Genomic DNA, 180,986 nt, shown 5'->3' with positions numbered 1-180,986 from the left:
ACATGGTGTTCCGCCACATCAACGGCCAGGACAGCGTGACGGTGAAGGATTGGTTTGGCGATCAGCTGAACTGGATCGAACAGATCACCTTCGCCTCCGGCGTGAAGTGGACCGCCGATCAGTTGATGAAGCAGGGCGTGCCCTTGTTGGGCACCGAGCTGGGCGATACCCTGCGCGGCGGCGCGCTTGACGATTGGCTGGTTGGCAACGGCGGCCATGACGCCTTGTACGGCGGCGAGGGCAACGATCTGTTGGTCGGCGGCCGCGGCAACGACGTGCTTGAGGGCGGTAACGGCAACGACACCTATCAGTTCGAGCGCGGCGATGGCCAGGACGGCATCACCGACACCGGCGGCCAGGATGTGTTGAAGTTCGGCCAGGGCGTCAATGCCGACCAGCTGTGGTTCAAGCGTCAGGGCGCCAGCCTGGAGGTCAGCGTGATCGGCACTGAGGACAAGGTGTCGATTAACAACTGGTTCGGCAATGCCGCGAACCAGATCGAGACCCTCCAGTCCGGCGACGGCAAGGCCCTGGCGGCCAGTCAGGTGCAGGCGCTGGTCAATGCGATGGCGGCCTTCAATCCGCCGGCCGCTGGCCAGGTCAACCTGCCGGACAACTATCAGGCGGCTTTGCAGCCGGTGTTGGCGTCCAGCTGGAAGTAAATCGCTGAGTGGTTCTCTGTAGACGGCCGGCCCCTAGGGGCCGGCTTTTTTCATGCCTTCAGAATGGGCAGGGGGGCGAAGCGGCCGCCCAGCACATTGTGGGCGTCCTTGCCCCACCAGCTCTGGATGGCGGTGGCGTAGACCTGGCGGAAGTCGATGGCGCAAGGCAGGTTGCCGTCGTCGACGCCGGCCAATTGCGGGCTTTGCCCATACAGGCCGCCGCGCACGCGCCCGCCGGCGGCGAAATGGACGTTGGCGGTGCCGTGGTCGGTGCCGCGGTTGCCGTTTTCGCGCGGGCGGCGGCCGAATTCGGCGTAGCTGAGCACCAGGGTGTCGTCCCAGCGCCCCTGCTGTTGCAATTGCGTGCGCAATAGCGCGATGCCGTCGGCCAGCTCTCCCAGCAGCCGCGCCTGGGTGGGCGGCTGGTTGCCGTGGGTGTCGAAGCCGGTGAGCGTGATGCGGGCCACGGCGATGGATACGCCGCGGGACAGGGTGTCGGTCAGAGTCGCGACGGCCTGGGCGAAGGCTCCGGCCGGCCGGGGCGCGGCCATCGGCGAATCCGCCGCGGCCACGGGTTTGGCGGCTTGGCTCAGTTCGGCGGCGGCCTGGCGGATGTCGCCCTCCACCTTGAGAATGTGGCCCAGCGCGCCGCTGCCGGCATGGCCTTGGTCCGCGGCCAGTTTGGCCTGGCGCGCGAAGTCTTGCGGATTGCTCAGCACCACCGCGCGGGCGCCGCCGTCCAGCGGGCCCAGCGCCTGGCTGGACAACACCACGCCGTCGGCGGCGAATCCGCGCGGCGTCGGCTGCTCGCGGAACAATCGGGTCAACCAGCCCTCGCTCAGGTATTGCTGGCTATTGGACGCGGTTTCCCAAATCTCGATGGAACGGAAGTGGGACAGATTGGGATCGGGATAACCCACCCCCTGCAAGACCGCCAGCTCCTGCTGCTGCCATAGCGGGCGCAGGCCGGTCATGGCCGGGTGCAGGCCCAGGTGTTCGTCCAGCGGCAGCACTTGGTCTCGGGGAATCGCGATGCCGGGGCGCAGCCGGTAATAGTCGGCGCTGGCGTAGGGCACCACGGTGTTGAGGCCGTCGTTGCCGCCCTTGAGTTCGATCAGCACCAACAGGCGTTGATAGCCGGCCGGCGCCAGCGCCCAGCTCAGATTGGGCAGCACGGACACCATCAGGCCGCCGGCCATGGCTTTGAGAAATTGTCGTCGCTGGAACATGGCTGGGTTTCCGTCAGTGAACTTGATAAACCGGGTCCAGCAGCAGCGGGGCTATGGCTTGCGCGCCGCTGTCGGATTCGGGCAGGGGATTGGCCGGCGGCAAGGCCAGCAAGAGCTTGGCGGCGTCCTGAGCGCTGCGGATTTGGTAGATGGCGCTCCATTCATCCGGCTGCAGCCTGATGGAACGCAGGCCGGCGGCCGCCAGCCGGTTGATGCGCGCCTCGCGTCCCTTCATTTCGTCCATGCCGCCGTCCGGCAGCGCAAAGGCGTTGCGCGCGGGCGCGGCGTCGCGGGCGATGCGGTCCAGGAACTGTTTGCGGCTGAGCAAGGTGGCGCTGTTGATCCAGGCCTCGCCGCCCGGCCAGCCTTTGACGTTGGGCGGCGCGAACACGTCCTGGCCCAACTGACGGTTGAGCCCGGCCAGCGCGCGCCAGTCCGGCGGGTTCAGGTCGAAGGTGACCAGGGTGCCTATGGTCAGCTCCAGCGGCGATTTCACCAACTGGCCCTGGCTGCTCCAGAACTGCGGGCTTAGCAGCAGCGCGCGCAGCAAGGGCTTGATTTCGTAGCGGCTGTTGCGGAAGCCGGCGGCCAGCCGCTTGACGGCGGCCGGATCCGGCTTGGGCGAGACGAAGGCCTTCCACAGCTTGGCGGCGATGAACTCGGCGGTGGCCGGCTGTTGCAGCAGCAGGTCCAAGACATCGTCGCCGTTGAAGTCGCCCCGCTGGCCGAAGACGAGCTTGTCGCCGTCGTCGTGCAAGCGCGGACGGTTGACGAAGCGCTCGTCGCGATTCAGCCCCCAGCCGGTGAAGGCGCGCGCGGCTTCACGGATGTCCTGTTCGCTGTAATGGCCTTCGCCCAGGGTGAACAGCTCCATCACCTCGCGCGCGAAGTTCTCGTTCGGCTGGCCCTTGCGGTTATTGGCGGTGTCCAGATAGCGCATCATCGCCGGATCGCGGGCGACGGCGTGCAGCATGGCGCCGAAGTTGCCCAGCGCGTACTGGCGCAGCAAGACGTTTTGCCGATACATCAGTTGGGGCGAGCGCACCTTGTCCAGCGCGGAGACGAAGTGGTTGTGCCAGAACAGGGTCATTTTTTCGCTGAGCGGCGACGAGGTGTAGCGCATCTCGTTCAGCCACCAGCCGCGCAATTCCACCGCGTGCTCGGCGCGCAGCTTTTGCAGCGCCTTTTTCGCCTCTTCGTCTAAATTGGGCTGCCCCGGCCGCTCGAAGGCTTCGTCGACCCAGGACGGCGGCGGCGTGGCGGCGTTGGCCTGGCTATTGGCCAGCAGCCGATCCACCGCGGCTTCGCGGCTCAGCGGCGCGTACACGGCGATTTGCGCCGGGTTGGCGCCGAAGCCGGTGCGGGACAGCAAATGGCGCGCGCCGGCGACGCCGATGCCGGCCTGGGCCAGCGCGGGCAGGCTGAGCGCGGCCAGCAGGAGCCCCAGCGCGGTTTTTGCGGTGAAGCGGATGGCCTCGGCCGTTCTAGTCGGCGGCCGGCCAAGGGTGGGCATGGGGTTCAAGCATGGTCTCCAAACGCGCCCGGAGCGGGCGCAAGCATGCATTCAGCTTAGAAGGCGCTTGTCATCGGCGTGTTAAGGCGCGGGCCCACTCTGTTAAGGATTGTTGGCTGCCAGCCGGCGGCCGCTGCGGTATACTGGCGCGCTGTCACCAGGGGTGCCCGCGACGCGGGCTGAGAAAATACCCTGCAACCTGATCTGGGTCATGCCAGCGGAGGGAGCGTGATGCGCGGGCCAGGGCCCGCATTCCGCTTGCTCCGGACTATCGTGTACGGAGATATCCATGAAGCGTTTTTCCTCTTTGATAGCCGTTGCGCTGGCGGCGTCCAGCCTGGCCGCGTCGGCGGCCGAGCTGCGCGTGCTGTCGCACAGCTCTTTCACCGTGTCCAAGCCCTTGCTGGCCGAGTTCGAAAAGCAGAACGGCGCCAAGGTCTCCATCATCAAGGCCGGGGACGCCGGCGAGATGCTGAACAAGCTGATTCTGACCAAGGCCAATCCCATCGCCGACGTGGTGTTCGGCATCGACAACAGCCTGATCGGCAAGGCGCAGCAGGCCGGCGTGCTGGCTCCGGTGCCGGCGGCGCTGGCCCAGGGCGGCAAGGCCGCCTTGCCGGGCGCGGTGAGCATAGACTACGGCTACGTCACCCTCAATTACGACAAGGCCTGGTTCGCCCAGCGCCAGCTGGCGCTGCCCAAGACGCTGGAGGATTTGAGCAAGCCGGCCTACAAGAACCTGCTGGTGGTGCAAAATCCGGCCACGTCCAGCCCGGGCCTGGCTTTCATGTTGTCCACCATCGCCGCCATGGGCGAGGACAAGGCCTTCGCCTTCTGGGGCCGCTTGCGCGACAACGGGCTGAAGGTCAGCAAGGGTTGGAGCGAATCCTACTACACCGATTTCTCCAAGAACGGCGGCAGCCGTCCGCTGGTGGTCAGCTACGCGACCAGTCCGGCCGCCGAGGTGTTCTACAGCAAACAGAAACTGAACGACGCGCCCACCGGCAATCTGCCCTTGAAAGGCGGCGTGTTCCGCCAGGTGGAGGGCGCGGCCCTGGTCAAGGGCGGCAAGGAGGCGGCGCTGGGCGAGAAATTCATCGCCTTCCTGCGCTCCGAAGCGGTGCAGAAGGACGTGACCACCACCATGTGGATGTATCCGGTGATGGACAAGGTGAGCTTGGACCCGGTCTATCGTTTCGCGGAGCAGCCGGCCGCGCACGACACGCCGGACAGCAAGGCGATCGCCGAGCGCTCCCGCCAATGGGTGGCGCGCTGGACCCGAGTGGTGTTGAAGGGCGGGCAATGATTCCGGACATCGAAACGCCGCGGCTGTTGCTGCGCCATCTGGACCCGCAGACGCTGTGGCTGTGTCTGGCCGGTCAGCCGGAAACGGCGGCCGAGCTGCTGGGCGCGCCGCTGGCGGCGGAATGGTTGGACGAGCAGGACTTGATGAGCATGCGGCTGGACGACATCGAGCGCCAGCCCGACTACGCGCCCTGGTCGGTGCGCGCCTTGCTGCGCCGCGACGATCTGACGATGGTCGGCCACGTCAACTTCCACTCCTTGCCCGGCCATCCTTATCTGGGCGACTACGGCGACGTGGAATTGGGTTACACGATTTACCCGGCTTATCGCCGCCAGGGCTATGCCCGCGAAGCGGTGCTGGCGATGGGGGCCTGGGCGGCCCTGGCCGGCGCGCCGCGGCTGGTGCTGTCCATCGCGCCGGACAATCTGCCTTCGCAATGTTTGGCCGCGGATCTGGGCTTCGCCAAGGCGGGGCAAAGCGAGGATGAAGACGGGGTGGAGGATGTGTTGACCGCCCGCTGGCCGTTGAAGGGAACGCCGTTTTGATGTTGAGCCGTCGGAGCCGCCTGTTGCTGGCGGCGCCTCCCTTGCTGTTTTTGCTGGCGATGTCTATTTCGCCGTTGGCGCGGCTGTTGAAGGAGGGCGGCGAGCCGCTGTCCTTCGGTTTGCTGAGCGATTCCTATCTGCGCTGGCGCATGATGTGGTCGCTGCTGCAGGGTGCGGCGACCTGCGCGCTGGCCTTGCTGCTCGGCGTGCCGGCGGCGTGGGCGCTGGCTCGCTTCCGCTTCGCCGGGCGCGGCCTGGCGCTGCGCCTGCTGATGCTGCCCTTCGTGATGCCCACCCTGGTCGCCGGCGTCGGCGTGTTGGCGCTGTTCGGCCCTCAGGGTTTGAGCGGGCTGAACTTGCAGGATTCGCCCTGGCTGCTGCTGTACGGCAATCTGTTCTTCAATCTGCCGCTGGTGATCCGCGCGGCCGCCGATGGCTTCGCCCAGGTGCCGGCCAGCCGGCTGGCCGCGGCCCGCAGCCTGGGCGCCGGGCGTTGGCGCGCGTTCTGGCGCGTGGAATGGCCGGCGGCGCTGCCCTGGCTGTTGCCCAATCTATGCTTGGTCTTCCTCTACTGTTTCTCCGGCTTCGGCCTGGCGCTGTTGCTGGGCGGCCAGCGTTACGCCACGGTGGAAGTCGAGATTTACACGCTGGTGGCGTATGAGCTGAATCTGGCCGACGCCGGCGCGCTGGCCTTGCTGAGCCTGCTGGTGGCCGGCGGCGTCGCCGCGGTCTACGCCTGGCTGGAGGCGCGTTTGGGCGTGCCGGCGCGCTGTGAGCCGCTGCTCCCCGCGCCCGCGCGGACCTGGACGGACCGCGCCTGGCTGACGGCGGCCCTCGCCATTCTGTTGATCTTCGCCGGCTTGCCCTTGCTGGCGGTGCTGTGGAAAGCGCTGTCCGCGCTCGACGGCCTGGCCGGACTGTGGGACGAGGAATTGCGGCTGGCCTTGTTCAACTCGGCGCGTTTCACCTTGCTGACCGTATTGCTGTCCGGCCTGCTGGGCCTGTGCCACGCGCTGGCCGCCGGGCGCTGGCTGTGGTTGCGGGCCCTGGCCTTTCTGCCTTTCGTGGTGTCGCCGGTCTGCGTGGCGTTTGGCTTGCTGCTGCTCTATCCGAGCTGGAGCGCGGATTTGGCCATGCTGTTGGCAGCCTACGTCTTGCTGGCCTATCCCTTCGTCGCCAAAGCCGCCGGCGCGGCGCTGGACGGCATGCCGGAACATCTGGCGCAGGCGGCGCGCTCCCTGGGGGCCTCGCCCTGGCGGCTGTTCCGACGGGTGATCTGGCCCTTGTTGCAGCCGGCGCTGCGGCGCGGGCTGGCCTTCGCCGCCGCCACCGCGGTGGGGGAGTTCGCGGTGACCTTATTCCTGTCACGGCCGGAGTGGTTGACCCTGACCACCTTGATTTATCAGAAGCTGGGCCGGCCGGGCCAGGCCAACGCGGATGCGGCGATGCTGTTGTCCGGCCTGCTGATGGTGTTGGCGACGCTGGCTTTCGCCGTGATTGAAAGCGGCGCGGCCAGACCGGGGGAACCGGGAAAAGGAGACGGGCGTGCTTGAGCTCATAGGAATTGAAAAGCGCTTCGGCGCGCGGGTGGCGGCGGACGGCGTGTCGCTGGAGGTGGCCGCCGGGGAGACCCTGGCTCTGCTGGGACCGTCCGGCTGCGGCAAGAGCAGCTTGCTCAAAATCATCGCCGGCCTGCTGCCGCTGGACGGCGGCGCGGTTCGTTTCAACGGCGAGGACATCAGCCGGCTGCCGCCGGAGCGGCGCGGCTTCGCGCTGATGTTCCAGGATTTCGCCTTGTTTCCGCATCTGGACGTGCTTGGCAATGTGATGTTCGGTCTGATCGAACGGGGATCGTCCCGCGCCCAGGCCGCCGCCGCCGCCGCGGCGATGCTGGAGCGTTTGGGTCTGGGCGGTTATCAAGGGCGCAAGGTCTGGACCTTGTCCGGCGGCGAGCAACAGCGGGTGGCGCTGGCGCGTGCGATGGTGACCCGTCCGCGGCTCTTGCTGCTGGACGAGCCGTTCTCCAGCCTGGACGCGCATTTGCGCGGTCAGTTGCAAGGGGAGTTCGCGCAGTTGCTGGCGGAGTCCGGCATACCGGCCATTCTGGTCACGCACGACAGAGAGGAAGCGTTTGCGATGGCGAGCCGCGCCGCGGTGCTGCGCCAGGGGCGCATCGTGCAATGCGAGACGCCGCCGCAGCTGTTGGCCAGGCCGGCGAATGCGTGGCTGGCGCGCTTCATCGGCTATGAAAACGTGCTGGAGCACGCGGTGGTGCCGGGCCACGCGCTGCGGCTGGGGCCGCAGTACCCGCCGGCGCGCATCGAGTCGCTGACCTGGCTGGCGGACGGCGCCCGGGTGGAAGTGGCGGCGCAGGCGGGGCGGCTGAGCCTGAGCCTGTCCGCGCGGGAGGCGGCGAGCCTGGGCGCGGAACTGCGGCTTGGCGGCCAGTTTGGGTTGGGGGTGGACGCGTCCGCCCTGATTCCGTTCAGCGCAGGCTCTTGATGCGCTGTTCCATTTCCTCGAATTCCGGGCGTTCGCTGGAAAACAGCACTTTGCGGCCGAACTCGATGGCGCTGGGCGGCGGATAGCCCTGCATGCCGGCCAAGAGCACGGTCTTGATGCATTGCAATTCCTTGCTGTCCTCGTCCAGCTTCTGTTCCAGCAGCGCGCCCAGCGGCGACACCATGCCGTAGGACAGCAGGATGCCGAGGAAGGTGCCCACCAGCGCCGAGCCTATCATGCCGCCCAGCACCGCCGGCGGCGCGCCGACCGAGGCCATGGTGTTGACCACGCCCAGCACGGCGGCGACGATGCCGAAGGCCGGCAAGGCGTCGCCCAGGCGCTGGATGGCGGCGATAGGCGCCATGCCTTCCTGGTGGTGGGTTTCCAGTTCCACGTCCATCAGGCTCTCGATTTCGAAGGCGTTCAGATTGCCGCTGACCATGATGCGCAGATAGTCGCGGATGAAATTAAGCGCATGGTGGTCTTGAGCGATGGCCGGATACTTGCTGAAGACCGGGCTTTGTCCGGGGGCGTCGACATCGGCTTCCAGCGCCATCAGCCCTTCTTTGCGCGCCTTGGCCTGCAGTTCGTACAACAGGCACAGCAAGTCCAGCGCGCGGGCCTTGTTGTGGCGCGAGCCCTTGAGCGCGGCGGGCAGCGCGCGCGCCACCGCTTTCAGATTCTTGGTCTGGTTGGCGACGATGAAGGCGCCCAGCGCGCCGCCCAGAATCGCCATCATCTCGGTGGGCATCGCGGAGAGAATGGCGCCGATGGCGCCGCCGTGGATCAGAAAGGCGCCGAAGATCATGCCGATCACGACGAGGTAGCCGATGATTACATTCATATGTGGTAGTCCCAAGCAAAGTCAGACCGATGCCGGTCTGGCGCGTCGCCGCGGCGAACGCGGCGGGTCTGCGAGATAAAGAAGGCGGAAGGCCTGGGGTCGGTTCAAAGTCCGGTCGGCGCGGCGATGGCTGAGCGCGCAAGCGGCGCATGTGAGCATTTCGATGCGGCGTCAGCCGTGCAAGGCGCCGCGGCGCGCGGCCGGCTTTGAACCGGCTCTCAGACGCGAGGCGGCCGACGCGGCGGATTGGGCGGCGGCGGCGAGGGAAGGGCGGCGATGAAGTCGGGCCAGCCAGGCCTCGCCGCATGCGTCGCCATGGCCGGGCTCATGCCGGGCAGGGTCTGGCATTCTCCGCATCCGCCCAACTCGGCGGCGCAGTGGGCATGGCCGCCGCTGGCCGCTTGCGCCGCGGCCGTGCCGTGGCCGAGGGCATAGGATGGACCGGCGCGGCCAAGGGCGCCGTCGGCGTGAACCGCGGCGTTGGCCAGGGGCAAGGCCTGCCAGAGCATGAACAGCAGCAGGGCCAGCCGGGTGATGGATTTGAATGCAGAAAGTCTCAATGCCCGTTTCCCATGAATCGCAGCGCAATCTAAATCAGGATCGGAGGGCTGGCAAGCCTAGATTCAGGCTTGAGCGCCAAGCGACGATATTTTCATGTTAATTAAATGGCATTTATCATGCCAATATCTTAATTGGAACTATTTATTAGTTTAAAAACTCTACCTTTGCTGCGTGCGCCGGGAAAAGGTCCGCGCGCATGCTTGACTCTAAGGTTGAATGGAAAATGATCAGTAGAAGACGAGTTTTGGCTTGGAGCGGGGCCTTGCCCCTGCTGGCGCCGTTGGCGGCCAGCGCATTGAGTTCCGCTTGCGCCAGCGCGGCCGGGACGGCCAAAAGCTATCGGGTGGACGCCAGTCTGCTGTCCGAAAACCAGGATTCCAGAGTACGCAATCTGGTCTTCCATTACACCGCCGTGCCCAACGGCCTGGCGCTGGAAATGCTCACCCAGGGCCAGCACGGCGCCAGCGCGCACTACCTGGTGCCGGATGCCGCATTGCTGGGCATGTCCAACAAGGTGTACCAATTGGTGCCGGAGGAGCGCAGAGCCTGGCATGCCGGGCGGAGTTACTGGCAAGGGGACCGGCTGATCAACTCCAGCTCCATCGGCATCGAGATCGTGAACCTGGGCTATCCGTCTCCGGAAGAGGACGAACTGCCCTTGATGCGGCGGCAGTGGTTCGACTTCGATGAGGCGCAGGTCTCGGTGGTGGCGCAACTGGCGGCGGATATCATCGCGCGGCATCAGATTCCGCCGCACAAGGTGGTGGGGCATTCCGACGTGTCGCCGGGACGCAAGGTGGACCCGGGGCCGAAGTTCCCCTGGGAGCGCTTGTACCGCGACTACAATATCGGCGCCTGGCCGGAACGCGAGGCGGTCGAGTTCTACCTGCGCCGGGCGCCTTATCGCGGCGACGTGCGGGATCTGCAGAAACGCTTGCTGGATTACGGCTACGAGGCGCCGCAAACCGGCGTGCTGGACAAAGAGAGCCAGGACGTGGTGGCGGCCTTTCAGATGCATTTCCGGCCTGCGCGTTACGACGGCGCGCCGGATGCCGAGACTTCCGCGATCCTGGACGCCTTGCTGGAAAAATACTTCGACCGGCCGCGTCCGGGACGAACGCCGGGCTCGAAACCGGCCGCTGCGCCGAAGAAGGACAATGGAAAGGGCAGCGATACCTGGCCGCTGACGCCTTAGAACCTGTTCAAAGTCTGCTGCGCTTCAGCGATACGGCGTTAAAAACAAGCTCAAAATGCTCATGTACCACCTGTACATTCCGCTTTTTCGCTCGTTTTCGCCTTGTCTCGCCCTTGCTCGCGAGACTTTGAACAGGCTCTGAGAACCTGTTCAATGTCTGCTGCGCTTCGTGAGGCGTGGCGCAGTGAGTACCGCTTCGGCCTGCTCATGCGCCACGCCAACATTCCTCTTTCTCAGCCGTTTTCGTCTTGTTTCGCCCTTGCTCGCGGGGCATAGAACAGATGCTTATCAGGTTTCATCCTCGCCGGCGCTCAGGCCGGCGGAGCCAAGGGACGGCTAGCCGTCCCTTTTTTGTCGCCGTCCGTCGGGCGGCCGGCCATGCCGGCCAAGGAGGGTGGGCGGCCGCGCTTAGTTTGTGCCATAACGATAGTCAGACGGCGTCATTTAGAGTTATTAAGCACTTTCTGCATAAACAAGCATTTATTAGTAAGAAACACTTATTTCTAAAACAAAATAATTTGTAATAAAAACTATCAAATAGCCCTTTCAATTTAAATGCCACTTGTACTAGAATGCAATTGAACTGGTTGAGCTTATAAAAAAAGCCGAAACCTAAAAGTGATTGCTTACTAATTGCGGGATTTGGAAAGGAAGGTCGAAAATGAAACGTCTGCACGCACTTGGACTGGCAGCCCTGCTTTCCGCTCTTTCTACCGCAGCAATGGCCCAAGGCGGCCAAGTCCATTTCTACGGCGCCATCGTTGAAGGCGGCTGCAGCGCCCAAACTCACGAAGTGGCTAGCGCCGACGCGGCCCGCGCCAAGCCGGCTCTCGAACTCAATCAATGCGCCAGCCCGGCCAAGCTGACGCTGGATAGCGAAGCCGCCGCCCAGCAAGGCAAGATCGCCAGCCTGAACGTGCGTAAAGGCGAGAACCAGTTCAGCAGCCGCGATTTGCTGCGGAGCGCCACCGCCCGGGCCGGCGCGGTGAACCTGGTGGTCAACTACTTCTGATTGCAGTCCAAATCTGCTCAATAAATCAGCAAAAAACCCATTCAGCATTGACTGAGTGGGTTTTCTTTATTTGAAGTGTTGTTTTATTGCAAATATCGCTCAATCCTTAACAAACCCCTGAAATAAAACAAATATTCAAGATTGATTCATCAAATCGTTTAAAGTCGACGAGGCGTGTTTTTGCATAGATTTTAAAGAAAAAATTTAATATGAAACAAAAAAATCTACGCAATGGTTCCGCTTGATACTATGCGTCTGCGTTCCAGTACTGCAGGTCAGCACTGGCGGATGGTCCGCGACGCGGCATGCGAGGCTGCTGTGCGGTTTGAGAATGATTACCCTAGTCGGAGTCAAGAATGAAAAAATTTGTATTTGCTGGTTCCCTGATGGCTGTTGCCGCTTCCTCCATTTTCGCCGCCGCCGGCACCCTGGATGTTAAGGGCGAAATCGTTACCGCAGCTTGCGGCCTGGATTCCAAGAGCGTGAACCTGGAAGTGGGTCTGGGCAAAGTGCCGACCCATGTGTTCAAGAAAGTGGGCGACCGTTCGGCTCCGACCCCGTTCCAAATGACCCTGACCGACTGCACCACCACCACGCTGAAGACCGTGGCTGTGATGTTCTCCGGCACCGCTGGCTCCAACAATGAACTGATGGCTCTGAAGAGCGGCGGCGCCAAAGGCGTGGGCGTTCGTCTGGTGAACACCAATAACGGCGACCAGATCAAGCTGAACCAGTACGGCACCGCCCTGAACCTGGTTGACGGCAACAACACCCTGAACTTCAGCGCTGCATACGAAGCCGACGGCGCCAAAGCCGGCGACGCCGTAACCGTGACCCCGGGTCAAGCGGATGCCTTCGCCGTATTCGATCTGCAGTACAAGTAATCCGCAGTTCGATTCAATAACGGAACCAAGCAAGGTTCCGGCTCCTGTTTCCTTGTGCCCTGAAGGTCTCATCGCTTAGGCGATGGTCTGGCCTGGTTTGTCCGCTGTCAGCAATGAGTAGTCTGCAAACCAGGGCATGAGGATAGTCATCTGCAAGCATTCCCCCAAGGCATACCCCTGCGCCTGACAAGCGGCGCGGCTTCGTCATTGCCTGACGGGACAGATTCAAGGCCGGCGCGCTTCGACGCGACGGCGTGTTTTGGGCCAGGCTGCCGCAGGCGGCGCGCACTTAAATCGGGATATCGGCAGGCATGAACAAGCATCGCATTTACATTGTGGCAGTGGCGCTGACGCTGGGCCCTTGCATTGCGCATGCGGTGGAGTTCAACGACGCCTTTTTGCAGCTGGACCCGAGCAGCAGCGTGAGCCTGGAGCAGTTCGAGCAGGCCGGTTATATCGTGCCCGGCCGCTATATCGCCGATGTGTATCTGAACCAGCGCTTTTTGCAGCAGCTGGAGCTGGATTTCCGCCCGGAAGGCGCGGATCAGACCGTGCGCCCGTGTTTGCCGCCGGATTTGATTCGCCAGCTGGGCCTGCGCTCCGGCATCGTCTGGCCGCAGAACGAGCAGTGCGTCGATTTGTCGGCGGTCAGCGCCGCAAAAGTACGCTACAGCAAGAGCAACGCGCGCCTGGACATCTCGGTGCCGCAGGCGGAACTGGCGTATCGCGATGAAGACTACGCGCCGCCGGAGACCTGGAACGACGGCGTGCCGGCCGCGATGCTGGATTACCGCGTATTCTATCAGCGCACCGACAACGGTCTTGGCGCCAGCAGCAGCAAGACAACCAGTTACGGCGTGGCCGGCGCCAACGCCGGCCCCTGGAGGCTGCGCTCCAATTACCAGTACGACGACAGCGCGACTAACCGCAGCCGTCTGAGCTGGAACAATACTCAGGTGTATCGCGATCTGCGTGGCATGCAGGCGCGTCTGACCCTGGGCGAAGTCTTCAAGACTTCCGAGATTTTCGATGCCTTCTCCATGCGCGGCGCCACGCTGAACAGCGACGACCGCATGATCCCGCAAAGCCTGCGCGGCTACGCGCCGCAGGTCAACGGCGTGGCCAAGACCAACGCCAAGGTGACCATCCGCAATCAAGGGCGGGTGCTGTACACCACCAATGTGCCGCCGGGCCCGTTTTCCATCCGCGATCTGAACAGCAGCACGCAAGGGCAGCTGGATGTGACCGTGGAGGAGGCGGACGGCAGCCAGCAGACCTTCACCGTCAATACCGCCTCGGTGCCCTTCCTGACGCGCAACGGCATGTGGCGTTACAAGGCGGCCATTGGCCAGGCGGATCAGAACGGCAGCGCGTCGCACCCGAACGTGGCCAGCGCCGAGGCGTCCTACGGCCTGACGCAGACCTTGTCGCTGTACAGCGGCTTCATCGCGTCCGCCGACTACCGTTCGCTGGCGATGGGCTTCGCCAAGGATCTCGGCAACTGGGGCGCTTTGTCCGCCGACGTGACCCAGGCCAACGCCCAATTGCGCGGCGGCCTGAATATGGCCGGCCGTTCTTACCGTTTCAACTACGCCAAGAAGTTTGAAAGCCTGGACGCGGACATCCGTCTGTTCGGCTACCGCTTCTCGGACCGCAACTTCCGTTCCTTCGGCCAATTCCTCAGCGATCTGGACGGCCAGAACTATATCAGCGACAAACAGCGGGTGGGCATGACCGCCAGCAAGACCTTTGGCCAGACCAATGTGTTTCTGTCGGCTGAAAAGTCCACTTATTGGAACGCCACCGCCACCCAGCGCGTGGATCTGTCGCTGAGCCGCGACGTCAATATCGGGTCCTTGCGCAACGTCAGCCTCAATCTGTCGGTGCAGAACCTGCGCGACCAGACCGGCAGCAGCAACCGCGTCTACCTGGGTTTGAGCATGCCGCTGGAGAACAACCGCCGCATCGGCTACGACGTGCAGGGCAGCGCCGGCAACACCAATCACACCGTCCGTTACTCGGACAGCAGCAACCCCAACCACAGCTACAACGTGGCGATGAGCGCGGACACCCGTTCCGGCAAGCCCTTGGTGTCCGGCGACTATCATTACACCGGCCGCGTCATGCAGGCCGACGTCTCGGCCAGCAAGCAGCAGGGCGGTTACAGCAGCCTGTCCGCGGGCTTGGGCAGCTCGCTGGTGCTGCACGCCGGGGGCCTGACCATGGGCAATAGCTACGGCGGCGAAACCCGCATGCTGGTGGACACCGACGGCGTGGCCGGCGTGCCGGTCTACGGCGTGTCGGCGCAGACCGACCGCAACGGCTACGCGATGCTGAGCAGCGTGGCGCCGTATTACAGCCAGGACGTGCGCCTGGACGACGACAATATGCCGGATTCGGTGGAGGCCAGTTCCGCGGTGCGCCGTGTGGTGTTGACCGAAGGCGCGGTGGGGCGCACCGAGTTCCCGGTCAAGGTCGGACGCAAGGCCTTGCTGACGGTGCGGCTGCCGGATGGCAAAATGCCGCCTTTGGGCGCCACCGTCAGCGACGTGGCCGGCAAGCGCGACGTCGGCATGGTGGGCGACGGCGGTCTGACCTTCGTCACCGGCTTGAGCCCGACGCCCAAGCTGGAAATCTCCTGGGGCAAGACGCGTTGCCGCGTGGACCCGCTGCCGGCCGATTACGAGCTGAGCCAGGGCAGTCGCGACATGGTGTGCGCGCCTCTCGCAGAATAAAGAATAAGGAATCGATATGAAAACGTTTCATCGCGCACTGGGGCTGGCGGGCGTGCTGGCCGCGCTGACCGCGCCGCTGGCGGCGCAGGCCAACATCCTGCTGGACCGCACCCGGATGATTTATCTGGAGCAGGACAAGAACGTCAGCATGGTGCTGAGCAACAAGAACCCGGAGCAACCTTATCTGGTTCAATCCTGGCTCAGCGACGGCGAGGGCAAGCGCCTGGCTTCCCCCTTCCTGGTGCTGCCGCCGCTGCAACGCATCGAGGCCGGCGAGAAGGGCGTGGTGCGCTTGAGCCGCATTCCCGACCCCAGCCTGCCGTCCGATCGGGAGTCGCTGTTTTATCTGAACGTGCAGGAAGTCCCGCCCAAGAGCGATAAGGACAATGTGCTGCAACTGGCGATCAAGTCGCGCATCAAGGTGTTCTACCGTCCCAAGGAAGCGCAATTGCCGCGTGGCGAAAACCCGGCCAACAAGCTGCAGCTGAGCTTCGACGCCGCCGCCGGCAAGCTGGTGTTCAAGAACCCCAGCCCCTATCACCTGACCCTGGTGGGCTTGGAACTGCCGGGCGACAAGAAGCCGCGCGATATGGACGGCCTGATGGTGCCGCCCAAGAGCGAGGCCCGTTTTGCGCTGAAGGCGCTGCCGGCCAGTCTGAAGCTGAGCAATATCAATGATTTCGGCGCTCAGGACACCTTTACCTTCGTTTGCGCGGACGGCCAGTGCCAGTACCGCGAAGACAAGAAATAATTCCGCAGGCGCACAGCGCAGGGAGAGCCCATGTTGAATCGTCGTTTGCCGCGTTTGCTATTGATGGCCGCGCTGGCCATGCTGCCGGCCTTGAGCCACGCTTTGGCGTGCAAGGAAGGGGGGCGCAATGGCAGCGTGATGATTACCGAGGACATAGGCTCCACGGTGGCGGTGCCCATCACCCTGCCAAGCGGCGAGATCATCTGGCACTCCTCGGTGCGCACGGTCAATGTCTCTTGCTACAAAGACCATAATGGCTTGCGGGAGGCGGAGGAGGTGTTCTTCTATCCTAACCCGCGCAAGGACAGTTCTCCGCAGGGGGTGCAGTTTGGCGTGATGTATAACGGGCGCCCCAATTTCGACCCCAATCTGCGGATTGCGACGGGTCAGGTCATTCCGAAGTGCCCGTCCAATATCGCATTGAATCAGTGCCCGACAACGGATTTTTCCTTGAGCTTCCAGGTGGTGATCGCCACCAAGACGCCGTATCCCGGCAATGGGAGCGTCGGCAAGTCGCAGTTTGAAGTCTTGCAGTTCGACGGGGTCGGCGGGATCAACGACATCAAGGGCAGCAATCTGGTTTACAAGGTGACCGGGCTGGACAAGATCCGTTTCATCCAGTGCGCGGTGAAGGTCAGCCTGAATCCGGCCAGCAATGCTTTGGACTTCGGCAAAATCGCCAAAACCGTCAAGGGGCTCAACCCGGCGGTGCCGCGCAGGGACTTTGCCCTGAAGCTTGAGAAAACCTGCGACGATCCGGTCAAGGTCAACGGCTATTTCCGCGGCATCAACGGCAAGGCGGATACCTATACCGCCACTTTGGTGAAAAAGAAGGACAACTCGGATAGCGGGCTTGGCTTGCAACTGTTTTACGGCGACGGACGCCAGCTGCGGCTGGAGCAGTCGGAGTTCCTGGCGGAGTTTTTCAAGGGCGACCGTCAGAAAACCGTGCCGATGTTCGCCACCATCGTCCCCACCAATATGGGCAAGGTGGAAGAAGGCCCGTTCCAGGGCACGGTCAATATCGATCTGGATTATATCTGAGCGGCTCGAGCCCTCTAGTATGAGGGCGGCGAGACGGCGAACTGAATTGGCGTAAGGAGTGGAGCAATGAAATTCAAGGCGATGGTGCTGGCTTTGGCGCTGGCGGCGCCGTTGGCGCAGGCGGCGGACGGCACCTTGAACGTTTTCGGCGAACTGGTGTTGAGCGCCTGCGGTCTGGATCCCAACTCGCAGAGCCTGGAAGTGGGCATGGGTCTGGTGTCCTCGCAGATGTTCCGCAAGATCGGCGACCGTTCCCGCCCGGTGTCCTTCGATATCCGGCTGACCGAGTGCTCCATCGACACCATGACCACGGTGGCGGTGCGTTTCAACGGAGAGGCCGACCGCGACAACGGCGAACTGATGGCGATCAACGGCAGCGCCGCCGGCGTGGGCATCCGCCTGATGGGACCGGGCGGCGGCGACATCGTGCTGGGTCAGTATTCGCCGCTGGTGGGCTTGACCAACGGCAGCAACACCCTGCGTTTCAACGCGATGTACGAATCCACCCGCGCGCCGGTGCCGCAAGGGCAGGAGGGCGGCATCAAGCCGGGTTCGGCCAACGGCCTGGCTCAGTTCGACTTGCGCTATATGTAAGCGCATGCATGAAAACGGCCCTTCCGCCATATGACGGAAGGGCCGTTTTCGTTTGGAGGCGGCGGACTCAGCCGGCCAGCCAGCTGCCGGGATGCGCCTCCAGCCAGGTTTTGATGCTCCTGGCGTCGTTGACGCGGGCGGCGCTGCCGCCGGCGGCCAGCAATACGATGATCAAGGGCTGGGAGCCCACGGTGGCCTGCAACACCATGCAGCGGCCGGCTTCCTGAATGTAGCCGGTTTTTTGCAGGGAAATCTCCCAGTCGCCTTCGCGCACCAGCGCGTTGCTGTTCTTGTATTGCAGCACGCGGCGGCTCACCGATTGAATCTGGTGCTTCTCCGTGGTGGTGAAGGCGCGGATCAGCGGATAGCCGTGCGCGGCGCGGACCATGCGCGCCAGGTCGGCGGCGGTGGAGGTGTTGCGCATGTCCAGGCCGGTGGCGTCGTAAAAGATGGTCTCGCTCATGCCCAGGCTGCGGGCCTTGCGGTTCATGCGTTCCACGAAGGTGGCGCTGCCGCCCGGCAAGGCGGTGCGGGCAAGCGTGGCGGCGGCGCGGTTTTCCGACGACATCAGCGCCAGCAGCAGCATTTCCTTGCGGCTGAGGGTGGTGCCCACCGCCAGGCGCGAGGAGGTGTTTTTCACCCGGTCTATCTCGGCGTCGGATACCGTCACCTCCTGATCCAGCGAGGCGCCGGAATCCAGCAGCACCATGGCCGTCATCAATTTGGTGATGGAGGCGATGGGCATGCGTTGGTGGATGTTCTTTTGGTACAAGGGTTCGCCGGTGATGCCGTTGAGCACCAAGACCGAATGCGAGTTCAGCCGCGGAACGGATAGGTCGGCCATCTGCGAGGCCACCATCACGCTGGACGGCGCACCTGCCAGCACCGGCATGGCTAACGCCGCGGATACCAGCAGGCTTGCAATTTTCTTGATCATGCTTCACTCCAGGGAGAGCGGATATTAACGAATCTCGGACCGAAAAATAGGCTCGCGGCGTTTGCGCCGCAAGCCGTGTTTTATGCTCGGTCTAACTGTATTTTAAACAATGTTTTGACTGTGTATAGCCTGAATCGCAGCTTTTTTATATGCAGGCGCATCGGGGGTGTGAAGCGGGGGCGAACCGCGTAGAATCAGGCTATCTCCTCCGATGTCTCGACCCATGCTGCGCACCTATCCCAACAGTCCGTTCAAACTGCATCAACCATTCGAACCGGCCGGCGATCAGCCCGGCGCCATTGTCCAATTGCTGGAAGGGCTGGGCGACGGCCTGTCCTACCAGACCTTGCTGGGGGTCACGGGTTCCGGCAAAACCTACACCATGGCCAACGTCATCGCCCAAAGCGGACGTCCGGCCATCATCATGGCGCACAACAAAACGCTGGCGGCGCAGCTCTACAGCGAGATGCGCGAGTTCTTTCCGGAAAACGCCGTCGAGTACTTCGTGTCCTACTACGACTACTATCAGCCGGAAGCCTATGTGCCCAGCCGCGATCTTTTCATCGAGAAAGATTCCAGCATCAACGAGCACATCGAGCAGATGCGCTTGTCGGCGACCAAGTCCATTCTGGAACGGCCGGACTGCATCATCGTCGCCACCGTCTCCGCCATTTACGGCATTGGCGACCCCTCCGACTACCATCAGATGATTCTGCATCTGAAGGAAGGGGAGACGCTGGCGCAGCGCGACATCATCAGCCGGCTGGCCACCATGCAGTACGATCGCAACGATATGGATTTCGGCCGCGGCACCTTCCGCGTGCGCGGCGATGTGATCGACATCTATCCGGCGGAAAGCAGCGACACCGCGCTGCGCGTCAGCATGTTCGACGACGAAGTGGAAACGCTGACCCTGTTCGATCCCCTGACCGGCACGACCAAGCAGCGGGTGGGGCGCTTCACGGTGTTTCCCTCCAGCCACTACGTGACGCCGCGCGACACCGTGCTGCGCGCCTGCGAGCACATCAAGGAAGAACTGCGCGCGCGCCTGGAGTGGTATCAGAAAGAGGGCAAGCTGGTGGAGGCCCAGCGCCTGGAGCAGCGCACCCGCTTTGACCTGGAAATGCTGTACGAGATGGGCTTTTGCAAAGGCATCGAAAACTATTCCCGGCACTTCTCCGGCCGGGGCCCCGGCGATCCGCCGCCGACGCTGATCGATTACCTGCCCAAGAACGCCTTGATGTTCATCGACGAATCCCATGTCACCGTGCCCCAGGTGGGCGCCATGTACAAGGGCGACGCCGCGCGCAAGGCCAATCTGGTGGAGTACGGCTTCCGCCTGCCGTCGGCCACCGACAACCGGCCGTTGAAATTCCACGAATTCGAATTGCTGATGCCGCAAACCGTGTTCGTATCCGCCACCCCGGCCAACTACGAGAAAGAACACGCCGGCCAGGTGGTGGAACAGGTGGTGCGTCCCACCGGCCTGGTGGACCCGGAGATGGAGGTGCGGCCGGTAGCCACCCAGGTGGACGATCTCTTGTCCGAAATCCGTCTGCGCATGGAACGCGGCGAACGGGTGCTGGTGACCACGCTGACCAAGCGCATGGCCGAGCAACTGGCCGACTACTATACCGAGCACGGCATCAAGGTGCGCTATCTGCACAGCGACATCGATACCGTGGAGCGGGTGGAAATCCTCCGAGATCTGCGCTTGGGCGTGTTCGACGTGCTGATCGGCATCAATCTGCTGCGCGAAGGCCTGGATATTCCGGAAGTCAGCCTGGTGGCCATCCTGGACGCGGACAAGGAAGGCTTCCTGCGTTCGGACCGTTCGCTGATCCAGACCATAGGCCGCGCCGCGCGCAACCTCAACGGCAGGGCCTTGCTCTACGCGGACCGCATCACCGATTCCATGAAGCGGGCGATGGACGAAACCGAGCGCCGCCGCGCCAAGCAGATGGCTTTCAACGCCGAGCACGGCATCGTGCCCAAGGGCGTGCAGAAGAAGATCAAGGACATCATCGACGGCGTTTACAGCGTGGAGGACGAACGCAAGAAGCTGGTGGACAAGGCCCGCGTGGCGATGTTGGACGAAAAGTCCCTGGCCAAGGAAATCAAGCGTCTGGAGAAGGAAATGATGGAGGCCGCGCGCAATCTGGAGTTCGAAAAGGCGGCCGGCCTGCGCGACCAGCTCAAGCATCTAAAAGAACAGGCCTGGATCAACGAGCTGTAAGAGCCTGTTCATAATCTGCTGCGCTGTGTGAAGCCTTGCACGACGAGTCGCGGGGCTTCCAGCTGACAGGCCCTGCCTTGTCCGGTCTTGTCCGCGAGACGCCCCGCTCGATTCCGAGCGGGGCGTCGTCTTTTCAGCGCGCGTCCTCCACGTGCCGGCGGCGGTAGCGCTGCGCCAAGGCCGCGCAGGCCATCAGCTGGATCTGGTGGAACAGCATCAGCGGCAGCACGATGGAACCCAGCGCCGGCGCGGCGAACAGCACCTTGGCCATGGGCACGCCGCTGGCCAGGCTTTTCTTGGAGCCGCAGAACACGATGGTGATCTGGTCCGCGCGAGAGAAGCCCAGCTTGCGGCTCAGCAAGAGGGTGATGGCCAGCAGCAGGCCCAGCAAGACCAGATTGACCAGCAGCAGCGCGGCCAGCGCCTGCGGCGGCGTTTGTCGCCATAGACCGCTGATCACCGCGGCGCTGAAGGCGGTATAGACCACCAGCAGAATGGAGCCCTGATCGACATAGCGCAGCAAGCCCTTGTTGCGGTCCACCCAACCGCCTATCCAGCGACGGGCGATCTGGCCGGCGATGAAGGGCAGCAGCAACTGCATCACGATGTCCAGCACCGGCCCCCAGTCCTGGCCGGCGCCGTGGTGCTTGACCACCAGCAGGCTGACCAGGAGCGGCGTGATGAAGATGCCCAGGATGTTGGAAGCGGTGGCGCTGCAAATGGCGGCCGGCACATTGCCTTGCGCCATGGAGGTGAAGGCGATGGACGATTGCACGGTGGAAGGCAGCATGCACAGATAGAGAACGCCGAGATAGAGTTCCGGCGTCAGCAGGGGCTGCAAGACGGGCCGCAAGGCCAGGCCGAGCGCGGGGAAGAGCAGGAAGGTGCAGCTCAGCACCACGAGGTGCAGCCGCCAATGCGCGGCGCCGGCCAGCACCGCCTCGCGCGACAATTTGGCGCCGTGCAGAAAGAACAACAGCGCAATCGCCAGATTGGTGACGAGGTTGAAGGCGGCGGCGACATCGCCGGAGCAGGGCAGCGCGGTGGCCAGCGCGACGGTGGCGAGCAGGGACAGCGTGAAGGCGTCGAGTAGTTTGGGCATGGGGCGATGCGGCGATGGCAAGGGATGCCGCTATTGAACCGCAGCTCAATTGAGAATACAAATGCATTTATCTGATCAATTGATGAGTAATTGATATGAATGTGACTTTGCGCCAACTGCGAGTGTTCCAGGCCGTGATCGAGCTGGGCGGCTTCAGCCGCGCCGGCGACGCGCTGGGCCTGACCCAGCCGGCGGTCAGCCGCGCGGTGCGGGAGCTGGAACAGGCTCTGGATCTGCGCTTGTTCGACCGCACCACGCGCGAGGTGGAGCCCACCGCCGCGGCTCGTCGTTTGCAGGGAAAGCTGACGCGGGTGCTGGAGGCGCTGCAGGACGCGCTGGGCGAAGCCCGGATGGAGGGCGCGCAGGCGCACGGCGTGGTGCGGGTCGCCAGCAGCCCCACCTTGTCGGCCAGCCTGATGCCTTTGTTGATCGCGCGGTGCCGGCAGCGCTATCCGCAGCTGAAGCTGGTGTTGCACGACCAGGTGCAGCGCCTGAACATAGACGCGGTCACGGGCGGACAGGTGGATTTCGGCCTGGTGGTGGAGCCCGACGCGGCAGCGGCGCTGGACAGCGAGCCCCTGCTGGAAGACGACTTCTGGCTGGTGTGCCGCAGCGACCACGCCTTGGCCGGCCAGGACGCGGCGCATTGGTCGCAACTGGACGGCCAGCCGCTGGTCTTGCTGGACCACAGCTCGGGCAGCCGCCGGCTGATAGACGACGTGCTGGCCCGGCACGGCCTGGCCTGCGAAGTGGCGCAGCAATTGGGGCACTCGCAGTCGGTGTTCCGCATGGTGGCGGCCGGCCTGGGCCTCAGCGTCGCGCCGGGACTGGCCATGCCGCCGCCCGCCGGCGGCGGCTTGAGCGTATTGCCCTTGCTGCCGGTGGAGAGGCGCCGCATCGTCTTGATCAAACGGCCCAACCGTTCCTTGTCGCCGCTGGCGCGGAAAGTGTGGCAGCTGGCGCTGGAAATGCGCGAGGAACTGGCCGCCGCGGCACGGCCGGCCGCCTGGGGCGGCTGAGCTCGCCGAGCCGCGCCGGCTGGAAAAGACGAAGGCGGCGGGCTATTTAGATACTACAGGGGCAAAAACGAGATCCGGACCGCCGCGCGGCCAAGCACAGCGCGGCGGGGCGCGGTCGCGGAAGCTCGCAGCCGGCGTCGATAGTGAAAACAGCCAGCACGAGATGGGCTAGATGGGGGAGACGATGCCGCAAATCTTGGTGGTTGACGACGAAGCCGTGTCCCGGCAATTCCTGACCGCGGTATTGCGGCAGCTGGGCATGGGCAAGATTTCCGAGGCGGTCGACGGCCTGGACGCGCTGATGCAGCTGGACGCCGGCGACCGGGCCTTTGATCTGATTTTTTGCGATCTGGACATGCCGCGCATGGACGGCGTCGAGTTCGTGCGTCATTTGGGCGAGAGGGCTTATTGCGGCAAATTGCTGATCACCAGCGGTTTCGACGAAAGAGTGCTGGACAGCGTGGCGGATCTGGCGCGAATGTACGCGCTGCGTTTGTGCGGCGTCTTGCCCAAGCCGGTGGATCCGGAGCAATTGCTGGCGATGCTGGCCGCGCCCGTCGCGCCCGGGGAGGCGGTGTGCCTGCCTTTGGAACGGATCAACAGCGAGGAACTGCGCCTGGGCATAGAGCGCGGCGAGGTGGTGCCGTTTTTTCAGCCGCAGGTGGATGTGGCCAGCGGCCGGGTGTTGAGCGTGGAAGTGCTGGCGCGCTGGCTGCATCCGCAGCTGGGCTTGCTCGGGCCGTTGCAGTTCATCGAACTGGCGGAACAAAGCGGCCTGATCACGCAGATGACCAAGCGTTTGTTCGCGGACGCGTCGCAAGCGCTCAAACGCCTGGACGGGCGGCAGCGTCTGGACATGTCGGTCAATCTTTCCATGCAATCCCTGAAGGACTCCAGCCTGGTGGCTGCTTTGGTCGCGATTGCGAACGAAGCCGATCTTGAGATGTCCCGGGTGACGTTCGAGGTCACGGAAAGCGGCGTGATGGCGGACCCGGCCTCGGCGCTGGAAATCATGACGCGCTTGCGTCTGAAAGGCGCCGGCCTGGCGATTGACGATTTCGGCACCGGCTTCGCCAGCATGGACCGGCTGGCGCGCATCCCGTTCACCGAATTGAAAATCGACAAGGGCTTCGTCATCGACGCCGCGAGCAACGCCACCAACCGCTCCATTTTCCTGGCCAGCGTGGAATTGGGCCGCCGGTTGGGCTTGAAAGTGGTGGCCGAGGGCGTGGCTTCCGAGGCCGAGTGGGGCTTGTGCCAGGCATTCGGCGTATCGGCGGCCCAAGGTTCCCTGATCTCCCCGCCGGTGGACGAGGCCTCCTTCGCCGAGTGGCTGGCGAATTGCGGCGGAGGCGTGCCGCAGTCGGCGCGGGATTGGGTATTCATTGCAGCGCACACCTAAGCGAGAAAACCATGAAACGACTTGGAATCCTGTTGTTGCTGCTCGGCCTGGCCGCCGCGGCGCCCTTAGCCGCGGCGGTCGACGCTTTGGCCAAGCCCGCCGGCAAGGCGGTGCTGGTGATCAGCGGCAACGTCGGCCAAAAAAACCAGGGCGACGTCGCCGCCTTCGACATGGCCATGCTGGCCAAACTGCCTCAGCGCAGTTTCAGCACCCACACGCCGTGGTACCCGGGCTTGACCCGCTTTTCGGGGCCCTTGCTGCGCGATGTGCTGGCCGCCGCCGGCGCCCACGGCAAACTGTTGAAAGCGGTGGCGCTGAACGACTACAAGACCGATATCCCCTTTGACGACGCCAGCCGCTTCGACGTGATCCTGGCGACTCAGATGAACGGCAAACCGATGCCGGTGCGGGAAAAAGGGCCCTTGTTCATCGTCTACCCCTACGATTCGCAAGAAGAGCTGCGTTCGGAGCTGTATTACAACCGTTCCGCCTGGCAACTCAAATCCCTGCAGGTGCATTGAGCGCGATGAAGACGCCGCAGCGAAGCTATTCCGCCTGGCGCAGCCTGATCTTGATCGGGGCGACGCTGGCCTGCGTGTTCGCCGGAGTGGCCTATATCCAGGTGCGGCAGGCGGACATGCTGAACACCGCGGCGCGCTACGAAGGCGACAATATCGTATGGGCCTACTTTCAGCTCGAAACCGAATCGATGCGGCTGCAGACGACGATAGAACATGTGCTGAACCATGAGCAGGACCGGGCCGAACTGCAGGAGCGCTACGACATCTTCGTTAGCCGCGTGGGCGTGGTCGACCACGGCCTGTATTCCAGCCTGCTGGACGGCACCCAGGAATACCAGCAGGCCCGGCCCAAACTGGACGCCTTCATCCGCAAGGCCGACGCCTATTTCGGCCGCCAATCGGGCGCGGAGCTGGAACTGGACGGCCTGCGGCGGCTGGACACCGAACTGGACTTGCTGAGCGGTCCGCTGCACGACCTGTCGCTGGTGGCCAACCAGCGCATGGCGGAACAGGTGGACGCGCGCAATAAAAGCATGCAGCAGCACATCGTGGTCAGCAATTGGCTGATGGCCTTCGAATGGGCGCTGATCCTGGGCTTCGCCACCATCGTGGTGCGGCAGCTGCGGCAACTGGAACGCCGGCGCCACGAACTGGAGGAACTGACCGACGTGCTGGAGCAGGCCCGGGTCCAGGCCGAGGCCGGCAGCATGGCGAAAAGCGTGTTTCTCGCCAATATGAGCCATGAAATCCGCACCCCGCTCAACGGCGTGCTGGGCATGCTCTCCTTGCTGGGGGATTGCAATCCCACGCCGGTGCAGGCCGATTACATCAAGACCGCCGAAGAATCCGCCCGCCACCTGATGGCCCTGTTGAACGACGTGCTGGACGCCAGCAAGCTGGAATCGGGCAAGCTCGATCTGCTGCCCACGGTGTGCAATCTGCGGCAACTGCTGCTGCAATGCGAAAGCCTGATGCGCGGACAAGCGGTGTCCAAAGGGCTGGCCATGCGCATGGCGCTGGATTTGAACGTGCCCGAATGGGTGTTGTGCGATCCCACCCGCTTGCGGCAGATCCTGCTCAATCTGCTCAGCAACGCGATCAAGTTCACCGAGATCGGCGCGGTGACCATACAGGCGGAGGCCGCGGAATCGGGCGCGGAAGCCGGCGCCGTGCTGCGGATCACGGTCCGGGATACCGGCATCGGCATGGACGACGCCACGCTGGCGCGCTTGTTCAAGCGTTTCTCCCAGGGCGACAGCTCCACCGTGCGTCAGTACGGCGGCAGCGGCCTGGGGCTGGAGATTTCCCAGAACCTGGCGCAGCTGATGGGTGGCGACATCACCGTGCACAGCGCGCTGGGCGCCGGCAGCGTCTTCGTGCTGTCGCTGCCTTTGCAGGCGATGAACGCGCCGGAGGGCCGGGCCAAGACGGGCTCGGAAGCGGACCCGGCGGGGCTGGAGCGTCAGCTGCGCGTCCTGGTGGTGGACGACAATCCGATCAATCGCAAATACATGCAGGCGATGCTGCAAAAGCAAGGGCATCTGGTCACCGTGATCCAGGACGGCGCGGAAGCCGTGGAGGCGGCCGCCCGGCAGCCCTTCGATTTGGTCTTGATGGACTTGCACATGCCGGCGATGGACGGCATCGAGGCGACCGGGCATTTGCGCGAGCGCGCGATGACGCCGGGGATGAAGATCGTCGCGTTGACGGCGGACGTCCTCGCGGAAACGCGGGACAAGGCTCTGGCCGGCGGCCTAGACGATTTCCTGGCCAAACCGCTGCATGTGACGGAGTTTCACGCCATGCTGGAGCGTCAGTTCGGCAATGGGCCGGCGCGGGAGCCGAACGCCGAGCCCACCTTGCTGCCGGCCTTGCTGGACGTGGCGATGATCGAAAAAATGACCGAAATGCTGACCCTGGAAAAATACCGGGAGCTGGTGGCGCAATTCTTCGCCGGCAAGGTGGGCCGGGTCGACGAACTGCTGGCCGCCGCGCTGGCAGGTCAGCGCGATCAGGTGCGGCGCCATTCGCACAATCTGAAGGGGGCCGCGCTGACCCTGGGCTTCAGCGCGCTGGGCGGATCCTGCGCCGGGCTGGAGCGCTTGGCGCTGGCGGCGGAGGAGGGCTTGGCCGACGAGGCGGAAAGAGTGGGCCTGCTGTTCGACTCGACGCGCAGCGCCTGCATCGCGGCCGGCTATCTGGCCGGCATGGATTTGCCGGCGCTGCGTTAGCCGCGGGGGCGGAGGGAAAATAGCCGGCGCCTTTCTCGCGGGCGCGTAGCCGGCGGCGGAAGTGATAAGATCGGGGCGAGTGGGTGCCTGAATCCCATACTGAATAAAAATAGAGAGCCGAAGCCGTCCATGAGCCAGAACGATTGCTTGTCCATTTTATTTGTTTGCATGGGAAACATCTGCCGGTCGCCAACGGCGGAAGGGGTGATGCGCGCCAAGCTGAAGCGCGCGGGCCTGGAGGCGCGGATTGAAGTGGAGTCGGCGGGCACGCACGGCTACCATGTCGGCGAAGCGCCGGACCGGCGCACCTGTCAGGCGGCGCTGCGTCGCGGCTACGACCTGTCCGATTTGCGGGCAAGACAGGTGGAGGCGCGCGATTTCGAGCGTTTCGACTGGATTTTGGCGGCCGACCGGCAAAATTTGGCTTTGTTAAATACCCAATGTCCGCCATCCTATCGGAGCAAGCTGCATTTGCTGCTGGAGCCGCTGTCCGGCGCCGCCCGCGACGTGCCCGATCCCTATTACGGCGGAGCAGGCGGTTTCGACACCGTGCTGGATCTGGTGGAGGCGGCTTGCGACGCCTGGCTGGCCCGCATCGCGGACGCCGAAACGGAGCCGGCGCCATGAAGCCGTTTGACGCGGCGGCGCCGCGCGCGCGGGCTGTTTTTACAATAACCAGAGAAAGCCAAGGACGCGTATGGGGCAGCTGACGAGGGGAAACGCGGCCAAGAAGCCGCTGGACGTAGTGCCCAGCCACAACGCCGACATTATCTTGCCCAAGCAGGCCGGCAAAGTGCCCTTGGCCAGCCAGGCGGTGATCGTCATCGGCTCTTCCACCGGCGGCACGGAGGCGCTGCGCACCTTGCTGACCGCGCTGCCGGTCTCGATGCCGCCCATCCTGATCACCCAGCATATGCCGGAGATGTTCACCCATTCCTTCGCCACGCGTCTGAACACCTTGTGCAAGCTGACGGTGAAGGAAGCCGAGGACAATGAACGGCTGCAAAACGGCACCGTCTACATTGCGCCCGGCCATTCCCATCTGCTGATCAAGCCGGCGCCCACCATAGGCTACGCCATCGGCCTGCACGCCGGGCCGCCGGTCAACCGGCATCGCCCGTCCGTGGACGTGCTGTTCCGCTCCGCCGCCAATCTGGTGGGCAAGAACTGCATCGGCGTGATCCTGACCGGCATGGGGCGGGACGGCGCCAGCGGCATGCTGGAGCTCAAGCAGGCCGGCGCCTGGAACATCGCCCAGGACGAAGCCAGCTGCGTGGTGTTCGGCATGCCCAAGGAGGCCATCGCCATGGGCGGCGCGCACGAAGTGCTGGCCTTGGAAAGCATCGCCACGCGTTTGTCGGTGCTGGCCACGCAAAAGCAACAACAAGCCGGCGGCTCGGCTTAACCCTCTGATAGAACAAGAAGACATGAAGTATCTCCCTATTCTGGTGGTGGAAGACGACGCGGACCTGCGCGAAGCCATCGTCGACACCCTAAGCCTGGCCGGTTATCCCACCTTGGAGGCCGGCGACGGCGCCGCGGCCCTGGCCAAATTGAAAGAAGCCCCGGTGGGGCTGATCGTATCCGACGCCCAGATGGCGCCGATGGACGGCTACGCGTTGTTCGAGGAAGCGAAAAAACGCTATCCCGGCGTGCCCTTCATCCTGATGACCGCCTACGGCGTCATCGAAAGGGCGATTGAACTGCTGCGCGCGGGCGCCGCGCATTACTTGCTCAAGCCTTTCGAGCCGGCCAGCCTGATCGCCGAAGTGGAAAAGCATTTGCTGCGCATGCCCAGCGAGACGAGCGGCGAGGTGGTGGCCGAGTCCGCCGCGATGCGGCAGCTGTTCGCGCTGGCCGGCCGCGTGGCCGGCAGCGACGTCAGCGTGATGATCTCCGGCCCCAGCGGCGTGGGCAAGGAAGTGCTGGCGCGTTACATCCATCGGCACTCCAAGCGCTGCGAAGGGCCTTTCGTCGCGGTCAACTGCGCGGCGATCCCGGAAAACCTGCTGGAGTCCACCTTGTTCGGTCATGAGCGCGGCGCGTTCACCGGCGCGGCCCAGGCCTTGCCGGGCAAGTTCGAACAGGCGCAGGGCGGCACCATCCTGCTGGACGAAGTCACCGAGATGCCGTTGTCGCTGCAGGCCAAGCTGCTGCGCGTGCTGCAGGAGCGGGAAGTGGAGCGCGTCGGCGGCACGCGCACCCTGAAGCTGGACATCCGCGTGCTGGCCACGTCCAACCGCGATTTGCAGGCCGCGGTGGACGCGGGGCAATTTCGCGAGGACCTGTATTTCCGTTTGAACGTGTTCCCGATGCGCATCCCCGCGCTGGCCGAGCGGCGCGACGATATTCTGCCGCTGGCACGAATCATGCTTAAAAAGTACGCAGAGGCCGCCGGAAGAGGCAATCTGATCCTGTCCGAGGATGCGGAACGTCATTTGACGGCCTATAGTTGGGAGGGTAACATCCGCGAACTGGAGAATGTGGTGCAGCGGGCGGTGATTCTTGCCGCCGGGGCGGAAATTTTTGCCGCCGACCTGCTGCTGGATCACGACTCCGGCGCGGCTCAGGTTACCCGGACAGCGTCTGAAAAAGACTATTCCGTGTCGGATGAAACCGACATGAAAACGCTAGAGAAACGCCATATTCTGGAAACCTTGACCGCAGTGGGCGGCGTCAAGAAGCTGGCCGCGGAAAAACTGGGCATCAGCGAGCGCACCTTGCGCTATAAATTGCAGCGTTACCGTGATGAAGACGCAGCCGACGGATGTCAGGAGGTTCCAGATGGAAATGGCTTGGAGTAACCATGTCAGTGCCAAATATCGATCAACTGTTGGGCGAGCTGCGCACCGCCTCGGCCCTGGCCGCGGGCAAGCCCGCCGCTACGGCCCCGGAAGCGTCCCAGGTGGACTTCTCCGCTGTGCTAAAGTCCACCTTGGAGCAGGTGAATTCGGCGCAGCAGACTTCGCAGGAGATGCAGAAGCAATTTGAATTGGGTGACGAGGGGGTCAACCTGCAGGACGTGATGGTGTCGCTGCAGAAAGCCAGCCTGTCGTTCCAGACCATGGTTCAGGCGCGCAACAAGCTGGTCACCGCCTATCAGGAAATCATGAATACCCAAGTCTAGCGCTGCCGGACCCGACCAGCCGGCGGCGGTGGGCTCGAACCTAAAACCACTGTATGGCTGACCTGGCAGAAGAAAACGCTACGCCCGTTTGGCGAAGCCGCATGAATGAAGCGTCCGATCGCTTCAAAGCGCTTCCCAACAATAAAAAAGTCCTGTTCCTCGCGGCGGTAGCCGCCATTTTCGCTGTTATCGTGGGCGCGGTGGTGTTGAACCGCACGCCCAGCTATAAAGTCCTGTTCTCCAATATCTCCGACCGCGACGGCGGGCAGGTGGCCGCTTCGCTGCAGCAGATGAACGTGCCGTATCAGTTGGGCGAGGGCGGCACCATCTCCGTGCCCTCGGACAAGGTCTACGACGCGCGCCTGAAACTGGCGGCGCAAGGCCTGCCCAAGGCCGGCGGCGTCGGTTTCGAACTGATGGACAATCAGAAGTTCGGCATCAGCCAGTTTGCCGAGCAAGTCAATTACCAGCGCGCCATCGAGGGCGAGCTGGCGCGCACCATTGAAGCGGTGGGTTCGGTGGAGACCGCCCGCGTCCATATCGCCATTCCCAAGCAAAGCGTCTTCGTGCGCGAACAGCAGCAGCCCACCGCCTCGGTGATGCTGAGCCTGTTCCGCGGCCGCATGCTGGACGCCGGGCAGATCGCCGGCATTTTGCACCTGGTGTCCAGCTCGGTGCCCAATCTGCCGGTCAAGAACGTCACCATCGTCGATCAGGACGGCAATTTGCTGTCCAAACAGAACGGGCCGGACGAGAACTCAGGCCTGGATCAGCGCCAGCTGGGCTATGTGCGCCAGGTGGAAGAGGGCTACGTCAAGCGCATCGAAGATATCCTGGAGCCGATCTTCGGCAAGGGAAATTCTCGCGCCCAGGTCACCGCCAGCGTCGATTTCGCCGAGGTGGAGCAGACCTCGGAAACCTTCAAGCCCAATTCCAGCCCCAATCCGTCCTCCACCCGCAGCCAGCAGATCAGTGAAAAGCTGAACAACGGCGCGGCGTTGCCGTCCGGCGTGCCGGGGGCCTTGTCCAATCAGCCGCCGTCGGCCGCCTCCGCTCCGATCACCTTGCCGCCGGGCGCCGCGCCGGGCACCGCCACGCTGTCCGGCCAGACCATGGGCGCGTCCGGCACGCTGCAACGCGACATCACCACCAATTACGAAGTCGACAAGACCATCCAGCACACCAAGATGCCGCAGGGCGGCGTCAAGCGCCTGTCCGCCGCCGTGGTGGTTAATTACCGGCGCATGCCGGACAAGAACGGCGAAATGAAGCCGACGCCGCTGACCCCGCAGGAGGTTCAGCAGATCAATAATCTGGTCAAGGAGGCGATGGGCTTCAACACCCAGCGCGGCGACACCCTGAACGTGGTCAACGCCGCCTTCGCCGACGCCGAAGTGCCGGCGACGCTGCAGGAAAAAGTCACCGACTACGTGGCCAGCAACGGCTCCAGCCTGATCAAATACGGCCTGCTGACCATCGCGGTGCTCTACCTGCTGTTCGGCGTGGTGCGGCCCATCATGCGCGATCTGGTCAAGCCACCGGCGCCGGCCAAGGGCAGCGAAGAAGAGGCCGCGGCGCAGGCCGCCGCCGCGGGCGGCCGCCTGCTGGGCGTGGCCGGAGAAGAGGGCGAGGAGGGCGCGGCCGGTCACGCCGGCGGCGCCGCGGGCGGCGGCGATCCGCGCGAAGCGCAGATGCGGCAATACACCACCAATCTGGAAGCGGTGCGTGAAATGGTGAAATCCGATCCGCGCATGGCGGCCCAGATCATCAAGGAATGGATAAGCGCCGATGAGTGAGAACGGAGTGCGCAAAAGCGCGGTGTTGCTGTTCAGCCTGGGACAGGCCGAGGCGGTGGAGGTGTTCAAATACCTCGGTCCCAAGGAAGTGCAGAAAATTTCACTGGCGATGGCGGCGATCAATAATCTGAGCTACGAACAGATCGACGAGGTGGTCAGCGAATTCAAGGGCGAGTGCGCGGCGCGCGCCAGCATCGGCGCGTCCGACGAATACCTGCGCAATGTGCTGATCGAGGCGCTAGGACCGGACAAGGCGGCCAACCTGCTGGACAAGATCATGCAGGGCAACGACCACAGCGGCATCGAAAGCCTGAAGTGGATGGACCCTTCTTCCGCCGCGGACCTGATCCGCAACGAACACCCGCAGATCATCGCCACCATCCTGGTGCATCTGGAGCCGGATCTGTCCAGCTCCATTCTGTCCTTCTTCCCGGAGCGGATGCGCAACGAAGTGCTGATCCGGACCGCCACGCTGGAGGGCGTGCAGCCGCAGGCGCTGCGCGAACTGAACGACGTGCTGACCCAGCTCTTGTCCGGTTCCGACCGCATCAAGAAGAGCGCGGCCGGCGGCATTGGCCTGACCGCGGAAATCCTCAACTTCATGGGCTCCAACGTCGAGGCCGCCGCGCTCAATTACATCCGCGAGTACGACCCGGAGCTGGCTCAGCGCATTCAGGACAAGATGTTCGTGTTCGAGAACATCCTGGAAATCGACGACCGTTCGATCCAGACGATTCTGCGCGAAGTGCAGTCCGATTCTCTGGTCATCGCGCTCAAAGGCACCAGCGCCGAGCTCAAGGACAAAATCTTCCGCAATATGTCGCAGCGGGCCGCGGAAATGTTGCGCGACGACCTGGAGTCCAAGGGCCCAGTCAAGCTGTCCGAAGTGGAGGCCGAGCAGAAGGAAATCCTCAAGGTGGTGCGCAAGCTCGCCGACGACGGCCAGATCGTGCTAGGCAGCAAGGGCGGTGATGAAGGCCTCGTCGAGTAATCCCATCATCCCCGGCGAGGAGCTGGAGGGCTGGAGCAGTTGGAGTCCCAACGCGCTGGACGGCCTGACCCAGAGACTGACGCCGGTGCAACTGATGGAGCTGGCGCAGCAGCGCCGCCGCCAGCAGGAGCAGGCGCAGGCGGAGTCCGCCGCCGAGCCGGCCCCGACCGAGCCCGAAGCGGAAACCGGCGGGGCCGAAAACGAGCGCGCGGTCAGCGGTTATCCCACCGCGGCGGAGCTGGAAGCCATCCATCAGGAAGCCTGGCAATCCGGTCATGAGGCCGGGGAGGAAGCCGGCCGCGCCGCCGGTTATCAAGAAGGTTTGACCGCCGGGCGCGAGCAGGGTCTGGCCGAGGTGCGCGCCGAGCAGGAGGCCCGCTTCGCCGCGGCCTGGCAGCCGCTGCAAGCGCTGGCGGCAGGGCTGGCGCAAGATATTTCCCGTTTTGAAACCGAATTGTCGGCGGACTGGCTGGCGCTGGCGCTGGAGCTCGCCGGCCAGTTGAGCCATGGGCTGGCGCGGCAGAATCCTTTGTTGATTCAGGAGTTGCTGCGCGAGGCGCTGGAGGACTTGCCGGCCACGCTGGCTCAGGCGCGGCTGCGCTTGAACCCGGCGGATCTGGCCGTGGCGCGGGAGTTTCTGGCTCAGGAGACGCCGGAAACCCAGTGGCAATGGATAGAGGATCCGGAAGTGGAGCGCGGTGGCTGCGTGATAGACACCGCGGCGTTGCGGCTGGATCTGACCATGAACACCCGCATCGCCGCCATGCGCAAAGCCTTGGGAATGGACGATGAGCCCGCCGCTGATTGAGCGCCAGCGCGCCTGGCTGCGCGATTGCGCGGACAGCGCGCGCGCCGCCAAGCTGTGGCAGCCCTGCGGCAAGCTGGTCCGCGTCACCGGCATGGTAATGGAAGCGGTGGGCCTCAAGCTGCCGGTGGGCAGCGCCTGCCAGGTGGCCCTGGCGGATAAGCGCCTGGTGGAAGCCGAGGTGGTGGGCTTTTCCGGCGACAAAGTCTTTCTGATGCCGCTGAGCAATGTGCATGGCTTGCTGCCGGGCACGCCGGTGATGCCGCTGACGCCGCAGCACCCGCCGCAATTCGGCAAGACCCGGGCCCAGGCCGCCGGCGACGGCGCGTCCGGCCGCATGGTGCCGGTGGGGCTCAGCCTGTTGGGCCGGGTGCTGGACTCGCTGGGCCGGCCGCTGGACGGCAAGGGCGACATTCATCCCGACGCCTGGTTTCCCTTGCACAGCCAGCCGATGAACCCGCTGGACCGATCGCCGGTGCGCGATGTGCTGGATGTCGGCGTGCGCGCCATCAACGGCCTGTTGACGGTGGGGCGCGGTCAGCGTCTGGGCCTGTTCGCCGGCTCCGGCGTGGGCAAATCGGTGTTGCTGGGCATGATGGCGCGCTTCACCAAGGCCGACGTGGTGGTGGTGGGCCTGATCGGCGAGCGCGGCCGCGAGGTCAAGGATTTCATCGAAAACATTCTCGGCGACGAGGGCATCGCCCGCTCGGTGGTGGTGGCCGCGCCGGCGGACATGCCGCCGCTGATGCGGTTGCACGGTGCCGCCTACGCCACCGCGCTGGCCGAGTATTTCCGCGCCCAGGGCCTGGACGTATTGCTGCTGATGGACTCGGTGACCCGTTACGCGATGGCGCAACGCGAGATCGCGCTGGCCATCGGCGAGCCGCCGGTGACCAAGGGCTATCCGCCGTCGGTGTTCGCGCGTCTGCCGCAATTGATCGAGCGCGCCGGCAACGCCGCCGAGGGCGGCGGCTCCATCACCGGCTTCTACACGGTGCTGTCCGAGGGCGACGATCAGCAGGATCCGATCGCGGACTCGGCGCGCGCCATTCTGGACGGCCACTTCGTGCTGTCGCGCGAACTGGCAGAATCCGGCCACTATCCGTCCATCGACATCGAGCAGTCCATCAGCCGGGTGATGGTGGACGTGGTGCCGCAGTCGCAGATGGCTTTGGCCCGGCAATTCAAGCAGCTGTATTCGCGCTATCAGCGCAACCGCGATCTGATCAGCGTCGGCGCCTATGTGCCCGGCTCGGATCCGGTATTGGACGAGGCGATGCGGCGTCAGCTGCCCATGGTCGGTTTTCTGACCCAGCCTATGCATGAGTCGCAGGATTTTCCGTCCAGCTGCGAACAATTGCAGGGCGTGTTGTCCTGAGGCTGAGCCGTGGCGGAGAGCAAATACCTGTTGTTGATTCGCTTGGCCGAGGACAAGCAGAAGGCCGCCGCCGAACGCATGCGGCTGGCGCAAGGCCGTCTGGCGGACGCCCGTTCGCGTCAGGAGCAGCTGGACGCGTTTCGCGGCGAGTACCGGCAACGGCTGACCAGCCGCGGCGCTCAGGGCATCAGCGCTTTGCAGTATCAGGATTTTCAGCGTTTTCTCGCCCGTCTGGACGAGGCCATGGTGCAACAGCAGGGCGAGGTGGAGCGCTGCACCCAGCGTTTCTTGCTGGAGCGTCAGGCCTGGCAGCATGAATACAAAAAGCTCAAGGCCTATGAAAAACTGCTGCAGCGGGAGCAGGAGCGCGCCGCCGTGCGCGAGGCGCGGCTGCAGCAAAAGGCCAGCGACGAATTCGCCACCCGGCGTTTCTGGGACAGCACCCACGGCGAGGAATAAGGTCTTGCTCAAAGGCCGGCGCTTGGCACGCTAGTTGCTTTATTGTCTGCGTCTTACTTGTAGAGAGTCGGCCATGACGACACCTGTGAACGCAGCCGCGGCCAATCCGGTCGGCGGCAAAGCCAATATGCCGGGCGGCAATCTGGCCACTGCCGGCGATACCGGCGCCGGCGACCTGTTCGCCAGCCTGCTGGGTCTGCAGATGAGCGCCCTGGGCAGCTCCTTCCTGCCGGGCGCCAACGCCGATCCGCTGGCGGACGCAGGCCTGGACAAGGATAAGCCGGCCAAGGGCGACGACGGCCAGGCGCAGGCGACGCCCTTGCCGGGCATGCCGCTGATGGCCGCCGCGCAGCAGCCCGTCCAGCAGCAGGCGATGACCGCGCCGCGGGCCAGCGGCGACTTGCCGACCGGCGCCAAGCCGGTGGATCTCAAGCCGGACGTCGCCGCGACCCTGCCCGCCGCTCTTGGCAAGACCCGCAACCTGCCCCTGCAGGCGCAGCAAAATTTGCCGGAAGACGGCAAGGTCCTGCCGCAGTTTTTGCCGCTCCAGGGGCATGAACAGCTGGCGGTCAAGCAAACGGCGCCCACGCCGGTGTTCACCGTGCAGCAGCCGGTGACCGATCCCAATTGGGCCAAGGCGATGAGCGAGCAGGTGATGGGCATGGTCAGCCTCAAGGCCGACAAGGCGCAGATCCAGCTGAATCCGCCGCAATTGGGGCCGATCGAGGTGACGCTGAAGATGAACGGCAACGACCAGGCCCAGGTATTGTTCGCCGCGGCGGTGCCGGCCACGCGCGAAGCGCTGGAAAACAATATGCACCGTCTGTCTTCCATGTTGGCCGCCGGCGGCATTCAGCTGACCGACGCGCAAGTGTCCAGCGGACAATCCGGACAGCAACAGCAGGCGTTTCAGCGCGGACAATCGCAGCGCGAGAACGAGAGCGCCGAGCCCGAGCCGATGGATGCATTGAGCAGCATCAAGGCCGCTCGAGGCATTCTCAGCATTTTCGCCTGATCATTTGTGATAATCTCCCCTGTTCAATTGGCATCTAAAATTAGAAAATATAGTGAAGAAATCGTTTAAGATTTCACTATGAACACCCAGTGAACAGGGCAGGTATATGGCAGAAGATAAAAAAGCGGAAAAAGCAGAGAAAAAAGCAGGGGGCGGCGGCAAATTGATGCTGATCGTCATTGTGTTGCTGGTTCTGGTGTTGGCCGCGGTGGGGGGCTTGGCCGCTTACATGTTCACTAATATGAATAAACCGGCGGCGGCCGGCGAACATGCCGAGCAGACCAAGGAAAAACCCAAGAAGAAAAAAGAAGGTCCGCCGATCTTTGAAAAGCTGGACACTTTCGTGGTGAATCTGGCCGGCAACGACGGCTCCTTGCTGCAAGTGGACATGCAGGCGGAGCTGGCCGACGAGGAAGCCAAAAAGAAATTCACCGATTACGCGCCCAAGATTCGCAGCGCGCTGATCCTGCTGCTGTCGTCCAAGTCCGCGGTCGAGCTGGCGACGCCGGACGGCAAGGTGCGGCTGAAAGCCCAGGTCAAGCAGATCATCAATGAGTCGATGGACGCCGGCGAGGAGCAGCCGGTGGAAAGCGTGCTCTTCACCTCCTTCATCATCCAGAAGCAGTAAGCGGCATGGGCGACGATATTCTTTCCCAGGAAGAGGTAGATGCCCTACTCAGGGGCGTCTCCGGGGAGGATGAGGATGACAGCGGCGGCGGGGACGCGCAGGGCGTCCGCGGCTATGATATCGGCCGGCAAGAGCGTATTGTGCGCGGCCGGATGCCGACGCTGGAAATCATCAACGAGCGTTTCGCGCGCAATCTGCGCATCGGCCTGTTCAACTTCATCCGCCGCAACGCGGAAATCTCGGTTGGGCCGGTGCGGGTGCAGAAGTACAGCGAGTTCATCCGCAACCTGGTGGTGCCCACCAACCTCAACCTGGTGCACGTCAAGCCTTTGCGCGGCACCGGCCTGCTGATTTTCGACCCGGATCTGGTCTTCCTGATCGTCGATAATCTGTTCGGCAGCGACGGGCGCTACCATGTGCGGGTGGAAGGACGCGACTTCACCCCCACCGAGCAGCGCATCATCCGCCGTTTGCTGGACGTGGTGTTCGTCGAATGCCAGAAGGCCTGGGAGCCGGTGCACCCGATCGAGTTCGTCTACCTGCGCTCCGAAATGAACACCCAGTTCGCCAACATCGCCACGCCCACCGAGGTGGTGGTGGCGATGACCTTCCATATCGAACTGGGCGCCGGAGGCGGCGATTTCCATATCTGTCTGCCGTATTCGATGGTGGAGCCCATCCGCGACATGCTGTCCAGCACCATGCAGGCGGACCGCACCGAGGTGGACAACCGCTGGGTCAACCTGATGACGCATCAGGTGCAGGCGGCGGAAGTGGAGCTGGTGGCGACCTTGGGCCAGACCAAGGTGACCTTGGGTCAGATTCTGAATTTGAAGAACGGCGACGTGGTGATGCTGGAGATTCCGGAACGGGTGGAGGCCGATGTGTCGGGCATTCCGGTGTTCGAAGCCAGCTACGGCACCGTGCAGGGGCGCTATGCGCTGAAGGTGGAGCAAGTGTTGGCCGGCGCGAATGATTTTCACGAGCCTCTGGGGGATAAAGAGTAATGAGCGAAGAAGAATTGCAAGCCGCGCAGATGGAGGCCGAAGCGGCCGCCGCCGCGGCAGCCGCCGGCGGGGCCGGCGGCGAGGAAGAGATATCGATGGACGACTGGGCGGCCGCGATGGCCGAGCAGGAAGTGGTGGACGCGGCTCCCGAGGCGGTGCCGGCGCAGAACCTGTTCCAGGAGCTGGGCGCGAGCACGTCCGGCGCCGGCGTGCCGCAGAATCTGGACATGATTCTGGACATCCCGGTGCAATTGACCGTGGAACTGGGGCGCACCAAGATCGCCATCCGCAACCTGCTGCAATTGGCGCAGGGCTCGGTGGTGGAACTGGACGGCATGGCGGGCGAGCCGATGGACGTGCTGGTCAACGGCTGCCTGATCGCCCAGGGCGAGGTGGTGGTGGTCAACGACAAGTTCGGCATCCGGCTGACCGATATCATCACGCCCGCGGAGCGCATTCGCCGCCTGCAAAAATGACGAGGTCAGCCATGTTTGCGATGACGCGCCGTGCAGTGCAGGGCGCTTTTTATTTGGCGGCGTCCAGTCTGGCCGCCGCGGCCACCGCCGCGCCGCCGGCGGCCGCGCCGTCGCCGTTCATGAGTTTGCTGCAGGTTTTGTTCGGCCTGGCAGTGGTGCTGGGCGCCATCGTCGGCATGGCCTGGCTGTTCAAACGGCTGTCCGGCGGCATGCTGGGCGCGTCCAACCGCCTGAAGGTGGTGAGCGGCACCATGGTGGGGCCCAAGGAGCGCGTGGTGATCGTGGAGCTGGAGGGCGAGTGGCTGGTGCTGGGCGTGACGCCGCAGCAAGTCAATCTGCTGAGCAAGCTGCCGCGGCCGGAAGGCGCGGAAACCGAGGTCGCGCCGGCGGCGGAGCCGTTTGCGCGCTGGTTGAAGGCGGCGATGGACAAGAACCGCAAGGACAAGGCGGGGCCGCGATGAAGCGCTGTCTCCGATACGGCGCCTTGGCCTTGCTGGCGACGCCCTTGATCGCGGACGCGGCCGGCGGCCTGCCGATGATGAGCAGCACGCCGGCGGCCGGCGGCGGGCAGAATTACTCCCTCAGCCTGCAGATGTTGCTGTTCATGACCGGGCTGACCTTCATCCCGGCGATGATGCTGATGATGACGGCCTTTACCCGCATCATCATCGTGATGTCCTTGCTGCGCCAGGCGATGGGCACCATGCAGTCGCCGCCCAACCAGGTGATCGTCGGCTTGTCGCTGTTTCTGACCCTGTTCGTGATGGGGCCGACCTTCGATCAGGTCTACGCCAAGGCCTGGGTGCCGTTCTCCGACGACAAGATCACGCTGCAACAGGCGGTGGACGAGGCCAGCAAGCCGATGAAGGCCTTCATGCTGCGCCAGACCCGGGAGAAGGATCTGGCCTTCTTCATCGAGATTTCCCAATCGGAAAAGCCGCAAACCAAGGCCGACGTGTCGATGAAGACCCTGGTGCCGGCCTATGTGATCAGCGAGCTGAAAACCGCGTTTCAGATCGGCTTCATGGTGTTCATTCCCTTCCTGATCATCGATCTGGTGGTGGCCAGCATCCTGATGGCCATGGGCATGATGATGGTGTCGCCGGTGACCATCTCGCTGCCGTTCAAGCTGATGCTGTTCGTGCTGGTGGACGGCTGGACCTTGCTGATGGGCTCGCTGGTGCAGAGCTTCTATACTGGCTGAGGCGGCATGATGGCTTGTGACTGGAAACGTCGCCGGGTTGGGCCCGGCGTTTTAGGCGAGGAGCGGGCGGCATGAGTCCGGAGCTGATCATCAATATCGTGCAGAACGCGCTGTACATCCTGATCATCGTCGCGGCGCCGGTGTTGCTGGTGTCGCTGCTGGTGGGCCTGCTGGTCAGCGTGCTGCAGGCGGCGACTCAGATCAACGAGATGACGCTGACCTTCATTCCCAAGCTGCTGGCGATGTTCCTGGTGCTGGTGCTGGCCGGGCCGTGGATGTTGAACACGCTGATCGAGTACACCACGCGGCTGTTCCAGAGCATTCCGCACGTGATCGGCTGATGCTGAGCATTTCCGACGCGCAGATCAACGCGCTGGTGGCCATGTTCGTCTGGCCGTTCGCGCGCATCGTCGGCCTGCTGCTGGTGGAGCCGGTGTTCGCCTATCGCGGCGTGCCGCGCCGTTTCAAGGCCGGCTTCGCGCTGATCCTCACCGTGATGCTGGCGCCCTTGCTGCCGCCGCTGCCCGCGGTGCCGCTGGTGTCGGCCGAGGGCATCGCCATCCTGTTGCAGCAGTTGTTGATCGGCCTGGCGATGGGCTTCGTCATGCGCATCGTGATTTCCGCGGTGGAAGTGGCCGGCTTCATCATGGGCTCGCAAACCGGTCTGGGTTTCGCCATGTTCTTCGACCCGATGCACTCGGCCCAGGTGCCGGTGGTGTCGCAGCTGCTGACCCTGTTCACCTTTCTATTGTTTCTGGCCTTCGACGGCCACCAGGTGGTGTTGTCCACCCTGGTGGAAAGCTACCGGGTGCTGCCGATAGGCATGAGCATGCCGGACCAGGGCATCAAGGCGCTGGCCCTGTGGGGCGGCCATCTGATCGAGTGGGGCGTCTGGCTGGCCATGCCGGTGATCGCGGCGCTGCTGATCACCAACCTGGCGATCGGGGTGATGACCCGCGCCGCGCCGCAGTTCAACATCTTCACTTTCGGTTTTCCGCTGACCCTGATGATAGGTTTCATCAGCATCTATCTGACTTTGCCGATGATGGTGCCGGTGCTGGAGCAGATGTACCAGGCCGGTTTCGAGATGATGCTGGCCATGCTCAAGGCCAAGTAGGCGGCCGCCATTCCTGTCCAGATTCAAGTTCTGCTAAAATAAGCGCCAATTTTGACTGAAAGGTCCGCAGTGGACCGGACAACAGACAGAGGCAACTATGGCAGGTCACAGTAAATGGGCTAACATCCAGCACCGCAAAGGTCGTCAGGATGCCAAACGTGGCAAGATCTTTACCCGCTTGATCAAGGAAATCACCGTTGCGGCCAAGATGGGCGGCGGGGACACCAATATGAACCCGCGCCTGCGCCTGGCGGTGGACAAGGCCAAGGCCGAGTCCATGCCCAAGGACAATATCGAGAACGCGATCAAGCGCGGCACCGGCCAGCTGGACGGCGTCGATTACGTGGAATGCCGCTACGAGGGCTACGGCATCGGCGGTGCGGCGGTGATGGTGGACTGTCTGACCGACAACAAGACCCGCACCGTGGCCGACGTGCGCCACGCTTTCTCCAAGTACGGCGGCAATATGGGCACCGACGGCTGCGTGTCCTTCCAGTTCAGCCATTGCGGCTATCTGGTGTTCGCGCCGGGCGTGGACGAGGACGCCTTGATGGAGGCCGCGCTGGAAAGCGGGGCGGAGGACGTGGTCGCCAATGACGACGGCTCCATCGAAGTGATCACCGGTCCGTACGAGTTCTCCGACGTCAAGGACGCGCTGGAAGCCAAGGGCTTCAAGGCGGAGATGGGCGAAGTGACGATGAAGCCGCAGAACGAGACCGAACTGTCCGGCGACGACGCCGCGCGCATGCAGAAGCTGCTGGACGCGTTGGAAGACCTGGACGATGTCCAGGACGTCTACACCTCCGCGGTGCTGGACGAGTAAGACGCGGACGCGGGTAGGCCACAGGCCCCGCGGCGGCAGGAAAAAGAAAGCTCCCCCAGGGGAGCTTTTTTTGCGTCCGGGCGGCGCGGCCCGTCTGTAGTTTTGCCGCTACATTGAAGCTCGCCCGGCGTCAAGCGCCGCCGAAGGGCTTGGCGCGGACTGTTGCATTTGCTGAACAGATTGAGTTTATCGCTTCCGGCGCGTGGGCGGCTCTGCTATAAAGCGTCAGCTGATTACGTTTTAGCAATTGGCGCCGCCGGGCTGGCCGCGGCGTCGTTTGATCACGATGAGGAAATTATGACCCGGGTCCTGGTGGTGGGCAGTGTCAATATGGATCTGGTGGTGGAAGCGGAGCGCTATCCACGGCTGGGTGAAACCTTGTTTGGCAAGCGCTTTGCGTCCTATCCGGGCGGCAAGGGCGCCAATCAGGCGGTGGCCGCCGCGCGCCTGGGCGCGCAGGTGAGTTTGTTGGGTTGCGTGGGCCGCGATATGTTCGGCTCCCAGCTCAAGGAGACCTTGCGGGCCGAGGGCGTGGACATCGGCCGCTTGCGCGAGGCGGACGTGGCCACCGGGCTGGCGACGATTACCCTGGCCGAAGGCGACAACGCCATCGTGGTGGTGCCCGGCGCCAACCATCAGTTGCTGCCGGAGCATCTGGATCAGGACGAACAAGCCTTCCGCGACGCCGACGTGGTGCTGGCGCAGATGGAGGTGCCGCTGGCCACGGTGGAGCGCGCGGCCGAGCTGGCGCAACGCCACGGCAAGCCCTTTTTGCTGAATCCGGCGCCGGCCCGCCCCTTGCCGTCCAGCCTGCTGGAACGGACCGCCTTGTTGACGCCGAACGAACACGAGCTGGCGCAGGCGCTGGACGAGCAGGGCGATTGGCAAACGCTGATGCGCAAACTGCCGGGACGGGTGGCGATGACGCGCGGCAAGGACGGCGCTTATTTCTGCCGCGCCGACGGCAGCCTGCATCATCAAGCCGGCTTTGTGGTGTCCGCGGTGGACACCACCGGCGCCGGCGACACCTTCAACGGCGCCTTGGCCGCGTTCTGGCCGCAGGGCCTGGAGGCGGCGATGGCCTTGGCCTGCGCCGCGGCTGCGCTGTCGGTGACGCGATCCGGCGCGCAGAGCGGCATGCCGTCGCTGGCCGCGCTGCAACAGATGCTGAAGGAACAGGCATGAAGCGGCTGGGACATCTGAACCGCGACATCGCGCGGGTATTGGCCGGCATGGGCCACACCGATAGTCTGGTGATCGCCGATTGCGGCCTGCCGATTCCGCCCGGCGTCGAATGCATAGACCTGAGCCTGCGCCTGGGCGTGCCGGAGTTTCCCAGCGTGTTGGACTCCATCCTGGCGGACTTCAAGGCGGAGCGGGCCTTGTTCGCCTCCGAATGCCTGCAGCACAGCCCGGCGGTGGAAGTGCTGGCCAACGATATGGCCGCGCACGGCGTGGCGGTGGAATACGCGCCGCACGAGGAGTTCAAGCGCCGCTGCCGCGAGGCCAAGGCGGTGATCCGCACCGGCGAATGCACGCCGTACGCCAATGTGATCCTGTATTCCGGCGTGATCTTTTGAAGGGACGGGCGATGAAGGTAAGCATGCGCGGCATCAGCAAGGCCTTTGGCCCGGTCAAGGTGCTGGAGGCGGTGGATTTCACCGTGACGGGCGGCGAAGTGCATGCCTTGATGGGCGAGAACGGCGCCGGCAAATCCACCTTGATGAAGATTCTGTCCGGCGTCCATCAGGCCGACGCCGGAGAGATCCTGCTCAACGACCGGCCGGCGACGATACGCTCCACCACCGAGGCCGAAGCCCAGGGCATCGCCATCATCCATCAGGAACTGAATTTGATTCCGCAGCTGTCGGTGATGGAAAACCTGTTTCTGGGACGCGAACGCGAGCATAGCCGCTTCGGCGTGATCCGGCGCGCCGGCATGCGGCGCGAGGCCAGCCAGATTTTGCAGCAGCTGGGCGCCGGCCAGATCGACCCGGAAGCAGAGGCCGGCAAGCTGTCCATCGGCCAGCAGCAGATGGTGGAAATCGCCAAGGCCATGTCCTTGAACGCCAAGGTGCTGATCATGGACGAGCCGACCGCGGCTTTGACCGAGCGCGAGATCGAAGCCTTGTTCGTCTTCATGGAGCAGCTCAAGCGGCGCGGCGTGGCGATTGTTTATGTGTCGCACCGGATGGAGGAAATCTTCCGCGTCTGCGACAAGATCAGCGTGCTGCGCGACGGCTGCTTCGTCGGCGAGCGTCAGATCGCCGCCACTGATTTCGACGAGGTGGTGAGGCTGATGGTGGGCCGCGAGATCGGCGACCGTTTTCCCAAGCGCGCGTCCGCGCCCGGCGCGGTGCGCCTGGAAGTGGAAGGGCTGGCCGACGATGGCCGCATCCGGGACATCGGCTTCGAGGTCCGCGCCGGCGAGGTGCTGGGCGTGGCCGGTTTGATGGGGGCGGGCCGCAGCGAGATTCTCAATGTCTTGTTCGGCGTCCGGCCGCGTCGGCAGGGGCGGGTGAGGCTGGACGGCGCGGAGCTGGACATCCGCCGGCCCGGCGACGCCATCGCCGCCGGCATCGCCTACGTGACCGAAGACCGCAAGAGCCAGGGCCTGGTGCTGGGCATGTCGGTGCGGGAGAACGCCACCCTGGTGCATCTGCGCCGCCACGCGCGGCTGGGGGTGGTGAACCGCCGTTCCGAGAACGAGGAGGCGCGACGGCTGATCGAGCAATTGCGCATCCGCACCCGCGACGCGGAACTGGACGTCAAATCCTTGTCCGGCGGCAATCAGCAAAAAGTGGTGTTCGCCAAGTGGCTGGCGGAGCCGCCCAAGCTGCTGTTGCTGGACGAGCCGACGCGCGGCGTCGACGTGGGCGGCAAGGCCGAGATTTACCACATCATCAATCAACTGGCCGCCGCCGGCGCGGCCATCGTCATGGTGTCGTCCGAATTGCCGGAAGTGATGGCGATGAGCGACCGCATCCTGGTGATACACGAGGGGCGCCGGGCCGGGCTGTTCGAGGCCGGCGCGGCGACGCAGGAAGACATCATGGCCGCGGCGGCCGGCGCGACGGCGGACTGAGCGTCGCCGCGCATTGAATATTCAGGTCGCGCCCATCGGGCGCAAGCAAGGGAAACGGTAAGCAAGATGACCCCGCAACAAAAAGCAACGCTGCAAAAACTCGGGCCTTTCATCGCCCTGCTGGCGATCTGCGCCGGCTTGTCGGTGATGAGCGCCGACTTCCTGACCATGGGCAATCTGCTCAATGTGATGCGCCAGGTCTCCATCAACGCCTTGATCGCCTTCGGCATGACCCTGGTCATCCTGCTGGGCGGCATCGATCTGTCCGTGGGTTCCATCCTGGCCTTGTCGTCGGTGCTGACCGCGATGCTGCTGCAAGCCGGCGTCGATCCGCTGCTGGCCACGCTGTTGGGCATTCTGTCCGGCGCGCTGATGGGCTGCTGCAACGGTCTGGTGATCAGCAAGGGCAAGGTGGCGCCCTTCATCGCCACGCTGGCGTCGATGACCATTCTGCGCGGCCTGTCATTGGTGGCGTCCAACGGCAGCCCGATCACCGGCTTCGGCAGCGATATGTTCTCCATGCTGGGCGGCGGCTATGTGGCCGGCGTGGTGCCGGTGCCGGTGGTGTGGATGTTGCTGATGTTCGCCGGCTTCTGGTTCATGCTGAAGAAAACCGTTTTCGGCCGCCATGTCTACGCCACCGGCGGCAACGAGGAATCCGCGCGGTTGTCCGGCGTCAAGGTGGACCGGGTCAAGATCTGGGTCTACACCTTGTCCGGCGCGCTGTCGGCGATGGCCGGCGCGGTGCTGACCTCGCGGCTGAATTCGGCGCAGCCCACCGCCGGCGCCGGCTACGAGCTGGACGCCATCGCCGCGGTGGTGCTGGGCGGCACCAGCCTGACCGGCGGACGCGGCTGGATCGTGGGCACGCTGATCGGCGCCTTGCTGATCGGGGTATTGAACAACGGCCTTAATCTGCTGGGCGTATCGTCCTTCTATCAGCAGGTGATCAAGGGCGTGGTGATTCTGCTGGCGGTGCTGTTGGACCGCAGCGGCAAGAAGTAAGCACGTTTTCACGATCTCGCGAGCGAGACGAGACGAAAAAGGCTGAGGACGCGGCGCGCGCATCATGTCGCACCAGCATTCTGAAGCCGTTTTCAAGGCCGTGTCGTCGATGCGTGACAGATCGTGAACAGGTTCAGAGCGCGGCCCGCCAGCGGCGGGACAACAGCGCAAGCGACCATAACACTAGGGGAGTTTCAATATGCAGCGCTTTCATCACACTAGGGGGAGTTCCGATATGCAACGCTTAATCAAGCCTTTGGTTTTCAGTGTCATCGCGGCCAGTCTGATCGCCTGCACCAAGCAGGGTCCGGCCGACGGCGCCTCGTCCGGCGCCAGCGCGCCGGCCGCGGCCGCCGGCCAGCCGGTGGTGGGCCTGGCGGTGTCCACGCTGAACAATCCGTTCTTCGTCTCGCTGCGCAAGGGCGCGGAAGACGAGGCGGCCAAGGAGGGCGTGCGCCTGATCACCGTGGACGCGCAGGACGATTCCGCCAAGCAGCAGGCCAGCGTGGAGGATCTGATCCAGAAGAAGGTGAGCGTGATCCTGATCAATCCCACCGACTCCTCCGCCGTCGCCAATGTGGTGAAGGAAGCGGTGAGCAAGGGCATCAAGGTGGTGTCGCTGGATCGCAGCGTCAACGGCGCCGAAGTCAGCGCCCACATCGCCTCCGACAATGTGGCCGGCGGCAAGATGGCGGCGGACTTCCTGCTGCAGAAGCTGGGCGGCAAGGGCCGGCTGGTGGAACTGGAAGGCATCCCCGGCTCCTCCGCCGCCCGCGAGCGCGGTCAGGGCTTCCACGCGGTGGCGGACGGCAAGGCCGACGTCAAGATCGTGGCCAAGCAGCCGGCCGATTTCGACCGCGCCAAGGGCTTGTCGGTGATGGAAAACATCCTGCAGGGCAATAAGGACGTGCAGGGCGTGTTCGCCCACAACGATGAAATGGCGCTGGGCGCCTTGAAGGCGATCCAGGCCGCCGGCCTGAAGAACGTCGCGGTGGTGGGCTTCGACGCCACCGCCGACGCGGTGGCCTCGGTCAAGGCCGGCGGCCTGGCCGCCACCGTGCAGCAACAGCCGGAACTGATCGGCCAGTACGGCGTGCAGACCGCCAAGAAGCTGATCGACGGCCAGCAGGTGGAGAAATTCATCCCGGTGCCCTTGAACCTGGTCAAGCAGTAAGCCTGAAGACCGGTCTCGCTCTGGCGATGAGGGCCGGCTTGAGGTAAGGTGGCCGGCAATCGGCGGCCCCGTCCCGCGCTTGCGCAGGCCGGGGCTGTTTTGCAATCGAGTCCGCGGCGGCATGGCGCCGCCGCATGAGGAATAGGCTGTCGATGAGCGGCTACAAGCGTTTGACCATAGACGACATCGCCGAACTGGCCGGCGTGTCGCGCACCACAGCCAGCATGGTGCTCAACGGCCATGCCGAGCGCTACCGCATTTCCCGGGCCACGGTGGAGCGGGTGGAGAAGGTGGCGCGCGAGCAGCATTTCAACCCGTCGCAGTCGGCGCGCTCCTTGCGCTCGCGGCGCAGCAACTCGGTGGGGCTGGTGATTCCCGACCTGACCAACTCCGCCCACGCGGCCTTGGCCCAGGCGATGGAGGAACTGTGCCGCCAGCGCGATTACCAGATGCTGCTGGTGACCAGCGACGAAGATCCGCGACGCGAGGCCGAGGTGATGGCGCATCTGGCGGCGCGGCAGGTGGACGCGATGATCGTGGTGCCGTGCACGCACGAGGCCAAGTCCTACCAGAAATGGGTGCGGCGGTTGCCGCTGGTCTTCGTCGACCGCCGGGTGGACGGCAGCGGCATCCCGTCGGTGGTGACCGACGGCTGCGCCAGCGTGGAGCGCCTGGTGGGCGACGCGCTGGAGCAGGGCGTGTCCGAAGTGGTGTTCTTCGGCGGCCAGCCCGAGCTGTCGCCCAGCCGCGACCGTCTGCAAGGGTATCGTCAGGCCTTGGCGCTTCACGGCGTTGAGGAAGGGCCGGGCTGGGTGTGCCATCGCGATTACCTGCGCCGTTCCGGTTTCGAACTGATGCAGCAATGGCGGCAACAGCATCAACGCCTGCCTCAGGCTTTGTTCACCGCCTCGGTGTCGCTGCTGGAGGGCGCGCTGGCCTTTCTCAATCAGCATTGCGGCCTGGCCAACGCGCCGTTGCGCCTGCTGACCTTCGACGATCACTCCTTGCTGGACTGCCTGCCGCTGCGCGTCGACGCCATCGTGCAGGACAGCCGCGAAATGGCGGCGCGCAGCCTGGACCTGGCCCTGGCTCTGCTGGAAGGGCAGACGCTGACCGAGCCGGAGGCCCTGGTGCCGGCCAGCTTGCACCGGCGCTGGCCGGATTAGGGTCTGTTGAACTCTGTTTTTCCCCGGCGGAAAAACAAAGCTCAACAGACCCTGGGGTTTGCTGCCGCTTCGCCAGCCGGCGTACAATAGCCGTTTCACGATTTTCGAGCCTGAGTCACCATGATCCGTACCCGTTTCGCTCCCAGTCCCACCGGTTATCTGCATATCGGCGGCGTGCGCACCGCGCTGTTTTCCTGGGCCTACGCCCGCAAGAACGACGGCGTGTTCGTGCTGCGCATCGAGGACACCGATCTGGAGCGCTCGACGCCGGAGTCGGTGAAGGCGATTCTGGACGGCATGCACTGGGTGGGCCTGGATTACGACGAAGGTCCGTTCTACCAGACCCATCGTTTCGACCGTTACAAGGACGTGATCCGGCAATTGCTGGACTCCGGCCACGCCTACCTGTGCTATTGCAGCAAGGAAGAGCTGGAAGCGATGCGGACGGAGCAGGAAGCGCGCGGCGAGAAGCCGCGTTACGACCGCCGCTGGCGTCCGGAAGCCGGCAAAACCTTGCCGGCCGTCCCCGCGGACGTGACCCCGGTGGTGCGCTTCAAGACCCCGCTGGACGGCGTGGTGGCCTGGGACGACGCGGTCAAGGGCCGCATCGAGATCGCCAACCAGGAACTGGACGATCTGATCATCGCCCGTCCGGACGGCAGCCCGACCTATAACTTCTGCGTGGTGGTGGACGATTGGGACATGCAGATCACCCATGTGATCCGCGGCGACGACCACGTCAACAACACCCCGCGCCAGATCAATATCCTGAAGGCCTTGAACGCGCCGCTGCCGGTGTACGGCCATCTGCCGATGATCCTCAACGAGGATGGCCAGAAAATGTCCAAGCGCCGCGACGCGGTCAGCGTGGTGGACTACGCCGACAAGGGCATTCTGCCGGAAGCGCTGCTCAACTATCTGGCGCGCCTGGGCTGGGGCCACGGCGACGACGAGTTCTTCTCCATGGAGCAGTTCGTCGAGTGGTTCAGCCTGGAAGCGGTGAGCGCGTCCGCCAGCCGCTTCAACCATGAAAAATTCATGTGGCTGAACGCCCAGCACATCAAGAGCGCGGACAACGGCCGCCTGGCCGGACTGATCGCGCCGCGCCTGGCCGCCGCCGGCGTCGAGCTGGCCGGCGGGCCCGCCATCGAGGAGGTGATCGCCCTGGTCAAGGAGCGGGTGCAGGACCTGAACGCGCTGGCGCTGGAAGTGGATTATTTCTATCGTAAGCGCGAGGCCGCCGCGGCCGACGTGGACAAGCATCTGTCCGGCGACAGCGTGGCGCGCATGGGCCGTTTCGCCGACAAGCTGGCGGCGCTGGACGCCTGGTCCGCGGAAGGCATCCACGAGCTGTTCAAGCCTTTCTGCGCGGAAGAGGGCATCAAGATGGGCCAGTTGGGCATGCCGCTGCGCGTGCTGGTGTGCGGCACCACTCAGACGCCGTCGGTGGACGCGGTGCTGGCCTTGATCGGCAAGGACGAAGTGCTGCGTCGCCTGCGCGGCTGAGCCGGCCGTCGACGTTAAAAAACCGCCCCGCAAGCGTTGGCTTGCGGGGTGGTTTGTTTTAGGCGTCACGCCCATGCGGCGCAGGCGCGCGCCTCTTGCCAGGCCTTGAACAGATCCTCAGGCCAGCGCCGGCTCGGCGCAGACGCGCGCGCAAGTCTCAGGCGCGGGCTGGCTCATATAATGATCCAGCAACAGGCGCATGTAGCGGTGGCTTTGGCAGATGGCGTGGCGCAACTCGGCCACTTGCTGCGCGCTTGGATTTTCGCCCACCAGGGTGACGATGATTTCCAGCGCCTCCCAGGGGTGTTCGTCGTCGTAATGCGCGTGCAGCGCCAGCCATTTCATCGCCTTGGCGCGCTTTTCCTTGGGGAACTGCCGGGCGTAGTCCTCCTTGGAGCAGACGGCGGCGCACCATTCTCCGGTGGCGCCTTCGATGGCGTAATTGGTGGCCGCCATCGCCACCTCCAGCGATTCGCGCTCGCAAACCTGATGGCACCAGTGGCTGAGGCTCAGCGTTTCCAGCGCCTGGGGGTTGCGCAGCAGGCTGTCCGTGTCCACGCCGGACGCCGCGGCCCATTGCACCCAGTGGTCGGCGTGGTTCTGCTCCACCCGGATGTTGCGGATCAGGTAGCGGCGCGCCATATCATGGCCGCGATGCTGGCCGTAGCGCACTTTCAGCAGGTTTTTGGCCATGTATTGCGGAAACTGTTCGATTACCGGCCAGCCGCCGCGCAGAAAGGCCTGGTGGATGGCGGCGGGCAGCACGCCGTCGCGCATTTGCCGGAACAACTCGTGTTCCACCACCTGGCGTTTGAAGGCGTCGCAATGGCGCACCAGCTCCCGCGTCCATTCCGGATAGCTGTGGAGGTCCATCAGCGGGCCGCTCCTGACAAAACCGATCTCTTTACTCATGGTGTCCCCTTTCCTTAGAAGCAAAGCCGGGCCAAGCCGGCCAGACGCGGCGGCCTCCCGGCCGCCCAGATCCGGCCTGACGACCAGGCCGGTAGCCTATTGCTGTCGCATTCGGCGGTCTCCATGCGCGTGGCGGAAGCCGAAGGGCTCCGGCCGGCTCAGGTGGAAGCCCTGGGCGTAGTCCACGCCCAGCTTGCGCAGTTCGGCCACGATCTCGGGCGTGTCGACGAATTCGGCGATGGTGCGCTTGCCGGTGACGTGGCCGATGTGGTTGATCATTTCCACCATGGCGTGGTCTATCGGGTCCGTCGCCATCTCGCGGACAAAGCTGCCGTCGATTTTCAGGAAGTCCACCGGCAAGTGCTTCAGGTAGGCGAAGGAGGACATGCCGGTGCCGAAATCGTCCAAGGAGAACAGACAGCCGATCCGGCGCAGCTCGTGGATCAGCCGTTGCGCGGCTTCCAGATTGGCGATGGCGTTGGTTTCGGTGATCTCGAAACAGATCAGCTCCGGCGGCACGCCGCTGCGCTGGAACTGCTGCTGCACGAAGGCGAGGAAGCCGTCGTCGCACAAGGTGGAGCCGGACAGATTGATCGCGCAATGCCGGATGTCCTGATTGCCGGCGCGGCGCAGCAAGGCCAGCTCCTGAAACACTTTTTCCACTACGATGCGGTCGATTTCGGTCATCAGGCCGTAGCGCTCCGCGATCGGCACGAACAAGCCGGGGGGCACCTGGCTGCCGTCGTCGGCGTTGAGGCGCAGCAGCACTTCGACATAGCGGCCGCGTTCCGGATGGGCGGCCAGCGGGACGATGTCCTGGGCGTAGAGGGTGAAGCTGTCGTCGCGCAGCGCCTGGCGCAGCCTTTGCACCCAGTCCATTTCGTGAAAGCGCGCCGACACTTCGGAATTGTGCGGGATGTGGAGCTGGATGCGGTTGCGGCCTTTTTCCTTGGCCATATAGCAGGCGATGTCGGCCGAACGCATCACCTCGGCCAGCGAGGTGTCGGCGTCGGACACGCAGACCAGGCCGATGCTGGCGCTGATGGAAAATTGGTTGCCTTCCCACTGGAAGCTGCATTCCATGATGGCCTGGCGCAGATTATTGGCCTTGGCGATGGCGGATTCCACCGAGCTGTTGCCGAGCAAGACGCCGAACTCGTCGCCGCCCAGCCGCGCCAGCGTGTCCGAGGCGCGCAGCCGCCGCGCCACCGAACGGCTGATCTGGCACAGCAGTTCATCGCCGGCGGCGTGGCCGTAGGTGTCGTTGATCAGCTTGAACTGGTCCAGATCGATGAACATCAGCGCCAGCGACGCCTCGGCCTGGCCCAGCTGCTTGATCGCCTTGATGGCGCGGGTTTCGAACTCCCGGCGGTTGAGCAGGCCGGTCAGCGCGTCGTGGCTGGCCTGCCAGGACAACTCGTTGATGTATTGCTGTTCCGCGGTGTTGTCGTGCAGCACCAGCACGATGCCGTATTGCTCGCCGCGGCGGTCGCGTATCGGCGCGGCCACCAGGCTGACCTGCAGCGGAATCGCGTTGTGGCGCAGCATGTTCAGCTTGGGATAGGTGCGGCTGCTTTCGTCCAGCCGGCAGAGCTCGGCGAAGCTCAGCGTGCTGTCCTTGTCCTGCCCCTGTTTGATCAGGCTGAGCAATTCGTCGAAATGCAGGCCCAGGCTTTCCGTCTCCAGGTGGCTGAGCATGCGCTTGGCGCTGTGGTTCAGATAGATCACCGCGCCTTGCATATTGAGGGTGATCACCGCGTCGCCTATCGATTGCAGGGTGATCTCGGCGCGTTGCTGCTCCGCCTGCAAGGCGGCCTTGTAATTGTCCGAGGCCTGGATCAGCCGGCGGATCTGCAAAATGGTCAGCAGCACCAGCAGCAGGCCCACCAGCAGATTGACGCGCCAGACCGCCTGGCTCACCTCGCGCGAGGCGTTGCCCAGCACGCGGGAAAAGCCCTGGGCCGGCGCCTTGACCGCTTCGTTGATCTCGGCGATCTGCGAGGTGAGGGCGGCCTTGTCGTCCTGGCTCAAGGAGCCGTCGGCGTAACCTTGGCGCAATTGCTCGCCTATGGTCTGAATTTCCTGCAGGTAGTAATCGCCGATTTTCCAATAGCGGATGGCTTCGGCCAGATAGCTGACGTGGTGAAACCACAGATAGGCGCGGATGATGTTTTCGATGTCGTCGGGGTGGTTGCCGCCGTCCAGAAAGCCTTGGCGCGCGGTGTCCAGATCCGGCGGCTTGCGGTCCAGCGCCAGCCGCGCCCGGTGGTCGCCCAATTGGATGGAGATGGCCAGCCGATAGCGTTGGAAGTCGTGGTCGGAGCCGGTTTGAGCGTAGCGGGTCAGGTGGTAGATGGAGTCCTTCTGCGCTTTAGACCACAGGCCTTCCCCCGCCACGTAGGCGCGGGCGGTGGACACCACGTAGAGGCTGAACGCGCTTAGCGCCACCTGCATGACGACAATGAGCAGGAAGGGCAGCACGACAAAGAGCAACTGTCGGTTGGCGGTATTCGACCTCATGGCGGTTCCGGCTGATGAATATGGTAACTATGCGGCTAATGGTCCCCATCAAGCGCCGCCGCCGACATCTCCGGCCCGAGCGGCGAGCCGGCGCCGCGCTTGAGTCCGGAGCCTGCCCGTCGCGGCGCGCCCGCCGACGGGCGGAAGTTCACCGGTCTATGTGCCGGTGTATGGCGTTTTTATCATCCCATTCGAAATTATTCAATGTTTTTGACAACTATATCGAATGTTTATTTTAGATGAGAAAGTTTGATAATAAATGAATAGCCTAATTTCCATGGGCTTGCTATTGGCTTGACCATGGCGGCGGCCGGCGCGCGCAAGGCGGGGCGGGGAGCGGTCGGCGCGCGTGCGCACCGATGGGAAGCGGCGGCGCGAGAGGAGGAAGAGGGCTGGTCCGCGGCCGCCGCGCCGGCTCTCTTATGAACGGGTTTTCAACGCCGTATCGCTGAAGCGCCGCGGACTTTGAAGCGCTTCTTACATGGAGGCGGCGTCGCGAGAGGCCTGGTCGTACAAGCTGGCCAGCATGCGCAGCAACTGGGCGTTGTCGCCGATATCGGCCTGTTGGCCGCCGTTGTCTATCAGCGCGTTGATCAGGCATTGCTCGCGGACGTCGCGGTAGCGCTGGCACAGTTCCACGCCGGCCTGGGTGGTGGCGAACAAAGCCTCCTTGCCCACCTTTTCGCTGCCGACATAGCCCATCTTCACCAGCTTCTTCAGCGCATAGGACACCACGTGCGTGTCTTCGATGTTCAGCACGAAGCAGATGTCCGCCAGTTTCTTGCTGCGGCCGCGGTGGTTGACGTGATGCAGCAGCGACACCTCCATCGCGGTCATATCGGTTTCTCCCGCGGCCGCCATGCAGCGGATCATCCAGCGGTTGAAGGCGTTGTTGGCCACGATCAGCCCGAATTCGAACTCGGACAGTTCGGCGCAACGCTCCGAAACCAGATGCGATGAGGAGACGATATTGCGTTGAGCGTTCATGGACGGGCCTGGCGACGAGGTGGCTGGCCGGCCAGTATAGCAAAACGTCATTTGTGCTGGACATCGCCAATAAATACAAATAATTTATAGATGTTTTGTCTGCAAAATAATAAATTCGAGCGCCGCGAGGCGGACGGTTGCATATGGAGAATGGTTTGGCATCGAACCCAATGCGCTATTACTTGCTGGGCGAACGCGCCGCCGTGCTGGAGAGCGCGAAGCCGGCCGATCTGGCGTGTCAGCGCCGCATCTGGTGGCTGGCGCAGACGCTGACGGGCGCGGCCGGGCTGATCGACGTGGTGCCCGGCATGAATAATCTCACTTTGATTTTTGATCCGGACGCCGACGACGGCGAGGCCTGGCTGGAGCGCTTGCGCCGCGGCTGGGCGGCGGCGCAAGAGGCCGAGCCGCGTTTGCGGCGGGTGGACGTGCCGGTGCGCTACGGCGGCCGCCACGGTCCGGACCTGGCCGCGGTGGCGGCGCATGCGGGCTTGAGCGAGGAGGACGTCGCCGCCGCTCATGCCGCGGCCGACTACGTGGTGTACTTCCTCGGCTTTCAGCCCGGCTTCGCCTATATGGGCGGCTTGCCCGAGCGCCTGGCCACGCCGCGGCGCGCCGAGCCCCGGCTGGCGGTGCCGGCCGGCTCGGTGGGCATAGGCGGCGGCCAGACCGGCATCTATCCGGCGACCAGCCCCGGCGGCTGGCAGATCATCGGCCGCACTTCATTGAAATTATTCGATCCGCGGCGCGCGGAACCGTCCCTGCTGCTGCCGGGCGACAGCGTGCGCTTTGTGCCGCAGGAGGGCGGAGATGATTGAAATCACGCAGGCCGGCATTCAAAGCACGGTGCAGGACCTGGGCCGGCGCGGCTTGCGCCACCTCGGCGTGGCGCAAAGCGGCGCGCTGGACGCGCCGGCCTTGATCATGGCCAACCGCCTGCTGGGCAATGCCGCGGATGCGGCCGGCATCGAGGTGGCCCTGGGGCCGTTTGGCGTCTGCTTTCTGCGCGACGGCTGGTTCGCCTTGATGGGCGCGGATTTCGACGCGGAACTGGACGGCGAGCCGGTGTGGAGCGGCTGGCGTTATCCGGCGCGCGCGGGCCAGCGCCTGCTGCTGCGCGGCTGCCGCCACGGCATGCGCGCCTATCTCGCCCTGGCCGGCGGCATCGACGCGCCCCTGGCTCTGGGCGCGCGCGCCACCGATCTGCAGGCCGGTCTGGGCGGTTGGATGGGGCGGGCGCTGGAGGCGGGCGACCGCTTGCCGCTGGGGCCGGCGGCGGCGCTGTCCGGCCGGCTGGGACGGCGCAATCTTGCTTGGTCGCCGACGCTGCGCGCGCTGCCGGGCCCGGAGTGGCGGCAATTCGCCCGGGAGGCGCGGCAGGCCTTCAGCGAAGGCGAGTGGACGGTGAGCTCGCAGAGCAATCGCATGGGCTACCGCCTGCAGGGCGACGCGCTGGCGCGCGAGGCCGACGGGGACTTGCCGTCCCACGGGGTGCTGCCCGGCGTGGTGCAGGCGCCGCCGGGCGGCCAGCCCATCGTGTTGCTGGCGGACGCGCAGGCGACGGGCGGCTATCCGCGCATCGCCTGCGTGATCGAGGCGGATTTGTGGAAGCTGGCGCAGGCGCGGCCGGGCGCCAAGCTGCGTTTCGAGATGGTGGACGCGCAGCAGGCGGCGACGGCGCGCGCGCGTCTGCGCCGGTACTTGCAGGGACAGGACTGGAGTCAGGCATGCAGATCGATTTGAACGCCGATATCGGCGAGGGCTGCGGCGACGACGCGGCGATCATGGATCAGGTCAGTTCGGTGAACATCGCCTGCGGCTGGCACGCGGGCGACGCCGAACAGATGTGGCTGGCGGTGCAGGCGGCGGCGCGGCGAGGCGTGGCGCTGGGCGCCCATCCCGGCTTTCCCGACCGGGAACATTTCGGCCGGCGGACTATGCAGCGCGCGCCGGAGCGGGTGTACCAGGACGTGTTGTACCAGGTGGGCGCGCTGGCGGCCATGGCCAAGGCCGCCGGAACGCGGCTGCGTCACGTCAAGCCGCACGGCGCGCTGTACAACCAGGCGGCGCGCGATCCGGCGCTGGCCGACGCCGTCGCCCGCGCGGTGAGGGATTGGGATCCTGAACTGAGGCTGGTCGGCCTGGCCGGCGGCGAGTCCGGCCGCGCGGCGCGGCGCCACGGTCTGCAGGCGGTGGAAGAAGTGTTCGCCGACCGCGCCTATCTGGCCGACGGCAGCCTGGCGCCGCGCGGAACGCCGGGCGCGGTGATCGAAGACGCGGAGCAGGCTTTGCGTCAGACGCTGGATCTGGTGCTGCGCGGTCGCGTGGCCTGCCTGGACGGCGGCGAGCTGGCGCTTCGCGCCGACAGCGTTTGTCTGCACGGAGACGGCGCGCACGCGCTGCACTTCGCGCGGCTGCTGCGTCAACGCTTGGAACAGGAGGGGGTAAACATCGTCGCCTTGTGAGCGTTAGCCGGAAACTAGAGCCGTCCGCAGGCGGCCATTTCCATCATACAAAGGAGAAACTGCATGGATCTTGCATCCTATCTGCCCCTGGTGGGCATTCCCGTCGTGGTGGCGGGCTTCGCTTTGCGCTTCAATCCGCTGCTGGTGGTCACCGCCGCCGGTCTGAGCACCGGCCTGGCGGTCGGCATGGACCCGGGGACGCTGCTGGAAACCTTCGGCGAGAAATTCCTCAATAGCCGTCAATTGGCCACCTTCATCCTGATCCTGCCGGTGATCGGCCTGCTGGAGCGCTACGGTTTGAAAGAGCGCGCGCAGCAATGGATAGCCGGTATCAAGAGCGCCACCACCGCGCGCATCCTGATGCTGTATTTCGTGGTGCGCGAGCTGACCGCGGCGCTGGGCCTGATCAATCTGGGCGGCCACGCCCAAACCGTGCGCCCCCTGCTGGCGCCGATGGCGGAAGGCGCCGCGGCCAATCAGCTGGGAGAGCTGCCTCAGGCCCTGCGCGACCGCATCCGCGCCCATGCCGCCGCCTGCGACAATATCGCCGTATTTTTCGGCGAGGACATCTTCATCGCCTTTGGCGCGGTCTTGCTGATGGACGCCTTCCTCAAGGAAAACGGCATCGCCAATATCGAGCCGCTGCACATCGGCCTGTGGGCGATTCCCACCGCCATCAGCGCGCTGATCATCCATATGGCGCGCTTGGCGCGGCTTGACGCCAGCCTGCAAGGCGATATCGCCGCCTGGCGCGCGAAACAGGAGGCCGCGGCATGAATGCATGGTTCAGCATCAATGACGTTTATTATCTGATCGGCATCGTGGTGATGCTCCTGGTGGGCATGACGCTGCGCGACCGCGGCAACCTCAAGCGTTACACCACCGCGCTGTTCTGGTTCTTGTTCGGCGCCACCTTTTTGTTCGGGGATTTGATGACGGCCGTCTTGGGCAAGGCGATGACCTACCGCCTGGTGGGGCTCATCGTTGTCGCGCTGGCGCTATTGGCCGGCGCCGGCCTGCTGGCTCCGGGCAGTTATAGCCAAAGAAGCGATGGGCAGCGGCAGGACGCCGCCCAGCGCCTGGGCAACAAGATCTTCCTGCCCGCCTTGCTGATTCCCCTGCTGACCGTGGCCTGCACCTTGGCGCTGAAGGGCGTGGGGATAGGCGGTCTCGCCTTGCTGGATCAGAAGCATCTGACACTGGCCGCCTTGGCGGTGGCCTGCGTTTGCGCGGTGCTGCTGGGCTGGAGGCTGACCGGCGGAACGCCGCTGCAGGCGGTGCGGGAATCGCGCCGTCTGGTGGACGCCATCGGCTGGGCCGCCATCCTGCCGCAGATGCTGGCGATGCTGGGCGGGGTGTTCGTCGCCGCCAAGACCGGCCAGGCGGTGCAGGAAGCGGTGAGCTTGTTCGTGGATCCGGGCAATCGTTTTCTGCTGGTGGCGATCTACTGTATCGGCATGGCCCTGTTCACCATGATCATGGGCAACGCCTTCGCGGCTTTCCCGGTGATGACCGCCGGCATCGCGCTGCCTTTTCTGATCGTCGGCCATCACGCCGACGCGGCGCCGCTGGTGGCGATAGGCATGTATTCCGGCTATTGCGGCACGCTGATGACGCCGATGGCGGCCAATTTCAATATCGTGCCGGCGGCCTTGCTGGAGCTGAAGGACCGATATCTGGTGATCAAGACCCAGATTCCCACCGCGCTGGCTTTGCTGGGCGTGAATATCCTATTGATGTATTTCATCGTGTTCCGTTGAGGAGACCGCATGAATCCGCAACAAGCATCCAAGCTGGCGGCGCTGCCGCTGGCCGGCCTGGTTCGGGAATATCCGAATCTGCTGAGCCATCTGCTGAACGGGCCGGAGGACGCGCGCGCGCCGCGCGATTTGCACCCGGTGTTCTACGGCTGCTACGACTGGCACTCCGCCGTGCACGGCTTCTGGCTGCTGGCGCGGCTGGCTCGCCGTTTCCCGGCCTTGCCGGAGCAGGCCGAGATCGCCGCCCTGTTCGCCGGCCATTTTACGCCGCAGGCTTTCCAGGCGGAGGCGGACTATTTCGCCGCGCCGGGCCGCGCCAGCTTCGAGCGGCCCTATGGCTGGGCCTGGCTGCTGGCCCTGGCGCAGGAGCTGGAGGCCTGGGATCTGCCGCAAGCCGGGTCATGGCGGGCGGCGATGCAGCCGTTATTGGCCTTGATCCGCCAGCGCTGGCTGAGGTTTCTGCCTTTGCAGGATTACCCGATCCGAGGCGGCGGGCACGCCAACACCGCCTTCGCCTTGCTGCTGAGCCTGGACTACGCCCGCGCCGCCGCCGATGCCGAGCTGGCGCAGGCGCTGGAGGCGGCCGCCCGGCGTTACTTCCTGGCCGATGCGGACTATCCGACGCGGCTGGAACCGAGCGGCGACGACTTTCTGTCGCCCAGCTTATGCCAGGCCTTGCTGCTTGGCCGGCTATTGCCGGCCGAGGCGTTCCGCGACTGGCTGCGCGCCTTCTCGCCGGATTTGCCGCGCAGCGCTGCCTTGCTGAGCCCGGTCCGGGTCAGCGACGGCTCGGACCCCAAGATCGGTCACCTCATCGGTCTGAATTTGAGCCGCGCCTGGTGTTTGCGCCAGTTGACGGCCGCCTTGCCGCCGGATGACGCTTGGAGGCCTCTGCTGAATCAAAGCGCGCTGGCGCATCTGGACGCCGGCCTGCCGCACGTGGTCAGCGGCCATTACACCGGCGAGCATTGGTTGGGGACTTTCGCCCTGCTGGCCTTGGAAGAGGGGGAGTGCGAATGAGCAAGACCATTTTGTTGACGGGCTTCGAACCGTTTGGCGGCGAGAGCGTGAACCCGTCGTGGGAGGCCGTGCGCCGGCTGGACGGCGAGACGCTGGCGGGCGCGGCGGTGGCGGCGCGGCGGCTGCCCTGCGTGTTCGGCGAGGCCTTGGCCGTGTTGCGCGAGGAGATGGCCGCGCTGCGGCCGGCGCTGATCGTGGCGGTGGGGCAGGCGGGCGGGCGGCCCGAGCTTTCGCTCGAGCGGGTGGCGATCAATGTCGACGACGCCCGCATCGCGGACAACGCCGGGCGGCGGCCGATAGATAGGCCGGTGGTGCCGGGCGGGCCGGCCGCCTATTTCAGCACCTTGCCGATCAAGGCCCAGGCGGCGGCGCTGCGCGCGGCGGGCATTCCGGCGGTGGTGTCGCAGAGCGCCGGCACCTTTGTCTGCAACCATGTGTTCTACGGCCTGATGCACGCCTTGGCCGGAACGCCCGCGCGCGGCGGCTTCATTCACATCCCGTATCTGCCGGAGCAGGCCGCCGCGCATCCCGGTGCGGCCAGCATGAGCTTGGAGACGATAGTCGCCGGCCTGAGGCTGGCCCTGGAAACGGCGTTGACGGCGACGACGGACATCGTGGAAACCGGCGGGGCGACGCATTAGCGCGGTGTTGGATCCACGGTGCGGCACGGCGGGTACGGTCTGCAAGCGTTGCCGCGCCGCCGCATGCCGCGCTCCCCGCTGCGAAGCCTGGCGGTGTGAACGGCTAAGCGCGTTCTTGGACGGCGTTCAGCTCTTGAGCGCGCGCAGCCACTGCCAACTGGCGATGCCGGCGAGGGTGGCCAGCAGTGAACCGCAGACATGGACGGCGACGGCGGTCAGCGCCGGCAGCAGCCGCTGTTGCTGCAGCAGGGAGACGACTTCGGCGGAGAAGGTGGAGAAGGTGGTCAGGCCGCCGCAGAAGCCGGTGATCACCAGCAGCCGCCATAGCGGCGACACGCCCGGCGCGCTGGCGAAGAAGGCGACGGCGAGGCCGATGATGTAGCCGCCGACCAGATTGGCGGCCAGGGTGCCCGGCGGCAGGCTGGGCCACAGGCTGTTGAGCTTGACGCCCAGCGCCCAGCGCAGCAGCGCCCCCAGCGCGGCGCCAACGGAGATGGCGAGTATGGTTTTCCACATGGAGCGGGTCTGGCATAAAAGCAAAACCCTATTGTGCCGGCCAGACGCCGCCAAGTATAGGCCGGTTTGCCGGAGCGAGTTCAAAGCCTCGCGCGCCGGGGCGAGACCAGGCGAAACCGCCGAGAAGGCGGAACGCGCAAGGGGGAATGGGCGTTTCCGAAGCGGCTTTCAAGGCCTTTGCCCGGCTAGCCCGGCTACGCGCAGCAGACATTGAGCCATTGATTTAAAGGATTTCGGCAATGCTGCGCGCCGCGCGCTTGGCGTCCAGAAAAATCAGGCCCAGCTTGGCCTCGCGCCGCGCGATCACGGTCAGCACCGCGTCAGGGCTGGCGTGGCTCATCAGGATGTAGCCGTGTTCTCCCTTGACCATCACCTGTTCCAGGCCGCCGCGCGCCAGTTCGCGCGCGGTGCGCTCGCCCAGGGACAGCATCGCCGCCGCCATCGCGCCGACCCGGTCCTCGTCCACCTCTTGCGGCAGCAGCGCCGCCATGGTCAGACCGTCGGCGGAAATGATGGCGGACGCTTCGATGTCGGCGGACGCGCCGTTGAGGTCGCTCAGAATGGATTTGAGCATTTGTTCACGCATGGGTTTCTCCTGGATTGTTCAATGCGCCGGCCGCCGCGCGGCCGGGGTTCAGGCGTAGCGGCGCACCAGCAGCTCCACCAGGCCGACGAAGGCTTCGCTTTGCAGCCGCGGTTCGCCGCCTATGATCAGCGCGAAGGCCTGCTGCGCCACGTGCAAGGGGTAAAAGGCCAGCTGGCTGCGGCCGGCCGGATCCACCGAGGCCCAGGCGGCGCTGCCCAGGTTGAGGTGGTTCTTGAGCAGCAGGTGATGCCGGCGGCTCAAGGACATGAGGTCGCCGGCCAGCGCGGCGATTTCCTCGGCGGTTTCGTGGCGGAAGCCCGCGGTGGCGTAATAGAGGCCGTTGTCGTCGGCCAGCAGCGCCTGGCCGCTGCCGGACAGCGCCGCCAGCAGCTCCGGCAACTGGCTTTCCAGGTTGCCGGCGGCGGCCGGCCGCGGCTCGGCGGTGCCGTGGACGAATTCCAGCCGTTGCAAGCGGTAAAGGGTGGCCAGCGCTTGTTCCAGTTCGTCGTCGCACCATTCGCTGAGCAAGGGTTCGCTAAGCGGCACCGCATGGCCCAGCCGCAGGATGTTGAGCAGCAGACGGCGGGTCAGGTCGGCCTCCGCGCCGGCGACGGCGTAAAAGGCGCCGGCCGGCGTGGCCATTGGATAAAGCGGCCCGCTCAGACGCAGTTCTTCGTTCATTGCGGTTCTCCCAGGCCAGGGTCTATCGAGTACAGCAGCGCCAGCAGCAGCTGTTTGATGTCTTCGCGGCGGCGGCAGTCCACTTCGAACACCGGCGCGCTCAGCCCGCGGGCGGCCAGGGCGTCGGCGTAGACGGCGGTGGCGGACAGCGGCGCGAGGTCGGTCTTGCTGACGCCCAGCGCCAGCGGCGCGCGACGCAGCAGCGGCTCGAAGGCGCGCAGGAAGAAGCCGAGGTCTTGCAGCGGATTGGCGCGACTGTGGTCCAGCAGCAGGATCAGGCCGATGCTGCCGCGGCTGACGATGTCCCACATGAAGTCGAAACGCTCCTGGCCGGGAGTGCCGTAGAGGTGGATCTTGGTGTCGGCGTCCAGGCGCAACATGCCGTAGTCCAGCGCCACCGTGGTGTGGTCCTTGCGATGCAAGGTCATGTCGCTGGCCTTGGCGTCGGTGCGGATCGGGGCGATGTCGCTGATGGCGGCGATGGCGGTGGTCTTGCCCGCGCCCACCGGGCCCGCGAAGAGGATTTTGTTATCTGGGCTGCGCATGATGGAAGGTCGTGAGGCTCACAAACGGGTCACTTTTTGCAAGAGTCGGGACAGGAGGCCGGCGCGTTCGGGCGCGACGGCGTCGGGGCGCACCGGCGCGCTGGAGATCACTTTCAGGGGCGGCGCGTCGCTGTTCCAGTCCAGCAGGCCCAGCGCGTGGGCCGCGGAGAGGAAGGTGCAGGCGTGTTCGGGATCGACGCGCAGCAGCCGAATGATGATGCGCAGCGTGGCCGGCGTCTTGGTCAGCAGCGCGCTCAGTCGCGTCGCGTCCGGCAGCGCCGCCAGCCGGGTCAGGTTGGGCCACTGCCTCAGCCGCAGCGGAGTGTCCGCGCCGATGCCGGCCGGCAGCCGGCCCTGGCTGCTCCAGATCGCCAACTGCCACAGCAGCGCCGGCAGCGGCTGGGTGATGACGCCGGCGCTGGCGCCGGCGGCTTGAGCGTGCAGCGCGGGCGCGTCTTGCCGGCACAGCTCGCGCAATTGCTCCGCCGGCTGCAGGCATTGCGCTTGCGCGCGGTCCGGCCGCAGCCACAGCAGCGGCCGGCCCTCGGCCAGCAAGAGCGCCGGCCGAGGCTGGCGCGCCAGCCGCGTCGTCGCGCCGAGCAGGCCGCGCCGGGGGTCGAAGCGGGCGATGGAGATCGACGGCATGGACGGCGGCGGAGCCGGAGCGGCGATCGGTTCGGGCCGGGGCGCGGGCGCCGGGAGCGCTTCCGCTGCCCTTGCCGCGTCGGGCGCGCGCCGCAGCGCCGCTTGCAGTTGAGGAAACAGGGTCTCCACCCGCAGCGGCTTGGCCAGCGTCGGGACGGGCGCGCGCTCCGGCGGCGTCGCGGCGACGATCAGGGCCGGCAGCGCCGGATGACGCTGGCGGAATGTTTCCCAGGCCTGCCAGCCGACGGGGCTGTCGACATCGACGATGGCCAGGTCCGGCGCGCGTTCGTCGGACGGGGATTCGAGCAAGCGGTAGCGCAAGCTGTGGTGCAGGCGGAAGGCCATGCGCAGCAGGGCCAGCTTGCGATCGTCCATGCCGACGGCGAGCACGGCGATATCGGGGGCGGGAGGGGCTGCGCGCGGCATGGGCGTGCTCAGGCGGCCAGCATGCGCCGGCGGGCGGGGCCGGCGTCGGCGTCGAAGCCGGCCAGCTGCGCGCTGACTTCCAGCGGCAGTTGGGCCACATGGCCGCGCAGTTGCCGCAATAGCCACTGGAAGCGCGCCCGGTCGTCCTGGCGGCGGTATAGCTGCAACAGGGGAGGATAGTTGGCGGCGTCCTCCGGCCGGCTCAGCACCGCGTGCTCCAAGGTCTGGATCGCCATGTCGACCTGGCCTTCGTTGAGGTAGGCGTCGGCCTCGCCGCGCGCGTCCAGATTCTCGGCCGCCTCCGTCTCGGTCCGCCGCGTCACCAGCGGCCGGCGCTGAGGCGCGGCGGCCGGAGGCGCGCCGCTGAAGCCGAAGCTGCGGCCGATGCGTTCCAGTTCCGGCCTGTCCGGGCGTCGCGCCAGCAGGTCCAGCGCCGGATGGGCGCCCAGCAGCCAGCCGGCGTGGATCAATTGTTCCTTGAGGCCGGCGCCGTGTTCGCCCAGCGCCAGATGGAAGCGCCATAGCGTCCGCGCATAGCGCGGCAGCTGGCGTTGCCGGTAATGCGCGTGCAGCAGGTCCAGCAAATGCGTCAGCGAGTGGGGGCGCAAGGTCAGCGTCTGCTCCAGCGCCGCCGTCGCCGCCGCGTATTCTTGCCAGCGCAGCCAGACTTTGGCCTGACGCTCGGCGGGCAGCAGCGCGGCGATGGCGTCCTTCTCCCGCTCATTCAGCGGAAACAGCGGGGCGCAGCCGTGCAGCAAGACTTGCGGCCGTCCGGCTACGGGAGGCGAGGGTTGAGACGGATGGGCGGGGAGGACGGCTGCCGTGGTTTCCTCGGCGTCTTCCGCCGCCAGCTCCGGTGCGTCGTCGCCCAGGCGCAGGCCGATGGCCTCCGGCCCCCAGCCCAGCCTTTGTTCCGCCAGCACGCGCAGGGCCAGCTGATTGCGCTCGACGCGCAGACCGGCTTCCACCGCTTGTTCCAGCGCTTCCCGCCCGATCAGCGCCAGATCGTGCTGTCGTTCCAGCATCGCGGCGTAGTCGTCCAGCGCGCCGGTCTTGAGGTAGAGGCCGGCCAGCCGCAGCAACTGCTTGGAGGAGTGCGGCGCCTGCCTGTCCACATAGTGGCGCAGGGCCTGCGCTGCCTGTTCCAGATAGCCGAACTCGATGAAGATGTCGACTTCGGCGAGCGAATCCAGCTCGTCCACCTGATAGGGCTGCTCAGCGTCGCCGGCATCCGTTGGGTCCGGCTCGGCCAAGGAGATGTCCTCGTCCCGCGCTTGCGCGGCGCGGTCGCGGCGAGCCTGCCAGCGCAGCGCGGCCAGCAAGGCGAGCAGGCCCATGGCCAGCGCCAGGCCGACGACCAGATCGACGGGGTTCTGCGGCAGCCAGTCAGTCATGGCGCGGCGCCTCGCGCGGCGGCGGCGTGAAATCGGCGGGGCCGATCAGATCGGTGCCGCATTCCAGGGTTTCGAACCAATCCAGAAAACGCTTCACCATGGGCTTGCCCTGGAAGGAGCCGCCGTGTTGCGGCACGATCCATTCGATGTCCAGCCGGCGGACCATGTCCACCCACAGCCGGCAGGCTTTGTTGTTGGACATATAGCGGCGATGGAAGGCGAGCATGTGGCTGTCGTGCAGGTGGGCGTCGAAGTCGCTGACCGGCAGGCCGGCCGCGTGGCCGTCCATCAAGGAGGCGCCGATGTCGCCGGAGAACAGGATCTTGCTGATCGGGTCGTAGATCTGAAAAAAGCCGACCGTGTGCAAGTAATGGGCCGGCACGATTTGCAGGTCCGCGCCGCCCAGCCGCATCCACATGCCGCGCGGCGGAATCGCCACCAGCCGCCCGGCGGTGGCGCCGCGCATGCAGAAGTGGGGCAGGAAGCGGGTCCATTCTTCGGCGATGATCACCTGGGCGTCGGTGATCAGCAGCCAGCCGCCCACCGAGGCGATGATGTCCGGGTCCTGATGCGAGGCGAAGATGTAGCGGGTGTGGGAGGGCAGGAAGTAATCGGCCAGTTCCGCGATCAGGTGCTTGTAAGTGAGGTTGCCGCCGGGGTCCAGCAGAATGCCCTCGCCTTGGTCGATGATGGCGAACTGATTGGATTGTATGCCTTCGCCCTGCACCAGTTCGGTGAAGGCGACGCATTTGTGATTGCCGTCGTCGTAAAGCACCAATGCCATGAACCGCCTCGTCTGCTTGGCCCACCCGCGAATGGACGTGTTATGCCGTAAGAATGCGCAGATATTATGCAAGCGGTATGGTTGGGGTCTTGACCTGGGTCAAGCTCACCCGGAAGGAATATTTTTACGCGGCGGTGACAGCATCGCCATAAAGATGTATTATTTTTACATCTTTAAGACGGCCGGCGCCGAGTCGGCGTTTTTTACCCACAATAAAATGTATTAAGCACACATCTTTAGGAGCCCGCCATGTTGAGTCCCGAAACCCGCGCCCTGGTCAAAGCCACCGTTCCTGTGTTGCAGCAACACGGCCTGAGCCTGACCAGTCATTTTTATCGCCGCATGTTCAGCCATAACCCGGAGCTGAAAAACATCTTCAACCAGGGGCATCAGCACTCCGGCCAGCAGCAACAGGCGCTGGCCATGGCGGTGCTGGCCTACGCCCAGCACATAGACGACCCGTCGCCGTTGGCGCCGGTGCTGACCCGGGTGGCGCACAAGCATGTCAGCCTGGGCATCCGCGCCGAGCATTACCCCATCGTCGGCAAGCATTTGCTGGCGTCCATCCAGGAAGTGCTGGGCGAGGCGGCGACGCCGGCGCTGATAGCGGCCTGGGCCGCCGCCTACGGCCAATTGGCGGACATCTTGATCGCGGAGGAACGAGAACTGTACCGCGCCAGCGCCAACGCCGAAGGCGGTTGGGCCGGCTGGCGGCCGTTTCGCATCGCGCGCAAGGTGGCGGAGAGCGAGGAAATCACTTCCTTCTATCTGGCGCCGGCCGACGGCGGCGCGGTGCCTGGCTTCCGGCCCGGCCAGTATGTGTCGGTCAAATGCTTTGTCGAGGAATGGGGGCTGGCCCAGCCGCGTCAGTACAGCCTGTCCGACGCGCCCAACGACGAATATCTGCGCATTTCGGTCAAGCGCGAGGACGGCGGCGAGGGCAAGCCGGCGGGGCGAGTATCCAATCTGCTGCACGCGGAAAAACGGGAGGGCGACATTCTGGAGCTGAGCGCGCCGCAGGGCGATTTCTTCCTGCATGAAGAGCGCGACGGCCCGGTGGTGCTGATCAGCGCCGGCGTCGGTCAGACGCCGATGCTGTCCATGCTGCGGCATTTGCTGAGAACCGGCAGCCGCCGCGAAATCCGCTACCTGCACGCGGCTCGCCACGGCGGCGCGCACGCGATGCGCGACGGTTTGCGACAGATGCAGGAACGCCACGCGCAGCTGCGCGCCCATGTCTGCTACGAGGCGCCGCGCGCGGAGGACGTGTTGGACCGGGACTATCAGCAGCAGGGACGCCTGCAACTGAGCCAGCTGCGCGAGATGACGCTGCTGCCGGACGCCGACTATTATCTGTGCGGCCCGGTGGGCTTCATGCTGGCGCAGCGCGCCAGCCTGCTGGACTTGGGCGTGGCGGCGGAACGAGTGCATTTCGAGGTGTTCGGCTCCAACGCCGTCGGCGGCTGAGCCGCGGCAAGGCCCGCGCTCTATTGAGCGGCGGGCTTTAGAACCTGTTCAATGTCCGCCGCGCGTCCGCGATAGGGTCGGAAAGGGCCTTGAAAACAGTTTTAGAATGCTGGTGTACCATGTGTACACTTCGCTTCTTCAGCCATTTTTGCCTTGTCTCGCGCTGGCTCGCGAGGCTTTGAACAGGTTTTTAAGATCATGCAATTGACCCGTTTTACCGATCTCGGCCTGCGCGTGCTGATGTATCTGACCTGGCAGGAAGAGGGGCAGTTGGCCACCATTCCCGAAATCGCCGCCCGTTTCGAAGTGTCGCGCAACCATCTGGTCAAGGTCGTCCACTTCATGGCGCAGCAGGGCTGGCTGCAGACCAGCCGCGGCAAGGGCGGCGGCTTGGCGCTGGCGCGGGCGCCGGAGCGCTACCGCGTCGGCGAGGTGGTGCGCACGCTGGAAGGACTGTCGCAGTTGATAGATTGCGCGGACCCGCCGTGCGCGCTGCGGCCGGGCTGTAGGCTCAAGGGCGCGCTGGACGAGGCGCTGGCGGCGTTTTTCCGTACGCTGGACCAATACACCTTGCGCGATATGATGGCCGCGCCCACCGGCGAGGCCATCGTCCGGCTGCATCGGCAGCCCTTGCCTGTCTCAAAATGATGTTGGCGTATTTTTTTGAGATTCACATGGATTATCATTTGTAATATTTTTTGTATCTTATTGTCGTGAACGCGGCGGGTACTTACACTGCCCGCCATGCGTTATCCCATCCTCCTCCCCGTTGTTTTATTGTTGGCCGGCTGCGACGCGGCCGAATTTTCAAAAATCAGCCAATCCGCGGAAGTCAAAACCCTGGCCAAGGCCGGAGCGGCCGTGGTGCGCCAACTGGAGCAGGCGACGCGGCCCGCGGCCGAGGCCGGCGCGCCGGGCCGGGTCCAGGCGGCGCAGCTGGTCAGCGGCGTCAAGCAAGTGGGGCACCGCGATTTTTCCAACGCCAAGAAAGTGCTGCCGCGGGTGTTCTCCGGCATGGAGCAGGACTTCTATTGCGGCTGCGATTACCGCGGCAAGGCGGTGGATTGGGCGTCCTGCGGCTATGTGCCGCGCAAGTCCGAAACCCGCGCCAGCCGCATCGAGTGGGAACACGTGGTGCCGGCCTGGAATCTGGGCCATCAGCGCCAATGCTGGCAGCAGGGCGGCCGCAAGAACTGCGCGTCCAGCGATCCGGTGTTCCGCATGGCGGAAGGCGATCTGAACAATCTGGTGCCGGCGGTGGGCGAGGTCAACGGCGACCGCGCCAACTTCGCCTACGGCGCGTGGAGCCGCAAGCCGGCGACCATGTACGGCCAATGCCAATCGGTGACGGATTTCGGCAACAAGCGTTTCCAGCCGCGCGAGGAAGTACGCGGCGCGGCGGCGCGCATCACCTTGTACATGCACGCGCGCTACCAGCTGCGCATGAGCCGTCAGGACCAGCAACTGATGTGCGCCTGGGCGCGCCAGTATCCGGTTAACGCCTGGGAGCGTCGCCGCGACGCGCGCATCGTTCAACTGCAGGGCGAGGGCAATTTCCTGGTGGCGGAGCCGCAGCGGCTGGCCGAGCTGTGCGGCGCTTGAGCGCGGCGGCCGGGCGGCCTTATTTGACCGCGCCGTCCATGCCGCGCATGAAATAGCGCTGGCAAAACAGGAAGACCAGCAGCACCGGCGCGATGGTCAGCACCGCGCCGGCGGCCACCATGCGCGTGGAGGTGGCGAAAGCGCCCTTCAGGTATTGCACCCCGACGGACAGCGGATAGAGGTCCGGGTTCTTCAGCACCACGCTGGGCCAGACATAGCTGTTCCACGACCAGACCAGGGTGAAGATGGCCAGGGTGGCCAGATAAGGCCGGCTCAGCGGCAGGCAGACGCGCCAGAACAGCTGCCAGTCGTCGGCGCCGTCCATGCGCGCGGCGGCGACGATTTCTTCGGGAATCTCCTCGAAGGCGTGCTTCATCAGAAAAATGCCGAAGGCCCCGGCCAAGGCCGGCAGCGCCACGCCGACGCGGCTGTCGTCCAGGCCCAGCCAGGACAGCGTCACGTAATTGCTGAGCACATTGGTTTCGCTGGGCAGCAGCAGGGTGGCGATGATGGCGTAAAACACCCACTGCCGGCCGCGGAAGCGCAGCTGCGCCAGCGCGAAGCCGGCGCAGCTGGAAACCAGCAGGGTGCCGGCGGTGGTCAAGGCGGAAATCAGCGCCGAGTTCCATAGAAACCGCCCCATCGGAATCTGGGTCCAGACTTCGCGAAAGTGAGCCAGCGACAAGGGCTCGGGCAAGCGCGGCGGGAAGTCGAACACCTGCTCGCCGTCGCCCAGCGCGATCATCAAGGTCCACCAAAACGGATAACAGGCGGCGCAGGCCAGCGCCAGCAACAGCAGATAGTCCGGCAGGCGCCGCAGCGCGCGCGAACGGGTGTGCCGGGCGGGGCGGGCAAGCGGGCTTGAGACGGCGGTCATGGCGGGCGTCCTGAAACTAGCGGTGGGCCGGGCGCAGCAGGCGGAAGTTGAGGCCGGCCAGCAATAGGCAGATCACGGTCAAGAGCAGGCCGGCGGCGGCGCCGCGGCCGAAGTCCAGCTGATCGAAGCCTTGGTGGAACATGTAATACAGCACGGTATAGGTGGAATTCAGCGGGCCGCCGCGGGTCATCACCAACACCTCCTCAAAGGCCTTCAGCGCGTCCAGCGTGGAAATCAGGCTGCAAAACAGAATGGTGGGCTTCAGCATGGGCAGGGTGATGCGCCAGAAACGCTGCCAGGCGTTGGCGCCGTCCAGCAAGGCCGCTTCCTGCATTTCCGCCGGGATCGCCTGCAGGCCGGCGAGGTAGAGCACCATGTAATAGCCGACGCCGCGCCAGAAGGTGACGAACATCACGGAAAACAGCGCGATGTCCTCGTCGCTGAGAAAGCCGATTTCCTGCTGCGCCGCCAGCAGACGCAGCCAGCGCAGCGCGCTGTTGAGCACGCCGTAATCGGCGTACATCCAGTTCCACATGATGCCGACCACGGCGACGGTGGTGATCACCGGCAGATAGACGGCGGCGCGAAACAGCTTGACGCCGCGCAGCGGCCGGTTGGCCAGCAGCGCCAGCGCGATGGCGGCCAATTGGATGACCGGCACCACCAGCAGATAGAGCAGGGAATTGCGCAGCGCGCGCCAGAACACCTCGTCCTGCAGCAAATAGTCGAAGTTCTCCAGCCCCGCCCACTGCGGCGGCGACAGCAGATCGTAGCGGGTGAAGGCCAGATAGCTGCCGAACAGCAGCGGCCAAAAGGTGAACGCCGCCATCAGCAGCAGGGCCGGGGCCAGGAACAGCCAGGCGTTGCGGGCGCTGGATTTCATCGTGGCGCGCTTACTTCAGCTGCCGGTTCCAGAAGGCGGCCGCCTCGTCCAGCGCCAGCTGGGCGTCCTTGCGGCCGGTGACCGCCGCCTCCACGCTGTCCACCAGTTTTTTCTTCAGGTCCGCCAGCCGCGGCACGCCGCTCAGGCTGAAAGTGCGAATATCCGGCGCGGCCTTGGCGCCCTGGGCGCGGGCGACGTCGACCAGGCTGCCGCCGGCCTGGGTGAAGTAAGGATCGCGCAGCGCGGCGCGGGTGGAGGGGAAGGTGGCGCCGGTGACTTTGGAAAACGCCAGTTGCTGCGCGTCGCTGGTCAGGAAGCGGGCGAACTTGATCGCTTCGACCTGGGTGGGCGCCGGCAAGCCCTTGGACACCGCCCAGCCGAACTGATAGCCGCCCTGAACCACGCCGGTGGGTCCCAGCGGCGCCGGCTGCACCCGGCTGACCGCGAAAATGGCGCGGGCGTCGGTCTGAGTGCGCCGCACCGCGGTGGGCGCGGTCTCCATCATCGCCAGCCGACCGCTGTTGTAGAGCTTGACGCTGGCCTGGTAGTTGTCGTCGGCGAACAGGTTCTCCTTGGCCAGCGCGCCGGCTTTGTAGGCGTCGGCGTACTGGCGCAGCAAGGCCGCGTGCGCCGGGCTGTTGAAGACCGCCTTGCCGTTTTGCAGCAAGGGCAGGCCGCGGCCCAGCATGATGCCGTCGATCTGGCCCAGTTGCGGCAGCAGGCCGGGCACGCCGGTCTTGGCGCGGATGGCCTTGGCCGCGGCCAGCTGCTGTTCCAGGCTGAGCAGCTGGCGCGCCGGGTCCAGGCCGGCTTTGCGGAACAATTCGCCGTTGAGCACCAGCACGTTGACGTTGTTGTACCAGGGATAGGCGTAGAGCTTGCCGGCCACGCTGAGGTCGGCCAGCGCATTGGGCAGATAGCCGGCCTTGTCCGCGGCCAGCGCGCCGTCCAGCGGCAAGAGCGCGCCTTTTTGCGCGTATTTGTACAGCCGCGGCACGTCGTGGTTGATCAGCGCCGGCGGCTTGCCGGCGGCGATGGTGGCGTTGAGCTTGGTTTCAAAGCCCTCGTTGAACACGTCCACCCAGCGCAATTCGACATTGGGGTGCTGCGCCTCGTACTGCTTCTTCGCCGCGGCGAAGTAGGCGTCGAACTGAGGCTTGAGCGAGTCGGTCCAGTACTCGACCACGATCTTGTCGGCGCGGGCCGGGCCGGCCAGGGCCAGCAGGCCGGCGAGCAGCAGCGGGGAGAGGCGCATGGGATGTCCTTATGGAGTGAGGAGGGGGTCAGTCGGCCAGCAGGAGCAGCGCGCCGGCGCAGGCGTCGCCTTGCGGCGAACTGAGGCGGCCGGCGAATTCCGGCGGCAGCCAATCGCGCAGCGCCTGGCCCAGGCCGCCGCACAAGGCCGTCGGCAAACTCTCGTCCGGATCCAGCGCCTTGGCGATGGACCAGGCGTCGCGGCCGGCCTGGCGCAGCAATTCGGCGGCCAGAGAGTCGCGGCGGCCATTGGCCACCACCAGCGGCGCCAGCTGCGCGAACAGCGTGGGCGTGGCGCGGCCGTTCCAGGCCATCATCGCCTGCCAGTCGCCGCCGACATGTTTCAGCACCGCCCGGGTCAGCGGCGTGGCGGCCAGGCGGCCGTCCAGCGCCATCTGCGCGTATTGCGCCGCGCGTTGGCCCAGCCAGGCGCCGCTGGCTTCGTCGCCGCTGGGATAACCCCAGCCGCCCGCCTCGCGATGACTGCCGTCCGGATACAGCGCTTCGCCTATGCTGCCGGTGCCCAGCGCCACGATCACGCCGGGCCGGCCGCCGTGGGCGCCCAGCAGGGTGGTGTAGCCGTCGGTGGCCAGGCGCAGACGGGCGTAGCCGGGGTCGGCGGCGCGGAAGGCGGCCGCCCAATCGGCGTTGTGCACGCCGGACAGGCCCAGGCCGATCGCGCATCGCGCCGGCGGCGCCGGCGGCAGGCCGGCTTGGGCGAAGGCGTGGGCGATAACTTCGTTCACGGCGTCCCAGGCTTGCGGCACGCCGCGCGACAGCGCGGAGGGGCCGCCTTCGGCGCGGGCGAGCAGGCGGCCGGCGGCGTCGCCCAGGCAGACGCGGGTGCCGCTGCCGCCGCCGTCAACGCCCAGGCGGTATTCAAAAGCTTCAGTCACGGTGCTGTCCTTGGTCAAACGCGGGCATCCGGCGCAAATCCCCGCAACATCATGGGTTTGCATGGCCGGCGTCCGATGCCATTAGAATTTTTGAAAATTCAATCATTACAATGGCATTTCGTCAAGTTGATTTATTTAATTGCGGCGACTGGGGCGCCTGGCTGTCGCCGCCGCCGCAACAAGGCCGGCGGACGCGCTTGTCCGCCCGGGGCCGGCTCGCCATACTGCCGGCATGAAATCCATTCCTGCAGGCCAGGACCCGCGCACGGTGGCGGGGACCAATCTGGAGCACGCCCGCGCGCACAACCGTCGCGCGGTGATCGAGACCATACGCCTGAACGGGCAGCTGACCCGCGCCGAAATCGCCCGCCTGACCGCCTTGACGCCGCAGACGGTGTCCAATATCGCGGCGGAATTGCTGGACGGCGGCATGCTGTTGGCCGGAGAGCCGATGCGAGAGGGCGCGCGCGGCCAGCCGGCGATACCCTTGAGCATCAACCCGGACGGGGCCTACTCGCTGGGCATTCAGCTGGACACCCAGTCGCTGATCGCGGTGGCGGTGGACTTGGCCGGTCAATGCCGCGCGCGAGTGGAGGCGCCGGTGAGGCGGCCGGATCCGCAACTGGCCTTGCCCTTGATCGAAGAGGTGGTGGGCCGGCTGCGCGCCGAGTCGGGCATAGACTGGGGGCGGGTGCTGGGCCTGGGTCTGGTGATGCCGGGCCCTTTCGGCGTCGAGGGCATGAGTTCGGTCGGCCCCACCACCTTGCCGGGCTGGGAGGAGGTGGACGCGGCGGCGCAGCTGGAGCGCAGGCTGGATCTGCCTGTCCTGCTGGAAAAAGACGCCACCGCGGCCGCCATCGGCGAGCGGCTGTACGGCCGCGCCGCCGCGCTGCGCAACTTCGTTTATCTGTTCATCGGCGCCGGGCTGGGAGCGGGCTTGTTCCTGGACGGGCGCTTGTACGCGGGCGTCCGCCACAACGCCGGCGAGATCGGCCACATGATCGTGATGCCGGACGGACGGCCCTGCGATTGCGGCAACCATGGCTGCCTGGAGCGCTATGTGTCGCTGCGCGCGCTGTACGAAACGCTGGGCCTGGCCGACGACGCGGAGCTGGCGGCCCGCAGCCTGCAGCGGCCGACGCCGGAGATCTGCTACGGCATCGAGCGCTGGCTGGCCACCGCCGCGCCGCCGCTGCGCCAGGCGATCAATATCCTGGAAAGCCTGCTGGACATCGAGGCGGTGGTGATCGGCGGTTTTCTGCCGCCGGCCTTGCTGGAGCAGCTGGAGCAGCGGCTGCATCCGCTGCCGGTGTCTATCCGGCAAAGCTGCGGCCCGCGGGTGCTGCTGGGCGGAGCCGGCCGCGACACGGTGGCGCTGGGCGCGGCGGCCTTGCCGATCTTCGACGAGTTCAATCCGCAGTACGAGGTTTTGCTCAAAGCCTGAGAAGCGGTTGGCGATCCAGCGCGCGGGCGTCACGGCGAGATCTTTTTATGTCATTGGCTTGACCTGGCCATCGCGGCGCGTAAATATTGCCCATCATTAAAGCAAAACGCTTTATTTAATTGAACGGGGGCCGCGCCATGAAGATTCTGCTGAACCACATCGGTTTCGAACCGCAAGCGTCCAAGCTGGCCTTGTTGCAGGCGCCGGCCCAGGCCGCGCCGACGGCGCTGGTCTTGCTGGATGCCGAGGGGCGCGCCGCGACCGAAATTCCTTTGCAGCCGCAGGGCATGGCGGAGGGATGGCCGGAGTGGCATTACTGGCAGGCGGATTTCAGCGGCTGGACGCGGCCGGGCCGTTATCGGCTGTGGCTGCGGGACAGCGCGCCGCCGGTGATCAGCCATGAGTTCGAGGTGGGGCCGGGCTGCTTGGGCGGGCAGATGTTGTCCGACCTATTGCATTATTTCAAGTCGCAGCGCTGCAGCGGCCTTTACGACCAGGCGGATCGCGCGGCGCCGGAGTGGGGCGGCGAAGCGAGGCGGGACGTGCGCGGCGGCTGGTTCGACGCCTCCGGCGACTGTTCCAAATACCTGTCGCACCTGTCTTACGCCAACTTCATGAATCCGCAGCAGACGCCCTTGCTGGCTTGGGCGCTGATGGCCGGCCGCGAGGCGCTGCCGCCGCAGCCGCGCTGGTTCGACGAGCGCATGGTGGACGAGGCGCTGCACGGCGCGGACTTTCTGTTGCGGATGCAGCATTCGTCGGGGTTTTTCTATATGACGGTGTTCGACGGCTGGAGCAAGGCGCCGGAACAGCGCGAACTGTGCGCCTATTCCACTCAGCGCGGGCTCAAGTCGGGGCGTTTTCAAGCCGGCTTCCGCCAGGGCGGCGGCCTGGCGATCGCCGCGCTGGCGCGCGCGGCGGAATTGCCGCGCGACGGAGAGTTCGGCCGAGGCGATTATCTGGCCGCGGCGCGGCGCGGCTTCGCCCATCTGCAGCAATACAATGCGCGCTATCTGGACGACGGCAGCGAAAACCTCATCGACGACTATTGCGCCCTGCTGGCCGCTTGCGAGCTGTACGCGGCCAGCGGCGAGCCGGTGTTCGCCGACGCCGCCGACCGCCGCGCGCGGCGGATGTTGGCGTGGCAGGACGAGGCGGGCCGCTTCTGGATGGACGCGGAGCGCCGGCGCAGTTTTTTCCACGGCGCCGACGCCGGCTTGCCCTATCTCGCCTTGTTGCGCTTCGCCGCGGTGTTGCCGGCTTCGCCGTTGGCGAGCGCCGCGCGGCAGGCGGTCCGGCGGGGGCTGGGGGCCGAAATGGCGCTGACGGCGGCGGCGGGCAATCCTTTCGCCTATCCGCGGCAATGGGTGGCCCGCGACGGCGAGGAGGGCGCGGCGCGCTTTTTCATGCCGCAAACCAATGAAAGCGCTTATTGGTGGCAGGGAGAAAACGCGCGGCTGGCGTCGCTGGCCGCCGCGAGCTGCGCCTTGGCGGAGAGGGAGGAGGGGGACGCTCGCGCGGCGATGCTGAAGTACGCGCAGGGCGCGCTGGACTGGATTCTGGGGCGCAATCCCTTCGACGTTTGCATGCTGCAGGGCTGGGGTCGTAATAATCCGCGCTATGAGCCGGGCTATTACAACGCTTGCGGCGGGGTGTGCAATGGGATCACCGCCGCGCCGGGCGCGGACGAGGGCATCGCCTTCCTGAGCCCGGAACAGACCGATATCAGCCAGTCCTGGCGCTGGACCGAGCAATGGCTGCCGCACGGCGCCTGGCTGTTTCTGGCCCTGGCCTTGCGTGGGAGGGCGGACGGCGCTTGAAATGCGAAACGCCATCGGCAAGCCGATGGCGTTCTGTTTCAGCGGCCCCCGCTGCCGGGGGCGTCTGAGATTTACTGCTGCTGGGTGCTGCGCGGACCGCGATTGCCCTGATAGCCGCCTTCGCGGCGTTGGCCTTGGTAGCCGCCTTCGCGACGATTGCCGTAGCCGCCGCGACCGCCGCCGCTGCCCGGACGGCGATCACCGTAGCCGCCTTTGCCGCTGGTGTTGCGACGCGGGCCTTTCGGCGGGCGACGGGTGGGTTCCATGCCTTCGATCACGCCTTCGGTGATCTGACGCTTCAGGTACTGCTCGATGCGGCGCACTTTGTGGAATTCCTTGGACTCCGCCAGGGTGATGGCGGTGCCGTCGCGACCGGCGCGGCCGGTGCGGCCGATGCGGTGCACGTAGTCTTCAGCCTGTTTCGGCAGGTCGAAGTTCACCACATGGGTGATGGTGGGCACGTCGATGCCGCGTGCCGCCACGTCAGTGGCCACCAGAATCTTGATGCGGCCGCGACGCAGATCGTTCAGCGTACGGTTACGCCAGCTTTGCGGCATGTCGCCGTGCAGGCAGGCGGCGGAATAGCCCTGGTCGGACAGCTTGTCGGCCAGTTCTTCGGAGTAGGCTTTGGTGGCGGAGAAAATCACGCACTGGTCGAAGCCGGACTCTTTCAGGATGTGATCCAGCAGACGGTGTTTGTGGTTCAGGTCGTCAGCGTACAGCAGGTGCTCTTCGATGGTGCCGCCCGAGGTCTCGGTGCGGGCGATCTCGATGCGTTGCGGATCGCGGGTCATCTTCTCGGCCATGCGGCCCACGGTGCCGTCCAGCGTGGCGGAGAACAGCACGGTCTGGCGGGTTTCCGGAGTGGCTTTGACGATGGTCTCGATGTCTTCGATGAAGCCCATGTCCAGCATGCGGTCGGCTTCGTCCAGCACCAGCATTTCCAGGCGGGAGAAGTCGATGCGGCCGGAGCGCATGTGGTCCATCAGACGGCCGGGAGTGGCCACGATCAGGTCAACCGGACGCGACAGCGCGCGGGTCTGATAGCCGAAGGAGGAGCCGCCCACCAGACAGACGGTTTTCATCCAGCGCAGGTCCTTGCCGTATTCCAGCGCGTTCTTTTCCACTTGCTGGGCCAGTTCGCGGGTCGGGCACAACACCAGTACGCGCGGGCCCTGGCCTTTGCCGGTGGAGCGCTCGGACAGCTTGGTCAGCGCCGGCAGCAGGAAGGCTGCGGTCTTGCCGCTACCGGTTTGGGCGGAAACCAGCAGGTCGCGGCCGGCGATGGCTGCGGGCACGGCTTGAGCCTGTACTTCGGTAGGGGAAGAGTAACCAGCGGCTTCCAGCGCGCGCAGGATGGTCGGGGCAATGCCCAGGTCGGAAAAATGCATGATGTCCTTTCAAGCCGGAAACTGCCGGCGTCACTTGTAGCCAGGTTGGTGGCGGTCGGTTATACGGCGCCTTTAAGCCGTAAATCATCGGCACTAACCTGACAAGCGGCGAACAGCGGTCCAGTCTGATGCGACATTATAAGCGTGGACGAAGCCTGGAAATGGTCAGGGACGATGAAGCAATCTCACTCGGGCTGAGGCGTGGTTTGGAATGCCCGGTGGAAACACAAGAGGCCGGACTATACGGTAAATCAGGCGGGTTTACAACTGTTTTTTCAAAACATGCCGGCTAAGTATTTGATTGTTTGCCGCTTGCCGCGGCGATTTTGCAAAAAAACTGTCGGAATCCGCAAAGACGACCGACAGCCAGGCTTGGACCAAGCGACGTCCGCTTATGGAGATTTGCTGGCTTCTAACTACACTTCAACGATGACGGGCCACGCGTGAAACCTTCGTTGAGGGCTGGCAATGAGTGGAAAAAACAGATTCGCAAGCACGGACCGGGCTCACTCCTGGTTGATGTCCTGCTCCCCTGGCGCGGCCTATGCCGTTTGCGTCGCCTTGGCCCTGGCCTTGACTCTGGGCCTGGCGCTGGCGCTGACGGCGTGGCGCTTGCAGTCGCTGGCCGGGGAAAAGGCCGAACTGGTCGCCGGCCAGCTCACTTGGCAATTGTCGCCGGCGTTCGCCGCCTTGACGCGATTGGACACGCTGCCGCCGCCGGAGCCGGATTGCCGAGCCCAGACCCAGGCCTTGGCGGAATTGGTCCAGCGCACTTCGCTGGTGCGCTTCGCCCAGGCGCGCGGCGCCGGAGGCCTGCTATGCGCATCGCGGCGCGGCGCGGTTGCGGAGGCGGGCGGCGTGGAAGGCGGGGCGAGCCTGTTGCCGGCCGGCAGCGGACAGTTGTTGCCTGGTTTGCGGCTGGCGCATACGGCCGGAGTGCTGGAGCTGGACGCCGGCCCGCTGGTCGCGCAATTGGCCCTGGCCGAGCGCGAAGGCGTGAAAGTGAGCCTGCTGGCCGGAGGGCGGGCCTTGGCCGCCAACGGCGAGGTCAGAGAGCAGGGCCCGGGCGCGGGCGGCGAGGTGGCCTGGGTGCCGTCCGCGCCGGCGCGCATCGGCGTGTTGGCGGCGCCGCAATGGGGGGCGGCGCCCTTGCTGGTGCTGAAAACCCAGTGGCTGGCCTTGTTGCTGGCCGCGGCGCTGGGCTGCGGCATCGCCTGGGGCGCGCGCCGCGGTTCGGGCGGGCGCAAGGCGACGGGGTGGGAGATCTCCGAGGGCATTCGGCAAAAAGAGTTCTTCGCTCATTATCAGCCCATCGTCACCGCGGCCAGCGGCGAATGCGTCGGCGTGGAAGTGCTGGCGCGCTGGCGGCACCCGGTGCAGGGCAATGTGCGCTCCGAGCTATTCATCCAGACGGCGATCGAGGCCGGCTTGATCGTGTCGCTGACGCGCTACATGTTGCGGCGGGTGGCCGAGGAGTTGAAGCAGATCGTGCTGCCGCCCGGCTTTATGGTGGGGCTCAATATTTCCACCGAGCATCTGGCCTTGCCCGAATTGCTGGAGGATTGCCGGCCGCTGGTCAATCTATTGCGCGAGAAGCAGGCGCAACTGGTGCTGGAGGTGTCGGAGCGGGCGCCGCTGCAAGAGGCGTCCGGCGCGCAGAAGGTGATCAACGGTTTGCGGCAGATGGGGGTGAGGCTGGCGCTGGACGACTTTGGCGCCGGCTACGCCGACAAGACATATTTGAGCCGCTGGGGCTTTGATTATCTAAAGGTTGAAAAAGGCTATGTGTCCGCCTTGGGGCAGGATAGCCTGAAGGGCAATATTCTGGACGGCCTGCTCTTGTCCTCCAATGAAATGGGGGTGCAGGTGATCGTGAAAGGGGTGGAGACCCAGGGGCAGCAAAGCTATTTGAATGTGAAGGGCTTCGAGTATTTGCAGGGTTTTTACTTCGGCAAGCCGATGACCTTGAATCATTTCCGGCAGTGGCTGTATTCCGGCATCGCCGAAAGCCGTACCCGCCCCTCCGGCAAAAGGGAGGGCGGCGGCTGAAACCGGATCGCGGCTTGGGGCGACGGGGGCGCTTTGTTACAATGCGCCCTTTTTTGTTTCAGGAAAGGGGTAGGGAATGATGTATGCCGTGCAGCGTTATGCGGCCTCCCGTCCTTGGGCCAAGCGCGTCAGCCAGCTGTATGTTCAGGCTTTGCAGCCGTCCGCGGCGCGCAAGGACATGAAGGAAGTGATCAAGCGCGAACTGGAGCGCGCCGCCCAGGTGTTCGAAGTGGGGCAGCAGACCATTGTCGCCGAACTGGCTTTGGCAGAGTCCTGGGGCTGCTTCGCCCGCCATGGCCGCGTGATTTCCCATCTGGACGACGGCCTGGTGCAGGCCTTGGCCCACACCCGGCTGCCCTCGCAATTGCCGGATACGCTGAGCTTGCCGGCCGATGCCTTCTTTTTACATGTGCCGGGCGGCGGCGGGGCTTTCGTCTCGCATCAAGCGGAGCGCAGGGCCTTGCTGCTGACGCTGGTGGGCGAGGGCTTTTCTCGCGACGCCGCGCAATGGCTGCACGAGTCCGATGGGGTGGAGGCCTTGTTGGTCAGCTACCCGGGCGAACTGGCGCCGCAGATCGCGGCGGTGGCCGAGCGTTGGCAGGCCTTGTTGGCCGCGGTGCTCAACGGCCTGGCGATGATGACCCAGCCCAAACTGGAACGGGAGCAGGCCTGGCAGCCGGGCGCGCCGCAGCCATGGGTGGAGCAGGCCGGCGCGCCGGCTTGCGTCAAGACCCGGCAGCGCGGCCGCAGCCAATTGCTGAAAGCGGGTTTCAGCGAGGTGAGTTTCTGCCGTATTCCCGAGCTGGACGCCGCGCAGGCTTACGCGACCCAGGGTTACTGGCGGCGGCAGGCGTTTGGCGAAGCCAAGGCGAATTCGCGCCTGGTGTGGGTGGCGCCGAAATAAGAGCGGCGGCTTGGAGCCGGCTCTCAGTATTCCTGCAGCAGTTCGCGTATGGTGTCTCTGAGCTTGTTGGTGGAGAAGGGCTTGTCGCAGCAGGCCGAGACGCCGGCCGCCTCCACCTCGGCCAGCCGGTCGTGATCGGTCTCGCTGGTGATCATCAGGATGGGCGTTCGCCCCTGAGCGCTGTTCTGACGGATGTGGCGCGCCAGCTCGCAGCCGTCCATGCCGGGCATGTGGTAGTCGACGATGATCAGCTGGAAGCTTTCGTTTTCCAGCAAGGGCAGCGCGTCGGCGCCGCTGGCGGCCTCGGTGAAGTGTTCGAAGCCCAGGCGCTCCAGCACGGCGCGCACATGGCGGCGCGAGGTCTGGCTGTCGTCGACGATCAACACCTGAACGTTGGCCAGATCCGTGTCCACCTCCATGGCCAGGCTCTCGGTATTGATGAAGTCCAGCGCGTTGGCCAGCACCTCGTCCAGTTGGCCGCTGGTGAAGGGCTTGGGCAGAATGCCCAGGCTGCCGGCCTGGCGGATGGGCTCCAGCCGTTCCGGATTGGTTTCGCTTGAGACCAGAATGAAGGGCATGCCGCTGAGATCGGCGCTTTCGCGCATCTGCTGCAGCAACTGCTGGCCGGTCATATCGGGCAGATAGTAGGCGCTGATCACCAAGTCGGGGCGCGACTCGCGCGCGCGGTTGAGCAGCGCTTCGCCGTTGGGATGGATCTCCACTTTGGAGATGCCCATCTCGCCCAGCGCCTTGCTGATGATCTGCGCTTGCACATGCGACGGTTCCGCCAGCGAGATGATTAAATGTTGTACTTCCAGCATGCCTCTTCCCCCGCCTGTCTTCTCTATTTTCTCAAAGCCGCCCGCCAGCGCCGGCCAATGTCTGAGTGTCGGCGATTCCGGACGCGTCTTCAATGGTTCTTATGTTGGTTTGGCACGAATTGCGCGGTGCGGCAAGCAAAATCTGTCGCTTGGGCCGGAGGCGGCAAATCTTGCCGCTCATTGTTGCCGTTTGAGCCGTTGCGGCCGAGGGTTTGACGGATTGCCTAGAAAAATCAATGCGCTGGCGTGTCTGCATGGCTTGGCACGCTTCCTGCTTTAAGGTCGCCTCAAGGAGGCTGACATGCTAGACAAAATCGCCAAACATTTCGACTTTCAGCAGCGAGCGCTGAATTTGCGGGCCTATCGCACCGAGGTGCTGGCCAGCAATATCGCCAACGACGAAACCCCCAACTACAAAGCGGTGGATTTCGACTTCGGCCAGGCCTTGCAGGCGCAGACCGATGCGCAGGGTCGCTTGGCGATGAATCTGACCGATGCCCGCCACCTTGCCGGGGCCGGCGGCGCGGGCAACGGCGCCGCGCTGCAATACCGCGCGGCGGTGCAGCCCAGCGTGGACGGCAACACCGTGGACATGGATGTGGAGCGGGCGGCTTTCGCCGACAACGCGGTCCGCTTTCAGTCGACGCTGACTTTTCTGAACAAGCGGATCAGCGGCCTGAGTTCGGCGATCCAGGGACAGGGAGGCAATAGCTGATGTCTTTGTCCAATGTGTTTTCCATTTCCGGTTCGGCGATGTCGGCGCAATCGATGCGCCTCAGCCTGGTGGCCAGCAATATCGCCAACGCGGAAAGCTCGACCAGCTCCACCGGCGAGCCCTACAAAGGGCGTCACGCGGTGTTCACCGCGATTCCGGTGACGGCGGCGCAGCCGCAGGTGGCCGGCGTGCGCGTGACCGCGGTGGTCGAAGACCAGACCCCGCCGCGGCTCAAGTACGATCCGGGCAATCCGCTGGCCGATCAGCGCGGCTATGTGACGATGCCGAACGTGAATCCGGTGGAGGAGATGGCCGACATGATCGCCGCCTCCCGCGCCTATCAGAACAATGTCGAAATCATGAATACCGCCAAGACGCTGCAGCAAAAAGTGCTGCAGCTTGGCCAGTGAGGAGTTAGGCGATGGCTAGTGCAAATCCTTATGACGTGTTGAACAGTCAGACTCAGACCAATCCGAACAGCAGCGTCAACGGCAGCAAGAGCAATTCCGGCGTGGTGGGCTCCAGCGCCAGCGACATTCAGAACACCTTTCTGAAGCTGTTCGTGGCCCAGATGCGTTCCCAGGACCCGATGAATCCGATGGACAACAGCCAGATGACGGCCCAGATGGCGCAGATCAGCCAGGTGGGCGGCATTCAGCAGCTGAACCAGTCCATGCAGGCCTTGATCGGCGCGCAGGCGGCCTCCCAGTCGCTGATGGCGTCCAGCATGATAGGCAAAAAAGTGTTGGTGGCCGGCAGCAGCCTGCCCAAGCCGCCGGATGGCGGCACCACCCCGGCCGGCGTCTTGCTGAACGGGCCGGCGCAAACGGTGAAAGTCAACGTCAAGGACGCCAACGGCAATGTGGTTCGCACCATGACCATCGACAAGCCGGTGGCCGGCGTCAATACCTTCAGCTGGGACGGCAAGAACGACAAGGGCGAAGTGGTTCCGGCCGGCAAGTACAGCTTCAGCGCCGACGTGACCCAGGCCAGCGCCAACGGCAGCACCACGGCCGTGGCCTACAACACGCAAACGGTGACCGCGGTGGCGTGGGATAAAGGCGTTCCCGAACTGGTGCTGCCGGACGGCAGCCGCGCCCAATTGGGCGATGTGGCGCAGATGACCGCCTGATTCCACTGACCTCATTCGACTTCAAGGACTGACATCATGGGCTTTCAACAAGGTTTGAGCGGCTTGAACGCCGCCTCCACCCAGCTGGACACCATCGGCAACAACGTGGCCAACGCCAACACCGTGGGTTTCAAGAGTTCGCGCACCGAGTTCGCCGACATGTACGGCAACACCTTGTACGGCATCGCCACCACCACGCCGGGCATCGGCGTCAAGGTGGCCGCGGTGACGCAGAACATGAGCAACGGCAACGTGACCACCACGGGCCGCAGCCTGGACCTGGCGATCAACAACGGCGGCTTCTTCACCGTGGCCCAGCCGGACGGCACCTTGTCCTACACCCGCAACGGCCAGTTCCAGATCAACAATCAGGGTTACGTGGTCAACAACGGCAATTTCCTGCAGGGCTGGCAGGCGGACGCGGCAGGCAACATCACCCAGGGGCCGGTCAGCAAAATACAGCTGAACTCCAACCTGGTGTCGCCGCAGGCCACCACCAAGGCCACCCTCGGCATCAATCTGGATTCTCGCAGCACGGTGCCGACCGTTGCGCCGCTGGATCCGACCAATTCGGCCTCCTACAACTGGTCCAACACCAATACGGTTTACGACTCGCTGGGCAACCCGCACCAGGTGACCATGTACTATGTTGCCGGCGCGCCCACCGCCGCCGGCCGGACCTGGACCGCAACCGCCTATGTGGACGGCAACCCGGCCAATAACACGCCGCCCAACAGCAATAATTTTTCGCTGACCTTCAACACCTCCGGCGTGCTGACCACGCCCGGACCGTTCAACATCAACTTCACCCCCAGCCCGCTCAACGGCTCGGCGGTGCCGCAGACCGTGGCCTTCAGCTTCACCGGCTCCACCCAGGTGGGGCAGAACTTCGGCGTGACCACGCCGCCGACCATAGACGGCTCCGCGCCCGGCAATCTGAAGGGCATCAATATTTCGTCCTCCGGCATCATCCAGGCGACGTTCACCAACGGCCAGACCAAGACTATAGGCCAGGTCGCTTTGGCCAACTTCATCAACCCGCAAGGCTTGCAGTCCAAGGGCAACAATCTGTGGGCGCAGACCTACGATTCCGGCATCGCCTCCTACAATGCGCCCGGCACCGGCAATACCGGCACCATCCAGGCCGGCGCGGTGGAGGATTCCAACGTCGACCTGACCGCGGAACTGGTCAATATGATCACCGCGCAGCGCTATTACCAGGCCAATGCGCAGACCATCAAGACCCAGGACACCCTGGTGCAGACCTTGCTGAACATCTGATGAGCTGAGCGCGCGCGATGGATAGAATGCTTTACCTGGCGATGAACGGCGCCAAGCACGTGATGTGGCAGCAGGCCACCACCGCCAACAATCTGGCCAATGTGCACACCAACGGCTTCAAGGCCGACGTGGTGGCCTTCCGCGCCTTGCCGGTGGTGGGCGAGGGCGCGCCGACGCGGACCTATGTGGTGGACAACACCGTGGGCCACGATCTGAGCCAGGGCAGCTTGATGCACACCGGCAACGTCAGCGACTTCGCCATCGGCTCCAAGGGTTTCTTCGCGGTGCAGGCGCCGGACGGAGCCGAGGCCTATACCCGCGACGGCGGCTATGTGCTGGACGCCACCGGCATGATGCGCACCCGCTCCGGCCTGCCCATCATGGGCGACGGCGGTCCCATCGTGGTGCCGACCGGCTCCCGCGTGCAATTGGGCCAGGACGGCTCCGTGGTGGCGATTCCGCTGTCCGGCGCGGTGCGCACGCCGCAACTGGTCGGGCAGATCAAGATGGTCAACCCGGGCCCCAAAGAAGTGTACAAGGGCGAGGACGGCCTGTTCCGCATTAACGGCGGCGGCAACGCGGCCGCCGACGCCAACGTCAAGCTGGTGCCGGAAATGCTGGAGGCCAGCAATGTCAACTCGGTGGAAAGCCTGGTGCAGATGATTTCCCACGCCCGCCAGTACGACCTCAACGTCCGCCTGATGCAAACCGCGCAACAAGGCGATCAGCAGGCGGCTCAACTGTTGTCCACCAACGGTTAAACCATAATATGAGATTGCGAGCCGCGGCGGCCCTGTAAGGGAACGCGGCTCTGGAGACGAGGTAAACAAGCCATGATGCGCGCACTGTATATCGCCAAGACCGGCATGGATTCCAGCCAGTTCCAACTGGACGTGGTGTCCAACAACCTGGCCAACGTCAATACCGTCGGCTTCAAGCGTAGCCGGGGCATTTTCGAGGACTTGTATTACCAGACCCTGCGCCAGCCCGGCGCGCAGCTGGCCAACGGCAATACCACGCCCACCGGCTTGCAGGTGGGCACCGGCTCGGCGGCGGTGGCCACCGCCCGCATCCACTCCCAGGGCAATACGACCCAGACCGGGCAGCCGCTGGACATGGCGATCTCCGGCGAGGGCTTCTTCCGCATTCAATTGCCGGACGGGACCACCTCCTATACCCGCAACGGCGAGTTCAAGCGCAACTCCAACGGCGACGTGGTGAATCCGGACGGTTATCCGCTGAACCCCAATATCAATATTCCCGGCACCGCCAACCAGATCACGGTGTCCTCCGCCGGCGTGGTGCAGTACTTCTTGCCCAATAATCCGGCGGCGCAAACCGCGGGCACCATACAGCTGACCACCTTCATCAACCCGCAGGGTCTGGAGAGCGTGGGCAATAACCTGTATCTGCAATCCGCGTCCTCCGGCGATCCGCAGGACGGCGATCCGCAGACCGATACCCGCGGCGCGGTGCGTTCCGGCTTCGTAGAAGCGTCCAACGTCAACGTCACCGAGGAACTGGTCAATATGATCACCGCGCAGCGCGCCTTCGAGATGAACTCGCGCGCGATCACCACCGCGGACCAGATGCTGCAGAAATTGAGCCAGCTGTAAGCAAGAACGGGCCGCCGGCTGAGGCGGCCGATTCGGATTTGAATTGACGAGGTGTTTGATGAAGGCGATGGCGATGGCGGCGATGTTGGCCGCACTATTGAGCGCTTGCGTGACCCAGGAGCCGCCGCTGGTGCAGCAGCCGACCAGCGCGCGTCCGCAACCGCAGCCGGTCAGCATGCCCAGCAACGGCTCGATTTTCCAGGCGGCCAGCTACCGGCCGCTGTTTCAGGACCGGATGCCCGCTTATGTCGGCGACACCCTGACTGTGAACATCCAGGAAAACTCGTCGACCTCGGCTTCCGAGCAGACCACCAATACCCGCACCTCGGGCCTGAACAGCAGCATCAACGCCGGCATCAAGATTCCCTTCCTGCCCAGCGGCGCCGCCGGCGGTTTGGCCGGCGCCAATTTCGGCGGCTCGGGTTCGGCCAACAATACCGGCAAGGGCGACAACAAGGTGGCCACCTCCTTCGTCAGCTCCATCACCGTCACGGTGCTGGAGGTGTTGCCCAACGGCAATCTATCGGTCAGCGGCGAGAAAGTCGTGAGGGTGAACAGCGACACCGAATCGATCCGCCTGTCCGGCGTGATCAATCCGCGCGATATCGGCGCGGACCGCAGCGTGTCTTCGCTCAAGGTGGCGGACGCCCGCATCGAGCAGCAGACCAAGGGGACGCACCGGCTGTACAATGAGCCGGGTTGGCTGGCCAAGTTTTTCATGAGTATATTGCCGATTTAACGGATTACCGGCCCGGGCGCGGCCATCTGGCGGGCGCGGCGGGCTGAAAGCGGGCGAAAATGAAGCGATTGATGTTAGCGATGCTGCTGGCGCTGGCCGTGTTTCCGGCCATGGCCGCGCAGCGTTTGAAGGATCTGACCAATGTCGGCGGGGTACGTCCCAACCAGTTGATAGGCTACGGCCTGGTGGTGGGCCTGGACGGCAGCGGCGACAAGGTTACCTCCTCGCCCTTCACCGGCCAGGCGATGTCCAATATGCTGAATCAGCTGGGCGTGCAAGTGCCTCCGGGCACCAAGCTCGATCCCAAGAACATCGCCGCGGTCACGCTGACCGCGACCTTGCCGCCGTTCGCGCGGCAGGGGCAGGCGATAGACGTGACGGCCTCGTCTATCGGCGATGCCAAAAGCCTGCGCGGCGGCACCTTGCTGCTGTCTCCGCTGAAAGGCGCGGACGGGCAGATTTACGCGATGGCGCAGGGCAATGTGGTCGTCGGCGGCGCCGGCGCCTCGGCGGGCGGCAGCTCCGCCCAGATCAATCAGCTCAGCGTGGGCCGCATTCCGGCCGGCGCCACGGTGGAGCGCGAAGTGCCCACCGCGCTGGGGTCCGGCGAATTCGTCAATCTGGAACTGCGCGAGTCCGATTTCACCACCGCCAACCGCGTGGTGCAGGCGATCAACAAATCGTTCGGCCAGGGCACCGCGCGCGCGGTGGACGGCAGGCTGATCGAAGTGCGCGCGCCGTTCGATCCGGACCAGCGCGTGCAGTTTCTGTCCAAGATGGAAAATATTGCCGTCGACCCGGCAGATGTTTCCCCCACCGTCATCATCAACGCCCGCACCGGCTCCATCGTGATGAATCAGGCGGTGACCCTGGCGCCGTGCGCGGTGTCGCACGGCAACTTGACGGTGACCGTCAGCAACACGCCGCAAGTGAGCCAGCCCAACCCGCTGTCCGGCGGCAAGACCACGGTGACCAACCAGGCCGACATCAGCATCAACACCCCGGGCAGCAAGCTGATCAGCCTGCCCAACGGCGCCAATCTGTCCCGGGTGGTGGCGGCGTTGAACGCGCTGGGCGCCAACGCTCAGGATCTGATTTCCATCTTGCAGGCGATGAAATCCGCCGGCGCGTTGAAAGCGGATCTGCAGATTATCTGAGCGCCGCCAGGACGGCGAACAAAAAGACGGCCGCGCGGCCGTCTTTTTATTCCTGGCCCGAATCTTGCTATTAGCTGGATTCCAGGAGCGAGAAATGACGATTCAGTCCATCAATGCCGGCGCCGTGAGCGCCAACGATTTGCTAAACCGGCAGCTGGCCGTGGATCCGAACCAGCTGAACGAGCTGCGGGCGCAAGCGATCAAGGACCCCAAGGGCGCGGCGAGACAGGTTGCGTCGCAGTTCGAGGCCTTGTTGATGAGCACCTTGCTCAAGAGTATGCGCGAGACCAAGTTCGACCCGGAAGGCGAGTCCAACGATTTGAGCACCTACCAAGGCCTGTACGATCAGCAACTGACCCAGGCTTTGAGCTCCAACGGCGGCCTGGGGCTGGGCGATATGCTGTATCGCCAGATCGCCAAGCAGTCGAACTTCGATCCGGACGACAAGAGCGCGCGCACGATTTACGCCGCTCCCGGTCCGCAATTGGCCGCGCGTCCGGCCGGCGGCGCCAAGGCCCTGCAGGCCTACCAGGAAGCGCAGCAGACCGCCGGCGCGGTGTTGAGCTTGACGGCTCCGGCGGCTCAGACCAAGGCCGAGGCGGCCGGCAAGGGCGGCAGCCGCGACTTCGCCGCCGAAATGCTGCCGCATGCCCGCACGGCCGCGGCCCAGCTGGGCGTGGCGCCGGAAGCCGTGGTCGCGCACGCGGCGCTGGAAAGCGGCTGGGGCAAGCGGGCGATCCGCCATCCGGACGGCAGCAACAGCCATAATTTGTTCGGCATCAAGGCCAGCGGCGATTGGCAGGGACGCACGGTCAGCGTGATGACCACCGAATACGAGGGCGGCGTCGCGCAGAAGCGGGTGGAGAAATTCCGCGCCTACGGTTCTTATTCCGAGGCCTTCAGCGACTACGCCCGTTTGTTGAAGGATTCGCCGCGCTACAAGAGCGCGCTGAACCAGGGGCAGAATATGTACGGCTTCGCGCATGCGCTGCAATCCGGCGGCTACGCCACCGATCCGCGCTACGCGCGCAAGCTGGTGGACGTGGCGGCGACTTTGGCGCAGCAAACCACGCGCAGTTAAGGACAAGGCAGCGGCGGCCGAGCTTGCACTTCAGGGTCAAGTTTTGGCGCGCCGGGCCGATAAGGCAAAGAGAGGTAAATCATGAGCTCCAATATTTTCTCGATCGGCGTGAGCGGACTGAATGCGGCTCAAACGGCTTTGTCGGTAACCGGCAACAACATCGCCAATGTCTCCACGCCGGGGTACAACGTTCAATACATCACCCAGGCCGGCCGCACGCCGCAATATCAGGGCTTCGGCTTCCTGGGGCAGGGCGTGGACGTCACCAATGTGCTGCGCACCTATGACAAATTCCTGTCCGGCCAGGTGCAGACCGCGCAGACCAACAGCAGCTATTACAGCACCCAGGTCAAGCAGCTGAATCAGATCAACAATCTGATGGCGTCGACCGACGTGTCCATTCTGCCCGCCTTGCAGGATTTCTTCGGCGCGATGCAGACGCTGTCGCAGCAGCCGGACGCCATTCCCAGCCGGCAGACCGTGCTCAATATGGCCCAGGCGCTGAGCACCAAGTTCGCTACCGTCGACGGCCAACTGCAGCAACTGCAGTCCGGCGCCAACGGCCAAATCAAGAGCACGGTGGACAGCATCAACTCGTTGGCCTCGCAGATCGCCAGCCTCAACACCGAAATCGCCGCCTTGACCGGCGGCAATCAGCTGAGCGCGCAGCCCAACACGCTGATGGACCAGCGCGATCAGGCCATGCTGGAATTGAACAAGCTGGTCAGCGCCAAGGCCGTGCCGCAGGCGGACGGCACTTACTCGGTATACGTTGGCAACGGCCAGACCCTGGTGACCGGCGGTCAGACCAATACTCTGGCCACCCAGCCGCTGCCCAGCGATCCCACCACCTTGCAATTGGTGTTCAACAATCCCAACGGCACGGTGACGGCGATTCCGAACAATCTGATGTCCGGCGGCCAACTGGGCGGTTTGCTGAACTTCCGCGACGGCCCTTTGTTGCAGGCCCGGCAACAGCTGGGCACGATGGCGATCAACTTTTCCGCTTCGATCAATTATCAGAACCAGCTGGGCGTGGACAATACCGGCGCCGCCGGCCTGCCCATCTTCAACGATCTGAGCAGCTACGCCTCCAATCCGCAGAATGCGGCCAGCAATCTGCAAGTGCTGATGGGCGATCCCAATAAACTGGCCACCGCGTCCAATATGGTGTCCACCGGAGGCGCCGGCGGCAACGGCGTCACCATGAGCGGCGTGTGGGCCACCTTGCCGGGCGGTTACGCGGGCAGCATCAACAGCGTGCCGCCGGTCTTTCCCGGCACCGGCACGCATCCGTCCATCGGCATGACCGGGATGACCATCACCGCCGCGGGCACCCCGGCGACGATGACGGCCTCCATCGCCGGCCCCAACGGCGGCGGACCTTACAATGTGGTGCCGGTGGGCGGCGGCGCCAGCAATAGTTTCAAACTGCAGACCACGGCGGTGCCGCCGGTGGACGTGGGCGTCAGCTTTCAGCTGTCCGGCGCGCCGATCAACGGCCAGACCTTTACCGTGGGGCCGGCGCCGGCAGGGACCAAGCCGCCGCCGGGCGACAACACCAATTTGCGCGAGCTGCTGGCGCAGCAGAACCTCAAGCTGATGGGCAATCAGTCTTACGGTTCGTATTATTCGACGTTGGTGGCCTCGGTGGGCAACCAGACCAATACTGCGCAATTGCAGTCCGCGGCCATGCAGACTACTTTGAAGCAGACCACGGAAAGCCTGTCCAATGTCACCGGGGTGAGCCTGGATCAGGAGGCGGCCAATCTGATCAAGTACCAACAGTCCTATCAGGCGTGCAGCAAGGTGATACAGGTGGCGCAAACCACCTTCTCCAGCATTCTGAACCTGATGGGCTAAGGAGAGACCGATGCGTATCAGCTCCAACAATATTTATCAGTCAGGCCTGAACAATATGCAGAGCCTGCAGGCCAACATCTACAAGCTCACCATGCAGATCGACAATCAGCAAAGGGTGGTGACGCCGGCCGACGATCCGGTAGCCGCGGCGCGCATTCTGCTGATCAGCCAGTCGCAGGGACAGAACAGCCAGTACATCAACAACACCCAGGCGGTCAGTTCCTGGCTGTCGCTGTCGGAAACCGCGATCAAGAGTTCGTCGGACCTGATGGCCAGCATGAAGAGCCTGGCGATTTCCGCCGGCAGCGGCGCGTTGAGCCCAACCGAGCTGCAGGCGATCCAGAAGCAGCTGCAGGAAGGTATCACCGAGTTGACGACTTACGCCAACTCCACCGACGGCCGCGGCAATTATCTGTTCAGCGGCAACAAGACCGATACGCTGCCCTTCGCGGTCAGCTTGTCGGCGGTGCCGCCGGCTTCGTATCTGGGCGATACCGGCCAGCGCAGTGTGCAGATCAGCGCTTCGCAGCAGATGACGATTTCCGATCCGGGCAGCACGGTGTTCGGCACGCCCGGCGGCAGCGCCACCGCTGCCTTCGACGGCCTGATCCAGCTGAACACTCTGCTGGGCCAGAATCCCAAGCCCGCCAACTTCGGCACCCAGCTGAACAGCGCGATCAACGCCATCGATGCGGCTCAGCAGCAGATGTCGCTGTCTTTGGCGTCCATCGGCGCGCGCGGCCAGCAGAACGACAATATGCAGAATGTCGGGGGCAGCCTGAAACTGCAATACGCCAGCAGCATCGGTGATTTGCAGGATCTGGATATGCCGCAGGCGATATCGGACTTCACCTTGGCGCAGACTTCGTTGAAGTACAGCCAGCTGACCTATAACAAGGTGACTCAGCTTTCGCTGTTCAACTATATCTCCTAATCCGGCGTGCGCCGGACAAGACAAAGGCCGCGTAAGCGGCCTTTGTCGTTGGCGCGGGCCGGGTTCAGCCGTAGACGTCCACCTGGCTGATGCGGCCGGCGCGGCCGTCTTCGGTCAGGTAGACGCCGGAGCGACGAATATCGGCCTGGGACTGGTTGTCGGCGTTCTTGATGCTGAACGGGCTGTCCACGCTGGGCAGCAGGATGGCGCCGATGCCCAATTCCTTCAAGCCCATCAACTGGTCTTTGTCGCCGTCGCGGCCGGACCAGAGCTTCAATTGCGCGAACGCGGCGTCGCCGTCGTCCAGCACGCCGTCGCCGTTGCCGTCCAGCTTGGCCAGATCGGCGAAGCCGTTGCCCGATTGGGTGCCGAACAATTCCTTGCCGTCGTTGATCTTGCCGTCGCCGTTGCGGTCCAGGGCCAGCCAGCCGCCGTTGTTGATGAAGGGCAGCTGGCTTTGCTGGCCCTTGCTCTGCAGATCGAAGCTGACGCTGGCGCCGCTGAAGCTGCCGGCGTCGTTGCCCAGGCTGAGCATCAGCGGGTCGGTGGCCTTGCCGTTGCCAAACTGTATCGTGCTGCTGCTGTGGTATTCGAAGCTGCGGCTCATTTGCACGTCCAGCGCGAAATTGAATTCGCGTCCGTCCTGGGTCTTGATCGAGCCCTTGGCCGAAAACGCCAGGCTTTCGCTTTCCTGGTAGTCGACGGTCTGTTTGAACTCGCCGCCGGCGAGCGCTTGCTGCGACTGCGGGACAGAGGACTGGCCGGATCGCGCGGGGCGCGAGTCGGCGGATGGCTCGCCTTGGCCGTCGTCTCTTTGCAAAGTGCCGTCAACAACCTTGAACTTGACGCCCAGCACCTTTTCCAGAATGTCCTTGATCAGCCCCAGCATCGGCGTCATGCCATCGGCGAAGGCCTTGTCCTTGGCGCTGGCGTTGACGCCGTCGGAACTCAGGCTGACGTCGGAGGAGGGTTTGGCCGGGGGGGAGGACGGGGGCAACTGCACCCAGGTTCGGCTTTGTTGTTGAACGCTGAGACTTTGGCTGAAGCTGTATTGGCTGCTCATCGACAGCGCCATGGACGCGACTCGCATTGCAGACTCCGGAACAGGAAGTGTAGGTGAACTGATATCGTCAATCCGGAGGGAAACTTGATGGCGTGGAAACACCTAGCCGGCGGGCCGGCCGGGCGATAGGCCTTAATTGCGCGCGGGCTGGATGCTGAGGGTTTCGATATGGTCGATCTGCATGATTTCGCGCGACAGATCCACGACATTGATCAGGTCGCGGCGGTTTTGCGCGGAGACCAGAAAGCTCCACTCGGTGGCGTCCGGGCCGGCGTTCAGCGCGATGCTGTCCTCGTGCAGGCGCACGCCGAAGCGGAGCAGGCCGGCGCTAAGCGTCTGCACCGTCCATTGGTATTCCGGCTTGAAGCGGATGACGATGAACAGGCTGAAGCGGCGCGGCAAGCGGTTCTCCATCTGATTGATGGAGAGCATGCACAGAACGCACAGCAAGGTGATGGCGATGGCCGCGGCGTAGAAGCCTACGCCGACGAGGATGCCGATCACCGAGGACATCCAGATCGAGGCGGCCGAGGTCAGGCCGCTGATGCTCAGCCCTTCCTTCATGATCATGCCGGCGCCGAGGAAGCCGACGCCGGTCAGCACGCCCTGGGCCACACGGGTCATGTCGCCGTGGGTCATGTCGGGATAGAGGCCGCCGTACCAGTAGCCGGAGTAACCGACGATGCTGATGGCCGCGGCGGAGGCCATGGACACCAGGCCGTAGGTGCGCATGCCGGCGGCGCGGCCGTTGAACCAGCGCTCGTAACCCACCAGACAACCCAGCAACAGGCCGCCCAATAGGTTCAGCGTGATCAGCAGATTCACTTCCCACTTGGGGGTGGACCAGTACTGGCCGATCAGTTCGGAAAAGGATAGTGCCATGCGGGCTCCTGCGGCGCTTTGAAACGGCGAACGGACCGACGATAGCAAGTTGCGAGGCCGGCGGCTACTGGCTTGAGGGCGCGGCATGCTAAGGGGCGAGGAGGCGAGGCAAGACGGCGATGTGATTTTTCACGTTCCGGGCGGGCTTAAGTTTGCCAGTAGACGGCCGCCTTGTGATGGTGACGGCAGCAATGCCGGACCAACCAACCTGACTTCTGGAGCAAAAGCTATGCTGAGCCTGCACACCAATATCGCCGCACTGAACACCAAGTCCAACCTGACCGGCACCCAAACCGCGCTGTCCACCTCGATGACCCGTCTGGGCACCGGCTTCCGCATCAACTCCGCAATGGACGACGCCGCCGGCCTGCAGATCGCTACCCGTCTGGACGCGCAAAGCCGCGGTATGCAAGTGGCGATGAAAAACGCGCAGAACGGCATCTCCATGCTGCAAACCGCCGAAGGCGCGCTGAACGAAGTGTCCAACATCCTGCAGCGCATGAAGGACCTGTCCACCGAAGGCGCCAACGCCACCTCCACCAAAGCCGACAAGAGCGCGATGCAGTCCGAATTCGCCGAACTGGGCAAGGAACTGACCAACATCATGAAGAACACCTCCTTCGGCGGCGAGAAACTGCTGCAAGGCGGCAAGCTGACCGATGAGATGAAGTTCCAGATCGGCGCGTCGGCCGACGAATCCATGACGGTGAACATGAAGGATGGCATGACCGCGCTGAACAATGCGCTGGGCAGCGTTTCCAAGACCTTCTTCAAAGATGACACCGCCGGCACTGACTACGCCTCCGCCGTCAAGACCGCTACCGATGCGATGCCGGCTCTGGTGACCGCGACCGACGCCGCCAAAGCCGCTTACGACGCCGCTCCGACCGATGGCACCAAGAAAACCGCTTACGAAACCGCGCTGAAGGCTCAGCAAGACGGCCAAGCCGCGCTGGACAAAGCCGCCAAGGGCGACGAAATCGGCAAAACCGACACCATCAACACCATCCAGGCCGCTCTGGATTCGGTAGGTTCGGTTCGCTCCTCCCTGGGCGCCAACGCCAACCGTCTGGACCACGTGAACAACAACCTGGCCAACGTGAACAACAACACCCTGGCCGCCAAAGGCCGCATCATGGACACCGACTACGCCAACGAAAGCGCCAGCATGACTTCCAAGCAAATGCTGATGCAAGCCGGCACTTCCATGCTGAAGCAAAGCGGCAGCATGAGCAGCCTGGCGATGTCCCTGCTGCAGTAATCGCGATTCAGCGTCGATCCGGCGCGAATCTGGAGCCAGCTGCGTACGCGGCTGGCTTTTTTGCGTCATGCGAGCGGACTTTTGTGAAGGGGCAAGGCGATTTCAATCAGAGCGATCACGGCGGCGACCCCGGTTACGCCGAGCGCGCCGATCTCGAACGGCGCGCAGCCGGGCGCGGAACTGACGCCGGGCCGGCAGTGGGAAGCGGTGCTGAGCCGCACCGCGGACGGCCGTCCGCTGTTGAGCGGCGACGGCGTCCAGCTGGCCCTGCCGACATGGCCGCAAGGCCTGGCGGAGCTGACGCCGGGAACGGTGTTGAAAGTACTGGTGCTGGCCACGCAGCCGCGGCTGGAACTGTCGCTGTTGATGGAAAAGCCGGATGGCGACAGCGGCGGCGAAGCGCCGGCGCGGGCCTGGCAGCTGGAGCAGGCCGCGATGCCGAAGTTGGCGAGGCCTCAGCCGGCCGCCGCCGAATTGGCGCAGTCCTGGCGGCAGGCTTTGCTGGGACGCTTGACCCAGGCCGCGGCCCAGTTCCAGCAGGCGGGCGGCAGCCATCTGCCGGGCGCCTTGTTGCAGCAGTTGCCGGAGCTGGCTCTGGCCGGCCTCAGGCAGGCCGCCGGCGAGCCGCCCTTGCCGCTGATTCTGCCGTTCTGGCTGTGGGGCGGTCCGGCGCTGACCTTGAGCGTAGAGGACGCGCTGGAGCGCGAGTCCGAGCCGGAACGGGACGAGCTGGACCTGCTGCTGTGGCTGACGGCGCCGGGAATCGGCGCATTCTGCCTGCGCATCCGCCGCGTGGCGGCCGGGGTGGCGCTGGCCTTTGTGGCCGAGGCCGAGGTGTGCCGGGCTCTGCGTCGGCGCCTGCCGGAGATTGAGGCCGCGGCGGAGCGAGGCGGCGGCAGGCTCGCCGCTTGTTTGATCGGCGAGCGCATGCCGTGGAGCGGCTTGGCGATCAGCCGGCACGGAGCAACGGGTTTGCAGGCGCAGCGTCTGTCGCCGCTGCTGTTTGCGGTGGCGGCGGAAGTGGCCGGCCAGTTGCTGGCGGGAGACGGCGCGCCGCTTTGAGCCGGCCGTGGTCTATAGTGGGTCCATGTTGCGCCTTCTCATACTGCTTCTGTGCCTGCTGAGCGTGGAGCCGGTCGCCGCCGATCCGGCGGCCAAGGGCGTCGGCGCGCCGCCAGCCCGGGATAATCCGGCGCGAGAGTGGACCGAGTGGGACGGCCCCGTCAGCGGGCCCGCGGCGCAGCCTGGCCGCAGCGTCTGGTTTTTGGCGTCGGACTTGCGCAACGGCGGCGTGGTCGGGGTTTACCGGGGCCTGGCCGAGGCGGGGCGTTTGCTGGGCTGGCGCGTGACGCTGCTGGATGGGCAGGGGCAGCGGAATTCCTTGCTCCAGTTTCTGGAGCGCGCGCAACGGGAGCGGCCGGCCGCCGTGGCTTTGGGCGGTTTCGACGCCCAGGAATTCCAGCCGCAGATTCAAGGCCTGCACGCGCTGGGCGTGCCCGTGCTCGGCTGGCATGCCGGAGACAAGCCCGGCCCGGTGCCCGGACTGCTGTTCACCAATATTTCCACCAGCCCCTTGGCCGCGGCGCAAGCCGCCGCCGATTACATCGCGGCCAGCAGCCGCGGCCCGGTTGGCGTGGTGCTGTTCACCGACAGCCGTTTCGCCATCGCCACCGCCAAAACCCGGCAGGCGGTGCGGCAGCTGCAGACGTGCCGGCGCTGCAAGGTGCTGGCGGTGGAAGACATCTCGCTGGCTCAGGTCCAGCAGCTGTTGCCGGCGCGGGTGGCGGAACTGTATCGGCGCCACGGCAAGGCCTGGACCCACAGCATAGGCATCAACGATCTGTATTACGACTCCATCGGTTATCCGCTGGGCAAGCTGAACGCCTCCGTCGTCAATATTTCGCTGGGCGACGGCTCGCTGAGCGCGATGAGGCGGATTCGGGCGGGCCTGATGCAGGAGGCGACCATCGCCGAGCCTTTGCACTTGCATGGCTGGCAGATGGCCGATGAGCTGAACCGCGCCTTTGCCCGCCAGCCGCCCAGCCTGTACGTCACCCAGCCGCATCTCTTGGTCAAACAGACGATACGCGACAGTTATCTGAGCATCGGCTACGATCCGGCCAACGGCTACCGCCGCGCCTACGCGGCCATCTGGTTCCCGCGGCATTGATTTGCCGCGCGACGCGTGCTTAACTGGCGCTCAATCCACGCATCGTCATCCCCATGATCTCCACGATTTCCACGCAGGCGCTGGTCCATTTGGTGTTGGGCGCCTTCTTGCTGCCGCCGCTGAACATGTTGTTGCTGATCTTGCTGGGGCTGGGGCTGGGGCTGCGCCGCCGCTGGCGGCGCCTGGGCGCCGGCCTGCTGACCTTGGGCATGGCGGGCCTGTACGCCTTGAGCACGCCGATGATGGCGATGTGGCTGAACCGGGGACTGGAACGCTATCCGGTGATAGGCGCGGAGCCGTTGAGCCGGGCGGAGGCCATCGTGGTCTTGTCCGGCGGCAAGAAGCCCGCGCCGGAATACGGCGGCATGGAACCGGGCGCGGACTCGCTGGCGCGGCTGCGTTACGCCGCGCGGCTGGCGCATCAAAGCGGCAAGCCGATACTGCTGACCGGCGGCGCGCCGATGGGCGGGGAAGCCGAAGGCGCGGTGATGGCGCGGGTCCTGCGCGAGGAATACGGCATCGTCCCCCGTTGGGTGGAGACGCGTTCCAACACCACGCTGGAAAACGCCCGCTACTCCGCCGAATTGCTGCGCGCGGCCGGGATCAAGCGGATTGCGCTGGTCAGCCAGGGCTGGCATTTGCGTCGAGCCTTGCCGTTTTTCCAGCGTCAGGGTTTGGAAGTCACCGCCGCGCCAACCGCCTTTATCCGCTACGACGGCGGCGGCGTCGCCTGGTATCTGCCTAGCGGCCGAGCGATGCAGGAGTGCCACGCCGCGTTGAGGGAATGGCTGGGCATGCTGTTTTACCGGATGAAGGGAGAGTAGCCCATGCCGACGCAATCCGCCGCGCCCGCGCGGCCAAGAGTCGATCATCGCTTCTGGCGCGACGCGGCCTTGCCGCAGTTCGAGGCGCGCTCAGTGGCGGACGGACGCCGCGTCTGTTACGCCAGGCACGCGCATGAGACGTTTTCCCTGGGCGTCATCACCGCCGGCGCCTGCGACTACTTCAACGGCAAGGTGCGCCGCAGCGAGCAGGGCGCCTTGGTGTTGATGAATCCGGGCGACATCCATGCCTGCAATCCGGTGGCGGGGCAGGCCTGGTCCTATCGCATGCTGTATGTGGATGTGGGCTGGCTGGGCGGCTTGCAGCAAAGGCTGGGGCAGGGCCAGGCCGGCGGCTTTCGTCCCTTTGGCGAGGCGGCGAGCCGGGACCCGCGGCTGTTCTCCGGCTTCAACGCCTTGTTCGATGTGCTGTGCGCGGAGGGGCGGGAGCTCTTGGAGAAAGACGCGGCGGCCACCGCCTTCTTCGACGGCGCGCACCGGGTATTGGGCTTGGCCGTCGAGCCGGCGGCGGAATCGAATCAGCGTTTGGCGCGCGCGGCGGAATATATCGCCGCGCATTGCGATCAAGCCTTGCGCTTGGAGGAGATCTGCGCGGCGGCGGACTTGTCGGCCTCCTACCTGATCCGCGCGTTCAAGCGGCGTTACGGCGTCACGCCTCATGGCTTTCTGCTGAATCAGCGGGTGCAGCTGGCGCGGCGGCTGATGCGCGGCGGCCTGCCCTTGGCGGAGGTGGCGCAGGCCGTCGGCTTCTCCGATCAAGCTCATCTGCATAAAATCTTCAAGCAGTACGTGGCCGCCACGCCGGGACAGTACCGTGCGGGCTCAGGTCAACAAGCCCAGCGCGCTTAGTCCCAGCAAGACCGCCATCGCTTGGTTGAAGCGGCGCAGCCGCCCAGGCGAAGCCAGTTTCTGTCCGAGCCAAGCGCCGGCCAGGACCCAGCAGGCTACCGAGGCGTAGCAAATCAGAAAGTAAAGCGCGGCGAAGCGCCATAAGGCCATTGCGTCTTGGCCCGAGGTGAACGCGGCGCAGCCCGCCAGCGCCGCGACCCAGGCCTTGGGGTTCAGCCATTGAATCGCCGCGCCCCGCCACCAGCTGGGTTGGACGCCGCTTTTGTCCCAGTCCAGCGCGCCGTCGCTGCGAGCCAATTGATACGCCATATAGAGCAAGAACGCCACGCCGGCCCATTGCAGCGCCTGCGTCAGTGCCGGCCATTGCCGCAGGGTCTGTTCCAGGCCCAGGCCGGTCAGCAGCAGAAGCAGGGTGAAGCCGACGGTGGCGCCGCCGACATGGCGCATGCCGGCGCGTGCGCCATGCTGAGCGCCGCAACTGAGCGCGACGATATTGACCGGGCCGGGCGTGATGGAGGCGGCCAGCGCGAAGCCGGCCATGGCGAGAGTCTGATTCATGATGTGTCCTGAAGGGTGGGCGATGCGGACAAAGTAGCCGGGCGAGGGCGGGGCGTATTGTAGAAAATTGACCTGTCGGAGAGGTTTATCAAAAAATGCCTTTGACATGAATGGTTTAATGTAATACCAATTAAATACCAGCAAGGTCTGGGCTGACGTCCCGTTTGGCTCCCGTCTCCTGCGCGCGCCGACGCGGACGCTGCAATCCAAGGAGGAAGACGCATGTCGTTGAACTGGATAACCGTGATGCGGGCGTCCGCGTGCGCGCTGGCGGCGGGGCAGGCGTGGGCGATCTGCCCGGCATGGCAGGAGGGCGCCAGCTATCGGGCCGGCGACACGGTTGCGTACGCCGCGGCCAACTACACCGCGCGGGTGGCGCATACCGCCCATGTCGGCGCCAACTGGAATCCTCCGGCGTCGCCGACCCTGTGGCTGGCGGGAGGTAGTTGCGCGGGGGCGCCGGAGCCAACGCCGGAGCCGACGCCGTCTCCCACTCCTGGGCCGTCCGCGCCGTTCGCCAAACATGCTTTGGTGGGCTATTGGCACAATTTCGCCAACCCCAGCGGCGACGCTTATCCGCTGAGCCAGGTCAGCGACGATTGGGACGTGATCGCGGTGGCCTTCGCCGACGACGCGGGCAACGGCAAGCTCAGCTTCGCGCTGGATCCCAAGGCAGGCTCCGAAGCTCAGTTCATCCAGGATGTTCGCGCCAAGCAGGCCAAGGGCAAGAAGGTGGTGCTGTCGCTGGGCGGGCAGAATGGCTCGGTCACGCTGAACACTCCGGCGCAAGCCCAGAATTTCGTCAATAGCCTCTACGCCATCATCGTCAAATTCGGTTTCGACGGCATCGATCTGGATCTGGAAAGCGGGGTGTCGCAAGGCGCGCCCATCATCGGCAATCTGATTGGCGCGGTGAAGCAGTTGAAGGCCAAGGTGGGCGCGGGTTTCTACCTGTCCATGGCGCCGGAGCACCCCTATGTCCAGGGCGGCTATGTCGCTTACGGCAGCATCTGGGGCGCTTATCTGCCCATCATCGACGCATTGCGCGACGATTTGAGCGTGATCCATGTCCAGTACTACAACAACGGCGGGCTGAACACGCCTTATTCCAACGCCGCATTGGCTGAGGGCAGCGTGGACATGTTGGTGGGCGGCAGCAAGATGTTGATCGAGGGTTTCCCGCTGGCTTACGGCGCTTCGGGCAGTTTCAAGGGTTTGCGGCCGGATCAGGTGGCTTTCGGCGTGCCTTCCGGCCGCAGTTCCGCCAACTCCGGCTTTGTCAGCGCGGATACCGTGATCAAGTCGCTGGATTGCCTGATGGCCTTGAAAAATTGCGGCAGCGTCAAGCCGAGTCAGGCCTACCCGTCGTTTCGCGGCGTCATGAGCTGGTCGATCAACTGGGACCGCAAGGACGGCTTCCCGTTCTCGCGGCCGGTGGGGGCCTCGCTGCGCGGCCGCAACTGATGGACGTAAAAAAACCGGGGCGCGATTGCGCCTCGGTTTTGTACGGGTTCGAGCCGTGGCTTACAGCGCCGGCATCGCATAGCCTTCGATCTGAGCGGCGGTGACCAGCTGGCCCAGATAGGCCTGCATCGCCTTGTTGCCGGCCATGTCGTTCAGGTATTGCTGCAGGCGGTCCTTGATTTCCTCAAAGCTCACCTTGCCGCCCTCGTGGCGCTCTTGAACCTGGATGATGTGGTAGCCGAACTGGGTCTGCACCAGATCCGGCGCGAGCTGGCCGGCGGCGGTGTTGAATACCGCTTGTTCGAATTCCGGCACCATCTGGCCGCGGCCGAACTGGCCCAGGCTGCCGCCTTGCTGGCCGGACGGGCAGGTGGAGTGTTCGCGGGCCAGATCGGCGAAGCGGGCCGGATTGGCCTTGATTTCTTCCAGCACGCCTTCCGCCTTGGCTTTGGCCAGGCTGCCGGCCAGGCCTTCGCCCAGCGGGAACAGAATGTGGCTGGCTACGGCGGACTCGCCGCTGCTGAAGCGCTCGGGGTATTGATTGTAGAAGGCCAGGCATGCGGCCTCGTCCACGGCGTCAACGTGCAGTTCCTGTTCCAGCAAGGCGCCGATGGCGGCGCCTTGGTCGGCGGTGTCGATGCCGAGGGACTTGGCTTTCTGCAACAGCAGTTCGCGCAGGACCAACTCCTGAACGGCGGCGTCGCGCGGGTTCGGCGCGTCAGCGTAGTGGGCTTGTTCCGCTTGCACCGTGTCTTCGGTGATTTCGATGCCGTTGACTCGAATGGTCATGGAGATTTCCTGTGATGGTAGATGAGGGATGCGCCCAAGGGCGGGAAATGTGCGATTTAAAAAGCGTTCGCCGCGCTTGTCAAGAAAGGCGGCGAGTCTTATCGAGGGGCGTTGGAATAAAGCGCGAAAATTTTAAGAATAATCTTATATTTGCCCGGTCGCTTAATCGCTAGTATACGAGCCATGCAGCTTCAGGGCTTGCATGAAAACCCGGTTGGCTGCTCATGCTTGTACGCCGCTTGCCGAGTCTTGATGTTCATGTGTACGTAGACGTCGTCCGTCTGTACTTCGTTCTGGTGCGCCAAGCTTTGGCTTGGACACTTGGTGAATTGAGATCCCCGTTTGGGCCGCCTCCGTGCGGCCTCTTTTTTTGCCCAGCCCTCTGAGCATAACACGAAAGCATGCCGGCTTGGCTCGCGCCGCCGGGAACGGAGCATAAAAAAAGAGCCCCGATCAGGGGGCTCTGAATTGCACCTTCGCTCAGGTGATCGTTGCGGTTGCCGGTGGGCGTGTATCCACAGCCGGCAGCGCTTCGATCGTATCGAACCGCCCTCGGGGGAGAGCCGATTCGATGGACGCAGTATGCGCCTGCCGGCACGGGCCAAATAGAGTGATTATTGGGGGCTTGTGTGACGGGCTGTGATGAAATCGGGGCGGGCTTAACATTTGCGCAATGAATTGGCGCGCAGGTCTGGCTGAGGGAGGGCGAAGCATAAAAAAAGAGCCCCAGATGGGGCCCCAATTTGCACCTTCGCTCAGGAGACCAACGCGCCGGCCAGAAGGGGTAGGTAATTTCCAACAGAACCCGCGCGCTGATCATGCCAGATCAGGACTCTTGCGAGCCCTGGCTGCTGACGGAAACCAGTATGCCGATTTGTTTCGAGGCCGGATATTTGGATTTGTTGTGTTTTATGTGACGCTATGTGACCCGGACGGGATTGGCCGCTATCATGACGCAGTGCAAACAATCATGGCGCGCCGGCCGTGAACGGCGCGCCTATGGACGCCGCGCCGGCTCGTCTTTCAAGGGGAACAGCGTGGACAAGCATTACCCGGTTATCGATACCCGCAGCATCGTGATGCGTTGGGGCGATATGGACGCCGTCGGGCATCTGAACAATACGTACTATTTCCGTTATCTGGAGCAGATCCGCCTGGATTGGCTGGAAAGCCTGGGGCACGGCATCGACCCCTCAGGCTGCGGTCCGGTGCTGGCGGGCACCGCCTGCGTGTTCCGCAAGGAGATCACCTATCCGGCCACGCTAGACATTAGCATCGAACTGGAAAAACTGGGACGCAGCAGCTTGAAGCTGCGCCATCATTTTTATCGGCGCGACGATCCCGGCGTGGTGTACGCCAGCGGCGAGGTGACGCTGGTGTGGGTGGATTATCAGGCGGGCAAGTCGGTCGCCATCCCGGAGGACATTCGCGCGGCGGTGGAGACGGCGGCCAAGTCCGCCGCTTGAGATGACCGGGTTTTTCCTGCCCCCGTCGCCTTGGCGCGGCGGGGGCTTTTTCGCGCCCGGCTGCCGCCGGGTCAGCTTTGCCGCGGCACTTTGTTGCGCATCAGATCGCGCATCAGGAAACGGCTGGGGTGGGTGGCCTGCATCAGGCTGCGGGCCACCGGGGCCGGTTCGTCCTCCAGCAGGGCGGCGAGTATTTCGCCCGACAGCGGCGCGGTGATCATGCCGCGCGAACCATGGGCGGTGTTGACGTAGAGGCCGTCTATCCAGGGCGCGGCGGCGGTCAGCTTCAAGGAAGCGTCCTTGCTCAGCGGCAGATAGGCGTCGATCAGGCCTTGCGCGTGGGCGACTGGTCCGACGATGGGCAGATAGTCCGGGCTGGTGCAACGCAGCGCGGCGCGTCCGGCCAGGGCTTTGTCCAGCAGGCTTTCGCCGCCCAGGGCCTGGTACAGGCTGGGCGCGAGTCCCGCCAGCATCTGCAGGTTTTCCTGATGCTCGAACAGGTTGACGCCGAGATCTTCGGTGTTGAATTTGAAGGTGGCGCCCAGGCAGTGTTCGCCGAAACGGGCCGGGGAAATATAGCCTTCGCCGCACAGCACGGTGCGCAGCGCCTCGCTGTGTTCGGTGGCGCGCGTCACGGTGACCTGGCCGCGAATCTTTTTCAAGGGCAGATGCTGGGTGGCGTCGAAGGCGCCGGTTTCCGCCGCGCCGGCCAGAATGACCACGGAACCGATGGCCACCGAGCCTTCATCGCCGATGGCGACCCAGCTCTTGTCCAGCGGGTTGTAGTCCAGCTCCACGATGGTGCGGCTGGTGCGGACCTGGATATTGGGATGCTCCACCAGCTTGCGCACCAGGGCGGGCGGGTTGACCCAGCCGCCCTGCGGAAAGAACAGGCCGCCGTGCTGCAGCTCGACGCCGGCCAGCTCGCTGGCTTCCCGCGCGTCGACCGGGCGCAGGAAGTCTTCGCCGAAGCCGGCCGCGGCCAGCCCTTGCTGGCGTTCCGCCTCGGCCGCGTCGTAGGCCAGTTGCAATACGCCGCAGCCGCGCCAGTGCGCGTCGTCCTCCGGCAGCTGGGTTTTCAGCGTGCGCAGGCTATAGCCGTAGCCGGACAGGATCAGGCGGGTCAGCGGGGTGAAGTGCGGGGACAGCTTGGTGTACAGCACGCCTTGCGGGTTGCCGGAGGCGCCGCGCGCGAGTTCGGGCAGGCGTTCCACCACGGTGACCTGCCAGCCGCGGCAGGCCAGGCTGTAGGCGCTGGCGGCGCCGGCGATGCCGCCGCCGATGACGATGGCGCTGCGTTCCCCGTGGCGTGGCGCCGGGCGGGCGAACCACGGAGGCGACCATTCGCCGTCGGGTAGGGTTTGCAGATGGCCGTGGCTCATTTCCCGCTTATGGCCGAAGCCGGCGGTCTTGCTGACGGCGAAGCCGGCCTCGCTCAAGCCGCGACGCACGAAACCGGCGCTGGTGAAGGTGGCGAAGGTGGCGCCGGGCGCGGAGAGCCGCGCCATGGTCTGGAACAGCTCCGCTTGCCACATGTCCGGGTTCTTGGACGGGGCGAAGCCGTCGAGGAACCAGGCGTCCACGCGAGCGTCCACCTCCGGCAGCACTTCCAGGACATCGCCGATCAGCAAGGTCAGCGTGACGCGCCCCTGGCTGAGCAGCAGGCGGTGCCAGCCCGGAGGCAGGGACTGGTATTGGGCCAGCAGCTGCTGCGCCAGGCCGGCGAGCTGGGGCCAGAGCGCCAGCGCCCGGGCCAGATCGCGCGGGGTCAGCGGAAACTTCTCCGCGCTGATGAAGTGCAGGCGCGTATCGGCCGGCGCGTATTGCAAAAAGCATTCCCACGCGCATAAAAAGTTCAGGCCGGTGCCGAAGCCGGTTTCGGCAATGGCGAAGTGGCCGCCGGCGGGCAGTTCGGCGAAGCGCTCGGCCAAGCGGTTGTGCCGCAGGAAGACATGGCGGGTCTCGTCCAGGCCGGAAGCGCGGGAGAAGTAGACGTCGCCGAAGGCGAGGGAAACCGGTTGACCGTCGTGCCAGTCAAGTTGAGCGTGTGGGGTCATGCGCGCGGAGTCGGGGCGCGGCGCGGCGCCGCGGGTGAATTAGGATGTTCTGATGATACCGCAGTTTTGCGCCGCTGATGAGCGGCGCCGCGGCCCCTGTTCAGACTATCCGCGCCGCGGCCAGGTCCAGTTGCTCCGGAGCCAGGCTGTCCAGCCGCAAAGGCGCGGTTTTGGCCAGCTGCGGGTAATGCTTGCCCAGCGAGCGGTAGTAGAGCGGGTCGTAGTGCTTGGCCAGCAGTTCCGCCACCAGGGCGTCGAAGCGCCCGGCCCGGATCAACTGGTTCCAGGCGTCCAGCTGTTCGCCCGAGTGCAGCCCTTTCAAGAAGCCCAGTTGGCGGATCAAGGTTTCGGGGTCTCGCAGGTAGAAGTCGTAATCCTCCAGCAAAAAGCGCACGCGCTCCGCCAAAGGCACGTCGATCAGCAGGCAGTCGCCTTGGTGCATCTGGCGGTACAGCGCGTCGGGCAGGGTGACGAAGCCGACCTTTTTGCTTTCCGATTCGATGAAGACGGGTCGGTCGGAATCCAGGCCGCGGATCTGTTGCAGCAGCAAGGTGTCGAACCATTTTTGCGGCGGCTGGGGCAGGTCCGGCAGACGGCCCAGCACCGAGCCGCGGTGATTGGCCAGCAGCTCCAGATCCAGCACCTGGTGGCCGGCGCGCGCCAGCGCCTGCAGCAAGCGGCTTTTGCCGGAGCCGGTGGGGCCGCAGATCACGCGCAGCTTGAGCTGGCCGGGCAGTTCCTCCAGCCATTGCAGCGCCTGGCGGCGATAGGCTTTGTAGCCGCCCTCCAGCTGATGCGCGGGCCAGCCTATCTGGGCGAAGATCAGGGCCATGGAGCCGGAACGCTGGCCGCCGCGCCAGCAGCAGATCAGCGGGCGCCAGGATTTGGGGCGATCGGCGAAGCGCTCTTCGATATGGCGGGCGATATTCTTGGCCGCCAGCGCGGCGCCGACCTTGCGCGCTTCGAATGGGGAAACCTGTTTATACAGCGTGCCGACGCGAATTCGCTCGTCGTTGTCCAGAACCGGGCAGTTAATGGCGCCGGGGATATGATCTTCGGCAAATTCCGCCGGAGATCGGACGTCGATGATCTCGTCAAACTGCCCAAGCTGTGATACGTTCGCGACCTTGAAAAGCATAAATATGGCGGAGTCCGCAAATGGCTGAAATCAAATTGACGCAATTGTCTCACGGCGGCGGCTGCGGCTGCAAAATTGCCCCGGCGGTGCTGGAGTCCATTTTGTCGACGGCCAAGGAAAAAATGGTTTTCCCCAACCTATTGGTGGGGGCGGAAACCAGCGACGACGCCGCGGTGTATCAGTTGAACGCCTCGCAAGCCATTGTGGCGACCACCGATTTTTTCATGCCCATCGTCGACGACGCCCGTGACTTTGGCCGCATCGCCGCCACCAACGCGCTGTCCGACATTTACGCGATGGGCGCGACGCCCATCATGGCCTTGGCCATTGTCGGCATGCCGGTGAAGGTGTTGCCGGTGGAAACCATCCGCGACATTCTTGCCGGCGGAGAGTCGGTATGCCACGCCGCGGGCATCCCGCTCGCCGGAGGCCATTCCATCGATTCCCCCGAGCCGATCTACGGTCTGGTGGCCTTGGGCGTGGTGCATCCGGACCAGCTCAAGCGCAATAGCGAGGCGCGCGACGGCGATGTGCTGATCCTGGGCAAGGGCCTGGGCGTGGGCGTGCTGGCGCAGGCGATGAAGAAAGGGGAGCTGGACGATAAGGGCTATCAGGCCTTGATCGCTTCAACCACCAAATTGAATACCGTCGGAGCGGAACTGGCGGCCATGGACGGCGTGCACGCGCTGACTGACGTCACCGGTTTCGGCCTGTTGGGCCATGCGCTGGAGGTGTGCAAGGGCGCCAAGCTGGCGGCGCACATCGATATGGCCGCGGTGCCGGTGATCGAGGAGGCGCGCGCTTTCGCGGAGCAAGGCTGCGGTCCGGGCGCGATCGAGCGCAATCTGGCCAGTTTCGGCGAGCACGTCGATTTTGGCGCGGGGCTGCCGGAGTGGCAGCTGCGGCTCTTGGCCGACCCGCAGACCAGCGGCGGTTTGCTGGCGGCGGTGGCGCCGGAACAGGCCGACGAGGTGTTGGCGCGTTTCCAGCGCGCCGGTTTCGGCTATGCGGCCAAGATCGGCCGCCTGGCCGCGGGCGAGGCCCGCGTCATCGTCCGCTGAGCGGCGCGACGTGAAAGACGCGCGTCCGGAGCGCCTGCGGCTGGCCGCCCGCGACCGGCCCTTGGCGGAGCTGGCGCGGCTGGCGCCCGGCCGGGTGGGCGGCGCGCGGCGCGCCAGCGCCGACGACGCCCAGATTCCTTGGTTCGACGGCAGCGTGGCGGCAGGTTTCCCGTCGCCGGCCGACGACTATCTCGAGCGTTCGCTCAACCTCAACGATTTGTTGATCCAGCACCCGGACACCAGCTTCTTCGTGCGCGTCGCCGGCGACGCGATGGCCGGGGCCGGCATTTTCGACGGCGACTTGCTGATTGTCGATCGCATGCTGCCGCCGCGTCACAACGATGTGGTGGTAGCAGTGGCGGGCGAGGAATTCCTGGTGCGCCGGCTGCACCTGAGCCCTGATCGCGCCTGCTTGCGCGCCGCTCAGCCGGGCTACGCCGATTTACAGGCGGAGACCGATGTCGAGATCTGGGGCGTGGTCAGCTCGGTGGTGCGTTCGCTGCGCTGAGTTTGCCGGCGCGGCTTAGCGCCTATTTCAAAGTCTTGCGAGCTAGGGCGATACCAGGCGAAAACGGCTGAGCAAGCGTAATGCACATAGGGTCTATGAGCATTTCGACGGTGCTCTCAACGTCGTATCGCCGAAGCGCAGCAGGCTTTGAACAGGTTCTTAAAAGGTCCCGCGCAGGCTGAAGGTGGTGACGGCAACCCGCGTCTTGTGCGGGGTGTAGTCCATCTTGGGCACATAGCCCACTTCCAGCGCCAGTTTGCGAGTGCCTATGCTGAGCATGGGGAAGGCGACCACCTGTTTGACGCCGGAGCCGTCCAGATAACCGACCAATAAGGTGGTGCCGGCGTAGAGCGGGCTGGATCCCAGCTGCCATTCCTTGCGCCAGCCGCCGGCGACGAACCAGGCCGTTTCGCGGAAGGAGTCGCGATAAGAGCCGACGCGGCCGATCCAGCGGCCGTCCGCGTCGTTGCCCAGCGGCGCCCATTCCAGCCCGAGGCCGGGGTTTTCTCCGTTGAAATCGCAACGCTTGCGCTGCATTGGCTGTGTATGGACGCGCCGTAGGCCAGCAAGGAAAGGTCATTGTCGGCGTGGGCCAGGGAACAGGCGGTCAATAGCAGGCCGGCGGCCAGGAGTGGCTTCATGGTGATACCCCTTTAATGAAGATAAGCGATTACGCAAATCAGGCGGCTCGGGACTTGGGTGGGCGGCTCTTGTTGGGCCAGTCCGGTTCCGCTCTTAATTTAATGCATAGATTAAATTTTTTGCCAAAGCCATAAATAAAATGCGTCTGAGGGAAAATCGGGTTCAAGATCGACGATTGCGAGGCTTGAAAAGCAACTGGCCATGCCCAGATAGTGTTTATCAATCTTCCGAAGGAGCCACTCCATGCGATTCGACAAGCTGACGACCAAGTTCCAGCAGGCGCTGGGGGATGCCCAGAGCCTGGCCCTGTCTCAAGACCATGCTTACATCGAGCCGCAGCATCTGCTGTTGGCCATGCTGGACGACGCCGACGGCGGCATCGCCGGCCTGCTGGCGCGCGCCGGCGTCAACGTGCCCGGCCTGAAAGCCGGCTTGAACCAGGCTTTGCAGCGTCTGCCGCGGGTGCAGGGCAATGGCGGCGAGATCACCGTCTCGCGGGATTTGGCCAATCTGCTGAACCTGAGCGACAAGGCGGCGATGAAGCTGGGCGACGAATTCATCGCCAGCGAGCTGTTCCTGTCCGCGCTGAGCCAGGACAAGGGCGAGGCCGCGCGGCTACTGAAAGAGCACGGCGGCCAGCCGGCGGCGATCCAGGCCGCGATCGACGCGGTGCGCGGTGGCGCAAGCGTGTCCAGCCAGGACGCGGAGAGCCAGCGCGAAGCCTTGAAGAAGTACACCCAGGACCTGACCGAGCGCGCGCGCCTGGGCAAACTGGACCCGGTGATAGGCCGCGACGACGAGATCCGCCGCGCCATCCAGGTATTGCAGCGCCGCACCAAGAACAACCCGGTGTTGATCGGCGAGCCCGGCGTCGGCAAGACCGCCATCGTCGAGGGCCTGGCCCAGCGCATCGTCAACGGCGAAGTGCCGGAGAGCCTGAAGAACAAGCGCTTGCTGGTGTTGGATCTGGCGGCGCTGATCGCCGGCGCCAAGTTTCGCGGCGAATTCGAAGAGCGGCTGAAAGCGGTGTTGAACGATCTGGCCAAGGACGACGGCCAGACCCTGATCTTCATCGACGAGATCCACACCCTGGTGGGCGCGGGCAAGGCGGAGGGCGCGATGGACGCCGGCAATATGCTGAAGCCGGCGCTGGCGCGCGGCGAACTGCACTGCATCGGCGCCACCACGCTGGACGAGTACCGCCGTTACATCGAGAAGGACGCGGCGCTGGAGCGCCGCTTCCAGAAAGTGCTGGTCGGCGAGCCCTCGGTGGAGGACACCATCGCCATCCTGCGCGGCTTGCAGGAAAAGTATGAAATCCATCATGGCGTGGACATCACCGACCCGGCCATCGTCGCCGCCGCCGAGCTGTCGCAGCGCTACATCACCGACCGCTTCTTGCCGGACAAGGCCATCGATTTGATCGACGAGGCCGCCAGCCGCATCAAGATGGAGCTGGATTCCAAGCCGGAAGAGATGGACAGGCTGGACCGCCGGCTGATCCAGCTGAAGATCGAGCGCGAGGCGGTGAACAAGGAAAGCGACGAGGCCTCGCAAAAGCGGCTGAAGCTGATCGAGGACGAGATCGCGGAACTGTCGCGCGCCTATGCGGACCTGGACGAGATCTGGAAGGCGGAAAAAGCCGCGCAACAGGGCTCGCAGAGCATCAAGGAGGAAATCGAGCGCCTCAAGGTGGAGATGGAGGACCTGAAGCGCAAGGGCGATTGGCAGAAGCTGGCGGAACTGCAGTACGGCAAGCTGCCGCAGCTGGAGGCGCGGCTGCAGGACGCCGAGGCGGCCGGCGCCGGCGAGCAGGCCAGGCCCAACCGTTTGCTGCGCACCCAGGTGGGGGCGGAGGAGATCGCGGAAGTGGTCAGCCGCGCCACCGGCATTCCGGTGTCCAAGATGCTGGAAGGCGAGCGCGACAAGCTGTTGCGCATGGAGGAGGTGCTGCATCAGCGCGTGGTGGGGCAGGACGAGGCGGTCAGCGCGGTGGCCGACGCCATCCGTCGCTCCCGTTCCGGGCTGGCCGATCCCAACAAGCCTTACGGCTCCTTCCTGTTCCTGGGGCCGACCGGCGTGGGCAAGACCGAGCTGTGCAAGACCTTGGCCGGCTTTATGTTCGACAGCGAAGATCACCTGATCCGCATCGACATGTCCGAGTATATGGAGAAGCATTCGGTGTCCCGCTTGATCGGCGCGCCGCCGGGCTATGTCGGTTATGAGGAGGGCGGCTATCTGACTGAGCAGGTGCGCCGCAAGCCGTATAGCGTGATCTTGCTGGACGAGGTGGAGAAAGCGCATCCGGACGTGTTCAACATCCTGCTGCAAGTGCTGGACGACGGCCGTCTGACCGACGGCCAGGGCCGTACCGTGGATTTCAAGAACACCGTGGTGGTGATGACGTCCAATATCGGCAGCCAGCAGATCCAGGCGATGGACAGCGACGATTACCAGGTGATCAAGCTGGCGGTGATGGCGGAGGTGAAAACCCAGTTCCGGCCGGAGTTCATCAACCGCATCGACGAGGTGGTGGTGTTCCACGGCCTGGGCGAGCAGCACATCAAGTCCATCGCCCGCATCCAGCTCAAGAGCCTGGAGCGCCGGCTGGCCAAGCTGGATCTGGACTTGCAGATCAGCGAGGAGGCGCTGGCCTTGCTGTCCGAAGCCGGCTTCGATCCGGTCTACGGCGCGCGGCCCTTGAAGCGGGCGATCCAGTCCGAACTGGAAAACCCGTTGGCCAAGGCCATCCTGGCCGGCGAATACCCGCCGAAATCCACCATCCTGGTGGAAGCGCGGGACGGCCATCTGAGCTTTGCCTGAACGCAGGCCCGCTCGTAAAAAAAGCCCGGGAATCCGGGCTTTTTCTTTGGGCGGCGCGCTCAGTCGCGATCGGGGTGGCGGAAGCAGGCTGACATGTGGTCGTTGACCACGCCGCAGGCCTGCAGATAGGCGTAGATCACCGTGCTGCCGACGAAGTTCATGCCGGCTTTTTTCAGCGCCTTGCTGATGCGGTCGGACAGTTCGGTGCTGGCGGGCACCCGCTCGTCGTCGCGGCGGCGCAGTATCGGCCGGCCGTCAACATGCGCCCACAGCCAGTCGGCGAAACTGCCGTGTTGCCGCTGCATCTGCAGAAACACCTTGGCGTTGCGGATGGCGCTCTGGATCTTCAGCCGGTTGCGCACGATGCCGGCGTCCTGCATCAGGCGCTCAACGTCGCCGTCGTCCATCGCCGCCACCTTGACCGGGTCGAAGCCGTGAAAAGCGCGGCGGTAGCCGTCGCGCTTGCGCAGGATGGTGATCCAGGACAGGCCGGCCTGCGCGCCTTCCAGAATCAGCATCTCGAACAGCTTGCGGTCGTCGCGCTCGGGACATCCCCATTCCTCGTCGTGATAGGCGACGTAGAGCGGATCGTCGCCGCACCAGGCGCAGCGGGCCGGGGCCGGCATCAGCGGTTATGCAGCAGGATGTCGCACTGCAGCCCCACTTTTTGCAGGCCGGTGCGGCTTTGCAGATTGATCACCAGAGGATTGCGGATGTTCGCCTTCATCGTGGACAGCGCCGGGTGCTGTTCATCGGCCTGATTGCTCAGCATCAGCAGAATGGCCACATCCTGCGGCCGCTGCAATTGCAGCTCGGCCACTTCGGCGTCGTCCAGCTCTATCTCATAGCGGATGTCCAGCGCTTCCGGAGTGGTGATGCTGAAGATGACGCCAGCGTCGTCCAGCGATTGCAGCCAGAACACCTGCGGCTGGGCCTGGGTGGCGTTGTGGAACAGCTTGAAGCGGGTGCAGTTTTCCAGCGCGGGAATGCCGCGCGGGAAGGTGATGACGGTGCTCTCGTCGATATCGACTTGGCCGAGCTGGCTGGACTGGAACCGCATGGCGTGCCTCCTGGCGTGACAATGCTCTCATTATGCATGGCGACGACGGCAATTGCACAAGCGGAACGCCGCCGCGCGCGAAGATTGCAAGCCGTGGTTGTGGCCGAGGGCTTATCGGCCTATATCAATATTACTCGAATGTCGTATCTAAATTGGGTTGCGGACAGCCGGCAGGGCGCCCGCGCGCGATGCTAAGGGGAGATCCCATGAGCTTGCCCGCCAAGCGGTTTCTGATTCTTGAAGACCAGCTGGTGCTGCGGAAACTGATTTCCCGCCAGGCCAGTTTCTTTAGTCGCTACGAAGTGGCCATCGACGAGTTCAGCGACCCGGCCGAGGCGCTGCGCAGCATCGGTGAGAACCACTACGACCTGATCGTCACCGATATCGGCATGCCGGGCATGAACGGCATCGACTTCATCAAGCACGTGGCCTTGCTCGGCTACCGGGCGGCCTTGCTGATCATTTCCGGCTATGACGGCAAAACCCTGAACACCATCAGCGAGATGGCTTGCAGCCTGGGCATAGGCAGCACCCGCTTCCTGTCCAAGCCGTACTCGGCGGAGTCCTTTCTCACCGCGCTCAACAGCGTGTTCAACGATCTGGAGCGCGCCTACCAGGTGCAGCAGCTGGACGTGGAGGGCTTTTTCGCCGACGTCTGCTCCGGCGAATTCAAGCTGGAGATCGAACCCATCCTGGGCCTGCCCGGCCATCGGCTCGCCGGCTTCGACGTGACGGCCCTGATTCGGCCGCAGGGGCGGGTGGAGTGGGGCGCCGGTCTTTTCAATGTGCTGGCGCGCCGCAAGGGGGTCTCCGCCCTGGTGCTGGAGGAGCTGGTGGCCCGCATCGCCAGCCTGTTGGCCAGCCTGCGCCAGCAGGGTCTGGGCGAGGAGTGCGGCGTCAACGTGCGCATAGACAAAGCCTGTTTGGAGAGCGAGAACCTGTTCGACCACTGCCATGCCCAGTTGCAGCAGCGCGGCGTGCCGCCGCGCTTGCTGGGTTTCGAGCTGGCCGAGGGGCTGGGGCAGCAATCGCCGGCCCAGGCTTTCGAGAACGTCGCCAAGATCAAGTATCTGGGCTTCCGGCTGATCGCCGATCATTTCGGCAGCGGTTCGCTGACCCAGAGCAATATGCTCAAGCTGCCGTTCGACCATGTGAACATCCCCATCGAATCCCTGCAATGGATACGCGCCATGCTGGGCGCGGACCCGCAGGCGCTGCGTTTCTTGCGCATCTACGGCTTGCCGCCGGGAGCCATCACCGCCAGCGGGGTGGACGAGGAGGAGGATGTGACGCTGGCGCAGGAGATGGGTTGCCCCTGCGTGCAAGGCGCTTATATGGCCTTGCCGGTGCGTGAAAACGAATTGAGCGACTATTTGCGGCGGAGTCAGGAAACCGCGGCGGCGGAAGGGGGCGCGGGATGAGTATCGCGGCGGTGGACTTCTCGCGGATGCGGATATTGGTCGTGGACGACCAGACTCTGGTGCGCTCCTTGATCAGTCAGGCTTTGCAGACCATGGGCATGCGCTCGGACGCCATCTTCCAGACCGCGGACGGCACCGCGTCGATGCGCTTGCTGGATATCCGCATGGTGGACCTGGTGCTGTGCGATGTGCAGATGGCGCCGATGAACGGCATGGATCTGCTCAAGGAACTGCGCTGCGGCCACACCATGAATCCTTCCAATCTGCCCTTTGTGTTCCTGTCCGGCCATGCGGACCGCAGCAATGTGGTGCTGGCCAGCCAGTTGCACGCAGACGGCTTCGTGGTCAAGCCGCCGAAGCCGGCCGATGTGGAGAAGGCCATCGTGGCGGCGATGCAGCGCAAGCGGCCGGAGATCGATCCGTTCAGCTACTACGGCGTGTCCACCGGCACCGAATACGACCGCAAGGTTTTCGGCCGGCTGTTCGACGCTCCGGCGCTGCCCGAAGCGCCGCCTGGCATGGCGGTCAGCCTGCTCACGGTGAAGGCGGGCGCGGTGCTGGCTCAGGACCTGCACAGCAAGCACGGCCATTTGCTGCTGCCGCGCGGCGCGGCCATCTCCGCCAACCAGATCACGGTGCTGCGCGATTTCAGCGACCGCTACGGTGTTTTGCGGCTCTTCGTCGAGGAGGTTTCCGAGACGGAGGCCGAGTCGTCACGTGAGATCTGAGCGGCCGTCGATGAAGTTTTCCAGGCCGCGTCAGGAGCACATCAAATCCATCCGCCGCGCGGTGATCCTGATCGTCTTATTGCTGGGCGTGCTGCAGACCGGGGCCATTTTGCGTCTGTTGGACGAGTCCTGGGACTCCTATCGCAGGGCCCGGCACGTGGCCGAGCTCAATCGAGACATCTCGGCCTTGTATCAGGCGGTCAGCGCGGAAAACCTGGAGAGCAGCAAGCTGCGGCTGCTGCTGACGGCAAAATCGCCGCCTACGCCGCAACAACAGGAAGAACTGAAGCAGCTAGCCCGCGACACCGACGCCAAGTTCGTGGTGGCGCTGGCGTCGGTTCCCGTCATGACCGGGGCGGACGCCTCCAGCCAGGGGCGGCTGCGTAATCTGGCCCACGATTTCAAGGTGCTGCGCGATGAAACCACAAAGATATTGAGCCAGCCGGATTTTCAGAACGAATCGCTGAGCAATCTGCTCTACCTGGCCACCGCGCGGATGCGCAACGAGGCCGGCGGCATCCTGGCCGCGGACATGGCGCAGCTGGCCAGTCAGGGCGATCCCACGCTCAACAGCCTGATGATGATCAAGCAGAGCCTGTGGCAGCTGGGTGGGCAATTGCGCGGCAACGCGGTGGCGCTGATCATGCGCGAGCAGCTGGGGCACCGGATGAACCGCGACATCGAGGACGATCTGGCCTTCCGGCTCAGCTCCGCCATGGTCATGGTGGAGCAGCTGCGCCCGGTGATTCTGGGCGTGCACGACGACGCCTTGAAAGCGGCGTTCACCAATCTGACCACCTTGACGCTGAAGCTGCAACTGGTCGTCAAACTGCAATACGAACAGATAGACGGCGTTCAGTCTTTCCGTCAGGTCACGAATTTCCGCGTCAACTTGCTGGAACTGGATGAGGAGCTGCGGCGCACCTTCGGCATGGTGGAGCGGATGACGGCCGAGCGCATTGACGAAAGCCGGCGCACTTATCTGCTGCGCATGGTGCGCGACGGCTTGTTCGGCGTGCTGGCGCTGAGCCTGGTGCTGGTGTTGCTGTACTACATGGTGCGCCGCGTATTGCGGCCGCTGTCCGCGCTGAAGCATATGCTGGACGCCTCCGGCGACGCGGTGTTGATCGTCAATCGCAACGGTCGGATCGAAATCGCCAACGCCGGGGCCGGCAAGATGTTCGGCTATCCGCAAGCGGCCTTGCACGGCATGTCGGCCTATAGCTTGCTGGAGGTGCCGGGCGGCGCCGCGCATCTGACCCAGGCCTTGAACGATCAGGAAACCGTGGCCTTGGCCGGAGAAGGCTTGCCCGCCAACGGCGAACGCTTCTACGTGGCGATCTCGCTCAGCCAGTTCAGCAATAGCCGAGACCACGGCTGGCGCATGCTGACGGTGCGCAACGAGCAGCAAAGACGGCAGGCCGAAACCTCGCTGGAGCGCAGCGTGGAACTGTTGTCGGCGATTTCGGTGGTGGAGGGCATGCTGCTGGCGCGGGAGCCGCGCGACAAGGTGTTCGAGGAGCTGCACCGCGTGTTCTGCCACCACACCGGCGCCCGCGAATGCCTGTTGGTGGCCTGGTCGCCGCTGGACGAATGCGGGCAATCCCTGCGTTTGCAGGCCGGCAGCTGGCCGCCGGAATTGCCGTCGCTGCAGGAAGTCACCCACGCGGCGGCTCCGCTCAGCCAATTGTTCCAGCTGCTGAGCGAGCGCTCCACCTGGATTTCCCTGCCGGTGATGCTGGGCGGCGATGTCGCCGCGGCGGTGTGTATGCAGCAGCCGGACGTGTTCCGCCTGGGCGTGGGCATGCAGCCGCTGATCGGCGCCTACGCCAATATCCTGGGCTTTTACGATGAGGAAGCGCGGCGCAAGGTGTCGGAGGCGCAGTTGCGCACCGTGTTGCAGGAGGAGGAGGCGGTGTTCGCCTCGTCTCCGGTGGGTTTGCTGCGCCTGAACGAGCAATTGCAGATTTCCCGCTCCAACCAGACGGCGGAGATGATTTTCGACGTCGGCGATTACGGCCTGGTGGGCATGCATTTGATGGAGCTGATGGCGTCGGATCAAGGCTGGATAGAGTTGACCGAGCACTTGCAGCAAATGCGTCAGGGCACCCGCATTCATTGCGAACTGGAATGCCTGACCGGCGCGGGCCTCCCGATCTGGGTCTTGTTCGAAGGCCAGATGGTGGCGACGGAAACGGTGGAGGGCGTGATGATCCTGGCTTGCCTGGACATCACGGAACGCAAGATGGCCGAATTCGAACTGCGCATGGCGCGGGACCAGGCCAATGCCGCCAACCGCGCCAAGAGCGCCTTCCTCGCCACCATGAGCCACGAAATCCGCACGCCGATGAACGGGGTGCTGGGCATGTTGGAACTGTTGAACATGACCCGGCTGGACGGCGAGCAGCGGGACGCGGTGGCGACAATACACGATTCCGCGCACACGCTGCTGCGGCTGATCGACGACATCCTGGATTTCTCCAAGATCGAGGCCGACAAGCTGGAGATCGTCACCGCGCCGACGGCGACGCGGCCGTTTCTGGAGAGCATCCGCAGCCTGTATCAGGAAAACGCTTATAAGAAGGGGCTGGATTTCCAGTTGGAAGTGGATGAGCAACTGGCGCCGACGCTGGTGCTGGACCCCTTGCGCGTCCGGCAGATTTTGCAGAACTTCATCAGCAACGCGATCAAGTTCACCGCTCAGGGCGGCGTGACCATACGCGTCAAGGTGCTCAGCACCATGGCCAATTACCAGTCGCTCAGCTTCGAGGTGGAGGACAGCGGCATCGGCATGTCCGAGGACAGCTTGTCCAGGCTGTTCCAGCCCTTCACCCAGGCGGACTCCGACACCACCCGGCGGTTTGGCGGCACCGGCCTGGGCCTGGCCATCTGCCGGCGGCTGGCCGGCTTGATGGGCGGTCATGTGGAATTGGAGAGCGAGCTGGGCCAGGGCAGTTGCGCGCGCTTGCTGCTGGAGGCGGAGTGGTCGGAACAAGTGGTGGCCCCGGTCAGCCTGCCCCAGGTCCACGTGCCGGCGGAGACGCCGCGCGAAGAGGAGGTCGAAACCGCGGCGCCGTCGCCGGAGCGGAGCGCGCTGCCCATCTTGTTCGCCGAGGACAATCCCACCAACCGCAAGCTCACCCTCAAGCAGCTGGAAAAGCTGGGCTATGCGGCGGAATGGGCGGAGGACGGCGAGCAGGCTTTCGCCAAATGGCAGTCCGGCCGCTACTCGATGATCCTGACCGATTGCCATATGCCGGGCATAGACGGTTATCAGCTGGCGCGGCTGGTGCGCGCGCGCGAACAGGAGGAAGCGGAAGGAAGCCGTATTCCCATCGTCGCCTGCACCGCCAACGCCGCCAAGGAGGAGCTGGACAAGACCCGGGAAGCCGGCATGGACGATTTTCTGACCAAGCCGCTGTCGATTGCGGAGCTGTCCGCCGCGCTGCAAAAGTGGACGACGGCGGAGGCCGGGGCAAAAACGGCGGCGCCGCCCGCCGCGGCCGAACCTGAGGGCGGGCCGGAAGACGGGCCGGTGGACCGCTCCGTGCTGCAGGTGTACAGCAACGGCGAGCTGCAAGTGGAGTTGGAAATCCTGCGCGACTTCCAGCAAGGCAACGCCGAGGACGTGGCCGAACTGCGCAGCGCCATCGCGGAAGGCTCCAGCGACCGCGTCAGCTTCGCCGCCCACCGGGTCAAGGGCGCCAGCCGCATGGTGGGCATCAAGGCCTTGGGCGAGGCGGCCGAAGCGGTGGAAAAGGCCGGCAAGGCCCAGGCGATGGAGCAAGTGGCGGCCTTGATGCCGGCTTTCGACGCCGCGCTGGCCGAGTTCGAGGCCTGGCTGGCCAGGCAGAATGAAACCAATCCGGCCTGAGGTACGGTTCAAAGTCCGCAGCGCGCCGACGACGCGGCGAGAGAGCCGGGCATTGAAATGCCCATGCGCCGTATGAGCGAAACCGCTTGCTTTGTCGCAGGCCGCTAGACTTTGAACAGGTTCTGAGGCGAGGCGAGATCGGCTAAAATACCCGGCCATGAGCGAGTCGACATCTCTTTACCCGCAGTTGGAAGCGGCGCTGCTGTGCGACGACGTCGAGCGCAAGATGACGCTGGCGACGGCGGTCTTGCACGGCTGGCGTTTAGACGCGTTGCCGCGCCGCGCGGACGCGCCGCCGGCCTATCCTTTGCCGGAGGCCGGACGGCCGCCGCTGCCGGAACTGGTCCATCCGTCCAAGGTGCCCAAGCGCAGCCTGTCCTCCCGGCAGGGGCACGCCGCGCTGCTCCACGCCATCGCCCATATCGAATTCAACGCGGTCAACCTGGCGCTGGACGCCGCCTGGCGCTTCCGCGAGATGCCGGACGCCTTCGTCAGCGACTGGTTGCAAGTCGCCGCGGAAGAAGCGCGCCACTTCTCCCTCCTGCTGCGGCGTCTGCGGGAGCTGGGCCACGACTACGGCGATTTCCCCGCTCACAACGGTTTGTGGGCGATGAGTTGCAAGACCGATTACGATCCGCTGGCGCGGATGGCCCTGGTGCCCAGGGTGCTGGAGGCGCGCGGCCTGGACGTGACGCCGGGCATTCAGCGGCGGCTGGCCGGCATTGGCGATCACGTGAGCGTGGCGGTGCTGGACACCATCCTGCGCGAGGAAGTGGGACATGTGCGCATCGGCAACGCCTGGTTCGGCCGGCTGTGCCGGCAGCGGGGGCTGGAGCCGGAGGCCTGTTTTCAGGAACTGCTGAGGCGCCACGATGTCCAGCTTTACCGCGGGGCCTATAATCTGGCCGCCCGCGAGCGGGCGGGGTTTTCAGCCAAGGAGCTGGAAGCGCTGCGCGCCTTGTGCGAAGACGACACAGCTCCAGCCGGCTAGAATGCCGGCGGCCTCACCTGGAACGATGAAACATGCTATTGAATTTGTTTAAGAAGATGCAAAGGCAGCGGCGCTTCGCCATGACGGTGCTGCTGCTCAGCACCTTGGCCTTTGCGCTCAGCTCGGCGCTGTGGCGCGGCCTGGACGGCGGCCCCGGCCCCTTGCTGGCCATTCTGTGTCCGCTGGCGATGCTGCTGGCCCTGATCTGCCAGTTCAGCGCTTTGTTGGCATTGGCGAAAAGACCTTAAACCGGAAAAGGATTTTTAAAACAGCGGCTTAAAGTGTTGCTTGCGGACGGCGCGCGGACTTGACTGCCACCGGCAGGCCGCGCATAATCGCCCCCGTATCGATAAGGGTCAGGGCTCCACATTGGGTGGAGCCTTTGCTTTTTGGAATTTTCGGAGAAACCGAGTCATGGACCATCAGGCATTCCTGCGCCAATTGGAAACCAACGCGCTGCCTGCATCCGACTTCAACCACCGCGCGCACCTGTACGCCGCCTGGGCCTACCGCCGCCAATACCCGGCGCCGGAAGCCGCCGCCCGCTGCGCGCGCGCGCTGTCCCGTTTCGCCATGGTGAACGGCGCGGCGATGAAGTACCACCACACCCTGACCATGGCCATCCTGGTGATTCTGTACAGCCGGATGGCCAGCCAGCCGCAGTTGCTGGACGATTGGGAGGCGTTCGCCAGCCACTGCCCGGACATGCTGGCCGACCCCCGCGCCGTGATTCTGCAACACTATTCTTCAGAGCGCCTGGACGACGATTCGGCGCGCAAAGGCTTTGTCGAGCCGGACCGCGAGCCGCTGCCGATGTCCTGTCTGCTGCACTGAGCCCACCGCTCAACGAACCCACAGAATAAACAATGAAAGCACCAGAACTTCTGTTGCCGGCCGGCACGCTGGACAAGATGCGCGCCGCCTACGACTTCGGCGCCGACGCCGTCTACGCCGGCCAGCCGCGTTACAGCCTGCGCGCCCGCAACAACGACTTCAAGCTGGAAGAGCTGAAGCAGGGCATAGACGAAGCCCACGCGCGCGGCAAACTGTTCTTCGTCGCCAGCAACCTCTTGCCGCACAACAGCAAGATCAAGACCTATATGGCCGATATGGAGCCGGTGATCGCGATGAAGCCGGACGCGCTGATCATGGCCGATCCCGGCCTGATCATGATGGTGCGCGAAAAATGGCCGGAAGTGCCCATCCATTTGTCGGTGCAGGCCAATACCGTCAATTACATGGGCGTCAAGTTCTGGCAGAAGCTGGGCGTGTCGCGCATCATTCTGTCGCGCGAACTGAGCCTGGACGAGATCGCCGAAATCCGCCAGCAATGCCCGGACATCGAGCTGGAAGTCTTCGTGCACGGCGCGCTGTGCATCGCTTACTCCGGCCGCTGCCTGCTGTCCGGCTACTTCAATCACCGCGATCCGAACCAGGGCACCTGTACCAACGCCTGCCGCTGGGATTACAAGGTGCACGACACTCAGGGCGACGACGCCGGCGATGTGCAGACCATCCAGTTCGACTTCAACAAGGCGCTGGAAGAGGCCAATCAGAGTTTCGCCTCCTGCGGCGGCGCCGAGCGCCATCCGCTGGCGGACAAGACCTATCTGATCGAAGAAGGCAGCCGTCCCGGCGAACTGATGCCCATCATCGAAGACGAGCACGGCACCTACATCATGAACTCCAAGGACCTGCGCGCGGTGGAGCAGGTGGAGAAGCTGGCCAAAATCGGCGTGGATTCGCTGAAGATCGAGGGCCGCACCAAGAGTCTGTACTACGTGGCGCGCGCGGCTCAGGTCTACCGCAAGGCGATCGACGACGCCGTGGCCGGCCGCCCGTTCGACCTCGGCCTGCTGGCCGAGCTGGACGGCCTTGCCAACCGCGGCTACACCCCGGGCTTCCTGGAGCGTCACCAGACCCAGGAATACCAGAACTACCTCACCGGTCATTCCAAGGCCAAGCAGAGCCAGTACGTCGGCGACGTGTTGTCGGTGGACGCCGACGGCTGGGCGCTGATCGAGGTGAAGAACCGCTTCGCGGTGGGCGATCGCATCGAAGTGATCCACCCCAGCGGCAATCAGATCATCGAGCTGGCGCAGATGACGCGCAAGGACCTGCCGGTGGAAGTGGCGGCCGGCAACGGCATGCAGGTCAAGATTCCCGACATGCATGGCAAGGAAAAGGCCTTGCTGGCGCGGTTGTTCTGACGCGCGTCGACGCGGATTTTCGCTTAAGCGGGCGGCCATTGCGGCCGCCCGTTTTTCATGGCCGCCAGCTTGGGAAACGGGCTGTTGAATGTTGAACATAGTTAACGTGACGAGCACAGTCTGTGGTAATCGTGTTTATTTTTTTGCGCGGCAGCATCGATAAAAGTTGCGCAGCTCTAAAAACATGGTTAAAAAGTAATGGCGTTACAGATAGATGTGTGAATTTTATTAAACACACGCTGGACGCGGAGAGATGAGAAAGAAGAGGAGACGATGGAGGCCGGCCGCAGCCTGTTGGGGGCGGCGCCAGCCGGTTTTCCGCACAGGTTTCCCTTGTCCGCGCGTCGTCGTTTCGACGGCGCGCGGACCATAATGACCCTTGGCACCTTGTCGCTTGGAGCAGGCGCGTGGAAGTTGTCCGCGATCTCGGGAGCGCTCGCGAGCCGCGCGCCTCATCCCGATGCGCGGCGGCTTGCGGGCCGGCTCTTACAAATCGTAGCGAACGGACAGCTGGAATCTCGCGCGATGCAGTGTAAGTTGGCAATGCGGCGCGTGTCGTCGGCAGTCGCCGGCAACGGCGTTTCGGCGCGCAGGCATCGCCTTGGGCCTTGGGCGGCTTCCGCCGCCAAGGGAGAGGGAGCGGCGTCATGGCCCGGCAACGGGCGAGGAGGGCGGCGCTGAACTTGTCGTCGGTCAGGCCGCGCCTACGCCGGCTGCGGTCGTTCCATTGAGGAAACCTGTCATGAAGAAGCTGGTTCGCAATCTGTGTTGTTCGCTGCTGCTGCTCCCCGCGATGGGCGCGCAGGCGGAAGACAAGGCGCTGAACGTGTACAACTGGTCGGACTACATCGCCAAGTCCACCATCCCCGGGTTTGAAAAACAGAGCGGCATCAAGGTCAAGTACGACGTTTACGACAGCGACGACACCTTGCAGGCCAAGATGCTGACAGGGCGCGCCGGTTACGACGTCGTGGCGCCCACGTCCAACTTCATGGCCAAGCAGATCGAGGCCGGCATCTATCAGAAGCTGGACAAATCCAAGCTGCCCAATCTGGCCAATCTGGACAAGGCCTTGATGGCCAAGATTGTCGACGCGGACCCGGGCAACGCCCACGGCGTGCCCTGGGCCTACGGCACCGACGGGCTGGGCTATAACCTGAACAAGGTCAAGGCGGCGCTGGGCAAGGACACGCCGCTGGACAGCTGGGACATCCTGTTCGATCCCAAATACGTGTCCAAGCTGAAAGGCTGCGGCGTGTCGGTGCTGGACCAGGCCAACGACGTGTTCGCCGTCGCCTTGCACCATCTGGGTAAGGACCCGAACAGCAAGAACCCCGCCGACTACCAGGCCGCCTTCGCCGCGCTGAAGAAAATCCGGCCCTACATCACCCAGTTCAACTCCTCGGGCTACATCAACGACCTGGCCAACGGCGACATCTGCCTGGCGCTGGGCTTCTCCGGCGACATCAATATCGCCAAGCACCGCGCCCGCGAGGCCAAGCGGCCTTACCAGCTGGCTTATGTGATCCCCAAGAGCGGCGCGCCGCTCTGGTTCGACGTGATGGTGGTGCCCAAGGACGCGCCGCATCCGGAGGCGGCGCACAAATGGATCAATTACATCCAGTCGCCGGAAGTCAACGCCGCGATCACCAATGAAGTGTTCTATCCCACCGCCAACGCCGCCGCGCGCAAATTCGTGAAGCCGGAAATCGCCAACGATCCGGCGGTGTATCCGCCGGAGGCGGTGGTGAAGACGCTGTTCCTGCTCAAGCCCTTGCCGGCGGACATCATGCGCCTGCAAAACCGGCTGTGGACACAGCTTAAGACCGGTCATTGAGCGCAAGACCGGACCTGACGAACCCATGCCGATCCGCCACCCCGGGCCCGCGCTGCGCGGCCCGCGGGCGGCCGCGTCCGGCGCAGCGTGGAGAATAGTCCCGGGCCATCCAGCCGTCGGCTGTGGGTGGTCTGGAGCCGGCTTTCCGGCCTAGCGAGCAGCGGGCCGGACCGGACTCCGAGGAGAGATCAAGAGGAAGCCGCCCAGCCACCGCCCGCGTCAGACGGGAGGGGCCGCCGGCAAAACAAGCAATGCAAGCCAAGCCGGAACGCGCCGGCCACGTGGTGCTGACATGAAAAATTTAAAATTAAAACAATGGTTGCCCAGCGGACGGACCACCGTCATCGGCATCCCGTTCATCTTCCTGTTCGTGTTTTTCCTGCTGCCCTTCCTGCTGGTGGTGGGCATCAGTTTCTCGCAGCAGCAACTGGGCATCCCGCCCTACACCCCGCTCACCAAGCTGGAAGACGACGTCTTCTCCATCGCGCTGAACATCAGTCACTACAAGTTCATGTTGAGCGACGACTTGTACTTCGCCACCTATATCAGTTCGGTGAAGATGGCCTTCGTTTCCACGCTGCTCTGTCTGTTGATCGGCTATCCGATGGCTTATTACATCGCCCGGGCTTCAGACCGCGCGCGCGACACCCTGATGATGCTGGTGATTCTGCCGTTCTGGACCTCTTACCTGATCCGGGTTTACGCCTGGATCGGCATTTTGAAGAACGACGGCTTTCTTAATCAGTTCCTGTTGTGGCTGGGCGTGATCGACACGCCGCTGCGGCTGTATCACACCAATTGGGCGGTGTATATCGGCATGGTGTTCTCCTACCTGCCGTTCATGATCATGCCCTTGTACGCCCATCTGGTGAAAATGGACCTGCGCTTGCTGGAGGCGGCCTACGATCTGGGCGCCAAGCCGTGGAAGGCCTTTGTCCAGGTGACCTTGCCGCTGTCCAAGAACGGCATCATCGCCGGCAGCCTGCTGGTGTTCATTCCGGCGGTGGGCGAGTACGTGATTCCGGAGCTGCTGGGCGGTTCCGACACGCTGATGATAGGCCGCGTGATGTGGGACGAGTTCTTCAACAATATGGACTGGCCGATGGCGGCGACGGTGACTTGCGCGATGGTGCTGCTGTTGCTGGTGCCGATGGCGCTGTTCCAGCACTACCAGGTCAAGAATATGGAGGCCGCGAAATGATCAAGCCGAACAAGCCGCTGTCCTTCCTGGTGCTGGGCCTGGGCTACGCCTTTCTCTATCTGCCCATCGCGCTGCTGATTCTGTTCTCTTTCAACGAATCCAAGCTGGTGACGGTGTGGTCCGGGTTCTCCACCAAGTGGTACGCCGCGCTGCTGGAGGACGAGGAGTTGATCAACGCGGCCTGGCTCAGCGTCAAGATCGCCCTGATGACCGCCACCGCCTCGGTGGTGATCGGCACCTGGGCCGGTTTCGTGCTGGCGCGTTTTGGCCGCTTCCGCATGTTTCCCTTGTTCGCCGGCATGGTCAACGCGCCGCTGGTGATTCCGGAAGTGATTCAGGGCATCTCGCTGTTGCTGCTCTTCGTCGCCATGGAGCAGGCTTTTGGCTGGCCGGAGGGCCGAGGGGTGTTCACCATCTGGATCGGTCATGTGATGTTGTGCGTGTCCTATGTCGCCATCGTGGTGCAGTCGCGGGTGAGGGAGCTCAATCTGTCGCTGGAAGAGGCGGCGATGGACCTGGGGGCGCGGCCTTTGAAGGTGTTCTTCGTGATCACGCTGCCGCTGATCTCCCAGGCGCTGATTTCCGGCTGGCTGCTGTCGTTCACGCTGTCGCTGGACGATCTGGTGCTGACCGCCTTCCTGTCCGGCCCCGGCTCCACCACCTTGCCCATGGTGATCTTCTCGCGGGTGAGGCTGGGCTTGAACCCGGAAATGAACGCGCTGGCCACCTTGTTCATTCTCTTCGTCTCCGTCGGCGTCATCGCCGCCAACTTCTATATGCGCGCGGCGGAACGCAAGCGCGAGCGCGAAATGAAGCTGGCCTTCGCCCAAGGCTGACCGCGGGGGAGGCGGGCCGGCGCCGTCGGCGAGACGGCGGCGCCGGCCGTCTTTTGTTTTCCTCTTTCATCGGCGACAATGCCGGAATTCTTTCGGTATGGTGACGTCATGTCGCGATTGAAGTCCTGGCTGCAAGACCGCTGGCCGCTGCCTGTCTACAGGCCGGACCCGCGGCAGCCGCATCATCAGGCGGACGGCTACCGCAATCTGTTTCCGTTTCGGCAACCAAGCCTGGCCGACGTGTTGCGCTGGGAGTGGCAGCGCAGCCGCATGCCGGCGGTGAAGCACAGGCTGGAGCGCATCCCGCGCCAGGCGCCGGAGCTGGCCGCGCTGAACGCCAACCGGGACCGGCCGTCGCTGACCTGGGTCGCCCACGCCACCAGCTTCATCCAGCTGTGCGGCAAGAACATTCTGATCGACCCGATCTGGTCGCAACGCGCTTCTCCGTTTCAGTGGGCGGGGCCGGCGCGGCAGTCGCCGCCGCCGATGGCTTTGCGGGAGCTGCCGGCCATCGATCTGGTGCTGATCACCCACAACCATTACGATCATCTCGATTTCAACACCGTGCGCAGTCTGGCGCGCCAGCCGGCCGGCTGCCCGCAGTTCGCCGCGCCGCTGGGCGTGGGCGCGACCCTGCGGCGCGCCGGCGTGCCGGCGTCGCGGATTCAGGAGTTGGACTGGTGGCAGCGTTGCCGTCTGGGCGGCGTGGAGGCGGAACTGACGCCGGCTCATCATTGGAGCAAGCGCTGGATGATGGGTGATGAAAACCGCGCGCTGTGGGGCGGCTTCGCCGTGCGCGGCGACGGGCTTCAGTTCTGGTATCCGGGCGACACCGGTTATCAGGAGTCCTTGTTCCGGCTGATCGGCGAGCGCATCGGCGCTGTGGACCTTGCCTTGCTGCCGATAGGCGCTTACGAGCCGCGCTGGTTTCTCCATCCTCAGCATGTGAATCCGGAAGAGGCGGTGCGCATTCTGCTGGACACCGGCGCGCGCGCCGCCTGGGCGGTGCATTGGGGCAGCTTCATTCTGACCGACGAGCCGTTGGACCAACCACAGGACGATCTCGCCGCCGCGCTAGCGCAATGGAATATCCCCGCATCGAGGTTCCAACTGCCGGCCATGGGCGAAACCCGCTGGTTTTAAGCCCTATCTTGGCAGGAAATCCCAAACGCCGCCGCTTGAGGCTTATTTTACCGACGCGGCTTGGTTGCAAGCATTGCCCCTGATGGCAAGCGGGAATACAATCAACAAGTAGTTTTTTTCAGAAGCGAAGACTAATTTTCGTTTTCGCGGCAATTCTTGGGGCTCTAATGACTATTCTTCAACTCATCAATCAACGGGTGCAGGCCGCTCTGGCGGCAGCCGGCGCGCCGGACGCGCCCGCCGTGGTGCAGCCGGCGTCCAAGCCGGAATTCGGCGACTATCAGGCCAACGGCGTCATGAGCGCCGCCAAACTGCTGAAAACCAACCCGCGCGAACTGGCCCAGAAAGTGGTCGCCGCGCTGGATCTTGCCGGCATCGCCGACAAGGTGGAAATCGCCGGCCCGGGTTTCATCAATATTCATCTAGCCCCTGAATATCTTGCCCGACGAAGCGAAGCCGCCCTGAAAGACGACAAGCTTGGCATCAGCCGCGTTGCGCCGCAGCGCGTGATGGTGGAGTACTCCTCGCCCAACCTGGCCAAGGAAATGCACGTTGGCCATCTGCGTTCCAGCATCATCGGTGACGCGCTGGCCCGGGTGATGGAGTTTGTCGGCCACGACGTGGTGCGCGCCAACCACGTGGGCGACTGGGGCACCCAGTTCGGCATGCTGACCGCCTACCTGGTGGAAACCAGCCACGCCGGCGACGCCGAATTGCAGCTGTCCGACTTGGAAACCTTCTACCGCAACGCCAAAGTGCGTTTCGACGAAAGTGAAGACTTCGCCAACCGCGCCCGCGACTACGTGGTCAAGCTGCAAGGCGGCGACCAGGACGTGCTGAAGCTGTGGGAGCAGTTCGTCGACGTGTCGCTGAAGCATTGCGAGGCGGTGTACCAGAAGCTCAACGTCGGCCTCAAGCGCGAGCACGTGCGCGGCGAGTCCTCGTACAACGACGACCTGCCGGTCATCGTCGACGAATTGCGCGCGGCCAGCCTGCTGAGCGAGGACGACGGCGCCCAAGTGGTGTTCCTGGAAGAGTTCCGCACCCAGGAAGACAAGCCCATGGGTGTGATCATCCAGAAAAAGGACGGTGGCTATCTGTACACCACCACCGATCTGGGCGCGGTGCGTTATCGCCATAAGACCCTGAACCTGGACCGTGTCATCTACGTGGTGGACGCGCGCCAGAGCCAGCATTTCGCCCAGATGTTCTCCATCTGCCGCAAGGCCGGCTTCGCGCCGGAGAGCATGAAGCTGGAGCATGTCGGCTTCGGCGTGATGATGGGCGACGACGGCAAGCCGTTCAAGACCCGTTCCGGCGGCACGGTCAAGCTGATTGAGCTGTTGCAGGAAGCGGAAGAGCGCGCCTTCGCGCTGGTGACGGAGAAGAATCCGGATCTGCCGGAAGCGGAGCGCCGCGACATCGCCGCCGCCGTGGGCATCGGTGCGGTCAAGTACGCCGATCTGTCCAAGAACCGCATGAGCGACTACATCTTCAACTGGGACACCATGCTGGCCTTCGAGGGCAATACCGCGCCCTATCTGCAATACGCCTACACTCGCGTACAGAGCGTGTTCCGCAAGGCCGACGGTTACGATGCCAACGCCGCCATCGTCATCACCGAGCCGGCGGAGAAGCATCTGGCCGCCGCGCTGGCTCAGTTCGAAGACACTTTGCAGGCGGTGGTGGACGGTTGCTATCCGCACTACCTGTCCCAGTATCTGTACAACATCGCCACGCTGTTCTCGCGCTTCTACGAGGCTTGCCCCATTCTCAAGAGCGAGGGCGAAGTCCGCGCCAGCCGTCTGCAGCTGGCCGCTTTGACCGGCAAGACGCTGAAAACCGGTCTGGATCTGTTGGGCATCAAGGTGTTGGCCTCGATGTAAACCGGTCTTCCCGCTTCAAGCATGCCGCCCGCGCTTTGCGCCGGCGGCATTTTTCATGCGCGTCGGGCGTTCAGCGCGCCGGGGGCAGTTCGCCGGTGCCGGCTTCCGCGTTTGGGTCCGCCGCCGGCTCAGCCTCTTTGGCGCGCGTCGCGTCGCTGAGCATGTCCAGCACCTTGGACAGGCCCGCCGGCAGGGGCGGGGTTGAGGTTTCAGGTTTGATCTGATATTTGGGCGGCGGCATTTGCTCTTTCATCTTCACATCCTTGGCGTTGGGGGTGGCGGGCGCGGTCAGCGCCGGGCGGAATCTCTTTGTCATGATTCGGCCGGGCCGATGGCTCACTTTTAATGCGATCCGTCCGTGGTGTCCAGCGCAACCTGGTTGCGGCCGTTGGCCTTGGCGCGGTACAGGGCCTGGTCGGCGCGCTTGACCACCGTTTCAGGCTGGGCGTCGGCGGGCCGGGCCATGGCCAGGCCGATGCTGAGGGTGACCTTGCCGGCGTCCGGCGCCGGCGAGTGTTCGACGGCGGCGCGGATTTTTTCGGCCAGCACCGCGGCGCCCTTGTCGTCGGTGTCGGGCAGCAGCAGCAGGAACTCTTCGCCGCCGTAGCGGGCGGTGAAGTCCGTGAGGCGGGCGGTGGCTTGCAGGAGTCGGGCGATGTGGCATAGCACGCGGTCGCCGGCGTCGTGTCCAAAATGATCGTTGACGCGCTTGAAGTGGTCGACGTCCAGCAACAACACCGAGTAGGGCGCGCCGCTGCGCCCGTAGCGCAGGTGCTCTTCCCTGAGCTGTTCGTTGCAGGCCATGCGGTTGTTCAGTCCGGTGAGCGCGTCGCTGCGCGCCTGCTGCGCCAATCGCGTGGCGGTGCGCACCAGCTCGTGGTTGACCTCGCGCAGGGACTCGGTGCGCTCCTCCACGAGCTGCTCCAGCTTGGCGTTGATGTCTGTCAGCTCCTGTTTGCGGGCCAGCAGGGCGGTGGCCATGCTTCGCATCGCCTGCGATAGCTGGCGCAGTTCCTGAGCGCCGCTGGGCAGCGTCCAATCGGCGTGTTCGTCTCCCTGGCCGATGCGCCGGGCGATGCCGGCCAATTGTTCCAGCGGTGTGCTGAACAGGGCGGCCAGCCGATAAACGGCGACCATCAGCAGCAAGGTGGCGACCAGGCCCAGCAGGATCAGGCTGGCGCGCAACTGGTTCAAGGCCGCCAAGGCCTGCCCTTGCGGCTGTCGGACGACCACGCGCCAGTCCAGCCCGGCCTCGCGCACCCAGGCCTCGCTATACAGGTAATTCTTGCCGTCGGGCCAGACGCCGAGCTGAAAATCCCGGCCGGAAGGCAGGGGCGCGGGCGGGCGCTCCTTGCCTATCGCCTCGAAGGGCGACAGCGTATTGTCGCGCTTGTCGATAATGAAGACCTGCTGAGACGTCTTGGCGGGCAGGCGTTCCCGTATCGTTTCCTCCACCCAGGCCCAGAGCGCGTGCGTGGCCAGCACCCCGCGCAATTTGCCGGCGGGGTCGTAAATCGGCGAGGCGAAGTCGACGAAGCGCAGCGGCTCTCCATGGTTCGCGGTGGAGGGCATGAGCTTGGCCAAGAGCACGGCCTGGTGTACGTCGCCGACAAAGGGAGCCTGGCGGCCGTGGATAAACCAGGGGCGCTTGGCCGCGCTCTGGCCCTGCAGCATGCCGCTGGTGGCGGAAACGATGTTGCCGTCCGGGTCGGTGATGCCAATCCAGGCGTAGTAGCGGTAGGCCCGCTTGGTGCGTTCCAGGCTTTGGCGCAGGTCGTCGCCGTCCAGCGGCGCGCGGACGTAGGCGGGCGTCTGCGCCAGCAGCAAGACTTCGCGATGGCGTTCCTGCAGATTGGTGGAGATGGCCTTGGCGATGTTGTCGGCCAGCGCATGCATGGCCACGCCCTGGTTCTGCACGATGCGGCTGCTCAGCACTTGATCCAGGAAGAGCGCGGCCAGCAGCGCCGAGGCGAGAAACAGCCCGCCGAACAGCGCGGTCAGCCGTAGCCGGAAACTGTCCGGCAAATTGGGCAACAGGCGAGGCATGGTCGCTTTGCGGAGATGGGGATGACTGGATTATAGATGGGCGGCGGGGCGGGGGCCGCCTTGCGGAGGCTGAGGCGACAAAAAACCCCGAAAGCCTTGAGCTATCGGGGTTTCCGAGTCTTCATGACGGGTCATGAAGCGGTGTGGTGGTGGAGGCGGCGGGAATCGAACCCGCGTCCGAAAGTCCTCTACAGTGAGTTCTACATACTTAGTCGTGTCATTTGGATTTAACCGCTGCCACGCCGACGGACAGGCTGGACTTTGGCGAGTTACCTATTGTTTCGCACTATGCCAAGTAACCCGACATAGCACTAGCAGATGTAAAGTGACACTACAGGGTTTTGACGCCCCCGGCCCATCTGCGAACCGTTGTAGTGTCTAGCTAGCCCTTAGGCTGCCAGAGCGTAAGTTTCGTCGTTTGCGACTAAATAAACTCAGTGTTTTACGGGGTGACTGAAATCCCGGTATGCCCTCATCTGCTTCGCAACCCTCGTCGAAACCAGGTCGCCCCCAGATAAGAATCCAGATTATATAGACAATGCGCGGCCAAGGCTAGTTCCGCGGCGCTTTTCGTACGAATTCAAGCGCCGTCGGGGGCCGGAGCAGGGTGCGGCGTCGGCGAGAGACGACGATTGTCATAGGGTTCCGCTTGAAACAGATTCAGGATTTCCCTTGCAAGCGTCGCCGCGCGGAAAGGGGGAAATCAGACTTTCGGGAATCAAGACCGTGGTCTAGATTGATAGATTTATCGATGCGCCTTTGAGCGGGGCGTCCCGGATTTTCACTTTCCGCTTTTCTGGGACGCGCCGGGTCTTCCGGGAAATTTCAGTTTTTAAGCGTTGTTCCTTCAAGCGTCGAATTCGGCCAGGGCCATTTCAAATTAATGGGCTTTTTACGCGTCAATATTTGCAACTTCAGTTGGATTGACTATGTTGACTTCATGACTGGCCGCAAATGCGTACTTCTCAGCGAGGAGGAAATATGATGGATAAAGAGGCGCTCAGGCAGGAAGCCATGAGATGGCGAAACTGGTTTAGCAAAGGTCAGCGGCTTTGGAGCTTCGCCCATCATACGGCCATTTTCGGATCGATTCTCTGCAGCGTGGTGGTGGGCGGCTTGCTGCAGGTGCAAGGGCATGACCTGAAGGGTTATTCCACGGTGTTGACCTCGATCGCCGCGGCCTTGTCCAGCCTGGCCGCCGCGGGCGGCTTCGAGCGCAAGTGGAAAAGCAACCGCATGAGCCGCAGCCGGGTGGACGGTTTGCTGATCGATATTGAAGCGGGCTCGTACAGCATGTCGGAATTGGCTTGCCAATTGAAGGAAATCATTTCCAAGCATGATCTGGATGTGACTAAAAGAGACAGTATGGAGCCCTTGCTGGTGGAGCATAAAACCAGCAGCACCGTTAAATCTCTGCTTTCCTAAACGGCGTCCCCGCAAATGAAAAAGCGCTGATGGCGGCCATGGCGCTTTGATTGGAATGTAAAAACAGCCTTCGCCGTTTATCCGGCGCGGGCTGTTTTTTTATTGCTGTTGCGGAATACGGCGCGGTCTTGGCGCGGCGCTTGGTTGGGAGGCGGTTCTTAGTCGGTATAGCGCAGGGCGATGGCGCGGAAGGTTTCCGTCATGCTCAGGAAGGCGGCGACGATGTCCGGGTCGAAATGCTTGCCGCTGCCTTCGCGGATGATGGCGACCGCCTGCTCATGGGGGAAGGGGGGCTTGTAGACGCGGCGGGATATCAGGGCGTCGTAGACGTCCGCCACCGCCATCAGCCGGGCGGACACCGGAATGTCGTCGCCGGTCAGGCCCTGGGGGTAGCCGCTGCCGTCCCATTTCTCCTGATGACTGTAGGCGATCTCCTTGGCGTGGCGCAGAAAGCTGCTGGGAGAGTCCAGCAGCCGCTCCGCCGCGGCGATGGTGTCGCGTCCCAGCGTGGTGTGGGTTTTCATGATTTCGAACTCTTCCGGCGTCAGCTTGCCCGGTTTGAGCAGGATGTCGTCCGGAATGCCCACCTTGCCGATATCGTGCAAGGGCGCGGATTTGAACAGTTCCTGGATGGTCTCCTCTTCCAGCACGGCCTGGAAGCGCGGGTGATTGCGCAATTGGGTGCACAGGGCGAGCACGTAGTTCTGCGTCCGGCGCAGATGGTTGCCGGTTTCATGGTCGCGGGTTTCCGCCAGCGAGGCCAGCGCCAGGATGGTGACGTCCTGAACCACTTGCACTTCGTGGATGCGGCGTTCCACTTCGGTTTGCAGGAAGGCGGCCTTGTCTTCCAGAAAGTCGGCGGCGGCCTTGAGCCTCAGATGGGTTTTGACCCGGGCCAGCACGATGGGCGGCGAGATGGGCTTGATGATGTAATCCACCGCGCCGGCGTCGAAGCCGGCCTGTTCGTTCTCGTTCTCGCCCATCGCGGTCAGAAAGATCACCGGGATGCGCGCGGTGCGCGGGTTGGCCTTGACCTGGCGGCACGTCTCGAAGCCGCCGATGCCGGGCATCATCACATCCAAGAGCAGCAAATCCGGCAGCGCGTCGCCTTCCAGCAGCTCCAGCGCGCGCTCGCCGCTGTTGGCGATTTGGGTCCGATAATGGTCTTTCAGCAAGCCATACAGCAAGGTGAGGTTTTCAGGGGTGTCGTCCACGATCAGAACGGTCTGACGCGGGGCCGCCGGGGCGGAGTCCGTCATCTTATGTCCTCCGGCAAGGGGATGCGCTGGGCGGCCGCGGCGTGGCGCAACAGAGTCAGCGCGTTGACGAAATCGAAGTGGTTCAGCGCTTTTTCGAAGTCGGCGAATTCATCGGGGCCGAACAGGGCGCGCAGCGCCGGCGTCTGTTGCAGGAACAGTTCCAGCGCGTCGCCGTCGCTGGCGGCCAGCAGGGCGGCCAGTTGTTGCAGCAGCGCCGGGCCGGCCGGGGCGTCCGCCGTCGGCGCGCCGGCGCCGGATAAGCGGTCTTCCGCTTCCAGACCGGCGCGCAGCGCCGTCATCACCTGTTCCAGCGCCTGTTCCAGCGGCGCCAGACGAATGGCGCCGCGCGCGCGCAAATCCCGCTCCAGCACGGTGGCCGCCTCCTGCAACTGCACGCAGCCCACATTGCCGCTGACGCCTTTGAGCGTGTGCACGGTGCGTTCGGCCTGGACGTAGTCGCCGATTTCCAGCGCCGCGGACAGCCGCGCGGCGGCGTCCGCTTCCTCGGCGATGAATTGGCGCAGCAGGTGCAGATACAGCTCGCGCTTGCCGGCCACGCGTTTCAAGCCGGCCTGTTGATCCAGGCCGGGGATGTCCGGCAGCGCGAGCGCGGACGAGGCGGCGCGGTGGATCTCCGCGCCCGGCGGTATCGGCTTCACCCAGCGCAGCAGGGTCTGGAACATCGTATGCGGGTCTATCGGCTTGGCGATGTAGTCGTCCATGCCGGCGCTCATGCAGTCCTCCCGTTCCTCAGACAGCGCGTCGGCCGTCATCGCCAGCACCGGCAAGGAGGCGAACTGGGGATCGGCCTTGATCTGCCGGGTGGCCGAGATGCCGTCCAGCACCGGCATCTGCACATCCATCAATACCGCGTCGAAGCCTTGCGGCCCCATCGCGGCCAGACGCGCCAGCGCTTCGCCGCCGTGATTGGCCAAGGTCACCAGCGCGCCCGCGTCGCCCAGCAGTTCCACGGCGATCTGCTGATTCACCAGATTGTCTTCCACCAAGAGCAGGCGCACGCCGTCCAGCCGCGGCAATTCCTCGGTCAGCGCCACCAGGCCGTGATCCCGCTGCGGTCCGAACATCGCCAGCACCACGTCGTAGAGCGAGGACAGGCTGACGGGCTTGATCAGGACCGCGTCGCAGCCGCTCAGTTCGCCCTGGGCGCGCACGTCGTCGCGGCCGAAGGCGGTGGCCAGCACCACCTTGATGCTGCGGCTGATGCTGCGAATCTGGGAGATGGTTTCCACCCCGTTCATGCCCGGCATCATCCAGTCCACGAAGACCGCGTCGAAAGGCCGGTCCAGATTGGCCTGGGCGATCGCCGCCACCGCCTCGGGCCCGGAGGCGCAGGCGTGGGCGTAGAAGCCCAGCGAGCGCAGCTGGTCGGACAGGATGTCCCGCGCCGAGGCGTTGTCATCCACCACCAGCACGCGCAGGCCCTTGATCTCCCCGGGCAGGCCCTGGCGGCGGGTGTCCACGGCGGAGGACACGCCCAGCCAGGCGTTGAACATGAACAGGCTGCCCCAGCCGGGGGCGGATTCCACCCGGATGGAGCCGCCCATCAGCTCCACCAGCCGCTTGGCGATAGTCAGGCCCAGGCCGGTGCCGCCAAAGCGGCGGGTGGTGGAGCCGTCCGCCTGGCTGAACGGCTGGAACAGCCGCGCCGCCTGTTCCTCGCTCATGCCGATGCCGGTGTCGTGCACGCAGAAACGCAGCTGGACCTTGTCGCCCACTTGTTCCAGCCGGCTGATGATGATGGCCACTTGGCCCTTTTCCGTGAACTTGATCGCGTTATTGCTCAAATTGATCAGCACCTGGCTGAGCCGCAGGGCGTCGCCCACCAGCCCCTTGGGCACGTCCGAGCCCACTTCGAACAGCAATTCCAGCGATTTGTCCGTCGCCTTTTGCGCCACCAGCGAGGACACCGCCTCCAGCACATCGTCCAGCCAGAACGGTTCGGCCTCCATTTCCAGCTTGCCGGCCTCCACCTTGGAGAAGTCCAGGATGTCGTTGATGATGCCCAGCAGGGAGGTGCCGGCGTTGTGGATTTTGTTGACGTAGTCGCGCTGTTGCCCGCTCAGCTTGGTTTTAAGCGCCAGATAGGACATGCCGATGATGGCGTTCATCGGGGTGCGGATTTCATGGCTCATATTGGCCAGGAACATCGATTTGGCCTGGGTGGCGTCTTCCGCCTGCTGCTTGGCCACGCGCAATTGCCCGGCGGTGTCCGCCAGCCGCGCGTAAAGCAGGCCGTTTTCCAGCAGCAGGATGATCAGCACGAAGCTGGCGGACAAGAGGCCGTAGCCGCGGCCGGCGTAAAAGCCCAGGTCGAAGCGGCTGGCGTTGAGCATGGCGGACAGGGCGATGTCGCACAGCCAGGCCGTCATCACCACCGCCAGCCAGACATCCAGCAAGGTGCGCGTCCAGCGCCGCAGCAAGAGCAGCAGCGCCAGCGCGCTGAAGCCCCAAACCGCGGACACCACGCCGAACATGATGGGGGTGTAGCGGCTGCCTTGCATGATGGGGGGAAACCAGGGGTGGCCCAGCGTGGCCAGCGCCGTCAGCGCCGCCATCAGCGCCAGAGAGCCGGCGACGCAGCCCAGCACCGCCGGCAGCGCGCTGGCGAAGCGCTTGGGGCCGTCGTTGCGCTGGGCGAGCAGCGCGTAGGCCAGCACCATCAGCGGAAAGCCGCCGTGCCAGAACATATACATCCAGGCCGTGGTCTGCGGCCCGGCGCCCAGCAGGCCGCCCGGCGCGAACACGCCGGGGAAGGTCAGCGAATGCGCCATCGCCATCAGCGCGGTGAACAAATAGCCCGTCGCCAAGGCCAGCAGGGCGCGAGCGCGCAAGATCGCGTACTGGCCGAACAGCAGCGCCGCGGTGACCAGATCGCAGACCGCCATCGCCGCCTGATAGGCGGGAATGAAGGCGGGCACCTTGGGCAGGGGCAGCTTGGCGAAGGGCAGCGCGCAGACGAAGACCAGCATGGACACCACGATGGCGGCCAGGGCCAGCCGGCGCTGCGCGCGGCTGGGCGGCAGCGTGGACAGAAACTCGAAGGCGTCGTTGCCGGAGGCGGGAGTTTGCTGCATGCGCCAAAGCTCCATTGATCAACGGATTTGGTGTTTATGAATTAATCATATTTTGCTGTTTTATAGCATATGCACTCGTAAGCAGGGAGTGGAATGTCCATTGCGTATCCACGCATGCCGGAGACGCCGCGGGGACCGGCGGGCATGGGGGCGCGCCGCCGGATCGGCGCTGTCGCGGGGCGCGGACTTTGACTGGCGGGCTCAGGGCGCCAGCGGCGCCACGCCGGCATAGACCTTGCGCAGCGCGGCGCGGACGTCGTCCAGCCGCTGCTCGCCCTTGGGTGTTTTGGCGGTTTGCATGCAGAGCCGTTTGGGCGCGCCGTCCACGGTCAGCGCGTCGCAATCGGCGCGGCCGGCCGCCGCCATCGCGTCGCTGTCGCCGTAAAGCAGCCGGCCGTCCACCAGCACCGCGGCCACGTCGCGCAGTCTAGCGTCCAGCAGCGCCTGGCCGGGGGCGGCGGCGCGGCTGGACAGGATGACGACGTCGGCTTTCAGGCCGGCGCGCAGTTCGCCGATGTAGTCGTCCAGGGCCAGCGCCCGCGCCGGGTGGCGGGTGATCATGGCCACCCAGTCCCGTTCCCGGATCGCGCTTTGGAATTGCCGGCGGTTGACGCTTTCCGCCACGCGCAGTTCGTCGAACAGATTGTCGCTGCCGGTGGGGTTCCAATCCACGCCCAGCGAGACCGGCACGCCGTGGCGCAAGGCGAGGTCGACGCGGGTGGTGCGGCCGTACAGGGCCAGATTGCTTTGCGGGGACCAGATCAGCTTGCTGCCCGCCGCGCCCATCTGGCGGAACTCCTCGTCGCCGAAGGCGGTGCCGTGGATGACGGCGGTGCCGGGGGCGAGCAGGCCCTTGGCCTTGAGCGTGGAGAATTCCGCCAGCGCGTCGGCGTCCACGCCTTCGGCGACGTGGATCAGGAAGGCGTCGGTCGCGTTCCAGTCGATCTTGGGCGCGCCGCCGACGTCCAGGATGAAGGTGCGGACGTGGGCGGAGGAGACCGGCAGGCCGGACTGGGGGTTCTCCGCATTGCGGATCAGCCCTTGCAGGCAGCGGCCGGCGGGCGAGCCTTGTATGGTGGTGACGCCGCTGATCAGCGCCTTGGCCTCGCCGTATTTCACCATTTCGCAGATCAGGCCGCTTTTCTTCAATTGATCGTAGGGGCGTTTGAAGGTTTTGTAGGCGGCGGCGCGCTGCCATTGCCCGCGGTTCTGGTAGAGCTTGGGCGGCGTCCACTTGGGCAGCGCGTTGTAGGCCACGTGGTTGTGGGCGTCGATGAAGCCGGGAAAGACGTAGCCCTCGCTCACGTCCAGCACGGTGGCGCCGGGGGGCTCGGCGCAGTCCGCGCCGGCGCAGACGATGCGGTCGCCGGCCAGCACCAGCCGGCCGTCGCTCTCTTGTTCCGCCAGCACCAGGCGACCGCGTATCACCAAGTATTCGTCGTCGCCCGGCGTCACCGTTACCCCGGCGTGGGCCGGCAACAGCGCGGCGGCGCACAGCAGCCATCCCAGGCTTTTCATTTGCTTCTCCCGCCGGTTCAGCCCTGGTCCGCCTGCGCCGTCCACAGAATGGAGGCGTTGGCGGCCGGGGTTTTCAGTTTGGCCTGGCCCTTGATCACCCGCGTGGCCATATCGCCCTGGCCCAGCCAGGCCGGCATGCCGAAGGGCAGGTCCGCGGCGGGAATCCGCGCCAGATCCTGCTCGCGAAAGCCCGTCAGCTCATAGGGCGTGGGGTCCGGCGCAAGGCCGGGGTCCGGGTTCAGCAAGGGCGCCAGCGCGGCCAGGGTCTGGTTCCAGGATTTGAGCAGCGCGCCGGGCGAGCGCGCGGTGGGATGCTGCGGCTGGAACAGCCGCTGCGCGGCCTTGAAGGACGCCGCGCCGGGCCAGTCGTCCAGCACCTTGGCCGCCGCCTTGCCAAAGCCGATCACCGCTTGCAGGCCGGGTTGCTTGAGCTGGTCCAGCAATTGATTGCGCCAGGCGCGCACGGCGGCCTGGTCCATGAAGCCGGCCATCTCGGCGTCGAACTGGCCGTAAATGCTGTACAGGCTGGCGTTGACGATCACGTAGGAACGGTCCAGGCCCAGCTTGCGCAAAAAGCCCTGCACCCGCTGGCCGGCGGTGCCGACCATGGCGCGGCGCGTCAGGTTTTCATCGGCGGACGGGTCCTGTCCCACGATCAGCACCTTGGCGCTGCCGTCCAGGCGGCCGCGGTAGTAGACGGGGCCCCATTCCAGGCGGAATTTGGCCGGGAGAGCCTGATAGCTTGCCAGCGGAGCGTGCTCGAACAGCGAGGAGAAAGGCGGGGGCGGCCCGGGGTCCCAGAGCATGTGCTTTCCTTTGAACCTGTTGGCGGAGCCCGTTGACTGCGGGCCGGCTCGGAGGGCCGCGCGGCGGGTGTTTGAGGTATATGCGATCAAGCGCGCGAATGAAATACGTAAAACCCGCTAGCGGGACATCCTGGCGTCATCTTGCCGCGGCAAGATCGACGTTTTGACTGTCTTGATCAACACCGGAGAACGCCATGGATCGCCGCCGTTTTTTGAAAACCTCGCTTGCCGGAGGCGGCCTGTTGCTGGCCGGGCCGGCGCTGGCTGCGCCGGCCGTCGTCACCTCGGACCGTTTGCGCCCGCTGATGAATTCCGGCATCCAGATCGGTGACGCGAGCGCGGACCGCGCCATTGTCTGGGCGCGCTCCGACCGGACCGCGCGCCTGGTGGTGGAGTGGGACCGCAGCGAGCGCTTCGCCAGCCCGCGCCAGGTGCGGGGCCCCTGGGCGACCGAGGCCGGCGACTTCACCGCGCGCGTGGATCTGAGCGGCCTGCCGGCCGGCGAGCGGCTGTATGTGAGAGCGCGTTTTGAAGACGCGGTCCATCCGCGGGCCTGGTCCGAGCCGGTGACAGGGAGCTTTCGCACTGTGGCGGAAACGGCGCGCGATCTGCGCTTCGTCTGGTCCGGCGACACCGCCGGCCAGGGCTACGGCATCAATCCGGACTGGGGCGGAATGCGCATTTACGAAACCATGCGCCGGCAGCGGCCGGATTTCTTCGTGCATTGCGGCGACACCATTTACGCAGACGGCCCGATGGCGGCCGAGACGGCGGTGGAGGGCGGCAAGATCTGGCGCAATCTGCTGACGCCGGAAGTGAGCAAGGTGGCGGAGACGCTGGACGAATACCGCGGCCGCTACCGCTACAACCTGATGGACGCCAATGTGAGGCGCTTTGCCGCCGAGGTGCCGCAGATCTGGCAATGGGACGACCACGAGGTGGTCAACAACTGGTCCGACGGCAAGGACTTGTCCGCCGACCCGCGTTACCACGAGAAAAACATAGGCGTGTTGCAGGCGCGCGCCACCCGCGCCTTTCTGGAGTACGCGCCGCTGCGGCTTCACGGCAACGGCGAGGACGAGCGGGTGTATCGCCATCTGCCGCAGGGGCCGTTGCTGGATGTCTTCGTGCTGGACATGCGCAGCTATCGCGACGCCAACGGCGCCAATCTGCAGCGGGAGGGCGAGCCGGGCGCGAACTTCATGGGCCGGGCGCAGCTGCAATGGCTGTTGGAAGGCTTGCAGGCTTCCAAGGGCGTCTGGAAGGCGGTGATGGCGGACATGCCGCTGGGCCTGCAGGTGGCCGACGGCAAGAACGCGGACGGCAGCGCGCGCTGGGAGGCGATGGCCAACGGCGACCACGGCCGGCCGCTGGGGCGCGAACTGGAGCTGGCCTGGCTGCTGGGCGAGATCAAGCGCCGCGATATCCGCAACGTGGTGTGGTTCACCGCCGACGTGCATTACACCGCCGCCCATCATTACCATCCGGAACGCGCCGCCTTCGCGGACTTCAATCCGTTCTGGGAGTTCGTCTCCGGTCCGTTGAACGCCGGCACCTTCGGCCCCAATCCGCTGGACATGACTTTCGGCCCCAAGGTGGTGTACCAGAAGGCGCCGGAGACGCAGAACCTGTCGCCGCTGGCCGGCATGCAGTTCTTCGGCCAGGTGGACATAGACGCCCGCAGCCGCGCGATGACGGTGAGGCTGAAGGACGTGGCCGGCCAGACCTTGTTTACTCAGGAGCTGGCGCCGGCCTAGTTGCGACGCCCATCGCGCGCTTGACGCTATTTCCTGGGATTCAATAGAATACATACGTATGTATTCAATGAGCCGGGAGGCATCGTGAGCAAACCCAGATCCATCGATCGCAATCAGGTGTTGGACGCGGCGGAAGAGATCATAGAACACAAGGGGGCGGCCGCCCTCACCATAGACGCCGTGGCCAAGGCCGTGGGCATCAGCAAGGGCGGGGTCCAGTCCTGTTTCGGCGCCAAGCGCAATCTGGTCAACGCCATGTTGGAGCGCTGGGGCAAGCACTACGACGCGTGTTTCGAGAAAACCGCGGGCGTCGCCGCCGAACAGCTGTCCAGCGTCGAGCAAGTCAAAACCCATGTTCGCATCACCGCGACGGAAGAGGCCTTGATCGCCCGCGCCGCCTGCCATCTGAGCGCCATGCTGGAGTCCAAGGATCAGAAAGACTGGGTGCGGGCCTGGCATGCCGAGCGCTTGGGCAAGCTGGACGTGGCCACCGAGGAGGGCCGCCGCGCGCGCGTGGCCTATCTGGCGGTGGAAGGGGCGTTCATGCTGCGCTACTTCGGCCTGGCCGAGATGAGCGAGCAGGAGTGGCGGGACGCGTTCCAAGATATCGAGCGATTGGCGGAGCGCTGAAGACGTTCTTGGCGCGCTCATTATCAAGTGGGCCGCCGCAGGGTTTTTCCGTTCTTGCCCGAGGGCGCGTAAACAGGCTCCGGGCGTGTGCCGCGACGGCTGAACGGGCTTTGATGATTGAGTCGGGGAAGGGGCGTTCAAAGATGCTTAGCTGGGTGTTGTTGCTGTTTGCCAGCGGTTTGGAAGTACTGTGGGCCGCGGGTTTGAAGCGCTCGGAAAGCGCATTGGAATGGTTGGCGACCATTGTCTGCATCATCGGCAGTTTCTCCTTGCTGGTGCTGGCGACCAAGAGAATGGGCGCGTCGACCGCCTATGTGTTTTTCGTGATCTTCGGAACCGTAGGCGCTTATCTGTTGGATGTGGCCTTGTTCGGCAAGCCGTTCAGTCCGGTGGCGATGCTGGCGATTGCGGTGATCCTGTTTTCGGTGGTGCAACTCAAGCAAGTGAAAGACTGAAATGGACTGGCTTTATCTGTTGGCGGCGGGCGTGCTGGAAATTCTGGTGGTGGTGGGGATCCGGGACATCGCGCTGAAGCGGTATGTCAGGGGCTGCGCGCTGTATGCGACGGGCTTGAGCAGCTCCTTGTTTCTTCTCTACTGGGCGATGAAAACCATAGACATGTCGATTGCTTACGCCGCTTATACCGGGATTGGCGTGGTGGGCACGGTGGTGACCGGCATCCTGTTCTGGGGCGATAAAAAGAGCAATAAAAAGCTTGCCTATCTGTCGCTGCTGGTCGCGTCCATCGTTGTGCTCAAGGCCGCCGGCTAGCGACGATGGCCGCGCGGGATCATGGTTGAGCGGCGGGCGCGAGTCCGCCGTCCAGCCGCGCCAGGATGCGGTAGGCGGCGCTCACTCGCTCGGCCAGCGGATAGGACTTGTTGGCCAAGAGCACGATGCCCAGTCGTTTTTCCGGGATATAGGCGGCGTAAGCCGAAAAGCCGTTGGTGGACCCGGTCTTGTTGATGAAGGCCCGCGTTTGCGGCGGCAGCGGCGGATCCAGGCGCTGCGCCGGCATGCCCTGATAGATGTAGGCGGGGGCATTGCCGCTCAGCAGCCGCGGCAGGTCCACCGGATACGGGTATTGTTCCCAGATCAGGCCTTGGGTCAGCACCCCGGCGCGGTAGTAGCCGATATGGGTGTCCTCGAGCGCGGCCCGCAGCTTGGGCGCCATGGGCAGCAGGCCCATATTGGCGTTGAGGAAGCGCGCCAGGTCGGTGGCGCTGGTCCTGACGCCGTAGGCCTCGTCCGCCAGCAGGGCCGGAGTCAGCCGCGCGGGCCTGTCGTTCTTGTCGTAGCCCTGGGCGTAGTCGCGCATTCTCTGGGCGGGGACGTTGACGAAGCTGCTGTCCATGCCCAGCTTGGCGAAGATCCTGCCTTCCACCGCCGCCGCGTAGGGCATGCGCATGCTGGCGGCGGCGATCTGGCCCAGGACGCCGATGCCGATATTGGAATAGACCCGCTGCCCGCCCGCCGGCTGCCTGGGGCGCCAGCGCCGCATGAATCGCAGCAATGTGCCGGCGTTGTCGACGTCGTCCGGCACGAACAAGGGCAGGCCTGAGGTCTGAGTGCCCAGGTTCAGCAGCGTGACCCGTTCCAGGCCGCCGCCGGCCAGCGCCGGCAGGTGCTGGGTCACGGGGTCGGCCAGCGAGAGCCGGCCTTCGGCCTGGGCGTAGCTGGCCAGCGCGGCGGTGAAGGTTTTGCTGAGCGAGCCGATCTCGAACAGCGTGGCGCGCGTTACCGGCCTATGGTCGGCCTTGGAGGCGACGCCGTAGTTGTAAACCTGAACGCCGCTGTCGACGGCGAGGCCCACCGCCATGCCGGGGATGCCGTGCTTGCGCATCAGCGCCGGGATTTCCGCGTCGACGGCGGCTTGGGGCGAAGGCGCGGCGGCCAGGGCGTGGGCGGATAGCGCGGCGCAGGCCAGCAGCAGGACGCGGCGATTCATTGCGGGCATGACGATGCCTCCTTGTCGATGAGGATGTGGGAAAAGAAGGAGCGGCGCGAGTCATGGCGTCTGCGCGTCGCCAGGGCCGTTTGGCGTCTGTTCAAGGCCCCGCGAGCGAGGCGAGGCCTTGCGTCCGATCAAGCCGCATGCGCCTGGGCGATAGGGGGATTTCGAAACGGCGTCTGCCGCATCGGGCCCCGCGACGCGCGGCGAATCGCAAGCGGCTTTCTTAGGAGCGGTTCAGCGCCAGCAGCAACTGGTTCACGCCGTCGCTCATCGCCTGGTAGCGGGTCTGCTTGCCGCGGGTCAGCGCCACCCATACCGCGGTCTGCCGCTGGGGATCGATGGCGACGTAGCTGAAAAAGCCGCCGCCGCCGGCGGTTTTTTGCAGGAAGGGCCGGGTGTCCGGCTGTTCGTGCATCGCCACCCAGCCCAGGCCCAGCGCGTCGGCCTTGCCGGGCACGTCCATGCCGGCGAGGCTGCGCAATTCGGCGCGCTGATAGCGCATCTGGAAGGTTTGCTGGTACAGGCGCTTGCGCTGCTCGTTTTGCGGCCGCACCAGGTCCTGCAGCCAGCGTTGCATGTCGGCGGCGGTGGAATAGACGCCGCCGCTGCCTATGGCCGCGCTGGTGTTGACGCAGGGACTGGCCTCCACGCCGCGCAGCAGGCGCGCGCATTGGGCGGGGCTGGGGCTGAAGGTGGTGTCGCGCATGGCCAGCGGCCCGGTGACGGTGTCGCGCAGCAGCGCCGGATAGGGTTTGCCGGCGGCGACGGCCAGCGCGTCGGCCAGGTAGTCGTAAGCCAGATTGGAGTATTGCGCGCTCTGACCCGGCGCGAAGCGGGCCTTGGTCTTGGCCAGCCAGCGCCAGCGCTGCTGCTGATTGGGCCAGACGAAAACCGGCGTGTCGCGCGGCTTGACGCCCGGCAGTTCGCGCGGGAAGCCGCTGGTGTGGGTGGCCAGGTGGAGCAGGGTGATGGGCTGGCCGGCCAGAGCCTTGGACTGCGCGCTTCCCGCCGGCGCGAACTTCCGCAGCGGATCGTCCAGCTTGAGCCGTTGGTCCAGGACCATGGCCGCCAGCACTTCGCTGGTCATCAGCTTGCTGAGGCTGGCGATGCGCAGCAGCGAATTGGCGTCCGGCGTCTGGCGGCTGCCCGGGCGGGTCTCTCCGTAAAAGCGTTGCAGGCCGCCTTGTTTGTCGACGACCACCATCACCATGCCCACCGCCTGGCTATCCTTGAAAATCCGCTCGGCGTGCTGGTTCAGTTGGGCGATGGGCATGGCGGCCTGGCTCAAGGCCGGCAGGGCGGCCAGGGCCAGGCTTATGAATCCCTTTGTTCTCATTGATCTTGCTTTCCCTTGGATGAGGCGGCGCGCCGGCGGCGCCGTCAGATGGCGTGCATTTTAGGGGGGAGGCGGTGGGCGGCATAGCGCGCAATATGTAACGACTGTAACCAGAGCCGCCGACCCAGTCCGAAAGTACAGGCACGCCCGGTTTTCAAGATGCTATTACTGGCTAGTCGAAGTCCCTATCGCCGCCATTATCGGCCCCGCCTCGTCCGCGCCAAGGCGCCCGCCCCTGATTGACGACTTAGTGGCTGTTTGTTCGCCCGCGCCGCCGCGCGGGGGAGGAGAGATCCATGCGCAATCACGCAATCATCATCTCAAGCCAGGGGTAGAACCGCTGGCAAAACCCGCTTGAACGCGCCAGCCCGCGCGCCGCGCCGGCGTCATGCCGTTTGCGCGGGTTTTGTCAGCTGCTGTTGCCGTAGGGAGGTCGCCGGCCTTGGGCCCGCGCCTGGGCAGCTGACTCACTTTGGAGGAAAGCGTCATGCCATCAGTCAATCAGTTCGCCTATGTGCCCAACACCAGCACGTATAAGTTCGCCTATGGCGGCTCCATTCCCAATATGTCGATCGCCAATATGCCCAGCGACACCAATTGGGCGCGCTGGACCATGCTCAACGACGGCGAGTATTACCGGATGTATTTCTTCAAGGGCAGCAGCGCGGACACCTTGTACCAGGCCGCGTTCAATCCGGCCACGTCCAAGTACGAGTTCGGCTTCCACTCCATCCCGGAGTTGAAGATCACCGGCGCGCCGCCGGACGCGGACGCCAGCAGCGTGTCCATGCTCTACGACAGCAGCACCAGCACCTATCGCTTGTATTTGCGGCGCCTGGGCGCGCCCACGGTGCTGTACCAGTTCGGTTTCAACCGCTCCACCAACCACTATGAGTACGGCTACAACTCCATTCCCACTCTGAACGTCACCGGCGCGCCGGGAGACACCGACTTCCACCGCTGGTCGATGTTGTTCGACGGCAGCACGTACCGCTTGTACGCCTTCAAGGTGGGCAGCGTGGACACCTTCTACCAGTTCGGCTACAACCCGCAGACCCAGGCCTACCAATACGGTCACGATTCCATTCCCATCCTGACCCTGGTGGGCACGCCGGCCAACAGCAATCTGACCAGCATGTCGATGTTGTTCGGCCAGGGCGATTACCGCTTCTACTTCCAGACCTTGTAAGCGCGCGGCGGGCAAGGGCGGCGGACGGCCGGGACGGCGGTCCGCCGGCGGCTTCAGTCCCGCAAATCCACGATGGGCGGCGTCTTGCTGGTGACGGGGTCCAGCCGCCATCGCACCCGCGCGGTCAAGCCGAGCGCGAAGGCGCCGTCATCCGGCGCCAGGCCCAGCAAAGCCGCCAGGCGCGCGCGCAAGGCCGCTTCCGGGCCGGCGTCCAGATGTTCGGCCAAAAGCAGGGTTAGCCGCTCGCGGCCGGCCGGGTCGCGGTCCAGCTGGATCTGGAAAGCGTGCTCCGCGCCGGTCAGTTGCGCGAAATCGTCCAACTCGTACGTGGTTTCATTGAGGCGGAAGGACCGGCCGTCGCGGCCGCGCAATTCCAGCCAGCGTTCGCCGTCGCACTCCACCCAGCGGCCGATATCGCCCAAGCAGTAACGGAACACCGGGAAGCGCCGCCGCCAGGCGTTGCTGACCGCGATGCGGCCGTAACCGGCGGCGTCCGGTTGCAGGATCTCCGCCGCCACCCGAGGCAGCACCCGGAACAGGCCGGGGCGGCGGCTGGCGTCGCTCCAGGCCCAGATGCCGGTTTCCGCGCCGCCGTACAGCGACCAGACCTGGGCCGCGCCCAGCGCGGCGCGCAGCCGCGCCAGCGTGGACGCGTGCAGGGTTTCGCCGGCGTACAGCAGCTGCGGAATCTCCAGCCGCTCGCCGGCGGCTGCCAGATGGGCGGCGAACAAGGCCAGCCGCGACGGGGTGCCCAGCACGTGGCTGGGGCGGAATCGCCGCGCCGCGGCCAGGATGTCGGTGTCGGCGGCGTGGGCGCTCATCGGCAGCGTGGTGGCCTGACAACGTTCCAGCACATCGTCGACGATGGCCGCGGTGCGGTAGAGATTGGCGTAGCCGAACAGGTTCAAGGCGATGCTGGCGGGACCGAACACCCCGTCGGCGCGCAGCCGGTCCGCCAGCGCCTGCCGCTGGGCCAGGTTTTCCGCAATGTCCACCGGGAAGATCAGCGCCGCCCGGGTGCTGCCGCCGGAGCGCACCAGATAGAGGCCGGACGCTTCCCGCTCCGGCGAAAACGTCTCCAGCGCGGCTTGCAGCGTCGCCTTCTCCAGCGGCGGCGCGTCTTCGGCGCAAGCCACGCCGCGGTAAAGCGTTCGATAGAAGGGGTGGGCGCGGGCCAGTTCGAAGCACTCGCGCAGCAAGGCCTGCTGGCGGGCCGGCGCGGGCGGCTGGGCGGGCGGCGCCTTCATGCCGGCAGCCTGGCCGTGTCCATCGGCGTCAGTCCCAGCTGGATCAGCAGCGGACGGTGGCGGCTCAGGAAGGCGCGCCGCTGCGCCGCGTCCGGCAGCGCTTCTTGCGCGTAGTCCAGCCAGCGCTGCGCCAGCATGCGAGCCAGGCGCAATTCGTCCGCGTCCTGGCTGCCCGCGTAGCGCAGCACCGTGGGCGGGGTGGCCAGCAGCCGCCAGTCCCGGCACGGCCGGTGCGACAGGCTGTCCGCCAGAATGCGGAAGCGGATCAGCGGCGCGGACAGCAGGCCGGCGCGTCCGCCGTGCGCGACGATCTCTTTCAGCACCCGGTACCAGAAATCGATGCCCTCGTTCAGCCGCGCGCCGGCCACATAGCGTTGCGTCAGCAGCCATTGCCGCCGCGCGGCCACATTGCTGGCCCGCCCCATGAAGAAGTCCGGGTGGCCGGCGGTGCGCAGCGGGCGGGGCAGCAGGAAGGCTTCGTCCTCCAAAGGCTCCAGTTCGGCGCGCAAGGCGTCCAGCTGCGGAAAGCGTTCCTCAGGCGGCGCGCTGTCGTAGCCCAGCACCGCCAGGTCCAGCCGGTGCTCGTTCATTTTCTGCTCCAGCAAGCGCAGGCAGTCCGGCCGGTAGCAGTCGTCGGCGTCCAGGAAGCTCACTAGTTCGCCGCCGGCCCGCGCCAGGCCGGCGTTGCGCGCCGCGCCGGGGCCGCTGTTGCGCGGCAGCCGCAGCAGCACGCTGCGGGTACGGCTCAAATCCTGGGCGTGGTGGCGCAAGGCCTGCTCCGCCGCCTCCGCGCCGTCGTCGGTGCTGGCGTCGTCGACGATGATGATCTCGTGCGGCGCCTTTTCCTGCGCCGCCAGCGAGGCGATGGTCTCGCCGATGTAGGCGCGTTTGTTGTACAGCGGAATAATGACGGAATGCCGCATGAAGCCCCCTGTGCGCGAAACCGGTTCAGGCCGTCGCGGCGGCGGAGTACAGCTTGCCGCGGCGCTGGTGCAGATTGATGATCAACTCGTCCGAGCCGCGAAACACGCCGGGGCCGTAGCTTTCCGCGTCGCGGCACAGCTGCATGCCCACCAGTCGGATGCGCTGCCGGCTTTCCGGGTCCACGAACTCGCTTTGCTCGATGTAGTCCTGGAACATGTATTGCGGCCATTGCCCCAGCACCAGTTCGCGCCAGGCGGTTTCGCCGCAGGCGGAGCGCACCAGCGAGCCCAGGCCGCGGCCGCCGCTGCTGGGTTTGGCGATGAAGTCGCCGGCGCGCGCCAGCAGGGCCTCGGCCTCGTCCCGCGAGGCCGGCGCGAAGGAGGGGATCAGAAAGGGGCGCAAGGCCGCGTAATCGTCGGTGTCCAGGCAGTCCCGCATGATGTCCTCGCGATTCAGGACCGCCAGCACCCGCTTGTCGTGCACCAGGATCAGCGTGCGGATGTCGTTGAAATACGCGCCGCCGTCCAGCAGTTGGTCCAGCACCCGGTCCGGCAGCAGCGGCAGCTCGCTGCGATCCATTTCCAGTATGCAGCGGTTCACCGTCCGGCCGTCCAGCCGCAGCTTGCCGTCGCGGACGCTGAGCGCCTCCGGCCGGGCGGACAGAAAGTGGACGCCGTCGCGGCGCAGCGTTTCCGCCAGCAGGAAAATCTCGGTGCCGGGTTCGCGGGCGTGCGTCAGCGCCACCACGCAGCCGGGCGGATGCCATTGACGCAAGGTTTGCAAGAAGGCGTCGTCTCCGGCCGGCTGACCCAGCCAGCGGCTGATCATCCAGCCGTTCATCGGGTAGCGCGCGCCCACCTCGCAAATGCGCGGCTGGCCATGGCGGTCGTAGATGAAGTCCGGACGGTAGAAGCCCACGCGGTAAGGCCGGCCGTGCGCGCGTCGCAGCAGCGCTTCCATGGCCTTGGGCAGCTGATAGAGCGCCCGGATGCGCGGATCCAGAAAGTAGCGGCCGACAATGGCGCGGAAGGCGGCGTCCAGCAGCGCGCTCAGGCGCCGCAGGCTGCTCAGATAGTCGGCGGACACCTCCACGCGGGCGCGCGCCAACTGTTCCGGGGCGAATAGGGGCGGCGCGCCCGGCGGCCAGGGCGGCGGCGCGGCGGTCTGGTCCGCCAGCCGCAAAAGCGGAGGCCGCGGCCGGCTCACAGCGCCTCCGCGGCGGCGTCCCGCGGCACCGTCGCCAGCACCGCCGCCTTTTGCTCCAGATAGGCGCCGACGATGCCGTCCAGGCTGTAGCGCTCCAGGTCCAGCGCCATGGCCCGCGCGTAGTGGTTTAGGGCGTTCATGGCGTGGAAGAAGTGGTTTTTCTCAGTGGGGCCGCAGTGCACGCTGATCCAGCCCAGCGTGCGGGTGGCGTCTCGCTCGGCGAAGCCCAGCGTCCGGGTCAGCCAGCGGCGGAACAGCGGCAGGATGAATTCCACCTCGCCATGGGTGTAAATCTCGTGCGTCAGCGTGGTCAGCAGCGCGACGGCCAGGTCCGGCTCGCGCAGCGACTGATGATCCTTCCAGCTTTTGAAGGCCTTGGCGCTGGGGTGGAGATAGGCATGGGACAGCCACTGGTCATCTCCGACAATGCCCGTGGCCATGTTGTAGTACATCTGCGCGTGCAGCACCTTGTGCGTGACCGCCAAATCCTCGTCCACGATGCGGTTCAAACAGACCATGGCGGCGAACAAGGCCTCGCGGTCCGCCACCGGCTGGCCGGTGTGAACCAGCAGCGTCAGCCGGTTGCTGATGCCGGCCACCGTCATCGCGCTATTGTTGGTCTGGCTCCAGCTCTGGAAAAAGCGCCGCAGCGTTTCCGGGCTTTGCCGCCGCGAGGTCAGGCGCGCAAAGCCGGATTCGATCGCGTCGAAGTGGCTGCCGTGCCGTTCAAAGGCTTGCAGCAGCTCGCGCTTGAGGTGGGACGCGGGCAAATCCCGCAATACCGGCATGATGATCTGGCTGAGACGGTGCATGAACGGAACCCTTGCTTGCATTGAGCGCCGCGGCGGCCCGGGCGGAGCGGCCGCCGGCCCGGTTTCTTTTACGCTTGCGCAAACATCAATATGGTTTAAGGATCAGACTGCCGATATAGGTACTACCACCATATTGAAAATCCGCATGAATGATCTAGGAGCCAGTTCAAGGTCCGTCGCGCTTCGGCGACGCGGTGTTAAACACGTTTCTCTCTGTGCTTGCCGTCTAGGCTCGCTCTTGCTCGCGAGCCTTTGAGCAGGTCTTAAAAGCCATGCTCAAACGGCGCTTGTCGCGCGGCCATGTCTTAGTCATGATTTGCTTTTGTTTTTCATGCAAGGGAGAGCGTGCCGATGGAAACCCGAGTGACGACCGTCAAGCAGACGAAGTTGATCGAGTGCAGCGCCGGGGTGGCGAGCCTGGACCAGGCGCTGGATTTGGTGGCCTTGTGCGCGGAGCACGACGCGCCGCGCGTGCTGCTGGCGGAAGAGGCCTTGCCGCCGGCTTTTTTCGATTTGAGCAGCCGCTTCGCCGGCGAGTTCGTTCAGAAGCTGGTCAACTACCGTCTTGCCGTGGCCGGGGTGTTCGTCGACGGCGCCGCCTACGGCGAACGTTTTGGCGAATACCTGAGCGAAGCGCGCCGTGGCCGGCAGTTTCGCGTGTTCGACGATAGAAAGGCGGCTCTGGCCTGGCTGGCGGCGCAGCATTGAGCGCGTAGCGGCTCGGACAGCGTGAAGGCGGGGAAAGGACGCGGAGCAGCCCCTTGCGGGGCTGCTTGCGAGCGGAAGGGCGGGATCAGACCGCGTCTTTGCCGATGCTTACCTGGAAGGAACCGGAGTTGTTGCCGTAGGTGCTGGGCACATCATTGTAGTACAGCGTGATCTGGCCTTGCGCGTTGGCCGGCGCTTTCCAGCGGAACAGGCCGGTGTTCACCGGGATGAAGCCGCCGGCGCCGATCTTCATCACCAGCGCGCCGCAGTAGGCGTCGCCGCAGATCAGGCCCTGATTGGGGTGGCTCTTGTCGCCCTGAGGGCCCCAGTTGGGCTGCGGGCCGTAGCCTGCCCAGCCCGACGCGACAATGGTGATCACATCGCCGGGATTGTAAGTGATGGTGGTGGGTTCCCCGTTGGGATTGTTCGCAGCGACAGTACCGGTCCAAGCCATGGTGAATCTCCAAAATGAAAGTGAGAGAAAGCAGATTCGACGTCGCGCCGACAGCGCGAGGAATATGCTTATTTCATTAAAGTTGGCGATGGGGGTTTTAGCCGCTGATCTTTCGGCGAGGTCGGCGCGGGGAACTTTGGATAGCTTGCCGGCGCTCAGCGGCCTTTATCCAGCTTGCAGGCCAGGCCGGTGCCGGCGAAGCCGCCGTAGAGCTTCATTTCATCCGGCAGCTTGCGCGTGATGAAAAAGCTGTCCGGCAGCCCCAGGCCGGCCTTGTCGCGCGGCCAGGTCAGCAGCCCGCGTTCGTCCATATAGCCCTGAAAACGCTGTTCGCCGCGAATCAGCTCCACCGTCTGGCTCTGGCGGCTGAAGTGGAAGCGAGTGGCGTCGGCGCAGTGGTAGCTGGCCTGCATCGCCTGCGGCTTGCAGCCGGCCAGCAGAACGAGCAGGGCCGGCGCCAGGCTGGCGAAAAGGAAACGGGCGGGGACGGACATGGGCGGCGTTCGGGCTGAGGACGGAAGGCCGCCAATATAACAAGAGCGGCCGGCGGCGGCTAGCCGCGCTCCGGGCGAGGCTGGTTCATCGGCACGGCAACTGTTAACATGCCGATCGAATTTTAGGCCGCCTGTCTCGATGGCGGCCGCAAGGAGACCGAGATGTTCCCGCGAAAACCGATGCTGTTTGTCCTTGGCGCGCTGACGCCGTTTGCCGCCATGGCGGCGGATATTTATATCGGCATGCTGAGCGCGCACGAGGGGAGCTTGCGGCTGACCCGCTGCAGCATCGGCAAACCTATCTATCAGTTGCTGAGCCAGGAAGGCCGGCCCTTGGCGGAATGGCCGGGCCTGTCGCCGCAGGCGCTGGAAGAACAGGCCAAAACCTCGGCCCGGATCCTGGGCGAATTCACGGAGCGGGACGGCAAGCCGGCCTTGCAAGTGGAGCGCATCGACGCGATCCGTTCCGGCGAGTCCTGTCATCTGGAGGATTGGCTGGACGAGCCGGTCAAAGCCGGGCCCGGACAGCAATGAAGCTGAGCAAGGGCAAGGCGGCGCTGACGCTGCTCGCGCTGCTGAGCGGCGCCTACTGGGCGGCCACGCATCTGAACAGCAACTGGGGCCGCGCGGTGGGCGAGCCTGTGGACGCCTTCAACGGCGTCGCCGTGTATTACAACGGCGGCGTGCAGCATGTGGAAGGGCGCAATCTGGCGCCGGACGGCTACAATCTGGGCCTGCGCTATCAGTGCGTGGAGTTCGTCAAACGCTATTACTATCAGCGTTTTGGCCACAAGATGCCGCAAGACAAGGGCCATGCCCGGGATTTCTTCCAGTCCCGTCTGGACAACGGCGCGCTCAATCCCGAGCGCGGCCTGCTGCAATACCGCAACGGCGGCGGCGACGCGCCGCGGGCGGAAGACCTGATCGTGTTCGCGCCCTGGATGTTCAACCGTTACGGCCACGTCGCCATCGTCAGTCGGATCGGGCCGGATTTCATCGAGATCATCCAGCAGAACCCCGGCCCGTTCGGCGAGGCCCGCGAGCGGCTGCCCTTGCTCATGGAGCAGGGCGTCCCGCGGGTGGACCATCCGCGGGCGCTGGGTTGGCTGCGCCGCGCGCCGCAGGCTTCGGCGCCGGCGGAGGAGGGCCTGGAGCCGGCGGGCGAGGCCTGACCATCTATTGTCTGCCGGCACTGCGGCGCGCATCTTCATCAGAAGCATTGGCTCTGGCCAGCAGGCCGTTATTTTATTCGCATGAGGCGTACTTGTCTGATCTTGGCCGCTCGATAAATCGTTGTGTGTTTTTTTATCGGCAACACGTCTATTTGTTTCGCATGGTTTTTGATTTTTGGCGTGAGTGTTTTTTACAAGCCGCTTTCTGGCTTCCTTGGTAACTTTGCTGAAACCAAAGGAGCTTTGTCATGCCGATCAATCATATCGCAGCCTATACGCCTCAAACTGTCGTACCCAATAGCGAAAATCAGTCTGTTCAGGATTTCTCAGGCAAATCAATCCGTGGCCGCGACGTAGTCTTAATCAACCCATTCTGCGAGGGAGGCGGGGATCATGCCTTGGCGAATAAAATAGCCAATCTTGCTTTAGAGGAAGGCTGCCGCGTGACGATTGTGCCCGTCTCCGCTAATGGAGGTGGCGAAAGTGATTCCGGTCAGCGCAATATCTCTCTGCATGGGGGTGGTCACGATGCCAGCAGCCTTAGTAATCCGGTATTCATCGTGGCTCCCGTGGGTATTTTGACAACCGAGAAGCTGGGCGAGACCATCAATCGATTATGCGATCAATATCAATTTCCCAAGGGTGACATTGCTCTCATTGAGGAAATGGATTTATTGGCTTCTCCCAGTCAGCAGTTGCCGGAGCGCCAGGAATTGTTGCAGAAAATGGGGTTTGGCAAGGTTGACGCGTTCAATCTGGGTTTCGGCAAGGGGGCGATTGGTTATCTGCCCGTTGATCCGCTTACTGTCAATACTGTCAAAGACCGTTTTGAAGGGGAGCTGGTCAAGCTACTGGATAGCTGCAATCTTTCGTTGGCGAAAGACAGTCACTATCATCTGGCCTACATCAGTTCGGATACTTGTATTACTGCGTCGCAAGTTTTTATCGCCAACACCCTCACTGAGAACAAGGGGAGTGGGAAAGACGCCAATTACGTCATGGTGTTGAGGCAGCTGGATGGATACGCCAAGAAGGTGTTGCCAAACAAGGTCAGTGAAATATTGAACCTGCGCAGCCAGCAACATGATTTTCCGGCCTTGTTCGCCAAGGCCAATATCGCGTTTGCCGATCCTGATACGGGCCGGCTTGAAAACAAGATGGAAATCAAGGGCGAGGGACAGGGGCAGCTCAATATTGTCTTTGCCAATGCCTTGCCGCAGAATATTTTCCATGACTTCATGTGTCTTGCTCATTCAGGCATGGCCAGCGGCGATCAATCCTTGGGCGAGTTTCTGTCCTTGACCGGAAAAATGCCTTACTACGATATGCAGCCATGGAAACAACCATTGGCCGAAGCCGTTAAAGAGGCGGGAGCAGAGTTGGGCGGCGCGGAGTTGAAGCAGGCGGTGGCGGAAAGAATTATCGGACGCCAGCCTTTTAGCGGGCGCATGGCTTATCAGATTGTTCCGAATCTTGGGCAGACGGAGCGCTCGGCCGAGCTGAACCATGGCTTGAACGCTTTGGATACGCTGATTAGCACCAGAACAGCCGATCGTCACATTCGAGCGCTGTTGACGCCGTAGTCAATCTCCTGGGCGGAAGCGCACGTCCCAGCCCTTCATCGGCCAAGCCTCCATGCCGAGGCCCGGCCCTCGCGGGGAGTTTCGCCGCGCGGGCCAGGGCCTTTTCCCATGCCTAGGTTTACTTCATCTTCCAGCTGGTGGCTTTCAGCACCGCGGCGTCGGCGTCTTTCAGATCGGTCTCGCCCTGGCTCAGCAGGCCGCTCCATTGTTTGACGCGATTCTTGCCATTGGGCGGCTGGTTGTATTCATTCGTGTCCACTACCTTGCTGCGCTCGGCGTGGAAACGGTTCATGAAGGTTTTTTCGTCGCCGCTGCCGCCGGAACGGGACAGCAGTCCCTGCAGCGTGTCGGAGCCGCCGCTGGCGCCCTGGTTCAGCGCGGTGTCCACGAAGGAGCCTATCGTCAGCGCGCTGCCGAAACCGCGCTGGCGCGCCTGTTGCACGCTGTATTGGATGTAGACCTTGTAAAAGGTCTGCCACATCGCTTCGCGCCAGGCGGCGTTGTTTTGCAGCGCGGCTATCTTGCCGCAGAACACCTTCTCGCTGTCGCTGATCTTGAGCACCGGCCCTTGCATGCCGCCGCGCACCCCGGCGCGCGCCAGTCCGCCGGCAATAGAGGGATTGCCGGCGCCGCTGGCGGCGTCGAACTCCTTGAACAGCGTCGGGCCGTCCGGCCCCTGATCGCGCGGGCCGCCGGTGGTGGCGCCGAAAATGCCGATGGTGAAGCCGCGTTCGTCGTCGATGTCCTCGCAATAGCCGTAAAACTTGGGCCAATCCAGCGAGTCTTGCTCCGGCTTGTTCACCAACTTCATGATGTTGTTCCACTGCTCGCCGTCCAGCCCGGTGTTGGCTTTCAGGAATTTCAGCGTGCTGGGGGAGAAGTTGGCGTCCGGATTGGCCGCTTTGGCCTTGCCGGGTAGCGCGCAGCGCGCGCCGGCGGTCCAGGGCTGGCCGATTTCCGCCGCGCCGCTGCTGGCGTCCGGCGTGTTGCCCTGGGTCCAGTAAACGGCGGTGAAGTTGACGCCGTGATGGCTGGCCACGCTGCCGGCCGGATAGGGCGTGGCGGCCTTCCACGGCGCGGCGCAGACCGCCAGCCGCGCCGCCAGTCTGGGAGCGCTGCCGGCGGGGGAGGCTTGCGCCCAGGATGCGCCGGCGCAGGCCAGCCAGCCGGCGCCGGCCAGGGCCAGCATCGAAAGTGTGCGTTTCAAAACGTTCTCCGGTAGACAGAGGTAGGGCGGCGCGAGCCGGGAAAACGCACAAAATGCCATACGGATTTTATTGGCGAAAGAGGGGGGGACTGGCAAATGGAACGGGCGGCGCGGATGCGCGCAAGTAGATGGGCCTTCTGTCGGCGTTTCAGCGTTGGAAGAGGGAAGTAGCGCCGCGCGCAGCAAGCGCATTCTATGCGGATTGGCGCGCGGAAAATTCAGGCGATGAGGTTTGGAGCGGGCGCTACTCCAGCCGCGTCACGTCGCTGCCCTTGTCCAGCGCAGGGTAGGCCAGCGCCAGGTAGTCTTGCGCAAAGCCGGCCAGGGCCTCGGCGGACGGCAGCGCGTATTCCCCGCTATTGGGATCGAAAAACCGGAATGTCCGCGCGGCATGATCCACCCTGGCCGCCAAGGCGTGGCCGACGCCTTGGGCGGGGCGGATGCCGATGTTGTACAGGCCGTCGCGCTCCAGCGCGATCTTGAAGCCCGGACTTTCGCTGTGGCCGCGAGGGCTCAAGCCATAGACGGCGAAATAGTCGGCGATGGCGTCTACGCTTCGCCACACATAGCTGTTGACCGCCAGTTCCATCACCTCGTCCCGTCCGCCCTCGGTTTCGATGTCGCGGAAAAAGGCCTCGGCCTCGTTTGGCCAGCTGCGCTGGCTGGCCAACCATTTGACGACCAGCGGGAAGCAAACGCCTTGTTCGCCTATCGTCGACCCCTGGATGAACGCGGTTTGCCGGAAGGCGCGCGCCTGCTCGCCGCCATGCGCCCGCGCGCATTGGGTCCAGGCGTCCTCCGATGCTCGCGCCAGCGCGGCGAGCAGGCTTTTGACCTTGCCGGGCTTGGGCGCGGAGCTGAGATCGACCTTGCCCAGTTTTCTTTCCGCGACGGCGATCTGTTTCGGCCGGCCGCAGGCCCGGATGCCGGACAACAATTCGGCGTAGCTTGCCGGCGGACGCTCGAAAGCCACGCCCACCATCTTGAAGCGGCGCAGCAGCGCCGGCGGCATGGCTTGCGGGAGCGGGGCGTCCGCCTTGGCCTCAGGCTGAGCGAGGCGTTGTTTGGCCCGCGTCACCACGCAGGCGCTGCGCAGCAGGCCCAGTTCTTCTCGAATCAGGCGGACTTGCTGTTGCATCAGGCTGCGCAGCAGCAGGCAGGAGCTCCTGTCCCCAGCCGGCGGCGGAGCGTTGCGGGGCGCGACGACGGGCGGGCTCAGGCGCAATAAAGCGGACAGCTTGAGCGGGCCGGAGCCGACGACGGCTCCCCGGGCGCGGAGAAAGTCCCTGGCGCGCCGGGTTTGTTCCGGGTGCAACAGATAGCTGCGGCCGGTGTACAGCACCAGCATGCCGTCTTTGCGCATGCCGACGCGGCTGTGTTCCTTGTGGTCTTGCAGGCGTGACAGGTCGTACTGCTGCGCCCGCAGTTGGATGGCGGTTGGAATGGTGCTCATGGCGGTTTTCCCGGCGAGGTGCTGATTTGGAGCGGCGGCGTCTCGGCGCGCCGTCCGAAGGGGACGGCGACGGACGCGCTGGGGAGCGAACCCAGGTTTGCCGCATGGTTATTTTATTGGGGCGCAGTGTGAAGGCAGAACGGCGGGGAAGACTTTCAGAAAACGATTCTGGCCACGGGCCGATGGACGGCTGGTTCAAGTGTAAGAAAACGCCCTTGATCCGCGACCCATTTACCAGCCTTGGCCCTGTGCGGCGCCGATTCGCCTTGCCGTGTTTCGGCTCCGCGCGCTTGACTCAGAGCGCGCCCGGCCATTCACAAGGAAAAACCAGGGCTGTTATCATGCCCGCCGCCGCTGCGTTGCGCGTATCGATTGGAAAAATATTGGGAATCAGAATGTTGAAAGTCATTGCCTGCGTTTTTATCTTGTTGTCCTCCATGGCCAGCGCCTCCAGCTGGGATTTCACCTACTTCAACCCCAGCGAGGGCGGCTTGTTGATCGATACCGACAGCATTGCGCAATCGCCGCACGGCACCGTCAAGTTCTGGACGCTGTGCGCGCCCAGATTCGAGGCGGACAAGCCGATGACGGCTTACGCCTACAGCCAGTCCCTGTACGAGATCCATTGCCGGCAGCGCCTGATCATGATGCCGATGACGGTGGCTTTCGATGTGAACGGCGAATCGCGGGAAACCGAGTTCGAGCACGCCAAGATGGAGGACATCCAGCCGGACACGCAGGAGGATTTTCTGTGGACCTATATCTGCAAGCCGGACAAGCGGCCGGACATGGCGGTGGCGATGCGGCAGGGCATTCAGGGCTTCTTGCGGGAGCAGAGGCGTTACGCCAGCGAGCATCTGGCGTTTCATCGGGATAAGAGCCGCTGATCGCGGCCGCCTACGGCAAGCGCCCTGCCTCGGCAGGGCTTTTTTGCGCGCCTTGACCGGCGGCGTGATCGTTTTAAGCAAGCTTGCGGGCTCGCGCTTGGGCATGCTGCGGCACATTGAAAACCCATTGACCGCGCCGCGGATCGCGCACAGGAGCTTACGCCATGCGGATGACTTGCAAACTCGTACCCGGAAAACTGCTGGTTCCCAGGGACTGCGCCCGGCGCGAGGAGGCGCGCTTGGCTGAGGCGTCCAGGCTGATCATGCGGCTGCGGCAATTGCGGCACGAGCCTTCCACGCTGTCGCGCTCGGACTCCGTCGCCTCGCTTGGCTTCGACAAAAAAGCGCTGTTCGCGCTGGCGCTGAAAAACCAGGCGGTGCAGGCCAAGACGCCGGCCGCGGCCGCCGGGGAGGGCAAGAGCCTGGGGCATATCCAGCGCCTGGTGGTGATAGGCGATAGCCTGTCGGACTCCGAAGGCCGCATGCTCAGCAAAACCCTGGGGGTGATGCCGTCCTCGCGCCAGTACTACGAAGGGCGTTTCACCAATGGCTTCGCCTGGCCGGACTTCCTGGCGTCCAGGGCTTTTCTGGGCAAGCCGGTGGTCAATTACGCCGAGGGCGGCGCGGTGGCCGGCAAGTATTCCAAGTGGAACCCGGCCTTCATGTTCATCTCCCATATGGAGCGCCAGATCAATAAGCACCACTTCCAGCCGGGCGATATGGCGGTGCTGGCCCTGGGGTCCAACGACTACATGACTTTCGGCAAGACCGACGTGGACAAGGTGATCCGCACCTACGAGCGGCAGATCGACAAGCTGGTGGCCAAGGGGGTCAAGGACATCCTGGTGGCCGGCGCGCCGGATCTGTCCAAAACCGTGAACGCGCGCAAACAGCCGCCGGCGGAGGCCGAAAAGCTGCACGACTTGTCTCAGCGGCATAACCGGCAGCTGAGCCAGGCGGTGGAGGCGTTGCAAGCCCGCTACCGCGACGCCGGGGTGACCCTCCGTTTCTTCGATATCGGCGCCAAGCTGGATTACCTGATGGAGCTGGCGGAAACAGTGGATTACGACACTCTGCACAATAAGCACGAGGGCTATATCGACCTGCCGCGCGTGCTCGGCTTCGCCGGCGACGCGCGGCCGCTGGACAGCTCGCATCGCCACCTGTTCCACGACGAGGTGCACCCCAGCCAGGAGGTGCACCAGATCCTGGCCGCGCACATGACGGACTTCATCCGCGAGCAGTACGGGCGGCCGGCCGACGCGTCTTAGAGCCTGCTCAAAGTCTCGCGAGCAAGGGCGAGACAAGGCGAAAACGAGCGAAAAAGCGGAATGCACACGTGGCACATGAGCATTTTGAGCTCGTACTCACCGTGCAAGGCTTCACGACGCGCAGCAGACTTTGAACAGGCTCTTAGCCGCTGGCCAGCCGGGCCAGGTAGCGCAGGCCGCCGATGCCGGGAAGGAAGCAATACGCGCCGCCGCGGGTGGTGATCATCCGCGAGAAGCCCTGCAACACGGTGTTGTTCTTGCCCGAGCGGCCGGGCGCGGCCAGGGTGAAGCTGCTGTCCGCGGCGTCGTTGACGCCGAGGAAGACGTCTTCTCCGCTGATGTTGAACACCGCGTTGCCGGCGTCCGGATTGCCCGGTTCCGTGGCGGATTTGACGAAGTCGCTGAGCAGGTTCCACTGGCTGCTGAGAAATTCGAACTGATTGCTCAGGCTGGCGTTGATGAAGTAGCCGATCAGGCCGCGGGCCGCGGCCGAGGGGTGTTCGGGGTCGTAGGCCGGGCCGTAAGGCATGGCCCGGCGCACGATGCGGTGGTGGGCGCTGTCGGTGCCCACCACCGCGCCGTTGCGCGGATTGTTGCGGCGGATGTGGGAGCCTATCGGACATTTCAGGCCCAGGGTGTCGTCTTGGGACGGCTGGGCATTGACGTAGTTGAAGTCGTTCAATTGACTGGTCGGCAGCGTGGCGCCGGCCTCGTCCGGCCGCAGCGTCAGCGGGTTGCCGTTGCGCCAGCGTCCGCATACCTTGGCCGCCAGCAGTTCGGGATCGATGCCGGCCTTGGCCGCGTATTCGCTCAGGAACGCGTCGAAAGCGGCCACGTCCTGTTCCAGGATGCGGAAAGCGGCATAGCTGCTGTTGCGGCTGAGCTCGGGCGGTTGCACCGAGTACACGCCGTTGCCCTCGTTGGTGTAGCCGAGCAGGAATTCCCCGGTGGCGATGACGGCCTGATCGTCCGGTTCCGGGCGCTTGCGCGGCGGCGCGCCGGCGATGGTGGGCTGGGCGATGCTGTCGCGGTAGCCGAAGTGCACCTGATTGTCAGGCAGCGCCTGGGCATCATGGGCGGATAGTTCGCTGACGGCGCCGGCGAAGGCCTGACGCAGCCGCGCGCTGAGGCTTTCCAGCCGCGCCGGGTCTTTGGCCACCCACAAGCTGAGCACGATGTGCACCTGCTCGCCATTGGCCAGGCCGCCTATCCATTTTTCAGGCGCGCTGGCGCCGATGTCGCCAACGAGGCTGGCGGTGTCGCCATCGGTGGCGCCGCGCTGGAAGGTCGATTCGAAACTGGCCAGCTGCTCGGCGCCGACGCCCAGCATGCGCAGCCCGGGACAGGTGAAGCCTATGTTCAGGAAGCTGTTCGGTTTTTGCAGCCAGCGCTTGGCGCTGGTGATGCTCGGCAGGCCGTCCCGGCCCTCCACCAGTTTCAGGATCAGCTCGCCGGCGGCGGCCTTGTCGCTAACGCTCAGAATGAAATGCCGGGCCAGGTCCACGCGGTAGCCGCGCAGAATCGTGCCTTGGATGTCGTCGTACGGGAGGTCGGGGCTGTTCATGGCATGCCTTTCAGCAATGGGACGGGTGTAAGAGGCTGTTCAAAGTCCACTGCGCTTCGTGAAGCGCTGCTCGGCGAGTACCCGCTCAACCCGCTCATGTACCACGCGTACATTCCGCTTTTTCGCTCGTTTTCGCCTTGACTCGCGCTTGCTCGCGAGGCTTTGAACAGGCTCTAAGGCGCAAGCGGGCGGGCCGCCTGCGCCTGGCGGGCGCGCTTCAGTCCAGCGCGGCGAGTATGGTCTGCACCGTGTACGGATAGGCCTGGTACAAGCCGTTGTCGTCCTTGCCGCCGCCGCCGTTGTTGGGAATATGCTGGGACGCGTCGTTCTGGGCGATGAAGGCCTGAAAGGCCGCCACATTATTGGCCACCGGGGTCAGCGCCTTGCCTCCCACCACGAATTGCAGCAGCGCGTCGAAGACGGTGCCCACCTGGGCGACGAAGTCGTTGATGTAGGCGTTGAAGCTGCCGTCGTACTCGGTGATGACCGCGATCACGTAGTTGTCGCTGCTTTTGCCGGTGGGCTGCAGATTGGCGGCGGAGCGGTCCAAGAGCAAGGTGCGCGCGTAATGGACGGTGCCGATCGAAGTCAGCGCTTGATGCAGGGTGGGTTCGTATTCCGCCAGAGTGGCGGCGATGGCTTCCAGGCTGGTGCCGGGAATGACCGGCATCAACAGGGTGAGCGGGCTGGCCATGGGGCTTCTCCCTAAGGGGTTTGGGAATTGAAGCCTAGCAGCGCGACCTTGACTGTCAATGCGATTTTATTCGTTTTGCAAATCAAAAGCCGTGGTTTAGGTATTCGTACTAAGGGCTTGCCCGAGGGCCGCGCCCGCGGGGGCGGGCGCGGCCGAACGCTCACTTGCGGTTGGTCAGGGACACGCCCGCCGCCGCCAGCGCGCCGCCCGCCAGCATGGACGCCAGGATGGGTTCGCCCAGCAGCCCCGCGGACAGCAGCACGCCGAAGGCGGGCACCAGATTGGTGAACACGGCGGCGCGCGAGGGGCCGATCTCCCGGATGCCCTGGTAATACCAGATAAAGCCCACCACGGTGCCTATGGCCCCCAGATAGAGCATGGACAGCCAGATCCGCCAGCCGAAGGAGGCCCAGGGAACGGAGCCGATCTCGCCGGCCGCGCCCAGGGACAGGAAGGCCAGACCCCACAGCGTGGCGTAGGTGGTGGCCGCGATCGGACTCAGGGTTTCCATCGCCTTGCGCGAGCCCAGCGTATAGGCCGCCCAACTCAGCACCGCCAGGCTCATCAGGGCTTCGCCGGCGCCGAAGGACTGGCTGAAATCGTGAACTGTGCCGACGAGATCGCCGCGGGTGATGACCACCATGGCGCCCAGCAAGGCCACGGCGATGCCGGCCCAGCGGCGCAGGCCCAGGCGTTCGCGGAAAATCAGGCTGGCGGCCAGCGCGGTCATGATGGGATTGAGGCTGACGAACAAGGCGGTGCGGCCGGCGGGAATGCGCGCCAGCGCGCCGAAGAAACAGGCGTTGTAGAGAAAAATGCCGGTAAAGCCCAGAAACGCGGTGACGGCGATCTGCGAGCGGTTCAGCCGCGGCAGCCCGCCTTCCAGCCGGCAAGCCACCAGCACCAGCAGCAGGGCGGCCACCAGGAAGCGGCCGAAGGCGGCGGTCATCAGCGGCATGGATTGCGCCAGCACTCTGCCGGCGATGAAGGTGCCGCCCCAGAACAGCGCGGTCAGCGCCAGTTTCAGAGACAGGGCCGGCCTGAGCGCGGTTTGCGCGCGGGCGGGCTGCGCCGAGACGGCGAGGGTGCTTGAGTGATTCATGGTGGGCGCCGGGCGCGCCGCCCGGCCTCCTGATGCTATGTGGGTGCGTATATACTATTGATTGTTTGAATTCATGGAAAAATGAGCATTTGCTCATGGGTGGGCGAGACGGTCATGACCTTTACGCAGCTGGAAATCTTTGCGCTGGTGGCGGAGCTGGGCGGTTTCACCGCGGCGGCGGACAAATTGGGCATCAGCCAATCCGCGGTGTCGCACGCGATCAGGCAATTGGAGAAGGAATGGGGGCTGACCCTGCTGACGCGCGGCCAGGCCGGCATCGAGGCCACCGAGGCCGGCAACAGCCTGCTGCTGCGCGTGCGCGAGCTCTTGGGCGTGGCCGAGGCGATCCGTCAGGAGGCGTCGGCGGCGCGCGGCCTGAACCGCGGCGTGCTGCGCATCGGCTCCTTCGGCACCACCTCCTCGTTGCTGCTGTTGCCGCGCATCCTCGAGCAGTTCCGCGCCAGCTATCCGGAAATCGACGTGTTCGTGGAAGAGGGCGAGGACGACGAAGTGGCGCAATGGGTCAGCGAGCGCCGGGTGGACGTGGGCTTCGTGGTGCTGCCGGACGATCGTTTCGACACCTTGCCGCTGGTGGAGGACCAGTTCGTGGCCTTGATTCCGGCCGGCCATCCGCTGGCCGGCCAGCCGGCGGCGAGGCTGGCGGATTTGTGCGACATGCCCTTCATCATGACGCTGGCGGGCAATACCGCGCTGATTGAGAGATTGTTTGAAACCGCCGGCCTGCGGCCCAGGGTCAAGCACCGCTACGCCCAGATTCTCACCATCGTCAAAATGGTGGAGAACGGCGCCGGGGTGTCCATCGTCGCCGATCTCGCGGTGCCGGCGCCCTTGCTGGCCTTATGCCCCGGCGTGGTGAAAAAGCCGCTGGCGCCCATGGTGCGGCGCGCGGTGGGCCTGGCGGTGCCCAGCCGGAAGCACGTCAGCCCGGCGGTGGCGGCTTTTCTGCATACCTGCAAAACCATGGCCAAGAGCCTGCGCGACGGTTCGCTGGGCGGTTTGTGAGCGGGCGGAATGCGCAGGCGGCGCATGAGCATGTTTAAGCGGCGCCCGCCGCGCCACGCATCGCGAAGCGCGGCAGGCTGTGAACCGATTCTTAGGCCCGCGGCAGGTCAAACCGGGTTTGGCAGCGGCTCTCTATCAGCTGGCCGGCGCGCAGCACCGTGAGCTCGTCGAAAGGCCGGCCAATCAGCTGTACGCCGAACGGCAGCCCGGCCCGGTCCAGGCCGGCCGGCACCGTCAGCGCCGGCAGGCCCAGCACATTGGCGGGCGTGCTCAGCCGTATATAGGCGGAGACCACGCTTTCCTCGACGCCGTCCGGCCAGACGAAGCTGTCCTGGCCGTGCAGCGGCGCGGTGTGCGGCACGGTGGGGACCAAGAGCAGGTCGATGTCGGCGAAGAGCCGGCGCCAGGCGGCTTGTAGCGCGATCCGCGCGGCCTGGGCCTGGGCGTGTTCATTCTGCGGAACCAGCATGCAGGCTTCCAGCAGCGTCCTCACCTCGTCGCCGTACAGCTGCGGCGCGCGGCGCAGCGCGTCCCGGTGATAGGCGGCGGCTTCCGGCGCTATCAGGCCCCATTGGATGGGCAGGATGAAATCGGTCAGCGGGATCTCGACCTCCACCAGCGTCGCGCCGGCGGCGGCGAGTTCGGCCTGCTGGTCCTGGAGCGCGGCCTGGATGTCCGGCGCGATATGCTCGCAGAAATAATTGCCGGCCACGCCGACGCGCAGCCCCTCCACCCCCTGGCCCAGGCCCTGGCGGTAGCTGTCGGCCGATGGCGGCCGTCGCGTCGCGATGGCGTCCAATAAGGCCGCGGCGTCCGCCACGGTGCGGGTGATGGGGCCGACATGGTCCAGCGAGCCGGACAGCGGCACCACGCCTTGGCGGGACACCAGTTCGTAAGTGGGCTTCAGGCCCACCAGCCCGCACAAGGCGGCCGGCACCCGGATGGAGCCGCCGGTGTCGGTGCCCAGCGCCGCCAGCGCGCCGCCATAAGCCACCGCGGCGGCGGAACCGCCGCTGGAGCCGCCGGGGGAGCGCTCCGGCGCCCAGGGATTGTTGGTTTGCGGCGTGGTCAGGCCAAAGGCGAATTCATGGGTATGGGTCTTGCCGGTCAAGATCATGCCCGCCTGTTTGAGCCGGGCGGCCACCTCGCTGTCGGCGGCGGCGAGGTGATGCCGGCGCACTTGCGAACTGGCGGTGGTGGGCAGGCCGGCCGCGTCTATCAGGTCTTTCAGCGCGTAGGGGATGCCGTGCAAGACGCCGCGGTATTCCTTGCGGCGGATTTCCTGCTCGGCCCGCCGCGCGGCGTCCATGGCCTGATCCGCGGCGAGCGTGACATAGGCGGACAGCTGGTCTTCTTTCTCTTGCGCCCGCTCCAGCACCGAGCGGGTCAGCTCCACCGGCGACAACTGGCCGTCCGCTATCTGCCGGGCGGCGTCCACAATGCTCAATTGATAGGCTTGCACGGGGTTTACCTCCAGTCCGGGTCGAAGGGGGGCGCTGAGCGCGCGTCGGCCGGGCTCAGCCGGTCCAGCTTGGCGATTTCCGCGCGGATGAAGGCCAGGGTGGCGGCGACGGCCTCCAGGCGATCGGGGGCGAGCTTGAGGCCGGCGGCCTGGGCCAGAGCGGCGACGGCCTCCGGCGCGAGGGTGGGAAGGGCCATGAGGAGCTCCTAGGTTGGGGGCCTGTGCAAGGCCTGGCGCAAGGCATTGAGATTAAGGATTAGAGCAGCTTGTCGTCGGCGTTTCAAAGCCGCGTGGACGGGGACGCCCCACGGAGGCGGCGGATCGTTAAGCGGCGCCTCTAGAGGAAGGTCCAGCCAAAGCCGCCGTCCCGGCGCGTCACCCGGCCGGCGGAGCTGTCGGCGAAGTGGGCGCTGAACACCAGGGCGCGGCGCTCGGCGGCGAAGTCCAGCAGCCAGCGCCGGGATGCCCGCGCCGCGTCCTGCTCCCGGCAGAACACCGAATTCCATTCCGGCCGGTACACCTGCATCGGCGTATGCATCACATCGCCGCAGAACAGCGCCGTCTCGCCGCGCGAACTCAGCGAAATCGACATATGGCCGGCGCAATGACCGGGCGTGGGGTGGAAGCGGAAACCGTCCTGGTAGTCGCCGCCGTCCAGGCCGATCACGCGCGCCTGACCGGAGGCGATCACCGGCGCCACGCTGTCGTCGAACACCATGCGCCGGCTGTCCGCTTCCGGCGTGGCGAAGAAATCCAGATCGCCTTGCGGCAAAGCATAGAGGGCTTTGGGGAAGGTGGGCGTCCACTGGCCGTTGATCAGCCGCGTGTTCCAGCCCACATGGTCCGCGTGCAAATGGGTCAGCAACACGTGGTCGACGTTCGCGGGCTGGATGCCCGCGCGGGCCAGGCGTTCCAGAAAGGGCGTTTGCAGCCGGTGGAACAGCGGGTTGAACGCGCGTTCCTTGTCATTGCCGACGCCGGTGTCGATCAGGAAAACCTGGCCGGCCCATTCCACCGCCCAGCTGTGCACGCTCAGGGTGAGGCGCGCGCCGTCGGCGTCCAGCAGGCCGCGCAAGCCCGGCTCTTGCGCCAGCAGCGTCTCGTTCCAATCGCGGTAGAGGAAGGACGGGGCCAGGCCGTGCAGCAGGGTGTCCGTCACGCGGGTGATCTTGGCGTCGCCAAGTTGATAAGTGGGGCTGATGGTGTCCATTTGGGTCTCTGCGGCTAGGGTGCGCGCCGGCGCGGCCGGCGGCTTGACCGTCACTATCGCGGAAATTATCCATGCTTTCCAATGCCGAATTATTAATTCGTGATAACTTAAAGGCATAGCTAAGCCGAAAGACCCCGCATGGAATTGCGCCATCTTCGTTACTTCATCGCCGTGGCCGAGCACCAAAGCGTGCGCCTGGCCTCCGAGCATCTGCACATCACCCAGCCGGCGGTGTCGCGGCAGATCCAGGACCTGGAACAAGAGCTGGGCCTGCCGCTGTTTGAGCGTTCGCCGCGCGGCCTCAAGCTGACCGCGGCCGGCGCAAGCTATTTGCGCGAGGTGCGCAAAGCGATGGCCGCGCTGGACGACGCGGCCGAGAGCGCGCGGCGCGTGGCCGCCGGCCTTTTGGGCCGGCTGCGGCTGGGCTGCGTGGAGAACGCCGGTTGGGACGGCCTGGTGCCCCAGGCTTTCAGCCGCTTCCAGGCGGAGGCGCCGGAGGTGGCGCTGGAGCTGAGCGTGCTGAACACGCCGCAGCAATTGAGCGCGCTGGAGGAGGGCGCGCTGGACGGCGGCTTCATCTACCAATACGAAGACTTGCCGGAAAGCCTGGCCGGCCTGCCCTTGCTGGAGCACGACGTGGTGCTGGCGCTGCCGCGCTGCTGGGACACCGGCCATGACGAGAGCCGCCCCATCGCGCTGCGCAGCCTGGCGGACCGGCCCTTCGTCACCATGCCGCGCGAGGCCTATCCCGGCTATTACGACCGCCTGATCAGCGCTTGCCGGCAACTGGGCGTGCGTCTTAGGGTGGCGCAGGAGGCCGGCACCGAAACGGCGATCTTGTCGCTGGTCTGCGCCGGCATCGGCGCCGCCATCGTCAACTCGGCCAATCTGGGCCGGCCGCCGGCCCAGGCGCGCTTCTTCCGGCTGCGGGATTTGTCCTTGCCGATGCTGCTGAGCTTCGTCAGCCGCAAGGACGCGGCCAACCCGGCGCTGAAGCGCTTTCTGGCCGCGCTGCCGGGCGCTTGAGGCCGCCGGCTCAACGTTGCGCCGCCCAGCGTCGATAGCGGCGGGCGCGGCAGGCGGCGGCCAGCTGCTGCTGGATCAGCGCCCGCAGCGGCGACACCTGGGGCTTGGGCGTCTTGCCCTGGCTGAGCCGGCGCAGCTGAAACTTCACCGCGGCCATATTGGCGAGCGCCGCCAGCGGCTTGTTGCGCCAGGCGATGGGCGGCAGCGCCGGAGCGGTGTCCTTGCCCTGGCGCCAGTCGCTGGGCAGCCTGGGGTCCAGGGCCAGCGCGGTGGCGATGCCCGCCATGGCCACGCCGCTGGCCACCACCTGTTCGGCCACCGGCCGGCGGCGGATGCCGCCGGTGACCATCACCGGCATGGCGGCCACGGTTTGGAGCGCTTGGGCGAACGTCAGGAAATAGGCCTCGCGGGCCAGGGTGCGCCCGTCGCGGGCCTCGCCCTGCATCGCCGGCACTTCGTAACTGCCGCCGGAAAGCTCGACCAGATCCACCGCCAGCTCATTGAGCCAGAGCACCACCTGGCGGGCGTCGTCGGCGCTGAAGCCGCCGCGTTGGAAATCGGCGGAATTGAGCTTGACCGCCACGGCGAAGCCCGGGGACACCTCCGCGCGCACCGCTTTGACGATCTCCAGCAACAGGCGGGCCCGGTTTTCCAGCGGGCCGCCCCAGGCGTCCGTTCTTTGGTTGGACAGCGGGGACAGGAACTGGCTGAGCAGATAGCCGTGGGCCGCGTGGATTTCCACGCCGTCGAAACCGGCCTGCTCGGCGAGGCCCGCGCTGCGGGCGAAGCGCCGTATCACATCGGCGATCCCCTGCGGCGTCATCGCCTGCGGCAGGGCGAAATGCCTGGACATCTTGCCCAGGTCCAGCGGCACCGCGGACGGCGCCCAGGTGGCCTGGCCCAGATTGGCCGGCATCTGACGGCCGGGATGGTTGATCTGCAACCAGAACTGCGCGCCGCGGGAGCGGCCGATCCGGGCCCAGCGCCGGAAGCGCTCCATCTGGCGCTCGTCTTCCAGCACCACGCCGCCCGGCCCGGTCATCGCGCGGCCGTCCACCATCACGTTGCCGCTGATCAGCAGGCCGGCGCCGCCGTCCGCCCAGGCCTGGTAGAGCCTCATCAAGGCATCGGACGGGGCCTGGTCCGCGTCCGCCATGTTTTCTTCCATCGCCGCCTTGGCGATGCGGTTGGGCAGGCTGGAACCGTTGGGAAGGGTCAAGGGGCTGAATAGGGTCATGAGCGCGCGCTCCGGGTTTGATCTTGGCTCAACCATAGGTTTAAAGTTAACTTTAATGTCAAGCCCCGATCGAGAACGCGGATGAAAATTGGAGAATTGGCGAAGCGCTGCGGCATGACCGCCTCCCGCATTCGCTTTTATGAAGCCAGCGGCCTGATCCGGGCGGTGGCGCGCGGGGCCAACGGCTACCGCGATTACGGCCCGGAAGCGCTGTGGATATTGGACATCATCGCCAGCGCCCAGAGCGCCGGCTTTTCCCTGGACGAGATTCGCCGTCTGCTGCCGACGGAGCCTAAGGCCTGGCAGCATGAGGACCTGCTGGCGGGGCTCATGCGCAAAGTGGCCGAGATCGAACGCTTGCAGCAGCGGCTGGAGCAGAACAAGGCCCAGTTGCGGCGGGTGATCGCCAGCATGGAGAACGGGCCGGAAGGGCTGGCCTGCGACGAGCGGGCCCAATGGGTGTTGAACCGCCTGCGCGACGAGGACGGCGCGGCGGGCGGAGCGCCGGGAAGCGGGCAAGGCCCGCTCCCGGAAAAGTCGTAAACGGGCGCTTAGGCTCAGGTGAAATGCCTTGACCCTCAAGCGGACTTGAAGCTTAAGGTGGCGCAGGCCCGCCGCCGGAAACGGCCGACGCAAACCGTGTTCAAACCCCAGCGGCGCTTTGATGAGGAGAAGCCGTCATGAGCAAGCGCATTCTGCATGTGGTGAGCAATGTCGCTCACTATGCCGATCCGTCCGAAGCCACCGGTTTGTGGCTGTCTGAATTGAGCCACGCTTACGAGGTGTTCGCCGCGCAAGGCTGGGAGCAGCAGTTGATCAGCCCGCTGGGCGGCGCCTCTCCCTTGGAGCCGCGCTCGCTGAAATGGCCGAACGCCGACGCCTCGGCGCGGGCCTGGCTGGCCAGCGCCGATAAGCGGGCCTTGCTGGCGGATACCGCCAAGCCGGAAGACATCGCCCCGGCGGCGTTCGACGCGATCTATTTCACCGGCGGCCACGCGGTGATGTGGGATTTTCCGGAGCACGCCGGCCTGCAGCGGCTCGCCCGCGAGATCTACGAGCAGGGCGGCGTCGTTTCCTCGGTGTGCCACGGTTATTGCGGCCTGCTGAATATCCGCTTGTCCGACGGCGCGCTGCTGGTGGCCGGCCGCCGGCTGACCGGCTTTTCCTGGCGGGAGGAAGTGTTGGCCGGCGTGGCCGGCAAAGTGCCCTACAACGCCGAGGAGGAAATGAGGCGGCGCGGCGCCCGCTATGAAAAAGCCTGGCTGCCGTTCATGCCCAAGGTGGTGGTGGACGGCCGGCTGGTGACCGGGCAAAACCCGCAGTCGGCCAAGGCCACCGCCAAGCGAGTGGCCGCCTTGCTGTCGCGCTGAGGCCGGGAGCGCCGGCCTCGCGCGGCCGCGTCAAGCGCCTAGGCCGGCCAGCTCCCCGACGGCGACGCCCAGCGCTTCTTCGAAAGCCTGGAACAGCGCGTCCGCCGCGGCCTCGCCGCAATAAGCGGGATCGCCGCTCAGCCGGAATTCGGCGATGTCCGAGCCCTCGTCCAGATGGACGGCGATATTGACGGGGTAGTGGAAGCGATCCACGCCGTCCCAGTCCCGCAAATCCGCCGTTTTCGAATCCCGCGCCCGGAAATTCGTGAAGTTGAAGGTGTAAAGGAACTCCCGGCCGGGGCTGCGCGCATCGAAAATCGCGCTGAGCGGGTAGAGCGCGTATTTCTCCTGCAGCAGCAGGCGCTGGTGGATGGCCTCAGCCGTCTCCAGCGGGCACGCCAAGGCCTGAAACGACAGCGGCTGCAAATTCCAGAACAGGCCCACCGCGTCCAGCGGATCGCTCAGTTCCGGCACCCGGCCGTTGACCACCATTCCGATCAAGACCTGAGGGTCCCGGGTCGCGCGCGCGATCGCTTGCCCGGCGGCGGCCAAATACAAGGATCGCGTCTGGATGCGCCGCGCGCGCGCGCAGTGGCCGACGCGGGCCACCAGCCGGGGCGCGATGCGTTTTTTGTGCTCCGTCATTCCGGCCGGCGGCGTTCTCCGTCGCTCAAGCGTCTGCGCGCCGGCAAACGGCGCTCGCCGCCAGTATTCAATCGCCGCCGGGTCCAGGGCCATGCGCTGCTGGAGGGCGACGTATTCGGAAAACACGTCCGCGCGCGCCGGCGGCGCGATGGCGTCATGGCGCTGATAGCGCTGGAATACCGCGTCGAAAAAGCGTTGCTGACCCCAGCCGTCGTCTATCGCGTGGTGGATGCTCAGGAAAACGACGCAGCGGCTGTCCTCGGTTTGGAAGAAGCGCAGCCGCGCCGTTTCGCTTGCCGCCTCGAAGGGCGCGAATGGCGCGTGGAGATCGGCGCGCGCGTACTCGGCAATCCGCGCCCGCCGCCGGGCAGGGGCGTCGCGCCGGAGGTCGACGGCGTCCAGGCGCACCCGTTCCCTGCCCGCGTCGATGCGGAGAATCGCGTCGCCGTCGCGGACGAAGAGCGTGCGGAAGACGGGATGCCGGGAAAACTCCAAGCGGAAGGACTCCATGAGCCGCCCGATGTCGAGCGCCGCGTCCACGCAGTCAAACCACTGCTGCACGTGATAGACGCCCAGCCCTGCCGGGGCCGCCTGATAGTGCTCCAGCATCAGGCGCTGCATGTCGGACGCGGCGTTCGCGCGTTTCGCCTGCGTCGGCGGCAAGCCGGTTTCGCCCCGCAGGCTGCGGTCGTTCAGGTCCCGGACATTGGGCGAGTGAAACACGTCTTCCACCGTGGCGGCCCAGCCGGCGCGATTGAGCGCCATGATCAGTTCCACGGCGCGGATGGAGTCCCCGCCCAAGGCGAAGAAATCATCGTTAGGACCAAGACGTTCCACGCCGAGCACCCGGCGCCAGATCGCCGTCATGTCGGCTTCGTCGGCCGAGGCCGGCGCGTCCGGCGGGCGTTCGTCGCTCAGGGCCCGCGCCATGTGCGGCAAACGGCTGCGATCGATCTTGCCGTGAGCGGTCAGCGGCAGGCTGTCGATGCAATGAAAGTGGTGCGGCATCATGAAGCCGGGCAGCTTTTCCGCCAGCGCCTGGCGGAGTTCCCGCAAGCTCATCGGCGCGGACGCGAAGCGGAGATAGGCCGACACCAGATCTCGCCCATCCTCGGACGAGGCCTGGACCACTGCGTTGGCGACGCCGTCCAGCTCGCAGAGCGCGGATTCGATCTCCGCCAGCGAAACCCGGAAACCGCGGATCTTCAGGTAGCCGCCCTTGCGCGATTCGTAAACCAGCTCGCCGTGCGGGTCGATCTTCGCCAGATCCTGAGTTTTGTACATCCGCTGGCCTTCGCGGCCGGGGAAGGGGCAGGGAATGAAGGCCTCGGCGGTCAGGCCGGGCCGGCCGTGATAGCCGCGCGCCAGTCCCGGACCGGCGACATACAGCTCGCCGACCTCGCCGGCCGCCACCGGCTGCAAGTCCTCGTCGAGCAGGAATAGCGACAAGTCAGGCAAGGCCGAGCCGATGCCGGCGGACTTCCTATGCTTCGTCTCGTCGGCGTCGACCACGTGCAAGGTGACGTGCACGGTGGTCTCGGTGATGCCGTACATATTGACCAGCACCGGGCCCTCGTCGCCCATGGTCTTGAACCAGGGCTTGAGCTGTGTCAGGTCCAGCCGCTCGCCGCCAAACACCACGAAGGCCAGCGATTCCAGGGCCTCGCGCTGTTCCGGATGTTCGCTCAGATACAGGGCCAGCTGATAGAAGAAGGACGGCGTCTGGTTGAGCACCGTCGCGCCATGCCGCCGCAAATACGCCAGCAGCGCGGAAGGGTCTCGAATGGTGGCCAGGTCCGGGACCAGCAAGGTTCCGCCATGCAAGAGCGCGCCGAAGATTTCCCAGACCGAAAAATCGAAGGCGTAGGAATGCAGCAAGGGCCAGACGTCCTCCGGCCCAAAGTCGTAATAAGGCTGGGACTCGGCAAACAGCCGCAGCACATTGCGGTGGGTGATCAGGCTGCCTTTGGGGCCTCCGGTCGAGCCCGAGGTATAGATGACGTAAGCCAGGTTGTCGCGATTCGGCGCGCCGCCTGCGGGCGTCTCTGTGTGATCGTCGCGCGATGGGGCAAAGGCGTCCAGATCAAGCTGCGGGATGTCCTTGGCGGACGCGGCGGCGGCCAGCCGTTCCCGCGATGCCGCATCCACGACGATGAGCTTGGGCCGGGCGTCGCCGACGAGGTAGTCCAGCCGCTCCGCCGGATACTCCGGGTCCAGCGGAAGGTAGGCGCCGCCGGCTTTCAGAATGGCCAGCATGGCGACGATCAGATCGGACGATCTGCGCACGGACAAGCCCACCAGGGTTTCGGCGGTCACGCCCATGGCGCGGAGGCGGCGGGCCAGGGCGTCCGCTCGCTGATCCAGTTGCCGGTAGCTGAGCGAAGCCGCCGCGCATTGCACGGCGATGCGGTCGGGAAAGCGCTGGACCGAGCGGGAGAAGGCCTCGGCAAGCGTTTGGCAGGCGCTGAGTTCTGTTGGATGAGTCATTGGTTTTGCATGTCCTGCCGGCTAGAGCGCTTTGCGCCCTCCGGCGGTTGGTCAGTTGTCGGCGCTCGACATGGGCTCACGTCGCGTCCGCCACCAAGCCGGCGTTCCCGGCGCCGGCCGGCTTGGGTTTTCTCAGCAGCTTGGGCGCGGTGCGCGGCACCTCCCCGGCGGCCGTCGCGCCGGCGGCCTGCCGCAGCGGCGCGTCGAAGCCCCGCACGCACTGGGACAGCAAGGCCGATAGTTCCGCGCCCATGGCTTCAATCGACGCCGGGTCGAACATATCGGTCGCGTACTCGATGCGGACGCAACTGCGCGCCAGATTGAAGCCGAAGGCCAGGTCGAACTTGGCGATAGGGTTGCTGCCCGGCAGCAAGGCCACGGTCAGGCCGTCCTGCGTCCAGCCGTCGAAGTCTTGATCGACGGTGACCACCGCCTGGAAGACCGGGTGTTGGCCGGGAACGCGCTCCAGGCCAAGCCGATCGACGAGGGAGGAGAAGGGCACCCGGTAGCCGGCGTAGCTCGCCTGGGCGGTTTGGCGCACTTTTTCAATGATGTTGCGCGGGGTGTCGGCGGTCTCTATCCGCACCGGCATGGCGAGCAAATTGACGAAATTGCCTATGGTGTCCTCGATCGCGCCGTCGCCGCGTCCGCCATGGGGGAAGCCCAGGCAGACGTCGGCCTGATTGCCGCGCGCGGACAGATAGGCGGCGAGCAGGGCGGCGACGGCCATGAACGGCGAGGCGCCAAGCTGGGCGGCGCGCTGGATGTGCTCGCCCAGCAGCGCCTGGGGCAAGGCGCATTCCAGGAAGGCCCCGGCGTAGTCGCGTCGCAGCGGGCGCGGGCGGTCCGGCCTGAGATTGAGCGGGGCCGCGCTTCCCGCCAGGCGGTCTAGCCAGCGGCTCAGCGCCTTCTGGTAGTCGCGGCTGCGCTGCCAGGCCCGCTCCTCGGCGGCGGCCTCTCTCACCGTCATCGCGGGCCCCATGGCGGGCAAGGCGCCGCCTCGCAGCAGGGTTCGCAGATCGCGCAGCCATATCTGCGCGGAATGGCCGTCAAACGCCATGTGGTGAAACACCATCAGCAACACCCAGTGATCGCGGTCGCGGCGCGCCAGGCAAAAGCGGAAGAGCCGGCCGGCGGCGAGGTCGAAGGGGGTCGAGCTGACATCCCGTTCCAGGCTGGCGAAGCCGGCGTCGCGGCGCTCCGGCGGCAGTTGGTTGAGATCCGCGGTTTCGAGTACGCGGGAGGGCGGCGCGCCGACGTCCTGCCGCAGGCCGGCCGGGGTTTCCACAAAGCGCGCGCGCAGGGCTTCATGGCGTTTCAGCAGCTGTTCCAGCGCCGCCTCCAGGCGGGCGGGGTCCAGCTGGCCGCGCATCTCCAGATGCAGCGGGACATTGTACAAGGCGCGGTCCGGGGCCAGTTTCTCAAAGAAATACAGGCTTTGCTGATTGCTGGACAGCTGGCCCAGCCGGGCGTCGGCCTGGGGCCGCGCCAACGCCGCGAGCGCGCCGGTGTCCCGCTCTTGTCCGCGGCTGGCGAGTTCTTGCTCATCAGCCGTCGGCAAGGCGTCCGGCCGGCGGGCGGGATCGGCCAGGCATTGCGCGGCGAAGCGGACCAGCCCGTTCAAGAGCCGCTGGGCGGCCGAGGCTTCGAACAAGGCGTCGGCGTACTCTAGCGTCAGCCAGACGCCGTCGTCGCGCTCGTCCAGCACAAAGCTCAAGTCGCGCTTCGCGCGTCCGGCATGCGCCGCCTGCTCGGTCAGCCGCAGGCCGGCGAGACGCCAGAGCGGGCGTTTTCGCACCCGCGCGGCGACTTGAAACCCTGGCGGCTCCAAGGCGGCGGAGGGTTCAAACGCCATGTTCCGGTTCTCCGCGCCCTGCGCGGCCTGCGTGCGGACCTGGTCCAGCATCTCCCGCAGAGTGGGCTTGGCGTCCAGGCGCAAGCGCAGCGGGAGCGGGGTTTCGAACAGGCCGATGATGTCATTGGCTTCCGCGTGGCGTCGCCCCGGGACGGACGCGTCGATGAGGATTTCATCCCGGCCGCTTTCCGCGCCCAGGAAAAGACTGAGCAAGGATGAGAAAACGACCAGCAAGGCGTCTCCCGTTTCCTGTTGAAGCCGGCGCAATTGTTGTTCCTGCTCGGAGGGGAGCTTGAGCGCCCATTGAGCGCCGTCCGTCGATATCGTGGCCGGCAACGGACCGTCCGCGCCCAATCGTGAAGGCCGGGGCGCGCCGGCGCACCATGGTTCGCGCTGCCAATGGGCGAAGTCCGCGTAATCGAGCGCATTGGGCGCGAGCTCGACGTCGCCGCCGTTCAAGGCGGCGGCATAAGCCGTGTCCAGGTCTGTAGCCAGGATGCCGGCCGACCAGGCGTCAAAAACAGCCTGATGGAACACCATGACCAGGCTCGCCTCATCATCCGCCGGCTGAAAGAGAGCAAAGCGAAATAAAGGCCCCGTCGCCAGATCGAAGGGGCGGTCGATGACTTCCCGGACGGCCGCGGCCAGGCCGGCGCTGTCCCCGCTCGCCGGTTCCAGGCGCGTCGGCTGGAGCAGGGGGCCGGGCCAGGCGTGCCGCGTCGAGCAAAGCAGTTCGTCGCCGTCGAAGGCCATCGTCGTGCGCAAGGCCTCGTGTTTGGCCACGACCGCGGCCAGGGCCGTCTCCAATGCCGCGGCGTCCAGCGCGCCGCTTATCCGCAGCACGACGGGAAACGAGCATGAGGCGGCGTCCGGCGCCAGCGGATCCAGGTGGAACAGTCGTTCCTGTTGCAAGGACGCAAGCCAGCCGTAGCCGGCATCGAGTGAAAATTTCATAAGCGAATACCTTGGGTCGGCAATCAGTCGACAAGAGCAAGCCTTTATTCAGCCCCGCGCCCCAAGCCGGCGACGGCGTCCTGGAAGCTTTTACGACGCGCGGCGGACATTGAACAGGCTCAGCAGCTGAAGCTGCTGCAGCCGTACAGCCGTTCCGCGCTCAGGCCCGCGGCGCGGCAGCGCTCGAGGAACTTGTTCGACTCGACGATCTGCTTGCTGTCGGCCGAATACTCCAGGCCGGTGACGAAGCGCATCCAGGGTTCTTGCCCCATCGCGTAGACGTAGATCTTCTTACAGTCGAACTCCTCGACGATGCTCCAGGCGTGCTCGCAGTCGGAACCGGACAAGGTGCGGGATTCGTCGTCGCGCCGGCTGAGCGGGCTGCCGGTGTACGGGCCGTACAGCCAGCTGAGCGGCGCGCCGTCGCACTCCATGCCGATGAACAGCGTGTCCGCCTTGCCCAGACGCTCCACGATGCGGCGGTAGAGCGCGCGGTCCTTGCAGTCCGAGTCCGCCAGGAACAGGAAGCGGCGGTTTTTCAGCCGCAGGAACATGCCGTGCTTGCTTTCGATGTCCAGGTCGGCGTGCTCGCCGTAAAACGGCAGGCTGACGATTTCGCCGTCGTCGAAGCGCACGCTTTCCATCGGCTCGAGTTCGGACACGTTGCGGAAGCCGAGCGCGCGCAGCGTGAGCTTCATCGACGGATCGGCCAAGCTGCGGCTGTTGTGGCGCGGCACCAGCAGGCGGCCGATGCGGCCGCGCAATTGCAGCAGCAGCTCCGGGCTGAAGTGATCCTGATGGTTGTGGGTGATGAACACGTAGTCGATATGGTCGGGCAGATCGTCGAAAGTCAGCCGCTGCGGTTCGCCGTCCCGGTCCCAGGTGACGAAGGGATCGATCAGGACCGAGGTGGACGCCGTTTGCAACAAGACGCAGGCGTGGCCGAAATAACGGATGCGCACGTCGCCGCCGTGATACTCGGGCTGCTCGCGCCGCGGCGCTTCGGTGTCGAAGAAGCCGCGGAAGCGGGCTTCCTGTTCCGCCGGCACCTTCAGCGCCTGCTTCAGTTCCGCGTAAGGGACGGCGCGTATCCGGCTGGCGGCGAGCGCTTCGTGATGAGGAGCGGCGAAGGGCAGCGGGAGCACCAGCCTGGCGTCTCCGTCCAGCCGGGGCGTGTTCAGAAAGAAATGGCGCTGCTCGTCGCGCTCGGTGCTGAAGGCCAGCGCCTGCCGGTCCGCGTCCGCGGCGGCCGGATAGCTCAGCAATGGGTCCAGCACGCGGAGGCCGGGGTGATGGTTGAGGTCGTAGCTGACTTCGACCAGGCCGGCCAGCGTGGGCGGCAACTCGGCGTAGACCGCGTCCAGGCTGTGGCCGCTGGCGGTTTGCTGCAGCTGGCGATTGAGCTTTTGCAGATCTTCGGCGAAGCGGAGCAGCGGCGCCGCGTCCTTCAGCGTGTCCTGCAGCAGGCGGCGCACCGCGGGCAGATCGCTGGCCGGCAGTTCCAGGAAGGGGCCGCCCAGCATCTGGGGGTTTTTGGAGGCGGCGATGTGCACATTGGGGTTGGCGATGAAAGAGCGCAGCAGCGGAATCTGGCGGAAGGCCAGATTGATCGCCTGCTGAACCGGGGACACCAGATGACTCCAGGCGTACCAGCGGTGGAACAGCGGTTCCAGTTTGACGCCGCTTTTCAGGTAGACGGCCGTGTCGGGATGGGGAGTGTTCATGCTTGCTCCAATGTCGTGAAAAAGGGGGTGGAATGGCGCGAAGCCGGCGTGTCGGAGGGGGGCGTCGCCTGGCTGAGTTCTGCGCGCGACGAGGCGTAATCCGCGTAGTCGGCGTATGGCCGCGGCAGCGGCGTCCAATCGGGGGTGCCGCCGTCGGCGCGGGCGGCGTAAGCCTGGGCCAGCTCCCGCAGCAGCGGCGCGATCGGCGCGCCGGCGCCGCTGTCGGCGGCCTGGCGAAGCGCGGCGGGAAAGGCTAGGCCGTTGGCGGTTTCTATCATTGCGGCAGGTTTGGTTTGCGCGTTCAGGGCGGCGTGACGGCGGCCAAGCTCGCGCAAGGCCTGGCGCAAGGCCGGCAGCTCCAGCTCGCCGTCGCAGCGCAGCGAGACCGGCGCGCCGTCTTGCTGGCGGACGGTCAGCCAGAACGAGCGGCCGCCGGCCGCCGACGACGGTTCGTCCGGGCGGCCAAACGCCGGGCGTCGCGCCAATTCGGCGACGCTGGGGGCGAGGAAGAGCTGTTCCATCGACAGCCTGACGCCCAGCTTGCCGCGGATGCGGGCGGCCAGCCGCATTGCCAGCAAGGAGTCGCCGCCTAGTTCGAAGAAGCCGGCGTCCAGATCCACGGCCGGCAAGCGCAGCGTTTCCGCGAACAGCTCCGCCAGCGTCTGTTCAAGCGGCGTGGCCGGCAAGCGCTGCGGCGCGGCCGCGAAGACTGGCGCCGGCAGCGCGCCGCGGTCCAGCTTGCCGTGGGCGTTCAGCGGCAGGGCGGGTAGCACCGTCACCGCGGCGGGCACCATGTAGTCGGGCAGGCCGGCGGCAAGCTCGGCGCGCAGCCGCGCGCCGTCCAGGCTCGCGCCGGCGCGCGGGACGGCGTAGGCGATCAGGCGCTTGCGGCCGTCGTCGTCGACAGGCAAGACCACGGCCTGGACCACGCCGGTTTGCGCGAGCAGCGCGGCCTCGATCTCGCCCGGCTCGATGCGATAGCCGCGAAGCTTGATCTGCTGATCGAGACGGCCGAGGAACTCCAGCTGGCCGTCGGCCAGGCGCCGCGCCTTGTCGCCGCTGCGGTAGAGCCGGCTGCCGGGCGGGCCGTAGGGATTGGCGACGAAGCGCTCGGCGCTGAGCGCGGGGCGGTTAAGATAGCCGCGCGCCAGGCCGGCGCCGGCCACGTACAGCTCGCCGGCGACGCCGGCGGGCACCGGCTGCAAGGCCTCGTCCAGCAGATAGACCTGGCTGTTGAGCACCGGTCGGCCTATGGGCGGCGCGCCGTTGGTCAGGCGGTCGCTCAGGGTGGCGCAGATGGTGGATTCGGTAGGGCCGTAGGCGTTGATCATCCGGCGGCCGCGCACCCATTTGGCCACCACCTCGGCGGGGCAGGCGTCGGCGCCGACCAGCAAGGCGCCGGGCAGCAGATCCGGCGCCGGTTCCAGCATGGCCAGCAGCGCCGGCGGCAGCAGCGCGTGGCTGACGCGCGCGGCGCGCAGCGTGCCCGGCAGGCTGTCGGCGTCCAGCTGCCTGGCGTTGGCGGGCACCAGGCAGGCGCCGCCGGCGAAGGCCATCAGCATTTCCAGCACCGAGGCGTCAAAGCCCGGCGAGGAGAATTGCAGCACGCGCGCGGACGCGTCCAGCGCGCAGCGCTCCTTCAGGTCTTGCGCCAGGCTGGCCAGTCCGGCGTGGCCGACCGCGACGCCTTTGGGCCGGCCGGTGGAGCCGGAGGTGTAGATCACGTAGGCCAGATCGTCCGCCGTCAGCGGGCGCAGCCTTTCTTGCTGGCCGATGTCGCCGTCCGCGAAGCTATCGTCGGCCTCCGGCACCATCACCGGCCCGGCGGTTTGCGGCAGGCGGGCGGCGGAGCCGGCGTCGCTCAGCACCAGGGCCGGGCGGGCGTCGTCCAGCATCAGCGCCAGCCGCTCCGCCGGGTAGTTGAGGTCCAGCGGCAGATAGGCGGCGCCGGCTTTCAGCGTCGCCAGTTGCGCGACGAGCAGCGCCGCCGATTTGGGCAGCGCGACCGCCACCAGCCTGCCGGGTCCGACGCCCGCGGCGATCAGCCGCCGGCCCAGCCGGTTGGCCCGGCGGTTGAGCTCGGCGTAGCTCAAGGTTTCACCGTCGCAGTCCAGCGCCGGCGCGTCCGGCGCGCGGCGGACTTGCCGCTCGAACAGCTCGCACAGCGTCAGCGGCGCGATGTCGCGGGCGCTGGCCTGGCCATCCAGCAGCAGGCGGCGCTCGTCCTCGTCCAGCAGGTCCAGACGGCGCACCAGGCCGTTGGGGTCGCCGGCCAGCTGCGCGAGCACGGCGGCGTAGCAGCGAGCGTAGCGCCGCAGCGCGTCGGCGTCGTGGGCGTCGCGGTGGGCGGTCAGGCTGCCGGCGATGCGCGCGCCGTCGGGACGGAAATTGATTTGCAGCGCGAAGCTGTTGTCCATTGCGCTGTCTTGCTGACGCCAGTCGGCCAGCGCTTCCAGCGCCTGGAAATGCGTGTAATTGAAGATGGCCTCGCCGGCGTCGCGCAGGCCGGCGTCGCGCAGCATGGTGGCCAGCGGATAACGCCGGTGCGGCAGCAGCGCCCGTTCCGCGTCTATCACGCGGCTTATCAGCCGGGTCCAGGGTTCGCGCCGGATCTCCATGCGCAGCGGCACCGAGTTCAGGAACAGGCCCACCATATGCTCCGCGTCCGCGGTTTCCGGCCGGCCGTTGGTGACCAGCGCGGTGCAGGCGCTGCTTTTGCCGGTCAGCATGGCCAGCGCCGCCAGGTGGGCGGCCAGCAGCACCGATTTCAGCGGCGCGTTCAAGCGGCGCGCCAGCGCGGTCAGCGCCGTCGAAACCGGCTCGTCTATGGCGATGTCGGCGTGGATCTGCAGCGGGCCGTCGGCCGCCACGGCGGTGTTTTCCTCCCGCGCGAGCAGCGCGGCGGCGGCTTCGTAACCGCGCAGCTGTTCCCGCCAGAAATCCCGGCTGGCCGGCGAGGCCATCGCCTCGCGTTCCAGCGCGATGTAGTCGCGGTAGCGGCTGGCCAGCGCGGGCAGCCGGCAGGGCTGGCCGGCCAGCTCGGCCTGGTAGAGCTGGGCGAGTTCGACGATGAAGACGGAGTCGCTCCAGCCGTCGAGGATGGCGTGGTGGATGCGCAGCGTCAGATGGAAGCGCCGTTCGCCCAGCCGGTGGGCGTGGGCGTGCAGCAGCGGCGCGGCGCCGGGATCGAAAGCCTGTTTGGACCAGGCGGCGATGAAGGCCGTAAGGGTTTCTTGCTGCGCGGCGGGCGGCAGCGGTCCGAGATCGCCTTCTCTCAGCGGAATGGCGGCCGTGGCCAATACCAGTTGCAAGGGTTCGAGATAGCCGTCCAGCGCGAAGCGGGTGCGCAGCAGCTCGTGTCGACGGCACAGCGCATCCAGCGCGCGGCGCAGCGCGGCGGCGTCGTAAGGCAGGGACACCGCCAGTCCGACGATGTTGTGGTATAGGGTCGAGCCGTCGCGGAAGGCGCTGTGGAACAGCATGCCCTGCTGCAATTGGCTGAGCGGGTAGGCGTCCACCGCGTCTGGCGGCAACCGCCGGCGGTCGGCGGGGTCCAGCAGCGAGAACGGTTCGGCCGGCGCGGTGGCGGCGGCCGCCTGTTCGGCATGGGTGGCCAGCAGCGCCACGCTGTGGTGTTCGAACAGGCTGGCCAGTTCGAAGGAGACGCCGGCTTTGAGCGCCAGGCCCTTCAGCCGCAAGGCCAGCAGCGAATCGCCGCCGAGGTTGAAGAAGCTGTCATCCAGGCCGACGCGCTCCAGGCCCAGGGTCTGGGCGAAGGCTTCGGCCAGTAGTTTTTCTTTTTCGGTGACCGGCTCGCGGTGTTCGGCCAGCGTCAGCTCCGGCGCCGGCAGGGCGCGACGGTCCAGCTTGCCGTTGGGGGTTAGCGGCAGCGCGTCCAGCGGCACCCAGGCGGCGGGCACCATGTAGTCGGGCAGGCGGGCGGCCAGCGCGTCACGCCAGCGCGCGACGTCAACTTCGATGCCGGCGGCAGGCACCGCGTAGGCGACCAGCCGGCGCTGCCCGGGCGCGTCCTCGCGGATCAGGA

General features: G+C 65.1%; 163 protein-coding genes, 1 other RNA gene and 1 riboswitch. Of the genes, 105 read left to right on the top strand and 59 right to left on the bottom strand.

Going from position 1 to position 180,986, the window contains the following annotated elements; genetic code table 11:
- On the top strand, positions 1-662 hold a 662-nt coding region (locus ACODRW_RS12315; RefSeq protein WP_488905850.1), incomplete at its 5' end, for a calcium-binding protein.
- Positions 663-712: 50 nt separating this feature from the next.
- On the opposite strand, the gene ACODRW_RS12310 is transcribed toward ACODRW_RS12315, so the two are convergent.
- The gene (locus ACODRW_RS12310; protein WP_488905849.1) at positions 713-1,891 is read right to left on the bottom strand and encodes a DUF1501 domain-containing protein; all 1,179 of its coding nucleotides are present in this window, start codon (positions 1,889-1,891) and stop codon (positions 713-715) included.
- 13 nt (positions 1,892-1,904) lie between these two features.
- Positions 1,905-3,404, bottom strand: a complete 1,500-nt coding sequence (locus ACODRW_RS12305; RefSeq protein WP_488905851.1) for a DUF1800 domain-containing protein — start codon at positions 3,402-3,404, stop codon at positions 1,905-1,907.
- Between the two features lie 149 nt (positions 3,405-3,553).
- A riboswitch (TPP riboswitch) is annotated at positions 3,554-3,648 on the top strand.
- 45 nt (positions 3,649-3,693) lie between these two features.
- Between ACODRW_RS12305 and ACODRW_RS12300 the strand changes: the two genes are divergently transcribed.
- The 4 genes from ACODRW_RS12300 to ACODRW_RS12285 are packed head-to-tail and all read left to right on the top strand — an operon-like array spanning position 3,694 to position 7,757.
- Entirely contained in the window at positions 3,694-4,710 is a 1,017-nt protein-coding gene (locus ACODRW_RS12300; RefSeq protein WP_253314456.1) for a thiamine ABC transporter substrate-binding protein, read from the top strand.
- Positions 4,707-5,255, top strand: coding sequence for a GNAT family N-acetyltransferase (locus ACODRW_RS12295; RefSeq protein ID WP_107799684.1), 549 nt, complete (start codon positions 4,707-4,709; stop codon positions 5,253-5,255). Before ACODRW_RS12300 ends, ACODRW_RS12295 begins: the two co-directional genes overlap by 4 nt.
- The gene (locus ACODRW_RS12290; protein ID WP_107799683.1) at positions 5,255-6,808 is read left to right on the top strand and encodes an ABC transporter permease; all 1,554 of its coding nucleotides are present in this window, start codon (positions 5,255-5,257) and stop codon (positions 6,806-6,808) included. The genes ACODRW_RS12295 and ACODRW_RS12290 overlap by 1 nt, the downstream gene beginning before the upstream one ends.
- Entirely contained in the window at positions 6,801-7,757 is a 957-nt protein-coding gene (locus tag ACODRW_RS12285) for an ABC transporter ATP-binding protein (protein ID WP_235088161.1), read from the top strand. Before ACODRW_RS12290 ends, ACODRW_RS12285 begins: the two co-directional genes overlap by 8 nt.
- On the opposite strand, the gene motA is transcribed toward ACODRW_RS12285, so the two are convergent.
- Both motA and ACODRW_RS12275 read right to left on the bottom strand, forming a co-directional pair.
- Positions 7,741-8,601, bottom strand: coding sequence for a flagellar motor stator protein MotA (gene motA, locus ACODRW_RS12280; protein ID WP_107799681.1), 861 nt, complete (start codon positions 8,599-8,601; stop codon positions 7,741-7,743). The two genes, ACODRW_RS12285 and motA, sit on opposite strands and share 17 nt — an antisense overlap.
- Positions 8,602-8,819: 218 nt before the next feature.
- On the bottom strand, positions 8,820-9,161 hold the full coding sequence (locus ACODRW_RS12275; protein WP_474453745.1) for a hypothetical protein: 342 nt from the start codon (positions 9,159-9,161) through the stop codon (positions 8,820-8,822).
- A gap of 263 nt (positions 9,162-9,424) precedes the next feature.
- Here ACODRW_RS12275 and ACODRW_RS12270 point away from each other — a divergent pair, with 263 nt between their 5' ends.
- From ACODRW_RS12270 to ACODRW_RS12240, 7 genes are all read left to right on the top strand, one after another.
- Positions 9,425-10,357 (top strand): N-acetylmuramoyl-L-alanine amidase, encoded by a 933-nt coding sequence (locus ACODRW_RS12270; RefSeq protein WP_235088166.1) that lies wholly within the window; start codon positions 9,425-9,427, stop codon positions 10,355-10,357.
- A gap of 661 nt (positions 10,358-11,018) precedes the next feature.
- Entirely contained in the window at positions 11,019-11,369 is a 351-nt protein-coding gene (locus ACODRW_RS12265) for a hypothetical protein (protein ID WP_146176655.1), read from the top strand.
- A 386-nt stretch (positions 11,370-11,755) separates the two neighbouring features.
- Positions 11,756-12,253: a fimbrial protein gene (locus tag ACODRW_RS12260; RefSeq protein ID WP_235088168.1), complete on the top strand. Its 498-nt coding sequence runs from the start codon at positions 11,756-11,758 to the stop codon at positions 12,251-12,253.
- A gap of 311 nt (positions 12,254-12,564) precedes the next feature.
- Entirely contained in the window at positions 12,565-14,988 is a 2,424-nt protein-coding gene (locus ACODRW_RS12255; protein ID WP_227107850.1) for a fimbria/pilus outer membrane usher protein, read from the top strand.
- 16 nt (positions 14,989-15,004) lie between these two features.
- The gene (locus ACODRW_RS12250) at positions 15,005-15,739 is read left to right on the top strand and encodes a fimbrial biogenesis chaperone (protein WP_488905848.1); all 735 of its coding nucleotides are present in this window, start codon (positions 15,005-15,007) and stop codon (positions 15,737-15,739) included.
- A gap of 30 nt (positions 15,740-15,769) precedes the next feature.
- Positions 15,770-16,783, top strand: coding sequence for a fimbrial protein (locus ACODRW_RS12245; protein ID WP_082158901.1), 1,014 nt, complete (start codon positions 15,770-15,772; stop codon positions 16,781-16,783).
- Positions 16,784-16,849: 66 nt separating this feature from the next.
- Positions 16,850-17,377: a fimbrial protein gene (locus tag ACODRW_RS12240; protein ID WP_081550751.1), complete on the top strand. Its 528-nt coding sequence runs from the start codon at positions 16,850-16,852 to the stop codon at positions 17,375-17,377.
- A 67-nt stretch (positions 17,378-17,444) separates the two neighbouring features.
- On the opposite strand, the gene ACODRW_RS12235 is transcribed toward ACODRW_RS12240, so the two are convergent.
- Positions 17,445-18,314: a serine hydrolase gene (locus ACODRW_RS12235; protein WP_107799674.1), complete on the bottom strand. Its 870-nt coding sequence runs from the start codon at positions 18,312-18,314 to the stop codon at positions 17,445-17,447.
- 223 nt (positions 18,315-18,537) lie between these two features.
- Here ACODRW_RS12235 and uvrB point away from each other — a divergent pair, with 223 nt between their 5' ends.
- Positions 18,538-20,550 (top strand): excinuclease ABC subunit UvrB, encoded by a 2,013-nt coding sequence (gene uvrB, locus ACODRW_RS12230; protein ID WP_227108576.1) that lies wholly within the window; start codon positions 18,538-18,540, stop codon positions 20,548-20,550.
- A 133-nt stretch (positions 20,551-20,683) separates the two neighbouring features.
- Here the strand turns inward: uvrB and ACODRW_RS12225 are convergent, their stop codons facing one another.
- The gene (locus tag ACODRW_RS12225; protein ID WP_488905847.1) at positions 20,684-21,652 is read right to left on the bottom strand and encodes a bile acid:sodium symporter family protein; all 969 of its coding nucleotides are present in this window, start codon (positions 21,650-21,652) and stop codon (positions 20,684-20,686) included.
- A gap of 95 nt (positions 21,653-21,747) precedes the next feature.
- Between ACODRW_RS12225 and ACODRW_RS12220 the strand changes: the two genes are divergently transcribed.
- The 29 genes from ACODRW_RS12220 to gltX all read left to right on the top strand — a co-directional run bounded on the left by ACODRW_RS12220 (position 21,748) and on the right by gltX (position 49,587).
- Positions 21,748-22,671 (top strand): LysR family transcriptional regulator, encoded by a 924-nt coding sequence (locus ACODRW_RS12220; protein ID WP_488905846.1) that lies wholly within the window; start codon positions 21,748-21,750, stop codon positions 22,669-22,671.
- Positions 22,672-22,855: 184 nt separating this feature from the next.
- Entirely contained in the window at positions 22,856-24,073 is a 1,218-nt protein-coding gene (locus ACODRW_RS12215; RefSeq protein ID WP_253314449.1) for an EAL domain-containing response regulator, read from the top strand.
- An 11-nt stretch (positions 24,074-24,084) separates the two neighbouring features.
- Positions 24,085-24,594: a putative pterin-binding protein gene (locus ACODRW_RS12210; protein WP_107799669.1), complete on the top strand. Its 510-nt coding sequence runs from the start codon at positions 24,085-24,087 to the stop codon at positions 24,592-24,594.
- Positions 24,595-24,599: 5 nt separating this feature from the next.
- Entirely contained in the window at positions 24,600-26,825 is a 2,226-nt protein-coding gene (locus ACODRW_RS12205) for an ATP-binding protein (protein ID WP_227108577.1), read from the top strand.
- A gap of 129 nt (positions 26,826-26,954) precedes the next feature.
- On the top strand, positions 26,955-27,452 hold the full coding sequence (locus ACODRW_RS12200; RefSeq protein ID WP_488905845.1) for a low molecular weight protein-tyrosine-phosphatase: 498 nt from the start codon (positions 26,955-26,957) through the stop codon (positions 27,450-27,452).
- Between the two features lie 70 nt (positions 27,453-27,522).
- The gene (locus ACODRW_RS12195; protein ID WP_107799667.1) at positions 27,523-28,230 is read left to right on the top strand and encodes a chemotaxis protein CheB; all 708 of its coding nucleotides are present in this window, start codon (positions 27,523-27,525) and stop codon (positions 28,228-28,230) included.
- 22 nt (positions 28,231-28,252) lie between these two features.
- Positions 28,253-29,629, top strand: coding sequence for a sigma-54-dependent transcriptional regulator (locus ACODRW_RS12190; RefSeq protein ID WP_107799666.1), 1,377 nt, complete (start codon positions 28,253-28,255; stop codon positions 29,627-29,629).
- Between the two features lie 2 nt (positions 29,630-29,631).
- The gene (gene fliE, locus ACODRW_RS12185; protein WP_019099998.1) at positions 29,632-29,952 is read left to right on the top strand and encodes a flagellar hook-basal body complex protein FliE; all 321 of its coding nucleotides are present in this window, start codon (positions 29,632-29,634) and stop codon (positions 29,950-29,952) included.
- A 101-nt stretch (positions 29,953-30,053) separates the two neighbouring features.
- Positions 30,054-31,748, top strand: a complete 1,695-nt coding sequence (gene fliF, locus ACODRW_RS12180; RefSeq protein WP_227107856.1) for a flagellar basal-body MS-ring/collar protein FliF — start codon at positions 30,054-30,056, stop codon at positions 31,746-31,748.
- Positions 31,741-32,739, top strand: a complete 999-nt coding sequence (gene fliG / locus ACODRW_RS12175; protein WP_048413990.1) for a flagellar motor switch protein FliG — start codon at positions 31,741-31,743, stop codon at positions 32,737-32,739. The genes fliF and fliG overlap by 8 nt, the downstream gene beginning before the upstream one ends.
- Positions 32,720-33,547, top strand: a complete 828-nt coding sequence (locus ACODRW_RS12170; RefSeq protein ID WP_488905844.1) for a flagellar assembly protein FliH — start codon at positions 32,720-32,722, stop codon at positions 33,545-33,547. The genes fliG and ACODRW_RS12170 overlap by 20 nt, the downstream gene beginning before the upstream one ends.
- A complete protein-coding gene (fliI, locus tag ACODRW_RS12165) occupies positions 33,528-34,922 on the top strand; it encodes a flagellar protein export ATPase FliI (RefSeq protein ID WP_227107860.1) in 1,395 nt (464 codons plus the stop codon). Before ACODRW_RS12170 ends, fliI begins: the two co-directional genes overlap by 20 nt.
- Before the next feature lie 9 nt (positions 34,923-34,931).
- Positions 34,932-35,381 (top strand): flagellar export protein FliJ, encoded by a 450-nt coding sequence (fliJ, locus tag ACODRW_RS12160; RefSeq protein ID WP_107799662.1) that lies wholly within the window; start codon positions 34,932-34,934, stop codon positions 35,379-35,381.
- Positions 35,382-35,454: 73 nt separating this feature from the next.
- Complete coding sequence (locus ACODRW_RS12155; protein ID WP_235088181.1) at positions 35,455-36,396, top strand: flagellar hook-length control protein FliK; 942 nt, start codon at positions 35,455-35,457, stop codon at positions 36,394-36,396.
- 106 nt (positions 36,397-36,502) lie between these two features.
- Positions 36,503-37,024, top strand: coding sequence for a flagellar basal body-associated FliL family protein (locus ACODRW_RS12150; RefSeq protein ID WP_048410216.1), 522 nt, complete (start codon positions 36,503-36,505; stop codon positions 37,022-37,024).
- A gap of 5 nt (positions 37,025-37,029) precedes the next feature.
- Complete coding sequence (fliM, locus tag ACODRW_RS12145; protein ID WP_048413985.1) at positions 37,030-38,031, top strand: flagellar motor switch protein FliM; 1,002 nt, start codon at positions 37,030-37,032, stop codon at positions 38,029-38,031.
- Positions 38,032-38,126: 95 nt separating this feature from the next.
- A complete protein-coding gene (gene fliN / locus ACODRW_RS12140) occupies positions 38,127-38,507 on the top strand; it encodes a flagellar motor switch protein FliN (protein ID WP_197083027.1) in 381 nt (126 codons plus the stop codon).
- Between the two features lie 11 nt (positions 38,508-38,518).
- Entirely contained in the window at positions 38,519-38,968 is a 450-nt protein-coding gene (fliO, locus tag ACODRW_RS12135) for a flagellar biosynthetic protein FliO (RefSeq protein ID WP_235088183.1), read from the top strand.
- A complete protein-coding gene (gene fliP, locus ACODRW_RS12130) occupies positions 38,965-39,711 on the top strand; it encodes a flagellar type III secretion system pore protein FliP (protein ID WP_107799658.1) in 747 nt (248 codons plus the stop codon). Before fliO ends, fliP begins: the two co-directional genes overlap by 4 nt.
- A gap of 71 nt (positions 39,712-39,782) precedes the next feature.
- Positions 39,783-40,052: a flagellar biosynthesis protein FliQ gene (fliQ, locus tag ACODRW_RS12125; protein WP_019099986.1), complete on the top strand. Its 270-nt coding sequence runs from the start codon at positions 39,783-39,785 to the stop codon at positions 40,050-40,052.
- On the top strand, positions 40,052-40,828 hold the full coding sequence (gene fliR, locus ACODRW_RS12120) for a flagellar biosynthetic protein FliR (protein ID WP_107799657.1): 777 nt from the start codon (positions 40,052-40,054) through the stop codon (positions 40,826-40,828). The genes fliQ and fliR overlap by 1 nt, the downstream gene beginning before the upstream one ends.
- Before the next feature lie 97 nt (positions 40,829-40,925).
- Positions 40,926-41,651: a YebC/PmpR family DNA-binding transcriptional regulator gene (locus ACODRW_RS12115; RefSeq protein WP_107799656.1), complete on the top strand. Its 726-nt coding sequence runs from the start codon at positions 40,926-40,928 to the stop codon at positions 41,649-41,651.
- Between the two features lie 297 nt (positions 41,652-41,948).
- Complete coding sequence (locus ACODRW_RS12110) at positions 41,949-42,836, top strand: ribokinase (protein WP_486635373.1); 888 nt, start codon at positions 41,949-41,951, stop codon at positions 42,834-42,836.
- The gene (rbsD, locus tag ACODRW_RS12105; protein ID WP_107799654.1) at positions 42,833-43,231 is read left to right on the top strand and encodes a D-ribose pyranase; all 399 of its coding nucleotides are present in this window, start codon (positions 42,833-42,835) and stop codon (positions 43,229-43,231) included. Before ACODRW_RS12110 ends, rbsD begins: the two co-directional genes overlap by 4 nt.
- Before the next feature lie 11 nt (positions 43,232-43,242).
- Positions 43,243-44,736 (top strand): sugar ABC transporter ATP-binding protein, encoded by a 1,494-nt coding sequence (locus ACODRW_RS12100; RefSeq protein ID WP_235088190.1) that lies wholly within the window; start codon positions 43,243-43,245, stop codon positions 44,734-44,736.
- Between the two features lie 66 nt (positions 44,737-44,802).
- On the top strand, positions 44,803-45,741 hold the full coding sequence (locus ACODRW_RS12095) for an ABC transporter permease (RefSeq protein WP_019099980.1): 939 nt from the start codon (positions 44,803-44,805) through the stop codon (positions 45,739-45,741).
- Positions 45,742-45,976: 235 nt separating this feature from the next.
- Positions 45,977-46,915, top strand: a complete 939-nt coding sequence (rbsB, locus tag ACODRW_RS12090) for a ribose ABC transporter substrate-binding protein RbsB (protein WP_107799653.1) — start codon at positions 45,977-45,979, stop codon at positions 46,913-46,915.
- A 134-nt stretch (positions 46,916-47,049) separates the two neighbouring features.
- Entirely contained in the window at positions 47,050-48,081 is a 1,032-nt protein-coding gene (locus tag ACODRW_RS12085) for a substrate-binding domain-containing protein (protein WP_227107874.1), read from the top strand.
- A 120-nt stretch (positions 48,082-48,201) separates the two neighbouring features.
- Positions 48,202-49,587 carry a glutamate--tRNA ligase gene (gene gltX, locus ACODRW_RS12080; RefSeq protein ID WP_107799651.1) on the top strand — a complete coding sequence of 462 codons (1,386 nt, stop codon included), beginning with the start codon at positions 48,202-48,204 and terminating at the stop codon, positions 49,585-49,587.
- A 117-nt stretch (positions 49,588-49,704) separates the two neighbouring features.
- Here gltX and ACODRW_RS12075 read toward each other — a convergent pair whose 3' ends face one another.
- From ACODRW_RS12075 to ACODRW_RS12065, 3 genes are all read right to left on the bottom strand, one after another.
- Complete coding sequence (locus ACODRW_RS12075; RefSeq protein WP_227107878.1) at positions 49,705-50,499, bottom strand: iron-containing redox enzyme family protein; 795 nt, start codon at positions 50,497-50,499, stop codon at positions 49,705-49,707.
- Between the two features lie 96 nt (positions 50,500-50,595).
- Positions 50,596-53,019 carry a putative bifunctional diguanylate cyclase/phosphodiesterase gene (locus ACODRW_RS12070; RefSeq protein ID WP_107799649.1) on the bottom strand — a complete coding sequence of 808 codons (2,424 nt, stop codon included), beginning with the start codon at positions 53,017-53,019 and terminating at the stop codon, positions 50,596-50,598.
- 477 nt (positions 53,020-53,496) lie between these two features.
- On the bottom strand, positions 53,497-54,006 hold the full coding sequence (locus ACODRW_RS12065; RefSeq protein ID WP_081546777.1) for a winged helix DNA-binding protein: 510 nt from the start codon (positions 54,004-54,006) through the stop codon (positions 53,497-53,499).
- Positions 54,007-54,161: 155 nt separating this feature from the next.
- Between ACODRW_RS12065 and pxpB the strand changes: the two genes are divergently transcribed.
- The 7 genes from pxpB (at position 54,162) to pcp (ending at position 59,892) form a co-directional block, all read left to right on the top strand.
- A complete protein-coding gene (pxpB, locus tag ACODRW_RS12060) occupies positions 54,162-54,824 on the top strand; it encodes a 5-oxoprolinase subunit PxpB (RefSeq protein ID WP_227107880.1) in 663 nt (220 codons plus the stop codon).
- On the top strand, positions 54,817-55,749 hold the full coding sequence (locus tag ACODRW_RS12055; protein WP_488905843.1) for a 5-oxoprolinase subunit C family protein: 933 nt from the start codon (positions 54,817-54,819) through the stop codon (positions 55,747-55,749). The genes pxpB and ACODRW_RS12055 overlap by 8 nt, the downstream gene beginning before the upstream one ends.
- Entirely contained in the window at positions 55,734-56,471 is a 738-nt protein-coding gene (gene pxpA, locus ACODRW_RS12050) for a 5-oxoprolinase subunit PxpA (RefSeq protein ID WP_235088199.1), read from the top strand. The genes ACODRW_RS12055 and pxpA overlap by 16 nt, the downstream gene beginning before the upstream one ends.
- 63 nt (positions 56,472-56,534) lie before the next feature.
- Positions 56,535-57,248 (top strand): DUF969 domain-containing protein, encoded by a 714-nt coding sequence (locus tag ACODRW_RS12045; protein WP_488905842.1) that lies wholly within the window; start codon positions 56,535-56,537, stop codon positions 57,246-57,248.
- The gene (locus ACODRW_RS12040; RefSeq protein ID WP_488905841.1) at positions 57,245-58,231 is read left to right on the top strand and encodes a DUF979 domain-containing protein; all 987 of its coding nucleotides are present in this window, start codon (positions 57,245-57,247) and stop codon (positions 58,229-58,231) included. Before ACODRW_RS12045 ends, ACODRW_RS12040 begins: the two co-directional genes overlap by 4 nt.
- A gap of 9 nt (positions 58,232-58,240) precedes the next feature.
- Complete coding sequence (locus tag ACODRW_RS12035) at positions 58,241-59,251, top strand: DUF2891 domain-containing protein (protein WP_488905840.1); 1,011 nt, start codon at positions 58,241-58,243, stop codon at positions 59,249-59,251.
- On the top strand, positions 59,248-59,892 hold the full coding sequence (gene pcp, locus ACODRW_RS12030) for a pyroglutamyl-peptidase I (protein WP_488905839.1): 645 nt from the start codon (positions 59,248-59,250) through the stop codon (positions 59,890-59,892). Before ACODRW_RS12035 ends, pcp begins: the two co-directional genes overlap by 4 nt.
- A gap of 126 nt (positions 59,893-60,018) precedes the next feature.
- On the opposite strand, the gene crcB is transcribed toward pcp, so the two are convergent.
- The 7 genes from crcB to ACODRW_RS11995 all read right to left on the bottom strand — a co-directional run bounded on the left by crcB (position 60,019) and on the right by ACODRW_RS11995 (position 65,469).
- Entirely contained in the window at positions 60,019-60,408 is a 390-nt protein-coding gene (gene crcB, locus ACODRW_RS12025; RefSeq protein WP_107799641.1) for a fluoride efflux transporter CrcB, read from the bottom strand.
- Positions 60,409-60,631: 223 nt separating this feature from the next.
- Positions 60,632-60,994 (bottom strand): roadblock/LC7 domain-containing protein, encoded by a 363-nt coding sequence (locus ACODRW_RS12020; RefSeq protein WP_048410238.1) that lies wholly within the window; start codon positions 60,992-60,994, stop codon positions 60,632-60,634.
- A 48-nt stretch (positions 60,995-61,042) separates the two neighbouring features.
- Positions 61,043-61,675 carry a peptidase M23 gene (locus ACODRW_RS12015; protein WP_227107887.1) on the bottom strand — a complete coding sequence of 211 codons (633 nt, stop codon included), beginning with the start codon at positions 61,673-61,675 and terminating at the stop codon, positions 61,043-61,045.
- Positions 61,672-62,220 (bottom strand): GTP-binding protein, encoded by a 549-nt coding sequence (locus tag ACODRW_RS12010; RefSeq protein ID WP_107799639.1) that lies wholly within the window; start codon positions 62,218-62,220, stop codon positions 61,672-61,674. Before ACODRW_RS12010 ends, ACODRW_RS12015 begins: the two co-directional genes overlap by 4 nt.
- Positions 62,221-62,238: 18 nt before the next feature.
- Positions 62,239-63,291, bottom strand: coding sequence for a hypothetical protein (locus ACODRW_RS12005; protein ID WP_488905838.1), 1,053 nt, complete (start codon positions 63,289-63,291; stop codon positions 62,239-62,241).
- Positions 63,292-63,299: 8 nt separating this feature from the next.
- Positions 63,300-64,685, bottom strand: a complete 1,386-nt coding sequence (locus tag ACODRW_RS12000; RefSeq protein ID WP_488905837.1) for a type IV pilus assembly protein FimV — start codon at positions 64,683-64,685, stop codon at positions 63,300-63,302.
- Positions 64,678-65,469 (bottom strand): oxygen-binding di-iron domain-containing protein, encoded by a 792-nt coding sequence (locus tag ACODRW_RS11995; protein ID WP_107799636.1) that lies wholly within the window; start codon positions 65,467-65,469, stop codon positions 64,678-64,680. The genes ACODRW_RS12000 and ACODRW_RS11995 overlap by 8 nt, the downstream gene beginning before the upstream one ends.
- A 249-nt stretch (positions 65,470-65,718) precedes the next feature.
- Between ACODRW_RS11995 and hmpA the strand changes: the two genes are divergently transcribed.
- From hmpA to ACODRW_RS11980, 3 genes are all read left to right on the top strand, one after another.
- Positions 65,719-66,936, top strand: coding sequence for an NO-inducible flavohemoprotein (hmpA, locus tag ACODRW_RS11990; protein ID WP_253314867.1), 1,218 nt, complete (start codon positions 65,719-65,721; stop codon positions 66,934-66,936).
- Positions 66,937-67,134: 198 nt separating this feature from the next.
- Complete coding sequence (locus ACODRW_RS11985; protein ID WP_488905836.1) at positions 67,135-67,584, top strand: Rrf2 family transcriptional regulator; 450 nt, start codon at positions 67,135-67,137, stop codon at positions 67,582-67,584.
- A 96-nt stretch (positions 67,585-67,680) separates the two neighbouring features.
- Positions 67,681-68,538, top strand: coding sequence for an endonuclease (locus tag ACODRW_RS11980; RefSeq protein ID WP_107799633.1), 858 nt, complete (start codon positions 67,681-67,683; stop codon positions 68,536-68,538).
- Positions 68,539-68,557: 19 nt separating this feature from the next.
- Here ACODRW_RS11980 and ACODRW_RS11975 read toward each other — a convergent pair whose 3' ends face one another.
- From ACODRW_RS11975 to ACODRW_RS11960, 4 genes are read right to left on the bottom strand one after another with little or no spacing between them, the layout of a single operon-like run.
- A complete protein-coding gene (locus ACODRW_RS11975) occupies positions 68,558-69,415 on the bottom strand; it encodes a carbohydrate ABC transporter permease (protein ID WP_235088219.1) in 858 nt (285 codons plus the stop codon).
- Between the two features lie 16 nt (positions 69,416-69,431).
- Positions 69,432-70,298, bottom strand: coding sequence for a carbohydrate ABC transporter permease (locus tag ACODRW_RS11970; protein WP_227107899.1), 867 nt, complete (start codon positions 70,296-70,298; stop codon positions 69,432-69,434).
- A 10-nt stretch (positions 70,299-70,308) separates the two neighbouring features.
- Entirely contained in the window at positions 70,309-71,553 is a 1,245-nt protein-coding gene (locus ACODRW_RS11965) for an ABC transporter substrate-binding protein (RefSeq protein ID WP_488905835.1), read from the bottom strand.
- Positions 71,554-71,581: 28 nt separating this feature from the next.
- Positions 71,582-72,448 carry a glucosamine kinase nucleotide-binding domain-containing protein gene (locus tag ACODRW_RS11960; protein ID WP_488905834.1) on the bottom strand — a complete coding sequence of 289 codons (867 nt, stop codon included), beginning with the start codon at positions 72,446-72,448 and terminating at the stop codon, positions 71,582-71,584.
- 232 nt (positions 72,449-72,680) lie between these two features.
- On the opposite strand from ACODRW_RS11960, the gene ACODRW_RS11955 reads away from it, so the two are divergent.
- A complete protein-coding gene (locus ACODRW_RS11955) occupies positions 72,681-73,892 on the top strand; it encodes an ROK family transcriptional regulator (RefSeq protein WP_227107905.1) in 1,212 nt (403 codons plus the stop codon).
- A gap of 137 nt (positions 73,893-74,029) precedes the next feature.
- Positions 74,030-75,712 carry a glycoside hydrolase family 9 protein gene (locus tag ACODRW_RS11950; RefSeq protein WP_488905833.1) on the top strand — a complete coding sequence of 561 codons (1,683 nt, stop codon included), beginning with the start codon at positions 74,030-74,032 and terminating at the stop codon, positions 75,710-75,712.
- Between the two features lie 71 nt (positions 75,713-75,783).
- Here the strand turns inward: ACODRW_RS11950 and ACODRW_RS11945 are convergent, their stop codons facing one another.
- Positions 75,784-77,103 (bottom strand): DEAD/DEAH box helicase, encoded by a 1,320-nt coding sequence (locus ACODRW_RS11945; protein ID WP_107799626.1) that lies wholly within the window; start codon positions 77,101-77,103, stop codon positions 75,784-75,786.
- Between the two features lie 519 nt (positions 77,104-77,622).
- On the opposite strand from ACODRW_RS11945, the gene ACODRW_RS11940 reads away from it, so the two are divergent.
- Entirely contained in the window at positions 77,623-79,152 is a 1,530-nt protein-coding gene (locus ACODRW_RS11940) for an EAL domain-containing protein (RefSeq protein WP_488905832.1), read from the top strand.
- A 76-nt stretch (positions 79,153-79,228) separates the two neighbouring features.
- A complete protein-coding gene (locus tag ACODRW_RS11935; protein WP_107799624.1) occupies positions 79,229-80,056 on the top strand; it encodes an AcrVA2 family anti-CRISPR protein in 828 nt (275 codons plus the stop codon).
- A 23-nt stretch (positions 80,057-80,079) separates the two neighbouring features.
- Here the strand turns inward: ACODRW_RS11935 and ACODRW_RS11930 are convergent, their stop codons facing one another.
- Positions 80,080-80,877 (bottom strand): response regulator, encoded by a 798-nt coding sequence (locus ACODRW_RS11930; RefSeq protein ID WP_107799623.1) that lies wholly within the window; start codon positions 80,875-80,877, stop codon positions 80,080-80,082.
- A 301-nt stretch (positions 80,878-81,178) separates the two neighbouring features.
- On the opposite strand from ACODRW_RS11930, the gene flgB reads away from it, so the two are divergent.
- The 11 genes from flgB (at position 81,179) to flgL (ending at position 91,395) form a co-directional block, all read left to right on the top strand.
- Positions 81,179-81,592, top strand: coding sequence for a flagellar basal body rod protein FlgB (gene flgB / locus ACODRW_RS11925; RefSeq protein ID WP_488905831.1), 414 nt, complete (start codon positions 81,179-81,181; stop codon positions 81,590-81,592).
- A complete protein-coding gene (flgC, locus tag ACODRW_RS11920; protein ID WP_019102824.1) occupies positions 81,592-82,002 on the top strand; it encodes a flagellar basal body rod protein FlgC in 411 nt (136 codons plus the stop codon). The genes flgB and flgC overlap by 1 nt, the downstream gene beginning before the upstream one ends.
- A gap of 11 nt (positions 82,003-82,013) precedes the next feature.
- A complete protein-coding gene (locus ACODRW_RS11915) occupies positions 82,014-82,724 on the top strand; it encodes a flagellar hook assembly protein FlgD (RefSeq protein WP_227107912.1) in 711 nt (236 codons plus the stop codon).
- A gap of 36 nt (positions 82,725-82,760) precedes the next feature.
- Positions 82,761-84,005, top strand: a complete 1,245-nt coding sequence (gene flgE, locus ACODRW_RS11910) for a flagellar hook protein FlgE (protein ID WP_235088229.1) — start codon at positions 82,761-82,763, stop codon at positions 84,003-84,005.
- A 17-nt stretch (positions 84,006-84,022) separates the two neighbouring features.
- Positions 84,023-84,766 carry a flagellar basal body rod protein FlgF gene (locus ACODRW_RS11905; protein WP_107799621.1) on the top strand — a complete coding sequence of 248 codons (744 nt, stop codon included), beginning with the start codon at positions 84,023-84,025 and terminating at the stop codon, positions 84,764-84,766.
- A 72-nt stretch (positions 84,767-84,838) separates the two neighbouring features.
- Positions 84,839-85,621: a flagellar basal-body rod protein FlgG gene (gene flgG, locus ACODRW_RS11900; RefSeq protein ID WP_253314873.1), complete on the top strand. Its 783-nt coding sequence runs from the start codon at positions 84,839-84,841 to the stop codon at positions 85,619-85,621.
- 58 nt (positions 85,622-85,679) lie between these two features.
- Positions 85,680-86,360 (top strand): flagellar basal body L-ring protein FlgH, encoded by a 681-nt coding sequence (locus tag ACODRW_RS11895; protein ID WP_107799619.1) that lies wholly within the window; start codon positions 85,680-85,682, stop codon positions 86,358-86,360.
- An 80-nt stretch (positions 86,361-86,440) separates the two neighbouring features.
- Positions 86,441-87,517 (top strand): flagellar basal body P-ring protein FlgI, encoded by a 1,077-nt coding sequence (locus ACODRW_RS11890; RefSeq protein WP_370445216.1) that lies wholly within the window; start codon positions 86,441-86,443, stop codon positions 87,515-87,517.
- Between the two features lie 94 nt (positions 87,518-87,611).
- A complete protein-coding gene (gene flgJ / locus ACODRW_RS11885; RefSeq protein WP_488905830.1) occupies positions 87,612-88,598 on the top strand; it encodes a flagellar assembly peptidoglycan hydrolase FlgJ in 987 nt (328 codons plus the stop codon).
- Between the two features lie 81 nt (positions 88,599-88,679).
- Positions 88,680-90,461: a flagellar hook-associated protein FlgK gene (gene flgK / locus ACODRW_RS11880; RefSeq protein ID WP_488905829.1), complete on the top strand. Its 1,782-nt coding sequence runs from the start codon at positions 88,680-88,682 to the stop codon at positions 90,459-90,461.
- Between the two features lie 10 nt (positions 90,462-90,471).
- The gene (flgL, locus tag ACODRW_RS11875; protein WP_227107915.1) at positions 90,472-91,395 is read left to right on the top strand and encodes a flagellar hook-associated protein FlgL; all 924 of its coding nucleotides are present in this window, start codon (positions 90,472-90,474) and stop codon (positions 91,393-91,395) included.
- Between the two features lie 64 nt (positions 91,396-91,459).
- On the opposite strand, the gene ACODRW_RS11870 is transcribed toward flgL, so the two are convergent.
- Both ACODRW_RS11870 and ACODRW_RS11865 read right to left on the bottom strand, forming a co-directional pair.
- Positions 91,460-92,485 (bottom strand): hypothetical protein, encoded by a 1,026-nt coding sequence (locus tag ACODRW_RS11870; protein ID WP_488905828.1) that lies wholly within the window; start codon positions 92,483-92,485, stop codon positions 91,460-91,462.
- 105 nt (positions 92,486-92,590) lie between these two features.
- Positions 92,591-93,340, bottom strand: a complete 750-nt coding sequence (locus tag ACODRW_RS11865; protein ID WP_227107917.1) for an MgtC/SapB family protein — start codon at positions 93,338-93,340, stop codon at positions 92,591-92,593.
- Between the two features lie 229 nt (positions 93,341-93,569).
- On the opposite strand from ACODRW_RS11865, the gene ACODRW_RS11860 reads away from it, so the two are divergent.
- The 5 genes from ACODRW_RS11860 (at position 93,570) to ACODRW_RS11840 (ending at position 98,462) form a co-directional block, all read left to right on the top strand.
- Positions 93,570-94,601, top strand: coding sequence for a flagellin N-terminal helical domain-containing protein (locus ACODRW_RS11860; protein ID WP_488905827.1), 1,032 nt, complete (start codon positions 93,570-93,572; stop codon positions 94,599-94,601).
- Positions 94,602-94,808: 207 nt separating this feature from the next.
- Positions 94,809-95,663, top strand: coding sequence for a hypothetical protein (locus ACODRW_RS11855; RefSeq protein WP_488905826.1), 855 nt, complete (start codon positions 94,809-94,811; stop codon positions 95,661-95,663).
- A gap of 25 nt (positions 95,664-95,688) precedes the next feature.
- The gene (locus ACODRW_RS11850; protein ID WP_253314878.1) at positions 95,689-96,771 is read left to right on the top strand and encodes a type 1 periplasmic-binding domain-containing protein; all 1,083 of its coding nucleotides are present in this window, start codon (positions 95,689-95,691) and stop codon (positions 96,769-96,771) included.
- Between the two features lie 53 nt (positions 96,772-96,824).
- Entirely contained in the window at positions 96,825-97,595 is a 771-nt protein-coding gene (locus tag ACODRW_RS11845; RefSeq protein WP_488905825.1) for a YdcF family protein, read from the top strand.
- A gap of 3 nt (positions 97,596-97,598) precedes the next feature.
- The gene (locus ACODRW_RS11840; protein ID WP_235088243.1) at positions 97,599-98,462 is read left to right on the top strand and encodes an AraC family transcriptional regulator; all 864 of its coding nucleotides are present in this window, start codon (positions 97,599-97,601) and stop codon (positions 98,460-98,462) included.
- On the opposite strand, the gene ACODRW_RS11835 is transcribed toward ACODRW_RS11840, so the two are convergent.
- The gene (locus ACODRW_RS11835; RefSeq protein WP_227107922.1) at positions 98,436-99,020 is read right to left on the bottom strand and encodes a LysE family translocator; all 585 of its coding nucleotides are present in this window, start codon (positions 99,018-99,020) and stop codon (positions 98,436-98,438) included. The two genes, ACODRW_RS11840 and ACODRW_RS11835, sit on opposite strands and share 27 nt — an antisense overlap.
- 222 nt (positions 99,021-99,242) lie before the next feature.
- On the opposite strand from ACODRW_RS11835, the gene ACODRW_RS11830 reads away from it, so the two are divergent.
- Positions 99,243-100,484 (top strand): chitinase, encoded by a 1,242-nt coding sequence (locus ACODRW_RS11830; RefSeq protein ID WP_488905824.1) that lies wholly within the window; start codon positions 99,243-99,245, stop codon positions 100,482-100,484.
- A gap of 60 nt (positions 100,485-100,544) precedes the next feature.
- Here ACODRW_RS11830 and ACODRW_RS11825 read toward each other — a convergent pair whose 3' ends face one another.
- Positions 100,545-101,273, bottom strand: a complete 729-nt coding sequence (locus tag ACODRW_RS11825) for a peptidylprolyl isomerase (RefSeq protein ID WP_488877470.1) — start codon at positions 101,271-101,273, stop codon at positions 100,545-100,547.
- A 1,037-nt stretch (positions 101,274-102,310) separates the two neighbouring features.
- On the opposite strand from ACODRW_RS11825, the gene ACODRW_RS11820 reads away from it, so the two are divergent.
- The gene (locus ACODRW_RS11820; protein WP_107801826.1) at positions 102,311-102,739 is read left to right on the top strand and encodes an acyl-CoA thioesterase; all 429 of its coding nucleotides are present in this window, start codon (positions 102,311-102,313) and stop codon (positions 102,737-102,739) included.
- 71 nt (positions 102,740-102,810) lie between these two features.
- On the opposite strand, the gene mnmC is transcribed toward ACODRW_RS11820, so the two are convergent.
- Both mnmC and mnmH read right to left on the bottom strand, forming a co-directional pair.
- Positions 102,811-104,796: a bifunctional tRNA (5-methylaminomethyl-2-thiouridine)(34)-methyltransferase MnmC2/FAD-dependent 5-carboxymethylaminomethyl-2-thiouridine(34) oxidoreductase MnmC1 gene (gene mnmC / locus ACODRW_RS11815; RefSeq protein WP_488905823.1), complete on the bottom strand. Its 1,986-nt coding sequence runs from the start codon at positions 104,794-104,796 to the stop codon at positions 102,811-102,813.
- Between the two features lie 100 nt (positions 104,797-104,896).
- Entirely contained in the window at positions 104,897-105,934 is a 1,038-nt protein-coding gene (mnmH, locus tag ACODRW_RS11810) for a tRNA 2-selenouridine(34) synthase MnmH (protein ID WP_488905822.1), read from the bottom strand.
- 20 nt (positions 105,935-105,954) lie between these two features.
- Between mnmH and selD the strand changes: the two genes are divergently transcribed.
- On the top strand, positions 105,955-106,995 hold the full coding sequence (gene selD / locus ACODRW_RS11805; protein WP_107799602.1) for a selenide, water dikinase SelD: 1,041 nt from the start codon (positions 105,955-105,957) through the stop codon (positions 106,993-106,995).
- A 10-nt stretch (positions 106,996-107,005) separates the two neighbouring features.
- Entirely contained in the window at positions 107,006-107,503 is a 498-nt protein-coding gene (locus ACODRW_RS11800; protein WP_227107930.1) for a LexA family protein, read from the top strand.
- A 159-nt stretch (positions 107,504-107,662) separates the two neighbouring features.
- On the opposite strand, the gene ACODRW_RS11795 is transcribed toward ACODRW_RS11800, so the two are convergent.
- Positions 107,663-108,040: a hypothetical protein gene (locus tag ACODRW_RS11795; RefSeq protein WP_488905821.1), complete on the bottom strand. Its 378-nt coding sequence runs from the start codon at positions 108,038-108,040 to the stop codon at positions 107,663-107,665.
- A gap of 348 nt (positions 108,041-108,388) precedes the next feature.
- On the opposite strand from ACODRW_RS11795, the gene clpB reads away from it, so the two are divergent.
- Entirely contained in the window at positions 108,389-110,968 is a 2,580-nt protein-coding gene (gene clpB / locus ACODRW_RS11790) for an ATP-dependent chaperone ClpB (RefSeq protein WP_107799599.1), read from the top strand.
- Between the two features lie 59 nt (positions 110,969-111,027).
- Here clpB and ACODRW_RS11785 read toward each other — a convergent pair whose 3' ends face one another.
- Entirely contained in the window at positions 111,028-111,594 is a 567-nt protein-coding gene (locus ACODRW_RS11785; RefSeq protein ID WP_488905820.1) for a DNA-3-methyladenine glycosylase I, read from the bottom strand.
- Positions 111,594-112,028, bottom strand: coding sequence for a flagellar assembly protein FliW (gene fliW, locus ACODRW_RS11780; RefSeq protein ID WP_107799597.1), 435 nt, complete (start codon positions 112,026-112,028; stop codon positions 111,594-111,596). The genes ACODRW_RS11785 and fliW overlap by 1 nt, the downstream gene beginning before the upstream one ends.
- Positions 112,029-112,234: 206 nt before the next feature.
- On the opposite strand from fliW, the gene ACODRW_RS11775 reads away from it, so the two are divergent.
- The 12 genes from ACODRW_RS11775 to argS all read left to right on the top strand — a co-directional run bounded on the left by ACODRW_RS11775 (position 112,235) and on the right by argS (position 128,155).
- Positions 112,235-113,449, top strand: coding sequence for an EAL domain-containing response regulator (locus tag ACODRW_RS11775; protein ID WP_158274294.1), 1,215 nt, complete (start codon positions 112,235-112,237; stop codon positions 113,447-113,449).
- Positions 113,446-114,177, top strand: coding sequence for a response regulator (locus ACODRW_RS11770; RefSeq protein WP_488905819.1), 732 nt, complete (start codon positions 113,446-113,448; stop codon positions 114,175-114,177). Before ACODRW_RS11775 ends, ACODRW_RS11770 begins: the two co-directional genes overlap by 4 nt.
- Positions 114,178-114,187: 10 nt before the next feature.
- Positions 114,188-118,051, top strand: coding sequence for an ATP-binding protein (locus ACODRW_RS11765; protein WP_488905818.1), 3,864 nt, complete (start codon positions 114,188-114,190; stop codon positions 118,049-118,051).
- Positions 118,052-118,208: 157 nt separating this feature from the next.
- Positions 118,209-119,042, top strand: coding sequence for a ferritin-like domain-containing protein (locus ACODRW_RS11760; RefSeq protein WP_488905817.1), 834 nt, complete (start codon positions 118,209-118,211; stop codon positions 119,040-119,042).
- Positions 119,043-119,074: 32 nt separating this feature from the next.
- The gene (locus ACODRW_RS11755; protein ID WP_227107940.1) at positions 119,075-119,290 is read left to right on the top strand and encodes a hypothetical protein; all 216 of its coding nucleotides are present in this window, start codon (positions 119,075-119,077) and stop codon (positions 119,288-119,290) included.
- Positions 119,291-119,456: 166 nt separating this feature from the next.
- Positions 119,457-119,876 (top strand): hypothetical protein, encoded by a 420-nt coding sequence (locus ACODRW_RS11750; RefSeq protein ID WP_107799591.1) that lies wholly within the window; start codon positions 119,457-119,459, stop codon positions 119,874-119,876.
- Positions 119,877-119,908: 32 nt separating this feature from the next.
- Positions 119,909-121,252: a prephenate-dependent tRNA uridine(34) hydroxylase TrhP gene (gene trhP / locus ACODRW_RS11745; protein ID WP_488905816.1), complete on the top strand. Its 1,344-nt coding sequence runs from the start codon at positions 119,909-119,911 to the stop codon at positions 121,250-121,252.
- A 742-nt stretch (positions 121,253-121,994) separates the two neighbouring features.
- Positions 121,995-123,089, top strand: coding sequence for a polyamine ABC transporter substrate-binding protein (locus tag ACODRW_RS11740; RefSeq protein ID WP_107799589.1), 1,095 nt, complete (start codon positions 121,995-121,997; stop codon positions 123,087-123,089).
- A 292-nt stretch (positions 123,090-123,381) separates the two neighbouring features.
- A complete protein-coding gene (locus ACODRW_RS11735; protein ID WP_227107942.1) occupies positions 123,382-124,290 on the top strand; it encodes an ABC transporter permease subunit in 909 nt (302 codons plus the stop codon).
- Complete coding sequence (locus ACODRW_RS11730) at positions 124,287-125,126, top strand: ABC transporter permease subunit (protein WP_107799587.1); 840 nt, start codon at positions 124,287-124,289, stop codon at positions 125,124-125,126. Before ACODRW_RS11735 ends, ACODRW_RS11730 begins: the two co-directional genes overlap by 4 nt.
- A 108-nt stretch (positions 125,127-125,234) precedes the next feature.
- The gene (locus ACODRW_RS11725) at positions 125,235-126,269 is read left to right on the top strand and encodes an MBL fold metallo-hydrolase (protein ID WP_253314888.1); all 1,035 of its coding nucleotides are present in this window, start codon (positions 125,235-125,237) and stop codon (positions 126,267-126,269) included.
- A gap of 167 nt (positions 126,270-126,436) precedes the next feature.
- On the top strand, positions 126,437-128,155 hold the full coding sequence (argS, locus tag ACODRW_RS11720; protein WP_107799585.1) for an arginine--tRNA ligase: 1,719 nt from the start codon (positions 126,437-126,439) through the stop codon (positions 128,153-128,155).
- Between the two features lie 70 nt (positions 128,156-128,225).
- Here argS and ACODRW_RS11715 read toward each other — a convergent pair whose 3' ends face one another.
- The 3 genes from ACODRW_RS11715 to ssrA all read right to left on the bottom strand — a co-directional run bounded on the left by ACODRW_RS11715 (position 128,226) and on the right by ssrA (position 130,713).
- On the bottom strand, positions 128,226-128,471 hold the full coding sequence (locus ACODRW_RS11715; protein ID WP_488905815.1) for a hypothetical protein: 246 nt from the start codon (positions 128,469-128,471) through the stop codon (positions 128,226-128,228).
- 26 nt (positions 128,472-128,497) lie between these two features.
- Positions 128,498-130,201: a sensor domain-containing diguanylate cyclase gene (locus tag ACODRW_RS11710; protein WP_488905814.1), complete on the bottom strand. Its 1,704-nt coding sequence runs from the start codon at positions 130,199-130,201 to the stop codon at positions 128,498-128,500.
- Positions 130,202-130,348: 147 nt separating this feature from the next.
- Positions 130,349-130,713: a transfer-messenger RNA gene (ssrA, locus tag ACODRW_RS11705) on the bottom strand.
- A gap of 469 nt (positions 130,714-131,182) precedes the next feature.
- On the opposite strand from ssrA, the gene ACODRW_RS11700 reads away from it, so the two are divergent.
- Positions 131,183-131,626: a hypothetical protein gene (locus tag ACODRW_RS11700; protein WP_146176650.1), complete on the top strand. Its 444-nt coding sequence runs from the start codon at positions 131,183-131,185 to the stop codon at positions 131,624-131,626.
- A 158-nt stretch (positions 131,627-131,784) separates the two neighbouring features.
- On the opposite strand, the gene ACODRW_RS11695 is transcribed toward ACODRW_RS11700, so the two are convergent.
- The 4 genes from ACODRW_RS11695 to ACODRW_RS11680 form a co-directional block, all read right to left on the bottom strand.
- Positions 131,785-132,885 carry a response regulator gene (locus tag ACODRW_RS11695; RefSeq protein WP_107799581.1) on the bottom strand — a complete coding sequence of 367 codons (1,101 nt, stop codon included), beginning with the start codon at positions 132,883-132,885 and terminating at the stop codon, positions 131,785-131,787.
- Positions 132,882-135,980, bottom strand: coding sequence for a response regulator (locus ACODRW_RS11690; RefSeq protein ID WP_488905813.1), 3,099 nt, complete (start codon positions 135,978-135,980; stop codon positions 132,882-132,884). Before ACODRW_RS11690 ends, ACODRW_RS11695 begins: the two co-directional genes overlap by 4 nt.
- Positions 135,981-136,181: 201 nt before the next feature.
- Positions 136,182-137,498 carry an amidohydrolase family protein gene (locus ACODRW_RS11685; protein ID WP_488905812.1) on the bottom strand — a complete coding sequence of 439 codons (1,317 nt, stop codon included), beginning with the start codon at positions 137,496-137,498 and terminating at the stop codon, positions 136,182-136,184.
- Positions 137,499-137,515: 17 nt separating this feature from the next.
- Positions 137,516-138,304: a uracil-DNA glycosylase family protein gene (locus ACODRW_RS11680; RefSeq protein ID WP_107799578.1), complete on the bottom strand. Its 789-nt coding sequence runs from the start codon at positions 138,302-138,304 to the stop codon at positions 137,516-137,518.
- A gap of 194 nt (positions 138,305-138,498) precedes the next feature.
- Between ACODRW_RS11680 and ACODRW_RS11675 the strand changes: the two genes are divergently transcribed.
- The 4 genes from ACODRW_RS11675 to ACODRW_RS11660 all read left to right on the top strand — a co-directional run bounded on the left by ACODRW_RS11675 (position 138,499) and on the right by ACODRW_RS11660 (position 141,462).
- Positions 138,499-140,061, top strand: a complete 1,563-nt coding sequence (locus tag ACODRW_RS11675) for an alkaline phosphatase D family protein (RefSeq protein ID WP_488905811.1) — start codon at positions 138,499-138,501, stop codon at positions 140,059-140,061.
- Positions 140,062-140,145: 84 nt separating this feature from the next.
- On the top strand, positions 140,146-140,691 hold the full coding sequence (locus ACODRW_RS11670) for a TetR/AcrR family transcriptional regulator (protein ID WP_488905810.1): 546 nt from the start codon (positions 140,146-140,148) through the stop codon (positions 140,689-140,691).
- Positions 140,692-140,834: 143 nt separating this feature from the next.
- Positions 140,835-141,146, top strand: a complete 312-nt coding sequence (locus ACODRW_RS11665) for a DMT family transporter (protein WP_235088289.1) — start codon at positions 140,835-140,837, stop codon at positions 141,144-141,146.
- A gap of 1 nt (position 141,147) precedes the next feature.
- Complete coding sequence (locus ACODRW_RS11660; protein ID WP_488905809.1) at positions 141,148-141,462, top strand: DMT family transporter; 315 nt, start codon at positions 141,148-141,150, stop codon at positions 141,460-141,462.
- Positions 141,463-141,481: 19 nt separating this feature from the next.
- Here ACODRW_RS11660 and blaCHC read toward each other — a convergent pair whose 3' ends face one another.
- Both blaCHC and ampH read right to left on the bottom strand, forming a co-directional pair.
- Positions 141,482-142,648: a CHC family extended-spectrum class C beta-lactamase gene (blaCHC, locus tag ACODRW_RS11655; RefSeq protein ID WP_488905808.1), complete on the bottom strand. Its 1,167-nt coding sequence runs from the start codon at positions 142,646-142,648 to the stop codon at positions 141,482-141,484.
- A 220-nt stretch (positions 142,649-142,868) separates the two neighbouring features.
- Positions 142,869-143,981 (bottom strand): D-alanyl-D-alanine-carboxypeptidase/endopeptidase AmpH, encoded by a 1,113-nt coding sequence (ampH, locus tag ACODRW_RS11650; RefSeq protein ID WP_488905807.1) that lies wholly within the window; start codon positions 143,979-143,981, stop codon positions 142,869-142,871.
- A gap of 487 nt (positions 143,982-144,468) precedes the next feature.
- Between ampH and ACODRW_RS11645 the strand changes: the two genes are divergently transcribed.
- Positions 144,469-145,170: a hypothetical protein gene (locus ACODRW_RS11645; RefSeq protein WP_107799571.1), complete on the top strand. Its 702-nt coding sequence runs from the start codon at positions 144,469-144,471 to the stop codon at positions 145,168-145,170.
- A gap of 53 nt (positions 145,171-145,223) precedes the next feature.
- On the opposite strand, the gene ACODRW_RS11640 is transcribed toward ACODRW_RS11645, so the two are convergent.
- The 4 genes from ACODRW_RS11640 to ACODRW_RS11625 are packed head-to-tail and all read right to left on the bottom strand — an operon-like array spanning position 145,224 to position 149,359.
- Positions 145,224-146,417, bottom strand: coding sequence for a hypothetical protein (locus tag ACODRW_RS11640; RefSeq protein ID WP_488905806.1), 1,194 nt, complete (start codon positions 146,415-146,417; stop codon positions 145,224-145,226).
- Positions 146,414-147,340 carry a glycosyltransferase family 2 protein gene (locus ACODRW_RS11635; protein WP_107799569.1) on the bottom strand — a complete coding sequence of 309 codons (927 nt, stop codon included), beginning with the start codon at positions 147,338-147,340 and terminating at the stop codon, positions 146,414-146,416. The genes ACODRW_RS11640 and ACODRW_RS11635 overlap by 4 nt, the downstream gene beginning before the upstream one ends.
- Before the next feature lie 25 nt (positions 147,341-147,365).
- Complete coding sequence (locus tag ACODRW_RS11630) at positions 147,366-148,547, bottom strand: hypothetical protein (protein WP_488905805.1); 1,182 nt, start codon at positions 148,545-148,547, stop codon at positions 147,366-147,368.
- Entirely contained in the window at positions 148,544-149,359 is an 816-nt protein-coding gene (locus ACODRW_RS11625) for a hypothetical protein (RefSeq protein ID WP_488905804.1), read from the bottom strand. Before ACODRW_RS11625 ends, ACODRW_RS11630 begins: the two co-directional genes overlap by 4 nt.
- A gap of 351 nt (positions 149,360-149,710) precedes the next feature.
- On the opposite strand from ACODRW_RS11625, the gene ACODRW_RS11620 reads away from it, so the two are divergent.
- Positions 149,711-150,067 (top strand): DUF4180 domain-containing protein, encoded by a 357-nt coding sequence (locus ACODRW_RS11620; protein ID WP_253315299.1) that lies wholly within the window; start codon positions 149,711-149,713, stop codon positions 150,065-150,067.
- An 85-nt stretch (positions 150,068-150,152) separates the two neighbouring features.
- Here the strand turns inward: ACODRW_RS11620 and ACODRW_RS11615 are convergent, their stop codons facing one another.
- Complete coding sequence (locus ACODRW_RS11615; RefSeq protein ID WP_107799565.1) at positions 150,153-150,521, bottom strand: LecA/PA-IL family lectin; 369 nt, start codon at positions 150,519-150,521, stop codon at positions 150,153-150,155.
- Between the two features lie 155 nt (positions 150,522-150,676).
- Positions 150,677-151,015, bottom strand: coding sequence for a hypothetical protein (locus tag ACODRW_RS11610; protein WP_253315298.1), 339 nt, complete (start codon positions 151,013-151,015; stop codon positions 150,677-150,679).
- A gap of 162 nt (positions 151,016-151,177) precedes the next feature.
- Between ACODRW_RS11610 and ACODRW_RS11605 the strand changes: the two genes are divergently transcribed.
- The 3 genes from ACODRW_RS11605 to ACODRW_RS11595 all read left to right on the top strand — a co-directional run bounded on the left by ACODRW_RS11605 (position 151,178) and on the right by ACODRW_RS11595 (position 153,770).
- Entirely contained in the window at positions 151,178-151,549 is a 372-nt protein-coding gene (locus ACODRW_RS11605) for a hypothetical protein (RefSeq protein ID WP_199225877.1), read from the top strand.
- A complete protein-coding gene (locus ACODRW_RS11600) occupies positions 151,546-152,187 on the top strand; it encodes a CHAP domain-containing protein (RefSeq protein ID WP_488905803.1) in 642 nt (213 codons plus the stop codon). The genes ACODRW_RS11605 and ACODRW_RS11600 overlap by 4 nt, the downstream gene beginning before the upstream one ends.
- 248 nt (positions 152,188-152,435) lie before the next feature.
- On the top strand, positions 152,436-153,770 hold the full coding sequence (locus tag ACODRW_RS11595; protein WP_474453661.1) for a glycoside hydrolase family 3 protein: 1,335 nt from the start codon (positions 152,436-152,438) through the stop codon (positions 153,768-153,770).
- A 118-nt stretch (positions 153,771-153,888) separates the two neighbouring features.
- On the opposite strand, the gene ACODRW_RS11590 is transcribed toward ACODRW_RS11595, so the two are convergent.
- Both ACODRW_RS11590 and ACODRW_RS11585 read right to left on the bottom strand, forming a co-directional pair.
- Positions 153,889-154,977 carry a chitosanase gene (locus tag ACODRW_RS11590; protein ID WP_227103522.1) on the bottom strand — a complete coding sequence of 363 codons (1,089 nt, stop codon included), beginning with the start codon at positions 154,975-154,977 and terminating at the stop codon, positions 153,889-153,891.
- A 244-nt stretch (positions 154,978-155,221) separates the two neighbouring features.
- On the bottom strand, positions 155,222-156,430 hold the full coding sequence (locus tag ACODRW_RS11585; RefSeq protein WP_488905802.1) for a hypothetical protein: 1,209 nt from the start codon (positions 156,428-156,430) through the stop codon (positions 155,222-155,224).
- Between the two features lie 395 nt (positions 156,431-156,825).
- Here ACODRW_RS11585 and ACODRW_RS11580 point away from each other — a divergent pair, with 395 nt between their 5' ends.
- Together ACODRW_RS11580 and ACODRW_RS11575 are read left to right on the top strand one after the other, a co-directional pair.
- Positions 156,826-157,317: a surface-adhesin E family protein gene (locus ACODRW_RS11580; RefSeq protein ID WP_235088319.1), complete on the top strand. Its 492-nt coding sequence runs from the start codon at positions 156,826-156,828 to the stop codon at positions 157,315-157,317.
- 239 nt (positions 157,318-157,556) lie between these two features.
- On the top strand, positions 157,557-158,588 hold the full coding sequence (locus tag ACODRW_RS11575) for an SGNH/GDSL hydrolase family protein (protein ID WP_253315292.1): 1,032 nt from the start codon (positions 157,557-157,559) through the stop codon (positions 158,586-158,588).
- Positions 158,589-158,730: 142 nt separating this feature from the next.
- On the opposite strand, the gene ACODRW_RS11570 is transcribed toward ACODRW_RS11575, so the two are convergent.
- The 3 genes from ACODRW_RS11570 to ACODRW_RS11560 all read right to left on the bottom strand — a co-directional run bounded on the left by ACODRW_RS11570 (position 158,731) and on the right by ACODRW_RS11560 (position 161,948).
- Positions 158,731-160,152, bottom strand: coding sequence for a Dyp-type peroxidase (locus ACODRW_RS11570; protein WP_488905801.1), 1,422 nt, complete (start codon positions 160,150-160,152; stop codon positions 158,731-158,733).
- Positions 160,153-160,369: 217 nt separating this feature from the next.
- Positions 160,370-160,846 (bottom strand): hypothetical protein, encoded by a 477-nt coding sequence (locus ACODRW_RS11565; protein ID WP_227103511.1) that lies wholly within the window; start codon positions 160,844-160,846, stop codon positions 160,370-160,372.
- A gap of 160 nt (positions 160,847-161,006) precedes the next feature.
- Entirely contained in the window at positions 161,007-161,948 is a 942-nt protein-coding gene (locus ACODRW_RS11560) for a DMT family transporter (RefSeq protein WP_488905800.1), read from the bottom strand.
- A gap of 114 nt (positions 161,949-162,062) precedes the next feature.
- Here ACODRW_RS11560 and ACODRW_RS11555 point away from each other — a divergent pair, with 114 nt between their 5' ends.
- Positions 162,063-162,971, top strand: a complete 909-nt coding sequence (locus ACODRW_RS11555; protein WP_253315290.1) for a LysR family transcriptional regulator — start codon at positions 162,063-162,065, stop codon at positions 162,969-162,971.
- A gap of 91 nt (positions 162,972-163,062) precedes the next feature.
- On the opposite strand, the gene ACODRW_RS11550 is transcribed toward ACODRW_RS11555, so the two are convergent.
- The 3 genes from ACODRW_RS11550 to ACODRW_RS11540 form a co-directional block, all read right to left on the bottom strand.
- A complete protein-coding gene (locus tag ACODRW_RS11550; RefSeq protein WP_488905799.1) occupies positions 163,063-164,433 on the bottom strand; it encodes an amidase in 1,371 nt (456 codons plus the stop codon).
- A 5-nt stretch (positions 164,434-164,438) separates the two neighbouring features.
- Positions 164,439-164,630 (bottom strand): hypothetical protein, encoded by a 192-nt coding sequence (locus ACODRW_RS11545; protein ID WP_227103504.1) that lies wholly within the window; start codon positions 164,628-164,630, stop codon positions 164,439-164,441.
- A 140-nt stretch (positions 164,631-164,770) separates the two neighbouring features.
- The gene (locus ACODRW_RS11540) at positions 164,771-165,643 is read right to left on the bottom strand and encodes an MBL fold metallo-hydrolase (RefSeq protein WP_488905798.1); all 873 of its coding nucleotides are present in this window, start codon (positions 165,641-165,643) and stop codon (positions 164,771-164,773) included.
- A 138-nt stretch (positions 165,644-165,781) separates the two neighbouring features.
- Here ACODRW_RS11540 and ACODRW_RS11535 point away from each other — a divergent pair, with 138 nt between their 5' ends.
- Entirely contained in the window at positions 165,782-166,669 is an 888-nt protein-coding gene (locus tag ACODRW_RS11535) for a LysR family transcriptional regulator (RefSeq protein ID WP_488905797.1), read from the top strand.
- Between the two features lie 10 nt (positions 166,670-166,679).
- On the opposite strand, the gene ACODRW_RS11530 is transcribed toward ACODRW_RS11535, so the two are convergent.
- Positions 166,680-167,906 carry an NADH:flavin oxidoreductase/NADH oxidase family protein gene (locus ACODRW_RS11530; protein WP_488905796.1) on the bottom strand — a complete coding sequence of 409 codons (1,227 nt, stop codon included), beginning with the start codon at positions 167,904-167,906 and terminating at the stop codon, positions 166,680-166,682.
- Between the two features lie 81 nt (positions 167,907-167,987).
- Here ACODRW_RS11530 and ACODRW_RS11525 point away from each other — a divergent pair, with 81 nt between their 5' ends.
- The gene (locus tag ACODRW_RS11525; protein WP_488905795.1) at positions 167,988-168,449 is read left to right on the top strand and encodes a MerR family transcriptional regulator; all 462 of its coding nucleotides are present in this window, start codon (positions 167,988-167,990) and stop codon (positions 168,447-168,449) included.
- A 137-nt stretch (positions 168,450-168,586) separates the two neighbouring features.
- Positions 168,587-169,276, top strand: a complete 690-nt coding sequence (locus ACODRW_RS11520; protein WP_107799548.1) for a type 1 glutamine amidotransferase domain-containing protein — start codon at positions 168,587-168,589, stop codon at positions 169,274-169,276.
- Positions 169,277-169,306: 30 nt separating this feature from the next.
- On the opposite strand, the gene ACODRW_RS11515 is transcribed toward ACODRW_RS11520, so the two are convergent.
- The 4 genes from ACODRW_RS11515 to ACODRW_RS11500 all read right to left on the bottom strand — a co-directional run.
- Entirely contained in the window at positions 169,307-172,408 is a 3,102-nt protein-coding gene (locus ACODRW_RS11515; protein WP_488905794.1) for an amino acid adenylation domain-containing protein, read from the bottom strand.
- Between the two features lie 76 nt (positions 172,409-172,484).
- A complete protein-coding gene (locus ACODRW_RS11510) occupies positions 172,485-175,217 on the bottom strand; it encodes a condensation domain-containing protein (RefSeq protein WP_488905793.1) in 2,733 nt (910 codons plus the stop codon).
- 119 nt (positions 175,218-175,336) lie between these two features.
- Positions 175,337-176,941, bottom strand: coding sequence for an MBL fold metallo-hydrolase (locus ACODRW_RS11505; protein WP_488905792.1), 1,605 nt, complete (start codon positions 176,939-176,941; stop codon positions 175,337-175,339).
- The coding region (locus ACODRW_RS11500; protein WP_488905791.1) for a non-ribosomal peptide synthetase at positions 176,938-180,986 on the bottom strand (4,049 nt) is incomplete at its 5' end. The genes ACODRW_RS11505 and ACODRW_RS11500, both read right to left, overlap by 4 nt.

The sequence above is a fragment of the Chromobacterium sp. FG89 genome (assembly GCF_057808735.1).
Note: the sequence above shows the minus strand (reverse complement) of the source record. Positions and strands in the feature narration are given on the sequence as shown.

What these genes read in the sequence shown, in the direction of transcription:
- ACODRW_RS12310 (WP_488905849.1), bottom strand. Translation starts at nt 1,891, where the DNA reads ATGTTCCAGCGACGACAATTTCTCAAAGCCATGGCCGGCGGCCTGATG.
- ACODRW_RS12305 (WP_488905851.1), bottom strand. Translation starts at nt 3,404, where the DNA reads ATGCCCACCCTTGGCCGGCCGCCGACTAGAACGGCCGAGGCCATCCGC.
- ACODRW_RS12300 (WP_253314456.1), top strand. Translation starts at nt 3,694, where the DNA reads ATGAAGCGTTTTTCCTCTTTGATAGCCGTTGCGCTGGCGGCGTCCAGC.
- ACODRW_RS12295 (WP_107799684.1), top strand. Translation starts at nt 4,707, where the DNA reads ATGATTCCGGACATCGAAACGCCGCGGCTGTTGCTGCGCCATCTGGAC.
- ACODRW_RS12290 (WP_107799683.1), top strand. Translation starts at nt 5,255, where the DNA reads ATGTTGAGCCGTCGGAGCCGCCTGTTGCTGGCGGCGCCTCCCTTGCTG.
- motA (WP_107799681.1), bottom strand. Translation starts at nt 8,601, where the DNA reads ATGAATGTAATCATCGGCTACCTCGTCGTGATCGGCATGATCTTCGGC.
- ACODRW_RS12265 (WP_146176655.1), top strand. Translation starts at nt 11,019, where the DNA reads ATGAAACGTCTGCACGCACTTGGACTGGCAGCCCTGCTTTCCGCTCTT.
- ACODRW_RS12260 (WP_235088168.1), top strand. Translation starts at nt 11,756, where the DNA reads ATGGCTGTTGCCGCTTCCTCCATTTTCGCCGCCGCCGGCACCCTGGAT.
- ACODRW_RS12255 (WP_227107850.1), top strand. Translation starts at nt 12,565, where the DNA reads ATGAACAAGCATCGCATTTACATTGTGGCAGTGGCGCTGACGCTGGGC.
- ACODRW_RS12250 (WP_488905848.1), top strand. Translation starts at nt 15,005, where the DNA reads ATGAAAACGTTTCATCGCGCACTGGGGCTGGCGGGCGTGCTGGCCGCG.
- ACODRW_RS12245 (WP_082158901.1), top strand. Translation starts at nt 15,770, where the DNA reads ATGTTGAATCGTCGTTTGCCGCGTTTGCTATTGATGGCCGCGCTGGCC.
- ACODRW_RS12240 (WP_081550751.1), top strand. Translation starts at nt 16,850, where the DNA reads ATGAAATTCAAGGCGATGGTGCTGGCTTTGGCGCTGGCGGCGCCGTTG.
- ACODRW_RS12235 (WP_107799674.1), bottom strand. Translation starts at nt 18,314, where the DNA reads ATGATCAAGAAAATTGCAAGCCTGCTGGTATCCGCGGCGTTAGCCATG.
- uvrB (WP_227108576.1), top strand. Translation starts at nt 18,538, where the DNA reads ATGCTGCGCACCTATCCCAACAGTCCGTTCAAACTGCATCAACCATTC.
- ACODRW_RS12225 (WP_488905847.1), bottom strand. Translation starts at nt 21,652, where the DNA reads ATGCCCAAACTACTCGACGCCTTCACGCTGTCCCTGCTCGCCACCGTC.
- ACODRW_RS12220 (WP_488905846.1), top strand. Translation starts at nt 21,748, where the DNA reads ATGAATGTGACTTTGCGCCAACTGCGAGTGTTCCAGGCCGTGATCGAG.
- ACODRW_RS12215 (WP_253314449.1), top strand. Translation starts at nt 22,856, where the DNA reads ATGCCGCAAATCTTGGTGGTTGACGACGAAGCCGTGTCCCGGCAATTC.
- ACODRW_RS12210 (WP_107799669.1), top strand. Translation starts at nt 24,085, where the DNA reads ATGAAACGACTTGGAATCCTGTTGTTGCTGCTCGGCCTGGCCGCCGCG.
- ACODRW_RS12205 (WP_227108577.1), top strand. Translation starts at nt 24,600, where the DNA reads ATGAAGACGCCGCAGCGAAGCTATTCCGCCTGGCGCAGCCTGATCTTG.
- ACODRW_RS12200 (WP_488905845.1), top strand. Translation starts at nt 26,955, where the DNA reads ATGAGCCAGAACGATTGCTTGTCCATTTTATTTGTTTGCATGGGAAAC.
- ACODRW_RS12195 (WP_107799667.1), top strand. Translation starts at nt 27,523, where the DNA reads ATGGGGCAGCTGACGAGGGGAAACGCGGCCAAGAAGCCGCTGGACGTA.
- ACODRW_RS12190 (WP_107799666.1), top strand. Translation starts at nt 28,253, where the DNA reads ATGAAGTATCTCCCTATTCTGGTGGTGGAAGACGACGCGGACCTGCGC.
- fliE (WP_019099998.1), top strand. Translation starts at nt 29,632, where the DNA reads ATGTCAGTGCCAAATATCGATCAACTGTTGGGCGAGCTGCGCACCGCC.
- fliF (WP_227107856.1), top strand. Translation starts at nt 30,054, where the DNA reads ATGAATGAAGCGTCCGATCGCTTCAAAGCGCTTCCCAACAATAAAAAA.
- fliG (WP_048413990.1), top strand. Translation starts at nt 31,741, where the DNA reads ATGAGTGAGAACGGAGTGCGCAAAAGCGCGGTGTTGCTGTTCAGCCTG.
- ACODRW_RS12170 (WP_488905844.1), top strand. Translation starts at nt 32,720, where the DNA reads ATGAAGGCCTCGTCGAGTAATCCCATCATCCCCGGCGAGGAGCTGGAG.
- fliI (WP_227107860.1), top strand. Translation starts at nt 33,528, where the DNA reads ATGAGCCCGCCGCTGATTGAGCGCCAGCGCGCCTGGCTGCGCGATTGC.
- ACODRW_RS12155 (WP_235088181.1), top strand. Translation starts at nt 35,455, where the DNA reads ATGACGACACCTGTGAACGCAGCCGCGGCCAATCCGGTCGGCGGCAAA.
- ACODRW_RS12150 (WP_048410216.1), top strand. Translation starts at nt 36,503, where the DNA reads ATGGCAGAAGATAAAAAAGCGGAAAAAGCAGAGAAAAAAGCAGGGGGC.
- fliM (WP_048413985.1), top strand. Translation starts at nt 37,030, where the DNA reads ATGGGCGACGATATTCTTTCCCAGGAAGAGGTAGATGCCCTACTCAGG.
- fliN (WP_197083027.1), top strand. Translation starts at nt 38,127, where the DNA reads ATGGACGACTGGGCGGCCGCGATGGCCGAGCAGGAAGTGGTGGACGCG.
- fliO (WP_235088183.1), top strand. Translation starts at nt 38,519, where the DNA reads ATGTTTGCGATGACGCGCCGTGCAGTGCAGGGCGCTTTTTATTTGGCG.
- fliP (WP_107799658.1), top strand. Translation starts at nt 38,965, where the DNA reads ATGAAGCGCTGTCTCCGATACGGCGCCTTGGCCTTGCTGGCGACGCCC.
- fliQ (WP_019099986.1), top strand. Translation starts at nt 39,783, where the DNA reads ATGAGTCCGGAGCTGATCATCAATATCGTGCAGAACGCGCTGTACATC.
- fliR (WP_107799657.1), top strand. Translation starts at nt 40,052, where the DNA reads ATGCTGAGCATTTCCGACGCGCAGATCAACGCGCTGGTGGCCATGTTC.
- ACODRW_RS12115 (WP_107799656.1), top strand. Translation starts at nt 40,926, where the DNA reads ATGGCAGGTCACAGTAAATGGGCTAACATCCAGCACCGCAAAGGTCGT.
- ACODRW_RS12110 (WP_486635373.1), top strand. Translation starts at nt 41,949, where the DNA reads ATGACCCGGGTCCTGGTGGTGGGCAGTGTCAATATGGATCTGGTGGTG.
- rbsD (WP_107799654.1), top strand. Translation starts at nt 42,833, where the DNA reads ATGAAGCGGCTGGGACATCTGAACCGCGACATCGCGCGGGTATTGGCC.
- ACODRW_RS12100 (WP_235088190.1), top strand. Translation starts at nt 43,243, where the DNA reads ATGAAGGTAAGCATGCGCGGCATCAGCAAGGCCTTTGGCCCGGTCAAG.
- ACODRW_RS12095 (WP_019099980.1), top strand. Translation starts at nt 44,803, where the DNA reads ATGACCCCGCAACAAAAAGCAACGCTGCAAAAACTCGGGCCTTTCATC.
- rbsB (WP_107799653.1), top strand. Translation starts at nt 45,977, where the DNA reads ATGCAACGCTTAATCAAGCCTTTGGTTTTCAGTGTCATCGCGGCCAGT.
- ACODRW_RS12085 (WP_227107874.1), top strand. Translation starts at nt 47,050, where the DNA reads ATGAGGAATAGGCTGTCGATGAGCGGCTACAAGCGTTTGACCATAGAC.
- gltX (WP_107799651.1), top strand. Translation starts at nt 48,202, where the DNA reads ATGATCCGTACCCGTTTCGCTCCCAGTCCCACCGGTTATCTGCATATC.
- ACODRW_RS12075 (WP_227107878.1), bottom strand. Translation starts at nt 50,499, where the DNA reads ATGAGTAAAGAGATCGGTTTTGTCAGGAGCGGCCCGCTGATGGACCTC.
- ACODRW_RS12070 (WP_107799649.1), bottom strand. Translation starts at nt 53,019, where the DNA reads ATGAGGTCGAATACCGCCAACCGACAGTTGCTCTTTGTCGTGCTGCCC.
- ACODRW_RS12065 (WP_081546777.1), bottom strand. Translation starts at nt 54,006, where the DNA reads ATGAACGCTCAACGCAATATCGTCTCCTCATCGCATCTGGTTTCGGAG.
- ACODRW_RS12055 (WP_488905843.1), top strand. Translation starts at nt 54,817, where the DNA reads ATGATTGAAATCACGCAGGCCGGCATTCAAAGCACGGTGCAGGACCTG.
- pxpA (WP_235088199.1), top strand. Translation starts at nt 55,734, where the DNA reads ATGCAGATCGATTTGAACGCCGATATCGGCGAGGGCTGCGGCGACGAC.
- ACODRW_RS12045 (WP_488905842.1), top strand. Translation starts at nt 56,535, where the DNA reads ATGGATCTTGCATCCTATCTGCCCCTGGTGGGCATTCCCGTCGTGGTG.
- ACODRW_RS12040 (WP_488905841.1), top strand. Translation starts at nt 57,245, where the DNA reads ATGAATGCATGGTTCAGCATCAATGACGTTTATTATCTGATCGGCATC.
- ACODRW_RS12035 (WP_488905840.1), top strand. Translation starts at nt 58,241, where the DNA reads ATGAATCCGCAACAAGCATCCAAGCTGGCGGCGCTGCCGCTGGCCGGC.
- pcp (WP_488905839.1), top strand. Translation starts at nt 59,248, where the DNA reads ATGAGCAAGACCATTTTGTTGACGGGCTTCGAACCGTTTGGCGGCGAG.
- crcB (WP_107799641.1), bottom strand. Translation starts at nt 60,408, where the DNA reads ATGTGGAAAACCATACTCGCCATCTCCGTTGGCGCCGCGCTGGGGGCG.
- ACODRW_RS12020 (WP_048410238.1), bottom strand. Translation starts at nt 60,994, where the DNA reads ATGCGTGAACAAATGCTCAAATCCATTCTGAGCGACCTCAACGGCGCG.
- ACODRW_RS12015 (WP_227107887.1), bottom strand. Translation starts at nt 61,675, where the DNA reads ATGAACGAAGAACTGCGTCTGAGCGGGCCGCTTTATCCAATGGCCACG.
- ACODRW_RS12010 (WP_107799639.1), bottom strand. Translation starts at nt 62,220, where the DNA reads ATGCGCAGCCCAGATAACAAAATCCTCTTCGCGGGCCCGGTGGGCGCG.
- ACODRW_RS12005 (WP_488905838.1), bottom strand. Translation starts at nt 63,291, where the DNA reads ATGCCGCGCGCAGCCCCTCCCGCCCCCGATATCGCCGTGCTCGCCGTC.
- ACODRW_RS12000 (WP_488905837.1), bottom strand. Translation starts at nt 64,685, where the DNA reads ATGACTGACTGGCTGCCGCAGAACCCCGTCGATCTGGTCGTCGGCCTG.
- ACODRW_RS11995 (WP_107799636.1), bottom strand. Translation starts at nt 65,469, where the DNA reads ATGGCATTGGTGCTTTACGACGACGGCAATCACAAATGCGTCGCCTTC.
- hmpA (WP_253314867.1), top strand. Translation starts at nt 65,719, where the DNA reads ATGTTGAGTCCCGAAACCCGCGCCCTGGTCAAAGCCACCGTTCCTGTG.
- ACODRW_RS11985 (WP_488905836.1), top strand. Translation starts at nt 67,135, where the DNA reads ATGCAATTGACCCGTTTTACCGATCTCGGCCTGCGCGTGCTGATGTAT.
- ACODRW_RS11980 (WP_107799633.1), top strand. Translation starts at nt 67,681, where the DNA reads ATGCGTTATCCCATCCTCCTCCCCGTTGTTTTATTGTTGGCCGGCTGC.
- ACODRW_RS11975 (WP_235088219.1), bottom strand. Translation starts at nt 69,415, where the DNA reads ATGACCGCCGTCTCAAGCCCGCTTGCCCGCCCCGCCCGGCACACCCGT.
- ACODRW_RS11970 (WP_227107899.1), bottom strand. Translation starts at nt 70,298, where the DNA reads ATGAAATCCAGCGCCCGCAACGCCTGGCTGTTCCTGGCCCCGGCCCTG.
- ACODRW_RS11965 (WP_488905835.1), bottom strand. Translation starts at nt 71,553, where the DNA reads ATGCGCCTCTCCCCGCTGCTGCTCGCCGGCCTGCTGGCCCTGGCCGGC.
- ACODRW_RS11955 (WP_227107905.1), top strand. Translation starts at nt 72,681, where the DNA reads ATGAAATCCATTCCTGCAGGCCAGGACCCGCGCACGGTGGCGGGGACC.
- ACODRW_RS11950 (WP_488905833.1), top strand. Translation starts at nt 74,030, where the DNA reads ATGAAGATTCTGCTGAACCACATCGGTTTCGAACCGCAAGCGTCCAAG.
- ACODRW_RS11945 (WP_107799626.1), bottom strand. Translation starts at nt 77,103, where the DNA reads ATGCATTTTTCCGACCTGGGCATTGCCCCGACCATCCTGCGCGCGCTG.
- ACODRW_RS11940 (WP_488905832.1), top strand. Translation starts at nt 77,623, where the DNA reads ATGTCCTGCTCCCCTGGCGCGGCCTATGCCGTTTGCGTCGCCTTGGCC.
- ACODRW_RS11935 (WP_107799624.1), top strand. Translation starts at nt 79,229, where the DNA reads ATGATGTATGCCGTGCAGCGTTATGCGGCCTCCCGTCCTTGGGCCAAG.
- ACODRW_RS11930 (WP_107799623.1), bottom strand. Translation starts at nt 80,877, where the DNA reads ATGCTGGAAGTACAACATTTAATCATCTCGCTGGCGGAACCGTCGCAT.
- flgB (WP_488905831.1), top strand. Translation starts at nt 81,179, where the DNA reads ATGCTAGACAAAATCGCCAAACATTTCGACTTTCAGCAGCGAGCGCTG.
- flgC (WP_019102824.1), top strand. Translation starts at nt 81,592, where the DNA reads ATGTCTTTGTCCAATGTGTTTTCCATTTCCGGTTCGGCGATGTCGGCG.
- ACODRW_RS11915 (WP_227107912.1), top strand. Translation starts at nt 82,014, where the DNA reads ATGGCTAGTGCAAATCCTTATGACGTGTTGAACAGTCAGACTCAGACC.
- flgE (WP_235088229.1), top strand. Translation starts at nt 82,761, where the DNA reads ATGGGCTTTCAACAAGGTTTGAGCGGCTTGAACGCCGCCTCCACCCAG.
- ACODRW_RS11905 (WP_107799621.1), top strand. Translation starts at nt 84,023, where the DNA reads ATGGATAGAATGCTTTACCTGGCGATGAACGGCGCCAAGCACGTGATG.
- flgG (WP_253314873.1), top strand. Translation starts at nt 84,839, where the DNA reads ATGATGCGCGCACTGTATATCGCCAAGACCGGCATGGATTCCAGCCAG.
- ACODRW_RS11895 (WP_107799619.1), top strand. Translation starts at nt 85,680, where the DNA reads ATGAAGGCGATGGCGATGGCGGCGATGTTGGCCGCACTATTGAGCGCT.
- ACODRW_RS11890 (WP_370445216.1), top strand. Translation starts at nt 86,441, where the DNA reads ATGCTGCTGGCGCTGGCCGTGTTTCCGGCCATGGCCGCGCAGCGTTTG.
- flgJ (WP_488905830.1), top strand. Translation starts at nt 87,612, where the DNA reads ATGACGATTCAGTCCATCAATGCCGGCGCCGTGAGCGCCAACGATTTG.
- flgK (WP_488905829.1), top strand. Translation starts at nt 88,680, where the DNA reads ATGAGCTCCAATATTTTCTCGATCGGCGTGAGCGGACTGAATGCGGCT.
- flgL (WP_227107915.1), top strand. Translation starts at nt 90,472, where the DNA reads ATGCGTATCAGCTCCAACAATATTTATCAGTCAGGCCTGAACAATATG.
- ACODRW_RS11870 (WP_488905828.1), bottom strand. Translation starts at nt 92,485, where the DNA reads ATGCGAGTCGCGTCCATGGCGCTGTCGATGAGCAGCCAATACAGCTTC.
- ACODRW_RS11865 (WP_227107917.1), bottom strand. Translation starts at nt 93,340, where the DNA reads ATGGCACTATCCTTTTCCGAACTGATCGGCCAGTACTGGTCCACCCCC.
- ACODRW_RS11860 (WP_488905827.1), top strand. Translation starts at nt 93,570, where the DNA reads ATGCTGAGCCTGCACACCAATATCGCCGCACTGAACACCAAGTCCAAC.
- ACODRW_RS11850 (WP_253314878.1), top strand. Translation starts at nt 95,689, where the DNA reads ATGTTGCGCCTTCTCATACTGCTTCTGTGCCTGCTGAGCGTGGAGCCG.
- ACODRW_RS11845 (WP_488905825.1), top strand. Translation starts at nt 96,825, where the DNA reads ATGATCTCCACGATTTCCACGCAGGCGCTGGTCCATTTGGTGTTGGGC.
- ACODRW_RS11840 (WP_235088243.1), top strand. Translation starts at nt 97,599, where the DNA reads ATGCCGACGCAATCCGCCGCGCCCGCGCGGCCAAGAGTCGATCATCGC.
- ACODRW_RS11835 (WP_227107922.1), bottom strand. Translation starts at nt 99,020, where the DNA reads ATGAATCAGACTCTCGCCATGGCCGGCTTCGCGCTGGCCGCCTCCATC.
- ACODRW_RS11830 (WP_488905824.1), top strand. Translation starts at nt 99,243, where the DNA reads ATGTCGTTGAACTGGATAACCGTGATGCGGGCGTCCGCGTGCGCGCTG.
- ACODRW_RS11825 (WP_488877470.1), bottom strand. Translation starts at nt 101,273, where the DNA reads ATGACCATTCGAGTCAACGGCATCGAAATCACCGAAGACACGGTGCAA.
- mnmC (WP_488905823.1), bottom strand. Translation starts at nt 104,796, where the DNA reads ATGACCCCACACGCTCAACTTGACTGGCACGACGGTCAACCGGTTTCC.
- mnmH (WP_488905822.1), bottom strand. Translation starts at nt 105,934, where the DNA reads ATGCTTTTCAAGGTCGCGAACGTATCACAGCTTGGGCAGTTTGACGAG.
- selD (WP_107799602.1), top strand. Translation starts at nt 105,955, where the DNA reads ATGGCTGAAATCAAATTGACGCAATTGTCTCACGGCGGCGGCTGCGGC.
- ACODRW_RS11795 (WP_488905821.1), bottom strand. Translation starts at nt 108,040, where the DNA reads ATGCAGCGCAAGCGTTGCGATTTCAACGGAGAAAACCCCGGCCTCGGG.
- clpB (WP_107799599.1), top strand. Translation starts at nt 108,389, where the DNA reads ATGCGATTCGACAAGCTGACGACCAAGTTCCAGCAGGCGCTGGGGGAT.
- ACODRW_RS11785 (WP_488905820.1), bottom strand. Translation starts at nt 111,594, where the DNA reads ATGCCGGCCCCGGCCCGCTGCGCCTGGTGCGGCGACGATCCGCTCTAC.
- fliW (WP_107799597.1), bottom strand. Translation starts at nt 112,028, where the DNA reads ATGCGGTTCCAGTCCAGCCAGCTCGGCCAAGTCGATATCGACGAGAGC.
- ACODRW_RS11775 (WP_158274294.1), top strand. Translation starts at nt 112,235, where the DNA reads ATGAGCTTGCCCGCCAAGCGGTTTCTGATTCTTGAAGACCAGCTGGTG.
- ACODRW_RS11770 (WP_488905819.1), top strand. Translation starts at nt 113,446, where the DNA reads ATGAGTATCGCGGCGGTGGACTTCTCGCGGATGCGGATATTGGTCGTG.
- ACODRW_RS11765 (WP_488905818.1), top strand. Translation starts at nt 114,188, where the DNA reads ATGAAGTTTTCCAGGCCGCGTCAGGAGCACATCAAATCCATCCGCCGC.
- ACODRW_RS11760 (WP_488905817.1), top strand. Translation starts at nt 118,209, where the DNA reads ATGAGCGAGTCGACATCTCTTTACCCGCAGTTGGAAGCGGCGCTGCTG.
- ACODRW_RS11755 (WP_227107940.1), top strand. Translation starts at nt 119,075, where the DNA reads ATGCTATTGAATTTGTTTAAGAAGATGCAAAGGCAGCGGCGCTTCGCC.
- ACODRW_RS11750 (WP_107799591.1), top strand. Translation starts at nt 119,457, where the DNA reads ATGGACCATCAGGCATTCCTGCGCCAATTGGAAACCAACGCGCTGCCT.
- trhP (WP_488905816.1), top strand. Translation starts at nt 119,909, where the DNA reads ATGAAAGCACCAGAACTTCTGTTGCCGGCCGGCACGCTGGACAAGATG.
- ACODRW_RS11740 (WP_107799589.1), top strand. Translation starts at nt 121,995, where the DNA reads ATGAAGAAGCTGGTTCGCAATCTGTGTTGTTCGCTGCTGCTGCTCCCC.
- ACODRW_RS11735 (WP_227107942.1), top strand. Translation starts at nt 123,382, where the DNA reads ATGAAAAATTTAAAATTAAAACAATGGTTGCCCAGCGGACGGACCACC.
- ACODRW_RS11730 (WP_107799587.1), top strand. Translation starts at nt 124,287, where the DNA reads ATGATCAAGCCGAACAAGCCGCTGTCCTTCCTGGTGCTGGGCCTGGGC.
- ACODRW_RS11725 (WP_253314888.1), top strand. Translation starts at nt 125,235, where the DNA reads ATGTCGCGATTGAAGTCCTGGCTGCAAGACCGCTGGCCGCTGCCTGTC.
- argS (WP_107799585.1), top strand. Translation starts at nt 126,437, where the DNA reads ATGACTATTCTTCAACTCATCAATCAACGGGTGCAGGCCGCTCTGGCG.
- ACODRW_RS11715 (WP_488905815.1), bottom strand. Translation starts at nt 128,471, where the DNA reads ATGACAAAGAGATTCCGCCCGGCGCTGACCGCGCCCGCCACCCCCAAC.
- ACODRW_RS11710 (WP_488905814.1), bottom strand. Translation starts at nt 130,201, where the DNA reads ATGCCTCGCCTGTTGCCCAATTTGCCGGACAGTTTCCGGCTACGGCTG.
- ACODRW_RS11700 (WP_146176650.1), top strand. Translation starts at nt 131,183, where the DNA reads ATGATGGATAAAGAGGCGCTCAGGCAGGAAGCCATGAGATGGCGAAAC.
- ACODRW_RS11695 (WP_107799581.1), bottom strand. Translation starts at nt 132,885, where the DNA reads ATGACGGACTCCGCCCCGGCGGCCCCGCGTCAGACCGTTCTGATCGTG.
- ACODRW_RS11690 (WP_488905813.1), bottom strand. Translation starts at nt 135,980, where the DNA reads ATGCAGCAAACTCCCGCCTCCGGCAACGACGCCTTCGAGTTTCTGTCC.
- ACODRW_RS11685 (WP_488905812.1), bottom strand. Translation starts at nt 137,498, where the DNA reads ATGAAAAGCCTGGGATGGCTGCTGTGCGCCGCCGCGCTGTTGCCGGCC.
- ACODRW_RS11680 (WP_107799578.1), bottom strand. Translation starts at nt 138,304, where the DNA reads ATGCTCTGGGACCCCGGGCCGCCCCCGCCTTTCTCCTCGCTGTTCGAG.
- ACODRW_RS11675 (WP_488905811.1), top strand. Translation starts at nt 138,499, where the DNA reads ATGGATCGCCGCCGTTTTTTGAAAACCTCGCTTGCCGGAGGCGGCCTG.
- ACODRW_RS11665 (WP_235088289.1), top strand. Translation starts at nt 140,835, where the DNA reads ATGCTTAGCTGGGTGTTGTTGCTGTTTGCCAGCGGTTTGGAAGTACTG.
- ACODRW_RS11660 (WP_488905809.1), top strand. Translation starts at nt 141,148, where the DNA reads ATGGACTGGCTTTATCTGTTGGCGGCGGGCGTGCTGGAAATTCTGGTG.
- blaCHC (WP_488905808.1), bottom strand. Translation starts at nt 142,648, where the DNA reads ATGCCCGCAATGAATCGCCGCGTCCTGCTGCTGGCCTGCGCCGCGCTA.
- ampH (WP_488905807.1), bottom strand. Translation starts at nt 143,981, where the DNA reads ATGAGAACAAAGGGATTCATAAGCCTGGCCCTGGCCGCCCTGCCGGCC.
- ACODRW_RS11645 (WP_107799571.1), top strand. Translation starts at nt 144,469, where the DNA reads ATGCCATCAGTCAATCAGTTCGCCTATGTGCCCAACACCAGCACGTAT.
- ACODRW_RS11640 (WP_488905806.1), bottom strand. Translation starts at nt 146,417, where the DNA reads ATGAAGGCGCCGCCCGCCCAGCCGCCCGCGCCGGCCCGCCAGCAGGCC.
- ACODRW_RS11635 (WP_107799569.1), bottom strand. Translation starts at nt 147,340, where the DNA reads ATGCGGCATTCCGTCATTATTCCGCTGTACAACAAACGCGCCTACATC.
- ACODRW_RS11625 (WP_488905804.1), bottom strand. Translation starts at nt 149,359, where the DNA reads ATGCACCGTCTCAGCCAGATCATCATGCCGGTATTGCGGGATTTGCCC.
- ACODRW_RS11620 (WP_253315299.1), top strand. Translation starts at nt 149,711, where the DNA reads ATGGAAACCCGAGTGACGACCGTCAAGCAGACGAAGTTGATCGAGTGC.
- ACODRW_RS11615 (WP_107799565.1), bottom strand. Translation starts at nt 150,521, where the DNA reads ATGGCTTGGACCGGTACTGTCGCTGCGAACAATCCCAACGGGGAACCC.
- ACODRW_RS11610 (WP_253315298.1), bottom strand. Translation starts at nt 151,015, where the DNA reads ATGTCCGTCCCCGCCCGTTTCCTTTTCGCCAGCCTGGCGCCGGCCCTG.
- ACODRW_RS11605 (WP_199225877.1), top strand. Translation starts at nt 151,178, where the DNA reads ATGTTCCCGCGAAAACCGATGCTGTTTGTCCTTGGCGCGCTGACGCCG.
- ACODRW_RS11600 (WP_488905803.1), top strand. Translation starts at nt 151,546, where the DNA reads ATGAAGCTGAGCAAGGGCAAGGCGGCGCTGACGCTGCTCGCGCTGCTG.
- ACODRW_RS11595 (WP_474453661.1), top strand. Translation starts at nt 152,436, where the DNA reads ATGCCGATCAATCATATCGCAGCCTATACGCCTCAAACTGTCGTACCC.
- ACODRW_RS11585 (WP_488905802.1), bottom strand. Translation starts at nt 156,430, where the DNA reads ATGAGCACCATTCCAACCGCCATCCAACTGCGGGCGCAGCAGTACGAC.
- ACODRW_RS11580 (WP_235088319.1), top strand. Translation starts at nt 156,826, where the DNA reads ATGTTGAAAGTCATTGCCTGCGTTTTTATCTTGTTGTCCTCCATGGCC.
- ACODRW_RS11570 (WP_488905801.1), bottom strand. Translation starts at nt 160,152, where the DNA reads ATGAACAGCCCCGACCTCCCGTACGACGACATCCAAGGCACGATTCTG.
- ACODRW_RS11565 (WP_227103511.1), bottom strand. Translation starts at nt 160,846, where the DNA reads ATGGCCAGCCCGCTCACCCTGTTGATGCCGGTCATTCCCGGCACCAGC.
- ACODRW_RS11560 (WP_488905800.1), bottom strand. Translation starts at nt 161,948, where the DNA reads ATGAATCACTCAAGCACCCTCGCCGTCTCGGCGCAGCCCGCCCGCGCG.
- ACODRW_RS11555 (WP_253315290.1), top strand. Translation starts at nt 162,063, where the DNA reads ATGACCTTTACGCAGCTGGAAATCTTTGCGCTGGTGGCGGAGCTGGGC.
- ACODRW_RS11545 (WP_227103504.1), bottom strand. Translation starts at nt 164,630, where the DNA reads ATGGCCCTTCCCACCCTCGCGCCGGAGGCCGTCGCCGCTCTGGCCCAG.
- ACODRW_RS11540 (WP_488905798.1), bottom strand. Translation starts at nt 165,643, where the DNA reads ATGGACACCATCAGCCCCACTTATCAACTTGGCGACGCCAAGATCACC.
- ACODRW_RS11535 (WP_488905797.1), top strand. Translation starts at nt 165,782, where the DNA reads ATGGAATTGCGCCATCTTCGTTACTTCATCGCCGTGGCCGAGCACCAA.
- ACODRW_RS11530 (WP_488905796.1), bottom strand. Translation starts at nt 167,906, where the DNA reads ATGACCCTATTCAGCCCCTTGACCCTTCCCAACGGTTCCAGCCTGCCC.
- ACODRW_RS11525 (WP_488905795.1), top strand. Translation starts at nt 167,988, where the DNA reads ATGAAAATTGGAGAATTGGCGAAGCGCTGCGGCATGACCGCCTCCCGC.
- ACODRW_RS11520 (WP_107799548.1), top strand. Translation starts at nt 168,587, where the DNA reads ATGAGCAAGCGCATTCTGCATGTGGTGAGCAATGTCGCTCACTATGCC.
- ACODRW_RS11515 (WP_488905794.1), bottom strand. Translation starts at nt 172,408, where the DNA reads ATGACTCATCCAACAGAACTCAGCGCCTGCCAAACGCTTGCCGAGGCC.
- ACODRW_RS11510 (WP_488905793.1), bottom strand. Translation starts at nt 175,217, where the DNA reads ATGAAATTTTCACTCGATGCCGGCTACGGCTGGCTTGCGTCCTTGCAA.
- ACODRW_RS11505 (WP_488905792.1), bottom strand. Translation starts at nt 176,941, where the DNA reads ATGAACACTCCCCATCCCGACACGGCCGTCTACCTGAAAAGCGGCGTC.